162 protein-coding genes, 1 tRNA gene and 1 other RNA gene (1 of these 164 running past the window's edge) are annotated in these 230,686 nt (G+C 61.4%); 81 read left to right on the forward strand and 83 right to left on the reverse strand.

The window, feature by feature from the left end; genetic code table 11:
- Nucleotides 1–33 precede the first annotated feature (33 nt).
- The 9 genes from E4T63_RS08920 (at nucleotide 34) to E4T63_RS08965 (ending at nucleotide 7,409) form a co-directional block, all read left to right on the forward strand.
- Nucleotides 34–552, forward strand: a complete 519-nt coding sequence (locus E4T63_RS08920) for an ankyrin repeat domain-containing protein (protein WP_098967928.1) — start codon at nucleotides 34–36, stop codon at nucleotides 550–552.
- 202 nt (nucleotides 553–754) lie between these two features.
- The gene (locus tag E4T63_RS08925; protein ID WP_135295284.1) at nucleotides 755–1,285 is read left to right on the forward strand and encodes a hypothetical protein; all 531 of its coding nucleotides are present in this window, start codon (nucleotides 755–757) and stop codon (nucleotides 1,283–1,285) included.
- 71 nt (nucleotides 1,286–1,356) lie between these two features.
- The gene (locus E4T63_RS08930; RefSeq protein WP_007960694.1) at nucleotides 1,357–1,548 is read left to right on the forward strand and encodes a PLDc N-terminal domain-containing protein; all 192 of its coding nucleotides are present in this window, start codon (nucleotides 1,357–1,359) and stop codon (nucleotides 1,546–1,548) included.
- A 255-nt stretch (nucleotides 1,549–1,803) separates the two neighbouring features.
- Complete coding sequence (gene speE, locus E4T63_RS08940) at nucleotides 1,804–2,679, forward strand: polyamine aminopropyltransferase (RefSeq protein WP_041068886.1); 876 nt, start codon at nucleotides 1,804–1,806, stop codon at nucleotides 2,677–2,679.
- A gap of 289 nt (nucleotides 2,680–2,968) precedes the next feature.
- Nucleotides 2,969–3,202: a hypothetical protein gene (locus E4T63_RS08945; protein ID WP_027613323.1), complete on the forward strand. Its 234-nt coding sequence runs from the start codon at nucleotides 2,969–2,971 to the stop codon at nucleotides 3,200–3,202.
- Between the two features lie 212 nt (nucleotides 3,203–3,414).
- Nucleotides 3,415–3,762 (forward strand): ribonuclease E inhibitor RraB, encoded by a 348-nt coding sequence (locus E4T63_RS08950; RefSeq protein WP_007960698.1) that lies wholly within the window; start codon nucleotides 3,415–3,417, stop codon nucleotides 3,760–3,762.
- A 474-nt stretch (nucleotides 3,763–4,236) separates the two neighbouring features.
- Nucleotides 4,237–5,646 (forward strand): circularly permuted type 2 ATP-grasp protein, encoded by a 1,410-nt coding sequence (locus E4T63_RS08955; protein WP_083366520.1) that lies wholly within the window; start codon nucleotides 4,237–4,239, stop codon nucleotides 5,644–5,646.
- A 12-nt stretch (nucleotides 5,647–5,658) separates the two neighbouring features.
- Nucleotides 5,659–6,609 (forward strand): alpha-E domain-containing protein, encoded by a 951-nt coding sequence (locus tag E4T63_RS08960; protein WP_027613321.1) that lies wholly within the window; start codon nucleotides 5,659–5,661, stop codon nucleotides 6,607–6,609.
- Nucleotides 6,606–7,409 (forward strand): transglutaminase family protein, encoded by an 804-nt coding sequence (locus E4T63_RS08965; RefSeq protein ID WP_098967930.1) that lies wholly within the window; start codon nucleotides 6,606–6,608, stop codon nucleotides 7,407–7,409. Before E4T63_RS08960 ends, E4T63_RS08965 begins: the two co-directional genes overlap by 4 nt.
- A gap of 118 nt (nucleotides 7,410–7,527) precedes the next feature.
- Here the strand turns inward: E4T63_RS08965 and E4T63_RS08970 are convergent, their stop codons facing one another.
- Complete coding sequence (locus E4T63_RS08970) at nucleotides 7,528–8,295, reverse strand: c-type cytochrome (protein WP_135296910.1); 768 nt, start codon at nucleotides 8,293–8,295, stop codon at nucleotides 7,528–7,530.
- A 638-nt stretch (nucleotides 8,296–8,933) separates the two neighbouring features.
- Here E4T63_RS08970 and E4T63_RS08975 point away from each other — a divergent pair.
- The 3 genes from E4T63_RS08975 (at nucleotide 8,934) to E4T63_RS08985 (ending at nucleotide 13,132) form a co-directional block, all read left to right on the forward strand.
- Nucleotides 8,934–10,139 (forward strand): acetyl-CoA C-acetyltransferase, encoded by a 1,206-nt coding sequence (locus E4T63_RS08975; protein ID WP_098967931.1) that lies wholly within the window; start codon nucleotides 8,934–8,936, stop codon nucleotides 10,137–10,139.
- Nucleotides 10,140–10,164: 25 nt separating this feature from the next.
- On the forward strand, nucleotides 10,165–12,312 hold the full coding sequence (locus E4T63_RS08980; RefSeq protein WP_135295285.1) for a 3-hydroxyacyl-CoA dehydrogenase NAD-binding domain-containing protein: 2,148 nt from the start codon (nucleotides 10,165–10,167) through the stop codon (nucleotides 12,310–12,312).
- Between the two features lie 91 nt (nucleotides 12,313–12,403).
- The gene (locus tag E4T63_RS08985) at nucleotides 12,404–13,132 is read left to right on the forward strand and encodes an amidotransferase (protein ID WP_103368915.1); all 729 of its coding nucleotides are present in this window, start codon (nucleotides 12,404–12,406) and stop codon (nucleotides 13,130–13,132) included.
- 132 nt (nucleotides 13,133–13,264) lie between these two features.
- Here E4T63_RS08985 and E4T63_RS08990 read toward each other — a convergent pair whose 3' ends face one another.
- From E4T63_RS08990 to E4T63_RS09000, 3 genes are all read right to left on the reverse strand, one after another.
- Complete coding sequence (locus E4T63_RS08990; protein WP_134785832.1) at nucleotides 13,265–14,236, reverse strand: magnesium and cobalt transport protein CorA; 972 nt, start codon at nucleotides 14,234–14,236, stop codon at nucleotides 13,265–13,267.
- 131 nt (nucleotides 14,237–14,367) lie between these two features.
- Entirely contained in the window at nucleotides 14,368–15,090 is a 723-nt protein-coding gene (locus E4T63_RS08995) for a 1-acylglycerol-3-phosphate O-acyltransferase (protein WP_135295286.1), read from the reverse strand.
- A gap of 216 nt (nucleotides 15,091–15,306) precedes the next feature.
- Nucleotides 15,307–15,996 (reverse strand): crotonase/enoyl-CoA hydratase family protein, encoded by a 690-nt coding sequence (locus E4T63_RS09000; protein ID WP_064586733.1) that lies wholly within the window; start codon nucleotides 15,994–15,996, stop codon nucleotides 15,307–15,309.
- 295 nt (nucleotides 15,997–16,291) lie between these two features.
- Here E4T63_RS09000 and E4T63_RS09005 point away from each other — a divergent pair.
- Both E4T63_RS09005 and E4T63_RS09010 read left to right on the forward strand, forming a co-directional pair.
- Nucleotides 16,292–16,381: transfer RNA gene (locus E4T63_RS09005), tRNA-Ser, on the forward strand.
- A gap of 164 nt (nucleotides 16,382–16,545) precedes the next feature.
- Nucleotides 16,546–16,866 (forward strand): YbjQ family protein, encoded by a 321-nt coding sequence (locus E4T63_RS09010; protein ID WP_027613311.1) that lies wholly within the window; start codon nucleotides 16,546–16,548, stop codon nucleotides 16,864–16,866.
- A 66-nt stretch (nucleotides 16,867–16,932) separates the two neighbouring features.
- On the opposite strand, the gene E4T63_RS09015 is transcribed toward E4T63_RS09010, so the two are convergent.
- Nucleotides 16,933–17,211, reverse strand: a complete 279-nt coding sequence (locus tag E4T63_RS09015; RefSeq protein ID WP_027613310.1) for a hypothetical protein — start codon at nucleotides 17,209–17,211, stop codon at nucleotides 16,933–16,935.
- 239 nt (nucleotides 17,212–17,450) lie between these two features.
- Between E4T63_RS09015 and E4T63_RS09020 the strand changes: the two genes are divergently transcribed.
- The 4 genes from E4T63_RS09020 to E4T63_RS28495 all read left to right on the forward strand — a co-directional run bounded on the left by E4T63_RS09020 (nucleotide 17,451) and on the right by E4T63_RS28495 (nucleotide 19,188).
- On the forward strand, nucleotides 17,451–17,639 hold the full coding sequence (locus tag E4T63_RS09020; protein WP_007960727.1) for a hypothetical protein: 189 nt from the start codon (nucleotides 17,451–17,453) through the stop codon (nucleotides 17,637–17,639).
- A 325-nt stretch (nucleotides 17,640–17,964) separates the two neighbouring features.
- A complete protein-coding gene (locus E4T63_RS09025; protein WP_007960728.1) occupies nucleotides 17,965–18,333 on the forward strand; it encodes a glycine zipper domain-containing protein in 369 nt (122 codons plus the stop codon).
- Nucleotides 18,334–18,471: 138 nt separating this feature from the next.
- Entirely contained in the window at nucleotides 18,472–18,897 is a 426-nt protein-coding gene (locus E4T63_RS09030; RefSeq protein WP_027613308.1) for a YMGG-like glycine zipper-containing protein, read from the forward strand.
- 123 nt (nucleotides 18,898–19,020) lie between these two features.
- Nucleotides 19,021–19,188 (forward strand): hypothetical protein, encoded by a 168-nt coding sequence (locus E4T63_RS28495; RefSeq protein ID WP_003223252.1) that lies wholly within the window; start codon nucleotides 19,021–19,023, stop codon nucleotides 19,186–19,188.
- A gap of 75 nt (nucleotides 19,189–19,263) precedes the next feature.
- Here E4T63_RS28495 and E4T63_RS09035 read toward each other — a convergent pair whose 3' ends face one another.
- Nucleotides 19,264–19,692 (reverse strand): DUF6896 domain-containing protein, encoded by a 429-nt coding sequence (locus E4T63_RS09035; protein ID WP_096797772.1) that lies wholly within the window; start codon nucleotides 19,690–19,692, stop codon nucleotides 19,264–19,266.
- Complete coding sequence (locus E4T63_RS28845) at nucleotides 19,689–24,464, reverse strand: RHS repeat-associated core domain-containing protein (protein ID WP_135295287.1); 4,776 nt, start codon at nucleotides 24,462–24,464, stop codon at nucleotides 19,689–19,691. Before E4T63_RS28845 ends, E4T63_RS09035 begins: the two co-directional genes overlap by 4 nt.
- A gap of 246 nt (nucleotides 24,465–24,710) precedes the next feature.
- Here E4T63_RS28845 and E4T63_RS09045 point away from each other — a divergent pair, with 246 nt between their 5' ends.
- A complete protein-coding gene (locus tag E4T63_RS09045) occupies nucleotides 24,711–25,406 on the forward strand; it encodes an HAD-IA family hydrolase (protein ID WP_134785837.1) in 696 nt (231 codons plus the stop codon).
- Nucleotides 25,407–25,485: 79 nt separating this feature from the next.
- Here E4T63_RS09045 and E4T63_RS09050 read toward each other — a convergent pair whose 3' ends face one another.
- Entirely contained in the window at nucleotides 25,486–26,232 is a 747-nt protein-coding gene (locus E4T63_RS09050) for a 3-oxoacyl-ACP reductase family protein (protein ID WP_134785838.1), read from the reverse strand.
- A gap of 126 nt (nucleotides 26,233–26,358) precedes the next feature.
- Here E4T63_RS09050 and E4T63_RS09055 point away from each other — a divergent pair, with 126 nt between their 5' ends.
- On the forward strand, nucleotides 26,359–27,285 hold the full coding sequence (locus E4T63_RS09055) for a LysR family transcriptional regulator (protein ID WP_135295288.1): 927 nt from the start codon (nucleotides 26,359–26,361) through the stop codon (nucleotides 27,283–27,285).
- Nucleotides 27,286–27,414: 129 nt separating this feature from the next.
- Here the strand turns inward: E4T63_RS09055 and E4T63_RS09060 are convergent, their stop codons facing one another.
- The 3 genes from E4T63_RS09060 to E4T63_RS09070 all read right to left on the reverse strand — a co-directional run bounded on the left by E4T63_RS09060 (nucleotide 27,415) and on the right by E4T63_RS09070 (nucleotide 31,053).
- Nucleotides 27,415–28,143: an aspartate/glutamate racemase family protein gene (locus E4T63_RS09060; RefSeq protein ID WP_027613303.1), complete on the reverse strand. Its 729-nt coding sequence runs from the start codon at nucleotides 28,141–28,143 to the stop codon at nucleotides 27,415–27,417.
- A gap of 53 nt (nucleotides 28,144–28,196) precedes the next feature.
- A complete protein-coding gene (locus E4T63_RS09065; RefSeq protein ID WP_135295289.1) occupies nucleotides 28,197–29,735 on the reverse strand; it encodes an NCS1 family nucleobase:cation symporter-1 in 1,539 nt (512 codons plus the stop codon).
- 583 nt (nucleotides 29,736–30,318) lie between these two features.
- Nucleotides 30,319–31,053 carry a phosphoadenylyl-sulfate reductase gene (locus tag E4T63_RS09070; RefSeq protein ID WP_003223260.1) on the reverse strand — a complete coding sequence of 245 codons (735 nt, stop codon included), beginning with the start codon at nucleotides 31,051–31,053 and terminating at the stop codon, nucleotides 30,319–30,321.
- A 163-nt stretch (nucleotides 31,054–31,216) separates the two neighbouring features.
- Here E4T63_RS09070 and thrH point away from each other — a divergent pair, with 163 nt between their 5' ends.
- Entirely contained in the window at nucleotides 31,217–31,834 is a 618-nt protein-coding gene (thrH, locus tag E4T63_RS09075; RefSeq protein ID WP_098967943.1) for a bifunctional phosphoserine phosphatase/homoserine phosphotransferase ThrH, read from the forward strand.
- Between the two features lie 109 nt (nucleotides 31,835–31,943).
- Here thrH and pabB read toward each other — a convergent pair whose 3' ends face one another.
- The 5 genes from pabB to E4T63_RS09100 form a co-directional block, all read right to left on the reverse strand.
- Nucleotides 31,944–33,287, reverse strand: coding sequence for an aminodeoxychorismate synthase component I (gene pabB, locus E4T63_RS09080; protein ID WP_135295290.1), 1,344 nt, complete (start codon nucleotides 33,285–33,287; stop codon nucleotides 31,944–31,946).
- A 272-nt stretch (nucleotides 33,288–33,559) separates the two neighbouring features.
- Nucleotides 33,560–34,702 carry an IS481 family transposase gene (locus E4T63_RS09085; protein WP_135295291.1) on the reverse strand — a complete coding sequence of 381 codons (1,143 nt, stop codon included), beginning with the start codon at nucleotides 34,700–34,702 and terminating at the stop codon, nucleotides 33,560–33,562.
- Between the two features lie 130 nt (nucleotides 34,703–34,832).
- Nucleotides 34,833–35,819, reverse strand: a complete 987-nt coding sequence (locus E4T63_RS09090) for an alpha-L-glutamate ligase-like protein (RefSeq protein WP_135295292.1) — start codon at nucleotides 35,817–35,819, stop codon at nucleotides 34,833–34,835.
- Nucleotides 35,819–37,354 carry an inactive transglutaminase family protein gene (locus E4T63_RS09095; protein ID WP_007960894.1) on the reverse strand — a complete coding sequence of 512 codons (1,536 nt, stop codon included), beginning with the start codon at nucleotides 37,352–37,354 and terminating at the stop codon, nucleotides 35,819–35,821. The genes E4T63_RS09090 and E4T63_RS09095 overlap by 1 nt, the downstream gene beginning before the upstream one ends.
- 5 nt (nucleotides 37,355–37,359) lie before the next feature.
- Nucleotides 37,360–37,896, reverse strand: a complete 537-nt coding sequence (locus E4T63_RS09100; RefSeq protein WP_025110318.1) for an ATP-dependent zinc protease family protein — start codon at nucleotides 37,894–37,896, stop codon at nucleotides 37,360–37,362.
- 290 nt (nucleotides 37,897–38,186) lie between these two features.
- Between E4T63_RS09100 and E4T63_RS09105 the strand changes: the two genes are divergently transcribed.
- The 6 genes from E4T63_RS09105 to prpD all read left to right on the forward strand — a co-directional run bounded on the left by E4T63_RS09105 (nucleotide 38,187) and on the right by prpD (nucleotide 47,154).
- Entirely contained in the window at nucleotides 38,187–38,909 is a 723-nt protein-coding gene (locus E4T63_RS09105) for a GntR family transcriptional regulator (RefSeq protein WP_177416209.1), read from the forward strand.
- On the forward strand, nucleotides 38,906–39,799 hold the full coding sequence (prpB, locus tag E4T63_RS09110) for a methylisocitrate lyase (protein WP_007960897.1): 894 nt from the start codon (nucleotides 38,906–38,908) through the stop codon (nucleotides 39,797–39,799). The genes E4T63_RS09105 and prpB overlap by 4 nt, the downstream gene beginning before the upstream one ends.
- Before the next feature lie 136 nt (nucleotides 39,800–39,935).
- Nucleotides 39,936–41,063: a bifunctional 2-methylcitrate synthase/citrate synthase gene (prpC, locus tag E4T63_RS09115; RefSeq protein ID WP_134785841.1), complete on the forward strand. Its 1,128-nt coding sequence runs from the start codon at nucleotides 39,936–39,938 to the stop codon at nucleotides 41,061–41,063.
- 201 nt (nucleotides 41,064–41,264) lie between these two features.
- Nucleotides 41,265–43,859 carry a Fe/S-dependent 2-methylisocitrate dehydratase AcnD gene (gene acnD, locus E4T63_RS09125; RefSeq protein WP_135295293.1) on the forward strand — a complete coding sequence of 865 codons (2,595 nt, stop codon included), beginning with the start codon at nucleotides 41,265–41,267 and terminating at the stop codon, nucleotides 43,857–43,859.
- Between the two features lie 54 nt (nucleotides 43,860–43,913).
- Nucleotides 43,914–45,113 carry a 2-methylaconitate cis-trans isomerase PrpF gene (gene prpF, locus E4T63_RS09130; RefSeq protein WP_135295294.1) on the forward strand — a complete coding sequence of 400 codons (1,200 nt, stop codon included), beginning with the start codon at nucleotides 43,914–43,916 and terminating at the stop codon, nucleotides 45,111–45,113.
- Between the two features lie 556 nt (nucleotides 45,114–45,669).
- Nucleotides 45,670–47,154: a 2-methylcitrate dehydratase gene (gene prpD / locus E4T63_RS09135; protein ID WP_135295295.1), complete on the forward strand. Its 1,485-nt coding sequence runs from the start codon at nucleotides 45,670–45,672 to the stop codon at nucleotides 47,152–47,154.
- 23 nt (nucleotides 47,155–47,177) lie between these two features.
- On the opposite strand, the gene E4T63_RS09140 is transcribed toward prpD, so the two are convergent.
- From E4T63_RS09140 to E4T63_RS09155, 4 genes are all read right to left on the reverse strand, one after another.
- Nucleotides 47,178–48,500, reverse strand: a complete 1,323-nt coding sequence (locus E4T63_RS09140; protein WP_134785845.1) for an ABC transporter ATP-binding protein — start codon at nucleotides 48,498–48,500, stop codon at nucleotides 47,178–47,180.
- A gap of 14 nt (nucleotides 48,501–48,514) precedes the next feature.
- Nucleotides 48,515–50,260, reverse strand: coding sequence for an ABC transporter permease (locus tag E4T63_RS09145; RefSeq protein ID WP_135295296.1), 1,746 nt, complete (start codon nucleotides 50,258–50,260; stop codon nucleotides 48,515–48,517).
- 276 nt (nucleotides 50,261–50,536) lie between these two features.
- Nucleotides 50,537–51,265 carry an alanyl-tRNA editing protein gene (locus E4T63_RS09150; protein WP_135295297.1) on the reverse strand — a complete coding sequence of 243 codons (729 nt, stop codon included), beginning with the start codon at nucleotides 51,263–51,265 and terminating at the stop codon, nucleotides 50,537–50,539.
- Nucleotides 51,266–51,331: 66 nt separating this feature from the next.
- A complete protein-coding gene (locus E4T63_RS09155) occupies nucleotides 51,332–52,252 on the reverse strand; it encodes a DMT family transporter (RefSeq protein ID WP_135295298.1) in 921 nt (306 codons plus the stop codon).
- Between the two features lie 82 nt (nucleotides 52,253–52,334).
- Between E4T63_RS09155 and E4T63_RS09160 the strand changes: the two genes are divergently transcribed.
- Nucleotides 52,335–53,744 (forward strand): PLP-dependent aminotransferase family protein, encoded by a 1,410-nt coding sequence (locus E4T63_RS09160; RefSeq protein WP_135295299.1) that lies wholly within the window; start codon nucleotides 52,335–52,337, stop codon nucleotides 53,742–53,744.
- A gap of 112 nt (nucleotides 53,745–53,856) precedes the next feature.
- Here the strand turns inward: E4T63_RS09160 and ppsR are convergent, their stop codons facing one another.
- Entirely contained in the window at nucleotides 53,857–54,675 is an 819-nt protein-coding gene (ppsR, locus tag E4T63_RS09165) for a posphoenolpyruvate synthetase regulatory kinase/phosphorylase PpsR (protein WP_007960912.1), read from the reverse strand.
- A gap of 174 nt (nucleotides 54,676–54,849) precedes the next feature.
- On the opposite strand from ppsR, the gene ppsA reads away from it, so the two are divergent.
- From ppsA to E4T63_RS09205, 8 genes are all read left to right on the forward strand, one after another.
- Nucleotides 54,850–57,225, forward strand: coding sequence for a phosphoenolpyruvate synthase (gene ppsA, locus E4T63_RS09170; RefSeq protein WP_135295300.1), 2,376 nt, complete (start codon nucleotides 54,850–54,852; stop codon nucleotides 57,223–57,225).
- Nucleotides 57,226–57,412: 187 nt separating this feature from the next.
- A complete protein-coding gene (locus E4T63_RS09175) occupies nucleotides 57,413–58,402 on the forward strand; it encodes an alpha/beta fold hydrolase (protein ID WP_135295301.1) in 990 nt (329 codons plus the stop codon).
- 226 nt (nucleotides 58,403–58,628) lie between these two features.
- Nucleotides 58,629–59,120, forward strand: a complete 492-nt coding sequence (gene rraA, locus E4T63_RS09180) for a ribonuclease E activity regulator RraA (RefSeq protein WP_135295302.1) — start codon at nucleotides 58,629–58,631, stop codon at nucleotides 59,118–59,120.
- Nucleotides 59,121–59,142: 22 nt separating this feature from the next.
- Nucleotides 59,143–60,138, forward strand: a complete 996-nt coding sequence (locus E4T63_RS09185; protein ID WP_027613291.1) for a zinc transporter ZntB — start codon at nucleotides 59,143–59,145, stop codon at nucleotides 60,136–60,138.
- A 63-nt stretch (nucleotides 60,139–60,201) separates the two neighbouring features.
- The gene (locus E4T63_RS09190; RefSeq protein ID WP_003223293.1) at nucleotides 60,202–60,450 is read left to right on the forward strand and encodes a hypothetical protein; all 249 of its coding nucleotides are present in this window, start codon (nucleotides 60,202–60,204) and stop codon (nucleotides 60,448–60,450) included.
- Nucleotides 60,451–60,452: 2 nt separating this feature from the next.
- On the forward strand, nucleotides 60,453–61,277 hold the full coding sequence (locus tag E4T63_RS09195) for a mechanosensitive ion channel family protein (protein WP_007916401.1): 825 nt from the start codon (nucleotides 60,453–60,455) through the stop codon (nucleotides 61,275–61,277).
- Nucleotides 61,278–61,364: 87 nt separating this feature from the next.
- Complete coding sequence (gene sigX / locus E4T63_RS09200; protein ID WP_011333251.1) at nucleotides 61,365–61,955, forward strand: RNA polymerase sigma factor SigX; 591 nt, start codon at nucleotides 61,365–61,367, stop codon at nucleotides 61,953–61,955.
- Between the two features lie 107 nt (nucleotides 61,956–62,062).
- Nucleotides 62,063–63,112: an OmpA family protein gene (locus E4T63_RS09205; protein ID WP_027613290.1), complete on the forward strand. Its 1,050-nt coding sequence runs from the start codon at nucleotides 62,063–62,065 to the stop codon at nucleotides 63,110–63,112.
- 62 nt (nucleotides 63,113–63,174) lie between these two features.
- Here the strand turns inward: E4T63_RS09205 and cobA are convergent, their stop codons facing one another.
- From cobA to E4T63_RS09245, 8 genes are all read right to left on the reverse strand, one after another.
- Nucleotides 63,175–63,939, reverse strand: a complete 765-nt coding sequence (cobA, locus tag E4T63_RS09210) for a uroporphyrinogen-III C-methyltransferase (protein ID WP_096797092.1) — start codon at nucleotides 63,937–63,939, stop codon at nucleotides 63,175–63,177.
- Between the two features lie 13 nt (nucleotides 63,940–63,952).
- Nucleotides 63,953–66,664 carry a nitrate reductase gene (locus E4T63_RS09215; RefSeq protein ID WP_135295303.1) on the reverse strand — a complete coding sequence of 904 codons (2,712 nt, stop codon included), beginning with the start codon at nucleotides 66,662–66,664 and terminating at the stop codon, nucleotides 63,953–63,955.
- Nucleotides 66,664–66,981: a nitrite reductase small subunit NirD gene (nirD, locus tag E4T63_RS09220; RefSeq protein ID WP_027613287.1), complete on the reverse strand. Its 318-nt coding sequence runs from the start codon at nucleotides 66,979–66,981 to the stop codon at nucleotides 66,664–66,666. Before nirD ends, E4T63_RS09215 begins: the two co-directional genes overlap by 1 nt.
- On the reverse strand, nucleotides 66,978–69,431 hold the full coding sequence (nirB, locus tag E4T63_RS09225) for a nitrite reductase large subunit NirB (RefSeq protein WP_103369346.1): 2,454 nt from the start codon (nucleotides 69,429–69,431) through the stop codon (nucleotides 66,978–66,980). The genes nirD and nirB overlap by 4 nt, the downstream gene beginning before the upstream one ends.
- A 419-nt stretch (nucleotides 69,432–69,850) precedes the next feature.
- Nucleotides 69,851–71,521 (reverse strand): bifunctional protein-serine/threonine kinase/phosphatase, encoded by a 1,671-nt coding sequence (locus tag E4T63_RS09230; protein ID WP_135295304.1) that lies wholly within the window; start codon nucleotides 71,519–71,521, stop codon nucleotides 69,851–69,853.
- Nucleotides 71,522–71,528: 7 nt separating this feature from the next.
- Nucleotides 71,529–72,740: a nitrate/nitrite transporter gene (locus tag E4T63_RS09235; RefSeq protein WP_098967962.1), complete on the reverse strand. Its 1,212-nt coding sequence runs from the start codon at nucleotides 72,738–72,740 to the stop codon at nucleotides 71,529–71,531.
- 365 nt (nucleotides 72,741–73,105) lie between these two features.
- Nucleotides 73,106–73,681 (reverse strand): ANTAR domain-containing response regulator, encoded by a 576-nt coding sequence (locus E4T63_RS09240; RefSeq protein ID WP_135295305.1) that lies wholly within the window; start codon nucleotides 73,679–73,681, stop codon nucleotides 73,106–73,108.
- A 15-nt stretch (nucleotides 73,682–73,696) separates the two neighbouring features.
- Nucleotides 73,697–74,908: a CmpA/NrtA family ABC transporter substrate-binding protein gene (locus tag E4T63_RS09245; RefSeq protein WP_135295306.1), complete on the reverse strand. Its 1,212-nt coding sequence runs from the start codon at nucleotides 74,906–74,908 to the stop codon at nucleotides 73,697–73,699.
- A 223-nt stretch (nucleotides 74,909–75,131) separates the two neighbouring features.
- Here E4T63_RS09245 and E4T63_RS09250 point away from each other — a divergent pair, with 223 nt between their 5' ends.
- Nucleotides 75,132–76,151, forward strand: a complete 1,020-nt coding sequence (locus E4T63_RS09250) for a quinone-dependent dihydroorotate dehydrogenase (protein ID WP_123587775.1) — start codon at nucleotides 75,132–75,134, stop codon at nucleotides 76,149–76,151.
- Between the two features lie 286 nt (nucleotides 76,152–76,437).
- Here E4T63_RS09250 and rmf read toward each other — a convergent pair whose 3' ends face one another.
- Nucleotides 76,438–76,653: a ribosome modulation factor gene (gene rmf / locus E4T63_RS09255; protein WP_003223300.1), complete on the reverse strand. Its 216-nt coding sequence runs from the start codon at nucleotides 76,651–76,653 to the stop codon at nucleotides 76,438–76,440.
- A gap of 532 nt (nucleotides 76,654–77,185) precedes the next feature.
- Here rmf and rlmKL point away from each other — a divergent pair.
- Nucleotides 77,186–79,456: a bifunctional 23S rRNA (guanine(2069)-N(7))-methyltransferase RlmK/23S rRNA (guanine(2445)-N(2))-methyltransferase RlmL gene (rlmKL, locus tag E4T63_RS09260; protein ID WP_135295307.1), complete on the forward strand. Its 2,271-nt coding sequence runs from the start codon at nucleotides 77,186–77,188 to the stop codon at nucleotides 79,454–79,456.
- Between the two features lie 148 nt (nucleotides 79,457–79,604).
- Entirely contained in the window at nucleotides 79,605–81,992 is a 2,388-nt protein-coding gene (locus E4T63_RS09265; protein WP_135295308.1) for a sensor domain-containing diguanylate cyclase, read from the forward strand.
- Nucleotides 81,993–82,117: 125 nt separating this feature from the next.
- On the opposite strand, the gene dacB is transcribed toward E4T63_RS09265, so the two are convergent.
- Nucleotides 82,118–83,578, reverse strand: coding sequence for a D-alanyl-D-alanine carboxypeptidase/D-alanyl-D-alanine endopeptidase (gene dacB, locus E4T63_RS09275; protein ID WP_135295309.1), 1,461 nt, complete (start codon nucleotides 83,576–83,578; stop codon nucleotides 82,118–82,120).
- Nucleotides 83,579–83,813: 235 nt separating this feature from the next.
- Between dacB and E4T63_RS09280 the strand changes: the two genes are divergently transcribed.
- Entirely contained in the window at nucleotides 83,814–84,158 is a 345-nt protein-coding gene (locus E4T63_RS09280) for a YggL family protein (RefSeq protein WP_134785858.1), read from the forward strand.
- Between the two features lie 37 nt (nucleotides 84,159–84,195).
- Here the strand turns inward: E4T63_RS09280 and E4T63_RS09285 are convergent, their stop codons facing one another.
- Entirely contained in the window at nucleotides 84,196–85,392 is a 1,197-nt protein-coding gene (locus E4T63_RS09285) for a benzoate/H(+) symporter BenE family transporter (RefSeq protein WP_097087620.1), read from the reverse strand.
- 361 nt (nucleotides 85,393–85,753) lie between these two features.
- Between E4T63_RS09285 and E4T63_RS09290 the strand changes: the two genes are divergently transcribed.
- Nucleotides 85,754–86,518 (forward strand): GntR family transcriptional regulator, encoded by a 765-nt coding sequence (locus E4T63_RS09290; RefSeq protein ID WP_083366480.1) that lies wholly within the window; start codon nucleotides 85,754–85,756, stop codon nucleotides 86,516–86,518.
- Between the two features lie 183 nt (nucleotides 86,519–86,701).
- Here E4T63_RS09290 and guaD read toward each other — a convergent pair whose 3' ends face one another.
- The 4 genes from guaD to xdhA all read right to left on the reverse strand — a co-directional run bounded on the left by guaD (nucleotide 86,702) and on the right by xdhA (nucleotide 92,841).
- Complete coding sequence (gene guaD / locus E4T63_RS09295) at nucleotides 86,702–88,006, reverse strand: guanine deaminase (protein WP_135295310.1); 1,305 nt, start codon at nucleotides 88,004–88,006, stop codon at nucleotides 86,702–86,704.
- Between the two features lie 13 nt (nucleotides 88,007–88,019).
- Nucleotides 88,020–88,877 carry a xanthine dehydrogenase accessory protein XdhC gene (gene xdhC, locus E4T63_RS09300; RefSeq protein ID WP_095138654.1) on the reverse strand — a complete coding sequence of 286 codons (858 nt, stop codon included), beginning with the start codon at nucleotides 88,875–88,877 and terminating at the stop codon, nucleotides 88,020–88,022.
- Between the two features lie 117 nt (nucleotides 88,878–88,994).
- Nucleotides 88,995–91,394: a xanthine dehydrogenase molybdopterin binding subunit gene (xdhB, locus tag E4T63_RS09305; protein WP_098967968.1), complete on the reverse strand. Its 2,400-nt coding sequence runs from the start codon at nucleotides 91,392–91,394 to the stop codon at nucleotides 88,995–88,997.
- A complete protein-coding gene (xdhA, locus tag E4T63_RS09310; protein ID WP_135295311.1) occupies nucleotides 91,387–92,841 on the reverse strand; it encodes a xanthine dehydrogenase small subunit in 1,455 nt (484 codons plus the stop codon). Before xdhA ends, xdhB begins: the two co-directional genes overlap by 8 nt.
- Nucleotides 92,842–93,108: 267 nt before the next feature.
- Between xdhA and E4T63_RS09315 the strand changes: the two genes are divergently transcribed.
- From E4T63_RS09315 to E4T63_RS09345, 7 genes are all read left to right on the forward strand, one after another.
- Nucleotides 93,109–93,768, forward strand: a complete 660-nt coding sequence (locus tag E4T63_RS09315) for a GntR family transcriptional regulator (RefSeq protein WP_007961062.1) — start codon at nucleotides 93,109–93,111, stop codon at nucleotides 93,766–93,768.
- 2 nt (nucleotides 93,769–93,770) lie between these two features.
- A complete protein-coding gene (gene smc / locus E4T63_RS09320; protein WP_135295312.1) occupies nucleotides 93,771–97,259 on the forward strand; it encodes a chromosome segregation protein SMC in 3,489 nt (1,162 codons plus the stop codon).
- Between the two features lie 259 nt (nucleotides 97,260–97,518).
- On the forward strand, nucleotides 97,519–98,382 hold the full coding sequence (gene zipA / locus E4T63_RS09325) for a cell division protein ZipA (RefSeq protein WP_027613270.1): 864 nt from the start codon (nucleotides 97,519–97,521) through the stop codon (nucleotides 98,380–98,382).
- 224 nt (nucleotides 98,383–98,606) lie between these two features.
- The gene (ligA, locus tag E4T63_RS09330) at nucleotides 98,607–100,964 is read left to right on the forward strand and encodes an NAD-dependent DNA ligase LigA (RefSeq protein WP_135295313.1); all 2,358 of its coding nucleotides are present in this window, start codon (nucleotides 98,607–98,609) and stop codon (nucleotides 100,962–100,964) included.
- Between the two features lie 251 nt (nucleotides 100,965–101,215).
- On the forward strand, nucleotides 101,216–102,379 hold the full coding sequence (locus tag E4T63_RS09335) for a zinc-binding metallopeptidase family protein (RefSeq protein ID WP_135295314.1): 1,164 nt from the start codon (nucleotides 101,216–101,218) through the stop codon (nucleotides 102,377–102,379).
- Nucleotides 102,380–102,526: 147 nt separating this feature from the next.
- Nucleotides 102,527–102,623, forward strand: an RNA gene (gene ffs, locus E4T63_RS09340) — signal recognition particle sRNA small type.
- Between the two features lie 228 nt (nucleotides 102,624–102,851).
- Nucleotides 102,852–104,801 carry a hypothetical protein gene (locus E4T63_RS09345; RefSeq protein WP_135295315.1) on the forward strand — a complete coding sequence of 650 codons (1,950 nt, stop codon included), beginning with the start codon at nucleotides 102,852–102,854 and terminating at the stop codon, nucleotides 104,799–104,801.
- A 121-nt stretch (nucleotides 104,802–104,922) separates the two neighbouring features.
- Here the strand turns inward: E4T63_RS09345 and E4T63_RS09350 are convergent, their stop codons facing one another.
- The gene (locus E4T63_RS09350) at nucleotides 104,923–105,672 is read right to left on the reverse strand and encodes a substrate-binding periplasmic protein (RefSeq protein WP_097087634.1); all 750 of its coding nucleotides are present in this window, start codon (nucleotides 105,670–105,672) and stop codon (nucleotides 104,923–104,925) included.
- 143 nt (nucleotides 105,673–105,815) lie between these two features.
- On the opposite strand from E4T63_RS09350, the gene dnaX reads away from it, so the two are divergent.
- The 5 genes from dnaX to E4T63_RS09375 all read left to right on the forward strand — a co-directional run bounded on the left by dnaX (nucleotide 105,816) and on the right by E4T63_RS09375 (nucleotide 111,621).
- Nucleotides 105,816–107,897 carry a DNA polymerase III subunit gamma/tau gene (dnaX, locus tag E4T63_RS09355; RefSeq protein WP_135295316.1) on the forward strand — a complete coding sequence of 694 codons (2,082 nt, stop codon included), beginning with the start codon at nucleotides 105,816–105,818 and terminating at the stop codon, nucleotides 107,895–107,897.
- Nucleotides 107,898–107,964: 67 nt separating this feature from the next.
- Entirely contained in the window at nucleotides 107,965–108,303 is a 339-nt protein-coding gene (locus tag E4T63_RS09360) for a YbaB/EbfC family nucleoid-associated protein (protein WP_003223337.1), read from the forward strand.
- 264 nt (nucleotides 108,304–108,567) lie between these two features.
- Nucleotides 108,568–109,602 (forward strand): NADP-dependent oxidoreductase, encoded by a 1,035-nt coding sequence (locus E4T63_RS09365; RefSeq protein ID WP_135295317.1) that lies wholly within the window; start codon nucleotides 108,568–108,570, stop codon nucleotides 109,600–109,602.
- Between the two features lie 66 nt (nucleotides 109,603–109,668).
- On the forward strand, nucleotides 109,669–110,271 hold the full coding sequence (gene recR / locus E4T63_RS09370) for a recombination mediator RecR (protein ID WP_007965550.1): 603 nt from the start codon (nucleotides 109,669–109,671) through the stop codon (nucleotides 110,269–110,271).
- Between the two features lie 201 nt (nucleotides 110,272–110,472).
- Nucleotides 110,473–111,621 carry an acyl-CoA dehydrogenase family protein gene (locus E4T63_RS09375; RefSeq protein ID WP_135295318.1) on the forward strand — a complete coding sequence of 383 codons (1,149 nt, stop codon included), beginning with the start codon at nucleotides 110,473–110,475 and terminating at the stop codon, nucleotides 111,619–111,621.
- A 120-nt stretch (nucleotides 111,622–111,741) separates the two neighbouring features.
- On the opposite strand, the gene E4T63_RS09380 is transcribed toward E4T63_RS09375, so the two are convergent.
- Together E4T63_RS09380 and fnr are read right to left on the reverse strand one after the other, a co-directional pair.
- Nucleotides 111,742–112,290: an adenine phosphoribosyltransferase gene (locus tag E4T63_RS09380; protein ID WP_003223345.1), complete on the reverse strand. Its 549-nt coding sequence runs from the start codon at nucleotides 112,288–112,290 to the stop codon at nucleotides 111,742–111,744.
- Nucleotides 112,291–112,368: 78 nt separating this feature from the next.
- Entirely contained in the window at nucleotides 112,369–113,103 is a 735-nt protein-coding gene (fnr, locus tag E4T63_RS09385; protein WP_003223347.1) for a fumarate/nitrate reduction transcriptional regulator Fnr, read from the reverse strand.
- A 155-nt stretch (nucleotides 113,104–113,258) separates the two neighbouring features.
- On the opposite strand from fnr, the gene E4T63_RS09390 reads away from it, so the two are divergent.
- The gene (locus E4T63_RS09390; RefSeq protein ID WP_027613260.1) at nucleotides 113,259–113,741 is read left to right on the forward strand and encodes a hypothetical protein; all 483 of its coding nucleotides are present in this window, start codon (nucleotides 113,259–113,261) and stop codon (nucleotides 113,739–113,741) included.
- On the opposite strand, the gene hemN is transcribed toward E4T63_RS09390, so the two are convergent.
- The 8 genes from hemN to E4T63_RS09430 all read right to left on the reverse strand — a co-directional run bounded on the left by hemN (nucleotide 113,738) and on the right by E4T63_RS09430 (nucleotide 121,679).
- Nucleotides 113,738–115,120 (reverse strand): oxygen-independent coproporphyrinogen III oxidase, encoded by a 1,383-nt coding sequence (hemN, locus tag E4T63_RS09395; RefSeq protein ID WP_003223350.1) that lies wholly within the window; start codon nucleotides 115,118–115,120, stop codon nucleotides 113,738–113,740. The two genes, E4T63_RS09390 and hemN, sit on opposite strands and share 4 nt — an antisense overlap.
- Before the next feature lie 133 nt (nucleotides 115,121–115,253).
- Nucleotides 115,254–115,937 carry a sulfite exporter TauE/SafE family protein gene (locus E4T63_RS09400; RefSeq protein ID WP_097087645.1) on the reverse strand — a complete coding sequence of 228 codons (684 nt, stop codon included), beginning with the start codon at nucleotides 115,935–115,937 and terminating at the stop codon, nucleotides 115,254–115,256.
- Entirely contained in the window at nucleotides 115,930–116,142 is a 213-nt protein-coding gene (gene ccoS / locus E4T63_RS09405) for a cbb3-type cytochrome oxidase assembly protein CcoS (RefSeq protein ID WP_007965536.1), read from the reverse strand. The genes E4T63_RS09400 and ccoS overlap by 8 nt, the downstream gene beginning before the upstream one ends.
- 22 nt (nucleotides 116,143–116,164) lie before the next feature.
- Entirely contained in the window at nucleotides 116,165–118,615 is a 2,451-nt protein-coding gene (locus E4T63_RS09410; protein WP_135295319.1) for a heavy metal translocating P-type ATPase, read from the reverse strand.
- 210 nt (nucleotides 118,616–118,825) lie between these two features.
- The gene (locus E4T63_RS09415) at nucleotides 118,826–119,365 is read right to left on the reverse strand and encodes a FixH family protein (protein WP_098967981.1); all 540 of its coding nucleotides are present in this window, start codon (nucleotides 119,363–119,365) and stop codon (nucleotides 118,826–118,828) included.
- Between the two features lie 11 nt (nucleotides 119,366–119,376).
- Nucleotides 119,377–120,792, reverse strand: coding sequence for a cytochrome c oxidase accessory protein CcoG (gene ccoG / locus E4T63_RS09420; protein ID WP_098967982.1), 1,416 nt, complete (start codon nucleotides 120,790–120,792; stop codon nucleotides 119,377–119,379).
- A gap of 222 nt (nucleotides 120,793–121,014) precedes the next feature.
- Nucleotides 121,015–121,425: a type II toxin-antitoxin system VapC family toxin gene (locus tag E4T63_RS09425; protein WP_098967983.1), complete on the reverse strand. Its 411-nt coding sequence runs from the start codon at nucleotides 121,423–121,425 to the stop codon at nucleotides 121,015–121,017.
- Nucleotides 121,425–121,679, reverse strand: coding sequence for a type II toxin-antitoxin system Phd/YefM family antitoxin (locus E4T63_RS09430; RefSeq protein WP_047599120.1), 255 nt, complete (start codon nucleotides 121,677–121,679; stop codon nucleotides 121,425–121,427). The genes E4T63_RS09425 and E4T63_RS09430 overlap by 1 nt, the downstream gene beginning before the upstream one ends.
- Before the next feature lie 589 nt (nucleotides 121,680–122,268).
- Here E4T63_RS09430 and E4T63_RS09440 point away from each other — a divergent pair.
- Nucleotides 122,269–123,273 carry a metallophosphoesterase family protein gene (locus tag E4T63_RS09440; protein WP_098967985.1) on the forward strand — a complete coding sequence of 335 codons (1,005 nt, stop codon included), beginning with the start codon at nucleotides 122,269–122,271 and terminating at the stop codon, nucleotides 123,271–123,273.
- Nucleotides 123,274–123,328: 55 nt separating this feature from the next.
- Here the strand turns inward: E4T63_RS09440 and ccoP (E4T63_RS09445) are convergent, their stop codons facing one another.
- The 8 genes from ccoP (E4T63_RS09445) to ccoN (E4T63_RS09480) form a co-directional block, all read right to left on the reverse strand.
- Entirely contained in the window at nucleotides 123,329–124,312 is a 984-nt protein-coding gene (gene ccoP, locus E4T63_RS09445) for a cytochrome-c oxidase, cbb3-type subunit III (RefSeq protein WP_003223372.1), read from the reverse strand.
- Entirely contained in the window at nucleotides 124,309–124,494 is a 186-nt protein-coding gene (locus E4T63_RS09450; protein WP_003175465.1) for a CcoQ/FixQ family Cbb3-type cytochrome c oxidase assembly chaperone, read from the reverse strand. The genes ccoP (E4T63_RS09445) and E4T63_RS09450 overlap by 4 nt, the downstream gene beginning before the upstream one ends.
- A 6-nt stretch (nucleotides 124,495–124,500) precedes the next feature.
- Nucleotides 124,501–125,109 carry a cytochrome-c oxidase, cbb3-type subunit II gene (gene ccoO, locus E4T63_RS09455; protein ID WP_024164411.1) on the reverse strand — a complete coding sequence of 203 codons (609 nt, stop codon included), beginning with the start codon at nucleotides 125,107–125,109 and terminating at the stop codon, nucleotides 124,501–124,503.
- Nucleotides 125,109–126,551, reverse strand: a complete 1,443-nt coding sequence (gene ccoN, locus E4T63_RS09460; protein WP_007969186.1) for a cytochrome-c oxidase, cbb3-type subunit I — start codon at nucleotides 126,549–126,551, stop codon at nucleotides 125,109–125,111. The genes ccoO (E4T63_RS09455) and ccoN (E4T63_RS09460) overlap by 1 nt, the downstream gene beginning before the upstream one ends.
- Before the next feature lie 482 nt (nucleotides 126,552–127,033).
- The gene (gene ccoP / locus E4T63_RS09465; protein ID WP_098967986.1) at nucleotides 127,034–127,987 is read right to left on the reverse strand and encodes a cytochrome-c oxidase, cbb3-type subunit III; all 954 of its coding nucleotides are present in this window, start codon (nucleotides 127,985–127,987) and stop codon (nucleotides 127,034–127,036) included.
- Entirely contained in the window at nucleotides 127,984–128,181 is a 198-nt protein-coding gene (locus E4T63_RS09470) for a cbb3-type cytochrome oxidase subunit 3 (RefSeq protein WP_098968495.1), read from the reverse strand. The genes ccoP (E4T63_RS09465) and E4T63_RS09470 overlap by 4 nt, the downstream gene beginning before the upstream one ends.
- Before the next feature lie 5 nt (nucleotides 128,182–128,186).
- On the reverse strand, nucleotides 128,187–128,795 hold the full coding sequence (gene ccoO, locus E4T63_RS09475; protein ID WP_003223389.1) for a cytochrome-c oxidase, cbb3-type subunit II: 609 nt from the start codon (nucleotides 128,793–128,795) through the stop codon (nucleotides 128,187–128,189).
- A gap of 10 nt (nucleotides 128,796–128,805) precedes the next feature.
- Nucleotides 128,806–130,230 (reverse strand): cytochrome-c oxidase, cbb3-type subunit I, encoded by a 1,425-nt coding sequence (ccoN, locus tag E4T63_RS09480; RefSeq protein ID WP_135295320.1) that lies wholly within the window; start codon nucleotides 130,228–130,230, stop codon nucleotides 128,806–128,808.
- A gap of 95 nt (nucleotides 130,231–130,325) precedes the next feature.
- Here ccoN (E4T63_RS09480) and E4T63_RS09485 point away from each other — a divergent pair, with 95 nt between their 5' ends.
- Nucleotides 130,326–131,006: an alpha/beta family hydrolase gene (locus E4T63_RS09485; protein WP_135295321.1), complete on the forward strand. Its 681-nt coding sequence runs from the start codon at nucleotides 130,326–130,328 to the stop codon at nucleotides 131,004–131,006.
- An 821-nt stretch (nucleotides 131,007–131,827) separates the two neighbouring features.
- Here E4T63_RS09485 and E4T63_RS09490 read toward each other — a convergent pair.
- The gene (locus E4T63_RS09490) at nucleotides 131,828–132,295 is read right to left on the reverse strand and encodes a hypothetical protein (RefSeq protein ID WP_098967989.1); all 468 of its coding nucleotides are present in this window, start codon (nucleotides 132,293–132,295) and stop codon (nucleotides 131,828–131,830) included.
- Nucleotides 132,296–132,673: 378 nt separating this feature from the next.
- Between E4T63_RS09490 and E4T63_RS28500 the strand changes: the two genes are divergently transcribed.
- On the forward strand, nucleotides 132,674–132,820 hold the full coding sequence (locus tag E4T63_RS28500; RefSeq protein ID WP_167797052.1) for a DUF6124 family protein: 147 nt from the start codon (nucleotides 132,674–132,676) through the stop codon (nucleotides 132,818–132,820).
- Nucleotides 132,821–133,592: 772 nt separating this feature from the next.
- On the opposite strand, the gene E4T63_RS09500 is transcribed toward E4T63_RS28500, so the two are convergent.
- The 3 genes from E4T63_RS09500 to inhA all read right to left on the reverse strand — a co-directional run bounded on the left by E4T63_RS09500 (nucleotide 133,593) and on the right by inhA (nucleotide 136,975).
- A complete protein-coding gene (locus E4T63_RS09500; RefSeq protein ID WP_003223402.1) occupies nucleotides 133,593–135,158 on the reverse strand; it encodes a methyl-accepting chemotaxis protein in 1,566 nt (521 codons plus the stop codon).
- Between the two features lie 102 nt (nucleotides 135,159–135,260).
- Nucleotides 135,261–136,052 (reverse strand): CPBP family intramembrane glutamic endopeptidase, encoded by a 792-nt coding sequence (locus tag E4T63_RS09505; RefSeq protein ID WP_098967991.1) that lies wholly within the window; start codon nucleotides 136,050–136,052, stop codon nucleotides 135,261–135,263.
- 236 nt (nucleotides 136,053–136,288) lie between these two features.
- Entirely contained in the window at nucleotides 136,289–136,975 is a 687-nt protein-coding gene (gene inhA, locus E4T63_RS09510) for an isonitrile hydratase (RefSeq protein ID WP_135295323.1), read from the reverse strand.
- Between the two features lie 89 nt (nucleotides 136,976–137,064).
- Here inhA and E4T63_RS09515 point away from each other — a divergent pair, with 89 nt between their 5' ends.
- Nucleotides 137,065–138,096, forward strand: coding sequence for a GlxA family transcriptional regulator (locus E4T63_RS09515; protein ID WP_134785883.1), 1,032 nt, complete (start codon nucleotides 137,065–137,067; stop codon nucleotides 138,094–138,096).
- On the opposite strand, the gene E4T63_RS09520 is transcribed toward E4T63_RS09515, so the two are convergent.
- From E4T63_RS09520 to E4T63_RS09540, 5 genes are all read right to left on the reverse strand, one after another.
- Entirely contained in the window at nucleotides 138,059–138,697 is a 639-nt protein-coding gene (locus E4T63_RS09520) for a BRCT domain-containing protein (RefSeq protein ID WP_135295324.1), read from the reverse strand. The two genes, E4T63_RS09515 and E4T63_RS09520, sit on opposite strands and share 38 nt — an antisense overlap.
- Before the next feature lie 12 nt (nucleotides 138,698–138,709).
- Complete coding sequence (locus tag E4T63_RS09525; RefSeq protein ID WP_135295325.1) at nucleotides 138,710–139,099, reverse strand: hypothetical protein; 390 nt, start codon at nucleotides 139,097–139,099, stop codon at nucleotides 138,710–138,712.
- Between the two features lie 390 nt (nucleotides 139,100–139,489).
- Nucleotides 139,490–141,316, reverse strand: a complete 1,827-nt coding sequence (locus E4T63_RS09530) for a glycoside hydrolase family 15 protein (protein ID WP_134785885.1) — start codon at nucleotides 141,314–141,316, stop codon at nucleotides 139,490–139,492.
- A complete protein-coding gene (locus tag E4T63_RS09535) occupies nucleotides 141,309–142,109 on the reverse strand; it encodes a glucose 1-dehydrogenase (RefSeq protein ID WP_135295326.1) in 801 nt (266 codons plus the stop codon). The genes E4T63_RS09530 and E4T63_RS09535 overlap by 8 nt, the downstream gene beginning before the upstream one ends.
- Nucleotides 142,110–142,196: 87 nt before the next feature.
- Nucleotides 142,197–143,744, reverse strand: coding sequence for a family 2 encapsulin nanocompartment cargo protein terpene cyclase (locus E4T63_RS09540; protein ID WP_098967998.1), 1,548 nt, complete (start codon nucleotides 143,742–143,744; stop codon nucleotides 142,197–142,199).
- A 334-nt stretch (nucleotides 143,745–144,078) separates the two neighbouring features.
- Here E4T63_RS09540 and E4T63_RS09545 point away from each other — a divergent pair, with 334 nt between their 5' ends.
- Nucleotides 144,079–145,251: an MFS transporter gene (locus tag E4T63_RS09545; RefSeq protein WP_135295327.1), complete on the forward strand. Its 1,173-nt coding sequence runs from the start codon at nucleotides 144,079–144,081 to the stop codon at nucleotides 145,249–145,251.
- A 179-nt stretch (nucleotides 145,252–145,430) separates the two neighbouring features.
- Here the strand turns inward: E4T63_RS09545 and E4T63_RS09550 are convergent, their stop codons facing one another.
- On the reverse strand, nucleotides 145,431–146,564 hold the full coding sequence (locus E4T63_RS09550; RefSeq protein WP_108182192.1) for a cupin-like domain-containing protein: 1,134 nt from the start codon (nucleotides 146,562–146,564) through the stop codon (nucleotides 145,431–145,433).
- Between the two features lie 180 nt (nucleotides 146,565–146,744).
- Between E4T63_RS09550 and E4T63_RS09555 the strand changes: the two genes are divergently transcribed.
- The 4 genes from E4T63_RS09555 to E4T63_RS09570 all read left to right on the forward strand — a co-directional run bounded on the left by E4T63_RS09555 (nucleotide 146,745) and on the right by E4T63_RS09570 (nucleotide 176,019).
- Nucleotides 146,745–147,431, forward strand: coding sequence for a thioesterase II family protein (locus E4T63_RS09555; RefSeq protein WP_237403067.1), 687 nt, complete (start codon nucleotides 146,745–146,747; stop codon nucleotides 147,429–147,431).
- 244 nt (nucleotides 147,432–147,675) lie between these two features.
- Nucleotides 147,676–159,996, forward strand: coding sequence for a non-ribosomal peptide synthetase (locus E4T63_RS09560; RefSeq protein ID WP_135295328.1), 12,321 nt, complete (start codon nucleotides 147,676–147,678; stop codon nucleotides 159,994–159,996).
- Nucleotides 159,996–174,992, forward strand: a complete 14,997-nt coding sequence (locus E4T63_RS09565) for a non-ribosomal peptide synthase/polyketide synthase (protein WP_135295329.1) — start codon at nucleotides 159,996–159,998, stop codon at nucleotides 174,990–174,992. The genes E4T63_RS09560 and E4T63_RS09565 overlap by 1 nt, the downstream gene beginning before the upstream one ends.
- 67 nt (nucleotides 174,993–175,059) lie before the next feature.
- On the forward strand, nucleotides 175,060–176,019 hold the full coding sequence (locus E4T63_RS09570) for an alpha/beta hydrolase (RefSeq protein WP_135295330.1): 960 nt from the start codon (nucleotides 175,060–175,062) through the stop codon (nucleotides 176,017–176,019).
- Between the two features lie 1,000 nt (nucleotides 176,020–177,019).
- On the opposite strand, the gene E4T63_RS09580 is transcribed toward E4T63_RS09570, so the two are convergent.
- The 5 genes from E4T63_RS09580 to pvdM all read right to left on the reverse strand — a co-directional run bounded on the left by E4T63_RS09580 (nucleotide 177,020) and on the right by pvdM (nucleotide 184,990).
- Nucleotides 177,020–179,482 (reverse strand): TonB-dependent siderophore receptor, encoded by a 2,463-nt coding sequence (locus tag E4T63_RS09580; RefSeq protein WP_135295331.1) that lies wholly within the window; start codon nucleotides 179,480–179,482, stop codon nucleotides 177,020–177,022.
- 116 nt (nucleotides 179,483–179,598) lie between these two features.
- Complete coding sequence (locus tag E4T63_RS09585) at nucleotides 179,599–181,248, reverse strand: cyclic peptide export ABC transporter (protein WP_135295332.1); 1,650 nt, start codon at nucleotides 181,246–181,248, stop codon at nucleotides 179,599–179,601.
- 147 nt (nucleotides 181,249–181,395) lie between these two features.
- A complete protein-coding gene (locus E4T63_RS09590; protein ID WP_135295333.1) occupies nucleotides 181,396–182,304 on the reverse strand; it encodes a formylglycine-generating enzyme family protein in 909 nt (302 codons plus the stop codon).
- Nucleotides 182,305–182,342: 38 nt separating this feature from the next.
- A complete protein-coding gene (locus E4T63_RS09595) occupies nucleotides 182,343–183,623 on the reverse strand; it encodes an aminotransferase class V-fold PLP-dependent enzyme (protein WP_135295334.1) in 1,281 nt (426 codons plus the stop codon).
- Nucleotides 183,620–184,990, reverse strand: a complete 1,371-nt coding sequence (gene pvdM, locus E4T63_RS09600) for a pyoverdine-tailoring dipeptidase-like protein PvdM (RefSeq protein ID WP_135295335.1) — start codon at nucleotides 184,988–184,990, stop codon at nucleotides 183,620–183,622. The genes E4T63_RS09595 and pvdM overlap by 4 nt, the downstream gene beginning before the upstream one ends.
- Before the next feature lie 320 nt (nucleotides 184,991–185,310).
- Between pvdM and E4T63_RS09605 the strand changes: the two genes are divergently transcribed.
- Complete coding sequence (locus E4T63_RS09605; RefSeq protein WP_135295336.1) at nucleotides 185,311–186,930, forward strand: PvdJ/PvdD/PvdP-like protein; 1,620 nt, start codon at nucleotides 185,311–185,313, stop codon at nucleotides 186,928–186,930.
- Nucleotides 186,931–187,186: 256 nt separating this feature from the next.
- On the opposite strand, the gene E4T63_RS09610 is transcribed toward E4T63_RS09605, so the two are convergent.
- From E4T63_RS09610 to E4T63_RS09620, 3 genes are read right to left on the reverse strand one after another with little or no spacing between them, the layout of a single operon-like run.
- Nucleotides 187,187–188,578 (reverse strand): efflux transporter outer membrane subunit, encoded by a 1,392-nt coding sequence (locus tag E4T63_RS09610; protein WP_135295337.1) that lies wholly within the window; start codon nucleotides 188,576–188,578, stop codon nucleotides 187,187–187,189.
- 7 nt (nucleotides 188,579–188,585) lie between these two features.
- A complete protein-coding gene (locus E4T63_RS09615; RefSeq protein ID WP_135295338.1) occupies nucleotides 188,586–190,559 on the reverse strand; it encodes a MacB family efflux pump subunit in 1,974 nt (657 codons plus the stop codon).
- On the reverse strand, nucleotides 190,560–191,732 hold the full coding sequence (locus E4T63_RS09620; protein WP_135295339.1) for an efflux RND transporter periplasmic adaptor subunit: 1,173 nt from the start codon (nucleotides 191,730–191,732) through the stop codon (nucleotides 190,560–190,562).
- Between the two features lie 320 nt (nucleotides 191,733–192,052).
- Between E4T63_RS09620 and E4T63_RS09625 the strand changes: the two genes are divergently transcribed.
- The 7 genes from E4T63_RS09625 (at nucleotide 192,053) to E4T63_RS09655 (ending at nucleotide 202,726) form a co-directional block, all read left to right on the forward strand.
- Entirely contained in the window at nucleotides 192,053–192,535 is a 483-nt protein-coding gene (locus tag E4T63_RS09625; protein WP_045122005.1) for a sigma-70 family RNA polymerase sigma factor, read from the forward strand.
- 134 nt (nucleotides 192,536–192,669) lie between these two features.
- Entirely contained in the window at nucleotides 192,670–194,004 is a 1,335-nt protein-coding gene (locus E4T63_RS09630; RefSeq protein ID WP_135295340.1) for a lysine N(6)-hydroxylase/L-ornithine N(5)-oxygenase family protein, read from the forward strand.
- Nucleotides 194,005–194,594: 590 nt separating this feature from the next.
- Nucleotides 194,595–197,294: a magnesium-translocating P-type ATPase gene (mgtA, locus tag E4T63_RS09635; RefSeq protein WP_135295341.1), complete on the forward strand. Its 2,700-nt coding sequence runs from the start codon at nucleotides 194,595–194,597 to the stop codon at nucleotides 197,292–197,294.
- A gap of 142 nt (nucleotides 197,295–197,436) precedes the next feature.
- Nucleotides 197,437–198,153, forward strand: a complete 717-nt coding sequence (locus E4T63_RS09640; RefSeq protein ID WP_007968289.1) for an MgtC/SapB family protein — start codon at nucleotides 197,437–197,439, stop codon at nucleotides 198,151–198,153.
- 136 nt (nucleotides 198,154–198,289) lie between these two features.
- Nucleotides 198,290–198,724 carry a chemotaxis protein CheY gene (locus E4T63_RS09645; RefSeq protein ID WP_098968014.1) on the forward strand — a complete coding sequence of 145 codons (435 nt, stop codon included), beginning with the start codon at nucleotides 198,290–198,292 and terminating at the stop codon, nucleotides 198,722–198,724.
- A gap of 142 nt (nucleotides 198,725–198,866) precedes the next feature.
- Nucleotides 198,867–199,499: a response regulator transcription factor gene (locus E4T63_RS09650; protein WP_098968015.1), complete on the forward strand. Its 633-nt coding sequence runs from the start codon at nucleotides 198,867–198,869 to the stop codon at nucleotides 199,497–199,499.
- An 8-nt stretch (nucleotides 199,500–199,507) separates the two neighbouring features.
- On the forward strand, nucleotides 199,508–202,726 hold the full coding sequence (locus tag E4T63_RS09655; RefSeq protein WP_209318231.1) for a transporter substrate-binding domain-containing protein: 3,219 nt from the start codon (nucleotides 199,508–199,510) through the stop codon (nucleotides 202,724–202,726).
- Between the two features lie 4 nt (nucleotides 202,727–202,730).
- On the opposite strand, the gene dkgB is transcribed toward E4T63_RS09655, so the two are convergent.
- The gene (gene dkgB, locus E4T63_RS09660; RefSeq protein ID WP_135295342.1) at nucleotides 202,731–203,534 is read right to left on the reverse strand and encodes a 2,5-didehydrogluconate reductase DkgB; all 804 of its coding nucleotides are present in this window, start codon (nucleotides 203,532–203,534) and stop codon (nucleotides 202,731–202,733) included.
- A 291-nt stretch (nucleotides 203,535–203,825) separates the two neighbouring features.
- On the opposite strand from dkgB, the gene E4T63_RS09665 reads away from it, so the two are divergent.
- From E4T63_RS09665 to E4T63_RS09675, 3 genes are all read left to right on the forward strand, one after another.
- A complete protein-coding gene (locus tag E4T63_RS09665) occupies nucleotides 203,826–204,692 on the forward strand; it encodes a pirin family protein (protein ID WP_135295343.1) in 867 nt (288 codons plus the stop codon).
- A 208-nt stretch (nucleotides 204,693–204,900) separates the two neighbouring features.
- Nucleotides 204,901–206,343, forward strand: coding sequence for a mechanosensitive ion channel domain-containing protein (locus tag E4T63_RS09670; protein ID WP_134785898.1), 1,443 nt, complete (start codon nucleotides 204,901–204,903; stop codon nucleotides 206,341–206,343).
- 97 nt (nucleotides 206,344–206,440) lie between these two features.
- Nucleotides 206,441–206,881, forward strand: a complete 441-nt coding sequence (locus E4T63_RS09675) for a carboxymuconolactone decarboxylase family protein (RefSeq protein WP_007968280.1) — start codon at nucleotides 206,441–206,443, stop codon at nucleotides 206,879–206,881.
- Nucleotides 206,882–207,032: 151 nt separating this feature from the next.
- Here the strand turns inward: E4T63_RS09675 and E4T63_RS09680 are convergent, their stop codons facing one another.
- Nucleotides 207,033–208,625 (reverse strand): DHA2 family efflux MFS transporter permease subunit, encoded by a 1,593-nt coding sequence (locus E4T63_RS09680; protein WP_135295344.1) that lies wholly within the window; start codon nucleotides 208,623–208,625, stop codon nucleotides 207,033–207,035.
- Nucleotides 208,622–209,743, reverse strand: a complete 1,122-nt coding sequence (locus E4T63_RS09685) for an HlyD family secretion protein (protein WP_135295345.1) — start codon at nucleotides 209,741–209,743, stop codon at nucleotides 208,622–208,624. Before E4T63_RS09685 ends, E4T63_RS09680 begins: the two co-directional genes overlap by 4 nt.
- 343 nt (nucleotides 209,744–210,086) lie before the next feature.
- Here E4T63_RS09685 and E4T63_RS09690 point away from each other — a divergent pair, with 343 nt between their 5' ends.
- Complete coding sequence (locus tag E4T63_RS09690; protein WP_098968021.1) at nucleotides 210,087–211,814, forward strand: ShlB/FhaC/HecB family hemolysin secretion/activation protein; 1,728 nt, start codon at nucleotides 210,087–210,089, stop codon at nucleotides 211,812–211,814.
- A gap of 113 nt (nucleotides 211,815–211,927) precedes the next feature.
- On the forward strand, nucleotides 211,928–216,397 hold the full coding sequence (locus tag E4T63_RS09695) for a hemagglutinin repeat-containing protein (protein ID WP_135295346.1): 4,470 nt from the start codon (nucleotides 211,928–211,930) through the stop codon (nucleotides 216,395–216,397).
- 139 nt (nucleotides 216,398–216,536) lie between these two features.
- Here the strand turns inward: E4T63_RS09695 and nhaA are convergent, their stop codons facing one another.
- Complete coding sequence (gene nhaA, locus E4T63_RS09700) at nucleotides 216,537–217,745, reverse strand: Na+/H+ antiporter NhaA (protein ID WP_135295347.1); 1,209 nt, start codon at nucleotides 217,743–217,745, stop codon at nucleotides 216,537–216,539.
- 224 nt (nucleotides 217,746–217,969) lie between these two features.
- Between nhaA and E4T63_RS09705 the strand changes: the two genes are divergently transcribed.
- The 4 genes from E4T63_RS09705 to E4T63_RS09720 all read left to right on the forward strand — a co-directional run bounded on the left by E4T63_RS09705 (nucleotide 217,970) and on the right by E4T63_RS09720 (nucleotide 222,489).
- Nucleotides 217,970–218,347, forward strand: a complete 378-nt coding sequence (locus E4T63_RS09705; RefSeq protein WP_027614010.1) for a c-type cytochrome — start codon at nucleotides 217,970–217,972, stop codon at nucleotides 218,345–218,347.
- A 95-nt stretch (nucleotides 218,348–218,442) separates the two neighbouring features.
- Nucleotides 218,443–218,943, forward strand: coding sequence for a sigma-70 family RNA polymerase sigma factor (locus E4T63_RS09710; protein WP_003223490.1), 501 nt, complete (start codon nucleotides 218,443–218,445; stop codon nucleotides 218,941–218,943).
- Between the two features lie 40 nt (nucleotides 218,944–218,983).
- The gene (locus E4T63_RS09715) at nucleotides 218,984–219,967 is read left to right on the forward strand and encodes a FecR family protein (RefSeq protein WP_135295348.1); all 984 of its coding nucleotides are present in this window, start codon (nucleotides 218,984–218,986) and stop codon (nucleotides 219,965–219,967) included.
- A gap of 98 nt (nucleotides 219,968–220,065) precedes the next feature.
- Complete coding sequence (locus E4T63_RS09720; RefSeq protein WP_135295349.1) at nucleotides 220,066–222,489, forward strand: TonB-dependent siderophore receptor; 2,424 nt, start codon at nucleotides 220,066–220,068, stop codon at nucleotides 222,487–222,489.
- Between the two features lie 52 nt (nucleotides 222,490–222,541).
- Here the strand turns inward: E4T63_RS09720 and E4T63_RS09725 are convergent, their stop codons facing one another.
- Nucleotides 222,542–224,050 (reverse strand): trypsin-like serine peptidase, encoded by a 1,509-nt coding sequence (locus E4T63_RS09725; RefSeq protein ID WP_135295350.1) that lies wholly within the window; start codon nucleotides 224,048–224,050, stop codon nucleotides 222,542–222,544.
- A 93-nt stretch (nucleotides 224,051–224,143) separates the two neighbouring features.
- On the reverse strand, nucleotides 224,144–225,295 hold the full coding sequence (locus E4T63_RS09730; RefSeq protein ID WP_135295351.1) for an MFS transporter: 1,152 nt from the start codon (nucleotides 225,293–225,295) through the stop codon (nucleotides 224,144–224,146).
- A 504-nt stretch (nucleotides 225,296–225,799) separates the two neighbouring features.
- Between E4T63_RS09730 and E4T63_RS09740 the strand changes: the two genes are divergently transcribed.
- Nucleotides 225,800–226,780 carry a diaminopimelate epimerase gene (locus E4T63_RS09740; protein WP_135295352.1) on the forward strand — a complete coding sequence of 327 codons (981 nt, stop codon included), beginning with the start codon at nucleotides 225,800–225,802 and terminating at the stop codon, nucleotides 226,778–226,780.
- Nucleotides 226,781–226,908: 128 nt separating this feature from the next.
- On the opposite strand, the gene codA is transcribed toward E4T63_RS09740, so the two are convergent.
- The 4 genes from codA to E4T63_RS09765 all read right to left on the reverse strand — a co-directional run.
- Nucleotides 226,909–228,156, reverse strand: a complete 1,248-nt coding sequence (codA, locus tag E4T63_RS09745) for a cytosine deaminase (RefSeq protein ID WP_135295353.1) — start codon at nucleotides 228,154–228,156, stop codon at nucleotides 226,909–226,911.
- 14 nt (nucleotides 228,157–228,170) lie between these two features.
- Entirely contained in the window at nucleotides 228,171–229,442 is a 1,272-nt protein-coding gene (codB, locus tag E4T63_RS09750; RefSeq protein WP_135295354.1) for a cytosine permease, read from the reverse strand.
- Nucleotides 229,443–229,889: 447 nt separating this feature from the next.
- Nucleotides 229,890–230,246 carry a 6-carboxytetrahydropterin synthase QueD gene (gene queD / locus E4T63_RS09760; RefSeq protein WP_007915588.1) on the reverse strand — a complete coding sequence of 119 codons (357 nt, stop codon included), beginning with the start codon at nucleotides 230,244–230,246 and terminating at the stop codon, nucleotides 229,890–229,892.
- Between the two features lie 95 nt (nucleotides 230,247–230,341).
- Nucleotides 230,342–230,686 carry the 3' portion of a patatin-like phospholipase family protein gene (locus E4T63_RS09765; RefSeq protein WP_098968033.1) on the reverse strand. It continues 735 nt past the right edge of the window, so the window shows 345 of its 1,080 coding nt (coding positions 736–1,080); its start codon lies off the right edge, out of view; the stop codon is at nucleotides 230,342–230,344.

Below are 230,686 nucleotides of genomic sequence, written 5' to 3' on the forward strand. Positions count from 1 at the left end.
CGGCTTTGCGATCAACCGAAGTGGAGTTACCCCATGTCTGACCAAAGCCGCCAGATGACCCCTGAAGAAGCTGCCGAATTCACCGAGCAGGTTTTCAACAAGGCACGCGACGGTGATGCGCTGATGCTCGATCGGCTGATCAGCGCCGGTTTGCCGGTGAACCTGAAAAACAGCAAGGGCGACACGCTGCTGATGCTCGCCAGTTACTATGGCCACGTCGACGCCGTGCAGGTGCTGCTCAAACACAAGGCCGACCCGGAGCTGCGTAACGGCAACGGCCAGAGCCCGATTGCCGGCGCCGCGTTCAAGGGCGATCTGGCGGTGGTCAAGGCGCTGGTGGAAGCGGGCGCCGAGATCGAAGGCTCGTCGTTCGATGGCCGTACCGCGCTGATGATGGCGGCGATGTTCAACCGTGTTGAAATCGTTGATTACCTGATCAGCAAGGGCGCCGACCCGCAAGCCAAGGATGCCAATGGCGTCACCGCGCTGGACGCGGCCCGCACCATGGGCGCGGTCGATACCACGGCGCAGCTGGAAAAACTGCTGGCCTGAGGACTGTCGAGATTCTGTGGCGAGGGAGCTTGCTCCCGCTCCAGTGCGCAGCGCTGGTAAAAATGGTGAACTCACTGTTTGGGGTCGCTTCGCGCGCCAGCGGGAACAAGCTCCCTCGCCACAGATGTTCTGTGTGCAGCCTGAGGTTGCAATGCGCTATCCTCCGCGCCCTCAAATTCAACCTTCCACAGGATCCGCCCTCATGAAAGCCGCACTCGTCGAACTCATCAGCAAAATCAGCTCCGGCTGCATGGGCGAGGACGAGATCCTGAATGTGGCCGACGAAGCGGCGCAGGCCTACGCCGATGCCGACGCCTTTCTGGCAGCCAACCCGGACATCAACTACGACGACACCTTCCCGATCCCGCTGGGCGAGTGGGTGGTGGTCGGCAGCCTGCCGGAAACCGTGCTGTTCCAGGCTGATACCTACGCTGACCTGTTCGCGCAGATCGTCGCCTCGTTTGGTCCGGGCGTGGATTTCAACCTCAAGCCCAAGCAACTGGCCAAGACCGAAGCGCTGACCGCACTCAACCGCATCCAGGTGCAGATGAGCAGCCTGAACAAGGAAAACGGCGGTTACACGCTGATGAACTTCAGCCAGTTGCTCGACGACGAGCTGCAAGTGGTGCTGGTCTATGGCAACGACGTGCCACGGGTGCTGGAGCTGTGCGCCGAAGTCGGCATCACGGCCGCGCCTTCGCTGGAAGCGCTGAAGGTCGCCGTTCACGTCTGAGCGCAATAAAAGGGAACCCTGCGCGCGACCGTCTATCCTAAAAGTGCATGCCACTATTCTGGAGTGACACCATGGGTTCCACGTTCAACGGTCTGATTGGCCTGATCATTCTTGCCCTCGATATCTGGGCGATCATCAACGTACTGAAAAGCGGCGCCGAGACCGGGATGAAAATCCTCTGGGTTCTGCTGATCATCCTCCTGCCAGTACTGGGCCTGATCATCTGGGCGATCGCCGGGCCACGGGGCAATGTGCGGGTCTGACGCTTTCCCGAAAACACGCTGATCCCCTGTGGGAGCGGGCTTGCTCGCGAAGGCGATTGTTCAGTCGAAACACAGGTTGAATGACACTCCGCTTTCGCGAGCAAGCCCGCTCCCACATTGGTCTTGTGGTAGCTCCAGAGTGTGCCCTGTCGGAGGAAGGTTCGACCTGTCATCTTCGGCAACGTAGAATGCGCGCCTTTCCCGGGCAATCGTCCCCCACGATTGGCGCCCGCGCATTCATCGGAGCACTTGACCATGACCGTAACCAAAACCAGCGAATACCTGGAAACCCTCTACGAAGGCTACGGCCAGCGTTTTCGCATGGAAAAACTGCTGCACGAAGTGCGCACCGAACACCAGCACCTGGTGATTTTCCAGAACCCGCGCATGGGCCGGGTGATGGCGCTGGACGGCGTGATCCAGACCACCGAAGCCGATGAATTCATCTACCACGAAATGCTCACCCACGTGCCGATCCTCGCCCACGGCACCGCCAAGCGCGTGCTGATCATCGGCGGCGGCGACGGTGGCATGCTGCGCGAAGTGACCAAGCACGCCAGCGTCGAGCACATCACCATGGTCGAGATCGACGGCACCGTGGTCGACATGTGCAAGGAATTCCTGCCGAACCACTCCAAGGGCGCCTACGACGATCCACGGCTGAACCTGGTGATCGACGACGGCATGCGTTTCGTCGCCACCACCACGGAAAAATTCGACGTGATCATCTCCGACTCCACCGACCCGATCGGCCCGGGCGAAGTGCTGTTCTCGGAGAACTTCTATCAGGCGTGCCATCGTTGCCTGAACGAAGGCGGGATCCTCGTGACCCAGAACGGCACGCCGTTCATGCAGATCGACGAAGTCAAAACCACTGCCGGTCGCCTGCGCAGCCTGTTCCCGGACTGGCACTTCTATCAGGCGGCCGTGCCGACCTACATTGGCGGTTCGATGACCTTTGCCTGGGGCTCGACCAACCCGGCCTACCGCAAACTGAGCCGTGAAACCCTGCAACAGCGCTTCATCGGCAGCGGCATCGTCACCCGCTATTACAACCCGGAAATCCACATCGGCGCATTCGCGCTGCCGCAGTACGTGCTGCAGGCGATCAACAAGCCGAGCAACGACTGACGCACTATTCCCGGATCGGTGATAGATCCCCTGTGGTGAGGGGATTTATCCCCGACCGGCTGCGCAGCAGTCGTAAAATCGGCAGACGCGTTGGAACTGACACTATGCGTTCGCTGAATTCAGGGACGCTTCGCGCCCATCGGGGATGAATCCCCTCGCCACACAAGCCTGTTTCCCCATCGGTTAATTTTTTTTCATGTTCGTCCGCTGCAATCCTTTTGAACGATCAATCTCGCCAAAAGTCGAGATAGTAGTAAGCCCATTTGCGGGTTTGATCGAGGAGGCACCGATGCAAAAGTGGAAAGTCACTTTCGTGGACGATCATGGTGAAATTGTCGATGAGGTGTTCGAGCGCGCGGAATGCCCCAGCGACGACGAGGCTGCACGCCTGATCAAGGAACGGCTCCTGCCGGTGGCCGCCGAACTGGATATGAACGATCTTGAAGGGCGCACCACCGATGCTGGCGTGAAAAGCCTGAAAACCCAGAACAGCATCGAAATCCGCAGTATCACGCCAATCTGAAATTCTTCCTGTCACTTGAAGCACCAGGCCTTGGCAGCAGCTCTATCTTGGGGCTACTCTGCAAGCGAGATCAGCGAAACAATCGCTAAGGTCTGGTCTTGTCAGCTACATGCTTGTTTCCCGCGTGCAACCACGTTGCCGAAGTACTTTGGCCTGTAAGGCCCGGGGCGGGAATACGGAAAGTCTATCCATCTATCCGAGGGGGACGATTCATGAGCACAGCCTATCAAGAAGACATCAGCAGCAATGTTCTGCGCCGCATGAAAGAAGGCGGTTTCGACTTTTCCCGGTTCCATCCCATCGAGTTCTACGCCATTTTCCCGGACGAGGAGCGGGCGCGCAGGGCGGCAGGCAAATTTCGTGGTGAATCCATCAATGCCCAGGTCAGTGCGCGCGACGATGGCGCCTGGTCGCTGGAACTGAGCAAAGTGATGTACGCAACCTATGACGACATTGGCGATTTCGAGCAAGGTTTCTCTGCCGTGGTCGAGCCGCTGGGCGGCATCATCGAGGGCTGGGGCGTCAAGCAGGAGGTGCGTAACCGCCATCGTCTGAACTGATCTCTGGTTTCAGGTATTGAGCAACGGCTGACCTTCGGGTTGGCCGTTGTCGTTTCTGGCCGCCGAATAGCCCGTGGCAAAACCCTGAAACAAGAATCCCGGGCAAAAAAAAGCCACCGGAGAGGGTGGCTAAAGGGAAGACCGATAAGGAGAGGAAACCGGTCAGGGTTACGGCCTGCGGGGACTGCGCGGGCAGTCCGGATCAGTGGAGCTGAAGTCTTCACCGGGGAAGTTTTCAGCGGATGCGCCGATTATCCGCAGCTCGGTGCGAGCGGTGAAATCAACTCTGACTATGCTGGTGATAGGCGATGCAATGCGTCGCAATGAGGCGGGGGCAATCGGCTTGGGGCATTTGCCGCACAGGAATGGTGCGGTGCTTGCGGCGTGATTATCCAACCGATTGAAATCAAAGCGTTTATGCCGATGGCACGGGCCTTGCGAAGGCCTGTAGGTCCGGGTGACAAGGAGTACGGCATGATCCGCACCTATTTTGATGAAATGTACGATGCCGGCGGCCAGGTCCGCCCGCATTACCGGGAGTTCGCCCGCTGGCTGGCCGACACGCCTGACGAGTTGCTGGCACAACGGCGACGCGAGGCCGATCTGCTGTTCCACCGGGCCGGGATCACGTTCACGCTCTATGGCGACGAGCAGGGCACCGAGCGCCTGATTCCGTTCGACACCATCCCGCGCAGCATTCCCGCCAGCGAGTGGCGGATCGTCGAGCGCGGCTGCATCCAGCGGGTCAAGGCGTTGAACATGTTCCTCGCCGACCTTTATCACGAGCAGCGCATCATCAAGGCCGGGATTATCCCTGCCGAACAGGTGCTGGCCAACGAGCAGTACCAGTTGGCGATGCAGGGCCTGGATCTGCACCGCGACATCTATTCGCACATCTCCGGCGTCGACCTTGTGCGCGACGGCGATGGCACTTACTACGTGCTCGAAGACAACCTGCGTACTCCGAGCGGCGTCAGCTACATGCTCGAAGACCGCAAAATGATGATGCGTCTGTTCCCGGAGCTGTTCGCCGCCCAGCGCATCGCGCCCATCGACCACTACCCGAATCTGTTGCTCGACACCCTGAAAAGCTCCAGCCCGATCGACGACCCGAGCGTGGTGGTACTGACGCCGGGGCGCTTCAACAGTGCGTTCTTCGAACACGCTTTCCTGGCGCGGGAAATGGGCGTTGAACTGGTGGAGGGCGCCGACCTGTTTGTGCGTGACGACAAGGTCTTCATGCGCACCACCGACGGGCCGAAAGCGGTGGACGTGATTTATCGCCGTCTCGATGACGCGTTCCTCGATCCGCTGGCGTTCAACCCCGATTCGATGCTCGGTGTACCGGGACTGTTGTCGTCGTATCGCTCGGGCAACGTGGTGCTGGCCAATGCCATCGGTACCGGGGTGGCGGATGACAAATCGGTGTACCCGTTTGTCACCGAGATGATCCGTTTCTACCTCGATGAAGAACCGATCCTGAAGAACGTGCCGACCTGGCAGTGCCGCAACCCCTCGGAACTTTCCCACGTACTGGCCAATCTTCCGGATCTGGTGGTCAAGGAAACCCAGGGCTCCGGCGGTTACGGAATGCTGGTGGGGCCGGCGTCAACCACGGCGCAGATCGATGCGTTCCGTGAGCGGATCAAGGCCAAGCCCCACGCGTACATTGCGCAGCCGACATTGTCGCTGTCGACCTGTCCGACCTTTGTCGAAAACGGCATTGCGCCGCGTCATATCGACCTGCGTCCGTTTGTATTGTCTGGCCGCGAAACCCGGGTCGTGCCCGGCGGTTTGACCCGTGTCGCCCTGCGTGAAGGCTCCCTGGTGGTGAATTCCTCCCAGGGCGGCGGCACCAAGGACACCTGGGTGGTCGAGGATTGAAGGAAGCTTGCCATGTTAAGTAGAACTGCCTCGGATCTGTACTGGATGTCGCGTTACCTGGAGCGGGCGGAAAACCTCGCGCGGATGCTCGATATCAGCTATTCGCTGTCGCTGATGCCGCAGGACGGTCGCGGCGACGGTTTGCACGAACTGGCGATGCCGCTGTTGATCACCGGCACCCTCGACGATTATCTGGAGCGTCACGGCGAACTGCATGCCGAACGCCTGCTGCATTTCTTCGCCCTGGACGCGGCCAACCCGGCGAGCATCTACAGTTGCCTCGGCGCGGCGCGGGCCAGTGCGCATGCGGTGCGCGGGCGTATCACCGCGGACATGTGGGAGAACATCAACGCTACCTGGCTGGAGATTCGCGGCATTGCCGAGCAGGGCCTCAGTCGTTACGGCATGAGCCGTTTCTGCGAGTGGATCAAGGAGCGCTCGCACCTGTTCCGTGGCGCGTCCTACGGCACGATCATGCGCAACGATGCGTTCCGTTTCATTCGTCTGGGGACGTTCATCGAGCGTGCGGATAACACGCTGCGCCTGCTCGATGCGCGCTATGAAATGGCCGGCGATCAGGCCGAGGCCGTCAGTGACGGTACGGCGCACGCCTATTACCAGTGGAGTGCACTGTTGCGAGCGCTGTCATCGTTCGAGGCCTACACCGAGATCTACCGCGACGCACCCGGCGCCCGGCATGTCGCCGAGCTGCTGCTGTTGCGCGCCGATGTGCCGCGCTCGCTGCGCGCCTGCACCGAGGAAATCGACCAGATCCTCGCCCAGTTACCCGGCGCCAATGGCCGTCCGGCACAACGCCTTGCTGCCGAAATGGACGCACGCCTGCGCTACACCGGCATCAACGAAATCCTCGCCGAAGGCCTGCACGCCTGGCTCACCGAATTCATCCCGCTGGTGCGCCAGTTGGGCAACGCGATTCACAGTTCATACCTGGAGGCTGCATGAGACTTTCCATAAGCCACGAGACCACCTATCACTATGAAGATCAGGTGCGGGCGAGCATCCAGTATTTGCGCCTGACCCCGCACGACAGCGAGCGTCAGCACGTGTTGAGCTGGCAACTCGACCTGCCGCGTCCGGTGCGCGCCCAGCTCGATCCGTTCGGCAATATCCTGCATGTGCTGACCATGGATGAGCCGCACGAAGCGATCATCATCGGCGCCCGTGGCCAGGTCGATATCGACGAATTGCGCGAGGCCGAGCATGAGAGCCAGTCGGCGCTACCGTTTCTGCGCTTCACCCGGCTGACCGAGGCGGACGAAGGGCTACGGGCGTTTGCCGACAAATCCTGCAAACAGCGGCGCGATCGCACTGCGCTGATCGACCTGATGCATGGTTTGAACCAGCACATCAGCTACACGCCGGGTTCGACTGAAGTCGACACCAGCGCCGCCGAAGCTTTTGCCGGGCGCGCCGGGGTTTGTCAGGATCACACCCATGCGTTTCTCGCCTGTGCACGTAGTCTGGGAATTCCGTCGCGTTATGTGTCGGGTTATCTGTACAGCGAGGACGCCGAGCATCTGGCCAGTCATGCCTGGGCCGAAGCGTGGCTGGATGACGCCTGGTACAGCTTTGACGTGACCAACCAGTTGGCCCGCCCGGAGCGGCATCTGAAACTGGCGGTGGGCCTGGATTATCTGGATGCCTGCCCGGTGCGCGGCATGCGCCGGGGCGGTGGTTGTGAGCAGATGCATGCGAAGGTGTTCGTGTCGCCGACACCGGTTATTTCCGTGCAACAACAGTAATTTGCTTCACACAAAACCCTGTAGGAGCGAGCCTGCTCGCGATAGCGGTCGTCAGTTGAAGGATCAGTGACTGACACTCCGCTATCGCGAGCAGGCTCACTCCTACAGGGGAATGTCGTCAGGGCTTAACCTTGCGCCCAGCCATGTGTTGCAAATAGCCGATCAACAACTGCAAATCCCTCTCCGGCAACACCTCTGCCGAAAACCCCGGCATCTTCGCCTGCGGCCACTGGCGCAAACTCTGCGGATCGCGAATGTAGCGCTTGAGGAAGTCCGCGCCGAAATACTCGGTCGGGTTGTACGGAATATTCAAGTCCGGCCCGAACTGCGCATCTCCCGCACCGTTCAACCGGTGGCAGGCCAGGCAGTTCTTCTGGAACAGTGCAAAACCCTGACTCACCGGGTCATCCGCTTTAAGCTTCGGATCCGGTAACAGCGCCGGGAAGCGCTCGGCCACCGGCGCCATGCGCTTGATGCTCGCCACTTGGAACGGCCATTGCTCAGGGCTGATGTTGCCGGCCTGCGGGTCAGTCCATACCAGATAGAACGGCCCGGCGCTGTGTTTGCCCTCGGACAGCGGCGGCCACGGCTGCGCCGGGTCCTCGATCGCCAGCCAGGCCTGCGCGCCTTTGCTGTTGAGCAACGGCGCAGCGGCCAGTTCGGCAGCAAACCCGTCCAGCGCCACCGCTTGCAGGTGATCGGCCGGTTTGATCCCGGTGAGCAGCGCCGCCACGGGCACGGCGCGATAAGTCATGTCCTTCTTGTAGGACACATCGTTCTTGATGGTCAGAGTTTGTGCTTGCGGATGCTTGAGCAACTCTTCGGTCTGCCAGGTGCGACTGTTCGCGCCCAGCTCCAGCGTGAGCTGCGCCGCAGACAAGGGCATGCTCAGCAGCAAGGCCCAGAACACAATGAGCGTTTTCAAATGATCGCCGTCCCTGTCGTGGAAGTGCGCAAAGGTTCGCACAGCCACGCTGGCCCGGGTAGCGGGCCAGTCACATTTTGTCTGGCGATAGCGGACGCCTGCCGCTTGAGTCAGCCAATCACCTTGGTCAGATTGGGCAAAATCAACAGCAGCGTGGTGGCGAAAAGAATGAGTCCTGCTTGACGAACTTTCGGTTGTTTGAACATGGCTTGACCGCCTTTATTGTTATTTCCTGATGTCTGCCTGCATATCCATGACGGCAAACGCTGCACTTCCTGTTGAAGAACGTCGGCCCCGGCAAAACCCGACGACCCTGACGTACATTTACTACCTTAGAGCCCGCGTCACGCTTGGCTTAGATCCAATTCATATGTATTTGCTGCCGTTTGCGATAAAAACGGCATGAGGCTTATTGCCAGCTTCTTCGCCGCCCGCTGGCTAGACAACTCGCTGACCTGAACCGGTTCACCTGAGGGTGGATGACCGTCCGTCTGAGCGTGCACGTCAACGTCATTGAGCGCTGTGGTCATTGAATCCATGCGCGCTCGGGACAACAGTGACACTACGAAATTCACTCACCGCACAGGTTCGAGGACGTCATGACCCAAGCTTTGATTTTCGATGCGTTACGCACGCCCCGCGGCAAAGGCAAGGCCGATGGCGCGCTGCACAGCGTCAAACCGGTGAATCTGGTCGCCGGGTTGTTGACCGCGCTGCAAAGCCGCACGGCGCTGGACACCAGTCAGGTCGATGACGTGGTGCTCGGCTGCGTCACGCCGATTGGCGATCAGGGCTCGGACATTGCCAAGACTGCGGTGCAGGTGGCGGATTGGGACGTTAGCGTGGCCGGCGTGCAGATCAACCGCTTCTGCGCCTCGGGTCTGGAAGCGGTCAACCTCGGTGCGATGAAGGTGCGCTCGGGCTTCGAGGATCTGGTGGTGGTCGGTGGCGTCGAGTCGATGTCGCGGGTGCCGATGGGCAGCGACGGCGGCGCCTGGGCACTGGATCCGCAAACCAATCTGCACAGCCACTTCACCCCGCAGGGCGTTGGTGCGGACCTGATCGCCACCCTTGAGGGCTTCGGCCGTGAGGATGTCGATGCCTACGCGTTGCACTCGCAGCAAAAAGCTGCACGGGCGCGGGCCGACGGCTCGTTCAACAAGTCGCTGGTGCCGGTGCAGGATCAGAACGGCATCATCCTGCTCGATCACGACGAATTCATTCGCGCCGAGTCGACGATGGAAGGCCTCGGCAAACTCAAGCCAAGTTTCGAAATGATCGGCCAGATGGGTTTTGATGCCACCGCGCTGCGGGTTTACAGCCACGTCGAGCGGATCAACCACGTGCACACGCCGGGCAACAGCTCCGGGATCGTTGACGGTGCGGCGCTGATGTTGATCGGCTCCGAAGCCAAGGGTCGTGCGCTCGGCCTGCAACCACGGGCCCGGATCGTCGCCACGGCCGTCACCAGCACCGACCCGACGATCATGCTTACCGGCCCGGCGCCGGCCACGCGCAAGGCCCTGGCCAAGGCGGGGCTGCGCGTGGAAGACATCGACCTGTTCGAGGTCAATGAGGCATTTGCCTCGGTGGTGCTCAAGTTCATCAAGGACATGGCGGTGGACCCGGACAAAGTCAACGTCAACGGCGGCTCGATCGCCATGGGCCACCCGCTGGGCGCGACCGGTTGCGCGATCCTCGGCACCTTGCTCGATGAACTGGAAACCCGGCGCCTGCGCTACGGCCTGGCGACGCTGTGCGTCGGCGGCGGCATGGGCATTGCCACCATCATCGAACGCCTCTGAGCCCCGAATTCAAGGAAACCTTGTTATGAGCGAAGCCATTCGTTACGAAAAAGGCCAGGACGCCATCGTCGTGTTGACCATCGACATGCCGGGCCAGAGCGCCAACACCATGAACGCCGTGTACCGCGATGCCATGGGCGCCTGCGTTGCGCGGCTAGTGGCGGAAAAAGACAGCATCGCCGGGGTGATCATCACCTCGGCGAAGAAAACCTTCTTTGCCGGCGGCGACCTCAATGAGCTGATCAAGGTCGGCAAACCCGAGGCCAAAGCGTTCTATGACATGGTGCTGAGCCTCAAGGGGCAGTTGCGCACCCTGGAAACCCTCGGCAAACCGGTGGTCGCGGCGATCAACGGCGCCGCGCTCGGCGGTGGCTGGGAAATCTGTCTGGCCTGCCATCACCGGGTGGCGCTGGACGATGCGGCGGTGCAGCTCGGTCTGCCGGAAGTGACGCTGGGTCTGCTGCCGGGCGGCGGCGGGGTGGTGCGCATGGTGCGTATGCTCGGCATCGAAAAAGCCTTGCCGTACTTGCTCGAAGGCAAAAAGGTGCGCCCGCAACAGGCATTGCAGGCCGGTCTGATCGATGAACTGGCGGCGGATCGTGACGAGTTGCTGGCCAAGGCGCGCGCCTGGATTGTCGCGAACCCGGGCGCGGTACAGCGTTGGGACGTGAAGGGCTATCAGATCCCCGGCGGCACACCGTCGAATCCGAAAGTCGCGCAGATGCTGGCGATAGCGCCGTCGATCCTGCGCAGCAAGACTCAGGGCACGCTGCCCGCGCCGGAGAAAATCCTCTGTGCGGCGGTGGAGGGCGCGCAGGTCGATTTCGACACCGCGCACCTGATCGAAACCCGCTATTTCACCGAACTGACCACCGGGCAGATCTCGAAAAACCTGATCGGCACCTTCTGGTTCCAGCTCAACGAGATCAACGCCGGCAGTTCGCGGCCGCAGGGTTTTGCGCCATATGTCACGCGCAAGGTCGGCGTGCTCGGTGCGGGCATGATGGGCGCCGGGATCGCCTTCGTCAGTGCCTCGGCTGGTATCGATGTGGTGCTCAAGGATATCAACCTGGCGGCGGCCGAGAAGGGCAGGGCCCATTCGGCGGCGCTGCTGGACAAGAAAGTCGCCCGTGGCCAGATGACGGCCGAAAAGCGCGAAGCGGTGCTGGCGCGGATTCACATCACTGAAAATGATGCGGATCTGGCGGGTTGTGATCTGATCATCGAGGCGGTGTTCGAGGATCGCGAACTCAAGGCCAAGGTCTCGTCGGCAGCGCAAAAGATTGTCGGTGCTGACGCGGTGATTGCCTCCAACACTTCGACCTTGCCGATCACCGGGCTGGCGACCGCAGTACCCGATCAGACTAAGTTCATCGGTCTGCACTTCTTCAGCCCGGTGGACAAAATGCCGTTGGTGGAAATCATCAAAGGTGCGCAGACCAGTGCTGAAACCCTGGCGCGCGGTTTCGACTTCGTCCTGCAAATCAAGAAAACCCCGATCGTGGTCAATGACAGTCGCGGCTTCTTTACCTCGCGGGTGTTTGGCACCTTCACCAATGAAGGCATCGCCATGCTCGGCGAGGGCGTGAGCGCGCCGATGATCGAGACCGAAGCGCGCAAGGCCGGGATGCCGGTCGGGCCGCTGGCGATCTCCGACGAAGTTTCCCTCAGCCTGATGAGCCATATCCGTCAGCAAACGGCCAAAGACCTGCAAGCGGAAGGGAAACCGCTGATAGAACACCCGGCCTTCGCCGTGATTGACTTGCTGCTCAACGAATACAAGCGCCCGGGCAAAGCCGCTGGCGGTGGTTTCTACGATTACCCGGCGGGTGGTCAGAAACATCTGTGGCCGGAGTTGAAGACGCGCTTCGAGAAGGCCGACGGGCAGATTTCGCCGAAGGATGTGCGTGATCGTCTGCTGTTCGTGCAAGCCCTGGAAACCGTGCGCTGCGTGGAGGAGGGCGTGCTGACCTCGACAGCGGATGCCAACGTCGGCTCGATCTTCGGCATCGGATTTGCGCCGTGGACCGGCGGCGCCTTGCAATTCATCAATCAGTACGGGGTGCAGGACTTCGTCGCACGCGCGCAGTATCTGGCCGAGCAGTACGGCGAGCGCTTTGCGCCACCGGCCCTGCTGCTGGAAAAAGCCGCGAAAGGCGAGCTGTTTAAGTGATCGGCTGAACGTTGCGGGGCTTGCCTTGCCGGGGTGTTTCAAGGCAGGCTCTGGGGTGTTCATTATTCCCATCACGTGTCAGGTATTTTTTATGTCGCTACGCATCTGCATTCTGGAAACCGACATCCTGCGTCCGGAACTGGTCGATCAATATCAGGGTTACGGGCAGATGTTTCAGCGCCTGTTCTCGCAGCAACCGATTGCCGCCGAGTTCACCGTGTACAACGTGATGCAGGGCGAATACCCCAGCGACGACCTGACCTTCGATGCGTACCTGATCACCGGCAGCAAGGCCGATTCGTTCGGCACCGACCCGTGGATCCAGACCCTCAAGCAATACCTGCTGACCCGCTACGAGCGTGGCGACAAGCTGCTCGGCGTGTGCTTCGGCCATCAATTGCTGGCGCTGCTGCTAGGTGGCAAGAGCGAGCGCGCCAGCCAGGGGTGGGGCGTCGGCACCCACAACTACAAACTGGCGGCCAAGGCGCCGTGGATGAGTCCGGTGCGTGAAGAGCTGACGCTGCTGATCAGCCACCAGGATCAGGTCACTGCGCTGCCGGAAAACGCCACGGTTATTGCCTCCAGCGATTTCTGCCCGTTTGCCGCGTACCACATCAACGATCAGGTGCTGTGCTTCCAGGGGCACCCGGAATTCATTCACGACTATTCGCGGGCGCTGCTGGATCTGCGCCAGGAAGCGCTGGGTTCGCAGATCTACTCGAAAGGCGTGGCCAGCCTGGAGCAGGAGCACCATGGCACCACGGTGGCGGAATGGATGATGCGTTTTGTGGCGCACAAGCCAGAAGCTGCAGCGATTTAAGACCTGACATTTACCTATGTGGCGAGGGAGCTTGCTCCCGCTCGGATGCGCAGCAGCCGTAATTTACGGCAACTTGATGTCTGTATGGGGGCGCTTCGCACCCCAGCGGGAGCAAGCTCCCTCGCCACAGGACTACAACCACCCCGACCTCTTGAAACTCGCCCACAAACTCACACACCCCACCGTAATAAACCCCAACACAGCGAAATAGCCGTAGTGCCAGCTCAGCTCCGGCATGTTCTGGAAGTTCATCCCGTAAATCCCCGCCACCGCCGTCGGGAATGCCAGAATCGCCGCCCACGCGGCAAACTTGCGTTGCACCACACTCTGCCGCGACGCTTCCAGCAACACACCGACCTCGATGGTCTGGCTGGCGATGTCCGCCAGCGTGGTCAGGTCTTCCATTTGCCGCGTGACGTGAATCTGCACATCGCGGAAGTACGGGCGCATGTTCTTGTCGATGAACGGAAAGCTCAGCTTCTGCAGCTCCTCGCCAATCTCCACCATCGGCGCTGCATAGCGGCGCAGGCGCAACACGTCGCGGCGCAGGCCGTGGAGTTTCTGAATGTCATGCTCGTTCAACGCACTGCACAGCACGTTGCGCTCCAGTTCATCGATCTCGGCATGAATCGCTTCGCCCACCGGCTGGTAGTTTTCGATGACGAAATCCAGCAGCGCATACAGGACGAAATCTTCGCCGTGCTCCAGCAACAGCGGCCGCGCCTCACAGCGTTGGCGGACATGCGCGTAGGACGCCGAGTGGCCGTTGCGGGCGGTGATGATGTAGCCCTTGCCGGCGAAGATGTGCGTTTCGATGAACTGCAAGATCCCATGTTCGCGGATCGGCGAGTAGGTGACGATAAACAAGGCGTCACCAAAGGTTTCCAGCTTCGGCCGGCTGTGTTTTTCCAGGGCGTCTTCAATGGCCAGTTCGTGCAGGTTGAACTGGCGCTGCAGATTGGCCAGCTCCTGAGCGTCCGGCTCTTCCAGGCCGATCCAGACAAAATGTCCGGTTTTTGCGGCCCAGGCGGCGCCTTCGTCAAGCGTGATATTAGTGACTTTCTTACCGGCGCTGTAAACCGCAGCAGCAACAACTCGACCCATGGTAGTGGTTCACTTCTTCTTGGCAGATGGCAGGGAATACAAGGCTTCAGCTTAGCTGTGTCGCTGCTTGAGAGTCAGTGAAATCTGTACAGTTCACCCGGCAAAAGAAAACCCGCACAAGGCGGGTTTTTTTACGCAGCCTGCAGCTGCTGATCCATCGCGGCGATGCATTCGCGCATCTGCTCGCGGCACTGGGACATGAGCATGGGCATGTCATCCATGGTCAGCCCGGCTGTAGGAATCGCCGGCAGCGAGCGTATGAGAATTTTCCCGCTGCGCCAGCGGTTCAGGCGCATGTGCTTGATGTAGCTGCTGACGCACACCGGCACGATCGGCACACCGGCGGCGATCGCCATCTGGAACGCGCCTTTCTTGAACGGCAGCAGTTCTTCACCGAGGTTGCGCGTGCCCTCCGGGAATACCCAGATCGACGTGTCTTCGTGCTGCAAGGTGTGGGTGGTGGTGAGCATCGACTTGCGCGCCTTGTGCGCGTTGCCACGATCAATCAACACGTTGCCCGCGAGCCAGAACAGTTGCCCGAACAGCGGCACCCATTTCAGGCTCTTCTTGCCGATGCATACGGTCCTGCGTGGCACCACGTTGCCGAACACGAACAGGTCGTAGTTGGACTGATGGTTGGCAACGATCACGCAGCTATCGGGCTTATTCATCAACGGACCGACGTCGGACTTCACCCGCAAACGCAGGATGCACATGGCCGGAAGGGCGTAGAGGCGGGCGCACAGTCGGCTGTTGTCCGGATTGAACGGTCGGCACAGCCCGAGGATCACCCCCAACACGCCGGCCAGAATAAAGTGCAGGCCCATCAATAACATACGAAACACAAACAGCATTTTCAGGCCCCACCGGGACAAAAGGTGGCGCAGTGTACGGATGTGCACTGTTTTCGGCAATTGCTGCTATAGAGTCCGGAGATAGGCGATGTTTGAGCGCATGTTTCCGAGTTGATTGTCAGACCCGAGCTAGAGCAGTCGACGCTCGATCAATCGAACGCGCAAGAAAAAGCCCGACACGACGGTCGGGCTATTCTTTGGCTCGGGAGCGCGGGCTTAGCCCAGATGTTCCTGATCCTGGATGATCGCGTTGTCGAGGGCTTCGAGCAGCGCCTTGCGCACTTTGAGCTTGGTGTTCTTGTGCGCGTTCATGTTGATCTTCTTCAACTGACGCGCCGCGGCCAGGGCTGCGCCTTGCAGCTCTTCGGCAGCCACCACCTTGTCGAGGAAACCGGCATCCACCGCGCTTTTCGGATCAAACATCTCGCCGTTGATCACCGAACGGTGGAACGCCGAACGACGCAGACGATCACGCGCCAGCTCGATGCCGGCGTGGTGCATGGTCATGCCGATCTGCACTTCGTTCAGACCGATGCTGAACGGGCCGTCGACACCGATGCGGTAGTCGGCGGACAGCAGCAGGAATGCACCTTTGGCCACGGCGTGGCCTGGGCAGGCAACGATCACCGGAAACGGGTGGGACAGCAGGCGACGGGCGAGTGTCGAACCCGCAGTCACCAGCGCCACGGCTTCTTTAGGCCCGGCGGTCATCACCTTCAAGTCATAGCCGCCCGACAGAATCCCCGGCTGACCGGTAATGATCACGATGGCACGATCAGTCTTCGCCTGATCCAGCGCCGCGTTGAACGCCGCAATCACGTCCGGGGAAATGGCATTGACCTTGCCGTTGTTCAAGGTCAGGGTCGCGATACCGTCTTCGAGGTGGTAGGCAATCAACTCACTCATGACGCTATTCCTTGTAAGAAAGATGGGCAGACGTTACCCACCGCCGTAGGCCAGGTAAAGCGCTGTGACTGACTCGCCGGTCACCGTTTCCGGCCGCGCCCGGCGTAGCACACCGTTCTGCTTCTATATAGAAGGGTGGCCGTCACCAGAGATTGGCCGGTTTGCCATCGCCTAGGGTGGGGCGAAACGCCTTTTTGTCTTAACCGCATGAAAATTCTGAAAAAAAGTTTGCCATCAGAAAAGCTTTCGACTACATTAGCGCGCCTCGACAGACAGAACATGTTTGAAGAGATACGGTGAAGTGTCCGAGTGGCTTAAGGAGCACGCCTGGAAAGTGTGTATACAGGAAACTGTATCGAGAGTTCGAATCTCTCCTTCACCGCCACATTCAATACGCAAAACCCCTGATTTCGAAAGAGATCAGGGGTTTTGTGGTTTCTGGCGTCTGGATTTTAATCCGCTGCGCCTGTCATGCGTGCAAGTGCTCGGCCTGATTTGCCATAGCGCATTACAATCGTCGCTTTATCCGTAGAAAAAAGGACTGTTCCCATGATCATCTCCACCACCCACGCCATCGAAGGCCGACAGATCACCGCGTACCTGGACATTGTCAGCGCGGAGTCGGTGCAGGGCGTCAACGTGATCCGTGACATGTTTGCCGGCATGCGCGATTTTTTCGGTGGGCGCTCGCAGACGCTGGAGCGTGCGTTGAAAGAGGCGCGGGTTCAGGCGACGGACGAGATCAAGGAACGGGCGCGGGCGTTGCAGGCGGATGCGGTGGTCGGGCTGGATTTCGAGATCAGCATGCCGGCGGGCAAGGGTGGCATGGTTGTGGTGTTCGCGACGGGTACGGCGGTCAAGTTGCGTTGATGCAGTCGCGGTGTTCAAGCGAGCCCATTCAGATGATGAATGGGCTTTTTGCTTTTCTGCTTTCGATCAGCCCTGTGGCTTGAGGATGACAAGCCCGTGGGCGTCATAGGTCAGGGGCGTATCGATTGCGACCATCGGCGGGGTGCCGGTGGAGGGCGTCGGATCGGCCGGCTGACTCGGGTGGTAGATAACGCCAGGGGTCAGAACCGGTTTGTCCGGGTAGGTGATGGTGATGTCGCCTGAAGCGAGCTTTTCCTTGAATTTTTCACCGGCGGCTTTGCCGGCAGCGATTTGTTCGTCCGTGAGTTTTACGACAGGCATTTCCGGGAATCCGTTGATTTTCATATTCTCTCCTTGAGATTCATTTGTATGAAAAAGGGCAACGGCCTGTGGTCGGGAATCTTTAGCGTTGTGAGATCAACGGTTGGTTCGGATGTTGAGCAGGTGTAGGCCATTCGTCGGGCATCGGTCTAACTGAACCACAAGTCCGGTAATGACCGGCTAGTCTCAAAAGCCTTGGAGGTCGATATTTTTTCAGGCAAAAGGGCTTTGCCGGTGTCGATCTATTGCAAAGGGGAGAGGCTATGACTGACCCGTATATCGAAGACGATGGAGCCGAATTTTCATTCAACAACTGTGTCCGTTGCGGCCAGACGGAGTACCAATCGGGCTTTGGCGAGGATCCGGTGCAGACCGGCAAGATCAAGTCCACGGCACCCAAGGGGCCGAAAGCCAAATTCCTTCCAAAGGTCTCGGCCCGCTCAAGAAAATAAAGTGAGACCGAACGACCCCGTCTATGAACGGGGTTTTTTATGCCTGCTGTTTATGAAAAGGAAATCTCCTACAAACTCTTGGACGGGGTTGGTGTTTTTCACAAACTTTTCACGTCCACGGACGTAGGGTGAAGCCATCCGTTAGAAAGCAAGTCTCCAGCCCGTCTCCCCAGCGGGCTTTTTTTTGCCTGCGATAAAACCTTTGGCGAAATCGCTGTCCAATCGGCGCCAAGTGCGCGGCGGCAGCTGATTTGTCTGGACTTCAGCGCGTCGGCAGCTTTCAATCTCGGCCCCTTTTGATCTCCCTATTTTTGAGGTTTTCGTCATGCGTCTAACATTGCCTGCTCTGGTTCTGGGGCTTCTGGTTGCTCAAGGTGCGGTCGCCGGTGAGGGTACTGCTGCACTCGGCGGCGGTCTGGGTGGCGCGCTGGGTAACGTGGTCGGCCAGAAGATGGGCGGCAGCACTGGCGCAGCGATTGGTGCCGGTGTTGCAGGCGCGGCGGGCAGTGCGATGGCTGCCGGCAAGGGCAGCCGCACCAAAGCGGCTATTGGTGGTGGTGTTGGCGCGGCCGGTGGTTCGGTGATCGGCAACAGCCTGGGCGGCCGGAATGGTGCAACCATTGGCGCCGGTCTTGGTGGCGCTGCGGGTGGTGCCGTCGGCGCTAACCTGTCCAAAGGTCACAAGCGTCACTGATATCGAACGTTTGTTTGTCAGAAAAAGCCCGGCTCGATGTCGGGCTTTTTCATGGCTGAACGTTTTCTCGAAAAGTGTCTCCAATCTGACATAGGCCCTATGGGCATACCCTCCCGATTCGGGAACTGTGAGGTTCAAATGCGCTTGTCATTGTCTGCACTGTTTTTCGGATTATTCATCGCTCAAGGTGCGATGGCCGCCGGAGATGGCAGCGCCGCCGTAGGTGGCGGTTTGGGCGGTGTACTCGGTAACGTGGTCGGTGGCCAGCTCGGTGGCAGCACTGGTGCCGCGGTTGGCGCAGGCGTCGGCGGTGCGGCGGGCAGCGCGGTCGGGGCGAATAAACACAATCGCACCGAAGCCGCCATTGGCGGTGGTCTCGGCGCTGCCGGCGGCTCGGTGGTCGGCAACAGCTTGGGCGGCTCCACCGGTTCGGCCATTGGTGCCGGTTTGGGCGGCGCAGCGGGTGGTGCGGTGGGCAACAACCTAGGTGACGACGGTGGCAGAGCTCATTCCGGTGGTGGTCACAAGCACAACAAGTACAAACATAAAAACCGTCATCACTGATTGAGTATTCGAAAACAAACCCGGCCTGGCGCCGGGTTTTTCGTTTCTGGCGGTCGGACACTGGAACGATTGGCTGTAAGGCTTTTCGAACGTTATACAACCCACCAGACGTAGAGGTTTGCCATGACGCCCGAAACCGAAGGCAAGGAAGAAAAAGGCCCGAGTGGTCTGCCGTTTATCAATGATCCGGGGAACGAGGATCCGGGGTCGCTGATGGATGATGCGACGGTGCCGTTGAATGATGCGGATGAGGCAGATATGGAGTATGAGGAGGATGAGGATGAGCAGTGAGGGGGAGTAAGGTGGATTGAAAATTTGGATTTGTTTTTAAGGGCCTGAGTGAACAGGCCCTTTTCGTGGTCATGTTTAATCGGTTTCTTTTGAGTCAGCCCATACATACAGGTTACTGAAGGCTGACATTTTTTTGATTTTTTTTAAATTAAGATATTCTTCCAGTTCTTTTTTAATGATTTTTTCATCGCAATATTTCCTATGTTTAGATGGTCTTTCGCGGGCAAAATTGTATAGGCGCCAAGTATCAAACCCATTAATTTCACCGTTTGGGCCATAGTCAAAATCTACGCTTCCTGTCGATAGATTGATGCGGCAGCCAACACCATGCAATTCATATTTAACGCCTCGAGTGACTCTTCCTCGTCGCTTTATTGTCTTGGTGTACCAGAGCCGTCGAATGTCACGAGTGCCAAATTTGCGCTCAAATATCAGCGTGCTGGACTCTACCATGGAGATAAAGTCATTTATCAGGATGTCCAAAGCTTCATTTTGATCGCTCATCTTCTTCTCCGGTGCTCCAACCTGTCCAGGCCCACATTGTTTGCTGATTCCAATACATCTTCAATACTTCTTAGAGCTCCGTTATACGTTTTTAGATCTGTTATGAGTTTGATTGTCACATTGGTCGAAGTTTGTCGTGCAGCTGCTGCGCGATGGTGTCCGTCCAAGATATATAGGTTGCCGTCATGTTCTATTACGGTGATGGGATCGGTTGGGCCGTATCCGTTGCGCATTTTATTTTTATAATCTTCGACTGTCCTGGTTGAGGTTTTTCCCTCTATTGTATGTACACGCTTCAAAGTTTTCGGATCTATATTGTGAGCAATGGTCGGTAGTTTCGGCTCACCCTCGTCAACCTTAGCCCCGCCAATCCCACCCGGCACCTCACAGCCTGGCTTATTCGGCGGCGGACAATTGGAGTTCAACCCCAACGGATCCACCCATCCCGTCGGATTCGGCACATACCGATACTGATTCAACCCACCCGCCAACTTGATGGGATCCGGCGTCAAATACCGCCCCAACCTCGGGTCGTAATACCGATGCCGGTTGTAATGCAGCCCGCTTTCCGCATCGAAATACTGCCCCTGAAAGCGCAGCGGCTGGTCCAGGTAGTCCTCGCCCGCGAGGGTGATCGCCGACACCTTGCCGTAGGCGTCGTATTGCGCTGACCAGACGATTTCGCCGCTGTAGTCGGTCAGTTCCTGCGGCGTGCCGAGGTGGTCGAGTTGGTAGTAGAACGGGCAGGCCTTTTTCGGACCTTTGCCGTCGAGCAGCGCCAGTGGGCGGAAGGTGCCGGGTTCGTAGACGTAGCTGCGGTGGTGGTTAGGGCCGCTTTCGGCGACGAGGTGGTCGCCTTGCCAGAAGAACTCGGTGGTCTGGCCGTCGACGGTTTTGCGAATGCGCCGGCCGAAGGCGTCGTATTGGTAGGTCGCGGTTTGGCCGTCGGCGCGGGTCAGGCCGATCAGGCGGTGTTGGCAGTCGTAGCGGTATTCGGTGACGAGTTGCTGGTCGCGGCCACGACGCTCGCGGATCAGGTTGCCGAAGGCGTCGTAGTCGTAATGGCGATCGCCCTGCATCAGCAGGCGGTTGCCCTTGATCCGCGTCGGGCCGGCGCGATCCTGCATCAGCAGGTTGCCGGCCGGGTCGTGGGCGAAGGATTCCGGCAGTTCGTCGCGCGAGTGACGCACGCGGATCAAGCGGTCGAGGGCGTCATAGCCATAGGTGCGCTGGCCATGGCGGCTGTCGGCGATGTGCTCGAGGTTGCCGTTGGCGCTGTAGGCATAATCCCGGCGATACAGCGAGTCGTGCTGATGGCCTACAGCGTGGGCCAGCAAACGTCCCTGATCGTCGTAGGCATAATCGCTGCGCAGCAGGCCTTGTTGGCGTTGTTGTTCGCGACCCGATTGATAGACGTGGCTGCTCAGCCGCGTGCCATTGAGGTCGATGGCGGTCAGCGCGCCGCCCTTGGCGTAGTGATAGTCGAGCTTGCTGTTGTCCGGCAGACGCTGGCGCTTGAGCTGGCCGCAGGCGTCGTAGACATACCGCAAGGTGCCCCAGCCCTGATGCTCGGTGATCAGCCGGTCCTGCCGGTCATATTCAAAGGCCAGTGGATGCTTTTGACCGTCATCGACCCCGGTCAAACGGCCCAGTCGGTCATAGGTGTAAGCCACCTCAACTCCGTCGGGCAGGGTTTTCAGCAGCAAGCGCCCGGCCGCATCACGCGCGTAGACGGTGACCAGCGTCGAGCCGTCATCGCCGAACTCGGTCTTTTCCAGCAGGTGCCCGTTGCGGTCGTAGGCGTAAGCGGTGCGCCGACCATCGAAGCCGGTTTCCTGTCGGATCAATCCGGTGGGCGTGTAGTCCAGGCGGTACTTTTCCCCGGACTCGTTCTCGATTTCCGTCAGCAGCAGTTGCGCATGGTCGTAGCGGTACTGCACCCGCGTGCCGTCGGGGTTGATCTTGCGCGAGACCAGATGCAGGTCGTCGTCATACTCGTAGCGGGTGATGCGCCCGAGTTCGTCGCGCTCGGCAGTGACTTGGCCGTAAGCGCCATAGCTGTAGGCGCGAGTGGCGCCTGTAGGAAATGTCGTTTGAACCAGTCGGCCAACCGCGTCCCACTGCTGGCGGGTGATCGCGCCGTGTTCGTCGCAAGTGGTCGTCCGTCGCCCCAGCGCGTCGTAGGAAAAGCGCCGCACACCACCGTCAGGCAGGGTTTCCTCGATCAGTTGCCCGAGGTCGTTCCACGACAACTTGTGCCGGCTGGTGTCCGGATAGCGGATCGACAGCAACTGCCCGCGCGTGTCGTAGTAGTAATGGGTGACCTGGCCGTCAGGATCGACCGCCTCGGTGACATCGCCCTCGGCGTTGCGCCGAAACGTCCACACCGCCTCGCCGCGAGAACGGCTGTGCAGGAAACCGTTGCGGTACTCGTAGGACGTTGGCTCATCGTCCGGCGGAAGCAGCGCGATCAGCCGTCCGACGTCGTCGTAACGGTATTCGGTGACCGCGCCCAGCGGATCCTGCTCGGCGATCAGCCGGCCCTGATCGTCATAAGCCTTGAGGTGCTCACCGCCATCGGCCGCGACCTTGCGCACCAGCCGTGCGCTGTCATCGTGGACGTAGGTTTCTTCGCTGCCATCGACGTAGTGCACCGCGACGCTGCCGTCATCGGCCCAGACGTAACGGGTGTCCATCTGCGCGAACGACGCCCAGTGCCGCACGCAGCGCGCCGCCTTGCCCGAGCGCTCCCACTCCCAGAAAAAGCTCGCGCCGCCGGTCAGTTGCCGCTGCAGGATGACGTGCTGATCGTCGTAGTCGTAACGCTCGCTGTCACCGACCGCATTGGTCGCGGCCAACAACCGCTGACGCGCGTCGTAGCAATAACTGACCAGCGTTTGCTCGGTGCGCCAGCCATCAGCCTCAAGCACCTGGTAATCAACCGCGACCAGATGCGCCCGGTCATAGCGCAACAGCAGCGAGCGACCCGCGCCATTGTCCAGGCGGACAATCCGCTGCTGATGATCGCGAGAAACGATCAGACGATTGCCATACGCATCACTGACCGCCACCAGCCGCCCGGCACGAAAGTGATAAAACCGCGCTGTATCCCCGGCCAGCGCGAGGATCAGTTCCTCTGGCTCATCGCCGAGAAAAATCGCCGCCCGCGACAGGCTGTTGTGAATCGCCGGGCGCTCAACGCTGGGCAACGGAAACCGCGTGCGGCGGTTCTCGTGATCGACCCAGACCACCGCCTCGCCATCAAACTCCAGCCGATGCGCCAGCGAATGACTCCAGCCAAACCCCAGCCCGACATCGATCTCCACCGCGCTGGTGCGGTACAACCGGGTGAACTCGAACGGCAGCAAACCATCGAGCGTGCCATCGGTCAGGGTCAGCAGCTCTTCGCCGGTGACCATCGACACCGGGCAACCGTTGGTACAGGTCAGCGGCGCGCAATCGGCGCTGTCGCCGTTGGGGTTTTTAGCCTGGTTCGAAGCATCGTCGCGGGGTTCGTGACGCTCCATCCGGGTGGTGTTCCGCGACTTTTCCCGCGCCATCGGCGCCGGATTCGGAACACTCAGCACGACCGAGTCGGCCTGGCGAATGTTCAGAGGGATCGCTGGTGTCGGCTTCAAAGACACATTGCGTGCATTGACCATCAATGGCTTCAACGCGCCCGCGTGCTTGCTCAGATCCGCAGTGGAGGTCAGTTCGCTCAGGCGCAAGGCCGATGCGGCCAGCCATTGCCGCGCCCGGGGCGACTTGATCTTGCTCAGCACCTTGCTGCTCAGTCGCACGGGCACGCCAACGCCGCCGGAAACGCGCATCAGCAGAAAACTGATCAACAACTCGACCCGGACTTCGGCCACTACTTCTGCCAGATACTGCGGCGGCAGCATCTTCAGCCAACTGGTGAACGCTGCCAGATGGATAAACAGCAACGGCTCGTCACTAAGGATCAGCAAGCCATTGGCGATAGCCTCGCTGGAGGCGTCGAGTAGCGCTTGCAGCTCGACATCGCTCAGGTACTGCAGGAGTTTTTCGCTGTTGGCCTGCAGGTCGGCGAGCAGGGCAAACAGCTGTTTAACGTCATCCCAGATGTCGTGCAGGGCTTTCTCGAAACCGCGCCAGTCGGCCTGTTGCAACTGCTGGTAACGATCAGCCAAACCGGCGCCGGAAAACTCCGCCCACAGCGGCTGAAACCCGTCCCACTCCTGGCGAAGCCAGACCTCCATCCCGTCCAGAATCTCTTCATAGGAGGCGTACAGCGCTTGGATATGGTCGGTGGAAACATCAGGAAAGAAGGTGATGCGGTAACGCTGGCCCCGGTCGCAGTCGCTGACTTCCAGAATGCCGCTCGGGCCGATGGTATGGCGCAGTGGTTCACCGAAACTCAATACCCCGTCGATTTCGCCGATCACCGGTTCCAGCATCACCGGGGTATCGCCGATCGGTACGAACCGCGCCGCCTCGAACAGGTGCACCAAGGTCAACGGGCCGCTGGCGGGGCACATGACCACCAAGGTCTGGATCGGCTGGCGGGATTTAACGGGCGCGCTTAGACGGACGTGGTCACCGACCTTGAACACCTGCTCGACATCCAGCGCGGTTCCCGTCCAGAGCTGCTCGGCCCAGGCCTCGTAGTTGTTCAGGCACAGGCGGAACTCGCGGATCAGCGTTTCGAAGTCCGGGTGTTGCGGGTTCAGGGCGGCAACCACCAGCAGGCCGATGCTGTTGTTCAGGGCCAGGAGCCGATCGGTTTGGAACATTCGCAAGCACTCGCGCACATGAAAGAGGTGCGCGGACTTTGCGGGGGATCAACATGGAAAGAAGTCGGGAAAGTAGGCGTTATCTGTAGGGCATTTCGCTAAATGTCAGCGAGTCATTCCACCGCCCGTAAACATTGCCCGTTGCTCAATGTCCGCTGGCCTCGCTATGCTGCTGAACCCATTAATCAGATCCGCGTAGCGGCGCCGTTTGGGCCGCCCGGGATGTTTTTGATAACGGATCCGATGATGAATGCACCGATGAAGACGTTTGGCCCGATCAAGGCCGTGATTTTCGACATGGACGGTTTGCTGCTGGACACCGAAGGCATCTACACCGAGGTCACCTCGCTCATCGCCGAGCGTTACGGGCGGACCTTCGACTGGAGCATCAAACAGAACATCATCGGTCGCGGGGCCAATGATCTGGCGAACTACGTGGTGCAGGCGCTGGATCTGCCGATCAGCGCCGAAGAGTTTCTGCTGATCCGCGAACCACTGATGCGTGAACGCTTTCCCAAGGCCCAGGCCATGCCGGGCGCGGAGGAGCTGATTCGTCACCTCAAGGCGCACAACATTCCGATCGCCGTGGGCACCAGTTCGTCGCGGCAGTCGTTCGGCCAGAAAACCACCTTGCACCGCGACTGGTTTGCCCTGTTCGATTTCATCGTCACCGCCGACGACCCGGAAGTTGGCGCAGCAAAACCGGCGCCGGACATCTTTCTCACCGCCGCCCGGCGTCTGGGTGTAGCGCCTGAAGACTGTCTGGTCTTCGAGGATTCGCCGTTTGGCGTCACCGCCGCGAAAGCGGCGGGAATGACTGCCATTGCGATTCCCGACGCGGCCATGGCCGATGAAAAATACGCGCATGCCGACGGGATTCTGCGCACGCTCAAGGCGTTCACCCCGAGTGCCTGCGGTTTGCCGGCGCTGGAATGGGCTTGATCAGCCAATAAGCGCCGATAAAAAAACGCCGCCCTCTGTAAGGAGGCGCGGCGTTTTTTGTATCCGGGATTCAGCGCAATCAGGCGCCAAAACCACCGTCGATGGTCAGGCTGGCACCGGTGATGTAACCGGCTTCCGGGCCGACCAGATAAGCGACGAAACCGGCGATTTCATCGGCGGTGCCGTAACGACCGACGGCCATCAGCGGGATCAGGCTCTCGGCGAAATCGCCATGGGCCGGGTTCATGTCAGTGTCGACCGGGCCGGGCTGCACGTTGTTGATGGTGATGCCGCGCGGGCCCAGATCACGGGCCAGGCCTTTGGTCAGGCCGACCAGTGCCGATTTGCTCATCGCGTACACCCCGCCACCGCCGAAGGGCATGCGGTCGGCGTTGGTGCTGCCGATGTTGACGATGCGCGAGCCTTCGCCCATGTGTCTGGCGGCTTCCTGAGACGCGATGAACACGCTGCGCACGTTGATCGCCAGGGTCTGGTCGAAGTCTTCCAGTTTGAAGTCTTCCAGCGGCGCGATGGCCAGGACGCCGGCGTTGTTCACCAGAATATCCAGGCGGCCAAAGGCTTCGACGGTGGCGCTGACAGCATTGCGGATTGCGGCTTCATCGGCGCTGTCGGCCTTGATCGCCAAGGCTTTGCCGCCGCTGGCGGTGATGCTGTTCTGCAACTCTTCGGCCTTGGCGGTGGAGCTGACGTAGGTGAATGCGACAGCGGCGCCTTCGGCGGCCAGGCGTTTGACGATGGCGGCGCCGATACCACGGGAACCGCCTTGAATCAGAGCGACTTTGCCGCTGAGGTGTTGAGTGGTCATGTTCGATCTCCAGAAAATTCAAGGCGGGGTGCCTTGTTGTTGGAGCCGAGTATCGGCCTCGCATCGACAACCGTGTAGACCATGATTGCTATAGTCTGTGTAAACCAGAAGTTTATAGTGGCGATCATGGAAACTTTCAGCAGCATCGAATGCTTCGTGCGCAGCGCCGAAGTCGGCAGCTTTGCCGAAGCCGCCCGGCGCTTGAGCCTGACCCCGGCCGCCGTCGGCAAGAGTGTGGCGAAGCTCGAGGTGCGGCTCGGTGTACGGCTGTTCCAGCGTAGTACACGCAGCCTGACCCTGACCGAGGCCGGCCAGCTGTTTTTGAGTCAGGTCAGTGGCAGTTTGACGACGATTCAGAATGCGGTGGCCAATCTGGCGAGTGTGGAGGGGCTGCCGGCGGGGACGTTGAAAGTCAGCATGGGCACGGTATTCGGGCGCTTGTACATCGTGCCATTGCTGCAAGAATTTTTACGTCGGTTTCCGGCGATCAACCCTGACTGGCATTTTGATAACCGTCAGGTCGATTTGATTGGGCAGGGTTTCGATGCGGCGATTGGCGGCGGCTTTGAATTGCCCCAAGGCGTGGTCGCACGCAGATTGGCACCCGCGCATCGTGTGTTGGTCGCATCTGCTGACTATCTGCAAAGGCACGAAGCGATCGCCGAACCTGATGACCTGCAACGTCACGATGGCATCCTGATTCGTTCGCCGCAGACCGGTCGAGTGCGCTCCTGGCAGTTGATCAGTGGCCGCAGTCAGCTCTGTCAGCCCTTGACCCTCAAGACGCGAATGACCATGAGCGACTCCGAAGCCGCCTGCGCTACGGCAGCACAAGGGCTGGGCATCGCGCTGGTCAGCATGCCGTTTGCCGTGGGTTACCTCGAGGCCGGCACATTGCAACGCGTGCTGCCGGACTGGTACATCGATGACGGCAACATTTCGATCTATTACGCCGAGCATAAATTGTTGCCGGGCAAGACTCGGGCGTTTGTCGATTTTGTGATTGAGCAGTTTGCAGAGCGAGGGTTGGCTCGGCGGTTCAGTGCTTTCTGAGCAAGACGTGGCACCGAGTTGACCCATTCGCGAGCAAGCCCGCTCCCACATTGGATTTGTGAACGCCACAGATCCAATGTGGGAGCGGGCTTGCTCGCGAAGGATACGACTCGGTATTCGTCTGTGAACTCAGCGAGCAAACCGCTCCGCCCAGCCAATGATCTGCTTCGGCCGTGGCGTCGCGTAAGTCCGCACCTTGGACGTCGACAACCCCAGCCGCACCAGCGATTCAGCAATGGTCACCGCCGCCGTCACGCCATCCACCACCGGCACCCCGGTGCGGCGACGAATCTGTTCATCCAGCCCGGCCATGCCGCCGCAGCCCAAGCAAATCACCTCGGCCTTGTCCTGAGTCACCGCCAGTTCCGCTTGTTGCACGATGGCTTCCAGTGCGCGCTGTGGTTCGTGCTCCAGCTCCAGCACCGCAAGACCACTGGCCCGCACCGAGGCACAGCGATCCCACAGGCCCGAGAGTTTCAGCCGGTCCTCGATCAGCGGCACGGTGCGATCCAGCGTGGTCACCACCGAATAGGCGTGACCGAGAAACATCGCGGTACTGGCGGCGGCGTCGGTGATGTCCACTACCGGCACGTTGAGCAGTTCCTGCAAACCTTCGCGACCGTGTTCGCCGTAACCGGCCTGAATCACCGCGTCGAACGGTTGGTCGTAGGACATCACCCGGTCCATCACGGCGATGGCCGCCAGGTAACTTTCGAAATTGCCTTCCACCGAGTCGGCGCCGAAGAACGGCGTGAGGCCGACGATCTCCGTACCGGGAGACGCGACGGCCTGCGCCGAGCGGGCGATGGCCTGGGTGATGGATTCGGTGGTGTTGACGTTGACCACAAGAATACGCATGGGAAGTCCTTATTGCGGGCAGTTCAGCGGCCCAAACCCGGGCCGCAAGGAAGTTAATGGCTGACGTTGTCGACGGCGATCGATTCGCCGCTGACGTCGGCGTAGTGCGGCTGACGTTTGGCGATGATCAGGTAGAGCATCGCGGCAATGCCGGCGCCCACCAGCCAGGAGAACGGCGAGATGCTGTGGAAGCCCGGCACCAGCGCCAGGACAATGGCGATCAGCGCTGCCGGAATGAACGCCGCCACCGCGCGGAAATTCACTCCGTGGCTGTAGTAATAAGCGCCGTTGGGATCTTCGCTGTACAACTGCGGGACGTTGATCCTGCCTTTGCGGATCAGCCAGTAGTCGACCATGATCACCCCGTACAGCGGGCCGAGCAGGGCGCCGAGACCTGAGAGGAAATACACGATCACCAGCGGGCTGTTGTAGAGGTTCCACGGCAGGATCAGCACGGCGATGGTCGCGCTGATCAGCCCGGCGCGGCGGAAGGTCAGGTACTTCGGCGCCAGGTTGCTGAGGACGAACGCCGGGGCGACGAAGTTGGCCATGATGTTCACCGCCACGGTGACGATCAGGAACGCCAGGCAACCCAGTACCAGGAAAAACGTGTTGGGGATCGAAGCGATGATTTCGGTCGGGCTTTCGATGATCCGCCCGTTGATCTGAAATTGCGCACCGCAGAGCAGGACGGTGATGGCGGCGAATACCAGTATGTTCACCGGCAGGCCCCAGAAATTGCCGACCTTGATGGTCTTGCGGCACGGCGAAGAACGCGCAAAGTCACAGAAATTCAGGATCAGCGTGCCGTAGATCGCCAGCCACAAGGCGCCGCCGGCAAAGATGTTGCGCCACATTTCGCCACCGCTCAGCGGTTCGCGGATCGACCAGGCAATGGTCGCGTTGGCCTGGGTGTACATCCACGCGGCGAGGGCGGCGACGGTCAGCAGAATCACCGGGCCGGCAAAAGCCTCGTAACGGCGAACCATTTCCATGCCGTAGGCGAGAATCGCCAGCTGCACGAACCAGATCGCTACGAAGCACACCCAGCCCAGCGTCGACAGGCCGAGAATCGAGTTGTGGTCGTAATCGGCGAAACCGGGGTGAATCGCCGTCAGCAGCACGCGAAACACTACCGACGCCAGATACGTCTGAATCCCGAACCAGGCGATGGCGATCACCGCGCGAATCAACGCCGGAATCTGCGCGCCGTGGATGCCGAAACTGATCCGGCTGATCACCGGAAACGGCACCCCGGTTTTCTGCCCCATGTAGCCGGACAGGTTCATGAAGAAGTACACCAGAGCGGCGCCGATCCCCAGCGACAGCAGAATCTGCCAGCCGCCCAGGCCCAACGCATACAGACCGATGGCGAACGAGTAGTTGGCGATGTTGTGCACATCGTTGGTCCACAGGGCGAAGATGCTGTATTTGCCCCAGCGCCGACCTTCGGCCCGGGTCGGTGCCAGGTCGCGGTTGTGCAGGCGCGGGCTGAGTTGTAACGGTTCGGCCAGACCCGTGTCGGGTATTGGCTGGTCGAGGGCAGAGGCGGGCAGATTCAGCGCGATGTTGTTGGAGAGACTTGTACGCATTCCGGCAGGCTCCTGATGGGCGGGGCCGCGATGACTGTGCATGAGCTCAGTGCTCGACAAATCTTCGTCGCGGCCAGCAAACATCACTGGTTATGGGGCATCTGCAGCCTGTACGGGATAGGGCGCTTCAGGCTTGCGGATCGAAAGTGTGGATTGATGTTTTGCAGTTTTGTATACAAAACATGTATGCACCAAAGCCAGATCTGTGCCAATCAGCGATCTATGCAGCGCTCTGCTCATTTCGAAAAGTTATCGATGAGCGCTAAGTGTTTGAAAATAATTGGTTATAAATTGACCGATTGAACAGGTATTTATTTTTTGCGGGGGATTTTGCGGAGGTGGCAGAGCGCAGGGGAATTCAGCAGGGATGTAACTTTTCAGGGCGTAAAAGCAAAAAGTGCACACATAAATGGCACCGATGGTGACATTCGTGTGTACACATTTTTTTTCATGGCACCACGAAGCAAATGTGGGAGCGGGCTTGCTCGCGAAGGCATCTTCCCAGTCAACAAATTCGCTGACTGACAGACCGCTTTCGCGAGCAAGCCCGCTCCCACAGGGGGAGACATCATTGGGGCGAGATTTACGCCTTGCTGATGATATTCCCCGCATGCAGCCCGCACTCTTTCTGCGTCGCTTCTTCCCACCACCAGCGGCCTTCGCGCTCGTGCTGGTTCGGCAGCACCGGGCGGGTGCACGGTTCGCAGCCGATGCTGATGAAGCCGCGTTCATGCAGGCTGTTGTACGGCAGTTCGAGCATGCGGATGTAACCCCAGATCTCTTCGCTGGTCATCTGCGCCAGCGGGTTGAACTTGTACAGGGTGCGTTCGGGCGTGGAGAACGCGGTGTCGATCTCCAGCACCGCCACGGCGCTGCGGGTGCCCGGGCTCTGGTCGCGGCGCTGGCCGGTGGCCCAGGCTTTGACGCCGGACAGTTTGCGCCGCAGCGGTTCGATCTTGCGGATGCCGCAGCATTCGCCATGGCCGTCCTTATAGAAGCTGAACAGGCCTTTTTCCTTCACGAACGGTTCCAGCTTCGTGTAGTCCGGCGACACCAGTTCGATATCGATCTTGTAGTGCTCGCGCACCTGATCGATGAAGCGATAGGTTTCCGGATGCAGGCGGCCGGTGTCGAGGCTGAACACCTTGACGTTCTTGTTCAGCTTCCAGGCCATGTCCACCAGCACCACATCCTCGGCACCACTGAAAGATATCCACAGCTCGTCACCGAACTCGGCGAACGCGAGTTTCAGGATGTCTTGGGCGGATTTGTTGGCATAGGTCGTGGCGAGTTCCACGACATCGAACGTTGGGCTCATCAGGGCGGCTTCCTACAGGTCGGTGGCGCTGGGCGCTCTATATGGCGGCGATGGTAACAAAAAGCGGCGGAGTAGGGTGTGCCCGCTGCGTTGCGCGGTGGCGGGGGAGTCGCTAGAGTTCGGGCTCGCTCGACTCAATAATCACTACAAACGGGAGTGTCTTGTGGAAATTGCTTGCCTGGATCTTGAAGGGGTACTGGTGCCGGAAATCTGGATCGCCTTCGCCGAAAAAACCGGAATCGAATCCCTCAAGGCCACCACCCGGGACATTCCCGATTACGACGTGCTGATGCAGCAGCGCCTGCGCATCCTCGACGAGCACGGCCTGAAGCTCTCGGACATCCAGGAAGTGATCGCCACCCTCAAGCCGCTGGACGGCGCGGTGGAGTTCGTCGACTGGCTGCGCGAGCGCTTTCAGGTGGTGATTCTCTCGGACACTTTCTACGAATTCTCCCAGCCGCTGATGCGGCAACTGGGCTTCCCGACCTTGCTCTGCCATCGCCTGATCACGGACGACAGCGGGCGAGTGACCAGCTATCAATTGCGTCAGAAAGATCCCAAGCGTCAGTCGGTGCTGGCGTTCAAAAGCCTGTACTACCGGGTAATTGCGGCGGGAGATTCGTATAACGACACGAGCATGCTGGGCGAGGCGGACGCGGGGATTCTGTTTCATGCGCCGGACAACGTGATTCGCGAGTTCCCGCAGTTTCCGGCGGTGCATACGTTTGTCGAGTTGAAGCAGGAATTCCTCAAAGCCTCAAACCGGGATTTGAGTTTGTAATTACAACATTGTGGCGAGGGAGCTTGCTCCCGCTCGGCTGCGCAGCAGTCGTAAGATTTTGGGGAGCGCTTCGCACTCCAGCGGGAGCAAGCTCCCTCGCCACAAAAAGTTATAGGTTTTGCAGGGTATCGAGGAGGATTCTGACCTTGGTAATCGACTCCTGATACTCCGCCTGCCAGTCCGAATCGGCCACGATCCCGCCACCACCCCAGCAGCACACCTGCCCATCCTTGACCAACAGACTGCGAATCGCGATGGAACTGTCCATCTCGCCGCGTACGTCCAGGTACAGCAACGAACCGCAATACAAACCGCGCCGGGTCGGTTCCAGTTCGTCGATGATCTGCATCGCACGGATCTTCGGTGCGCCGGTGATCGAGCCGCCGGGGAAGCTGCCAGCAATCAGATCCAGCGCATCGCGATCCTCGGCCAGTTCACCGGTCACGCTGCTGACCAGGTGATGCACATTCGGATAGCTTTCCAGGCTGAACAGCTCTGGCACTCGCACCGAACCAATCCGGCAGGTGCGGCCGAGGTCGTTGCGCAGCAGGTCGACGATCATCAGGTTTTCCGCGCGATCCTTGGGGCTGGCCAGCAGTTGGGCGGCGTTGGCGGCGTCTTCGGCCGGCGTCAGGCCACGCGGGCGGGTGCCCTTGATCGGGCGGGTTTCCACTTGGCGTTGGCTGACTTTGACGAAGCGCTCGGGCGACAGGCTCAACACTGCGTCGCCGTCGGGCAGGCTCTGGAAACCGGAAAACGGCGTCGGGCAGGCCTCGCGCAACGCGCAATAGGCCAGCCACGGATCGCCCTGACACGGTGCGCGGAAACGCTGGGCGAAGTTGACCTGATAGCAGTCGCCGGCCTGGATGTATTGATGAATGCGTTCCAGCGCCTGGCGATAGTCATCGGCCGACAGGTCGGCGGTCATCGGCGTGTCCAGCTTGAACGGCGTCAGCGGCGCTGAAGTCGGTTGGCTGAACAGCGCGATCAGCCGTTGCCGCTCGCTGTCGGCCAGTGACGGGTGAAATATCAGTTGGCTGGTGGCGGTCTGGTGGTCGCTGATCAGCGCCCAGTCGTACAGGCCGAACCGCGCGTCGGGCAGTTGCAGATCATCCCGGGCCTGGCTCGGCAGGTGTTCCAGATGCCGGCCAAAGTCGTAGCTCAGATAGCCGATCAGGCCGCCGGCGAATGGCAGGTCATATTCGCCAGGCAGCTGCGCCTCGCCCAGACGGCTCAGATTATCGCGCAGGCGTTGCAGGAAAACGCTGCCGCTTTCGTCGGGCAACACCGCCAGTTGTTCCAGCGGCCAGGCGCTGAGCAGGTCAAAACGGCCACGGTCGGCACTCGGCCGGCCGCTGTCGAGCAGCACGGCGCCGGGCGCATGGCGGATGGCCGCGAAGTAGTCGGCGGGGTTGGCGCGGTAGGGCAGCGGGTGTACGGAACAGGTCAACATGGGCGGGGCAGATCGGCCATTGAGGCGGGGTGGGGATTGTAGTCCTCTCGGCTGCCAGATCAAAATCAAAAGCTACCCCCTCACCCCAGCCCTCTCCCCCAAGGGGGCGAGGGGGAAAGGGGGCGGATCTTCATGCTTTTCAAGTTCTGAGTTCGACTCGAACTTGCAGGTCGATGTACTTCGAGCATCCAACACGGTCAGTCCCCTCTCCCTCCGGGAGTGTATGTACCGGAGACATGGTGGACACATGTTCGGAGACATGGTGGACGGTTTTAGATCTTCTTACCTGCTGTGACAATCTGCAAGTTCAAGTCGATTTTGGCTATACGATGTTTACCCCAGTAGACATCGTGGATGCCATCCTCCGTCGTTTCCCGGATAGCTACTGACCTCCCGTGAAAAGCCTTTCCGACTGTGTATTCACGGTTTCCCCAGTAGATCTCGCCCTTCACCTGAACCTTCCTGATCACATCGCCATCGTTGTACTCCGGCGCCGCGGGTTGCTCCTGATATTCCCGTGGACTACTGCTGTAGCGGGCCGCAGGAACCTGCATGTCCAGCGCCTGATGCGGGCGCTTCTGGTTGTAAATATCACGCCAGCTATCAAACGCTCGTTGCGCGCCATCGAGATCGATGAACAACTGGCCTTGCAGAACTTCGCTTTTAAGGCTGCGGTGAAAGCGCTCCAGCTTTCCTTGGGTCTGCGGATGATAAGGTCGGGAGTGGCCGACCTTGATGCCTTGGCTCATCAGCCAGATCTCCAGTGCGGTATAAACACCTGTCTGGTCACCCCAAGGCGAACCGTTGTCCATCGTCATGCGCAAAGGCAGGCCGTAGCGCCGAAAGGTCCGGATTAGATGCTCCTGAACGGTTTGGCGCTGCTCGTTCGCGCACGCAGCGATGCACAGCGAAAACCGTGAATGATCGTCCAGTATCGTCAACGGATGGCAACGGCCCTGGCCCAAGCTGATATGGCCCTTGAAGTCCATCTGCCAAAGATCATTGGGAGCTTCATGCTCGAACCGGATAAATGGCTTGATCTCAGCGGCCTTTGGATCAACGCGCGAGTGACGCTTTAAAACCGCATGCACGGTGCTGACAGAAGGCATCACTGCGCCGTTGTCTTCCAACACGCGCTTGAGCTTGCGAGCGCCCCAAGCCGCGTACTCCTGACTCACGGTCAGAATCTGCTGCTCAACCTCATCAACACAGCGTTTGGGTGACGTTTTCGGTCGCCGAGACTGGTTGATCAATCCCTCAACACCTGAGGCTTCAAACCTGTTTAGCCATTTGTAAGCAGTGCTTGGACTGATATTGAATCGACGGCAAAGCAGCCGAATATTGGCCCCCTCTTGCCGAGCCAAAAACACGAATTCCGAGCGAAGTTGCACGGTGGACACCTCTTCCCAAGACACAGGTCATCTCCTTGGCGATGAGCAATGTGTCTATTAAAAAGTGTCCACCATGTCTCCGAACACCTGTCCACCATGTCTCCGGTACATACAGGGAGAGGGCTAGGGTGAGGGGCTCTTCAGCTTTTCAGCTTCAGCCCTCGACCGCCGGAATATGCCCAAACATCTCCTGAGTAAACGCCACCCGTTCTTCAACTGACTCCGTCACCCCACGCGCCTTCAGGTCTTCCAGATGCGCCTCGACCGCATGCGTACGCAGGGTCAGCCCGCAATCGTTGGCAATCTGGATATTCAGCCCCGGTCGCGCATTCAGCTCGAGAATCAGCGGGCCTTTCTCCTGATCCAGCACCATGTCCACGCCGATGTAGCCCAGGCCGCACAGCTCATAACAGCCGGCGGCGAGTTTCATGAAACCGTCCCAGTAGGGCAGTTGCACGCCGTCCACCGCGTTGGTGGTGTCGGGGTGTTTGTTGATGATGTTGTTCAGCCAGGTGCCGCGCAGGGTCAGGCCGGTGGCGAGGTCGACGCCGACGCCGATGGCGCCCTGGTGCAGGTTGGCCTTGCCGCCGGACTGACGGGTCGGCAAACGCAGCATGGCCATCACCGGATAGCCCATCAGCACGATGATGCGGATGTCCGGCACGCCTTCGTAGCTGATGCTCTTGAAGATCTGATCCGGGGTCACCCGGTATTCGATCAGTGCGCGGTCGCGGTGACCGCCCAGCGAATACAGGCCGGTGAGGATGCTCGAGATGTGGTGTTCGAGTTCTTCATGGGCAAGGATCTTGCCCGAGACCGTGCGATAGCGGCCCTCGAAGCGGTCGGCGATGACGATGATGCCGTCACCGCCGGCGCCCTGGGCGGGCTTGATCACGAAGTCGTTGTGCCCGCCGATGATCGCGTCGAGCTTGTCGATTTCCTTCTCCGTGGAGATCACGCCGTACAGCTCCGGCACATGAATGCCGGCAGCGATGGCGCGCTCCTTGGTGATGATCTTGTCATCGACGATCGGGTACAGGCTGCGCTTGTTGTATTTGAGCACGTAGTCGGCGTTACGCCGATTGATGCCCATGATGCCCCGCGCCTCCAGCGCCTTCCAGGTCTTCCAGAAACCGAACATCAGGCGTCAGCCTTCTTCAGGAAAGCCTTGAAGCGCACCAGTTCGGTCAGGCGATAACCGCGATAACGCCCCATCGCCAGCATGAAACCGACCAGAATCAGCAGGATCGCCGGGAAGGTGAACACGAAGTACACCAGCTCCGGCACGGTCATGATCAGGTGTGCCAGCGAGGCGGCGAACAGGGTGCCGATCGCCACTTTCATGGCATGGCTGGCGCCACGTTCTTCCCAGGTGATCGACAGGCGTTCGATGGTCATGGTCAGAATCACCATCGGGAACAGCGCCACCGACAAACCGCGCTCCAGGCCGAGTTTATGGCTGAACAGACTGATGGCGGCAATCAGCACCACCACGAAGGTCAACACTACCGACAGGCGCGGCAGCATCTGCAGCTTCAAATGTTCCAGATACGAGCGTAATGACAGGCCCAGCGCGGTGATTACGGTAAACAGCAGGATGCCGAAGCCCAGTTGCGTTTCGCGGAAGGCCAGGGCGATCAGTACCGGGGTGAACGTGCCGAGGGTCTGCAGGCCGATCAGGTTGCGCAGGATCAGGATCACCAGCACGCCGATCGGGATCATCACCATGATCATGAACGTTTGCTGGGTCTGCAGCGGCAGGCCATACAGCGAGTATTCGAGGAAGTTGGCGTCGGTGTTTTCGTCAGTCAGCTTGGCCAGACGAATCGCGTTCATCTCGCTGTTGTTCAGGCTGAAGGTCACGTTGGCTTTCTTCGCGCCCTCGATGGTGATCAGGTTTTCATCACCGGTCCACCACAGCAGGCGGTCGGTCGGCAGGCCTTGTTCGCCGGTTTCCGGGTTGAAGTACAGCCAGTCGTTGCCGTTGAAACTGCGCAGCCACAGTTCCGGGGTTTGCGGTTGATCGGCGACGAGGCGGATGGTGTGGACTTTTTCCACCGGCACGTGAGCGATGGACAGCAGCAGTTCGACGATCTTCGCCTTGTGCGGTGTCGACGGGTCGCCGGCCAGCAGCAGTTTGACGTTGTCATCGTTGGCGTTGTTGACGCGTTTGATCGCTTCGCCGATGAAGGTTTCGACGTCGGCCGAGTGCTGGCGGATCGGCGCGAGCAGGGCTTCGGCGGCGATTTTTTCCGGGCCTTCGATGGCGATGCTGTCGCGGAAGGTCGGGCCTTTGATCTTGGATTTTTCCGCGGTGTAGCGCTTGGTCAGCACCAGACGGTAATAAAGGGTCTGGTTGCCCTTGGCCCGGCGCGCCGACCAGGTGACCTTGCGGTTGCCGTCGACACGGTTGACCGCCACGCCGTAATTATTGGAGATAAAGCTTTCGTTGAGGCTGACGTAATCGCGGCTCAGGGGCGGCACGAACATCTGGACCTTCACCGGGTCCTTGGTGCTGGCGACGAACTCGACTTTGGCGTCGATGTTCCACAAGTCGTCGGTAGCGTCTTCGGTCACCGGGATGCCGAGCACGAAAATCTGATAGGCCGTAACCGAAACGCCCAGGAGCACCAGAATGGTGATCAGGATTTTCAGGTGGAAGGTTAGAGAACGCATGGAAATTACTCGGCGGTATGAGCGGCGATGGTGCAGGCAGGTTTGCCGGCAGCGTATTTAAGACTGGGGTCGACCAGCGCGTCGAAGCGTTTCAGCGCTTCGGAGCCGATCAAAAGCGGGTATTGGAACGCACTTCGGTCGGTCAGGTTCACTTCGATGCTGCGCAACGCCGTGCCCATGCAGATATCCAGCTCGATCACCGGGCGCGCGGTGTACTTTTTACCTTCTTCCGGGTCGTAGTCGCCGGCGCGGCGTTTGATCTTGCTGACCCGGGCCAGCGGCCGCTCGATCGGGTGCGAATGCGCCGCGTCGATCGCCAGGTAGAAACGCACCCAGGACTCGCCGTTGCGTTTGAAGCGTTTGATGTCGCGGGCACTCAGTGAGGCGGTCTTGGCGCCAGTGTCGAGTTTGGCCGCGACTTGCAGATTGATGCCGTCAAGCGATGCGTATTCGTTGAGGCCGTACACGGTTTTTTCCCCCGCCGCGGCGAGGCCGGGCAGGCAAAACAGCGCAAAAAATGTGGGGAAGGGCTTGAGTCTCATAAATCCTGGTGCGCAGCGTTCCGTTTTCGGTTCAGGTGCCTGGCAATACTGCGCAAGTTCCTTCGTGTGCCTATCAGCTTTTTATGACAAGCCGTACAAATGGCCAGCAAATGCGGGCGGCATTCTAGCACGGTGGTTTTATGGCGCCAGCGCCCGCACCGGTCTATAACCCTTGGGGTAGTCAAGGAGGGTTATTAGACGATTGTCGACAATGTGTATTTATCCTTTGACTGATGTGGGCGAATTGGCTAGTTTTTGCCGCATTGGATTTAAAGGTGTCGACAATCATGCTGGATCAACTCGATCCCCCGGTCATCAGCGGCGAGGATTCCGAGACGCTCTCGGAAAACGTCTTCCGGCGCATCCAGGCGGCCATCGTCAAAGGCGAGATCGCCCCAGGCAGCAAGATCTCCGAACCCGAGCTGGCGCGCACTTATGGCATCAGTCGCGGGCCGCTGCGCGAGGCCATTCATCGGCTTGAAGGTCAGCGACTGTTGGTGCGCGTACCGCATGTCGGCGCGCGGGTGGTGTCGCTCAGCCACGCCGAATTGCTCGAACTCTACGAAATCCGCGAATCCCTTGAAGGCATGGCCTGCCGGCTGGCGGCCGAGCGCATGAGCGTCGAAGAAATCGACGAACTGCGCCGGGTGCTGGAAACCCACGAGCGCGACGCGGCGTTCCAGGCCGGGGTCGGCTATTACCAGCAGGAAGGCGATTTCGACTTTCACTACCGGATCATCCAGGGCAGCGGCAACCGCACGCTGACCCAGATGCTCTGCGGCGAGCTGTATCAACTGGTGCGCATGTACCGCATCCAGTTTTCCACCACGCCCAACCGCCCGCGTCAGGCCTTCGCCGAACACCACCGGATTCTCGATGCCATCGCCGACCGTGACGGCGAACTCGCGGAATTGTTGATGCGCCGTCACATCGGCGCCTCGAAACGCAACATCGCCCGTCATTACCAGGACGGCGCCGACAATAAGACAGCCACTGAACGAGGTGAGTCATGAGTTCCAAGCAGAACACTCCAGGCCAGCGTTTCCGCGATGCGGTCGCCAGCGAGCACCCATTGCAGGTGGTCGGCGCGATCAACGCCAACCACGCGCTGCTGGCCAAGCGTGCCGGTTTCAAGGCGATCTACCTGTCCGGTGGCGGGGTGGCCGCAGGCTCGCTCGGCGTGCCGGACCTGGGCATCACCGGCCTGGATGACGTGCTGACCGACGTGCGGCGCATCACTGACGTCTGCGACCTGCCGCTGCTGGTGGACGTCGACACCGGTTTCGGTTCGTCGGCGTTCAACGTGGCGCGCACTGTGAAGTCGATGATCAAGTTCGGCGCCGCGGCGATTCACATCGAAGACCAGGTCGGCGCCAAGCGTTGCGGCCACCGTCCGAACAAGGAAATCGTCAGCCAGCAGGAAATGGTCGACCGCATCAAAGCCGCCGTCGATGCCCGTACCGACGACAGCTTCGTGATCATGGCGCGTACTGACGCGCTGGCGGTGGAAGGTCTGGAGTCGGCACTGGATCGCGCCGCGGCGTGCATCGAGGCCGGCGCCGACATGATCTTCCCGGAAGCCATCACCGAGCTGGAGATGTACAAGCTGTTCGCCAACCGGGTGAAAGCGCCGATTCTGGCCAACATCACCGAGTTCGGCTCGACGCCGCTGTACACCACCGAGCAGCTTGCAGGGGCGGATGTGTCGCTGGTGCTGTACCCGCTGTCGGCGTTCCGCGCGATGAACAAGGCAGCGGAAAACGTCTACACCGCGATCCGCCGCGACGGCACACAGCAGAATGTCATCGACACCATGCAGACGCGCATGGAGCTCTACGATCGCATCGACTATCACACCTTCGAGCAGAAGCTCGATGCGTTGTTTGCACAAAAGAAAGGCTGAATTAAACCCTGTGGGAGCGGGCTTGCTCGCGAAGACGGACTGATATCCAACATTGATGTCGACTGATCCAGCGCTTTCGCGAGCAAGCCCGCTCCCACACGTTTCCCCTACAAATTCAAGAAAATTGGAGACAGCAATGGCCGAAGCAAAAGTACTCAGTGGCGCCGGGCTCCGTGGCCAGGTTGCCGGGCAAACCGCACTGTCCACCGTGGGCCAGGCCGGTGCCGGGCTGACCTATCGCGGCTACGACGTGCGTGAACTGGCAGCAGACGCGCAGTTCGAAGAAGTGGCTTACCTGCTGCTGTACGGTGAGCTGCCGACCCAGGCACAACTTGACGCCTACCAGCAAAAGCTGAGCAAGCTGCGCGACCTGCCGCAAGCACTGAAAGAAGTGCTCGAACGCATCCCCGCTGACGCCCATCCGATGGACGTGATGCGCACCGGTTGCTCGTTCCTCGGCAACCTCGAGCCGGAGAAAGACTTCTCCGAACAGCGCGACAAGACTGACCGTCTGCTGGCCGCATTCCCGGCGATCATGTGCTACTGGTATCGCTTCAGCCACGACGGCAAGCGCATCAACTGCGTCAGCGACGAACCTACGATTGGCGGCCACTTCCTGCACCTGCTGCACGACAAGAAGCCGAGCGAACTGCACGTCAAAGTGATGAACGTGTCGCTGATCCTTTACGCCGAGCACGAATTCAACGCCTCGACGTTTACCGCTCGCGTTTGCGCATCGACCCTGTCCGACCTGTATTCCTGCGTCACGGCGGCTATCGGTTCGCTGCGTGGCCCGCTGCATGGCGGCGCCAACGAGGCGGCAATGGAAATGATCGAGCGCTTCTCGTCGCCGCAAGAGGCGATCAAAGGCACCCTCGGCATGCTCGAGCGCAAGGACAAGATCATGGGCTTCGGCCACGCGATCTATAAGGACAGCGATCCGCGTAACGAGGTGATCAAGGGCTGGTCGAAAAAACTCGCCGACGAAGTCGGTGACAAGGTGCTGTTCCCGGTCTCCGAAGCCATCGACAAGACCATGTGGGAGCAGAAAAAACTGTTCCCCAACGCCGACTTCTACCATGCCTCGGCGTACCACTTCATGGGCATCCCGACCAAGCTGTTCACGCCGATCTTCGTCTGCTCGCGCCTGACCGGCTGGGCCGCGCACGTGTTCGAACAGCGCGCCAACAACCGCATCATCCGTCCAAGCGCCGAGTACATCGGCGTTGAGCAGCGCAAGTTCGTGCCAATCGAACGTCGCTGAATGGTGAGCTGACCCGATCCTTGAAGCCACCACAAATCCCTGTAGGAGTGAGCCTGCTCGCGATGACGGACTGACATTCACCATTGATGTCGACTGATCTACCGCTATCGCGAGCAGGCTCACTCCTACAAGGGACGGTGTGAATCTTGAGTCGGGCGTCTGCCCACCCTTTGAAACTACCGTGACCCGAGTCCTGACCCGATGAACACAGCATTCCGCAAAAACCTGCCCGGCAGTTCCCTGGATTATTTCGACGTCCGTGCGGCGGTCGAGGCGATTCAGCCCGGCAGCTACGACACCCTGCCGTACACCTCCCGCGTGCTGGCGGAAAACCTCGTGCGTCGCTGCGACCCGGCCACGCTCAGCGATTCGCTGAAACAACTGATCGAGCGCAAACGCGACCTCGACTTCCCGTGGTTTCCGGCGCGTGTCGTGTGCCACGACATTCTCGGCCAGACCGCACTGGTCGACCTCGCCGGCCTGCGTGACGCGATTGCGCAACAGGGTGGTGACCCGGCGCAGGTCAACCCGGTGGTGCCGACGCAACTGATCGTCGACCACTCGCTGGCGGTGGAAGCGGGCGGTTTCGACAAGCAGGCGTTCGAGAAGAACCGCGCCATCGAAGACCGGCGCAACGAAGACCGTTTCCACTTCATCAACTGGACCAAAAAGGCCTTCAAGAACGTCGACGTGATCCCGCCGGGCAACGGCATCATGCACCAGATCAACCTGGAGAAAATGTCCCCGGTGATCCAGGTGCGCGACGGCGTGGCGTTCCCCGACACCTGCGTCGGCACTGACAGCCACACCCCGCACGTCGATGCGCTGGGCGTGATCGCCATCGGTGTTGGTGGGCTTGAAGCCGAGAGCGTGATGCTCGGCCGCGCCTCGTGGATGCGCCTGCCGGAGAGCGTCGGCGTCGAACTGACCGGCAAGCTGCAACCCGGCATCACCGCCACCGACATGGTGCTGGCGCTGACCGAGTACCTGCGCAAACAGAAAGTCGTCGGCGCCTGGCTGGAGTTCTTCGGCGAAGGCGCGTCCGCACTGACCCTCGGCGACCGCGCGACCATCTCCAACATGGCCCCGGAATACGGCGCCACGGCCGCGATGTTCTACATCGATCAACAGACCATCGACTACCTGAAACTCACCGGTCGCGAAGACCAGCAAGTGCAGCTCGTCGAGCAGTACGCCAAGCTCAACGGCCTGTGGGCCGACAGCCTGAAAGGCGCGCAATACGAGCGCGGCCTGAGCTTCGATTTGTCTTCGGTGGTGCGCAACATGGCCGGCCCGAGCAACCCGCACGCCCGCGTCGCGGTGTCGGATCTGGCGGCCAAAGGCATCTCCGGGCAGTGGGATGATGTGCCGGGGCAGATGCCCGACGGCGCGGTGATCATCGCCGCCATCACCAGCTGCACCAACACCAGCAACCCGCGTAACGTGATCGCCGCCGGCCTCTTGGCGCGCAATGCCAACAAGCTGGGCCTGACCCGCAAGCCGTGGGTCAAATCCTCGCTGGCGCCGGGTTCGAAAACCGTGGCGCTGTACCTCGATGAAGCGGGGCTGACCACCGAGCTGGAGCAACTTGGTTTCGGTGTCGTCGCGTTTGCCTGCACCACTTGCAACGGCATGTCCGGCGCCCTCGATCCGGTGATCCAGCAAGAGATCATCGACCGCGATCTGTATGCGACTGCCGTGCTTTCCGGCAACCGCAACTTCGACGGCCGCATCCACCCGTACGCCAAACAGGCGTTCCTCGCGTCGCCGCCGCTGGTGGTCGCGTACGCCATCGCCGGGACCATCCGTTTCGACATCGAGAAAGATGTGCTGGGCGTGGTCGACGGCAAGGAAATCCGCCTGAAGGACATCTGGCCGAGCGACGAAGAAATCGACGCGGTGGTGAAGTCGTCGGTGAAGCCGGAGCAGTTCCGGCAGGTCTACATTCCGATGTTCGCCATCCACGAAGACACCGGCCCGAAAGTCGCGCCGCTGTACGACTGGCGCGAAATGAGCACCTATATCCGCCGTCCGCCGTACTGGGAAGGCGCGCTGGCCGGCGCGCGGCCGCTGAAGGGTATGCGCCCGCTGGCGGTACTGCCGGACAACATCACCACCGATCACCTGTCGCCCTCGAACGCGATCATGCTCGACAGCGCCGCCGGTGAATACCTGGCGAAAATGGGCCTGCCGGAAGAGGACTTCAACTCCTACGCCACGCACCGTGGTGACCACTTGACCGCGCAACGCGCGACCTTCGCCAACCCGAAACTGTTCAACGAAATGGTTCAGGAAAACGGCAAGGTCAAGCAGGGCTCGCTGGCGCGGGTCGAGCCGGAAGGCCAGGTGATGCGCATGTGGGAAGCCATCGAAACCTACATGGAGCGCAAGCAGCCGCTGATCATCATTGCCGGCGCCGATTACGGTCAGGGTTCGTCCCGCGACTGGGCGGCCAAAGGCGTGCGTCTGGCAGGTGTCGAAGCGATCGTCGCCGAAGGTTTCGAGCGCATCCACCGCACCAACCTGGTGGGCATGGGCGTGTTGCCGCTGGAGTTCAAACCGGGCACCGACCGTCACACGCTGGCCATCGACGGCAGCGAAACCTACGACGTGATCGGCGCCCGTACCCCGCGCGCCGACCTGACGCTGGTGATCCACCGCAACAACGGCGAGCGCGTAGAAGTGCCGGTAACCTGCCGTCTGGATACCGCTGAAGAAGTGTCGATCTACGAGGCCGGCGGCGTGTTGCAGCGCTTCGCCCAGGACTTCCTCGAAGAGTCGGCGGTTGCCGTTTAAATCTACTGATACAGGCGTGAGATCGCCATCTCACGCCTGTGGTTAAGGAGCATCATGGCTCACGCAGCTAATTTCGCACCGCAGATCAAAATCCCCGCCACCTACATGCGCGGCGGTACCAGCAAAGGCGTGTTCTTCAGCCTCAAGGATCTGCCCGAAGCCGCGCAGGTTCCCGGCCCCGCCCGCGATGCCTTGCTGCTGCGGGTGATCGGCAGCCCCGACCCGTACGACAAGCAGATCGACGGCATGGGCGGTGCCACCTCGAGCACCAGCAAAACCGTGATCCTGTCGAAAAGCAGCAAGGCCGATCACGACGTCGATTATCTGTTCGGTCAGGTCTCCATCGACAAGCCGTTCGTCGACTGGAGCGGTAATTGCGGCAACCTCTCGGCAGCGGTCGGTTCGTTCGCCATCAGCAATGGTCTGGTGGAGGCCCGCCGCATTCCGCACAACGGCGTGGCGGTGGTGCGCGTGTGGCAGGCCAACATCGGCAAGACCATCATCGCCCACGTGCCGATCACCAACGGCGAGGTGCAGGAAACCGGTGATTTCGAACTCGACGGCGTGACCTTTCCGGCCGCCGAAGTGCAGGTCGAATTCATGGATCCGGCAGCGGAAGAAGAGGGCGGCGGTTCGATGTTCCCCACCGGTAACCTGATCGATCAGCTTGAGGTGCCGGGTGTCGGCACGTTCCAGGCGACCATGATCAACGCCGGGATCCCGACGATTTTCGTCAACGCCGCAGACATCGGCTACACCGGCACCGAGCTTCAGAGCGCGATCAACGGCGATCCGAAAGCGCTGCAGATGTTCGAAACCATCCGCGCCTACGGTGCATTGCGCATGGGGCTGATTGCGAATCTGGACGAAGCGGCCAAGCGACAGCACACGCCGAAAGTCGCGTTTGTCGCCAAGCCTGCGAATTACGTGGCGTCCAGCGGCAAGGCGATTGCCGCCGCTGATGTGGATCTGCTGGTGCGTGCGTTGTCGATGGGCAAGTTGCACCACGCGATGATGGGTACGGCGGCGGTGGCAATCGGCACGGCGGCGGCGATTTCCGGGACTCTGGTGAATCTCGCGGCGGGCGGTGTCGAGCGCAACGCGGTGCGCTTCGGCCATCCGTCCGGGACGCTGCGCGTAGGCGCCGAGGCCAGTCTGGAAAACGGTGAGTGGGTAGTGAAAAAGGCCATCATGAGCCGCAGTGCGCGCGTCCTCATGGAAGGTTTCGTCCGTATCCCTGGCGACTCTTTCTGATCCAGTATCGATGCCCTCACCCCAGCCCTCTCCCGGAGGGAGAGGGAGCAGACCGAGTTGTAATTGGATGTCCTGCGACCTGAAGCATCTTGGCGATTATGGATTCACGGAAGAGCTTTCAGGTCGACGTATGTGTTGAATATCACCCTAGCCCTCTCCCGGAGGGAGAGGGAGCAGACCGAGTTGTAATTGGATGTCCTGCGACCTGAAGCATCTTGGCGATTATGGATTCACGGGAGAGCTTTCAGGTCGACGTATGTGTTGAATATCACCCTAGCCTCTCCCGGAGGGAGAGGGAGCAGACCGAGTTGTAATTGGATGTCCTGCGACCTGAAGCATCTTGGCGATTATGGATTCACGGAAGAGCTTTCAGGTCGACGTATGTGTTGAATATCACCCGGTCGGTTCCCTCTCCCTCCGGGAGAGGGCTAGGGTGAGGGAAACAATCCACTGACGAAACATCACAAAGCAGACACCACGATCTGCTCTAAACAAAAAACCAACCAGCCCCTGAGGAAGACCACCCCACTCATCATTCCCCACCAGGAGAGCCGCAATGAGCGCCAACGTCGACCAGAACAACCGCCCCGACTACGACCGTGTCCTGCAAGACATCGCCGATTACGTCCTCACCTTCAACGTCGAATCTGCCGAAGCCCTCGACACCGCCCGCAACTGCCTGATGGATACCCTCGGTTGTGGCTTGCTGGCGTTGCGGTTCCCCGAGTGCACCAAACACCTTGGCCCACTCGTCGAAGGCACCGTCGTGCCGTTCGGGGCGCGGGTGCCGGGCACTTCCTATCGCCTCGACCCGGTGAAAGCCGCGTGGGACATCGGCTGCATCGTGCGTTGGCTCGACTACAACGACACCTGGCTCGCCGCCGAGTGGGGGCATCCGTCGGACAACCTCGGCGGAATTCTCGCGGTGGCCGATCATCTCTCGCAGAAGCGTGTCGCCAACGGTGAAGCAGCGCTGACAGTGCGCGACGTGCTTGAAGCGATGATCATGGCCCACGAGATCCAAGGCGTGATCGCTCTGGAAAACTCGTTCAACCGCGTCGGCCTCGACCACGTTCTACTGGTGAAAGTCGCTTCGACCGCCGTCACCGCCAAACTGATGGGCGCCAATCGCGAGCAACTGCTGTCGGCGTTGTCCCATGCCTTCGCCGATGGTCAGGCGCTGCGCACCTATCGCCATGCGCCGAACGCCGGCTCGCGTAAATCCTGGGCGGCGGGGGATGCCACCAGTCGCGGTGTGCGTCTGGCCGACATCGCCCTGCGCGGCGAAATGGGTATTCCCGGCGTGCTGACGGCCAGGCAGTGGGGTTTCTACGACGTGTCGTTCAGCCACACCAACAACGATCTGGCGCTCAAGCCAGAGGGCAAACGCGTCTTCAGTTTCGCGCGGCCCTACGGCAGTTACGTGATGGAAAACGTGCTGTTCAAGATCAGCTTCCCCGCCGAATTCCACGCGCAGACTGCCTGCGAAGCAGCGGTGACCTTGCATCCGTTGGTGCGCAACCGCTTGCATGAAGTCGACCGCATCGTCATCACCACCCATGAGTCGGCGATTCGTATCATCTCCAAGGTCGGGCCGCTGGCCAATGCGGCGGATCGCGACCACTGCATTCAGTACATGACCGCCGTGCCGCTGGCATTCGGCAATCTGCTGGCCGAACAATACGAGGACGATTTCCACGCTGCGCACCCGATCATCGATGTGTTGCGCGAGAAGATGGTCATCGTCGAAGACCCGCGTTTCACCCGCGAGTATCTGAAGGCCGACAAGCGCTCGATTGCCAACGCGGTGCAGGTGTTTTTCAAGGATGGCTCGAGCACCGAGAACGTGGTGGTGGAATACCCGATCGGCCACCGTCGCCGTCGCGCCGAGGGCATCCCGTTGCTGGAGGACAAGTTCAAGGCCAACCTGGCGACGCGTTTCACCGGCCAGCGCAGCAACGAGATCTTCACCCTGTGCAAGGATCAGCAAGCGCTCGAAGCCACGCCGGTCAATCGCTTCGTCGACCTGTTCGTGATCTAGGCCAACGCCAGAGGTGTCGCGGGCTACAGGCTGCCCTCGACATCCTCCAGGCTGAAGGTTTCGGTGTGGTCGTCGTAGGAGAAAATCTCCGCATAACGACCCCAGGCGATCACCACTTCCAGGGTTCTCTCGACGAACGCTTCGGTCAGCGAGTCCTGCAGTTCCTGCTCGAAACGCACCCGTGGCGCGCGGTGACCATTGCGCTCCAGCAGTACCTGACGGATGCGCGCGGCCAGCGGCACGTGGCGAATCAGGTGCTCGGCAAACAGGGTTTTGCGTTCCTGGGTGCCGTAGTCGGCGAACAGTTTGCCGGCGTCGGTCAGGGTGATGTCGGCGCCTTTGAGTTCAGCGAAACCGAGGTGCTCGATCATCTCGGCCACGGGGAACAGGTCATCGACTTCCAGCAGACGCCGTTCAGCCACGGTGGGCAGGCCGGCGTGGCCGTTGTAGGGTTCGGCGGCGATGGTTTCGATCAGACCGGCCATCAGGTTGGTCGAGACCTCAGGCAGCGGACTGCTCATTTTCAGCTCGGGTTTGCCGGCGCTGGCATCGGCGCTGCGCCGGTCAGTCATCTGCGCGTAAATGTCGTCGACCATCTGCCGGAAAGCCGGATCCAGGCGGTTGCGTGGATGGGCGAACGGCACTTTGATTTCCGCCACCACCCGGCCCGGGTTGGACGACAACACCAGAATGCGGTCGCACATCAGCACTGCTTCTTCGATGTTGTGGGTGACGATCAGGATCGATTTGATCGGCAGTTGCTTGCCGCTCCACAGGTCCAGCAGATCCGTGCGCAGGGTTTCGGCGGTCAGTACGTCGAGTGCCGAAAAGGGTTCGTCCATCAGCAACAGGGTCGGGTTGACCACCAGCGCCCGCGCGAAGCCCACGCGCTGGCGCATGCCGCCGGACAACTCGCGCGGGTAGGCGTTTTCGAAACCGTCGAGGCCGATCAGGTCGATCGCCGCCAGCGCCCGTTTACGCGCAGCCTTGCGTTCGACCTGCAAGGCTTGCAGGCCGGCCTCGACGTTTTCCAGCACCGTCAGCCACGGGAACAGGGCGAAGGTCTGGAACACCATCGCCACACCTTCGGCCGGGCCGTGCAGCGGCTGGCCGTTGTACAGGACATCGCCCGATGACGGTTCGATCAGGCCGGCAATGATCCGCAGCAAGGTGGATTTGCCGGAGCCGGAGCGGCCGAGCATGCCGACGATCTCGCCTTCGCGCAGGGTCAGATCCACCCCGCTGAGCACTTGCAGTTCTTCCTTGCCCTTGCCAAACACCCGGTTCACATCGCTGAGCGAGTAGATTTCGGGGCTGGCGGCGGTTTGTCCGGTATAGGTATTCATCGCAGCGAGTCCCATCAGTTCAGGCGCAGTTTGTTTTCGGCCACGGCGTACATCGGTCGCCAGACCAGACGATTGAAGGCCACGACAAAGATCGCCATGACCACCACGCCGAGGGTGATTTTCGGAAAATCTCCGGCGGCGGTGGTCTGGGCGATATAGGCCCCGAGACCGTGGGCAACGACTTTGTCCTGCCCCCAGGAGACGAATTCGGAGACGATGCTGGCGTTCCACGCACCGCCCGAGGCGGTAATGGCGCCGGTCACGTAGTACGGGAAAATGCCCGGCAGCATGACTTTGCGCCACCACAACCAGCCGCGAATGCGGAAGTTGGCGGCGGCCTCCTTGTAGTCATTGGGGAAGGCGCTGGCTCCGGCGATCACGTTGAACAGGATGTACCACTGCGTGCCGAGCACGATCAGCGGGCTGAGCCAGATGTCCGGGTTCAACTGGTAGCGCAGGATCACGATGACGAATACCGGGAACAGCAGGTTCGCCGGAAATGCCGCGAGGAACTGCGCCAGCGGCTGGATCTTTTCCGCCAGCGCCGGACGCAGGCCGATCATCACTCCCAGCGGCACCCAGATCAGCGAAGCAATGAGAATCAGACCGGCCACTCGCAGTAAGGTAAAGAACCCCAGCAGCAATACATGGCCGACCTCGGCGAGCGTCACTTCTGTGCCGACATACAGGACGATGTGATAAAGCGCATAAGCCGTCAGCAGCGCGATCAATGTGCCCCAGATCCAGTCGATCATTTTCGATCTGCTCGGGTTGTCCGCGCTGAGGGTGTGGCGCGCCGCACGCGGCAGGTTCAAGCGCATGTTGCCCAGCCGACTGATGGCGCGGCTGAACGGGCGCAGCAGGCGCTGGATCAAGCGGGTACGCTGGATCAGGTTCAGTACCCAGGATTCGGGCGCGGCGGTCTGCGAGGCGGTGTTTTCCATGCGGAACTTGTCGGCCCAGGCCACCAGCGGGCGGAACAGGAACTGGTCGTAGATCAGGATCACCACGATCATCGTCAGAATCACGTAACCCACCGCGTGCAGGTCTTTCTGCGCGATGGCCATGGCCAGATACGAGCCGATACCCGGCAGGGTGATGGTCTGGTCCCCCACCGTGATTGCTTCCGACGCCACCACGAAGAACCAGCCGCCGGACATGCTCATCATCATGTTCCACACCAGACCGGGCATGGCGAAAGGCACGTCGAGTTTCCAGAAACTCTGCCAGCCGGACAGTTGCAGGTTGGTCGACACCTCCACCAGATCCCGCGGCAGCATGCGCAGCGACTGATAGAAGCTGAAGGTCATGTTCCACGCCTGACTGGTGAAAATCGCAAAGATCGCGGCGAATTCCGCCCCGAGTACCCGGCCGGGAAACAACAGCAGAAAGAAGGTCACGGTGAACGAGATGTAGCCCAGCACCGGCACCGATTGCAGGATGTCCAGCACCGGCACCAGCAGTTTTTCGGCGCGACGGCTTTTCGCGGCCAGGGTGCCGTAAAGCAGGGTGAACACCAGCGCCGCGACCATCGCCGCGAGCATGCGCAGGGTGGTGCGCATGGCGTATTCCGGCAGGTTGCCCGGGTCGAGGGAAATCACCTCGCTCTGCAAGGTGGCGATTGGCGCCCAGGTTTCCCGGGCGGTGATCGAGAAAAACAGCAAGAAGCCGATCACCAGCGGCATGGCGATCAGGTCCCAGCGATTGGGCAGCAAGCGCCGGGTCGTGGCCGGGATGTAGTGACGGAACACTTTCTTCATACGCAGTGATTCCAGCGGTGTCCAAGGGGGCGCGGCAGTCTGAGCGTAGCTTCTGTCTGCACGACCCACCGAGTGAGCGGATGCTCGTTCTTCAGGTTCAAGTGGGAGGTGAATGTTGCGGGCCCGCTGAATTCATCAGGCCAGGAGGGCTGGCGCATCCGGTTTGGGAACCGGATGCGCTGCTTGCGCGGATTGTATATTTCCAGATGTTACAAAGACGTAAAGACCGTGTCTGTTTTGAGTGAAGAAACTTTCATCCGGTAAATGCCCGTCCGCCTACGCGAAACGCAGGATTACCCGGCGATTGTTGCGGCTTTTCTTCTCGATTTTTTCGCAATACACCCGGCCGATTTCCCGGGTGTTGTGCACATGGGTGCCGCCACAGGGCTGGATGTCGACGCCGCTGACCTCGACCATGCGCAAGTCACCCTGAATGACGGGCGGCTTGACCGTCTTGCTGCCGGTCCTCTCCAGCAAGGCGGGGTACTCGGCGGCCGGCATCGACAGGGTATTGACCGTGCAGGCCTGTTCGATCAGCGCGTTGAGGTCGCGGGTGATGCTGTCCTTGTCGAGGGTCATTTCCGGCAGATCGAAATCCAGTCGGCCCTTGTCGGCGCTGATGCTGCACCCGGTGACTGGCGCATTGATCAGCGCACCGAGCAGATGCAGGCAGGTATGCATCTTCATGTGCTGATAGCGCCGCTCCCAGTCGAGGCTGGCGTTGACCAATGCGCCGGTACACAACTGCGGCGGACACTCCTGCACCTGATGCCAGATGATCGACGGCAGCAGGGGATCGCGCGCCGTCCCGGTGACTTCGATCCGCGTACCATCCACCAGACTGAAATGCCCGGTGTCACCCGGCTGCCCGCCACCGGTTGGGTAGAAAAGGGTGTGTTCCAGCACGACGGCCTGATCGACCACTGCGATGACCCGGGCACCAAAGGCGCGTCGGTAGGGTTCGCTGTTAAACAGGCTGAGGGTTTCCATGGTGTGTACCGACATTTGAACCTCCGATGTTCAAAGTTGAGTGGTGTGTGAGCCCTTGTGCTCACCTCGGGTCGTGGGCTTTCAGCGTTTGAGCGGTAGCTTGGTGATCGCGAAACCGGTGAGCAGGATCGCCGAGTACAGCATCAGCTCCCGGGAGATCGACGTGCCTTCGTACCAGGCGCCGATGAGCAGGGCGAATACCGGGAAGATGATGAACACGAACGACAACAGCACCGGGCTCAGGCGTTTGAGCAGGATGAAATACACGATAAAGCCGCCCACTGACGCCACCAGTCCGAGGTACAGCAGAGCGCCCCATGAGCGCGCGGTCACGTCCTTGAATACCGGTGCTTCCACGTTCAAGCCGACAATAAATAACATCAGCCCGGCGATGCCGATCGGCAGGGTGTTGTAGGTGATCACGCTGATCGCGCTGCCGTGCTTTTTAGTCACCACGTAACACAGCGCATGCAGGATCGCCGCGCACAGAATCGCCAATACGCCGAGCCATTCCGCCTGATCCAGATGCAGGCCCTGGCTGCGAATGATCATGAACAGACTGGCGAAACCGATGGCGATACCGAGCATCTGTGTGGGGAGGATTTTCTCGCGCAGGAACAGCGCGGAAAACATCAGGATAAACACCGGCATGCAACTGAACAGCAGCGCTGTCAGACCGGACGAAACGTGCATCTCGCCGTAGTTGAGCAGGTAGTACGGCAGGCTGAAGTACGACAGCGTGACGAACACGAAAAACCAGCGGCTCTGTCGCGGGAACAACAGCGGTTCCCTGCGCAGTGCGGCGAAGCTCAGGAACAGCGGAAAGGCGATCAGAAAGCGCAGGCCCGCGGCGGTCAGTGGCGGCACGCTTTCCACGGCAATCTTGATCCCCAGCCACGTAGTGCCCCAGCTCAGGCAGACGATCAGAAACAACGTGCTGGTGAGCAATCCGGCGAGCCAGGGTTTGCTGATGTTCAGCGGTGCGCTGATGGCAGTCGACATGCTTGGTGCTCCGCATTGACCTGGTAGTTGAAAAGGGCTATCCCTGATTGAACCTGTTTTCAGCACGCTATTCGGGGCGACAATGACTGTCAAAGTAAGTATTGCCATGGTGTCAATCCTCCGCGACGGCCTCGCCAACGGGGTGGGGGTAAAGTACAAGCGCCTGGCGGATGCGGTGCAGCAGGCCATCGCCGAAGGCGTGATTGCGGCGGGAGCGAAATTGCCGCCGCACCGGCTGTTGGCCGATAGCCTGGGCGTGACCATCGGCACCATCAGTCGCGCCTATGGCGAACTGGAGCGGGTCGGTCTGGTGGTGGCCCGGGTCGGCGATGGCACTTATGTGCGTGAGCGCGGGATGGAGCGGCCGCAGGACAAGGGCTTTCGCAATGTCAGCGATGAGCCGCGCGCCTGTTTCGACATGAGCCGCAATCAGCCTATCCCTGGGCAGGAAGCGGCATTCATGAGCCAGACCCTGCACAGCCTCGCCAGTGATCCGCGCGGCTTGCAGCAGTTGACCGGTTACACCGTCGAAAGCGGTTTGCTGCGGCATCGGCAGGCGGGGGCGCGCTGGTTGAGTCATGGCGCGTTCCAGCCGCACGCCGATCAGGTGTTGTGCGTCAATGGCGGCCAGCATGGCTTGCTGTGCGCCTTGATGGGCCTGCTCAAGGCCGGCGATACGCTGGTTACCGAGCATCTGACTTACCCGGGGCTGATCAGCGTCGCGCGCCAGTTGGGGATCAAACTCATCGGTGTCGCAATGGATGACGAAGGGCTGCTGCCGGCAGCGCTGGACGACATCTGCCGGCAGCACCGTGTCTCGGCGCTGTACTGCACGCCGACGATTCAGAACCCGACGGCAGCAGTCATGTCCGTGCCGCGGCGCGAAGCGATTGCCGACATCTGTCGCCAACACAATCTGCTGATTTTCGAGGACGACGCACATGCGGTGCTGGCCCGCCAGCGACCGTTGCCGCTGAGCCATTTCGCCGCCGAGCGCGCGGTGTTGATCGGCAGTCTGAGCAAGGCCGTTTCAGCCGGTCTGCGGGTCGGTTATCTGCATGCACCGCAAGCGCTGATCGGGCGCCTGAGTGCGGCTATTCGCGGCACCTGCTGGATGGCTAATCCGCTGGCGATGGAGTTGGCGAGCCGCTGGATCGACAACGGCATGGCCGAGCGTTTGCTGGATGAGCAGATCAGCGAGATCGGCCGGCGCAAGGCGCTGGTCGCACCGGTGTTGGCGGGGTTCAATTACAAGGCGGATGCGCATAGCCCGCACTTCTGGATTGAGGTGCCGGAGCTGTGGCGGGCCTCGCAGATTGCTGCGGAGCTGAAGGAAAACAACTACCTGGTGGCCACCGCCGAGGCCTTTGCGGTGGGGCATGCGGCGGTGCCGCAGTTCATTCGAGCGAGTGTGTGCAATGCGGTGGGAGATGATCGGTTGTTGCTGGGAGGGTTCGAGGCTCTGGCGCGGGCATTAACGGAAACCGTGTAATCGTTCTTCGCGAGCAAGCCCGCTCCCACATGCGATCGCATTCCAACTGGAGGAGCTCGATCAACCTGTGGGCGCGGGCCTGCTCGAAGGCGTCGGAACAGACGCCACAAATCTATTTGAACCGCCGCTCCACGCCTTTCTCCACCAGAATCTTCGCCGAAATCTCTTCCACCGAAAAATGCGTGGAGTTGATGTGCGGGATGTTCTCGCGGCGGAACAGGTTTTCCACTTCGCGCACTTCGAATTCGCACTGGGCGTAGCTCGAATAGCGGCTGTTGGGCTTGCGCTCGTTGCGGATCGCGGTGAGGCGGTCGGGGTCGATGGTCAGGCCGAACAGCTTGTGCTGATGGGCGCGCAGGGCGGTCGGCAGGGTCAGGCGTTCCATGTCGTCTTCGGTCAGCGGGTAGTTGGCCGCACGGATGCCGAACTGCATCGCCATGTACAGACACGTCGGCGTCTTACCACAACGCGACACGCCCACTAGTATCAGGTCGGCCTTGTCGTAATAGTGGGTGCGCGCGCCGTCGTCGTTGTCGAGGGCGAAGTTCACCGCCTCGATGCGCTCCATGTAATTGGAGTTATGCCCGATCGAGTGCGATTTGCCGACGGTGTAGGAAGAATGCTCGGTCAGTTCCTGTTCGAGCGGGGCGAGGAAGGTCGAGAAAATGTCGATCATGAAACCATTGGAGGTTGCGAGAATCTCACGGATGTCCTGATTGACGATGGTGTCGAAGATGATCGGACGGAAGCCGTCGGTTTCAGCGGCTTTGTTGATTTGTTGTACCATGGCCCGCGCTTTGTCCGCGTTGTCGATATACGGCCGCGTGAGCTTGGTGAAGGTAATGTTTTCGAACTGCGCCAGAAGGCTTTGACCCAGGGTTTCGGCGGTAATGCCGGTGCCATCGGAGATAAAGAAAGCAGATCGTTTCATTTGCACCTTGGGCCTTAAGCTAAAGAGTATTTCTGGATATGATAGGCGCGATTTGCCGGCCGCCATTGGCCCGCATTCTCACTTATTTTCCAGGTCCAGGCCATACAGCCGGCCAACGCTCCCCCGAGCCGCCGGTTTCTGAGCTTTTCCAACACAGTTAGTGGAGAGATCACCTTGGTAGAGTACGTAGTTTCCCTCGATAAGCTCGGCAAACACGATGTTGAGCATGTGGGGGGCAAGAACGCATCCCTGGGCGAGATGATCAGCAACCTGGCGGGTGCCGGTGTGTCGGTCCCCGGCGGCTTTGCCACCACCGCGCAGGCCTATCGCGACTTTCTCGAACTGAGCGGCCTCAACGATCAGATCCACAAGGCTCTCGACGCCCTGGACGTCGATGACGTCAATGCACTGGCCAAGACCGGTGCGCAGATCCGTCAATGGATCATGGACGCCGAATTCCCTGAAAAACTCAATACCGAGATCCGCACCGCGTTCGCCGCGCTGTCGGCCGGTAACCCTGACGTGGCCGTGGCCGTGCGTTCTTCCGCCACCGCCGAAGACTTGCCGGATGCTTCGTTCGCCGGCCAGCAGGAAACCTTCCTGAACATCCGTGGTGTGGAAAACGTTATCCGCGCCGCCAAAGAGGTGTTCGCTTCGCTGTTCAACGACCGGGCGATTTCCTACCGCGTGCACCAGGGCTTCGACCACAAACTGGTCGCCCTGTCGGCTGGCGTGCAGCGCATGGTGCGTTCGGAAACCGGTACCGCCGGCGTGATGTTCACCCTCGATACCGAATCCGGTTTCCGTGACGTGGTGTTCATCACCGGCGCCTACGGTCTGGGCGAAACCGTTGTTCAAGGTGCGGTCAACCCCGACGAATTCTATGTACACAAAGGCACGCTGGAGGCTGGTCGCCCGGCGATCCTGCGCCGCAACCTCGGCAGCAAAGCCATCAAGATGATCTACGGCGACGAGGCCAAGGCCGGTCGTTCGGTGAAGACCGTCGATGTCGACAAGGCCGAACGCACGCGTTTCTGCCTGACCGACGCCGAAGTCAGCGAGCTGGCCAAGCAGGCGATGATCATCGAGAAGCACTACGGCTGCCCGATGGACATCGAGTGGGCCAAAGACGGTGACGACGGCAAGCTGTACATCGTGCAGGCCCGTCCGGAAACCGTGAAAAGCCGCACCCAGGCCAACGTCATGGAGCGTTACCTGCTGAAAGAAACCGGCACCGTGCTGGTGGAAGGTCGTGCCATCGGCCAGCGCATCGGCGCCGGTAAAGTGCGGATCATCAAGGACGTCTCGGAAATGGACAAAGTCCAGGCCGGCGACGTGCTGGTCTCCGACATGACCGACCCGGACTGGGAGCCGGTGATGAAGCGCGCCAGCGCCATCGTCACCAACCGTGGCGGCCGTACCTGCCACGCGGCGATCATCGCCCGTGAACTGGGGATTCCAGCGGTCGTGGGCTGCGGCAACGCCACCCAACTGTTGAAAGATGGCCAGGGCGTAACCGTGTCCTGCGCCGAAGGCGACACCGGTTACATCTTCGAAGGCGAGCTGGGCTTCGACGTCAAGAAGAACTCCGTCGACGCCATGCCGGAGTTGCCGTTCAAGATCATGATGAACGTCGGCAACCCGGACCGCGCCTTCGATTTCGCGCAGCTGCCGAACGCCGGTGTCGGCCTGGCCCGTCTGGAATTCATCATCAACCGCATGATCGGCGTCCACCCGAAAGCGCTGTTGAACTACGACGGCCTGCCGCAGGAAATCAAGGACAGCGTCGACAAGCGCATCGCCGGTTACAACGATCCGGTCGGTTTCTACGTCGAAAAACTGGTGGAAGGCATCAGCACCCTCGCGGCAGCGTTCTGGCCGAAGAAGGTCATCGTGCGTCTGTCGGACTTCAAGTCCAACGAATACGCGAACCTGATCGGCGGCAAGCTGTACGAGCCGGAAGAAGAAAACCCGATGCTCGGCTTCCGTGGCGCTTCACGTTACATCAGCGAATCGTTCCGTGACTGCTTCGAACTCGAATGCCGCGCGTTGAAACGCGTGCGCAACGAGATGGGCCTGACCAACGTCGAAATCATGGTGCCGTTCGTTCGTACCCTCGGCGAAGCCAGTCAGGTAGTCGATCTGCTCGCCGAAAACGGCCTGGCCCGTGGCGACAACGGCCTGCGCGTGATCATGATGTGCGAACTGCCATCCAACGCGATCCTGGCTGAAGAATTCCTCGAGTTCTTCGACGGTTTCTCGATCGGTTCCAACGACCTGACTCAGCTGACACTGGGCCTGGACCGTGACTCCGGGATCATCGCGCACCTGTTCGACGAGCGTAATCCGGCGGTCAAGAAGCTGTTGGCCAACGCGATTGCCGCGTGCAACAAGGCCGGCAAATACATCGGCATCTGCGGTCAGGGCCCTTCGGACCACCCGGATCTGGCCAAGTGGCTGATGGAGCAGGGCATCGAAAGCGTGTCGCTGAACCCGGACTCCGTGCTGGAAACCTGGTTCTTCCTCGCCGAAGGTCAGGCGCAGGCTTGATCCATATGTGAACGGCCATCCACGCCTGTGGGAGCGGGCTTGCTCGCGAAGACGGAATGAGATCCGCCACAAATGTTGGCTGATACACCGCTTTCGCGAGCAAGCCCGCTCCCACAAAGGTCGGGGGCTTTGAGATTGAAGTAGGGCGGGCTCCTGTAGATGCCGCCCTTTTTTGTGCAAGAGCATTATGCAAAGCAGCAGCAACCTGTTTCCTGTCGCCCTGATCAGCGCCGAACGTCGCGGTGATCTGAGCGAAGATGTGTATCGACTCAAACCCGGCAACAGTCCCGACTGGTCCGTGGAAATCGCCGTGACCCGCTTGGGCATGGCCGACGACACGACACCACGCGGCGTGCCGGTGATTTTGTTGCACGGCAGTTTTTCCAATCGGCGCTTCTGGTTTTCCCCCAAGGGCCTCGGGTTGGGTGCGTACCTGACGCGCCTGGGCTTCGACGTGTGGATCCCGGAGATGCGCGGTCACGGCCTGTCGCAGCGCAACGAGGACTACCGGCGCAACCGCGTGGCCGACTACGCCCGTTACGATCTGCCGGCGATTGCCGTGTTCGTCCGCGAGCAGAGCGGGCAGGTTCCGCACTGGATCGGCCATTCGCTGGGCGGCATCACGCTGGCGGCGGCGCTGGGTGGCGAATACCTCGGCGAGCCGGCCGTGGCCTCGGCGGCGTTTTTCGGCACGCAGGTCAGCCGCACGTACTGGCCGCTGAAGATTCCACCGGTGGAGTGGAGCGGGCGCTTCATTCTCAAGCGTTTCGCGCAGTTGTCCGGCTCACGCCTCAAGCGCGGCCCGGAAGACGAGCCGATCGGGCTGGCGCTGGAAAGCATGCGCTGGTACGGCTTGTTCGGGCGTTTTGGCGACAAGGACAAGGACTGGTGGGCCGGCCTGGCCGAGGTTCAGGTGCCGGTGCTGGCAGTGACCGCGGCGGGCGATCATCAGGATCCGGCGTGGGCCTGTCGCAAACTGTTCGAGCAGATCGGCTCCGAGCACAAACAGTTCGTCAATCTGGGGCGCGAGCAGGGCTTCAGCGACAACTTCGGGCATGTCGAGATGTTGGTGAGCAAGGCGGCGCAGGCCGAGGTCTGGCCGCTGGTGGCACGCTGGTTGAACGATCAGCAGACGCCGTTGCTCGGCGACAAGCCGGATCTTGCCGCTGCGGTCTGAGTCCGAGGCTCTGAAAAGGGCATTTCGTTCAGGTCGCCTTGCGGCTAAGATATGACGCATTGTGCGGTTCTGGTCATATTTGGTGGCTGTTTAGCTATTACGTTTCAGCGTTTGTTCAGGTTCGTTCAGCGACCATTGCATGAACTAAGGTAAACAGCGACCGCCGGGACTCGTTTCAAAAGAGTGCGACATCCTTGATCGTCTTCCTTTTTACAGGAGTTTTTCGATGAACCATTACCTCACGCCTGACCTGTGCGACGCCTATCCGGAGCTGGTGCAGGTGCTGGAACCGATGTTCAGCAATTTCGGCGGCCGTGATTCCTTCGGCGGCGAAATCGTGACCATCAAATGTTTCGAAGACAACTCGCTGGTCAAAGAGCAAGCCGAACTCAAGGGTAACGGCAAGGTGCTGGTGGTCGATGGCGGCGGTTCGCTGCGTCGCGCGCTGCTGGGCGACATGATCGCCGAGAAAGCCGCGAAAAACGGCTGGGAAGGGATGGTCATCTACGGTTGTATCCGTGACGTCGACGTTATTGCCCAGACCGATCTCGGCGTTCAGGCGTTGGCCAGCCATCCGATGAAAACCGAAAAGCGCGGTATCGGCGATCTCAACGTACTGGTGACTTTCGCCGGCGTGACGTTCCACCCGGGCCACTACATCTATGCGGACAACAACGGCGTGATCGTTTCGCCAAGTCCGCTGCAGATGCCTGAATAAGTCTTTCGACAAAGGGATGCGGATGTTCGAGGAAGAAAACGCGCAGTGGGGGCTGGTGCATGCCCTGGTGCTGGACGGTAAAGGCGGTGCGCGTTCGATTGCCCGGACTGAGCTCGACGATCTGCAACTGCAGGCCCATGAGAGCCTGTGGCTGCATTGGGATCGCAGCCATCCGCAAACCCAGACCTGGCTGCGCAAATCCAGCGGCCTGAATGAATTTGCCTGCGACCTGCTGCTGGAAGAGAACACCCGGCCACGCCTGTTGCCGTTGCCGGATGCCGAACTGTTGCTGTTTCTGCGCGGGGTCAACCTCAACCCCGGCGCCGAGCCGGAAGACATGGTCTCGGTGCGGATTTTCGCGTCGGCGCAACGGGTCATCTCGCTGCGTTTGCGTCCGCTGCGCGCCACCGATGAGTTGCTGGCGCTGCTAAGCGAGGGCAAAGGCCCGAAAACTTCCTCTGAACTGATCCTGTATCTGGCGCAATTCCTCACCAACAAGGTGCAGGATCTGGTCACCTGCCTGTCGGAACTGGTCGATGAAGAGGAAGAAAAACTGGATGCCGACGAACGGTATACCCCCGAGCATGGCTCGATTTTGCACATCCGCCGCCGGGCGGCCGGACTGAAGCGTTTTCTGGCACCGCAGCGGGATATTTTCGGACAACTGACCCGGATAAAACTGCCGTGGTTTGTCGACGATGACGCTGACTACTGGAACGAATTGAACAACAGCCTGACGCGCTATCTCGAGGAGCTGGAATTGACCCGAGAGCGCATGGGGCTTGTGCTGGAGGCCGAAGACCGGCGTTTGAACGTGCGCATGAATCGCACGATGTACCGCTTCGGCATCATCACCTGCATCTTTTTGCCGATGAGTTTTCTCACCGGCCTGCTGGGTATCAATGTGGGCGGCATTCCGTTCTCGAGCAGCCCTTATGGTTTCCTGATTGCCTGTCTGACGGTGCTGGCGATGGCCTTCGGTCAATGGTGGTTATTCCGCCGTTTGCGCTGGGTGTGAAGATGCAACATGTGACCCGACCAAATTTGCCCGCGTCTTTCACAGACATCACGAGAGGTGCGTATGCACGATCCGTTTGAACAGTCTTTGCGCGACATGCTCAACGCCTCGCCGTCCAGCCGTGACGACGACGCATGCCTGGGTCGCGTACTCAAAACCGCCAACCGCCAGGTGGGCGCCGGTGATCTGTTCAGCCTGCTGGGCCGCTGGCTGCCCGCGCTGATGATCGCCCTGAATAACGGATCGGCCCACGTCTCGCCGGTTTCCCGTCTTCGTAAAACTACTGCACGCACTGCTGATAAGGCTGATTGAATATGGAACTTGATCTCTGGACTCAGAGCCTCGTCACTGCAATGACTGCGTTGTGGACCAAAGTCGCCAACTTCATCCCGAACCTGTTCGGCGCACTGGTGGTGCTGCTGTTGGGTTTCGTGGTGGCCAAGCTACTCGATACCTTGCTGTCCAAATTGCTCGCCAAACTGGGCCTTGATCGCCTGATGGGCGGCACCGGTCTGACCAAGTTGATGTCGCGGGCCGGCCTGCAAGTGCCGATCTCGACCTTGATCGGCAAGATTGTTTACTGGTTCGTTCTGCTGATTTTCCTGGTTTCTGCAGCAGAGTCCCTTGGACTTGAGCGAGTTTCAGCTACGCTGGACATGCTGGCGTTGTATTTGCCGAAGGTTTTCGGCGCCGCGCTGGTGTTGCTGGTGGGTGTTTTGCTCGCGCAATTGGCCAACGGCCTGGTGCGCGGAGCGGCAGAAGGCGTAGGGCTGGACTACGCTTCGGGTTTGGGCCGAATCGCCCAGGGGCTGGTGATCATCATCAGTATCTCGGTCGCGATCAGCCAGCTCGAGGTCAAGACTGACCTGCTGAACCATGTGATTGTCATCGTATTGATTACCGTTGGTCTGGCCGTTGCGCTGGCCATGGGTTTGGGAAGCCGGGAAATTGCCGGTCAGATTCTTGCGGGAATCTATGTGCGTGAGTTGTATCAGGTTGGGCAACAAGTGCGTGTTGGCGAGGTCGAAGGCCAGATCGAAGAGATCGGCACGGTTAAAACCACATTGCTGACCGATGAGGGTGAGCTAGTCTCACTTTCCAATCGGATCCTGCTGGAACAGCATGTGAGTAGCCGCTAACCCGGCAAACCCTGCTAATGTATGCCGCCGCAAAATGCCCTGAGAGGGGTGCGGCGGACATTGACCTGACTGTCGGCACGACTTGTTTTGAATAAAGCCCAAACGCTATCCACGCGCTATGACCCCCGTGAGCTCTCTGATGAGGAGTTGGTCGCGCGCTCGCATACCGAGCTGTTTCACGTGACGCGCGCCTATGAAGAGCTGATGCGGCGTTACCAGCGAACATTATTTAACGTTTGTGCGAGATATCTTGGGAACGATCGCGACGCAGACGATGTCTGTCAGGAAGTGATGCTTAAGGTGCTGTACGGCCTGAAGAACTTCGAGGGGAAATCGAAGTTCAAAACCTGGCTCTACAGCATCACGTATAACGAATGCATCACGCAGTATCGGAAGGAACGGCGAAAGCGTCGCTTGATGGACGCCTTGAGTCTGGACCCGCTGGAAGAAGCGTCGGAAGAAAAGGCGCCGAAACCCGAGGAGAAGGGCGGACTCGATCGCTGGCTGGTGTATGTGAACCCGATTGACCGTGAAATTCTGGTGCTACGATTTGTCGCAGAGCTGGAGTTTCAGGAGATCGCAGACATCATGCACATGGGTTTGAGTGCGACAAAAATGCGGTACAAACGTGCTCTAGACAAATTGCGTGAGAAATTTGCAGGCATTGCTGAAACTTAGTTCAGCGCAAATATCTCTTACGTGTAGGCAAGTTCTGATAGACTTGCCGCCGAGTTGTCCCCCGGTTTGCGGGACTGCTTCACAATCACCAGATGGGGATTTAACGGATGAAACTGAAAAACACCTTGGGCTTGGCCATTGGTTCTCTTATTGCCGCTACTTCGTTCGGCGCACTGGCACAAGGCCAAGGCGCAGTTGAAGGCGAGATCAACTACAAGAAGCAGTACAACGACAGCATTGATCATGTCGAAGACGGCTTCAACCCAGGCGCCAAAATCGGTTACTTCCTGACCGACGACGTCTCGATCAACTTCGGCTGGGATCGTAACAACCACACCCGTTCGAACGACGGTACCGGTAGCCAGAAACTGCGCGGTGACAACTTCGGTCTGACCGCTCAGTACCACTTCAACAACGCTGGCGACGCTCTGCGTCCTTACGTTGAAGGTGGTGTTAAGCACGGCAACCTGACCAACGTAGCTGCTGACGGCCACACCGGTCGCGACCAGTCGACTTTCCTGACTGCTGGCGCTGGCGTTAAGTACTACTTCGCTGAAAACTTCTTCGCCCGTGCTGGCGTAGAAGCTGACTACAAACTGGACAACGGCCGTTGGGACTACGCTCCATCGGTTGGTCTGGGTGTGAACTTCGGTGGCGGCGGCAAGCCAGCTGCTGCTCCAGTTCCAGCTCCGGCTGAAGTCTGCTCCGACAGCGACAACGATGGCGTTTGCGACAACGTTGACAAGTGCCCGGACACCCCAGCCAACGTAACTGTTGACGCTGATGGCTGCCCAGCAGTTGCTGAAGTTGTTCGTGTAGAGCTGGACGTGAAGTTCGACTTCGACAAGTCGGTCGTCAAGCCAAACAGCTACGCTGACATCAAGAACCTGGCTGACTTCATGAAGCAGTACCCAGCCACTCACACCACTGTTGAAGGTCACACTGACTCCGTCGGTCCTGACGCTTACAACCAGAAACTGTCCGAGCGTCGTGCAAACGCCGTTAAGCAGGTTCTGACCCAGCAGTACGGTGTTGAGTCGTCCCGCGTTCAGTCGATCGGCTACGGCGAATCCCGCCCAGTTGCTGACAACAAAACTGAAGCTGGCCGTGCTGTTAACCGTCGCGTAGAAGCGCAGGTTGAAGCTCAAGCTAAGTAATTAGCTGCCGCTACGAGAAAAGCCCGGCTCAGGCCGGGCTTTTCTTTGCCTGCGATTTGGCTTTACAGGGCGTACACAGTTCCCATGGGGGAGCTGCCGGAGACTGCGATCCTTTGCTCTGCAATGGCAGCCACTGCGCCGATGACGAGTATGGCCGGGCTCTTGAGCTCAAACCGGCAGGCATCGTCACTCATGCTCATCAGATCAGTGCGGCACTCACGCTGTTCTGGCAGAGAGGCATTCTCGATCATCGCCACCGGCGTATCTGCCGCCATCCCGCCGGCCAATAGCTGATCGCGAATCTCGCCAAGCTTGGCCACCCCCATGTAAATCACCAGTGTCGTCCCACCTCGCGCCAACGCCTGCCAGTTCAATTGACTGTCGTCCTGGGTGTGCGCGGTCACCAGCGTCACCCCGCGCGCCACACCGCGCAACGTCAGCGGAATATCGCATTGCGTCGCGCCGGCGAGTCCGGCGGTAATACCGTTGACCAACTCGACCTCAATCCCACGTTCGCGTAACCACTGCGCCTCTTCGCCGCCACGACCGAAAATGCACGGGTCACCGCCCTTGAGCCGCACCACGCAGTTGCCTTGGCGCGCATAACGCAACATCAGCCGATGGATGAACGCCTGCGGTGTCGAGCGACAGCCGCCGCGTTTGCCCACGGCAATGATTCGCGCGGTGGGGCAATGCTCCAGCACCGCGGCATTGACCAGATCGTCAATCAACACCACCTGCGCTTCACGCAATGCGCGCACCGCTTTGAGCGTCAGCAGTTCGGGATCACCGGGACCTGCACCCACCAGCCAGACTTTTGCATTCATGGTGTTTTCCTTATCAGCTGGATACCGGCTGCAGATCGGCCGCCAGCAATCGTTTGATTTCCGGGACGCACGAACCGCATTGCGTGCCGCATCCCAGTTGTCGTTTGAGGCCTTGCAGATCGAGACCCTGGCGAATCCCGGCACACACCGCGCTGTGGCTGACGTTTTGGCAGTTGCATAGGGTTTTTCCCGGATTGGCCTGCAAACCGGCACTGCCCGGCGGCGCACTCATCGGCGCCAGCAGCCAGCGTCGCAGTTGTTCATCGGCGCGGCCCTCCAGCCATAGCCCCTGCAGCCAATGCCGGGCCAGGGTTTCGCCGGCCAGGCGGATCGCGGTGATGCGGCCGTTTTCGATGCGTACCCGTTTGCCGATGGCGCGACGCGGGTCGTCGTAGGCCAGCACCGGCCCGTCGAGCAGCGCCAGACACTGATCGATATCGCGCAGCAGTTGCGGCTCCGGCGCCGTGACGCTGGCAGCGCGTATCAGCAGCGCGGGCCGTTCACGTCCGGCAAGGCTGAGGCTGACGTAGGAAAACGCCTCACACAGGGGTCGTAGTGTCTCGAAATGCCGTTGAACATCGCCCTCGATGAGTGCGAAGAGCTGCCATGGCAGATTCACCGGTTCCAGACGCACGCCGCTGTGCTTGAGTTCGGGCTGCTTCGACAGCGGGTCGAAGGCCGCCAGGGTCAGGCTGTTTACTCCGCCCTTGAGAAAGCGCTCGCCCCAGTGCATCGGCAAAAAGGCCTGGCCCGGACGTATGCCGTCATCGCTGCCGACAGCCACAATCACCGCACCGCGTCGACTCTTCAGATTGACCAGATCTCCCGGCTGCAAACGATGACGGCGCATTTCGTCCGGATGCAGGCTCAACAGCGCTTCGCTGACATGCCCGAACAATTGCGCAGCGGTGCCGGTGCGGCTCATGCCGTGCCATTGATCACGCAGACGGCCGGTGATCAGGGTCAGCGGAAACCGTGCATCGCGTTGTTCTTTGGCCGCGCGATAAGGATCGGCAACAAACTGCGCACGACCGTTGGCCGTGGGAAAAATCCCGTCGCCATACAAACGCGCGGTGCCTTGTCGGGCGCCGGTGGGGAAGGGCCACTGCTGTGGTCCCAGTTCATCGATCAATTGATGGCTGATGCCCGACAGGTCCAGATCGCGTCCACGGGTCAGTTGTTTGTATTCGTCGAACAACTGCGCCGGATGCTCGAAAGCAAACAGGCTTGGTTGTTGCGGACGCAGACGTTGCTCCAGCCGTTGTGCGAAATCCACGGTGATCGCCCAGTCCGGCCGCGCTTCACCGGGTGGGAGAATGGCCTGGCGCACGTGGGAAATGCGCCGTTCGGAGTTGGTCACCGAGCCTTCCTTTTCGCCCCAACTGGCAGCGGGTAACAACAGGTCGGCGAAGGCGGCGGTTTCGGTGGTGCGGAAGGCTTCTTGCAACACCACGAACGGGCAGGCCTGCAGCGCCTCGCGAACCGCGTGTTGATCGGGCATGGACTGTGCGGGGTTGGTGCAGGCAATCCACAGCGCCTTGATCTGGCCGCTGCGCATCCGCTCGAACAGCTCGATGGCGCTCAGTCCAATGTTTTCAGGCAGTTGATCGACGCCCCAATAGGCTGCCACTTCGGCGCGGTGTTCGGGGTTGGCTGCCTCCCGGTGACCGGGCAGCAAATTGGACAGGCTGCCGGTTTCCCGCCCGCCCATGGCATTTGGCTGACCGGTCAGCGAGAAAGGTCCTGCGCCTGGCCGGCCGATCTGCCCGGTGGCCAGGTGCAGATTGATCAGCGCGCTGTTTTTCGCGCTGCCAGCGGTGGACTGATTCAGGCCCATGCACCAAAGCGACAGGAAACTTGGCGCCGTGCCCACCCATTCCGCGCACTGCTGCAATTGCTCGACACTGATCCCGCACAGTTGCGCGACCATTTGCGGGGTGTAATCGCGCACCCGATTTTTCAGTTCAGGCAAACCGTCGGTGTGCGCCTTGATGAAGTCGCGGTCGATCCAGTCTTCCCACAGCAGCAGATGCAAAATCCCATGGAACAGAGCGACATCGGTGCCGGGCAAAATCGCCAGATGCAGGTCCGCCAACTCACAGGTGTCGGTGCGTCGGGGATCGATGACGATGACCTTCATCTGCGGTCGGCGCGATTTTGCCTCTTCAAGGCGTCGGAAAAGAACCGGGTGGGCGTAGGCCATGTTACTGCCGGCGATCATCACGCAATCGCTGAGCTCCAGATCTTCATAGCTGCACGGCGGCGCATCGGCGCCGAGGCTGCGCTTGTAACCGACCACCGCTGACGACATGCACAGTCGGGAATTGCTGTCGATGTTGTTGGTCCCGACCAGTGCTCGCGCCAATTTGTTGAAGGCGTAGTAGTCCTCGGTCAGCAACTGCCCGGAGATGTAAAACGCCACGCTGTCCGGGCCGTGTTCGGCGATGGTCTCGGCAAAGACCTGGGTCGCGTGATCCAGCGCCGTATTCCAGTCGCAACGGCTGCGGGCCAGGCCTTTGCCCAGACGCAGCTCCGGGTACAGCGCCCGGGCGGCCAGATCGCCGGTCAGGTGCAGGGTCGAGCCTTTGCTGCACAATTTGCCGAAGTTGGCCGGATGCGCCGGATCGCCGCTGACGCCGAGAATGCGCTCGCCGTCATGCTCGATCAGCACGCCGCAGCCGACGCCGCAGTAGCAGCAGGTCGAGGCGGTCGTCTGGCGGTTCATCAGACCGCATCCCGCAGTGCCAACTGCACGCGGCCGTTTTCGACCCGGGCCGGATGATGGTGCGCGCAGCCGATGTCCGGCGCCTGAGCCTCGCCGGTTTGCAGGTCGATCTGCCAGTTGTGCAGCGGGCAGGCCACGCGTTTACCGTAGATCAAACCTTGTGACAGCGGCCCGCCCTTGTGCGGGCAGCGATCGTCGAGGGCGAAAACTTCGTCGTCGCTTGTACGAAAAATCGCGATGTCACCTTTCGGCCCGGCAATGATCCGCGAACCGAGGGCATTGATCTCTTCCAGGGCACAGATATCGAGCCAGTTCATGCCGGCACCTCCAGGTTTTTCACGGGGATCACCTCGAATTCTTTCTTCAGTTGCGGCTGCGCCAGACGCTCTTTCCACGGGTCCTGTTCGAACGACAGGGAGAACTGCAGACGCTCGTTCAGGGCCTTGCGCCGCTCCGGGTCTTCAAGCACGGCTTGCTTGATGTGCTCCATGCCGACCCGTTGCAGGTAGTGCACGGTGCGTTCGAGGTAGAACGCTTCTTCGCGATACAGCTGCAGGAACGCACCGTTGTACTCGCGGACTTCCTCGGCGGTTTTCAGCTTGACGAAGAACTCGGCGACTTCGGTCTTGATCCCGCCGTTGCCGCCGATGTACATCTCCCAGCCGGAGTCGACACCGATGATTCCTACGTCCTTGATCCCCGCTTCCGAGCAGTTGCGTGGGCATCCGGAGACAGCGAGTTTCACTTTGTGCGGCGACCACATGTTGAACAGGTCGTGCTCAAGCTCGATACCCAACTGCGTCGAGTTCTGCGTGCCAAAGCGGCAGAACTCGCTGCCGACGCAGGTTTTCACGGTGCGGATGGATTTGCCGTAGGCGTGGCCGGAGGGCATGTCGAGGTCTTTCCAGACGCCCGGCAAGTCCTGCTTCTTGATCCCCAGCAGGTCGATGCGCTGACCGCCGGTGACCTTGACCATCGGTACGTTGTATTTGTCGGCCACGTCGGCGATGCGGCGCAGTTCCGAAGGGTTGGTCACGCCGCCCCACATCCGTGGCACCACCGAATAGGTGCCGTCCTTCTGAATGTTGGCGTGGGCGCGTTCGTTGATCAGGCGCGATTGCGGATCGTCCCTGGCTTCGCCGGGCCAGGTGGAAATCAGGTAATAGTTCAGCGCCGGCCGGCAGGTGGCACAGCCATTCGGGGTGCGCCAGTTGAGGTAGCTCATGGTGTCGGCGATGGTCAGCAGATGCTGTTCGCGGATCGCCTGGCGGATCTGCCCGTGGTTGAGGTCGCTGCAACCGCAGATGGCTTTTTCGCTTTTCGGTTTGACGTCCGCCGCGCCGCCGACGGTGTTGATCAGGATCTGCTCGACCAGCCCGGCGCAGGAGCCGCAGGAACTGGCAGCCTTGGTGTGCTTCTTCACGTCATCGACGCTGAACAGGCCGTGTTCCTGAATCGCCTTGACGATGGTGCCTTTGCACACGCCGTTGCAGCCGCAGACTTCGGCAGTGTCGGCCATGCTCATGGCTTTGTCCTGGCCCTGATGTCCTACGTCGCCGATAGAATTTTCACCAAACATCAGGTGATCGCGGATCTCGCCGATGGCGTGATTCTCACGAATCTGTCGGAAATACCAACCGCCATCTGCCGTATCGCCGTACAGACAGGCGCCGACCAGCACGTCATCCTTGATCACCAGTTTTTTGTACACGCCGCCGATCGGGTCGGAGAGGGTGATGGTTTCGGTGCCTTCGCCGCCCATGAAATCACCGGCGGAAAACAGGTCGATGCCGGTGACTTTCAATTTGGTCGAGGTCACCGAGCCCTGATAGCGGGCGAAACCCAGTTGTGCGAGGTGATTGGCGCAGACCTTGGCCTGTTCGAACAGCGGCGCCACCAGGCCATAGGCGATGCCACGATGGCTGGCGCATTCGCCGATGGCATAGATGCGCGGATCGTAGGTCTGCAGGGTGTCGTTGACCAGAATCCCGCGGTTGCAGGGGATGCCGGCGCGTTCCGCCAGTTCGGTATTGGGGCGGATGCCGGCGGCCATCACCACCAGATCGGCGGGGATGATCTCGCCGTTCTTGAACTGTACCGAGCCGACCCGGCCGTTGCCTGCGTCGTGCAGGGCTTGGGTCTGCTCGCACAGACGAAAGTGCAAGCCACGGGCTTCGAGCGCCGTTTGCAGCAGTTGGCCGCTGGTCTTGTCCAGCTGTCGCTCCAGCAGCCATTCGCCGATGTGCACCACGGTGACGTGCATGCCGCGCAGCATCAGGCCGTTGGCGGCTTCGAGGCCGAGCAGGCCGCCGCCGATGACCACCGCGTGCTTGTGGGTTTTGGCGGTGTCGATCATCGCCTGGGTGTCGGCGATGTCGCGGTAGCCGATCACACCCTGCAAGTCATTGCCCGGAATCGGCAGGATGAACGGCGTCGAGCCGGTGGCGATCAGCAGGCGATCATACTCAGCCTCGGTGCCGTCCTCGGCGATCACCCGGCGTTTGACCCGGTCGATCTGCACCACCTTGCGGTTGAGCAGCAACTTGATGTGGTTTTCCAGGTACCAGTCGAGGTCGTTGAGCACGATCTCTTCGAAGGTCTGTTCACCGGCCAGCACCGGCGACAGCAGGATGCGGTTGTAGTTGGTGTGCGGTTCGGCGCCGAAGACCGTGATGTCGTACAGCTCGTTGCTCAGCTTGAGCAGTTCTTCCAGGGTGCGAACCCCGGCCATGCCATTGCCGATCATCACCAGTTTGAGTTTTTTCATCAGGTTCTCCGGGGAGCGGTGGCTGGCCTCTTGTGGGCAGTCAGGCCGTGCTCGACAAATGTTGCGCAAACAAAAAAAGGCGTCCCGCTAGTTGCCTAGCGAGGACGCCTTTGTCCTGGTCCCGTTCTCTCGGGAAGCCCGGCCTTCGTCGTTGAAGGCTGGGCTTTATGTATGGTGAAACGGGTAATGCAGTGGTTGTGCCAAGTGTGGGGGTGGCGGGTTTATTGCGTTTAGTCAGCGTTTATCAAGGTTTTTTGCACCTTATCGAAGCGGGCTGCCCATTCGTGGAGCGTTCAAACAGAAGGATTTGTAGTGATTGGACGGACGCCTTCGCGAGCAAGCCCGCTCCCACAGTGGAACCGAGTCGTTCACAAATCCCCTGTGGGAGCGGGCTTGCTCGCGAAGGGCGCGACGCGGTATCAGCGGTGAAACAACACCACCAGCAGCACCAGATTCCCCAGCAAAGCCAGCAATGCTACCGTCCGCCAGACCGTCAACGGCTCACGCTCCAGCAAAGGCCTGGGTCGCACACTCAAACTGCGCCGCTCGCCTTTTTCCAGCACCAGCAACCATTCCTCAGCCGTTTCAAAGCGCTGTTGCGGATCCGCCGCCACGCCACGCTCCAGACTCTGCGCAATCCATTCCGGCACGTCCGGGCGGTAGCGACCGGCACTCACCGGTAGGCCAAATCGCGGCCGCTGGAAAGCTTCGACCTCGCCATAGGGGAAATGCCCGGTCAGCAGGAAAAACAGGGTCACGCCCACCGCGTACAGATCCTGTTGCGCACTCGGTGGCTCGCCGCGAAAGGCTTCCGGGGCGATGAAGCTGGGCGTTCCCGGCAGCGTTGACGGTGCGTCAGCGGACAGACCGGGGCAGTACGCCAGACCAAAATCCAGCAGGCGCAACTCTCCATCGTCACCCAGATGCAGGTTTTCCGGCTTGATGTCGCGGTGCAGAATCTGCCGCCGATGCAGCAGGCCTACCGCCCGCAGCAAGCGCTCGGCAATGTCCTGCCACTGCGCCAACGGCAACGGGTTGTTGTTTTGAAACAGCTGCGCCAAGGTCATCCCGGAATATTCGCGCATCACGTAGTACAAATGCTGACGCTGAGTGCCGGCATGGATTTCAGGAAAATGCCGCCCGGCGACACGCTTGAGGAACCATTCTTCCGACAGCAAGGCTTGCCCGGCCTGGGGATCATCGGCCAGCCGCGCCGGCAGGGTTTTCAACAACCAGCCCCGAGCTTGGCCATCCAGCACTCGATATAGTAGCGATTGCTGGCTCTGAGCGACAACGCCCTGCACCTGCCAGCCTTCGAACATCTGCCCGGTTTTCAGCGCTGGCGGTAGCGGCCATTGCTGTAAGTGAATCAGCGCATCGCCGATGTTCGCTTCGCCGAGCGCATCGACCCGTACCAGCAGCGCACTGGCATTATCCTGACTGCCGGCCAGATGCGCAGCGTTGACCAACGTGTGTGCGGCGCTATCGAGATCCGGCTGATCGCGCAGAATCGCCGCGATTGCGGTATCGCCCAGAGACGACCACACGCCATCGCTGAGCAGCACGAAACATTCGCCCTCGCGTAATTCACCGTCGAGAAAATCCAGCACCAGATGCTGATCCAGCCCCAGCGCGCGTTTGAGCACGTGCTGCATCCCCGGCTGCTCCCAGACATGATCCTGCGAAATCCGCTGCAAAGCGTCAGCCTGCCAGCGATAGACCCGGCAATCGCCGACGTGGGCCAGGGTGAAACGCCGACCGCGCAGAACCAGCGCGCTGACCGTGGTCAGCAACGGTTGCCCGCCGCCATTGGCCTGTAACCAGCGATTTTGCGCGAGCAGCAGGCGATCCAGCGCCTGCGCCACGCTCCAGGTTTGCGGCGTGGCGTAGTAGTCCAGCGCCAGTGCCTGCAGGGTCGAGCGTGCGGCCAAGCCGCCGTCGGCGCATTGGCTGACACCGTCGGCAATGGCGACCAGATAGCCTTTGCTGGCGGCCAGCGCCGGGGCGGGCGTCACCAGGCGCATTGCGTCCTGATTTTCCGCGCGCGGGCCGGTGGCGCTGGCCTGGGCAAAGCTCAGTTGCAGGGGCATGGAGGCTTCAGACCCGCGCAGCGGTCACTGCGGCCGAACCCCAGGTGGTTCTCCAGCGACGTTTGACCCCGTGCAGACCGAACCACGCCAACACGCCGAGGCTGGCGAACAACCACAGCGCCAGTTGATAGCTGCCGGTGCTTTGCTTGATCGCGCCCATGCCGGCCGCCAGGGCAAAGCCGCCAATACCACCGGCCATGCCGATCAGCCCGGTCATCACGCCGATCTCCAGGCGAAAACGTTGCGGCACCAACTGGAACACCGCGCCGTTGCCGGCACCGAGACCGAGCATGGTGCAGACGAACAGCGCCAGTGCGGCGTAGGAGCTGGGCAGGTTGAAACCGACAGCGGCGATGCAGATTGCCGCCACGGTGTACATCGCCAACAAGGTGCGGATGCCACCGAAGCGATCCGCCAACGCACCGCCGAGCGGACGCATCAGGCTGCCACCGAACACGCAGGCAGCGGTGTAGTAACCCGCCGTGACAGGACTCAGGCCGTATTGGTCGTTGAAGTAGCCGGGCAGGGCGCTGGCCAGGCCGATGAAGCCGCCGAAGGTCACGCTGTAGAAAAACATGAACCACCAACTGTCGCGGTCGCCAAGGGCCTTGAAGTAGTCGGCCATGGCTTTGGCCTTGGGCCGCTGCGGGGCGTTTTTTGCCAGCCAGGCGAACAGCACCAGCGTCAGGATCAACGGAATCAGGGCGAAACCGAACACGTTGCTCCAGCCGAACGCCGCAGCCAGCACCGGGGCGATCAGCGCGGCGAACACGGTGCCGGAGTTACCGGCCCCGGCGATGCCCATCGCCTTACCCTGATGCTGCGGTGGATACCACTGCGAAGCCAGCGGCAGGGCCACGGCAAACGAAGCACCGGCCATGCCGAGGAACAGTCCCAGAATCAGCGCCTGTTCATAACTGTGGATGCCGAGTTTCCAGGCGCCAAACAGCGCGCAGATCACGATCACCTGACCGATCAGGCCAGCGGTTTTCGGCGACAGACGATCGGCCAGCATGCCCATCACAAAGCGCAGCACCGCGCCGGCGAGAATCGGTGTCGCCACCACCAGACCACGTTGTTGTGTGGTCAAGTGCAGGTTGGCGGCGATCTGCACCGCCAACGGGCCGAGCAGGTACCAGACCATGAAGCTCAGGTCGAAATACAGGAACGCTGCGAACAGGGTCGGGGTGTGGCCGGATTTCCAGAAGCTTGAATTCATCGCGCACCTCAGCTGAAAAGAATCTCGAAAGGAGTCACAGCAGGTGGCGCGCCGCCACGGCCGCACCACCGGCCCCGGGCTGTGGGGCCAAAACGCAAAAACGCCGCTACCTGGTTCGCCGATGTGGGCGAGCGGGGTGAGCGACGTCTTTGTCGTGGGTGGGGCAACCGCCGTTGGTTACCTGTGCGGAATACTTAGCGAGATTTGTGCCAATAAGTGAAATGGCGTCGCGGCCTTCGCGAGCAAGCCCGCTCCCACAGGGAATGCATTTCAAAGTGGAACCCCGACCTGCTTCACAGGAGATTGCGTTCCAAATGTGGGAGCGGGCTTGCTCGCGAAGGGGCCGGGAAAGCCAGCGCAGGCCTTCAGCCCAGCAACTCACTCATGTCAATGATCTGCTCCGCCACCTGAATCAGCTTCTGCTGGCGACTCATAGCCTGTCGGCGCATCAGGGTGTAGGCCTCTTCCTCGTTGCAGTCCTTCATTTTCATCAGCAGCCCTTTGGCCAGTTCGATGCGTTTGCGCTCGGCCAATTGCTGGTCGCGGGCCAGCAGTTGCGCGCGCAAGGCCTGATCGCTTTCGAAACGCGCCATGGCCACATCGAGAATCGGCTGCAGGCGCTGGGCGTGGATGCCCTCGACGATGTAGGCACTGACCCCGGATTTGATCGCCTGGCGCATCACCCCCGGGTCATGTTCGTCGGTGAACATCACGATCGGCCGGGGCTGGTCGCGGCTGACCAGCACCACTTGCTCCATGACATCGCGGCTCGGTGACTCGGTATCGATCAGGATCACGTCCGGGCGCACTGTTTCGACGCGGGCCGGCAGGTCGATGGTCAGACCGGACTCATCGATGACCTCGAAACCGGCCTCGGTCAGCGCGGCCTTCAGGCGCCCGACTTTTTTCGCGGTGTCGTTGATCAGCAGAATGCGCAGCATGTTGGCGGTCTCCTGTCAGCGGCGGGCGAGAAGGGCAGCGCTGTCGCTCAGAGCGTGCAGCTTGAAACTGCGGGCGTAACCAGCCGGATCGCTGCCGTCCCAGACTTTGCCATCGAGCAACTGGCTGCTGCGCATCTCCTTGCCCCAGGCCGCTACACCGACGGCGGTGGCCGCTTCGCGATAGATATCCAATTGCTGAACCTGGCGGGCCACTGCGAGGTAGTCGGGATCCTCGCGCAACAGGCCCCAGCGGCGGAATTGGGTCATGAACCACATGCCGTCGGACAGGTACGGCAGATTCACCTCGCCGTTGCCGTGAAAGCGCAAGGCGTGCGGGTCCTGCCAGCGATTGCCGAGGCCATCGGCGTAATCACCGAGAAAACGCGGCTCGATGCAGGACAGCGGAGCGTTGAGATACTCCGGGGCGCTCAGCAACTGCGCGGTGCTGCGACGGTTTTCCGGGTTTTGCTCGATGAAACGGCTGGCCTCGAGGATCGCCATCACCAGCGCCCGTGCGGTGTTGGGATAATGCTCGACGAACGCGCGGGTGCAACCGAGGACTTTTTCCGGGTGGTCAGGCCAGATGCTCTGGCTGGTAGCGAGGGTGAACCCCAGATCCTGCTGCACGGCGGCGGCCGCCCACGGTTCACCGACGCAGAAGCCATCGATGCGCCCGGCTTGCAGGTGAGCGACCATTTGCGGCGGCGGCACCACCACGCTGTCGACGTCCTGCAACGGATGAATGCCCTGACTCGCCAGCCAGTAATACAGCCACATCGCATGGGTGCCGGTGGGAAAGGTCTGGGCGAAGGTCAGTTTTGCGCGGGTTTGGTGCGCGTGCCGATCCAGCGCTTCAGGACTGGTCACGCCCAGTTGCTGCAAACCGTGAGACAGGTTGAGGCTCTGGCCGTTCTGGTTCAGGCCCATCAGCACCGCCATGTCGCTCGGCGCCACGCCACCGATGCCCAGGTGCACCGCGTAAATCAGCCCGTACAGGCTGTGGGCCACATCCAGTTCGCCGCTGACCAGTTTGTCGCGCAAGGTCGCCCAGGACGCCTGGCGCTTGAGGTTGATCGTCAGGCCGTAGGGCTGGGCAAAGCCCTGTGTTGCGGCCACGACCACCGAGGCGCAATCGCTCAGGGCCATGAAACCGAGGTTGATCGCGCTTTTTTCCGGGGCATCACTGCCGTTGACCCAGGCCAACGGCCCGACGGACGAATCACTCATATAAAGCCACCCTCAAAAAAAACGCCGTCCCAGGCTTTGCCCAGGCAAAACCTCCGAACGACGCCATTGTCCGTGCCCCCACGCCGCCATTGGCCTTTGGGCTGATACCCCTGAAAGTGCAAGGCATATGCCAGTCAGGCTGATTTACCTGTGTGCCTCGCGCCGGGGGACGTTGCCCGGCTATAATCGCCGCCTCTTTTCGCCGCCCGAGTCATCGCCGCCCATGTACACCCTGGCCCGTCAGCTGTTGTTCAAACTTTCCCCGGAAACCTCCCACGATCTGTCGCTGGATCTGATCGGCGCGGGTGGGCGTTTGGGCCTCAACGGCATGCTGTGCAAGAAGCCGGCGAATGTGCCGGTGACGGTCATGGGCCTGGACTTCCCGAACCCGGTGGGTCTGGCGGCCGGTCTGGACAAGAACGGCGCGGCCATCGACGGTTTCTCGCAACTGGGTTTCGGTTTTGTCGAAATCGGCACCGTGACCCCGCGTCCGCAGCCGGGCAACCCGAAACCACGAATCTTCCGTCTGCCGGAAGCCGAGGCGATCATCAATCGCATGGGCTTCAACAACCTCGGTGTGGATAACCTGCTGGCGCGGGTCGCTGCAGCCAAATACAAGGGCGTGCTGGGGATCAACATCGGCAAGAACTTCGACACCCCGGTCGAGCGCGCGGTGGATGACTACCTGATCTGCCTGGACAAGGTGTATGCCCACGCCAGCTATGTCACGGTCAACGTCAGCTCGCCGAACACCCCGGGCCTGCGCAGTCTGCAGTTCGGTGATTCGCTCAAGCAGTTGCTGGCGGATCTGGCCACGCGCCGCGCCGAACTGGCCCTGCGCCACGGCAAGCACGTACCGCTGGCGATCAAGATCGCTCCGGACATGACCGACGAAGAAACGGCGCAGGTGGCTCAGGCACTGATCGAAACCGGAATGGACGCAGTGATCGCCACCAACACCACCCTGAGTCGCGTTGGCGTCGAAGGCATGGAGCATGGTGACGAGGCGGGTGGTCTGTCCGGCGCTCCGGTGCGTGACAAGAGTACGCATACCGTGAAGGTGTTGGCGGCTGAGCTGGGTGGTCGGTTGCCGATCATCGCGGCGGGTGGCATCACTGAGGGCAAGCATGCGGCGCAGAAGATCACCGCGGGTGCGAGCCTGGTGCAGATTTACTCGGGCTTCATCTATAAGGGCCCGGCGCTGATTCGTGAATCGGTAGACGCGATCGCCGCGCTGCGCTGAGGTTTTCTGAGGGCTCTGTGGCGAGGGGATTTATCCCCGATCGGCTGCGCAGCAGTCGTAAAATTTGCTTCCGCCGTTCGCCTGGCACACTTGGGTGGATGGATTCGGGGCCGCTTCGCAGCCCATCGGGGATGAATCCCCTCGCCACAGGGATCTGTATCGTCCGGGGCGGGCATAAAAAAGGGCTCCTCGAAGGAGCCCCTGGGCCGTAGCCCGCCGTCCGGGAAGGACGTGCATGGTAAGTCGCTAAAAATTCAGATTGTCGTGTTGCAATAAGTGCCCTGTGTCAGCCGACGGCGTGAAGTTCGTTGAGTCTGTGGATTCCCGCAGTGCCGGTCATACCGTCCCAGTTGTCGCCGCGTCCTTCTCGCCAGCCGTTGATCCAGGCTTGGCGTACCGACGGTAGAGTAAATGGGCAAAGCTCGCGGGATTTGCCACCAACGCCATATTGATATCCGCGCAAAAATGCTCTTTCCAACGGATCACGCTTAAGTCTTCTCATAGGGTGTTTCCCTCACTTGTTGACTGTTTTCGTCGCGTTGACCTCAACCGAGGTCTGGCAGAAAAAACTCTGCCGTTGGGCGGCTCGCTGCCGGCGTGGCGAGCCAAGGTGTTGACGCCGTTGCGACGTCAACCTGTGGTCAGTTCTAACCAATGAGTCACACCGAGGGAATGATCGTTTTGTCATAAGGACGTAACGAAAATAGTGCTACAGCCATAAGTAACGACGGGTTTCATGAACGTTTTTTCAGCAAACCCCGGTATGATCGGCCCCGCACTGGATGATGGGGTTAATCCTTTAGTGAGAATGACCCACGTTTACGCTGGGGTAATATTCGACGAAGGGTTGCTTTGAGTCATTTTGTTTCATCAACTTTAATACCTGTCCTTGCATCTAAGCTCTTTTAGCCCGAGCAGCGGGGATGGAACGGCACACCTTCGTGCCACGCGGGCGCTCTTTTAGAAAAGCGCCTGATTGAAAACCGGATCGGCAATGCGTTGCCGGTTCACTAGCCAAAGGCTCTGGAAATACCATGTCCGACCGTTTCGAACTCTTCCTCACTTGCCCCAAAGGCCTTGAAGGCCTGCTCATCGAGGAAGCCGTCGGGCTTGGCCTTGAAGACGCCCGCGAGCACACCTCCGCCGTGCGTGGCATGGCGACCATGGAAACCGCTTATCGCCTGTGCCTGTGGTCGCGTCTGGCCAACCGGGTGCTGCTGGTGCTCAAGCGCTTCCCGATGAAGGATGCCGAAGACCTGTACCACGGCGTGCTTGACGTCGAGTGGCAGGATCACATGCTCGCCGACGGCACTCTGGCCGTCGAATTCAGCGGCCACGGCTCGGGCATCGACAACACCCACTTCGGTGCGCTGAAAGTCAAAGACGCCATCGTCGACAAACTGCGTACCCCGCAAGGCGACCGTCCGTCGATCGACAAGCTCAACCCGGATCTGCGCATTCACCTGCGCCTGGATCGCGGCGAAGCGATCCTGTCCCTCGACCTTTCCGGCCACAGCCTGCACCAGCGCGGTTACCGCCTGCAGCAGGGCGCGGCACCGCTGAAGGAAAACCTCGCGGCAGCGATTCTGATCCGTTCCGGCTGGCCGCGCATTGCGACCGAAGGCGGCGCGCTGGCTGACCCGATGTGCGGTGTCGGTACGTTCCTCGTCGAAGCCGGGATGATCGCCGCCGACATGGCGCCGAACCTGCGCCGCGAGCAGTGGGGCTTTACCGCATGGCTCGGCCACGTTCCGGCGCTGTGGAAAAAACTCCATGAAGAAGCGGTCGAACGCGCCGCTGCCGGTCTGGCCAAGCCGCCGCTGTGGATTCGCGGTTACGAAGCCGACCCGCGGCTGATTCAGCCGGGCCGCAATAACGTCGAGCGCGCCGGTCTGAGCGAGTGGATCAAGATCTATCAGGGCGAAGTCGCGACCTTCGAGCCGCGTCCGGACCAGAACCAGAAAGGTCTGGTGATCTGCAACCCGCCGTACGGCGAGCGTCTGGGTGACGAAGCCAGCCTGCTCTATCTCTACCAGAACCTCGGCGAGCGCCTGCGGCAGGCCTGCCTGAACTGGGAAGCGGCGGTGTTCACTGGCGCGCCGGATCTGGGCAAGCGCATGGGCATTCGCAGCCACAAGCAGTATTCGTTCTGGAACGGCGCACTGCCGTGCAAGCTGCTGCTGATCAAAGTGCTGCCGGATCAGTTCGTCACCGGCGAGCGGCGTACCCCGGAACAGCGTCAGGCCGAGCGTGAGCAAGCGGCCTACGATCAGACGCCGAACGAGCCGCAAGAGCGCAAGTTCAACAAGAACGGCAACCCGATCAAACCGACGCCAGCCCCGGCGCCAGTGGTCGAGCAGCCGCGCCTGAGCGAAGGCGGGCAGATGTTTGCCAACCGCCTGCAGAAAAACCTCAAGGCGATGAGCAAGTGGGTCAAGCGCGAAGGCATCGACTGCTACCGCGTCTACGATGCCGACATGCCGGAATACGCCATGGCCATCGACCTGTACCACGACTGGGTGCACGTGCAGGAATACGCCGCGCCGAAGTCGATCGATCCGGAAAAGGCCTCGGCGCGCATGTTCGATGCCCTGGCGGCGATCCCGCAGGCGCTGAACGTCGACAAGAGCCGCGTGGTGGTCAAGCGCCGCGAGCGTCAGAGCGGCACCAAGCAATACGAGCGTCAGGCGGCGCAGGGCAAGTTCAATGAGGTCAGCGAAGGCGGCGTCAAGCTGCTGGTGAACCTCACCGACTACCTCGACACCGGGCTGTTCCTCGATCACCGGCCAATGCGTATGCGCATTCAGAAAGAGGCCGCCGGCAAGCGCTTCCTCAATCTGTTCTGCTACACCGCGACCGCCAGTGTGCACGCGGCCAAGGGCGGTGCGCGCAGCACCACCAGCGTCGACCTGTCGAAGACTTACCTCGACTGGGCGCGGCGCAACCTGTCGCTGAACGGCTTCTCCGACAAGAACCGTCTGGAGCAGGGCGACGTGATGGCGTGGCTGGAAAGCAGCCGCGACGAGTACGACCTGATCTTCATCGACCCGCCGACCTTCTCCAACTCCAAGCGCATGGAAGGTATCTTCGACGTGCAGCGTGATCAGGTGCAGTTGATCGACCTGGCCATGGCACGTCTGGCGCCAGGTGGCGTGCTGTATTTCTCCAACAACTTCCGCAAGTTCCAGCTGGAGGAGAACCTGGCCGAACGTTACGCGGTCGAGGAAATCAGCGCGCAGACCATCGATCCGGATTTTGCGCGTAACACCAAGATCCACCGCGCCTGGAAAATCACGGCTCGTTGACGCTTGGGCGGGTTGGATCCACAGAGCCTTGATTTTTAAAGGCTCTTGGATCCGATCAGCGCTAGCCAAATTAATGGCTAATAGCTATAACTCAACTCATGGCCAATGGGGTTTTCCCCCCGAAACAATGGCGTCGTGAGTTGCCCCTATGTCGTTGCACCCCGTGCGCCCAAAGATTCTGGGTTTTATCAGCGAAGACGTCTCGGCCTGGCTGGTCGCGCTGCTGGTATTGCTCGCCGGCGGGATTCTCACGGGGCTGCTCGCCTGGGCCACCCTCAATCAGTTTCACCATCAACTGCGCCAACGCTTCCAGTTGCTGGCCAATGAGCGTTACAGCCGCATCGAAGAACGTTTCCAGGATCAGGAACAGCGTCTCGACGGCCTGCGCCGTTTCTTCGCCAACTCCGATTCGGTCTCACGCAACGAATTCGACGGCTATGCCAAACCGCTTCTATTACGCACCCAGGCCTATTCCTATGCGCCGCGGGTCAGCCGTGCCGAACGCCCGGCGGTCGAACAAGCCGTGCGTAACGAAGGCTTCAGTACCTTCACCTTTCGTGAACTGAACGCTGACGATCAGTTGCAGACCGCCGCTGATCGCCCCGAATACGTACCGGTGATCTACACCCAGAGCCTCAGTCGCTTGCCCACGCCGCTGGGTTACGACTTGCTGGCGCAACCGCTGCGCCGGGCGACGCTGGAACGCGCCGACCGCACCGGGCACATGGTGGTGTCGCAGCCATTGCATCTGGTGGGGATTGATCCGGCGTATGCCCGGGGCGTCTTGCTGATGGCGCCGGTCACTCGTGAAGGGGCGCCGAAAGGGCCGCCGCAAGGCTATGTGATGGCGGTGATCAGCATGCAGCAGTTGCTGGCCGACGGACTGCCGGAGGAGCACCAGGATTTCCTCAATGTACGCATTCTCGACCTGTCCACCGATGAACAGCATGAAGTGCTCTACGAGTCCGCCAACCAGGCCGGGGCCAGTGATCTGTCCGCCACACGTCTGTTGCGCATGGCCGACCATGACTATCAAGTGGATATGCAGCCCAGCGAAGCGTTTCTGCAGGCCAACCATTCGTCAATCAGCAGCCTGGTGGTGCTGGGGGCGCTGCTGAGTCTGTTGCTCAGCGCACTGCTTTACGTGCTGGTCAGTCAACGCCAGCGCGCCTTGCGCATGGTCGAACTGCGCACCCAGGAACTGCACGCCCGCGAGCAGGAATTGCGCGGCACCCACGGTCAGTTGCGTGGCGTGCTGAATGCCGCAACCCAGGTGGCAATCATCGCCACCGACCTGCGCGGGGTGATCAACACCTTCAACCCCGGCGCCGAACAGATGCTCGGCTACAGCAGCGCCGATGTGGTCGGGCACATGACCCTGGAAAACCTGCATCTGCCGCGAGAGCTGGCGGCGCGTTCGGCGGAGTTGAGTGCGCGTTACGGCAAGAGCATTCCGACCTGCCACGCGATGTTGGTCGAGGGCGGCGAGGTCGGCGGTCATGAGGCGCGCGAATGGACGCTGGTGCGCAGCGACGGCAGTCATCTGCCGGTGAACATGCTCGCCACCCCGGTGCTCGATGAGCAGGGTTTGTGGGTCGGGCATCTGGCGATCTGCATCGACATCACCGAGCGCAAGCGCGTGCACGAAGCGCTGGCGGCGCGCGATGTATTGCTGAAAAAGCTCAGCGCGCACGTGCCCGGCGGCATCTATCAATTCAAGATGGAGTTCGACGGGCGCTTCAGCGTGATCTACGCCAGCGATGGCATCCGCGAGATCTACGAGCTGGAGCCGGACGTGTTGCTGCTCAATGCCGAGGCGATTTTCACCCGCATCCATCCACAAGACGTCTCGCGAGTGCGCAGCTCGATCCGTGCTTCGGCAGACAGCCTCAGCCCATGGCGCGAGGAATACCGTGTGCAGTTGCCCGAGCGCGGCCTGCGCTGGGTGCGCGGCGAGGCGACGCCGGAAGAGCTGCCGGGCGGCGGCGTGCTGTGGCACGGCTACATCTCGGACATTTCCGATTTGAAACGGGTGGAGGAGGAATTGCGGGCGCTATCGGTCACCGACTCGCTGACCGGTATCCACAACCGCCGCTACTTCCAGGAACGCCTGACTACCGAAATGGCCCGGGTCGAGCGCGGCGGCGGTGAGCTGTCGGTGATCATGCTCGACATCGACCACTTCAAACGCATCAACGACCAGTACGGCCATGCCGTGGGCGACCGGGTGCTGCAAGCGGTGTGCGAGCGCATCGGCCATCGTTTACGGCGGACTGATGTGTTCTGTCGTCTCGGTGGTGAAGAGTTCATGGTGCTGTGCCCGGACATCGACGGCGAGCATGCGTACATGCTGGCGGTGGAGTTGTGGCAAGGCCTGCGCAGTGCGCCGGTGGATGTGGTCGGGGTGGTGACGGCCAGTTTCGGCATCGCCAGCTGGCGCCCGGGGGAAGGCGCGGATGCGCTGCTGCTGCGCGCGGATTCGGGGGTGTATGCGGCGAAGCAGGGCGGGCGCGATCGGGTCGAGCAGATGAGCTGAGCCTTGGCACGATCTACCTGTGGGAGCGGGCTTGCTCGCGAAAGCGGTGTGTCAGCCAGCAAAAATACTGACTGATCTGACGCCTTCGCGAGCAAGCCCGCTCCCACATGAGAGCGGCTGTGTTTTTACAGGGCCGAAGCCGTCTGCGGCAGGCGCGGCTGCTTGTACAGGTCCAGCAGCACCTGATCCAGCACCGACGACGCGCCGAACGGGGCTTTGTCGTTGAGGATCGCCACCACCGCCCAGGTGTTGCCGTTGACGTCGCGGCTGAAGCCGGCGATGGCTCGCACGGTGTTCAGGGTGCCGGTCTTGACGTGGGCCTCGCCGCGCATCGCGGTGGTCTTCAGGCGTTTGCGCATGGTGCCGTCGGTGCCGGCAATCGGCAGCGAGCTGATGTACTCGGCGGCGTACGGGCTGTGCCAGGCGGCTTGCAGCATGTTGGCCATCTCGCGGGCGCTGACGCGTTCGGCGCGCGACAGCCCGGAACCGTTCTCCATCACCAGGTGCGGCGCGGTGATGCCTTTCTTCGCCAGCCACTGGCGGACTACGCGTTGTGCGGCCTTGGCGTCGTCACCGTCGGCTTCGTTGCGGTACTTCTGGCCAAGGCTAAGGAACAGCTGCTGGGCCATGGTGTTGTTACTGTATTTGTTGATGTCGCGGATGATTTCCGCCAGATCCGGCGAGTAGGCGCGGGCCAGCAGCTTGGCGCTGCTCGGGGTCGCGGCGAGGCGATCCTTGCCCTGGATGCTGCCGCCCAGTTCCTTCCAGATCGCACGCACGGCACCGGCGGTGTAGGTTGCGTGGTCGAGCAGCGACAGATAAGTCTGTGAGCTGCAGCCTTCGCCCAATTGACCGGCGACGGTCACGGTCACGCTGCCGTCAGCCTGGGTTACCGGGTTGTAGCGCACGCCACCGGTGCACTGCTTGGAGTTGAGCGCCTTGACCGTGTTTTCGATGCGCACGCTGGCAATCGGCGGCTCCACCGAGATCAGCACCCGGCCCCCGTCATTGCGCGCGACGAAGCGCAGGGCCTTGAGGTTGACCAGCAGCGAGTCGGGTTTGACCAGGAACGGCTTGTTCTCGTCATTGCCGTCGTCGTTGAACTCGGGCAGTTGCGGCTGGATGAAGAAGCTGCGGTCGAGGATCAGATCGCCGGTGACCTGGGTCACGCCGTTGGCGCGCAGGTCGCGCATCAACAGCCAGAGTTTTTCCATGTTCAGCTTCGGATCGCCGCCACCCTTGAGGTACAGGTTGCCGTTGAGAATGCCGCCACTGAGGTCGCCGTCGGTGTAGAACTCGGTTTTCCACTGATGGTTGGGGCCGAGCATTTCCAGCGAGGCGTAGGTGGTGACCAGTTTCATGGTCGAGGCCGGGTTGACCGAGACGTCGGCGTTGTAAACGGTCGGATTGCCCGGGCCGTCGAGCGGGATCATTACCAGCGACAGCGCGGTCGGCTGCAGCTTGCTGGCCTTGAGGGCTTTTTCAACGTTAGGGGTGAGGGCGGTATTGATAGTGGCCGCAGAAACCGGCAGGGCCAGAGGCAGAAGAAGGCCGGCAAGAAACAGAGGACGCAACGATTTGATCATATGAAATAAAACCCTGCAGAAGAGGGGAAAAATAACGAGGGCATGGATGAAAAAGCCCTCAGTGGTCATGAAAGTGTCGGCATTATGCCCCAAGGTGTAACAGCTTGTGCCTTGCCCGGGGCGGCCATTTGGTTATTTTTTTTACAGGCGGTCGGCCACCGTACCCAGAGAGTCGGGCAATTGACCGCTTAAACTGGTAAAGTGCCGGCCGTTATTACTTAAGAGGATTGTTCCAATGGCGACTAACCGTTCCCAGCGTCTGCGCAAAAAACTGTGCGTTGATGAATTCCAAGAGCTGGGTTTCGAACTGAACCTGGACTTCAAAGAAGACTTGTCCGAAGAAGCCATTGACGCTTTCCTCGAAGCATTCATCAAAGAAGCCATGGAAGCCAACGGTCTGGGTTATGTTGGCGGCGATGACTTCGGTCTGGTTTGCCTGCAGAAGCGTGGCTCGGTCAACGAAGAGCAGCGCGCTGCCGTTGAAGCCTGGCTGAAAAACCGTAGCGAACTGACCAGCATGACCGTCAGCCCGCTGCTGGACGTCTGGTATCCGGAAAAGCCGATCAACGCGGCTAAGTGATACTGAAAAAAACGGCGACCTGAGGGTCGCCGTTTTTTTATGCCTGGGCTTTACGCCAATTCAAAATCAGTAACGTCAAAACCCCCGCGACAATCCCCCAGAACGCCGAGCCGATGGAAAACAGCGTCAACCCCGACGCCGTGACCATAAAGGTGATCAGCGCCGCCTCGCGTTCCTTCACTTCGGTCATGGCAATGCTCAGGCCGTTGATGATCGAACCGAACAGCGCCAGCGCGGCAATCGACAGCACCAGTTCTTTTGGCAACGCGGCAAACAGCGCCGCCAACGTAGCGCCGAATACGCCGGCAATCCCGTAAAAAATCCCGCACCAGACGGCGGCGGTGTAGCGTTTGTTGCGATCCTCATGGGCGTGCGGCCCGGTACAGATCGCCGCGCTGATCGCCGCGAGGTTGATGCCGTGGGAGCCGAATGGCGCCAGCAACAGCGAGGCGATTCCGGTGCTGGTGATCAGTGGGGAGGCGGGCACGTTGTAGCCGTCGGCGCGCAGTACGGCGATGCCGGGCATGTTCTGCGAAGTCATCGCCACCACGAACAACGGAATGCCGATGCTGATGGTCGCGGCCAGCGAGAAGTGCGGGGTGGTCCAGACTGGCGTCGCCAGTTCCAGATGGAAACCGCTGAAATCCAGCAGACCCATGAAACCTGACAGCGCAGTGCCGATCAGTAGCGCAGCCAGTACCGCGTAACGCGGTGACAGGCGTTTGACCAGCAGATAAGTGAAGAACATCCCCAGCACCAGCCCGGTGCGGTGTTGCGCGGCGACGAAGATTTCGCTGCCGATCTTGAACAGAATCCCCGCCAGCAACGCTGCCGCCAGCGACGCCGGGATCTTCTTCACCAAGCGTTCGAAGCTGCCGGTCAGCCCGCAAATCGTCACCAGCACCGCGCAGGTGATGTAGGCGCCAATCGCCTCGCCGTAGCTGACGCCACCGAGGCTGGTGATCAACAACGCCGCGCCGGGCGTCGACCAGGCGATGGTGATTGGCGTGCGATAGCGCAGCGACAGGCCGATCGAGCACACCGCCATGCCAATCGAGATCGCCCAGATCCACGAGGAAATCTGCCCGCTGCTCAGGCCCGCCGCTTGCCCGGCCTGGAACATCAGCACCAGCGAACTGGTGTAGCCGGTCATCATTGCGATAAAACCGGCGACGATCGCCGAGGGCGAAGTGTCGGCGAGAGGGCGCAGGCGGGTGTAAGTGGCGTCGTTCATGACGGCGGTGTTCCTTATACAGATGAAGATCCCCGCAATTACCCATGAATCCATGTGGGAGCGGGCTTGCTCGCGAAAGCGCTGGGCCAGTAAAGGCAGATGTCGCCTGACACGCCGCCTTCGCGAGCAAGCCCGCTCCCACAGGGGGATTTTTGTTCTGGCAGCGGATTCTGCGATCAAGCCTAAACTCAATCGTAACGGATCGTTGCAATACAGCCGTGGTCACAAACAGCCGTACAGTCGTGTTGCCACCATCCATTGTGTACAATCGCGCTGTTTTTTACGCGATACTTGCCAGCGACCTACTGTGCCGTATTACAGTCACGGTCTATTCGCCGCAGTTCTCCCGACTCGAGTGCCCATGAACGAACAGTTGCAACCCCTCAAGAAACAACCGCGAGCAGGCAAAGCCGGCCGCAGCGGAACCCAGGACGATATTGTCTACGCGCATATCTTCGAGGCCATCCTCGAACAGCGTCTGGCGCCCGGCACAAAATTGAGCGAAGAAGCGCTGGGGGAAATCTTCGGGGTCAGCCGCACCATCATTCGCCGCGCGCTGTCGCGTCTGGCCCATGAAGGCGTGGTGCTGTTGCGGCCGAACCGTGGCGCGGTCGTCGCCAGCCCGAGCGTTGAAGAAGCGCGTCAGGTGTTCATGGCCCGCCGTCTGGTGGAGCGCGCGATCACCGAACTGGCCGTGCAGCACGCCACCGCCGAGCAGATCGCCGAACTGCGTCAGATGGTCAACGACGAGCGCGACAGTTTCTCCCGTGGCGATCGCGGCGCCGGTATCCGTCTGTCGGGCGAATTCCATCTGAAACTGGCCGAAGCGGCGAAGAACGCGCCACTGATCAGCTTCCAGCGCAGTCTGGTCTCGCAGACCTCGCTGATCATCGCCCAGTATGAAAGCGGCAATCGCTCGCATTGCTCCTACGACGAGCACACCCAGTTGATCGACGCCATCGAAGCGCGCAACGGTGAGCTGGCGGTGGACCTGATGATGCATCACATGGATCACATCGACAGCAAGCTCAACCTCGATGAGGAGAGTGCGTCGGATGATTTGCATGCGGTGTTCTCGCATTTGTTGCAGACCAAGAAGCCTGGGCGCCCTTCGGCGAAACTCTGACTGATACCGAGTCGCGGCCTTCGCGAGCAAGCCCGCTCCCACATTGGATCTTCAGTGAATATAAAATTTGGCATCGACTGAGATCCCCTGTGGGAGCGGGCTTGCTCGCGAATACGGTCAGACAGGCAACAAAAATCCCCCGGGGCTAACACCACCGGGGGATTTTTTATGCCTCGGGAAAACTCAGCGCTGATGCACCAAAGCCCCCGCCGCATACGTCTGCTGCACCGTGCGGTCATCGCCCAACGTCATCAGCACAAACAACGTTTCGGCAATGTTGTTAGCCTGTTTCAGGCGATAGCTGAGCAGTGGCGTGGCGTTGTAATCCAGCACCAGGAAGTCGGCGTCTGAACCCGGTTGCAGGTTGCCGATCTTGTCTTCCAGACGCAGTGCCCGCGCACCGCCCAGCGTCGCCAGATACAGCGACTTGAACGGACTCAGCCGCGCGCCTTGCAACTGCATGACTTTGTAGGCTTCGTTCAGGGTTTGCAGCAGCGAGAAACTGGTGCCGCCGCCGACGTCAGTGCCGAGACCGACGTTGAGCTTGTGCTTCTCGGCCATCGGCAGATTGAACAAACCACTGCCGAGGAAGAAGTTCGAGGTCGGGCAGAACGAGATCGCCGAGCCGGTTTCCGCCAGTCGCGCACATTCGTCGTCGCACAGGTGCACGCCGTGGGCGAACACCGAGCGTTCGCCGAGCAGCTTGTAGTGATCGTAAACGTCGAGGTAACCCTTGCGCTCCGGGAACAGTTCCTTGACCCACTCGATTTCCTTGAGGTTTTCGCTGATGTGGGTCTGCATGTACAGATCCGGATATTCGGTCAACAGTTGGCCGGCGAGGGTCAGTTGCTCCGGGGTGCTGGTAGGAGCGAAACGCGGGGTGACCGCGTAGTGCAGGCGGCCCTTGCCGTGCCAGCGTTCGATCAGCGCCTTGCTCTCGACGTAGCTCGATTCGGCGGTGTCGGTCAGATAGTCCGGCGCGTTGCGGTCCATCATCACCTTGCCGGCGATCATCCGCAGGTCGAGCTTCTCGGCGGCCTCGAAGAACGAGTTCACCGATTGCGGGTGCACGCTGCCGAATACCAGCGCGGTGGTGGTGCCGTTGCGCAGCAGCTCCTTGATGAAGATATCGGCCACGTCGTCGGCGTGGGCCTTGTCACCGAACTGGCTTTCGCACGGGAAGGTGTAGGTGTTGAGCCAGTCCAGCAGTTGCTCGCCGTAGGCCCCGACCATGCCGGTTTGCGGCAGGTGGATGTGGGTGTCGATGAAGCCCGGGGTGATCAGCGCGTCCTGATAGTGGGTGATCTCGATGTCCGCCGGCAGGGTCGGCAGCAGTTCGCTGGCGTGGCCGAGGGCGCTGATCTTGCCGCCATCGACCACCAGCAGGCCGTCCTCGAAATATTCGTAGGAGGCTTCGATCCCGACTTCGGCGGGGTCGGAGATGCTGTGCAGGATGGCGGCGCGGTAGGCTTTGCGAGTCAGAGGCATGAGGGTTCTCTAATCAGTTTGAGGCTTTGAGTTTGGCGGCCTGACTGCGCCGCGAAACCGGCAGCAGTCTGGCAATCGGTTCGGCGCTGGCGCTGTGCTGGCCGAAATTGGCGTTATAGGTGGCGATGATTTCGCCGGCGATGGAGATGGCGATTTCCACAGGCAGTTTGCCTTTGACGTCGCCAATGCCCATCGGGCAGCGCATGCGTTGCACGACGCCGCTGTCGAAACCGCGATCACGCAGGCGATGTTCGAACTTGGCCCGTTTGGTCTTCGAACCGATCAGGCCGAAGTAGGCGAAGTCGTTGCGCTTGAGGATCGCGGCAGTGAGTTCCAGGTCGAGCTGATGGTTGTGGGTCATGACGATGCAGTAGCTGCCGGCGGGCAGGTCGTCGATTTCATCCACAGGCTCTTCGGCGACGATTTTACGCACGCCGTGGGGGATCTGTTCGGGGAATTCCTCTTCCCGCGAATCGATCCAGCGCACCCGGCACGGCAGGCTGGCGAGCAACGGTACCAGCGCGCGGCCGACATGCCCGGCGCCGAACACAGCGATCTGCGCCTGCACCTGGCCCATCGGTTCGAAGAGCAACACGGTGGCGCCACCGCAGCACTGGCCGAGGCTGGCGCCGAGGCTGAAGCGCTCCAGATGGGTGTCCTGCTTGCCGCTGGCGAGCATCTCGCGGGCGATCTGCATGGCTTTGTATTCCAGATGCCCGCCACCGATGGTGTCGAAGGTCTGTTTCGCGCTGACGACCATCTTCGAGCCGGCGTTGCGCGGGGTCGAGCCGAGTTCTTCAATGATCGTCACCAGAACACAGGGTTCGCCCTGGTTCTGCAGGTCGGCGAGGGCGTCGATCCAGTTGTACATAGTTCACCCCTACAACATCGTTGTCTGTTCGGGCCTATTCGCGAGCAAGCTCGCTCCCACATTTGGAATGCGTTCCCCTGTAGGAGTGAGCCTGCTCGCGATAGCCGCACCTCGGTCCTAGAGCGGAGCCAACTCGGTTTCAGCTTCGACCGCTTTAACAGTCTTGAGCTGACGCATCTGCTCACACCCCCACAACACCCGCTCCGGGGTCGCCGGCGCATCGATCTGCGGCTGATGCTTATAGTCACCGAGGCTCGCCACCGCGTCCTTGATCGCGCACCACGCGGCAATCCCGAGCATGAACGGCGGCTCACCCACAGCCTTGGAATGGAACACCGTGTCTTCCGGGTTCTTGCGGTTTTCCACCAGCTTCACCCGCAGGTCCAGCGGCATGTCCGCCACGGCCGGGATCTTGTAGCTGGCCGGGCCGTTGGTCATCAGCTTGCCCTTGTTGTTCCAGACCAGCTCCTCCATGGTCAGCCAGCCCATGCCCTGGACGAAACCACCCTCGACCTGACCGATGTCGATTGCCGGGTTCAACGAGGCACCGACGTCGTGGAGGATGTCGGTACGGAGCATCTTGTACTCGCCGGTCAGGGTGTCGACGATCACTTCGCAGCACGCCGCGCCGAAGGCGAAGTAGTAGAACGGCCGACCACGGGCCTGGCTGCGGTCGTAGTAGATTTTCGGGGTCTTGTAGAAGCCGGTGCTCGACAGCGAGACCTGATTGAAATACGCCAGTTGGATCAGCGCCTCGAAGGTCATGATGTGGTCACGCACGCGCACATGGCCGTTGTGGAATTCCACGTCTTCTTCGCTGACCTTGTAGTGCCGCGCGGCGAATTCCACCAGACGCTGCTTGATGATCTCGGCGGCGTTCTGCGCGGCCTTGCCGTTGAGGTCAGCGCCGCTGGAGGCCGCAGTCGGCGAGGTGTTCGGCACTTTGTCGGTATTGGTCGCGGTGATCTGCACCCGATCCATTTCCACCTGGAACACTTCGGCCACCACCTGCGCGACTTTGGTGTTGAGGCCCTGGCCCATTTCCGTGCCGCCGTGGTTCAGGTGGATGCTGCCGTCGGTGTAGACGTGGATCAGCGCGCCGGCCTGATTGAGGAAACTGGCGGTGAAGGAAATGCCGAATTTCACCGGGGTCAGCGCCAGGCCTTTTTTCAGGATCGGGCTGTTGGCGTTGTAGCGACGGATCGCTTCGCGGCGCTCGGCGTACTGGCTGCTTTCTTCCAGTTCGGCGGTCATTTCCTCGAGCATGTTGTGCTCGACGGTCTGGTAGTAGTGGGTGACGTTGCGCTCGGTCTTGCCGTAGTAGTTGGCCTTGCGCACCGCCAGCGGATCGAGGTTGAGGTGACGGGCAATCGCGTCCATCACTTCTTCGATGGCGACCATCCCTTGCGGGCCGCCGAAACCACGGTAGGCAGTGTTCGACGCGGTGTTGGTCTTGCAGCGGTGACCATTGATGGTCGCGTCCCCAAGGTAGTACGAGTTGTCCGAGTGGAACATCGCCCGGTCAACGATCGACGCCGACAGATCCGGCGAACAGCCGCAGTTGCCGGCCAGGTCCATGGCGATCCCGTGCAGGCGCCCGGTGCTGTCGAAGCCAACGTCGTACTCGACATAGAACGGGTGGCGCTTGCCGGTCATCAGCATGTCTTCGACCCGTGGCAGGCGCATCTTGGTCGGCTGCCCGGTGAGGTGCGCGATCACCGCGCACAGGCACGCCGGGCTGGCGGCCTGGGTTTCCTTGCCGCCGAAACCACCGCCCATGCGGCGCATGTCGACGACGATCTTGTTCATCGACACGTCGAGCACTTCGGCCACCAGCTTCTGCACTTCGGTGGGGTTCTGCGTCGAGCAGTAGACGATCATGCCGCCGTCTTCGGTGGGCATTACCGAGGAGATCTGGGTTTCCAGATAAAAGTGTTCCTGGCCGCCGATGTGCAGCGTGCCTTGAATGCGGTGTTCGGCGGTGGCCAATGCCGAGGCCGAATCGCCACGCTGGTGGGTGTGGCTGTCGAGCACGAAGTGGCGTTTGCGCAAGGCTTCGACCACGTCCAGCACCGGCTCGAGATCTTCGTACTCGATGATTGCCGCCATGGCCGCTTTACGCGCGGTTTCCAGGTCTTTCGCGGCCACGGCCAGTACCGGTTGCCCGACGAACTGCACGTCATCAATGGCCAGCAGCGGATCGCCCGGCAGCAACGGGCCAATGTCTTTCAGGCCCGGCACGTCTTCGTGGGTGATCGCAATGCGCACGCCTTCGAAGGCGTAGCAGGGCTTGGTGTCGATGCTGATGATCTTCGCGTGTGCGCGGTCCGACAGCCGTGCGTAAACGTGCAGCTGATTGGGGAATTCCAGACGATCATCGATGTACTGCGCTTCACCGGACACATGCTTGGCGGCGCTGTCGTGCTTGACGCTGCGGCCGACACCGGTGGTCAGGTCCTTGGCGAACAGTTCCGCCAGTTCGGCTTGAGTCTTCTCTACGGCGTGATGGTTAGACATAAGCGGTCACCCGAGTCTCGATGTGCGGTGTTTGCAGTTCGATGAAGTATTTGCGCAGCAGGTTCTGTGCGCTGAGCAGGCGATATTCCTTGCTGGCGCGGAAGTCCGAGAGCGGCGTGAAGTCTTCGGCCAGCGCAGCGCAGGCGCGTTCGATCACGGCGCTGTTGAACGGCTGGCCGAGCAGCACGGCTTCGCAATGGGCGGCGCGTTTCGGAATCGCGGCCATGCCGCCGAACGCCATGCGCGCGTCGGTGATCACGCCGTTTTCCACGCGCAGATTGAACGCGGCGCAAACGGCGGAGATGTCATCGTCCAGACGCTTGGAAACCTTGTAGGCGCGGAAACGCTGTTCGGCGGTGGCGCGCGGGACGACGATTTTTTCGATGAATTCGCTTTCCTGACGGGCGGTGACCTTGTAGTCGATGAAGTAATCTTCCAGGTTCAGCGTGCGCCGGGTTTCGCCTTTGCACAGCACCACTTGCGCGCCGAGGGCGATCAGCAGCGGTGGCGAGTCACCGATCGGCGAGGCGTTGCCGATGTTGCCGCCGAGGGTGCCCTGGTTGCGGATCTGCAGCGAGGCGAAGCGGTGCAGCAGTTCGCCGAAGTCCGGGTACTCGGCAGTCAGCGCTTCGTAGCAGTCGGAGAGGGCGGTGGCGGCGCCGATTTCGATACGGTCGTCGAAGGTTTCGATGCGCTTCATTTCGGCGACGTTGCCGACGTAGATCATCACCGGCAGGGTGCGATGGAACTGGGTGACTTCCAGCGCCAGATCGGTGCCGCCGGCCAGCAGCCGCGCTTGTGGGTAAGCGTCGTACAGATCGGCCAGATCGGCGACGGTCAGCGGCACCAGGCAGCGCTTGTCGCCGCTGTTGAGTTCGCCGATATCGGTCGGGGCAATGGCTTTGAGGCGGGCGATGGTCTCGGCTTCGCGGGCATCGAACTGGTCCGGTTGCTTGCCACAGCAGGATTGTTCGGCGGCGGCGAGGATCGGCCGGTAGCCGGTGCAGCGGCAGAGGTTGCCGGCCAGCGCTTCGTGCGCCTTGGCCGGATCCGGTGCATCGCTGTTCTTTTGCAGGGCGAACAGCGACATGACGAAACCGGGGGTGCAGAAGCCGCACTGTGAGCCGTGGCACTCGACCATGGCTTTCTGCACGCTGTGCAGTTCGCCCTGGTGCTTGAGGTCTTCGACGCTGATCAGTTGTTTGCCGTGCAGCGACGAAACAAAGGTCAGGCACGAGTTGAGGCTGCGATAGCGAATGTGTTCGCGGCCGGCGTCATCCGTTTGCAACTCGCCGACCACTACGGTGCAGGCGCCACAGTCGCCGCTGGCGCAGCCTTCTTTGGTGCCGGATTTGCCCACGTGTTCGCGCAGGTAATTGAGCACGGTCAGATTCGGGTCCAGGGCGTGCTCGCTACGGAGTTCCTGGTTAAGTAAAAACTGGATCACGGAAGGCCTCGCAGACTCATTATTGTTGTTAACCGACTTGAGCCGAATTTAGCAGGTCTGACTTTTCGGTCAATGGTTTTCTGACTTAAAGGTCAGGAAAAACGGTTTTGTCGATTAACGCGTGCTCTATTGAGTATTGACCCTGAGCGGATCCACTGCCTTTTTGCTTGAATCGTGCCAAAAAGCGCCGTGCGGGCACTCCGCCATGCACCTGCATTTGCGCTACACTGCGCCGCTTGTGCAGATCGAAGAGTTTGAAGGACAACCATGACGTTCAAGGCGCCGGACAGCCTCGCCGAGCAAATCGCTCACCACCTCGCCGAACGCATCATTCGCGGCGAAATGAAGCCGGGAGAGCGCATTCAGGAACAGAAGGTCACGCTGGCCCTCAATGTCAGCCGCGGATCGGTCCGCGAAGCCCTGCTGATCCTCGAACGCCGCCACCTGATCGCGATCCTGCCGCGACGTGGCGCCCATGTCACCGAACTCACCGCGCACAAGGTGCAGAGCCTGTGCACGCTGATGAGCGAGCTGTACATCCTGCTCGGCAATGCGGTCGCCAATGGCTGGCAGACCCAGGCCGACATGGCGCCGTTCGTGCAGATCCAGCAGCGCCTGACCGCCAGCTACGAGCGTCAGGACATCCGCACCTTCGTCGACGACAGCTTCGCCGTGATGCGCGCTGCGTACCCGTTTGCCAACAACCCGTACCTGCAAGAGACCGTCGAGAACCTGCAGCCGGCCATGAGCCGTGCCTATTTCCTCGCCCTCGAACAGCGCAAGGCCGAAATGAGCGAGTTTCTCGAACTGTTCGAACGCCTGCTGGCCGCTGTGCTCGCCCGTGATTTGCCGCAGATCCGCATCGTGCTGACGGCTTACGCCCAGCGCAGCTGCGATCTGGTGGTCTCCGCCCTGACGGTTGCCTGAGCGTGCGGCTGAAGTGCATCAAACTGGCGGGGTTCAAGTCCTTCGTCGACCCGACCACGGTGAACTTCCCCAGTAACATGGCGGCGGTCGTCGGGCCGAACGGTTGCGGCAAGTCGAACATTATCGACGCCGTACGCTGGGTGATGGGCGAGAGTTCGGCGAAGAACCTGCGTGGCGAGTCAATGACCGACGTCATCTTCAATGGCTCGACCAGCCGCAAACCGGTGAGCCAGGCGAGCATCGAACTGGTGTTCGACAACTCCGACGGCACCCTGGTCGGCGAGTACGCGGCTTACGCCGAGATCTCCATTCGCCGCAAAGTCACCCGCGACAGCCAGAACAGCTATTTCCTCAACGGCGCCAAATGCCGCCGTCGCGACATCACCGACATCTTCCTCGGCACCGGCCTCGGCCCGCGCAGCTACTCGATCATCGAGCAGGGGATGATCTCCAAGCTGATCGAAGCCAAACCGGAAGACCTGCGCAACTTCATCGAAGAAGCGGCAGGCATCTCCAAGTACAAGGAGCGCCGGCGCGAGACCGAAAACCGCATCCGCCGCACCCACGAAAACCTTGCGCGTCTGACCGACCTGCGTGAAGAGCTTGAGCGTCAGCTCGAACGTTTGCACCGTCAGGCCGAGTCCGCCAAGAAGTATCAGGAATACAAAAACGAAGAGCGCCAGCTCAAGGCGCAACTGTCGGCCCTGCGCTGGCAGGATCTGAACGATCAGGTCGGCCAGCGCGAGTCGATCATCGGCACCCAGGAAGTCAGTTTCGAAGCGCTGGTCGCCGAGCAGCGCAATGCCGATGCGGCTATCGAGCGGCTGCGCGACGGGCACCATGAACTGTCCGAGCGCTTCAATCTGGTGCAGGGCCGCTTCTATTCGGTCGGCGGCGACATCGCCCGGGTCGAGCAGAGCATCCAGCACGGCCAGCAGCGCTTGCGCCAGTTGCAGGACGATCTGAAAGAAGCCGAGCGCGCGCGTCTGGAAACCGAATCGCACCTGGGCCACGACCGCACGCTGCTGCTGACCCTCGGCGAAGAGCTGGACATGCTCACCCCCGAGCAGGAAGTCACCAGCGCCGCTGCCGAAGAAGCCGCCGCTGCGCTGGAAGAAGCCGAGCTGACCATGCACGGCTGGCAAGAGCAGTGGGACACCTTCAACCTGACCGCCGCCGAACCACGGCGTCAGGCTGAGGTGCAGCAGTCACGGATCCAGCAGCTGGAAACCAGCATGGAGCGTCTTGCCGATCGGCAAAAGCGTCTCGCCGAAGAGCGCGATCTGCTTTCCGCCGACCCGGAAGACGCGGCGATCATGGCGCTCAACGAGCAGCTCGCCGAATCCGAGGCGACCCTCGAAGATTTGCAGACCAGCGAAGAAGCGCAGGTCGAAAAACTGGAACAACTGCGTCAGGAATTGCAGCAGGCACTGACCGCGCAGCAGCAGGCGCAGGGCGATTTGCAGCGCCTCAACGGGCGACTGGCGTCGCTGGAAGCCTTGCAGCAAGCCGCGCTCGACCCGGGCACCGGCACCGCCGAATGGCTGAAGGAACACAACCTCGCCGAACGGCCGCGTCTCGCCGAAGGCTTGAAGGTCGAGGCCGGTTGGGAGCTGGCGGTGGAAACCGTGCTCGGCGCCGATCTGCAAGCGGTGCTGGTGGACGACTTCAACGGCTTCGATCTGTCCGGTTTCACCCAAGGCGATCTGCGCCTGCTCAGCCCCGCCAGCGATGGTGTGCGAGTGGCGGGCAGCCTGCTGGATAAAGTCGAGGGGCAGATCGATCTGTCGCCGTGGCTCGGCCAGGTCAAACCGGTCGACAGCCTTGAACAGGCGTTGGCCCTGCGCGGCCAGTTGAGTGCCGGGCAGAGCCTGATCAGTCGCGACGGTTACTGGGTTGGTCGACACTTCCTGCGGGTGCGTCGCGCCAGTGAAGCCGAGAGCGGCATGCTTGCCCGTGGCCAGGAAATCGAGACGCTGCAGGTCGAACGCGAAGAGCGCGAAGCCACGGTCGAAGCCATGGAAACCCGTCTGCAAACCCTGCGGGCGCAACAGCGGCAGCAGGAAAACGGCCGCGAACACTTGCGCCGTTTGCTGCAGGACGAAGCCCGCTCCCAAGGTGAATTGAAAGCCCAGTTGTCCGCCGGTAAAGCCAAGGCTGAACAGCTGACGCTGCGCCGCACCCGACTCGATGAGGAGCTGATCGAACTCGGCGAGCAACGCGAACTGGAACACGAGCAGATCGGCGAAGCGCGCATGCAATTGCAGGAAGCGCTCGACGCCATGGCGCTGGATACCGAGCAGCGCGAGTTGCTGCTGGCTCAGCGTGACAGCCTGCGAGAACGCCTTGATCGCGTGCGCCAGGAAGCCCGCCAGCACAAGGATCACGCCCATCAACTGGCGGTGCGTCTCGGCTCGTTGCGCGCGCAGCACGATTCCACGCGTCAGGCGTTGGAACGTCTGGAGATGCAGGCCGAGCGCCTGACCGAAAAACGCGAACAGTTGAGTCTGAATCTGGAGGAGGGCGAGGCACCGCTGGAAGAGCTGCGCCTGAAACTCGAAGAGCTGCTCGACAAACGCATGACCGTCGACGAAGAACTGAAGACTGCGCAGATTGCGCTGGAAGACGCCGACCGCGAATTGCGCGAGGCGGAAAAGCGCCGGACCCAGGCCGAGCAGCAATCGCAACTGATCCGTGGCCAGCTCGAACAGCAGCGCATGGAATGGCAAGCGCTGACCGTGCGGCGCAAGGCGTTGCAGGATCAATTGCTCGAAGACGGCTACGATCTCAATGGCGTGCTCGCGACATTGACCCCCGAGGCCAGTGAACGCGCCGCCGAAGAAGAACTCGAACGGATCAATGCGCGGATTCAGCGCCTGGGTGCGATCAACCTCGCGGCCATCGACGAATACACGCAACAATCCGAGCGTAAACGTTATCTGGATGCGCAGGACGCCGATCTGGTCGAAGCTTTGGAGACCCTGGAAAACGTCATTCGCAAGATCGACAAGGAAACCCGTAACCGCTTCAAGGATACCTTTGATCAGATCAATGGCGGATTACAGGCGCTTTTCCCGAAAGTTTTCGGTGGTGGCAGCGCGTATTTGGAACTGACGGGCGAAGATCTACTCGATACAGGGGTGACGATCATGGCGCGGCCGCCAGGAAAGAAGAACAGCACCATCCATTTGCTCTCCGGCGGGGAAAAAGCCCTGACCGCGCTGGCACTGGTTTTTGCGATCTTCAAATTGAATCCGGCGCCGTTCTGCATGCTCGATGAAGTTGACGCGCCACTGGATGACGCTAACGTTGGACGCTACGCACGATTGGTTAAAGAGATGTCGCAGACCGTGCAGTTCATCTATATCACCCACAACAAGATCGCCATGGAAATGGCCGATCAACTGATGGGCGTGACGATGCACGAGCCGGGTTGTTCGCGACTGGTTGCAGTGGATGTCGAGGAGGCGATGGCGATGGTGGACGCCTGAGTCAGCGTGGTGTCGGAAGGGTATGAGTAGTCTGTAGGACTTTTTTACCGACTTCGACTTGCTGGCCAATCGACATATTCGCGCAAGCCAATGTGACAGACGGTGTAAAGTTGTCTTTGGTCGTGCTAGTTTAATGTCAATTTTTCGTATACGTGGGCAAAACGCCTGTCAGAACATAGAGTTGGCGCCACGTTTTAAAGCGGTTTGCACAATGTAAACCCCTTATTTTTCAGCATTTTTTATAGAGGCACGGGATTACATGGAAATCGGTCTGCGCGAGTGGCTGATCGTCATCGGCATCATTGTGATAGCCGGTATTCTTTTCGATGGCTGGCGCCGTATGCGCGGCGGCAAGGGAAAACTGAAATTCCGTCTTGACCGAAGTTTGTCCAACTTGCCGGACGAGGACACCAGCGCCGAGCTGTTGGGCCCGGCCCGCGTCCTGGACACACATAAAGAGCCGCAACTGGACGAACACGATCTGCCGTCGGTGAGCATGCCGGCCCGCGAAGCACGCGAGCCTCGCGAGTCCGGTTCGAAACGTGGCAAGCGCGGCAGCAATGGTCCGGCCCAGGGCGACCTGAACCTCGACCTGGACCTGGACGGCGGCCCGAGCTTCAGCAGCCGTGATGATGACTTCGTCGACGACAGCAAGCCTGCGCCAGCGGTGGCCGACAAGGATCAGCCGCAAGCCGAAGAAGTCCTGGTGATCAGCGTGATCTGCCGCGACGCCGCCGGCTTCAAAGGCCCGGCCCTGCTGCAGAATATTCTGGAAAGCGGTCTGCGTTTTGGCGAGATGGATATTTTCCACCGTCACGAAAGCATGGCCGGCAACGGTGAAGTGCTGTTCTCCATGGCCAATGCGGTCAAGCCGGGCATCTTCGATCTGGACGACATCGACCATTTCAGCACCCCGGCGGTGAGCTTCTTCCTCGGCCTGCCTGGCCCGCGTCATCCGAAGCAGGCCTTCGACGTGATGGTGGCGGCAGCACGCAAGCTGTCCCAAGAGCTGAACGGCGAGCTGAAAGACGACCAGCGCAGTGTGCTGACCGCACAGACTATCGAGCACTACCGTCAGCGCATCGTCGAATTCGAACGCCGCGCCCTGACCCAGAAGCGCTAAGGCCAGAGCGCAGTTGTGGCGAGGGAGCTTGCTCCCGCTCGGTGGCGAAGCCGCCGTAAATCCTGCAACCGGGTTGTGCCTGATGCAACACGGTGGATGGTATTGGGCTGCTTCGCAGCCCAGCGGGAGCAAGCTCCCTCGCCACAATGTCCATAGCCTTGAGCTATTGTGATTTAGAAGATTGAGCAGCCTCGGCTGCTCTTTTGCTTTATGAGAGAACACCCATGACCGCCGCCAAAAACCGCATTCTAGAGCTGCGCGCTGAACTCGATCAGCACAACTACCGTTACCACGTCCTCGACGAGCCGAGCATTCCGGACGCCGAGTACGACCGGTTGTTCCACGAGCTCAAGGCGCTGGAAGCGGCCAATCCGGAATTGATCACCAGCGACTCGCCGACCCAGCGTGTCGGCAGTGTGGCGCTGACCGCGTTCACCCAGGTGCGTCACGAAGTGCCGATGCTCAGCCTCGGCAACGCCTTCGAAGAAACCGACATGCGCGAGTTCGACCGCCGGGTGACCGAAGGTCTGGATCTGCCGGCCGGTGATCTGTTCGGTGGCGGCGCGGCGGTGGAATACAGCTGCGAGCCGAAACTCGATGGCCTGGCGGTCAGCCTGCTGTATCAGGACGGCGTGCTGGTGCGCGGCGCCACCCGTGGCGACGGCACCACCGGTGAAGACATCAGCGTCAACGTGCGCACCGTGCGCAACATCCCGTTGAAGCTGCACGGCTCAGGCTGGCCGGCGACCCTCGAAGTGCGCGGGGAAGTGTTCATGTCCAAGGCCGGTTTCGAGCGCCTCAACGCCTCGCAACTGGAAGTCGGCGGCAAGACCTTCGCCAACCCGCGCAACGCCGCTGCCGGCAGCCTGCGTCAGCTGGATTCGAAGATCACCGCCAATCGCCCGCTGGAATTCTGCTGCTACGGCATCGGTCAGGTCTCCCACGATATCTCCGATACTCACATCGGCAACCTCAAGCAATTGCAGAAGTGGGGCATGCCGATCAGCCACGAGCTGAAGCTGGCCAAAGGCATCGGCGAGTGCCTGGATTACTACCGCGACATCGGTGAGCGGCGTAACGCGCTGGCCTACGAAATCGACGGTGTGGTGTTCAAGGTCAACAGCATCGCCGATCAGCGCGAGCTGGGCTTCCGTGCCCGCGAACCGCGCTGGGCGATCGCGCACAAATTCCCGGCGATGGAAGAACTCACCGAACTGCTCGACGTGGAATTCCAGGTCGGTCGCACCGGCGCGGTCACTCCGGTGGCGCGGTTGAAACCGGTCAAGGTCGCCGGCGTCACCGTCGCCAACGCGACCCTGCACAACATGGATGAAGTGGCGCGCCTGGGCCTGATGATCGGCGACACGGTGATCATCCGTCGCGCCGGTGACGTGATCCCGCAGGTGGTGCAAGTGGTCACCGAACGTCGCCCGGAGAATGCTCGTCCTGTAGCGATTCCAGAGAATTGCCCGGTCTGCGGCTCCCATGTCGAGCGCACGCAACTGGTCAAGCGCAGCAAAGGCAAGGAAACCATCAGTGAAGGTGCGGTGTACCGCTGCGTTGGCCGTCTGGCCTGTGGCGCGCAACTGAAGCAGGCGATCATTCACTTCGTCTCGCGCCGGGCGATGGACATCGAAGGCCTTGGCGACAAGAGCGTCGAGCAACTGGTCGATGAAGGTCTGGTCAGCTCGCCGGCCGATCTGTACGCGTTGAAGTTCGACGACATTGTCGATCTGGAAGGCTTCGCCGAGGTCTCCAGCAACAAGCTGCTGGCGGCGATTGAAGACAGCAAGCAACCGGGACTGGCGCGGTTCATTTATGCGCTGGGCATTCCCGATGTCGGTGAGGAAACGGCCAAGGTGTTGGCGCGCTCGCTCGGTTCGCTGGAGCGCGTGCAGCAGGCGCTGCCGCAAGTGCTGACCTACCTGCCGGACATCGGCCTGGAAGTGGCTCACGAGATTCACAGCTTCTTTGAAGATGCACACAACCAGCAGGTGATCACCGAGTTGTTGGGGCATGGCCTGCAGATTCAGGATCAGGGTGAACTCGGCGCCGAATTTGCCGCCAGCACCACCCTCGGCGGTCTGCTCGACAAGCTGCACATTCCCTTTGTCGGCCCGGGCGGTGCGCAGAAACTGGCGGACAAATTCGGTTCGCTGGACGCAGTGATGAATGCCGACTGGCTGGACATGCGTCAGGCGCTACCGGAGAAGCAGGCCAATTCGGTGCGCGAGTTTTTTGCTGTGCCCGAGCATCGGCTGATCGCCGAGTCCGCCGAGAAACAGTTGCGGGATTTCGGCATGCACTGGCTGAGCGAGAAGAAAGTCGTCGAAGGCCTGCCGCTGTCCGGCGAGACCTGGGTGCTGACCGGCAAGGTCGAATTGATGAGCCGCGATGTGGCCAAAGAACACCTGGAGAGCCTCGGCGCCAAGGTCGCCGGCTCGGTATCGGCGAAAACTCATTGTGTGGTCGCAGGGCCCGGTGCTGGTTCGAAACTGACCAAGGCCAATGAGCTGGGGGTGAAGGTGATGGATGAAGAGGCGTTTATCGCGTTCCTCAAAACCCATGGCATTTCTGCCTGATAGGGCTCAAACCTGTAGTGAGGGGATTTATCCCCGACCGGCTGCGCAGCAGTCGTAAAGCCTGAGCACACGGTTTGTCTGATTCAACCGAGTTTTAGGATTTGGGGCTGCTTCGCAACCCATCGGGGCGGTGCGACGTTTCGCTAAATCCCCTCACCACAAGGGTGGTATCGGCCAATAGCCGTGGAGTATTCGGAACGATGTCGGCTCGGCAATGATCTAGTCTTGGCAAGCCCCAGGGAGAGATCGCCATGTACCGCTTTTTCGAGCAGCTCAGTTCTCGCATCGTCGCGCCGTTCATGGGCGAATCTTCACGCAACAGCAAAATCTGGCCGTGCCGCTGCGGCCAGTCGCTGTTCTTTCGCAACAGTCAGTGCCTGGCTTGCAGCGCGTTGTTGGGCTATCAGCCTGAAGAAAGTCGCCTGACCTCGTTGCAGCCCGGGCCACAGGACGGTAGTTGGACACTCGATGCCGATCCCGACGCCGGATTGTTTCGTCGCTGCGCCAACCTCGACACTCCCGCCGCGTGCAACTGGCTGCTGCCGGATAACGGCCACGACAGCCTGTGCATCGCCTGCAGCCTCAACCGCACCATCCCCGACCTCTCAGTGCCGGAAAACCCCGAACGCTGGCGCAAAGTCGAAATCGCCAAGCGCCGGCTGGTGGCGCAACTGATCACCCTCGGCCTGCCGGTCATCCCGAAAACCGTGGATGAGGCCACCGGTCTGGCCTTCGACTTCATCGGCGTCGACCTCGAAGGTAATGCACCGATGACCGGCCACGCCAACGGCCTGATCACCCTCGACATCAAAGAAGCCGACGACGCCCATCGCGAGCAGATCCGGGCGGCGATGCATGAGCCCTATCGCACGCTGCTCGGGCATTTTCGGCATGAGGTCGGGCATTATTATTGGGATCGACTGATCGCCAACGGCCCGTGGCTCGAAGCTTTTCGCAACCTGTTCGGCGACGAGCGCGCCAGTTACGCCGAAGCGCTCGACCGTCACTACCAGCAAGGCGCACCGCTGGACTGGCCGCAACACTACGTCAGCGCCTACGCGACCATGCACCCATGGGAAGACTGGGCGGAAACCTGGGCGCATTACCTGCACATGATGGATGCGGTGGACACCGCGCTGGGTTTCGGCATGAGTGCGCGGGAAATGGACTTCGACTACCAGCCGTTTCCGCCCAGCACCCTGTATGACCCGGAGCACCCCGGCGGCGCCGCTTTCCTGTCGTTCGTCAATGCGTGGATCGAACTGGCGGGCATGCTCAACGAGCTGTCACGCAGCATGGGGCAGCCGGATTTCTACCCGTTCGTGCTGCCGGCGGCGGCGATTGCCAAGTTGCACTTCATCCATCTGGTGATCCAGCAGGCGGGCGGCAAGGCGGATGAGGTGCTGACCCTGTAGGAGCTGCCGCAGGCTGCGATCTTTTCAGGCTCAGCGCATGTCCTTGAACCCGTTCATATTTTTTATCTGCAACCAACGGTTGTAACTTCGCTTCAGATAGGTACAATGGCGCGGCTCGCCGACAGGTGAGTGTCGTTATGGTGACCCCATCGGTCCCCCCGCAACGATTACCCGTGAACCTGGTCAGAGCCGGAAGGCAGCAGCCACAGCGGGAACATTGTGTGCCGGGGTGTGGCTGGTGGGGTTACCACCTTAACGAACGAAGAACGCTTCAACAGAACTGCATGGGTTTCGCCCACTGCGGTTTTTTTATGCCCGCGATTTGGGCTTTCACACCAGCCCCTGTGGGAGCGAGCCTGCTCGCGAAGGCTGCCCCCCGATGCCTGTTCAGCCACCAAGGTTGAACAGTGGCATACTCCACCGTCTTGCTGCGCGCGTCGTTGACAAGTTCGCGCCCTGGCTACGAGGTTGTATGCACCCGGAACATCACGATTTATCCACCGCCGTGTACTTACCCGTGACGGATGAGACCTGCGCCAGCCTGTTGCAGCCCGATGGCGCAAAAAACCTCGGCGAGTTGACGGATGCGCAGCTGGCCGCCGTGCTGGTCATCCAGAATCTGGCTCAGGCCACCGAAAAGGATCTCACCGCCGTAGCGGCGGAGAAGGTGCTGGCGCGACTGATCGCCTGGGCGGTCGATGGCGGGGCAGGGCTGCTGTCCGAGGCGCAACGGCTGTTCGACCCGCGCCAGTTGTACTTCGGCCTGAACGCCATCAGGGGATTGAACCTGCGATTGCTGTTGGCCGAAGAGGTGTCGGCGCAGGATTACCTGCTGCCCGATGGCAAGTGGGATGACGAGTTCAAGACGCGCCACCACGCGATCAACAATCCGTTCAGCCAGCAGATGATCAGCCCCGCGCACCGCGAGCGCTGGCTCAGCGCCGCGCAGGACAAACTGGTCAGAACCTTCCGCGCCAACCTCGATGAAGACCTGCACGTGCAAGGCTATGCCGGGATCGGCAAGAGCCACCTGGTCGGTGCCTTGACCGAGTGCCTGGACCCCGGGAAAACCCTTTTGCTGGCACGCACCCCGGAAAAACTCGCAACCCTGTGCCAGCGCATGGGCGTTGCCAGTGAACGCAAGCCAGGCATCACCTTTGAGGCGTTCGCGCGCGGGCTGATTTATGGGCGCAAGCCACAGCCGGCAAGCGCCGCCGGCCGAGTCGCGAGCAAACAGAGTCTAGCGCAGGAGCTGAACATCCTCGGCTTTCGCGAGCATGACGCGCAAAGGACTCTCAACGTCTGTCTGGAAACCCTCGAGCGCTATTGCCACTCCCGGGATTACAGCCTGTCGGCGCATCATCTGCCGTATTTCAAACTGTCCTTGTCCAGCCTTGAGTCCAAGGTGCTGCTGGAATATTCAAGCCGCGTCTGGACTTACCTTGAGGCCAACCCGGCGTGGGGCCGGCAGAGCGGCTTTGAAGCCTTGTTGCTGATCAAGCGTGCAAGCCTTGCGGGCTGCGTGGTGCCGCCGCGTTATACCCACGTGCTGATTGACGAGAGTCAGGACATTCCCGCCTCGCTGCTGCAGATTATCGAGCGCGGCCGGCAGGTGCTGATCACGCTTGGGGATGAGTATCAGCATGCCGAGCGCGATCTGGTGAAAAGAAAGCGTGAAGTGCGCCAGAGCGATATCACCTATTCGGTGCGCTCGGGGCGCAACGTCGAACGTCTGGTCAATCCGCTGATTTCCCGGCACTCGGAAAAGAGCAAGGTGCCGTTCGAAGGCGCGCGTGAAGCTGACGTCGGCATCGAGTTTTATCCGCAGGGCTTTGTCCCGCCGGAAGGTTGCGTGGTGCTGACGGCGTCCCCTTGGGACACCATGAAGTGGGCCATGCAGCTGCACGATGCCAATTGCCTGTTCAGCTTTGCCGACATGAAAGCCCAGCGCGACCTCGAGCACTTCATGATCACCGCCATCGAACTGTTCAGGGTCGACTTCTACAGTGCCGAACACAGCGAGAAGGGCCCGCATCGCTATTTCAGCGATCTGCCGAAGTGGCAGCAGGTGCGCGATGCCAACCAGTTCGACGAGGCGTTTCTGTGGGTCGAGGCCGAACTGGAGAAGGGCTTCAAGGTCGCTGACCTGACCCGGCTCAACCGGATGATCGGCGGCCCCGGCAAAAGCTGCCTGTTGATGCAGGCGCACGAGGCGGGCGGCATGGAGTTCGACCGCGTTCTGCTGACGCCCGAACTGCTGACCAATGTGCAGTTCAAGGACGCCTACGCGTTCGATCAGCGGATCTGCGCCGTGTACATCGCCATCTCCCGCGCCCGGCAGCAGCTTTATCTGCCGTACGATGTGGTCGAATGGATCGAATTTCACGACTACCAGAAATTCCGTGAGTCGCACGGCTACTGAATAATTCTCTGTCGGAAATGTCCCCCTGTGGGAGCGGGCTTGCTCGCGAAGGCGGTGTGCCAGTTAACGAATCAGATGACTGACACACCGCCTTCGCGAGCAAGCCCGCTCCCACAATGGGTTATGGGGTGGCTTCAGTGGACCCGGTATACAACCGGATGATGTCATCAATCTCCCCCGACATTTTCATCCGCAACAACGTGCGCAAGATCCGCTGCACCGGCACCTGAGGGTCATTCCTCACGTAGCAGCCGACATGCTGCTCCTGCAACACCGCGACGCCGTGCAGTTGCTGCCCGGGCAGCAGGCGCTGATTGAACCAGTCCAGTGTCCATTGATTGCTCACCGCATAGCGGTAGCGGCCGGCCAGGAGTTTTTCCAGTACTTGTTCCTGATTACGCGCGTCCTCGCGTTGCAGGCGATCGGCGTCGAACAGCGGTTGCAGGGTCGGATAGGTATAGCCGAGCACGGTCCCGATCGATTGGCGGGGCAGGTCGGCAGGGTCGACGCGGGGCGGCTGAGCGTCGCGGCTGATCAGCAAATCGCGCTGGAACAGCAGCGGAAGGCTCCAGATATAGTCCCCGGACTGATTCGGCAGCCACGATTGTGCGGCATAGCAGCGCACGTCGACTTCGCCGTGCTCCATGGCGTTCTGCACCCGGGCGCGCGGCAGGACGTGGAATTCGGCCGGCACGCCGACCTGCGTCGCAAGGCTGAGCATGATGTCGTGGAGGATGCCCTGGGTCGGGCGGCCATGGTCGATCTGCACCATCGGCATCGCCCAGCTGTCGGCCACGACGAAGCGCAACGGCGGTTCGGCCGCGCTCACGCTCAGACTGATCCCCAACAAGGCTCCCAAGGCCCAACGCATACATGCTCCGATGAGTCCCGATCACGAGCGAAATTTCCCCGCCAACAGCAGCTTAGCCAGATTAGACGAGCACACCGGATGCAATTTTGCCCTTGCTCCGCTAGCATTAGCCGCTTCAGCTTCCTTCGTTGCGACGGTTTTCGATGAGTTATCAGGTTCTTGCACGTAAATGGCGTCCGCGCTCGTTCCGCGAAATGGTCGGCCAGACCCATGTGCTCAAGGCTCTGATCAATGCCTTGGACAGCCAGCGGCTGCACCACGCGTACCTGTTCACCGGTACCCGCGGGGTCGGTAAGACCACCATTGCGCGGATCATTGCCAAATGCCTGAACTGTGAGACAGGTATCACTTCGAGCCCCTGCGGCGAGTGTTCGGTGTGCCGCGAGATCGACGAAGGGCGCTTCGTCGACCTGATCGAGATCGACGCCGCGAGCCGGACCAAGGTCGAGGACACTCGCGAGCTGCTGGACAACGTGCAGTACGCGCCGAGCCGCGGGCGCTTCAAGGTCTATCTGATCGACGAAGTGCACATGCTCTCCAGCCATTCCTTCAATGCGCTGCTGAAAACCCTCGAAGAGCCGCCGCCGTACGTCAAGTTCATCTTGGCGACGACGGATCCGCAGAAACTTCCGGCAACGATTTTGTCGCGTTGCCTGCAGTTCTCGCTGAAGAACATGACGCCCGAGCGCGTGGTCGAGCATCTGACCCACGTGCTCGGCGCCGAAAACGTGCCGTTTGAAGACGACGCGCTGTGGTTGCTGGGCCGCGCCGCTGACGGCTCGATGCGTGACGCCATGAGCCTGACCGACCAGGCCATCGCCTTCGGTGAAGGCAAGGTATTGGCCGCCGACGTGCGGGCGATGCTCGGCACGCTGGATCACGGTCAGGTCTTCGACGTGCTCCACGCGCTGATCGAAGGCGACGCCAAGGCGTTGCTCGAAGCCGTGCGCCATCTGGCCGAGCAAGGCCCGGACTGGAACGGCGTGCTCTCGGAAATTCTCAACGTGCTGCACCGCGTCGCCATCGCCCAGGCCTTGCCTGAAGGTGTCGACAACGGTCATGGCGACCGTGACCGCGTATTGGCATTGGCTCAGGCGCTGCCGGCCGAAGACGTGCAGTTCTATTACCAGATGGGCCTGATCGGTCGCCGCGACTTGCCGCTGGCGCCGGATCCCCGTGGTGGCTTTGAAATGGTCCTGCTGCGGATGCTGGCCTTCCGGCCGGCGGATACGACGGACGCCCCGAGGCAACCGCTAAAGCCAGTGGGGATCAGCCAGGCCACAGTTGATTCCGCAAATTCAGTGGCTGCCGCGCCCAAGCCTGCGCCGGTAGTCGCTGCGGCTGTCGCGCCTGCACCGGTGGTTGCGCCAGCGCCGGCTCCAGCGCCTGTGGTGGTGGCTGCGCCGGCACCCGCGCCAGAAGCAGAACCTGAACCGGTCGCCGCCGAAGCGGTGGTCGACCTGCCGTGGAACGACCCGGTCGAACCCGAGCCGGAACCCGAGCCGGTGCAGCAACCAGCCGTCGAGCCGGTACTGGAAACCGCCAGCGAGCAGCCCGAGTTGCCGCCGATGCCGCTGCCGACCCCGGACAGCGTGGTGCCGGATGCACCGGAGTGGGCCGCTGCGCCGATTCCCGAGCCGTCGGTCGCCGACGTCGATGCCGCCACACCGGGCATGGATCTCGACGATGAGCCGCCGCTGGACGAAGACTACATCGAGCCGGACATGGATTCGGCCTACAGCTACCTCGACGATCTGGCCAGCGAACACACCGCCGAGCTGGCCCCAGAACCCGAGCCGGAGCCTGCCGCCGCGCCGGCCACCGGTCTGGCGTTGCAATGGCTGGAGCTGTTCCCGCAACTGCCGATCTCCGGCATGACCGGCAGCATTGCCGCCAACTGCACGCTGATCGCGGTCGATGGCGACCACTGGCTGATGCACCTGGACCCGGCGCACAGCGCGCTGTTCAACGCCACGCAACAGCGGCGCCTGAACGATGCGTTGAACCAGTTCCACGGTCGTACGCTGACCCTGACCATCGAGTTGATCAAGCCCGAGCAGGAAACCCCGGCGCAGGCCGCGTCCCGTCGCCGGGCCAACCGTCAGCGCGAGGCGGAGGAATCGATCCACGGTGATCCGTTCATCCAGCAGATGGTCCAGCAGTTCGGTGCAGTGGTGCGACACGATACTATTGAACCTGTCGACGCCTTGGTCGCCCAAGGCTAATAACTGAGGGCGTTCGGCGTTAAGTGCCGGGCGCTGTTTTGATCCAAGTACTTTTGAGGTGATTCCCATGATGAAAGGTGGCATGGCCGGCCTGATGAAGCAGGCGCAGCAGATGCAGGAAAAAATGGCCAAGATGCAGGAAGAACTGGCCAACGCCGAAGTCACCGGCAAGGCCGGTGGCGATATGGTCACCGTGGTAATGACCGGTCGTCACGACGTGAAAAGCGTCAGCATCGACCCAAGCCTGGTTGAAGGTCTGAGCGAAGACGACAAAGAGATGCTGGAAGCCGTGGTCGCTGCCGCCGTCAACGATGCCGTGCGCAAGATCGAAGCCAACAGCCAGGAAAAAATGGGCAGCATGACCGCCGGCATGAACCTGCCAGCAGGTATGAAACTGCCATTCTGATTCGCCTTTGCGGGTTGGATGAGCTACACAAAATGCCAGGCATCGCGCCTGGCATTTTTGTTTCTGCCTGATCGTCATGTGTTGGCGGGGCTGACGCCTTCGCGAGCAAGCCCGCTCCCACATGTTGAAATGCATTCCCCTGTGGGAGCGGGCTTGCTCGCGAAGGCGTCGACTCGGACCAACTGAAGAAACATCGAACCCACCGCCGCCGCCAAAGGTCTGCTCCCTATACCCCCGAATTCCCCATTCACAGGAGACGCTGACATGTCCGACCCTCTGACCCTCAACCAACGCTTCGTCCTCGCTTCACGTCCGGTGGGCGCGCCGACTCCAGAAAACTTCCGTCTGGAGCGCGAAGCGTTGCCGGATCTCGAAGACGGCCAGGTGTTGCTGAAAACCCTGTACCTGTCGCTGGACCCGTACATGCGCGGGCGCATGAGTGACGCACCGTCCTACGCCGCACCGGTACAAATCGGCGAAGTGATGACCGGTGGCGCTGTCAGCCGTGTCGAGAATTCCCGTCATCCGAAATTCCACCAGGGCGATCTGGTGGTCGGCCTCACCGGCTGGCAGAGCCACAGCATCAGCGACGGGCGCAACATCATGCCGATTCCGTCCGGCCTGCCGAGCCCGTCGATGGCGCTCGGCGTGTTGGGCATGCCGGGGATGACTGCGTACATGGGGCTGATCGACATCGGTCAGCCGAAAGAAGGTGAAACGCTTGTCGTGGCTGCTGCGTCCGGTGCCGTTGGTTCGGTGGTCGGTCAGGTGGCGAAGATCAAGGGCCTGCGCGCCGTGGGTGTGGCCGGTGGAGCCGACAAATGCAAATACGTGGTCGAGGAACTGGGGTTTGATGCCTGCATCGATCACAAGGCGCCGGACTTTGCCGAACAACTGGCCAAGGCTTGCCCGAAAGGCATCGACATCTATTACGAAAACGTCGGCGGGCATGTGTTCGATGCCGTGGTGCCGCTGCTCAATCCCAAGGCGCGCATTCCGCTGTGCGGGCTGATTGCCGGTTACAACGCCACTGAAGTGCCGCAAGGCCCGGATCGTCTGCCAATGCTGCAGCGTACGTTGCTGACCAAGCGCGTGCGGATTCAGGGCTTCATCGTGTTTGATGACTACGGCGACCGTCAGCCGGAATTCATCAGCCACATGGTGCCGTGGGTGCGCGACGGCAAGGTCAAATTCCGTGAAGACGTCGTGGAAGGCCTGGAGCAGGCGCCCGAGGCGTTTATCGGTCTGCTGGAGGGGCGCAACTTCGGCAAACTGGTGGTGAAGGTCGCCCAGGACTGAGCATTTGACGCTGGCCAGAGGCGCGGGTATAAACCGCGTCTCGTTGTTTTGTCGGACTTTTTACCCATGAGCTTCAGCCCTTTGATTCGCCAACTGATCGACGCCCTGCGCACTTTGCCGGGCGTGGGTCAGAAAACCGCCCAGCGCATGGCGTTGCAGTTGCTCGAGCGTGATCGCAGCGGCGGCACGCGCCTGGCCCAGGCCTTGAGCCAGGCCATGGAAGGGGTGGGGCACTGCCGTCAGTGCCGCACGCTGACCGAAGACGATCTGTGCCCGCAATGCGCCGACACGCGCCGCGACGACACGCTGCTGTGCGTGGTGGAGGGGCCGATGGACGTGTATGCGGTGGAGCAAACGGGTTTCCGTGGGCGCTACTTCGTGCTCAAGGGCCACCTGTCGCCGCTCGACGGTCTGGGGCCGGAAGCTATCGGTATTCCGCAGCTGATGGCGCGTATTGAAGAGGCGGGCACCTTTACCGAAGTCATCCTCGCCACCAACCCGACGGTGGAAGGTGAAGCTACTGCGCATTACATCGCTCAACTTCTGGCCAACAAAGGCTTGATCGCCTCGCGGATTGCCCACGGTGTGCCGCTGGGTGGGGAGCTGGAGTTGGTGGATGGCGGGACACTGGCGCATTCGTTTGCCGGGCGTAAGCCGATTTCCCTCTAAGTCATAGGGTGTCTGAACAGACGCCTTCGCGAGCAAGCCCGCTCCCACAGTTGATCGAGTTCATTCAGATTGAATGCGGTCGAATGTGGGAGCGGGCTTGCTCGCGAATGGCGCACCTCGGTCTAACTGATTCACACAAACCTATTGAAAACCAAGCAAGCGCTCGGTTAACGTCGGCCAACCCTTCAGTGGAGTTCGCCGATGCCTGCCTTCCAGGAATACTTCGACCCCAGCCACCAAATGGTCCGCGACAGCGTCAGACGTTTCGTCGAGCGCGAGATCCTGCCGGACATCAATGCGTGGGAAGAGGCCGAAAGCTTTCCCCGTGAGCTGTACCAGAAGGCCGGGGCGGCGGGGATTCTCGGCATCGGTTATCCCGAAGCGCTGGGTGGCAGCCACGAAGGTGATGTGTTCGCCAAGGTTGCCGCCAGCGAAGAACTGATGCGCTGCGGCTCCGGTGGTCTGGTCGCGGGCCTCGGTTCGCTGGATATCGGCCTGCCACCGATCGTCAAATGGGCCCGGCCCGAGGTGCGCGAGCGCGTCGTGCCGCAAGTGCTCAGCGGCGAGAAAATCAGCGCCCTGGCGGTCACCGAGCCCGGCGGCGGCTCCGACGTCGCCAACCTTCAGACCCGCGCCGTGCGTGACGGCGAATTCTACCGGGTCAGCGGCAGCAAAACCTTTATCACCAGCGGCGTGCGTGCCGATTTCTACACCGTTGCGGTGCGCACCGGAGCGCCGGGTTTCGGCGGCATCAGTCTGTTGCTGATCGAGAAGGGCACCCCAGGCTTCACGGTAGGCCGCCAGCTAAAGAAAATGGGCTGGTGGGCCTCGGACACCGCTGAGCTGTTCTTCGACGATTGCAGGGTGCCCGTGGGCAATCTGATCGGCGCGGAGAACATGGGCTTCGCCTGCATCATGGGCAATTTCCAGAGTGAACGGCTGGCGCTGGCACTGATGGCCAACATGACCTCGCAGCTCGCGCTCGAAGAGGCGCTGAAGTGGGCGCGCGAGCGTGAGGCGTTCGGCAAACCCATCGGCAAGTTCCAGGTGATCAAGCATCGGCTGGCCGAAATGGCCACGGCGCTGGAAGTATCGCGCGAGTTCACCTACCGTCAGGCGGCGAAAATGGCGGCGGGGCAGAGCGTGATCAAGGAGATTTCCATGGCCAAGAACGTTGCCACGGACACCTCGGACCGGATTACCACCGAGGCAGTGCAGATTCTTGGTGGCCTGGGTTACATGCGCGAAAGTCTGGTGGAGCGGCTGTATCGGGATAACCGCATTCTGTCGATTGGCGGCGGGACGCGGGAGGTGATGAACGAGATCATCAGCAAGCAGATGGGGCTTTAGGTTCTGCGGTGAGGCTGCAGGCCCCTTCGCGAGCAAGCCCGCTCCCACATTGGATCTGTGGCGTTCACAAATCCTCTGTGGGAGCGGGCTTGCTCGCGAAGGCGGCGGTACAGACGCCGCTTACTTGTCAGTCAAAGCAAACTGCGTCAGGCAGAAGGTAGGGATGCCCATATCTTCCAGACGCTGCGACCCACCCAGCTCCGGCAGATCGATAATCGCCGCTGCCTCATGCACCCGCGCGCCCATGCGGCGGATCAGGTTGGCCGCGGCGATCAGCGTGCCACCGGTGGCAATCAGGTCATCGAACATCACCACCGAATCGCCTTCGCACAGGCTGTCGGCGTGTACTTCGAGGAACGCTTCACCGTATTCGGTCGCATAACCCTCGGCCAACACGTCCGCCGGCAGTTTTCCCTGCTTGCGGAACAGCACCAGCGGCTTGTTCAACTGGTAGGCCAGCACCGAACCGATCAGGAAACCGCGCGCATCCATCGCGCCGATGTGGGTGAAATCGGCTTCCACATAGCGGTGGGCGAAGCTGTCCATCACCAGGCGCAGGGCCTTGGGCGACTGGAACAGCGGGGTGATGTCGCGAAAGATCACGCCCGGTTTCGGGAAGTCGATCACGGGGCGGATCAGGGATTTGATGTCGAAGGAGTCGAAGACCATCGTCGAGGTGTCCTGGCAGGGCTGCAAACGGCGCAGTATACCCGCGGCTGAAACGCTTCGCTCAACCGCGGATCGAGATCAGCCTTCGAGCGAGCCGCCGGCCAGGGCGCAGAGCTGGATCGGGTCGAGGATGTGGATCTCTTTGCCCTCGGCGGCGATCAGTTCGTTCTGCTGGAAGCGGGTGAATACCCGTGACACGGTTTCCACCGCCAGGCCCAGATAATTGCCGATTTCATTACGCGACATGCTCAGGCGGAACTGGTTGGCCGAGAACCCGCGAGCCCGGAAGCGGGCCGACAGATTGACCAGGAACGTGGCGATGCGCTCGTCGGCGGTTTTCTTCGACAGCAACAGCATCATTTGCTGGTCATCACGGATCTCGCGGCTCATCACCCGCATCAACTGACGGCGCAGCTGCGGCAGTTGCAGGGCCAGTTCATCAAGGCGTTCGAACGGAATTTCGCAGACCGAGGTGGTCTCCAAGGCCTGGGCCGACACCGGGTGTTTCTCGGTGTCCATGCCGGACAGGCCGACCAGTTCGCTCGGCAGGTGGAAACCGGTGAGCTGTTCTTCGCCGCTGTCGCTCAGGCTGAAGGTTTTCAGGGCGCCGGAGCGTACTGCATAAACGGAATCGAAGGTGTCGCCCTGACGGAACAGGAACTCACCCTTTTTCAACGGGCGGCCACGTTTAACGATTTCGTCCAGCGCATCCATGTCTTCCAGATTCAGAGAAAGTGGCAGGCAGAGAGGGGCCAGGCTGCAATCCTTGCAATGGGCCTGGTTGTGAGCGCGCAGTTTGACTGGCTCGGACATTTCTTAAATCCTTGTGGGAAAACACACATAAGCCGTAAGGGTAACCCACGGGAGGACATTCAGGCCAGTCTGCGGCGAGTTTGTCCCACGGGCGTAAAGCCGCAGGGCAAGTGGCCGATAAACAGGTATCAACACGCATGCAAGGAATCGCTTCGATGGCCGCCATTGACACGCTGAACCCCGGTAACAGCGGCGTTGCGTCTGTGCCGAGCATCGCCAGGACAGACACCGACAGCGAGCAGAATGCCGCCTCTGCGCCGTTGGCAACCCCGACCTTGGTCGAGGGCGTCAAAGTGTCGCTGTCCGGCGCCTCCATCGAAAAATCCTTCAGCGTCGGTGGTGAGAACAGCGACATCGAAGACAGCGGCTTGCCCGAGAACGTCCAGCAGTTGCTGAAGATGATCCGCAAACTGCAAAAAGAGATCGCCGAGAAGAAAGCCCGGATGGCGGCCGTCATGTCCGACAGAACACTGACCAACGAAGCCAAGGTCAATATGCTCGCCGCGCTGCGCGGTGCCATCGCCGCCCTGAATACCGGGCTGATCAGCGCCAATCTGGCCCTGTCCAAAGTCATGGATCAGTCCGGCCTCACCTCCGAGCAGAACCTTAAACTCGGCTCACTGCTGACGAAAAACTAGATCACCCGCGAGAAGCGCTGGCGGTTCTGCTGTTCCAGATACGCGTCGAACACCATGCACACCGAACGCACCAGCAGGCGCCCGGCCGGCAACACCTCGATCCGCTCGCGTTCCAGATTGATCAGCCCATCGTTGGCCATGCCTTGCAGTTGCGGCCACAGCGCGCCGAAATAACCCTGAAAATCAATGTTGAACGCTTGCTCGATTTCGGCGAATTCCAGGCTGAAATTGCAGATCAGTTGCTGGATCACCGCGCGGCGCAGGCGATCGTCGGCATTGCACACCAGGCCACGGCTGGTTGCCAGTTGCGCGGCGGCGAGGGTGTTCTGGTACTGGTTCAGATCGCTGTTGTTCTGGCAGTAGAGGTCGCCGATCTGGCTGATCGCCGACACCCCAAGACCAATCAGGTCGCAATGACCGTGGGTGGTGTAGCCCTGAAAGTTGCGCTGCAGGGTCTGCTCTTCCTGGGCAATCGCCAGCTCATCGTCGGGCAGGGCGAAGTGATCCATGCCGATGTAGCGGTAGCCGGCGGCGGTCAGTTGTTCGATGGTGCGCTGGAGCATTTCCAGTTTTTGCGCAGGGCTTGGCAGTTCGTGGCTGTTGATCCGCCGCTGCGGCATGAAGCGCTCCGGCAAGTGCGCATAATTGAACACCGAGAGCCGGTCCGGTTGCAGGCTGATGACTTCCTCGACAGTGCGCGCGAAGTTTTCCGGGGTCTGCTTGGGCAGGCCATAGATCAAGTCGATGTTGATCGAGCGAAATTGCAGGGTGCGCGCCGCGTCGATGACTGCGCGGGTCTCCTCAAGGCTTTGCAGGCGATTGACCGCGCGCTGTACCGCCGGATCAAGGTCTTGCAGGCCGATGCTGACCCGATTGAAGCCGAGTTCGCGCAGCAGGCCCATGGTCGACCAGTCGGCCTCGCGCGGGTCGATCTCGATGCCGTAGTCGCCGGAATCGTCATCCAGCAGATTGAAGTGTTTGCGCAGGTGCGCCATCAACTGCCGCAGTTCGTCATGGCTGAGAAAAGTCGGGGTGCCGCCGCCGAAGTGCAGTTGCTCGACTTTCTGCGCCGGCTCGAGATGGCAGGCGATCAACTGGATTTCTTGCTCCAGCCGTTGCAGATATGGCTGTGCACGGCCGCGATCCTTGGTGATGACCTTGTTGCAGGCGCAGTAGTAACAAATGTTCGCGCAGAACGGCACGTGCACGTACAGCGACAAGGGGCGCAACGCCTTGCGGCTGTCGCGTAGGGCATGGAACAGGTCGAATGTGCCGACCTGGCTGTTGAATTGCACGGCGGTCGGATACGAGGTGTAGCGCGGCCCCGCCAGGTCGTAGCGGCGGATCAGATCAGTGTCCCAACGAATGGCGTCGAGCATGCGGGCATTCCCCCGGATAGGCTGGCAGTGTGGCGAGTCTATCGGGGTGCGACGACGGGGCTGTTGATTTGCATCAACGGCGGATTGGTAGTCACTGCTTTTGTGGTGAGGGAGCTTGCTCCCTCACCACTGTTTAGTGGCCCATCAACCAATGTTGGTGAGGGCCAGGAAGCGTCCAGATCCCGAACACAATCACCAACAACCCCCCAGCCATGCGCACGCTGCGTTTACGCAGCAACGCCGTGACCCGCTCGGCCGCCAGCCCGGTCGCCAGCAGCACCGGCCATGTGCCCAGCCCGAACGCCAGCATCAACAGCGCACTGTCCAGCGCATTGCCCTGGCTCGCCGACCACAGCAGCGTGCTGTAAACAAGTCCGCACGGCAGCCAGCCCCATAGCGCGCCGAGCAATAACGCACGGGGCAGTGTCGACACCGGCAGCAATCGATTGGCCACCGGCTGAATGTAACGCCACAAACCACGACCCAGGCTTTCGATGCGGGTCAGGCCGCTCCACCAACCGGCCAGATACAGGCCCATGGCGATCAGCAGCAAGCCGGCGAGAATTCGCATGACCATCGCCGCCGGGCTGTTCGCCACCGCCCAACCGGCAAGGCCGATCAGCAAACCGGCGGTCGCGTAACTGAGGATCCGTCCGAGGTTGTACGCCAGCAGCAGACGAAAGCGTCGGCTGCGCTGTTCCTTGGGGATCGCCAGGGTCAGCGCGCCCATCAGGCCGCCGCACATGCCCAGGCAATGCCCGCCACCGAGCAGGCCGAGGATCAGCGCGGAAACCAGCAGCGGCGCCAGCTCAAGCATGGGGTGGAGCCTTGTCCTGCGGTTTGTCGGCTTTGGCTTCGTCCACGGCGGCGGTGTGGTTCGGGTCCTGATCATCGAACAGGATGCTGTGGGCCGGACCATCGAGGTCGTCGTACTGCCCGCTGTCCACCGCCCAGAAGAAGATGTACACGGCGATGGCCACGATCAGCAGGGCGGCCGGGATCATCACGTAAAGAGCTGGCATCGGTACTCCAGGCCCGCGCGGCTCAGGCCGGCAACGGGCGGGTTTCTGAACGGGTGCCGGCGACCGGCGCGCTCGGCAGGCGAGTCAGGCGCAGGGCGTTGAGCACCACGGTCAACGAACTGATCGACATGCCGACCGCAGCCCACACCGGGGTGATCCAGCCGAGGGCGGCGAACGGCAACATGAGGCCATTGTACAGCGCCGCCCACAGCAGGTTCTCGATGATTACCCGACGGGTTCTGCGCGCTAAGGTAAAGGCTTGCACCAGCGCGTCGAGGCGGTTGGACAGCAGTACCGCGTCGGCACTGGTTTTCGCCAGATCGGTGGCTGATCCCATGGCCACGCTGATGTCGGCAGCGGCCAGCACCGGTACGTCGTTCACCCCATCACCGAGCATCAGCACTTTACGACCTTGAGCGTGCAGCTGTTGCAGCACTTGCAATTTGTCGTCCGGACGCAGACCGCCACGGGCCTCGTCGATACCCAGTTCGGCGGCGACGCTGGCGACCATCGGCGAGCTGTCGCCGGACAACAGCAGCGTGCGCCAGCCACGGGCCTTGCAGGCGGCGAGCAGGGCGGGCGCATCGTCGCGCAGGCGGTCGTCGAGAACGAACCACGCCAGCGCTGCCGAGTCATCGCCGAGCAGCAGCCACTGACCCGGTTCATCCGGCATCGCCGGCAGCGGCGAACCGCTGAGGGCGCAGACAAATTCTGCCTGACCGATGCGCAAACGCTGTGTGCCAACTAGCCCTTCGAGGCCAAGTCCCGGCGTGCTGTGCACTTCTTCAGCCGCCAGTGGCGCACGACCGAAGGCGCGGGCAATCGGGTGTTCCGAACGATTTTCCAACGCGGCGGCAAGGCTCAGGCACTGGTCGCTGTTCAGCGTGCCCAGTGGACGGATCGAACGCAAAACCAGCCGCCCCTCGGTGAGGGTGCCGGTCTTGTCGAAGATCACCGTGTCGATCTGGTTCAGGCCTTCCAGCACGTGGCCGCGCGTCAGCAACAGGCCGAGTTTGTGCAGGGTGCCCGTGGCAGCGGTCAACGCCGTCGGGGTCGCCAGCGATAGCGCGCAAGGGCAGGTCGCGACCAGCATCGCCAGGACGATCCAGAACGCCCGTGACGAGTCCAGCTCCCACCACAACAGGCCGATGGCCGCCGCTGCAATCAGCGACAACAGCAGGAACCATTGCGCGGCACGGTCGGCGATTTCCGCCAACAGCGGTTTCTCGGCCTGGGCGCGATCAAGTAGGCGGACGATGGCCGACAGGCGTGTGTCCTGACCCAGCGCCAGCACCTCGACGGTCAACGCGCCTTCGACGTTCAGCGTGCCGGCGGTGACCGCATCGTCGAGGGTGCGCGGTTGTGGCAGGTATTCGCCGGTCAGCAGCGATTCGTCGATGCTCGACTGGCCGTCGAGGATCTTGCCGTCCGCCGGCAGGATCGAACCCGGTTGCACCAGCACCCGGTCACCCAGGCGCAATTCGCTGAGCAGGATGCGTTCGCTCTGGCCATTGGCGTCGAGGCGCAGGCACGAGGCCGGTAGCAGGTTCACAAGCTGCGCGGTGGCAGCGGCGGTGCGTTCGCGGGCGCGTCGCTCCAGATAGCGCCCGGCGAGCAGGAACAGCGCGAACATCCCGACCGCATCGAAATACAGCTCACCGACGCCGGTGATCGAGGTCCAGATCCCGGCAATGTAGGCGCTGCCGATCGCCAGCGACACCGAGACGTCCATGGTCAGGTGGCGGGTGCGCAGATCGCGCATCGCGCCTTTGAAGAACGGCGCGCAGCTGTAGAACACGATCGGTGTGGTCAGGAACAGTGCGACCCAGCGCAGGATCGTGTGCAGTTCGGGGCTGAGGTCGATGTTGAATTCCGGCCAGGTCGCCATGGTCGCCATCATTGCCTGAAACCACAGCAGCCCGGCGACACCGAGCTGACGCAACGCGAGACGGTTTTCGCTGGCCAGTTGCTCGCTGGCGCGGTCGGCCTGATAGGGGTGGGCGGCGTAACCGATGTGGCGCAGCTCGGCGAGGATCTGGCTCAGCGGCAATTGTGCGTCGGCCCATTGCACGTGCAGGCGATGGTTGGACAGGTTCAGCCGCGCCTCGGCCACTGCCGGCAGGCTGCGCAGGTGTTTCTCGATCAGCCAGCCGCAGGCGGCGCAACTGATGCCTTCCATCAGCAGGGTGGTTTCGGCGAGTTCGCCCTCGTGACGGACGAAAGGTTTTTGCACGTCGGCGCGGTCGTACAGCGCCAGTTCATCGGTCAATTGCACCGGCAGTGCTTCGGGGTTGGCCGAGGCTTCGCTGCGATGCTGGTAATAGCTTTCCAGACCACCGGCGACGATGGCTTCGGCCACGGCCTGACAGCCGGGGCAGCAGAACTCGCGGGACTCCCCGAGCACGACGGCGGTGAAGCGGCTGCCCGACGGGACGGGCAGAGCGCAGTGGTAGCAGGGGAGTGGGGTGGTCATGGCATCGTTGAGGGGGTAAGCCCTTGCATTGGGGTTGTCCGCTTGCCCTCACCCCAGCCCTCTCCCGGAGGGAGAGGGAGCCGATTGATGGAGGCCGGAAAAGAGGTGCATCCACGGATATCGTCACTGCCATACACAAGGCATGCGAGCCCCTCACCCTAACCCTCTCCCTCCGGGAGAGGGTTAGGGTGAGGGGCTTCTGCAGTTTATTTATTTATCCAGGTCTTCGGCGCCCTGCAGCGGTTCGTCACCGAGCAGCAGATCCTTGTCGTGGCTGACCTGTTCCTCTTCGAACATGCGCCACACGTGGTCGTCCTGCGTGCCCAGCAATTCGACAAAACGCCGGCCTTCGACCTTGTCGCCCAACTGACCGATGTAACGGCCGGCTTCGGTTTCGCTGCGGGTCAGGACGATCTTGCGATCCTTCTCCGGCTGGGTCGGCGAGATCAGGTTCAGTTCCAGGGTTTTCGGCTGGCTGTCGCCGCTCAGGCGCAGGTCGACTTCGCCGGTCAGGTCATCCAGATGCACGCTGGCGCGCATCTTCAGCTCCTGCGCCAGCAGCTCGCGATCCAGCGAGCGGTTGATGCCTTTGCCGGCCTCGTAATAGTTGTCGTTGACCAGGTTGTCCGGGTTGTTCACCGCGATGGTCACCATCGACAGGGTCAAGGTCACCGAACAGGCCAGAATTCCGATGATGATCCACGGCCAAAGGTGCTTGTACCAAGGACTGGCGGCGTTTGCTGCGGGCATGTTCAGTTCTCTCAACGGGTTTGTGGGCCGATGAATCGGCTCTTGGCTTCAACGTGGACGCTATCATCGTCGGCATCCTTGAGGATGAATTTCACCTCGTTGGTGCTCGACGGCAATTGTTCCGGTGCGCTCGACAACTCCACCGGCATGCTGAAGATTTCGCCGGCCGGCACCTTGATCTCGCGTTTGCCTTGCAGGCGCAGATCCGGCAGACCGGCGGCTTCCAGCACGTAGGTGTGGTCGCGCTGATCCTTGTTCATGATCTTCAGGCTGTAGACGTTTTCGATCCGGCCCTCGGCGTTCTCGCGGTACAGCACGCGGTCCTTGCTGACGTCGAAGCCGACCAGCGAGCGCATGAAGAACGCCGTCACCAGCAGGCTGATCATCGCCAGCAACACCACCGCATAGCCGATCAGGCGTGGCCGCAGTTTATGGGTTTTCTGGCCGGAGAGGTTGTGTTCGGTGGTGTAGCTGATGAGGCCGCGCGGGTAGTCCATCTTGTCCATGATCGCGTCGCAGGCGTCGATGCACGCGGCGCAACCGATGCATTCGATCTGCAGGCCGTCACGGATGTCGATACCGGTCGGGCACACCTGAACGCACATGGTGCAATCGATGCAGTCGCCCAGACCCATGGCCTTGTAGTCGACACCTTTCTTGCGCGGGCCACGGCTTTCGCCGCGACGCGGGTCGTAGGAAACAATCAGGGTGTCCTTGTCGAACATCACGCTCTGGAAACGTGCGTACGGACACATGTAGATGCACACCTGCTCGCGCAGCCAGCCGGCGTTGCCGTAGGTGGCGAGGGTGAAGAAACCGACCCAGAAATACGACCAGCCATCGGCCTGGCCGGTGAAGAATTCGAACACCAGTTCGCGGATTGGCGAAAAGTAGCCGACGAAGGTCATGCCGGTGACGAAGCCGATCAGCAGCCACAATGAATGCTTGGCGAGCTTGCGCAGAAATTTGTTGCCGGTCATCGGCGCTTTATCGAGCTTGATCCGCTGGTTGCGGTCGCCTTCGGTGACCTTCTCGCACCACATGAAAATCCACGTCCACACGCTTTGCGGACAGGTGTAGCCGCACCAGACGCGGCCGGCGTAAACGGTGATGAAGAACAGGCCGAACGCCGCAATGATCAGCAGCCCCGACAGCAGGATGAAGTCCTGCGGCCAGAAGGTCGCACCAAAGATGAAGAACTTGCGTTCCGGCAGGTTCCACCACACCGCCTGATGCCCGCCCCAGTTCAGCCACACCGTACCGAAATACAACAGGAACAGCGCGGCGCCGCCGATCATACGTAGATTGCGGAACAGGCCGGTGAAAGCACGGGTGTAGATTTTTTCTCGAGAGGCGTAAAGATCGACGCTGTTGTTCGCGTTTTTGCTCGGTGGTGTGACGTCGTGTACCGGAATCTGGTTGCTCATCATTGCATCCCACGGCAGTGGACAAATGCCTCGGTCGATACGTGCCGACCGCGGTCAGAAAGGGGTGTCGCAGTGGCGCAATGATACGCCTGTCGCTCTAACTCAAGGGTGCGACCTTTGGTCGCGTTGGGGAAAAAGCATTATTGGTGTAGCGAATGCAGCAAAGCCTGATGCAGATCAATTGACTTGTTGAGTATGGACGGTTTTGGGGTGGCGGCTAATTCATTGTTCCCATGGGTTGATCAGGGCGACGCCGCTCGAGCGGAAATCACCGACATTGCGGGTGACCACTGTGAGTCCATGCACCAGGGCCGTGGCAGCTATCAATGCATCGCTTTCATTGGCCTGGTCGGGTACATGCAGGCTGGCACAACGCAGTGCCACCGCGGCATCAACCGGCAGAATTCGTGCTTCGAATGCCGGAATGACGTGACGCGTCAGCCAACTGCGCAACAGCTTTCCTTGAGCAGGATCACGCCGTTCCATTCGCAGTACTCCGGTTTCCAGTTCTTTCAAAGTAATGGCGGAAATGTACAGGCGCGGGGCGATGACGCCTTTGGCCCAACTGACCACATTGGCATCGGCCTGCGGCTTGCGAAGTTCGGAAATCACATTGGTGTCGAGTAAATACATCAGGACAGATCCACGGGACGATGAATGATGACTGCGCGCTCGGTTTCGAAATCGATGTCGGCAGCCTCCGGCATGACCAACAAATCGACAATGCTCGTGTTTGCGCCGCTCAGTTTCTGATATTCCTCAATGCTCAACAGGACATGAGAGGCCTTGCCACGGTCGGTGATGATCACTGGACCCAGACGCGCAGCCTTTTTGGCGCTGCTGGTGTCCTGATTGAATTCACGGCTGGAGATGGTGGTGATTGCCATCATGGTTGACCTCTCGCAATACAGATGTAGCAACGTTACTACTTCGCCTTGGGGGCGGCAATCGAGGAAGACAGGACTCAGCCGTCCGTTGGTCGGTCCGTGGCAGACATCAGTCGAGCCAGCCTCGCACAAGGCGCAGACCGGCTCGGATTGATTCAGACGTGGCGTCAAGACTCAGGGAAGTCTGCCGCCGCCCAGGCTCTCGAGACTGCCGGTATTTCTGTGGGGCTTTGTGGTGCTTCTGGAGTCGGGTTGCAACGGATTACCCAGTGTCACGGCAATCGATTCCACGGGGTGGTTCGATGGATCGATTGCCTGATCGTTGTCTATGAGTTTCTGATCAACCGGGAGAGGGTTTTTGCTGTCATTCAACATAGCGGCTTCATCCTTGAAGTGGCTCCGATGAGGGTCAACGGGCTGTGGACGACCCTACAGAGCATAGCGAATCGGGCGATTTTAATATTCAAGAAATATCATTAGTTAATTAATAGGTTTTGTTTTCTTGTTTTTTTCGAATAGCTTATTGGCTGTTCTGCAGCGTGCTAGTTGCATGTTCATGTTTTGAAATTTAACGGAATAATGGAGTGTTATGAAAATCAAGGAAGTTAAAAAGCTCTTCGCTTGTTTGTGTCTGGTGTCCCTGACTTCTCTCGCCAGTGCCAATGAAGGTATGCCGCAGCACATGGTATTTGCATCAGACCCGCAATACCCGTGGACAGAAAAGTCGGACAGTGGCGAGGATGAATCGAGCGCGGATTTCGAAAAACGCGCGAAATGGCTGGTGGAAACCCAGTTCGCGAGCATTGCCCAGTTCCGCACCGAGATGGGCGGGCAGGCTGCCGTGCCATTGATGATCAACGGTGACATGACCGCGTTTGGCCACGGCTGGCAGCGCTCTTTCATCGGTTCGATGCTGAAGAAACACTTTGGCGATCACGTGCTCTACGGATTGGGCAATCACGACTACCAGAACAACGTGAATGACTGTTTCAGTGAAAGTTGCGCAGCGGGCAGTATTGTTGATTACCGTGATCATCATGTCGGTAAAGTCGATGAATTTGATCTGGAAGTCACCGGCAGCTTTGTGAATAAACACTATCTGGGTAGTCTGGCTTATTCAAAGAATATGGGTGAAGTGCATCTGGTGCAGTTGAACAATGAACCCACTTATGCGGTGAAGATTTCTCACGCGTTGAATCCGACCACATTCGATATCACGGCGTCGCTGGACTGGCTGGAAAATGATTTGCGAATAGCGCGAGCGCAGGGCTACGCGATCATTATCAACATGCACAAGCCCTATGAGTGGAAAGGCAGTTGGGATCAAGAGAAGCGCTTTCGCGAAATGATTGAAAAGTATCAGGTGACGGCGATGTTCGCCGGCCACTTCCACGACGAGGGTGGTAGCCAGACCTATATGGGGAGCGTGCCGATGTTTCTCAGCGGTTCAGCTTCTCAGCAGACGTACCTGACCGCCACTTTTTCCAAGGATCGCAAGCAATTGGAGGTGAGTCTGGTCGAGGACAATCAGTGGCGCAAACGTACGCCGGTGGCCACCGTGCCGGTGAAGTCGATCTGGGCCAGTAACCCATAAAAAATCCCCCGCCAGAGCACTGGCGGGGGATTCTTCATTGCATCAAGCCCTGGCTTTACTGCGCCTCGGCTTCCGGCGCTTTTTCACCGTGGGACAGGCTGTAAACGTAAGCCGCCAGCAGGTGGACCTTGTCGTTGCCTTGCAGTTGTTCCTGCGCAGGCATCTGGCCCTGACGGCCGTAACGGATGGTCTGCTGCAGTTGCGCGAAGCTCGAACCGTAGATGAACGCGGCCGGGTGGGTCAGGTTAGGCGCGCCCATCGCCGGGGTGCCTTTGCCTTCCGGACCGTGGCAGGCCACGCAGTTGGCGGCGAACAGTTTCTGGCCGTTGGCCGGGTCAGCCTTGGTGCCTTCCGGCAGTTTGCGGCCATCGAGCTGGGTCACCACGAAGGCTGCGACATCGGCTACGCCTTGTTCGCCAATGACTTCGGCCCAGGCCGGCATCACCGCGTGTCGACCGCCCATGATGGTGGTCTTGATGGTTTCCGGCTCGCCGCCCCAGCGCCAGTCGGCGTCGGTCAGGTTCGGAAAGCCATAGGCGCCCTTGGCGTCGGAACCGTGGCAGACCGAGCAGTTGGAGGCGAACAGACGGCCACCCATCTTCAAGGCTTGCGGGTCCTTGGCAACTTCTTCGATCGGCATCGCCGCGAACTTGGCGAAGATCGGACCGAACTTGGCGTCCGAGCGGGCCATTTCCTTTTCCCATTCGTGCACGCCGGTCCAGCCGGTCTTGCCGTTGGCGAACGCGGTCTGCTTGTCGTTATCGAGGTAGTTGTAGCCCGGCAGCAGGCCTTTCCAGTTGCCCAGGCCCGGGTACAGCACCAGATAACCCAGGGCGAACACGATGGTGCCCACGAACAGCATGAACCACCATTTCGGCAGTGGGTTGTCGTACTCCTCGATCCCGTCGAAGGAGTGGCCGACCGTTTCGTCCGTCTGTTCGCTGCGCTGGCCCTTGCGGGTCGACAGCAGCAGCCAGGTCAGGGCGAAGATCGTACCGAGACTGAGGACTGTGACGTACAGACTCCAGAATGTAGTCATTCTTTGTTACTCCTAGAAGCTTGCTCGACGTGCTTGATGGCTTCGGGATCATCCGCAAAAGGCAGCAAGGTTGCGTCTTCAAACTCCGACTTGCGCTTGGGGCTGAATACCCACAACGCCAAACCGATGAAGGCCACCATCACGACGACGGTGCCCAGGCCGCGAATCATCCCGATATCCATGAAGAATCACCGTTTGCTTTTGATGATGGTGCCCAGGCCCTGAAGGTAGGCCACCAGCGCGTCCATTTCGGTTTTGCCCTTCACGGCATCTTTTGCACCGGCGATGTCTTCGTCGGTGTAAGGGACGCCGAGCGTGCGCAACACTTCCATTTTCTTGGCCGTGTCTTTGCCGTCGAGCTTGTTTTCCACGAGGAACGGGTAAGCCGGCATTTTCGACTCAGGTACCACGTTGCGCGGGTTGTACAGGTGCGCACGCTGCCAGTCATCGGAGTAACGACCGCCCACGCGAGCCAGATCCGGGCCGGTACGTTTGGAACCCCACAGGAACGGGTGGTCCCAGACGCTTTCACCGGCGACCGAGTAGTGGCCGTAGCGTTCGGTTTCAGCGCGGAACGGGCGGATCATCTGCGAGTGGCAGCCGACACAACCGTTGGCGATATAGACGTCGCGGCCTTCCAGTTCCAGCGCCGAACGCGGCTTCATGCCCTCGACCGGCTTGTTGGTGACGTCCTGGAAGAACAGCGGAACGATCTGGGTCAGGCCGCCAATGCTGACGGCGATGACCATGAAGAAGGCCAGCAGGCCAATATTCTTCTCGACAGCTTCATGCTTCATCAGTGAGCTCCAACAACAGCGATCTGGGCGGCGGCTTCGGCTTCAGCCGCGTTCGAGGCGCGCACGGTGCGCCAGACGTTGTAAGCCATCAGGAACATGCCGCTGGCGAAGAAAGCACCGCCCAGGGCACGGACGATGTAGCCCGGGTGGCTGGCCTGCAGCGCTTCGACGAACGAGTAGGTGAGGGTGCCGTCATCGTTGATTGCACGCCACATCAGGCCCTGAGTGATGCCGTTGACCCACATCGAGGCGATGTACAGCACGGTACCGATGGTCGCGAGCCAGAAGTGCGCGTTGATCAGGCCGACGCTGTGCATCTGCGCACGACCGAACAGTTTCGGGATCATGTGGTAGATCGCACCGATCGAAATCATCGCTACCCAGCCCAGAGCACCGGCGTGAACGTGGCCGATGGTCCAGTCGGTGTAGTGCGAGAGCGAGTTGACGGTCTTGATCGCCATCATCGGACCTTCGAAGGTCGACATGCCGTAGAACGCCAGCGACACCACGAGGAAGCGCAGGATCGGGTCGGTGCGCAGCTTATGCCAGGCGCCCGAGAGGGTCATCATGCCGTTGATCATGCCGCCCCAGCTTGGCGCCAGCAGGATGATCGACATCGCCATGCCCAGCGACTGTGCCCAGTCCGGCAGTGCGGTGTAGTGCAGGTGGTGCGGACCGGCCCAGATGTACAGGGTGATCAGCGCCCAGAAGTGCACGATCGACAGGCGATACGAGTAGATCGGACGTTCGGCCTGCTTCGGCACGAAGTAGTACATCATCCCGAGGAAGCCGGTGGTCAGGAAGAAGCCCACGGCGTTGTGGCCGTACCACCACTGGATCATCGCGTCGGTCGCGCCCGAGTAGGCGGAGTAGGACTTGAAGAAACTCACCGGCAGGGAGGCGTGGTTGACGATGTGCAGCATCGCGGTCACGACGATGAACGCGCCGTAGAACCAGTTACCGACATAGATGTGTTTGGTCTTGCGCTTGGTGATGGTGCCGAAGAACACCAGCCCGTAGGAGACCCAGACAATGGCCAGCAGAATGGCGAGCGGCCATTCCAGTTCGGCGTATTCCTTGGTGGTGGTGTAGCCCAGCGGCAAGGTAATGATGGCGCCGACGATGACCGCCTGCCAGCCCCAGAAGGTGAAGGCGGCAAGGCTGTCGGAGATCAGTCGCGTCTGGCAGGTTCGCTGCACGACATAGTAGGAAGTGGCAAACAGTGCACAACCACCGAAGGCGAAAATCACCAGGTTTGTGTGCAACGGGCGCAGGCGTCCAAAGCTCGTCCACGGCAGACCGAAGTTCAACTCCGGCCAGACCAGTTGCGAGGCGATGAAGACACCGAGCCCCATGCCAAGGATCCCCCAGACCACCGTCATGATGGCGAACTGGCGGACTACCTTATAGTTATAAGCAGTCGGACTGATTGCTGTGCTCATTCTAAGGTTCCACGGTTTGGGTGTTTTATTAGGATTAAAATCGGCCGCAAGTATGCAGAGAGCAGGGGGTCATTGCAACGCGCCATGACCTGGGTCAATGCTTTCCAACGCTGATTCTGCGGCCTTTCCATACGCCGCGTAAGGTCAAAATTGGCCTCGGACAAAATGTCGCAGCGGACGAAAAAAGCGAGGGGATCAGGTCGCTTGTAACGGGGTGTGTTCAAACGCTCAGTTCGGGTGACGGACGGTAAATGGCACGACAGCCGGTATCTACCGGCGTTTGCGGCCACATCAGTCAGCCGGTTCGCAGAACACAGCAGTCAGCGTTGACCTGGAACCAGCACAAGCCAGTCCGCATCGAGCAAGCGTAGACCCGAATCCGGGGAACCGAAAGGAGAGGGTGTGACGGGGTGCGACAATGCGTCGCAAAGGGGCGGGATGCTGCCGCACCGAGAATGGTGCGGCAGAGGTGTGTGCAATGATTACTGTTTGTTGTCTTCAGTAATCAGTTTTTCTGTATTCAATCCATGGCTCAGGCTGTACACATAAGCGGCGAGCAATTGCACTTTATCATTGCCCAACAGTTCGTTCTGTGCCGGCATGTGGCCCTGGCGACCGTGGCGGATGGTCTGCTCAAGCTGCGTCAGACTCGTGCCATAAATAAATCCGGCCGGGTGCGTCAGATTCGGCGCACCCATGGCTTCAGTGCCGTGGCCGGTTGCCCCATGACAGGCTACGCAGGTGGTGCTGAACGCTTGCTGTCCGGCCTGCAGGTCAGCCTTGCTGTCGGCTGGCAGCGGCAGGCCGGCCAGTTCGTGACGCACATATGCGGCGACGTTCTTCACACCCGTCTCGCCGAGCACTTCGCCCCAGGCCGGCATCGCCGCCATCCGCCCACCCATGATGGTGGTCTTGATGGTCTCGGCGTCGCCGCCCCAGCGCCAGTCCTTGTCGGCCAGGTTAGGGAAGCCGAAAGCGCCTTTGGCGTCGGAGCCGTGGCACACCGAGCAGTTGGAGGCGAACAACCGGCCACCCATTTTCAGCGCCTGCGGATCCTTCGCCACTTCTTCCACCGGCATGGCGGCGAATTTGGCGAAGATCGGCCCGAACTTGGCGTCAGCCTTGTTCATTTCCTTTTCCCACTCGTGGACGCCGGTCCAGCCGTCTTCGTAGCCGGGCAGAATGCCTTTCCAGTTGCCCAGGCCCGGATACAGGATCAGATAGCCCACGGAAAACACCAGCGTGCCGGCAAACAGCATGAACCACCACTGCGGCAGCGGGTTGTCGTACTCCTCGATGCCGTCGAAGCTGTGGCCCATGGTCTGGTCGACGCTGCCCTTGGTCTCGCCCCGGCGGGTGCCGATCAGCAGCCAGGTCAGGCCGATCAGGCTGCCGATGGTCAGTACGCAGATCCACGTACTCCAGAAGGTGGTCATGGCCGGGTACTCCTTGGTTCAGGTGCTTGGGTAATGTCGGGTTGCGGTTCGTCGGCAAACGGCAGCAGGCGCGCTTCGGCGAACTCCGGCGTGCGCTTGCGGTTGAACACCCAGATCGTCAGGCCGACGAAGGCCACGAACACCACGACGGTGCCGAGGCCGCGAATCAGGCCTGCACTCATTTCAATGATCATCTTGCTCACCTCTTGCTCTTGATCGCAGTGCCAAGCACTTGCAGGTAGGAGACGAGGGCGTCCATTTCGGTCTTGCCCTTGAGGCTGGCGACCGCGCCGCTGATGTCATCGTCGGTGTACGGCACGCCGAGGGTGCGCATGGTCTTGAGCTTGGTTTCGGTGTGGCTGCTGTCGACCGCTTGCGTCACCAGCCACGGGTAGGCCGGCATTTTCGACTCCGGTACCACGTTGCGCGGGTTGTACAGGTGCGCGCGGTGCCAGTCGTCCGAGTAACGCGCGCCGACCCGGGCCAGGTCTGGCCCGGTACGCTTGGAACCCCAGAGGAACGGGTGATCCCATACGCTCTCACCGGCCACCGAGTAGTGCCCGTAGCGTTCGGTTTCGGCGCGGAACGGCCGGATCATCTGCGAGTGGCAGCCGACGCAGCCTTCGCGGATGTAGATGTCGCGGCCTTCCAGTTGCAGCGCGGTGTAGGGCTTCATGCCCTCTACCGGTTTGTTGGTGACGTCCTGGAAGAACAGCGGGACGATCTGGGTCAGACCGCCGATGCTCACGGCGAACACCATCAGCAGCATCAGCAGGCCGACGTTCTTTTCAATCGTTTCGTGTTTCATGGCGGACTCCTCAGGCCATCTGCGCGGCAGCAACGACGTCAGCAGGCTGCGAGGCCCGCACGGTGCGCCAGGTGTTGTAAGCCATCAGGAACATGCCGCTGAGGAAGATCGCCCCACCCACCAGACGCACGATGAAGCCTGGGTGGCTGGCCACCAGGGTTTCGACGAAGGAGTAGGTCAGCGTGCCGTCCTCGTTCACCGCGCGCCACATCAGGCCCTGAGCGATGCCGTTGACCCACATCGAGGCGATGTACAGCACGGTGCCGATGGTCGCGAGCCAGAAGTGCGCGTTGATCAGGCCGACGCTGTGCATCTGCTCCTTGCCGAAGACTTTCGGGATCATGTGGTACAGCGCGCCGATCGAGATCATCGCCACCCAGCCGAGTGCGCCGGCGTGAACGTGGCCGATGGTCCAGTCGGTGTAGTGGGAGAGGGCGTTGACGGTCTTGATTGCCATCATCGGACCTTCGAAGGTCGACATGCCGTAGAACGCCAGCGACACCACGAGGAAGCGCAGGATCGGGTCGCTGCGCAACTTATGCCACGCGCCCGAGAGGGTCATCATGCCGTTGATCATGCCGCCCCAGCTCGGTGCCAGCAGAATCAGCGACATCACCATGCCCAGCGACTGTGCCCAGTCCGGCAGCGCGGTGTAGTGCAGGTGGTGGGGGCCGGCCCAGATGTACAGTGTGATCAGCGCCCAGAAGTGCACGATCGACAGGCGATACGAATACACCGGACGTTCCGCCTGTTTCGGCACGAAGTAGTACATCATCCCGAGGAAACCGGCGGTGAGGAAAAAGCCTACGGCGTTGTGGCCGTACCACCATTGCACCATCGCGTCGGTCGCACCGGCGTACACCGAGTAGGACTTGGTCAGGCTCACCGGCAACTCAAGGTTGTTGACGATGTGCAGAATCGCCACGGTGATGATGAACGCGCCGAAGAACCAGTTGCCGACGTAGATGTGCTTGGTCTTGCGCCGCATGATCGTGCCGAAGAACACGATGGCGTAGGCGACCCAGACGATGGTGATCAGGATGTCGATCGGCCATTCCAGCTCGGCGTATTCCTTGGAACTGGTGTAACCCAGCGGCAGGCTGATCGCCGCCAATAGAATCACAAGCTGCCAGCCCCAGAAGCAGAACGCGGCGATTTTCGGCGCGAACAATTGCGTCTGGCAGGTACGCTGCACCGAGTAGAACGAACTGGCGAACAGCGCGCAGCCACCGAAGGCGAAGATCACCGCGTTGGTGTGCAGCGGGCGCAGACGGCCGAAACTGGTCCAGGGCAAATTGAAGTTGAGTTCAGGCCAGACCAATTGAGCCGCGAGAAAAACCCCGAGCCCCATGCCGACGATGCCCCACACCACCGTCATAATGGCGAATTGGCGGACCACCTTGTAGTTGTAGGCGGTACTGATAGAAGTGTTCATGGTTCCCCATCCACGGTTCAGCCGAAGTGAGCGCGCGCGGAAAACGCCGCGAATCCTTCGCCTGGAGTTATAGGCAGACTAAAAGCGAGGCAAGCATGGACAAACAGCACAAGGCCAGTATTGACGGGGATCAATGGGCGCAGTGCGTGCGGGATCATGGCTGGCTGTGGGACGCCGCTGTCGGCGAGGCTTCGGCGACGCTCATCCTCGCCCATGGTGCCGGGGCGCCGATGGACAGTGAGTGGATGACGGATATGGCTGGGCGCCTTGCTGCACTTGGGGTGAATGTGTTGCGGTTTGAGTTTCCATATATGGCGCAGCGGCGTATCGACGGTGGCAAGCGTCCGCCGAATCCGGCGCCGAAACTGCTTCAGTGCTGGCGCGAAGTGTTCGCTGAAGTGCGACGTCATGTCGCTGGGACTTTGGCCATCGGTGGTAAGTCCATGGGCGGGCGGATGGCCAGTCTTTTGGCTGACGAGTTGGGCGCCGATGCGCTTGTCTGTCTTGGATATCCGTTTTATGCGGTTGGGAAACCTGAGAAGCCGCGGGTTGAGCATTTGGCTTCTTTGCGGACTCGGACTTTGATTGTGCAGGGGGAGCGGGATGCGCTTGGCAATCGGGACGCTGTCGAGGCTTATGATCTATCGCCGAGTATTGAGGTGTTTTGGTTGGCCTCTGGGGATCATGATTTGAAGCCGCTCAAGGTTTCCGGGTTTACGCATGAGCAGCATTTGGCTGCCGCCGGGCAGAAGGTGGCTGCGTTTCTTCAGTGTTGACCGAGCCGAGCTGAAATTTTGAAACTCATGAAGATCGGCTCCCTTTCCCCCACGCCCCCTTGGGGGAGAGGGCTGGGGTGAGGGGGTAGATCTTGAACGTTGCACACTTTTCGAACTGTGTGCATATCCGTTGCTGCGGTAACGGCTACTTAGGGTTCCGCCCTTACGGCGGGTCACTTTTTACAAACGCCTAAAAAGTAACCAAAAACGCTTGCTCCTACGTCCGGCCCGCTCGCTAAAGCTCGGGGTCCCTTCGCTCCGGGATCCATCCGGGCGCAGCGCCTACGGTTTGCTTCGCTGCACCTCCTCTCGCTGTGTTTGGCTGCGCCAAACGGTCGCTGCGCTCCCACCCCCGGATCAATCCCTCCGCTCAGCCTTCCGATGTCGCCTGTGGATCAAGATCAAAAGCGGTACTCGAGCTAACGCTCATCGTGTTGAGTGGTGAGGAGCAAGAGCGGTGCGGGTTCTGCTCTTGCTTTTGTGTGGGAGCCAGCCTACTGGCAATGGCGGCCTGTCAGCCGACCATTCTCTTACTGACTGCACGCAATCCCTGTGGGAGCTGGCTTGCCAGCGATGGCGGCTTGGCAGCCGACCAATTCCTTACTGAAGTACCCGGCCCTACTGTGGGAGCGAGCTTGCTCGCGAAAGCTGTCTGCCAAACGCCATCCATTCAAACAGGCAATAAAAAACCGGAAGCTTTCGCTAGCCGGTTTTTCAGGATCAAAAGATCGCAGCCTGCGGCAGCTCCTACAAGGCGTCATTCTTTCAAATTACATTGAAGGGGTACTCCTCCGGAGTTGCAGCGAGCACCCCTGCCAGAGTTAGCCAGCATCCGATGGTCTCAGTCTCGTCATGGTGAAAGTCCCCTTGGGATTCAGACGATAGCGATGACTTTTGAACACGGCCTCGAATGATCCCGTAGCGATGTCCGTTTCAGCATCATATTTAACGCTGAGGATCGCCGAGTCGGCGTCCACCGAAGCCATTCCGATAAATCCCGGCGGCGCAGGGATCCAATGGCTGTGGACAAATGTCAGCCCGTTGTCGAAGTTATAGACGCCTGTGAGTGACTCATCGGATTGGTAGGGCAGAGTCATGGAGAACGAAAAATAGCTTTCATCGTCGAAATTTCCTGTTCCACCACTGATGGACCAATACCGCTCGCCCAAGAACTCGTCCTGATAGAAAGATCTGAATTTCGCTGTTTTCCGTTTACCGCCCAATCTCCATTGAAACCTGTCATCACTGACGAGTGGTTTTTTCGGGAGAAACATAACGTGCGTGGTCATTGTTAAACCTGCCTTTTCAATTAAGAGGAGGTGTTACAACCGACTGCAATTACGGTTTCTCTTGATATCCGCTCGAACAGGTGTGCGTCTACTGTCAGATCTGACAGCTAGGCAACCAGCCTTACATGTGCTGGTCAGCTAATAACGTTGCCGAGACTGCGTGAATATCCGTTGCCGCGGTAACGGCCACTTAAGGTTTCGCCCTTACGACGACTCACTTTTTTGACAAACACCTCAAAAGTAAGCAAAAAACGCTTGCTCCAACGTTCGGCCCGCTCGCTGGAGCTAGGGGTTCCTTCGCTCCGGGATCGATCCGGGAGGCAGCGCCTACGGTTTGCTTCGCTGCCCCTCCTCTCGATCGCCGAGGCTTGCGAATCGTTGTCGTCGGCCAAAGTCAAGGCTGGCAATATCGCCAACTCAATCGGTGGCCCGGAGGGCAATCCGCTGCTGGCGCTGCAACAGCCGATCATGTTGAACGAGCTGTTGGTTAATCGATTGCTGGACAAACTGCGGTTGCCTCAATAATTCCCCTGGCCGTTATGGCCTCTTCGCGAGCAAGCTCGCTCCCACATTGGTTCTGCGTACACAGGACTAAATGTGGGAGCGAGCTTGCTCGCGAATGCGGTCTGCCAGACACCATCAGTTTCAGACCGGCAACAAAAAGCCCGGACGCTTTCGCTGCCCGGGCTTCCAGGTCAAAAGATCGCAGCCTTCGGCAGCTCCTACAGGTGATCGGTGTAGGAGCTGCCGAAAGCTGCGATCTTTTGATTTACTTTGTGGTGGATAGCCTGCCAGTGATCACATATTTATCGAACACTTTCTGCCCATCACGCGCGGCGTGCCGAACATCCAGGAATGTCAGTTCATCACGAACTTACTGTTTGTGGGGTTTTCGCGTGGGGTATGGATTCATGCTGGCCGATCTGCGTGATTGAGTAGCGACCGGCAAACGATAGAACTTGGCTGCACCAAGCACCAGTCGGCGCATTCTGGCGCAGTTGTAGGCAGTGTCTGCGTTGCTTGAGTGAGATCGTCGTTGGTAGAGAAGGCCTCTTCGCGAGCAAGCTCGCTCCCACAGGTGATTGTCGTCGTGCGCAGAACTGTGACTCAACGCAGTGCCAATGTGGGAGCGAGCTTGCTCGCGAATGCGGTCTGCCAAGCACCATCAATTTCAGACTGGCAATAAAAAGCCCGGACGCTTTCGCTGTCCGGGCTTTTAAGATTAAAAGATCGCAGCCTGCGGCAGCTCCTACAGGTGATCGGTGTAGGAGATGCCGCAGGCTGCGATCTTTTGCTTTTAGCGGTTAAACCGCTCCACCAACGAATACTGAGTATTCGCAGTCTTGGTCAGCTCTTCACTCAGCAACGCCGAGTTATGCGCCTGTTCCGAGGTCTGGTCTGCCAACTCCGAAATGTTGCTGATGTTGCGGCTGATCTCCTCAGCCACCGCACTTTGCTCTTCGGTGGCGGCAGCGATCTGGGTGGTCATGTCGGTGATGTTGGCCACCGCTTCGCTGATGCCGACCAGTGCCTGATCCGCTTCCAGTACCCGCGCCACACCTTCTTCGGCCTGGCGATGGCCGGCTTCCATGGTTTGCACGGCGCTGGACGCGGTCTGCTGCAGCTTGGCGATCAGGGCATGGATCTGGCCGGTGGATTCGCTGGTGCGTTGCGCCAGTTGACGGACTTCGTCAGCGACTACGGCAAAGCCACGGCCCATCTCGCCGGCACGTGCCGCTTCGATGGCGGCGTTGAGCGCGAGCAGGTTGGTCTGGTCGGCGATGCCTTTGATCACGTCGACCACGCCGCCGATTTCGTCGCTGTCCTTGGCCAGTTGGGTGACGGTCAGGCCGGTTTCGCCGACCACCACCGACAGGCGCTGGATGGCTTCGCGGGTTTCCCCGGCGATGTCACGGCCACGACCGGTCAGGCGATTGGCTTCCTGGGTGGCGTCAGCGGTGCGCTGCACGTGGCTCGCCACTTCCTGGGTGGTCGCAGCCATCTGGTTGACGGCGGTGGCGACCTGTTCGGTTTCCACGCGCTGACGTTCCAGACCGCTGGAGCTGTTGTGCGCCAGGGCGTCGGACTGTTTCGCTTGATCGGTCAGGTGCTCGGCGGTGTCCTGCAGACGGGTCAGGCAGGTTTTCAGGCGCGCTTCCTGGCTGAGGATCGACATTTCCAGACGCGCCTGCGCGCCACGGCTGTCGGTGTACATCTGCGCGATCAGCGGGTCGGAAGTGGTCTGCTCGGCCAGGCGCAGCAGGCGCTTGAGCCCGCGTTGCTGCCATTGCAGGCCCATCAGGCCCAGCGGCACCGAGAGGCCGGCAGCGAGGGCGAAGCCCCAGTGCGAGTTCAGGGTCGCGCCGATCACGAAGCTCAACTGGCTGACCAGAATGAACGGCAGCCAGTCCTGCAGCACCGGCAGCCATTTGTCGCTGGAAGGGATCGCCGACTTGCCTTGGTTGATGCGTTGGTAGAGCGCTTCGGCACGGCGGATCTGTTCGGCGGTGGGTTTGATCCGCACCGACTCGTAACCGACCACCTGATTGCCGTCGAACACCGGTGTCACGTAGGCGTTGACCCAGTAGTGGTCACCGGATTTGCAGCGGTTCTTGACAATGCCCATCCATGGCAAGCCTTGTTTCAGTGTGCCCCACATGTGCGAAAACACCGCAGCCGGGACGTCGGGGTGACGAACCAGGTTGTGCGGCGCACGGATCAGCTCTTCACGCGAAAACCCGCTGATTTCGACGAAAGCGTCGTTGCAGTAGGTGATCACGCCTTTGGCGTCGGTTGTGGAAATCAACCGCTGCTGAGCCGGGAAAGTCCGTTCGCGTTGTGTAATGGGCTGGTTATTACGCATGGTTTTTCAATCCGCAAGGCTTTGAAAGGTTGTCGGCGCTGTCAGGAAATTATTGAAGTTTTTTTTCAGATATAAGTACGGCGTCGCAAAACCGCTCTTGCTTCAACCGGCCAGCATCGGATAGGTGAACAGCGCAAAATGCAGCAAGTTCAGCCCGAAGTGCGTGGCGATCGCCGCAGCAAGGCCACCGAAACGGTAGGCCAGACCATAGCCGACACCCGCCAGACCCGCCAGCAACACCCAGTCCCAGCCGGCACCCACATGCGCCAGGCCAAAGATCAGCGACGCCAGCAGCAGGGCGAGGTTGTCGCCGTGGGGCAGGTGCTTGAACAGGCGGCTCAAACCGCCCTGTATATAGCCGCGAAACAGCGCCTCCTCGACCAGCGTCACCAGCAGCAGATTGTTCAGCAGCCACAGCCACGCTTGATCGGGCCACTTCGGCGCCCAGGCAATCATGCCGAACAACAGCGCACCGCCCAGCGCCAGGACGGCGCTCAAGGTCAGGGCGAGGACGCTGGCGTACACCGTCGGACGCAGCGAGCGTGCCGCGACAATCCACGGGCAGGCGAGCAACAGCCAGAAGCCGATCAAGGGTTTGTCCAGATTCAGGTACATCGCAAACGGCACGGCGTCGTCGGTGAAACGCAGCGGGGCGATGGCCCGGCCGTTGGCGAATCCCGGCAACCAGTGCAGCGCCAGCGACAGGGCGAGGAAGATGAACACGGCATGCCCCAACAGGCGCGCCACCGGCACCTGCTGTTGGCGCACGGCGAAACCGGTCAACAGCAATAGTCCCACGGAGATCAGCGCGAGCCAGCCGAGTTGGCCAAAGCTCAACGCCAATCCATAACCGAGGCTGAGAAGTGCCAGATAGAGCCATGGCAACGCCTTCATCGAAAGTCCTTGTGCAGAATTTTGTGGAAGGGCTTTCTACACGGGTGAGGGCGTGGGGACAAGTAAAGCTGTGGCGGGATGCGGGGACAGGTTCCAAACCTGAGGCCATCCACAAAACCCATTGTGGGAGCGGGCTTGCTCGCGAATGCGGTGTGTCAGGCGATAAAAATCTCGACGGATACACCGCATTCGCGAGCAAGCCCGCTCCCACAGTAGATCTGTGTGTGGCTGAGGAATCAGCGCAGATCGAGCTTCGCCGCCGCGCGCTCGGTGATTTCCGTGCGCAGTTTCAACGAAAGCGCCGCGCGGTGCCGAGCCTCATCGACGACAGCACTCGGCGCCGTCTGCGGGCTGCCCGATTCAAACGGCGGCGCCGGCGCATATTCCAGCTGCAGTTGAATTAACTGCGCCGCCTCGGCCCCCACCAGTTCGGCGGCCAGCACCAGCGCAAAGTCGATGCCTGCGGTAATGCCGCCACCGGTAAACAGATTGCCGTCGCGTACCACCCGGTCCTGCACCGCAATCGCGCCGAGTTTCGGCAGCAGTTCGTGATAGGCCCAGTGGGTGGTCGCGCGTTTGCCTTTCAACAGTCCCGCCGCGCCCAGCACCAGCGAACCGGTGCATACCGACGTCACATATCGGGCCTGTGCCGCCTGACGCTTGATGAACCCCAGCGTCTGCTCATCTTCCATCAGCGGCCCGACCCCGGCACCGCCGGGAATGCAGATCACATCCAGATCCGGGCAGTCGTCGAAGGTGGTGGTCGGTTTCAACAGCAGGCCGGTGCTGGCGGTGATCGGCACCAGATCTTTCCAGATCAGATGCACCTGCACGTTCGGCAGCGAGGCCAGTACGTCATAGGGACCGGTCAGGTCGAGTTGCTGCACCTGCGGAAACAACAGAAAACCGATCTGCAACGTCATGGGGTTTTTCTCCATTTGAGGGGTGGACGGCTTCACTGTAGGCGCGTAGGTTCTGGCGTATACGCCAATAACCCCACGAATTACGCCAAATGCCCAAAGCCATTCACGTACTCGCGTTCGCCAACATGCAGATCCTCGACGTCACCGGCCCGCTGCAAGTGTTCGCCTCGGCCAATGACATCGCCCGTCAGCGCGGCTTGCCGGTACCGTATGCGCCGTCGGTGATTGCTCGCGAGGGCGGGGCGGTGATGTCCTCGGCGGGGCTGGCGGTGCTCGCCGAACCGTTGCCGCAAGACGCCAGCGACACGCTGATTATCGCGGGTGGTTGGGGGATCTATCCGGCATCCGAAGATGAGTCGCTGGTGGATTGGGTACGCGAGCACGCAGCGAAATGTCGACGCGTCGCCTCGGTGTGTACGGGGGCATTTCTACTGGCGGCGAGCGGCTGGCTCGACGGACGTCGCGTGGTCACCCACTGGACCCGTTGCGAACAACTGGCGCAGCAGCATCCGAAGCTGCAGGTCGAAGCCAATCCGATCTTCATCAACGACGGCCCGGTCTGGACTTCGGCAGGCGTTACCGCCGGCATCGATCTGGCAATGGCAATGGTCGAGGAAGATCTGGGCAGTGATATTGCTCTCGACGTCGCCCGGCATCTGGTGGTGTTCCTCAAACGCCCCGGCGGGCAATCGCAATTCAGCGTGACCTTGGCCCTGCAGAATCAGGGCAATCGCTTTGATGAACTGCACGCCTGGATCGCCGAAAACCTCACCTGCGACCTCGGCGTCCCGACCCTGGCCGAACAGGCCGGCATGAGCGAACGCAGTTTCGTCCGCCACTACCGCGCCGACACCGGCCAGACCCCGGCCCGCGCCATCGAACTGATCCGCGTCGAAACCGCCCGCCGTTTGCTCAGTGATACCGGGTTGCCGGTGAAACGGATTGCGGCCAACTGCGGGTTTGGCAGTGAGGAGACGTTGCGCCGCAGTTTCCTGCGGGCGATCGGGGTGACGCCGCAGGCGTACAGGGAGCGGTTTTCGGTCAGTGTTGGCGAAGCAGAGTCAGCGATGCCCTTAGGGGCAATTACCCGAACAGAACCTTCTGCCAATGATCTTCGCTGATGATCGCAATCGGCACGCCGCTGTCTCTCAGCTCAACGGCTTTCTTGATCTTGGTGCCGTAAGAGCTGTGAAGCCACTGATCATTGCCAATGCTGCCCACTACCAAATAGTGAATCTTTTTGCTGACGGAACCACCAATAAGGCCGCCGCGTTCGAGGATCTGCGACTCACATTCTTTACGTGGCCCATAGGCCATGACGCCTGTAAACAGGAAGACCCGATCAATCAGGCATAACTGCGGGGCAGGGTGGTCGAGAGGAAGGCTGGCCGGAGTGGTAAACGTTGGTGTTTGTGTTGGTGCGACTGGCAGCCCGGTGAACTGATGCAGCATTTCCAACAGCTCCGCAGACTCGTCGGCGTCTAGAACTCCATCACTGAGCATGTCGGCAAGACGTCTGTAAAGGATGTTCACAACCGGATCATCCAGGTGCACCAAATGGGTTTCAATCCAGGTTCTGAGAAACTCGGCTTCTTGCTGGTTGATCGTGCCGTCTGCGGCAAGCCCGGCGGCGATGCCGATGAGAGCATCGACCGAGCGCCGCTCGATTCTTGCCTGGTGAAAGAACACGCTGCTCTTAAATTCCTGATGCAAATCGACCATCGTTGCTTCTCCTTAAGCCTCGGCTTCCGCCACCTGATTGAAATACTTCGTCCGATCCGGGGTAAACGTTACCCGCATCTTCGTCCGCGAGCAGGTCAGCGAACGCTCTTCACCCAGATCAATATCCAGATCCTCGCCACGCAACCCCTGCCACTGCGCCAAGTATTTCAGCGAGCCGTATTTCTCGTTTTTCTTCAGGCTGCGGCTCACGCCACCTTTCCAGCCGAGCACCGGCAGTTCGCCGGCGAGGCATTGTTGGGCAAGGTCGGGGAAGCGGGTGGCGCGCTGACGGCCGATTTCCCAGCACTTGATCAGGCCTTTGTCGGCGGCTTCCCAGAGTTGGGTGCGGGTCAGGCCGCTGCGCAGGGGCGTGGCGATGGGGCGGTGGACGTGCTGGGTCATTCTGTTTCCTTGAATTCGGGTTTTATTGGACAGCTCCGCTGTGCCCGTTGCGGTGGATGGTAGGGGGGGATGTAACAGCTGGCAACAGGGTATTTCAGGGTGTAAGTGCAGGTTGCGGGGGAGGGATTTGCCAGGGTGTTGTTTAGAAGAAGCAGTAACAAACTACCCAAACTGTGGTGAGGGGATTTATCCCTGATCGGCTGCGCAGCAGGCGCAAAGCCAAGCAACGCGGTGCTGTTGACGAAATGCACCGGAAAAATCAGGACTGCTGCGCCGCCCGTCGGGGATAAATCCCCTCACCACAGGGGATCTGATTCTGTTTATTTCTGTGTAGGGGTTAGCCCGGCGCAGCGCGCTTATGCGGCATATTTCCTACAAACACTGGCGAAATTACGGCTGCCAAACACTCTTTTCCCCACTCAAACGCCGATCCAGAAAACTCGCCGCACTGATCAGCGCCAGATGCGTCAGCGCTTGCGGGGTGTTGCCCAGATGGCGGCCCTTGCTGTCGAACTCTTCGGCATACAGGCCCAGTGGGTTCGCGTAGCGCAGCAGTTGTTCGAACTCCAGATGCGCCTTTTCCACCTGACCGGCGCGGGCCAAGCATTCGACGTACCAGAATGAGCAGGCGGCAAAGGCGCCTTCGGTGCCGGTCAAACCGTCGATGTTGGCGTCATCGTTGCGATAGCGATAAACCATGCCGTCGCGTACCAGAGTCTTTTCGATCGCTTCAAGGGTCGACAGCCAGCGTGGATCCTTGGCGCTGACGAAGCGCACCAGCGGCATCAGCAGCATCGAACCGTCGAGCGCGGTGCCGCCCTTGTACTGGACGAAATGCCCGCGCTCCTCATCCCAGAAGTTGTCCCAGATGTCGGCATAGATCGCCTGCCGGGTCTGATCCCACTGGACGAACGGCGCCGGCAGCGAGCGTTTCGAGGCCAGGCGAATCGCCCGGTCCAAGGCCACCCAGCACATCAGTCGCGAGTGCAGGAAGTGATGCTGCTCACCGCGCATTTCCCAAATGCCGACATCGGTTGTCTGCCAGGTCTCACACACCTGATCGACCACTTCGCGCACGTGTTTCCAGCCTTGATGGGAAATCGCGTCGCCGTACTTGTTGACCAGGTACACCGCGTCCATCAGTTCGCCAAAGATATCGAGCTGAATCTGATCGTACGCGCCATTGCCGATGCGCACCGGTTGCGCGCCACCATGACCGGAAAGGTGGGAGAGTTCGGTTTCCGGCAGCTCCTGGCGACCGTCGATCGCATAGAGGATGTTGAGTTTGGTCGAATTTCCCTGACAATCGCTGACCCGCCCACGCAGCCAGCCCATGTAAGCGTTGGCCTCATCGACAAAACCCAGGCGCATGAACGCGTAGACGGTGAACGAAGCGTCGCGGATCCAGGTGTAGCGATAGTCCCAGTTGCGCTCGCCGCCGGGGGTTTCCGGCAGGCCGAAGGTGGCGGCGGCGAGGATCGCGCCGTGCTTGCGCGAGGTCAGCAACTTCAGCGCCAGTGCCGAGCGATTGACCATCTCACGCCAGCGCCCGCGGTAGTTGGACTGCCCGACCCAGTCGCGCCAGAACTTCAGCGTGCGCTCCAGGCACATTTTCGCGCCGTCATCCTTGAAGCGCGGATCGTCGGCGCCACCGAGGACGAATTCGGCGTGCTGATCCTGTTTCAAACTGAACGCGGCAACGGCCGATTCGCCATCGATGTGCAACGCTTGATCCGCCACCAGCCGCAGCGATGGCTGGCCCTCCGCACTGAAAATCACCGATTGTTGATCCATCTGCGCCCGGGTGTCGGCACGCGCGTAGTCATGGCGCACCGCGCAACGCATGTGAAACGTCGCTTCACCGCTGACCACCCGCACCCGGCGCATCAGCAACGGCAGGTCATCGACACTGTCGCCGATCGGCAGCAGGTCGGTGATTTCCACCACGGCCTGTTCGCTGAGCCAGCGCGTTTGCAGAACGTTGGTGTCCGGCAGGTAGATCTGTTCGCGTCGGGCATCGGGCAAGTCCGGGGCGAGCTGGAAAATCCCTGCCTCGGGCGTGTCGAGCAGCGAACAGAAGATCGACGGGCTGTCGAATTCCGGCCAGCAGAAAAAATCCACGCTGCCCTTGTCGTTGACCAGTGCCGCACTGCGCAGATCACCGATGATGCCGTGGGCGTCGATCGGGCTTTGTCGTTCAGGATGATGCTCAGCCATTGCCACGAAACTCCGGATAAAGACTCATGCCGCCGTCGATGAACAGGGTGGTGCCGACGATGTAGTCAGCGGCGTCGGAAGCGAGAAACACCACCGCGTTGGCGATGTCCTCGACATCGCCGATGCGACCGTAAGGGATCAGCTCCAGCAGCTTCTCACCGGCAGCGCCTTCGGTGGCGTCCTGATTGATGGCGGTGCGAATCGCCCCCGGCGCAATGCCGTTGATACGGATGCGCTGCTGGCTGACTTCCTGGGCGAGGGTCTGCATCAACTGATCGACGCCGCCCTTGGACGCCGCATAGTTGACGTGCCCGGCCCACGGAATGCGCTGATGCACCGAGCTCATGTGAATGATCTTGCCGGCCGCGCGGGACACGCCTTCACGCACGCCCTGGCGATTGAAAATCCGCAGCGCGGCGCGAGCGCAGAGGAACTGGCCGGTGAGGTTGACGCCGATCACCGTGTTCCAGTCTTCCAGGGTCATGTCCACCGCCGCGGCGTCCTTTTGCAGGCCTGAGTTGGCCACCAGAATGTCCAGCGCGCCAAAGGCCTCGAGGGTCTCGGCGAACAACCGTTCGACCTCGTCTTCCTTGGACACATCGGCGCCGATGGCCAGTGCCTGACCGCCGTCGGCGATGATTTGCTGCGCCAGTGCCTCGGCAGGTTCGGCCTGACGGTTGTAATTGATCACGACGGCTGCGCCGGCAGCGGCCAGCGCTTTTGCGGCAGCGTGGCCGATGCCGGAGCTGGCGCCGGTGACCAGTGCTACTTGGCGGGCGAGGGAAATCTGCATGCTCGAAATGCCTGGGTTAAGGGCTCAGTCAGCTGACCCATGGCGAGCTGCGAGAGTTCATCCGCATGCATGAAAAGATCGACACGTTCAGACGTGATAGCGGCCACTGTGCCGGTGCCATTCAAGACTGCCGGAGACCCAGCTTTTTATGCCGGTCAGAAAACGCTGCAGCAGCGGCGATGCATCCGGCAGCACGGCTTGTTCCGCCGCTTCATACAGGTGCACGATTTCGTCATGAACGTGCGCGCACTTGATCATCGCTTGTCGGGGCGTGCAATTGTGTTCGCGAGCCAGTAACTGCGGCAGATTGAAATCGCCGATTGCGGCCTGATTTTCCTTGTGTGCGGAATACAGATCGTTGGCGACGATTGTGGCGCTGGCGGCCAGCGTGGTCACGCGCCGCACGGCAGGGGCGCTGTAGATGTGTGCTGGCAGTTCGTATCCACCGATCACGTCGATCAATGACATGCAGGGTAAAAAGCTGTTGGTCTGGCGTTGAGCGAGGTATTCCCAGATGGGTGGGGTCAATCCTTCCAGGCGCCAGGCCGCTTCGGCAGTCATGGTGACAAACATGGCGATGATTTCGTGGCGTACCCTGGCCACTTGTACGGAAGATGCGAATGCCTGAACGCGGTCCATATAGGCGCGAAGCGCAACCAGTACCGGGTCACTGTTCAGTGCATGATCAAGACCGCAACGAAAGCGAGAGGGCAGGTGCGCCGGCTCCAGTGCGGCCAGCGCCAGCGAAAGTCGGGGCCCTACCAGGCGCGGTTCGGAGCCGGTTCGCTCGTCATCACAGTAGTAATCATCCACGGCAAACAGGGCGGCGATGCACTGTGCCGAAAGCAGCAGGCGATCGGGATCGTGAGTGTCGGTATGGCAAAGCATGGCGAAGCGACCGAACCCCATGGCGCGGACCTTTTCGAGTTGTCCCGCAAATATGCCGACTTCCTTGATCCATGGCATAAGCCGATCTTCGACGGCCTCGGCCAGCGCCGTATCAACCCGAAACGGCGCCGGACAATACAACGGCGGGACGGCCCAGGGTGATCTTGCCTTTTTCCCAAAAGCATCAGGCATTGATCGTGCCGCTGACGCATCGTGGGCGGCCTCGAACCATTGCCTTACACCCCCTATCCCGAACTGCTCGAACATCCGGCGAAACCAGATCGTGAACTGCTCGGGTGCCTGTTCGATCCGTTCGGTGATCTCCTCCAGCGACAGCCACTCCCAACTTTCGACTTCCTCGGGATTGGCTACCGGATCGAGCTGGCTGAGGCCGGCAAACACGTGGTCAAATTCATGCTCGATCAGTTCATTGGACATTTGCTCGTAATAGAGCATCGAGGCGACTTTTTGCAGTTTGCACGTCGTGCCCATTTCCTCCTGCAGTCGACGCAGGGCAGCGGCGGCCGTGCGTTCGCCGGGGCGAGGATGCCCGCAGCACGTGTTGGTCCATAATCCGCCGGAATGATATTTGCCCAACGCGCGTTGTTGCATCAGCATCCGACCTTGTGAGTCAAAGAGCAGAATCGAAAATGCGCGATGGCGCAGTCCCTGGTGATGCACTTTCATCTTTGAGGCTACACCGGTCTGGCGATCCTTGGGCGATACCAGAATAAGCTGTTCTTCCATGGCAAGGCTCCTTGGCGCGTGCGCTATGGGATAGTGCTCAAGAGCAGTTGCCCGTTCATTCAGGAGCGGTACGCCATTGAGTCAAAGCCTCATGAGAACTGCAATCGCATGAAAAGGCACCTGTAAAACCTGACAGGTGTGCGCGATTTTCGACGATTGGTTATGTGATTCCAGACGTCGGCGGCAATGCCATTGGTCTTGGGGAGCGATCCTGGGAGAGTGCCTGAAATCGCAAGGTGTCGAGTTTCGCGCCTTCACATTCCACCAACAATTCCCCGCTTCCACGCTCATCAACCTTTATGGCAACTTGGCGGCCCCTGATGAGGCTGTACCCATGGCAAACCCCTACCGCGAATTATTCACCGCCCCCGGCGCCCGGGCTTTTGTACTGGCCGGGATGATCGCGCGCATGCCGATTTCCATGACCGGCATCGGCGTGATCACCATGCTCTCGCAGCTCAAGGGCGGGTACGCGCTGGCCGGTGCGGTGGCGGCGACTTTTGCCCTGGCCACGGCTTTTTGTGCGCCGCAGGTGTCGCGGCTGGTGGATCGTTTCGGCCAGGGTAAAGTGCTGCCGCTATCGGCGTTGATCGGTGGTGGGGCGCTGTTGATGTTGCTGCTGTGCACGCGTTTGCAGGCGCCGACCTGGACCCTGTTCATCTTCGCCGCGCTGGCCGGCTGCATGCCGAGCATGTCGGCGATGGTGCGCGCGCGCTGGACCGAGATCTATCGCGGCCAGCCGCAATTGCAGACCGCCTATGCGCTGGAATCGGTGCTTGATGAAGTCTGTTTCATCGTCGGCCCGCCGCTGTCGGTGGGTTTGTGCGTGGTGGCGTTTCCCGAGGCCGGGCCGTTGGCCGCGCTGTTGGCACTGGCGATCGGGGTGACCGCGTTTGTTGCTCAGCGCAGTACCGAGCCGGCGGTGCACCCGCAGGAATCACAGCATCAGGGTTCGATCATTCGCTCGACCGACGTGCAATGGCTGCTGGCGTTGATGCTCGCCATGGGCATTATCGTTGGCGTCGTCGATGTGGTCAGCGTCGCGTTCGCCCAGCAGCAGGGCCAACCGGCGGCGGCGAGCATCGTGTTGTCGGTGTACGCCATCGGCTCGTGTCTGGCCGGTATCGCGTTTGGCGCGATGTGCTCGAAACTGCCGTTGCCGCGGCTGTTTCTCTACGGTGGGGTGGCGACGGCGGTGACCACGCTGCCGCTGTTGCTGGCGAGCAATATTTTCGGTTTGTCGCTGGCGGTGTTTGTCGCGGGATTGTTCTTCTCGCCGACGCTGATTGTGGCGATGGCGTTGATCGAACGCATCGTGCCGCCGGCGAAACTGACTGAAGGCCTGACCTGGCTGGTGACGGGGCTGAGTATCGGCGTGGCGATCGGCGCCGCCGGCTCGGGCGCGTTGGTGGATGCGTTTGGCGCCCGCAGCGGATTCTGGCTGGCGATTATGGCGGGGGCGGTGGTGTTGGCGTCGGCGTTTCAGAGTTATAGGCACCTGAAATAACCCGGCCATCGCGGGCTGTTGTGGTGAGGGGATTTATCCCCGATGGGCCGCGAAGCAGCCCCAAATCCAGCCAGCTCTTTCCTTCAGAAGAAGCGTGCCGGGTGAGTTTGCGACTGCTGCGCAGTCGATCGGGGATAAATCCCCTCGCCACAGAGTTATCCACACAGACAGCGGATGGGTTACCAACCCCGCCCCGAATTCACCCAGAAATTCACCGACAGTGACGTCGACACCGACTCCACCTGATGGAACCAGCCCTCCGGCAGAAACAGCAGATCCCCGGCCTCCAGCGTCACGCGCAGGAACGTCACATCGCGTGCTGCGGGAAAGCGCTCATAGTCCGGTGCGTCGGGGTTGAAGTCGCAGCCGTCCAGGCCACCCTTTGGCGCTGTCGACCAGGTGCCCAGTGCTTCGCGGTGATGCGGGGCGGCGAGGGTGAACTGCTTCTGGCCCCAGACCTGCGCGAACAGGTTGTCGGTGTCGTCGCGGTGCAGCGGCGTCAGCGTGCCTTTGGGGCCGATCCAGATGCGTGGCGGGATGAACAGCGAAGCATCGAAGTAGGGCGGGTACTTGATCTGCTGCAGCAATTGCGCCGGCAGGATGTTGTTGCCCATGTAGGCCGGTGGTTCGCCGTCAGCCCGTTTGACTGCCGGTTGGTCCAGCGAGGCAATGAACTCGGCCATCGACGTCGAGCGGAAATCACGTTCGGTGGAAAAGGTTTTCTTCACGTAATCGCCGTGGCGGGTGATGCCCTGCAGTTCGGCGAAATGCACCAGTGATTCCTCGCGACTGAGCTTGAACAGCGGCCAGTCCTGCAAGGCATTGCTGATCACCACCGGGATGCCGTTGGGCAAGTATCTGCTTTTGAATTCGCTGACCGACAATTCATCGCGCGCATGGCGCTCGATGCGGGTCTGCACCGGCAGCCCGGCGGTGAGTTGTTCGCTGAAGCGTGGCGGGGTCGGGTAGCGCTTGTTCATGTCGACCTTTTGCGCCACTGCGCCACCGTGCATCGCATGCTCGATGATCTGCGGCAGCAGCGTCGCCAGGCCCATGTTGCCGCCGATTTTCAGGCGTCCGCTGGCGAACAGTTCTTCGACATTGACTCGGCCACCCATGATCCCGAGAAAATCGCTCTCGGCGACTTCAATGGTCACGTCGGGGCTGGGATGGCGTCCGGGCGCGGTGCGGCTGCTGGCCTTGACCTCCGACCAGTAGGCCTGCTGCGGGCCAAACACGAATTGGAAAACGCCTTCGATGCCGACGGCACCGGCGTTGGCGAACAACTTGCCCAGGATGCTCTGCAGGTCCACGGTGAATCCTCGTTATTGGTTTTGGCCTGAACAGTTAACGAGCGCCTGTTGGCGCAATTTACCGGCGCGCGACTAATTTGCCGGGGGCGTAATCCGTTTATCTCTACAGACAAATTTTTCGAGGAAAGCCGGGTGAACAAGCTGACCCTGCTGTGCCTGCCGTACTCCGGCGCCAGCGCCATGGTCTATAGCCGCTGGCGGCCAAAACTGCCGCAATGGCTGCAACTGCAACCGGTGGAACTGCCGGGGCGCGGTGCACGTTTCGACGAGCCGCTGCACACGGATATGCGGGCGCTGGCGATGCAACTGGCCAAGGAATTGCGGCCGAATCTCAAAGCGCCGTATGCGTTGTTCGGCCATAGCCTGGGCGCGCTGCTGGCCTGCGAAATCGCTCACGCGCTGCGCGCATTGGGCTGTCCGGAACCGGTGGCGCTGTTTGCCTCGGGCACGGCGGCGCCGACGATGCGCGCCGATTACGATCGCGGTTTTGCCGAGCCGAAAACCGACGCCGAGCTGATCGATCAATTGCGCACGCTCAACGGCACCAGCGAAGAAGTGCTGGCCAATGCCGAGCTGATGAGCCTGACCCTGCCGATCCTGCGCGCGGACTTCTTGCTCTGCGGCAAATTCGAGCCGTTGTCGCGGCCGTTGCTCAACTGCCCGGTGCACGTGCTGGGCGGCAAGGCGGATCGCGCGACCACCGAACAACTGATCGGCTGGAGCAAGGAAACCCGTGGCAGCTTTTCAGTGGACATGCTCGCCGGCGGGCACTTCTTCATTCATGAGCATGAAGCCAAAGTGCTCAAGGTGATCAAGGATCAGCTGGAAGGGCATCATCGCCGGCATATCATGGCCGCAATCGCCTGAGCAGCGCATCACTCAATGTGGGAGCGGGCTTGCTCGCGAAAGCGGTATTTCAGTTATTGCATCGTTGACTGACACACCGCTTTCGCGAGCAAGCCCGCTCCCACATTTGATTTGTGTTTATGAAAAAAGCCGCTCAACCGCCCGCCTGACAGTTGTTCTCATTCGCTAATTTTTCCGGTCTGTATTCGTTTTATAGGGACGACGTGCCTTTGTGCTTCCTGCCTACTGATCCGGATGCTGAGAAATGAATGCTGAAGACTCCTTGAAACTTGCTCGCCGGTTTATCGGGTTGCCCCTGGAAAAGCGCCAGATGTTCCTCGCGGCCCTGCACAAGGAGGGCGTGGATTTCGCGCGGTTCCCGATACCCGCCGGCATCGCAGCCGAGGATCGTCAGGCGCTGTCTTACGCGCAGCGACGCATGTGGTTCCTCTGGCAACTCGATCCGCAGAGCGGCGCCTACAACCTGCCCGGTGCGGTGCGACTCAATGGTCGACTGAATCAGTCGGCGCTGGAGCAAGCTTTCGCCAGTCTGGTGGAGCGCCACGAAACCCTGCGTACGGTGTTCCAGCGCCAGGCCGATGACAGCCTGCTGCAAGTGCCAGCCACCGCGCCGCTGCTGATTAACCGGGAAGACTTCAGCGCACTGCCGGCCGGTGAGCGCGAGCAGGCGGTGATCCGTGCCGCCGAACAGCAGTCGGTGTTGCCATTTGATCTGGCGGTCGGCCCCTTGCTGCGGGTGACCTTGCTCAAGCTTGCCGAGCAGGAACACGTGCTGCTGCTGACCCTGCACCACATCGTGTCCGATGGCTGGTCGATGAACGTGTTGATCGACGAATTCATCCGTTGCTACGACGCGTTCGACGCCGGTCAGACGCCGCAATTGCCGCCATTGCCGATCCAGTACAGCGACTATTCGCTGTGGCAACGCCGCTGGCTGGAGGCCGGTGAGCAGGCGCGCCAGCTCGACTATTGGCAGGCGCAACTGGGCGACGAACACCCGGTGCTGGAGCTGCCACTGGATCATTCGCGCCCGGCGATGCCGAGCTATCGCGGCACTCGTTACGAGTTTGCGGTCGACGGCCAACTCGCCGAGCAACTGCGCAGCACTGCGCAACAGCATCAGGTCACCGTGTTCATGTTCCTGCTCGGCGCTTTCAATGCGCTGCTGCACCGTTACACCGGGCAGACCGACCTGCGGGTCGGCGTGCCGATCGCCAACCGCAATCGCGGCGAGATCGAGGGGCTGATCGGCTTCTTCGTCAATACCCAGGTGCTGCGCACGCAACTGCACGGTCAGACCCGGGTCGACGAACTGTTGCGGGCGGTCAAGGAAACCGCGCTCGGTGCCCAGGCGCATCAGGATCTGCCGTTCGAGCAACTGGTCGAAGCGCTGAAGCTGGAACGCAGCCTCAGCCACACGCCACTGTTCCAGGTGATGTACAACCATCAGCCGCACGTCGCCGATATCGCCACCATCAGCACCGCATCCGGCCTGCAACTCGACAGCCTCGACTGGCAGAGCCGCACCACCCAGTTCGACCTGACGCTGGACACCTGGGAGAAGGGCGGCAAGCTCCACGCCGCACTGACCTACGCCAGCGACCTGTTCGATGCACCGACCATCGAACGCATGGCGCGGCACTGGCTGCGCTTGTTGACGGCGATGGTCGCTGATCCGTCGCAGCGCATCGGTGAGTTGCCGCTGCTGGAGGCTGACGAGCAGCGCACCCTGGTGCACGACTGGAACAACGTCCACGCGCAGTACCCGAGCGACACGCCGATTCATCAGTTGATCGAAGCACAGGTCGCGCGTACGCCGCAGGCACCGGCACTGGTGTTCGGCGAACAGACCCTGAGTTACGCCGAACTGGATGCCCGGGCCAATCGCCTGGCGCATCTGCTGCGCGAACAAGGTGTGCAGGCGGACAGTCTGGTTGGCGTGTGCGCTCTGCGTTCGGTGGAAATGGTCGTCGCGCTGCTGGCGATTCTCAAGGCCGGCGGCGCCTACGTGCCGCTGGATCCGGAGTACCCGCAGGAGCGTCTGGCCTACATGATCGAGGACAGCGGCATCACTTTGCTGTTGACGCAACAGGCGCTGCTGGCAGCGCTGCCGACTGACGGCGTAAACGTCATCACCCTGGATCAGCCGGGGCTGCTCGACCGTTACAGCGATAGCCGTCCGGAGGTCAGCGTCGATCCGCTGAACCTGGCGTATGTGATTTACACCTCGGGTTCCACCGGCAAACCGAAGGGCGCTGGCAACAGCCACGCGGCGCTGGTCAACCGTTTGTGCTGGATGCAGGAAGCCTATGCGCTGGATGCCAGTGATTCGGTGCTGCAGAAAACCCCGTTCAGTTTCGACGTATCGGTGTGGGAGTTCTTCTGGCCGCTGCTGACCGGCGCACGGCTGGTGGTGGCCGCGCCGGGCGCGCACCGTGATCCGCTGCAATTGATCGATAGCATCAACCGCCACGGCATCAGCACGCTGCACTTTGTGCCGTCGATGTTGCAGGCGTTCATTCACGAGGCCGGCGTGGAAAGCTGCAGCGGACTCAAGCGGATTGTCTGCAGCGGTGAAGCGTTGCCGCTGGATGCGCAACTGCAGGTTTTCGCCAAGCTGCCGAACGCTAGCCTCTACAACTTGTATGGCCCGACCGAAGCGGCCATCGACGTCACCCACTGGACCTGTGTCGATGAAGGCGCGGACAGCGTGCCGATCGGTCGGCCGATCGCCAACCTGCGCACCCATGTCCTCGATGCCGAATTGCTGCCGGTGCCGAGCGGTATCGCCGGTGAACTGTATCTGGGCGGCGCCGGGCTGGCGCGCAGTTATCACCAGCGTCCGGCGCTGACGGCCGAACGTTTTGTGCCGTGCCCGTTCCATGACGGCGCGCGCCTGTACCGCACCGGTGACCGTGTGCGGCAGCGTGCCGACGGCGTGATCGAATACCTCGGGCGTCTCGACCATCAGGTTAAGTTGCGCGGTTTGCGCATCGAGTTGGGCGAAATCGAGACCCGCCTTATGCAGCACTCGCTGATACGTGAGGCGGTGGTGCTGGTGCAGGGCGGCAAGCATCTGGTGGCTTATCTGGTGCTGGAAAACCCGCAGGCAGACGAGCAGTGGCAACAAGAGGTCAAGGCGTGGCTGCTCGGCAGTCTGCCGGAGTTCATGGTGCCGACCTACCTGATCACCCTCGACAAATTGCCGGTCACCGCCAACGGCAAGCTCGACCGCAAGGCCTTGCCACAACCGGATGCCGCGCCGCAACAGGCATTCGTGGCGCCACAGGACGCCATGCAAAAAGCCCTCGCGGCGATCTGGGAAGCTGTGCTCGGCCTCGACCGCGTCGGCCTCGAAGACAACTTCTTCGAGCTGGGCGGCGATTCGATCATCTCGATTCAAGTGGTCAGCCGTGCGCGACAGGCCGGGATCCGCATCAGCCCGCGTGACCTGTTCCAGTACCAGACGGTGCGCAGTCTGGCGCTGGTCGCGAGCCACGATCATCTGTCTTCGGTGGATCAGGGGCCGGTGACGGGCGACGCCGTGCTCGGGCCGATCCAGCAGGATTTTTTCAGCCGCGCGATGCCGGTGCGCGAGCACTGGAACCAGTCGTTGCTGCTGACCCCGCGTGAGGCATTGAACGCGCAATGGCTCGATGCGGCGCTGACGCACCTGATCAATCACCACGACGCCTTGCGCCTGCGTTTTGTCGAAAGCACCGAAGGCTGGCAGCAAAGCCACGGCCCGCTGCTGAGCAGCGCTGAGCTGTGGCAACGCGATGCCGAATCTGCCGAACAGTTGCAGGCGCTATGCAACGAAGCGCAGCGCAGCCTCGACCTGCAAAACGGCCCGCTGCTGCGCGCGTTGCTGGTGACGATGGCCGACGGCTCGCAACGACTGGCACTGATCATTCATCACCTCGCAGTCGATGGCGTTTCCTGGCGGGTGCTGCTGGAAGATCTGCAGCAGGCTTACGAGCAACGGGCGGCGGGTGGCGGCATTCAGTTGCCGGCCAAGACCAGCGCGTTCCAGGGCTGGACCGCGCGTCTGGCGCAGGAAGCGTCGCGCTTCGATGAGCAATTGGGTTATTGGAAAGCCCAGCATCAGGGTGCCAGGGATCTGCCTTGCGAACGCCCGGATGGCAGCCTGCACAACCTGCATGGCGAGAAAATCGAATGGCGCCTCGACGCCGAGCGCACCCGCCAGTTGCTGCAACAGGCGCCCGCCGCCTATCGCACCCAAGTCAACGATCTGTTGCTCACCGCACTGGCGCGCACCATCAGTCGCTGGAGCCAGCAGCCGGGCACGCTGATCGAACTGGAAGGCCATGGCCGCGAAGACCTGTTCGATGACATTGACCTGACCCGCACCGTGGGCTGGTTCACCAGTCTGTTCGCGGTCAACCTGACCGCCAGCGCTGATCTCGACGGCTCGATCAAGGCGATCAAGGAGCAACTGCGCGCGGTGCCGGACAAAGGTCTGGGTTACGGCGTTCTACGGCATCTGGCCGCGCCGTCGGTGCGCGCCGAACTGGCCGCGCTGCCGCAACCGCGCATCACCTTCAACTACCTCGGTCAGTTCGACCGCCAGTTCGACGAGACGGCGCTGTTCGTGCCGGCTGTTGAAACCAGCGGCGTGGCGCAGGATCCTTCGGCGCCTCTGGGCAACTGGCTGACCCTGGAAGGTCAGGTGTATGGCGGCGAACTGTCGATGAGCTGGGGCTTCAGCCGCGAGATGTTCGACAGCGCCACGGTGCAGCAACTGGTCGATCAATACGCCAGCGAATTGCAGGCGCTGATCGAACACTGCTGCACGCTACCCATTGCGCAAGCGACGCCTTCGGACTTTCCGCTGGCTCGGGTGACTCAGGCGCAACTGGATGCGCTGCCGGTGCCGGCCGGTCAGCTCGATGATGTCTACCCACTGTCGCCGATGCAGCAGGGTTTGCTGTTCCACACCCTCTACGAGCAAGCGGCGGGGGAATACATCAACCAGTTGCGCGTGGATGTGCAAGGTCTTGACCCTGAGCGCTTCCGCGCCGCATGGCAGGCTACCGTCGATGCGCAGGACATTCTGCGCAGCGGTTTCGTCTGGCAAGGCGAACTGGCGCAACCGCTGCAGATCGTCCATAAGCAGGTGCAGTTGCCGTTCAGCATTCTCGATTGGCGCCAGCGCGACGATCAGCCGGCAGCCCTTGCGGCGCTGGCCGATGCCGAACGTCAGCAAGGATTCGATCTGAGCCATGCACCGTTGCTGCGTCTGGTGCTGGTGCAGACCGCTGCCGAGCAATGGCACCTGATCTACACCCATCACCACATCCTGATGGATGGCTGGAGCAACTCGCAGTTGCTCGGCGAAGTGTTGCAGCGCTACAGCGGTCGCACCCCGGCCCATGGCGGCGGACGGTATCGCGATTACATCGCCTGGCTGCAGCGTCAGGACGCGCAACTGAGTCAGGACTTCTGGAGCGCTCAGTTGGCCACGCTGCAAGAGCCGACCCGACTGGCCCGCGCCGCTACCGGCGGCGAGCGCGCCAGCGGCCATGGTGACCATTACCTGACGCTGGACGTGCCGCGCACTCAGGCGCTGGAAGCGTTTGCCCGCCAGCAGAAAGTCACCGTCAACACCCTGGTGCAAGCCGCGTGGCTGCTGTTGCTGCAGCGCTACACCGGTCATGAGGAGGTGGCGTTCGGTGCGACCGTGGCCGGGCGTCCGGCGGATTTGCCGGGCATCGAGCAACAGGTCGGCCTGTTCATCAACACCCTGCCGGTGATCGGCGCGCCGCGTCCAGACCAAAGCGTTGGCCAATGGCTGCAAGCGGTGCAGGCGCAAAACCTCAGCCTGCGCGACTTCGAACACACGCCGCTGGCGGACATCCAGCGCTGGGCCGGGCAGGGCGGGGAAGCGCTGTTCGACAACATTCTGGTGTTCGAAAACTACCCGGTCGCCCAGGCGCTGAGCCAGGCCGGGCAAGGCCTGACATTCGGTGATGTCGGCAACCTTGAGCAGACCCACTACGCCCTGAGCGTGGCGGTCACCCTCGGTCAGCAACTGGCGCTGCACTACAGCTTCGACCGCAGCCAGTTTGCCGGTGAGGTGATCGAAGGCATCAGTGCCCATCTGCTGCAATTGCTTGAGCAGTTTGCCGTGTCGGCCGAGCGCAACCTTGGCGAAATCGCTCTGGCCAGCGCGCAAGAGCATGCCCGCCAACAAGCCGAAAACCAGCCGCAGCCGTACCCGCTGGACATCGCTGTGCATCAGCGCATTGCCACGCTGGCGGTCGAGCGTCCGCAGCGCACCGCGGTGATCTTCAACGGTCAGCACTTCAGTTATGGCGAGATCGAGCAGCGTGCCAATCAACTGGCTCACGCGCTGATCGCCCGTGGTGTCGGCGCCGAGACCCGGGTCGGCGTGGCCCTGCCACGCAGCGAGGCGGTGATCGTCGCGCTGCTGGCGGTGCTCAAGGCCGGCGGTGCCTATGTGCCGCTGGACACCAGTTATCCGCGTGAACGCCTGGCCTATCTGATCGAAGATTCGGGGCTGGCGCTGCTTATCAGCGATTCGTCGGTGTCGGCGCAGTTGCCGGTCGGCGAGTCGGTGCCATTGCTGGAGCTGGATCGTCTCGACCTGCGCCAGTTGCCGATCACGGCGCCACAGGTGCCAGTCGATCCGCACAACCTCGCGTACGTGATCTACACCTCCGGTTCCACCGGTAATCCGAAAGGCGTCAGCGTTGCCCATGGCCCACTGGCGATGCATTGCCAGGCCATCGGTCAGCGCTACGAAATGCGCGACAGCGACTGCGAATTCCACTTCATGTCGTTCGCCTTCGACGGCGCCCACGAGCGCTGGCTCACCAGCCTGACCCACGGTGCTTCGCTGCTGATCCGCGACGACACGCTGTGGACGCCGGAGCAGACCTACAACGCGATGATCGAACACGGCGTGAGCGTGGTTGCGTTCCCGCCGGTGTACCTGCAACAACTGGCCGAACACGCCGAGCGTGTCGGCAACCCGCCGAAGGTGCGGATCTATTGCTTCGGCGGCGATGCGGTGCCAAACGCCAGTTTCGAGCGGGTCAAGCGCGCCCTCGATCCGGACTACATCATCAACGGCTACGGCCCGACCGAAACCGTGGTCACGCCGTTGATCTGGAAGGCTGGCCGTGAAGAGCCGTGCGGCGCCGCTTACGCACCAATCGGCAGCCGGATCGGCGACCGCAGCGCCTATGTGCTCGACGCCGATCTGAACCTGTTGCCACAAGGTATGGCCGGCGAGCTGTACCTTGGTGGTACCGGGTTGGCGCGGGGTTATCTGAACCGTCCGGGGCTGACCGCCGAGCGTTTTGTCGCCGACCCGTTCAGCGCAAATGGCGGCTTGCTGTATCGCACCGGTGACCTGGTGCGCCAGCGCGTCGACGGCACCTTTGACTATCTGGATCGCATCGACAATCAGGTGAAGATTCGTGGGTTCCGTATCGAACTGGGCGAAGTCGAAGCGGCGCTGCAAGCCCTCGACGGCGTGCGTGAAGCGGTGGTCGTGGCGCAGGAAGGTAGTGCCGGCAGTGGCAAGCGTCTGGTGGCCTACGTGGTCGGCGATTCGGCCCATGCCGACTTCACCGAAGACCTGCGCGCGCAGCTCAAGGCCAGCCTGCCGGCGCACATGGTGCCGGCGTATGTCCTGCGTCTTGAGCGCATGCCGCTGACGCCGAACGGCAAGCTCGATCGCAAGAACCTGCCAAAACCGGATGTCAGCCAACTGCAACAGGCCTACCTCGCGCCACAGACGGCGCTGGAGCAACAACTGGCGGCGATCTGGCAAGACGTGCTCAAGCTTGAGCAAGTGGGTGTCAGCGACAACTTCTTCGAACTGGGCGGCGACTCGATCATCTCGATTCAAGTGGTCAGCCGGGCGCGGCAGGCCGGGATTCGCTTCAGCCCCAAAGACCTGTTCCAGCACCAGACCATTCAGGCCCTCGCTACAGTCGCGCAGACCGGCGAAGCCGTGCAGCCCATCGATCAGCATGCGCAAACCGGCGAAACCGCGCTGCTGCCGATTCATCAGGCATTTTTTGCCGAGGCGATTCCCGACCGTCACCACTGGAACCAGTCGGTGATGCTCAAGCCGACTCAGGCACTGGACGCTCAGGTACTGGAGCAAGCGCTGGATGCGTTGGTGGTGCAGCACGACAGTTTGCGTCTGGACTTTGTCGAGCAGGCCGCTGGCTGGTCGGCGTGCTACCGCGACGTCGCCACGCAAGCGGGGGAAACCATTCTCTGGCAAGTCGAGGTCGCTGATCTCGCCGCCCTTGAGGCACTGGGCGACAAGGCCCAGCGCAGTCTGCAACTGAGCGGCGGTTCGCTGATCCGCGCGGTGCTGGCGAACCTGGCTGATGGCAGTCAGCGCCTGCTGCTGATCGTCCATCACCTGGTGGTCGATGGCGTGTCGTGGCGGATTCTGTTTGAAGACCTGCAAAACGCTTATCGCCAGCTCCTCGCAGGTAAGCCTGTGCAATTGCCGGCGAAAACCAGCGCAGTCAAAGCTTGGGCGGCAGCGTTGCAGGACTACGCCCAAACCCCGGCGTTGCAGGCCGAGCTGGGCTTCTGGCAGCAGCAGTTGCAGGGCGCTTCGGCGGCTTTGCCTTACGACCATCCGAACGGTGGGCAGCAACACGATCAGGCGCTGATCCTGCGCAGCAAACTCGATCAGACCCTGACCCGTCAGCTGTTGCAGGAAGCTCCGGCGGCTTATCGCACCCAGGTCAACGACCTGTTGCTGACCGCGCTGGCGCGGGTGCTGGTGCGCTGGACCGGGGACGACAATGCGCTGGTATTGCTTGAGGGCCATGGTCGCGAAGACCTGTTCGAACACATCGATCTGACCCGCACCGTGGGCTGGTTCACCAGCGTATTCCCGGCACGCCTGGCACCGGCCGCCGAACTAGGCGCGTCGCTCAAGCAGATCAAGGAACAGCTGCGGGCGATCCCCCACAAAGGCATCGGCTTCGGCGCACTCGCGCACCTTGGTGATGAATCGGCGCGTGCCACCCTGCAAGCCTTGCCGGCGCCGCGCCTGACCTTCAACTACCTCGGCCAGTTCGACGGCAGCTTCGACGCTGCCAGCGATGCCCTGTTCGTGCCGACCAGCGAGTCCGGCGGCGCAGAGGTCAATCTGCAAGGGCCGCTGGGCAATCCGCTGGCGCTCAACAGCAAGGTGTTCGGCGGTGAGCTGGACCTGAGCTGGACCTACAGCGGCGCGATGTTCGACACCGCCACCATCCAGCGTCTGGCCGACGACTATGTGCAGGAGCTGACCGCGCTGATCGGCCACTGCTGCGACACTGGCAACCGTGGCGTGACGCCGTCGGACTTCCCGCTGGCGCAACTGTCGCAAGCGCAACTGGATGCGCTGGTGCTGGAGCCGCAAGGCATCGACGACATCTATCCGCTGTCGCCGATGCAGCAGGGCATGCTGTTCCACACCTTGCTCGAACACGGCAATGGCGACTACATCAACCAGATGCGCCTGGACGTCGACGGTGTCGATCCGCAACGCTTCCGCGCGGCGTGGCAGGCGGCGGTGGATGCGCATGACATCCTGCGCAGCGGTTTCTTCTGGCAAGGCGATCTGCCGCAACCGGTGCAAGTGGTGCAGCGTCAGGTCGAGGTGCCGTTCAGCGTGCTCGACTGGCATGGCAGGACTGATCTGGAGGCAGCGCTGCAAACCCTCGCCGATGAGGAGCGCGCCCTGGGTCTGGACCTGAGCTGTGCGCCGCTGATGCGCCTGGTGCTGGTGCGCACTGCAGCCGAGCGTTATCACCTGATCTACACCAACCATCACATCCTGATGGACGGCTGGAGCAGCGCGCAGTTGCTCGGCGAAGTGTTGCAGCACTACAGCGGCGAAGCGGTCGCCCGTGGCGCGGGTCGCTACCGCGATTACATCGCCTGGCTGCAACGTCAGGATGGCGCGGCGGCGCAAGCCTACTGGTTGGCGACGCTGGGCAATCTGCAGGAACCGACGCGCCTGGCCAATGCCATCGCGCGGCCGCAGGCCGGTTTGCCGAGCGTGGGTTACGGCGATCATTACCAGGTGCTGGACGCTGAGCTGAGCCAGCGCCTGGGCGAGTTTGCCCGGGCCGCGAAAGTCACCGTCAACACCGTGGTGCAAGCGGCGTGGCTGCTGCTGTTGCAGCGCTACACCGGCAAGGATTGCGTGGCGTTCGGCGCCACCGTCGCCGGGCGCCCGGCGGAGCTGCCGGGGGCCGAAGCGCAGATCGGCCTGTTCATCAACACGCTGCCGGTGATCGCCGCGCCGCCCGCGCAGCAGAGCGTGATCGCCTGGCTGCAAGCGGTGCAGGCGCAGAACCTCGCCTCGCGCGAGTTCGAACACACGCCGCTGGCGGACATTCAGCGCTGGGCCGGGCAGGGCGGTGACGCGCTGTTCGACAGCCTGATGGTGTTCGAGAACTACCCGATCGGCGAAGCACTGGAGCGCGGTGCGCCGCAAGGTCTGCGCTTCGGCGCGGTGGCCAATCAGGAGCAGACCAACTATCCACTGACCCTGCTGGTGAACATGGGCGCGCAACTGTCGGTGCATTTCAGTTATCAGCGCGACAGCTTCGCGGCGGCCAGCGTGGCGCAGTTGGGCGCGCATCTGCAGCGTCTGCTGAGCCAGATGGCGGATGGCGGGGAACGTTCGCTCAGTGAACTGAACCTGATTGAACACGGCCCGCAAGTGAACAGCGATTTCGTTACCGAGCAGTGCATCCATCAAGCCATCGCCAATCAGGTGGCGGCGACCCCGGATGCCTTGGCGGTGACCTTCGCCCATAAGCAACTGAGCTACGCCGAACTGGATGCCCACGCCAACCGTCTGGCGCATAAATTGGTAGAACTGGGCGTCGGCCCGGAAGTGCGCGTGGGCGTGGCGATGCCGCGTTCCGAGCAGTTGCTGATTGCCTTGCTCGCGGTGCTCAAGGCGGGTGGCGCTTACGTGCCGCTCGACCCGGACTATCCGGCGGATCGCGTGGCTTACATGCTCGAAGACAGCCGCGCGCGGGTGTTGCTCACCGAGCATGCAGTCGCGGCGACCCTGAGCGTGCCGGGCGATACGCAAGTGCTGCTGTTGGATCAGCTGTCGCTGAGCGGCTATCCGAGCAGCGCGCCGCAAACATCGGTCGCTCCGGACAACCTCGCCTACGTGATCTACACCTCCGGCTCCACCGGCAAACCGAAAGGCGTGGCGATTGCCCATCGCAACGTCATGGCGCTGATCGACTGGTCGGCCAAGGTCTATAGCCGCGACGACATTCAAGGCGTACTGGCCTCGACGTCGGTGTGCTTCGACCTGTCGGTGTGGGAACTGTTTGTCACCCTGGCCAACGGTGGTTCGCTGATCATCGCGCGTAATGCCTTGGAGCTGGCGCAACTGCCGGCCCGCGATCAGGTGGGCCTGATCAATACCGTGCCGTCGGCGATTGCCGCACTGCAGCGTGCGGGGCAGATTCCGCCGAGCGTGCGCATTATCAACCTCGCTGGCGAGCCGCTGAAACAAGCGCTGGTGGAGGCGTTGTATCAGCAGTCGACGGTCGAGCACGTCTACGACCTGTACGGCCCGTCGGAAGACACCACTTACTCGACCTGGACCCGCCGCAGTGCCGGTGGTCAGGCGCGGATTGGTCGTGCGCTCGATCACAGTGCCAGCCATCTGCTCGACGCCGATCTGCACGCGGTGCCGCAAGGCGTTTCGGCCGAGCTGTACCTGTCCGGCGCCGGCATCACGCGCGGTTATCTGGGACGTGCGGCGATGACCGCCGAGCGCTTCGTGCCGAATCCTTTCGTCGGCAGCGGCCAGCGCATGTACCGCACCGGCGACCTGATTCGAGAGCGCGAAGAGGGCGAGCTGGAGTACATGGGCCGGATCGACCATCAGGTGAAAATTCGTGGATTCCGCATCGAACTGGGGGAGATCGAGGCGCGATTGCTCGCGCAACCGGCAGTCAGCGAGGCGGCGGTGCTGGCCGTCGACAGCGACACCGGCGCGCAACTGGTGGCGTATGTGGTCGCCCCGCAACTGGAGATGCACGACGGCGACGCGCAGCGGCAACTGCGCGAGGGACTAAAGACTGGCCTCAAGTCTTCGTTACCTGACTACATGATTCCCGCGCACCTGCTGTTCCTTGAGCAGTTGCCACTGACCCCCAACGGCAAACTCGACCGCAAGGCCCTGCCGGCGGTCGATGCCAGCCAGATGCAGGCCGCGTATGTCGCGCCGCACAGTGAGCTTGAGCAGCAGGTCGCGGCGATCTGGCAGCAAGTGCTCGAAGTGCAACGCATCGGTCTGAACGATCACTTCTTCGAACTCGGCGGGCACTCGCTGCTGGCGGTCAACGTGGTGTCGCGCATGGCCCTTGAACTGGGCCTGACGCTGACCCCGCAACTGTTATTCCAGCACCCCGTCCTGAGCGATTTTGTCGCTCGACTCGATACAGGAGGCGGGGCAATCAACGAACAGAAACTGAGCAAGCTGGAAGCCCTGCTTGACGATATGGAGGAAGTCTGATGGACAAGAGTGTTGCTTTGAGGGTAGCCAAGCGCTTTATCACTCTGCCGCTGGACAAACGTAAGCTGTACCTGGAAAAGATGCTCGAAGAGGACGTCTCTCCGGCCAACCTGCCGATCCCGGAAACACGTTCCGGGTTTGCGGCGATTCCTCTGTCGTACGCTCAGGAACGTCAACTGTTCCTCTGGCAAATGGACCCGCACAGCACCGCGTATCACATCCCCAGCGCCCTGCGCCTCAAGGGGCGGCTGGATGTGGCGGCGCTGGAGCGCAGCTTTAACGCGGTGGCGGCGCGTCACGAAAGCCTGCGCACCACTTTCGCCGAGCAGGGTGAAAGCTTTTGCCAGGTAATTCATCCGCAGCTGCCGCTGAGCATCAGCCTGGCGGCATTGCCGGAGGGCCTCGACGCCGCCGGAGAAGACGCGGCGATCAAGGCCTTCGTCGAGAGCGAAACCGCACGCCCGTTCAATTTGCAGCAGGGCCCGCTGCTGCGGGTGGCACTGCTGAAAGTGGCGGAAGACGATCATGTACTGGTGCTGATCCAGCACCACATCATCGCCGATGGCTGGTCGATCAAAGTCCTGGTCAACGAGCTGATCCAGCATTACGCCGCCGACACCGCCGGGCAGCCGCTGAGCCTGCCAGAACTGGAAATACAGTACGCCGACTACGCGATCTGGCAGCGGCACTGGCTGGAAGCGGGCGAGCGTGAACGCCAGTTGGCCTACTGGGTCAAGACCCTGGGCGGCGAGCAGCCGGTGCTGGAGCTGCCGATCGATTTCCCGCGTCCGGCCGTGCAAAGCCTGCGCGGTGCGCGGCTGGAACTGAACCTGCCGGCTGACCTCGGTGACGCCCTCAAACAGCTGGCGCAGCGCGAAGGTGCGAGCCTGTTCATGCTGCTGCTGGCGTCGTTCCAGGCGTTGTTGCATCGCTACAGCGGACAGGCGCAGATTCGCGTCGGGGTGCCGACCGCCAACCGCAACCGGGTTGAGACCGAAGGCCTGATCGGCTTCTTCGTCAACACGCAGGTGCTGAATGCCGAGGTCAGCGGGCAGTTGCCGTTCAACCAGTTGCTGGCTCAGGTCAAGCAGGCGGCGATGGATGCGCAGGCGCATCAGGATCTGCCGTTCGAGCAACTGATCGAAGCCCTGCAACCGGAGCGCAGCCTGAGCCACAGTCCGGTGTTCCAGGTGATGTTCAACCACCAGACCAGCCGTGATCAGGGGCGCAACGCGGCGCAGTTGCCGCAGCTGAGTGTCGAGGATGTGCAGTGGGAAGGGCGCACCGCGCAGTTCGATCTGACGCTGAATACCTACGAGTCCAGCGACGGCTTTGCCGCCGAGCTGACCTACGCCACTGATCTGTTCAAAGCTGAAACCGTCGAGCGTCTGGCACGTCATTGGCAGAACCTGCTGCGTGGCATCGTCGCCGCACCGAGCCAGCGCGTCGGCGAATTGCCGTTGCTGGACAGCGCCGAGCACGGCGTGCTGTTGCAGGACTGGTTGCGCAGCGCCGACCGCACCGCGCAAGCCGAATGCGTGCAGCAGGATTTCTCCCGGCGTGCCCAGCAAACGCCGCAGGCCACTGCACTGATCATCGGCGAAGACGTGCTGAGCTACGGCGAGCTGGATGCCCGCTCCAGTCAACTGGCGCACAAGCTGATCGAGGCCGGTGTCGGCCCGGATCAACTGGTCGGCATCGCCGTCGAGCGCAGCGTGGAAATGATCGTCGGCCTGCTGGCGATCCTCAAGGCTGGCGGTGCTTATGTGCCGCTGGACCCGGCGTATCCGCAGGATCGTCTGGCCTACATGATCGAGGACAGCGGCCTGCAATTGCTGCTGACCCAAAGCCATTTGCAGACGCAGCTGCCGATCCCGCCGGGCGTGCAAGCGCTGTTGCTGGATCAACCACACGAGTGGCTGGCGGCTTATCCACAGACCGCGCCGGACGTGGCAGTCAATGGCGAGCATCTGGCCTACACGATCTACACCTCCGGGTCCACCGGCAAACCGAAAGGCGTGATGGTGCGCCACGCGGCGCTGAGCAACTTTGTCGCGAGCATGATCGAGCAGCCGGGCATCTGTGCCGCCGATCGCATGCTGTCGCTGACCACCTTTTCGTTCGATATTTTCGGCCTGGAAATCTACGGCCCATTGCTGGCCGGTGCCTGTGTGGTGCTGACCGGCAAGGATGTGCATCAAGACCCGCAAGCGGTGCTCGAACTGATCGAGCGTCACGCCGTGACGGCGCTGCAAGCCACGCCCTCGACCTGGCGCATGCTGCTGGACAATGAACAGGCGCCCATTCTGGCGGGCCGCACGTTCCTCTGCGGCGGTGAAGCGCTGTCGCAGGAACTGGCGCAACGCATGCTCGCACTGACGCCGAGCGTGTGGAACCTCTACGGCCCGACCGAAACCACTATCTGGTCGGCGCAGCACGCCTTGAGTGCGGACAGCAGCCGTCCATTCCTCGGCACACCGATCGACAACACCGCGTTGTACATCCTCGGCAGCGACCTTGAGCTCAATCCGCTCGGCGCCCCGGGGGAACTGCTGATCGGCGGCGACGGCCTCGCTCGTGGTTACTTCGAGCGCCCAGGCCTGACCGCCGAACGTTTTGTCCCGGATCCCTTTTCGAAAACCGGCGCGCGTCTGTACCGCACCGGTGACTTGACCCGTTACCGCGCCGAAGGCGTGATCGAGTACATCGGGCGGATCGACCATCAGGTGAAAATCCGTGGTTTCCGGATTGAACTCGGCGAGATCGAAGCGCGTTTGCTCGCCCTCGATAGCGTGCGCGAAACCGTGGTAGTCGCTCAGGACGGCCCGACCGGACCGCAACTGGTCGGCTATGTGGTGCCCACCGCCGACGCTTTTGATGAAGGCGAACTGCGCGCCGCATTGAAAGCCAGCCTCAAGGCCGAGCTGCCGGAATACATGGTGCCGGCGCACCTGTTGTTCCTCGCGCAACTGCCGCTGACGCCGAACGGCAAAGTCGACCGCAAAGCCTTGCCGGCACCTGACGCCAGCCAGCTGCAATCGACTTACATCGCCCCGCAAACCGCCACTCAGCACAGCGTTGCCGAAATCTGGCAGGCGGTGCTCAAGCTTGATCGCGTAGGCCTGAGTGACAACTTCTTCGAACTGGGCGGCCACTCGTTGCTGGTCACGCAAGTGGTCTCGCGCGTACGTCAGGCGCTGAACGTTCAAGTGCCGCTGCGCACGTTGTTCGAACACAGCACGCTGGAAGACTTTGTCGCCGCGCTGGGTGTCGATCAGGCGCATCGGGAGCCGCCGATTGTTGCCTTGCCACGCCAGCAACCGCTGGCGCTGTCCTATGCCCAGGAGCGTCAATGGTTCCTCTGGCAACTGGAACCGACCAGCACCGCTTATCACGTGCCGGCGGCGCTGCGTCTGCGCGGTGAGCTGGATCTGCCGGCGTTGCAGCGCAGCTTCGACGCGCTGATCGAGCGCCACGAATCGCTGCGCACCTGCTTCGTCGAGCAGCAGGGGCAGACCCTGCAAGTGATCCAGGCTCACGGCACGCTCGATCTGCAGGTGCAGGACGTGGCGGCGGATCTCGACGAGGCGGCGCTGCAAGCGCTGGTCGCCGCCGAAACCCTGCACCTGTTCAATCTGCAGCAAGGCCCGTTGCTGCGGGTCAAACTGCTGCGTCTGGCCGCCGATGACCACGCGCTGGTCATCACCTTGCATCACATCGTCTCCGATGGCTGGTCGATGAATGTCATGGTCGATGAGCTGGTGGCGTTGTATGCCGCCTACAGCCAGGGCCAGAGCGTGCAATTGCCGGTGCTGCCGGTGCAATACGCCGACTACGCCGTGTGGCAGAAACAGTGGATGGACGCCGGTGAACGCGAACGTCAGTTGAGCTACTGGACCGCACAACTCGGCGATGGCGATCAACCGCTGCTGGAGTTGCCGACCGACCGGCCGCGTCCAGCCGAGCAGAGCTATCGTGGCGCCCGTCGCGAGATCCCGCTGAGCCTCGAACTGGCCACCGCGCTCAAACACCTGGCGCAGCGCGAGAACGTCACGCTGTTTGCGCTGTTGCTGGCGTCGTTCCAGACCTTGCTGCATCGCTACAGCGGTCAGGCCGATATCCGCGTCGGGGTGCCGGTGGCCAACCGCAACCGGGTCGAGACCGAAGGCCTGATCGGTTTCTTCGTCAACACCCAGGTACTCAAGGCCGAGTTCGACAGTCAGCAGACGTTCCGCAGCCTGCTGCAGCAAGTGAAAAATACGGTGCTCGGCGCCCAGGCGCATCAGGATCTGCCGTTCGAGCAACTGGTCGACGCGCTGCAACCGGAGCGCAGCCTCAGCCACAGCCCATTGTTCCAGGTGATGCACAACCACCAGAGCCAGGTGCGCCAGGCGCAGGGCGCCACGCGGCTGCCGAACCTGGCAATTGAAGGCTTGCCTTGGGCGTCCAATACAGCGCAGTTCGACCTGACCCTGAACACCTTTGAATCGAGCGACAACGTCTGGGCCGAGCTGACCTACGCCACCGACCTGTTCGACGTCGAAACCATCGAACGTCTGGCGCAACACTGGACCCATCTGCTGCAAGGCATCGTTGCCGACAGCGCTCAGCGCATCGCCGAACTGCCGCTGCATGACGCTGCCGAACGCGCGGCGACCTTGCAGCAGTGGAACCCGGCCATCCGCGATTTCCCGAGCGAGCAGTGCCTGCATCAACGGATCCAACAACAAGCCGCCCGCGCCCCGCAAGCGATTGCCGTGAGCTGTGCCGGGCAGGCCTTGAGTTACTGCGAACTCAACAGCCGCGCCAACCAGTTGGCCCACAAGCTGATTGCCAGCGGTGTCGGCCCGGACGTGCGCGTCGGTCTGGCGGTGGAGCGCAGCCTCGACATGCTGGTCGGCCTGCTGGCGATTCTTAAGGCCGGCGGTGCCTATGTGCCGCTGGACCCGACGTATCCGGAGGAACGCCTGAGCTACATGATCGGCGACAGCGGCATCGGCCTGCTGTTGACGCAAAGTCATCTGCTCGCGCGTTTGCCCGTGCCAGACTCGGTGCGCAGCCTGATGCTCGATCAGGATCGCGAAGACCTCGAAGGTTACAGCGACAGCAATCCGCAAGTGCGCATGAGCGCCGACAACCTCGCATACGTGATCTACACGTCGGGTTCGACCGGTCAGCCAAAGGGCACCTTGCTCGCGCACCGCAACGTGCTGCGCCTGTTCGAGGCCACTGATGCGTGGTTCGATTTCGGCGCCACGGATGTCTGGAGCCTGTTCCATTCCTACGCCTTCGATTTCTCGGTGTGGGAGATTTTCGGGGCGCTGCTGTATGGCGGCAAACTGCTGGTGGTGCCTTACGAGGTCAGCCGCTCGCCGGAAGATTTCTTCGCCTTGCTCTGCCGCGAAGGCGTCACCGTGCTCAACCAGACGCCCTCGGCGTTCAAGCAACTGATGCAAGTGGCCTGCGCCCCGGAGCACGCGGCGCAAGCATTGGCGCTGCGTTACGTGGTGTTCGGCGGCGAGGCGCTGGAGGTCAAAAGCCTGCGTCCATGGTTCGAGCGTTTCGGCGATCAGGCACCGCAACTGATCAACATGTACGGCATCACCGAAACCACCGTGCACGTGACCTACCGGCCGATTTCGCTGGCCGACTTGCAGCGTGACGCCAGCAGCCCGATCGGCGAACCGATTCTCGATCTGTCCTGGTACTTGCTCGACGGAGATCTGAACCCGGTCGCCAAAGGCTGCATCGGTGAGCTGTACGTCGGTCGTGCCGGCTTGGCTCGTGGTTACCTGAACCGTGCGGATCTGACCAGCCTGCGCTTCATTCCCGACCCGTTCGCCGCCGATGGCGGGCGTCTGTACCGTACCGGTGACCTGGCGCGCTACCGCGCCGACGGCGTGATCGAATACATCGGGCGGATCGACCATCAGGTGAAGATTCGCGGTTTCCGTATCGAACTTGGCGAGATCGAAGCGCAACTGCTGGAACAGGCTGCCGTGCGCCAGGCCGTGGTGCTGGCGCAGCCGGGCCTCAGCGGTCAGCAACTGGTGGCGTATCTGGTGCCAGGCGACGCCGCGCTGCTCGACGCAAGCCCGGCCGAACAGGCGCTGTGGCGCGACAGCGTGCGCGCCGAACTCAAGGCCAATCTGCCGGATCACATGGTTCCGGCGCACCTGTTGCTGCTGGCGCAATTGCCGTTGACCGCCAACGGCAAACTCAACCGCATGGCCTTGCCGTCACCGGACGCCAGCCAGGCGCAGCAGGCCTATCAGGCGCCGCAAAGCGCGATGGAGCAGGGTCTGGCCGCGATCTGGCAAGACGTACTGAAGCTGCCGCAAGTCGGCATCAACGACAACTTCTTCGAATTGGGCGGCGACTCGATCATCTCGATTCAGGTGGTCAGCCGTGCCCGTCAGGCCGGCATTCGCCTCAATCCCAAAGACCTGTTCCAGCACCAGACCGTGCAGCGTCTGGCGCTGGTCGCGCAGTGGGGTGGCGACGAATCGACGATTGATCAGCAAGCCGCGAGCGGTGCGGCGTTGCTGCTGCCGATCCAGCAGCAGTTCTTCGCCGACGAAATTCCGCAGCGTCATCACTGGAACCAGTCGGTACTGCTGCAACCGCGGCAGGCGCTGGACGCTGAAAAACTCGAGCAAGTGTTGCGCGCACTGGTGGCTCATCACGATGCCTTGCGCCTGAGCTTCACCCAGCGCGATGGCGTGTGGCAGGCCGAGCACCGCGCGGTCGAAGCGCTGCCGCAGAACCTGCTCTGGCAGGAGGACGTGGCCGATGCCGCCGCCCTTGAAGCCTTGGGTAACCGCGCCCAGCGCAGTCTCGATCTGCAACACGGGCCGTTGCTGCGTGCGGTACTGGCGAATGTGGCTGATGGCACGCAGCGTCTGCAGTTGGTGATTCATCACTTGGCGGTGGACGGCGTGTCGTGGCGGATTCTGCTGGAAGATCTGCAAAACGCTTATCAGCAATTGCTGAATGATCAGCCGTTGAGCCTGCCGTCCCGGACCAGCGCCTTCAAGGACTGGGGGGAGCACTTGCAGCGCTACGCCAACAGCCCGGCGTTGCAGGCCGAACTGGATTATTGGCAGGCCTGCCTGAGCGATGTAAGTACCGATCTGCCGTGCAAACGCGTTGACGCCAGTCAGGACAATCGTCTGGCCCAGACCGTACAAACCCGGCTCGGCACCGAGCTGACCCGCCAACTGCTGCAAGAGGCCCCGGCGGCGTACCGCACTCAGGTCAACGATCTGTTGCTGACGGCGCTGGCGCGGGTCATTGGACGCTGGAGCGGGCAGGCGTCGACGCTGATCCAGCTCGAAGGCCATGGCCGCGAAGAACTGTTCAACGGCGTCGATCTGACCCGCACGGTGGGCTGGTTCACCAGCCTGTTCCCGGTGCGCCTGACACCGGCAGACACGCTTGGCGAGTCGATCAAGCAGATCAAGGAACAACTGCGCTCGATCCCTAACAAGGGCATCGGTTTCGGCGCCTTGCGTTACCTCGGTGATGCGCAAGCGCAGCAGAGCCTGCAGGCCTTGCCGAGCCCGCGCATCACCTTCAACTACCTTGGGCAGTTCGACGGCAGTTTCGCTGGCGACGAGGCTGCGCTGTTCGTGCCGTCGCCGGACAACGCCGGCCTCGATCAGAGCCCGGAGGCGCCGCTGGGCAACTGGTTGACCCTCAACGGTCAGGTGTATGGCGGCGAGCTGCGGGTGGGCTGGACGTTCAGTAGTGAGCGCTTCGACAGCGCGGTGATCGAAGCCCTGGCCGCAGATTACGCCGCAGAACTCGCAGCGTTGATCGACCATTGCCTGACCCCGGGCATCGAAGGCCTGACCCCGTCGGACTTCCCGCTGTCCGGCCTGACGCAGGCGCAGCTTGATCACTTTCCGCTGGCGCCACGCCAGGTCGCCGATGTGTATCCGCTGTCGGCGATGCAGCAGGGCATGTTGTTCCACAGCCTCTACGAGCAGGCCACCGGCGATTACATCAACCAGGTTCGGCTCGATGTCGAAGGCCTCGATCCGCAACGCTTTCAGCAAGCCTGGCAAGCGGCGGTGGACAACCACGACATCCTGCGCAGCAGCTTTGTCTGGCAGGGTGAACTGGCGCGTCCGGTGCAAGTGGTGCACAAGCAACTGGACATGCCGTTCCGCGTCCTCGACTGGCGTGATCGTGACGATTGTCAGAGCGATCTGAATGCACTGGCCGCAGCCGAACAGGCGCAAGGTTTCGACCTGAGCCAGGGGCCGCTGTTGCGCATGGTCGTGGTGCGTCTGGACGAGCAGCGCTGCCACTTGATCTACACCAACCACCACATCCTGATGGACGGCTGGAGCAACTCGCAATTGCTTGGTGAAGTCCTGCAGCGCTACAGCGGGGTTGCCCAGCCGCCATTGGCCGGGCGTTATCGCGATTACATCGAATGGCTGCAGCGCCAGGACGTACAGGCCAGCGAGCGTTACTGGACCGCGCAACTGGCTGACCTGCAAGCGCCGACCTTGCTCGCGCAAGCGTTGCAGGCGCAGCGCGGCGATGCACCGCGCGACGGCCACGGAGAACATTTCTGCGTGCTCGACGCTGAGCAGACGCGGCGTCTGGGCGAGTTCGCGCGCCAGCAGAAAGTCACCCTCAACACGCTGATTCAGGCGGCATGGCTGCTGCTGTTGCAGCGCCTGACCGGCCAGCCGTGTGTGGCGTTCGGCGCCACGGTGGCGGGGCGTCCGGCCGAGCTCAAAGGGGTCGAGCAGCAGATTGGTCTGTTCATCAACACCTTGCCGGTCATCGCCAGTCCGCAGTCGCCATCGAGCGTTGGCGAATGGTTGCAGAGCGTGCAGGCGCAGAACCTGGCCTTGCGTGAGCATGAGCACACGCCGCTGTTCGACATTCAGCGTTGGGCCGAGCGCAACGGTGAGGCGCTGTTCGACAACATTCTGGTGTTCGAGAACTACCCGGTGTCCGAGGCGCTGGCGCAGGGCGCACCACAAGAACTGCGCTTCGGTGAAATCCACAATCATGAGCAGACCAACTACCCGCTGACGCTGCTGGTGCACTTGAGCGACGAGTTGTCGATGCACTTCAGCTACCAGTGCGAAAGCTTTGCCGCGCACAGCGTGGTGCAACTGGCTGGGTATCTGCAGCGCTTGCTCGGGCAGATGAGCGAGTCGGGTGAGCGTTCGCTCAGTGAACTGAACCTGATCGAGCATAGCCCGCAGGTGAGTACCGACTTCTCCACCGATCTGTGCATCCATCAAGCCATCGCCCGTCAAGTGGCGGCGACCCCGGATGCCTTGGCGGTGACCTTCGCCAATACGAAGTTGACCTACGCCGAACTGGATGCTCAGGCCAATCGTCTGGCGCACAAGCTGCTTGAGCTGGGTGTTGGTCCGGAAGTGCGGGTGGGCGTGGCCATGCCGCGTTCCGAGCAGTTGCTGATTGCCTTGCTCGCGGTGCTCAAGGCCGGTGGCGCCTATGTGCCGCTGGACCCGGATTACCCGGCGGATCGCGTTGCCTACATGCTGGAGGACAGCCGGGCGCGGGTGTTGCTGACCGAACAGGCGGTTGCCTTGACCCTGAGCGTGCCGGGCGATACGCAAGTGCTGCTGATGGATCAGGTTTCGTTGAGCGGTTATTCGACTGTTGCGCCACAGACTGCGGTGCAACCGGACAACCTCGCCTACGTGATTTACACCTCCGGTTCCACCGGCAAACCGAAAGGCGTGGCGATTGCCCATCGCAACGTCATGGCGCTGATCGACTGGTCCGCCAGGGTCTACAGCCGCGAGGACATTCAAGGCGTACTGGCCTCGACGTCGGTGTGCTTCGACCTGTCGGTGTGGGAACTGTTTGTCACCCTGGCCAACGGTGGCTCGCTGATCATCGCGCGTAATGCGCTGGAGCTGGCGCAACTGCCGGCCCGCGATCAGGTGCGCCTGATCAATACCGTGCCGTCGGCGATTGCCGCACTGCACCGCGCGGGGCAGATTCCGCCTAGCGTGCGCATCATCAATCTGGCGGGTGAACCGCTGAAACAAGGCTTGGTCGACGCGCTGTATCAGCAGTCGACGGTCGAACACGTCTACGACCTGTACGGCCCATCGGAAGACACCACTTATTCGACCTGGACCCGCCGCAGTGCTGGCGGTCAGGCACGGATTGGTCGTGCGCTTGATCACAGCGCCAGCCATCTGCTGGATGCCGATCTGCACGCGGTGCCGCAGGGCGTCTCGGCCGAGCTGTACCTGTCCGGCGCCGGCATCACGCGCGGTTATCTGGGGCGTGCGGCGATGACCGCCGAGCGCTTCGTGCCGAATCCTTTCGTTGGCAGCGGCGAGCGCATGTACCGCACTGGCGACCTGATTCGTCAGCGCGAGGAGGGCGAGCTGGAGTACATGGGCCGGATCGACCATCAGGTGAAAATTCGCGGCTTGCGTATCGAGCTGGGCGAAATCGAAGCGCGTCTGCTGGCGCATGCCGCCGTGCGTGAAGCGGTGGTCGTGGCCAGCGAAGTGTCGGGCAGTCAGCAACTGATTGCCTATCTGGTGCCGAGCGATCCGGCGATCATCGAGGCCAACGCCGAGCAACAGGCCGAACTCCAGCAAGCCCTCGGCAACTGGCTGAGCGCAACCCTGCCGGACTACATGGTGCCGAGCCACCGCCTGTGGCTGGCGCAACTGCCGCTGACCCCCAACGGCAAGATCGACCGCAAGCGCCTGCCAGCACTGGAACTGAGTGCCGCGCAGTTGCATGTCGAACCGGTGAACGCCACCGAGCAGGCGTTGGTTGAGATCTGGAAAGAGGTGCTGGGCCTTGAGCAGGTCAGCACCCACGACAGTTTCTTTGCCTTGGGCGGCGACTCGATCATCTCGATTCAAGTGGTCAGTCGCGCCCGTCAGCAAGGACTGGAGCTGAGCCCGAAAGACCTGTTCCAGCAACCGACCATTCAGCAGCTGGCCCTGTGCGTGCAGGCTGCCGAAGGGCGTGTGGCGCCGGAGCCGGCGCTGATCGATCTGCCGCTGCACGGCTTGAGCGAGGCGCAGGTGGCGCAACTGCCACTGCCGGCCGGGCAACTGGACGGGCTCTATCGCTTGTCGCCGATGCAGCAGGGCATGCTGTTCCTCGGCCTGAATTCGCCGGAATCGGACCTGTACGTCAACCAGTTGAGCGTTCCGGTGCAGGGCCTTGAGCCACTGCGCTTGCAAGCCGCGTGGGAAACCGTCAGCCGTCGCCACGACATTCTGCGCACCGGTTTCCTCTGGCAGGACATGGCCGAGCCGCTGCAATTCGTGCTCGCCGATCCGCAGTTGCCGTTCAGTCTGCTCGACTGGCGTGAGCAGGATCATTCGGCCGAAGCCTTGCAAGGCCTGGCGGATGCCGAGCGGGCCAAGGGCTTCGACCTTGACCAGCCACCGCTGCAACGGCTGACACTGGTGCAAGTCAGCGAGCACAGCTATCAGCTGATCTGGACTTACCATCACATCCTGATCGACGGCTGGAGCAGTTCGCAGTTGATCGGTGAAGTGCTGAGCCAGTATTCCGGACGACCACTGGCCGAAGCGGTGCCGTACCGTGGTTACATCAACTGGCTGCAGCAGCAGGACGCGAATGCCAGCGAAGGTTTTTGGCGTCAGCACCTGAGCCGGCTCGACGAGCCGACCTATCTGGCGGACGCGGTGACGCGCACCGGCAGCGGTCGCGGTCACCAGGCGCTGTACAGCCGTTTGGGCGCAACCCGCACCGAGCAGTTGAAAGCCTTTGCCCAGTCGCAGCAGATCACCCTCAACACCTTGGTGCAGGGCGCATGGCTGGTGCTGCTCAGCCGGTACAGCGGCCAGCGTTGCGTGGCGTTCGGCGCCACGGTGGCGGGGCGTCCGGCGAGTCTGCCGGCCTCGGAATCGATCCTCGGTCTGTTCATCAACACCTTGCCGGTGATCAAGGACGTGCCGGCCGAGCAGGCCGTGGGCGCCTGGTTGCGCGAGTTGCAGGATTTCAACCTGGAGATGCGCGAGCGCGAATATACCCCGCTGACCGACGTCCAGCGTTGGGGCGGGCGTGCCGGGCAGTCGCTGTTCGACAGCATCATCGTGTTCGAAAACCACCCGATCGATCAGGCGCTGCGCGAGTGGCGCGATGATTCGCTGAAGTTTGGCGAGATCAGCAACGCCGGCCTGACCAACTTTCCGATGGACTTGATGGTCACGCTCGAAGAGGGGCTGGTGATCGAGTACATGTTCCTGCGCGAGCATTTTGATCTGGCGACCGTGGAAGGCATCCGCAGCAACATGGAAGGCCTGCTCACGGCCCTGGTTCAGGACGCCGGGCAGGCGTTGGGACGCATCGGTCTGCCGACCGGTCAAGTCTCGCCCGCGCCGGATCTTGTCACGCAAGCGCAGACCACGCCGGTGCATCAGCGTATTGCAGGGTGGGCCGCGCAGCGTGCCGAACAAACCGCAGTGATCTTCAATGAGCAAGCCTTCAGTTATGGCCAGATCGAAGCGCGGGCCAATCGTCTGGCGCATGCGCTGATCGCCGAAGGTGTCGGTCCGGAAGTGCGGGTCGGTGTGGCCCTGCCACGCAGCGAAAACATGATCGTCGCGCTGTTGGCGGTGCTCAAGGCCGGGGGGGCCTACGTGCCGCTGGACGCAACCTATCCCCGCGAGCGCTTGAGTTATCTGATGCACGATTCGGGCATCGCCTTGCTGCTCAGCGATTCGAGTTTGCGTCAGGTGCTGCCGACCCAGGCCAACCTGCATGTGCTGGAACTCGATCAGCTGGATCTGCGCGCTCAGCCAGATTCGGCGCCGCAGGTCGCGGTGCAGCCGGGCAACCTGGCCTACGTGATCTACACCTCCGGCTCCACCGGTCAGCCGAAAGGTGTCGGCGTGGCGCACGGGCCGCTGGCGATGCACTGCCAGGCGATCGGTCAGCGTTATGAAATGAGTGAGACCGATTGCGAGCTGCACTTCATGTCGTTCGCGTTCGACGGCGCGCATGAGCGCTGGCTGACCACCCTGACGCACGGCGCGCGTTTGCTGATTCGCGACGACAGCCTGTGGACGGCCGAACAGACCTACGACGCCCTGCATCAGCATGGCGTGACCGTGGCCGCGTTCCCGCCGGTGTACCTGCAGCAACTGGCCGAACACGCTGAGCAGCACGGCAATCCGCCGCCGGTACGGATCTACTGCTTCGGCGGGGACGCGGTGCCGGTGGCGAGTTTCGAACTGGCCAAACGCGCACTGCAACCGCAGTACATCATCAACGGCTATGGCCCGACCGAGACGGTGGTCACGCCGCTGATCTGGAAGGCCGCGGTCGACGATCAATGCGGCGCGGCCTATGCGCCGATCGGCAGCGTGGTCGGCGAGCGCAGCGGTTATGTGCTCGACAGCGACCTCAACCCGCTGCCGGCCGGCATTGCCGGTGAGTTGTACCTCGGAGGGGCGTTGGCGCGCGGTTATCTGGGGCGTGCCGGTGGCACCGCCGAACGTTTCGTTGCCAACCCGTTCAGCGCCGACGGCAGTCGCCTGTACCGCACCGGAGACCTGGTGCGCCAGCGTGCCGACGGCACTGTCGACTATCTCGGGCGGATCGACCATCAGGTGAAGATCCGTGGTTTCCGCATCGAGCTGGGTGAAATCGAAGCGCGCCTCAAGCAGCAGCCGGGCGTGCGTGACGCCGCCGTAGTGGCCCGCGAGGGTGTCAGCGGCAAGCAACTGCTCGGCTACGTACTGGCCGCTGCCGAGACGCCGGCCGACGGCTTGGGCGAACGTCTGCGCGAGCAACTCAAGGTCAGCCTGCCGGATTACATGGTGCCGGCACACCTGATGGTGCTTGAGCGCATGCCGCTGACGCCGAACGGCAAACTCGACCGCAAGGCGCTGCCGAATCCGGATGCCGAACAGCGTCAGGATTACCAGGCGCCACGCACCGAGCTGGAAAAAGCCCTGGCGAAGATCTGGCAGGAGGTGCTGAAAATCGAACGGGTCGGGCTCACCGACAACTTCTTCGAACTGGGTGGCGACTCGATCCTCAGCCTGCAAGTGGTGGCCCGCAGCCGCGTGCTCAAGGCTCAGGGCCTGAGCCTGAAACTGCGCGATCTGATGCAGAAACCGAGCATCGGCGAACTGGTAGCGAGTGTTCAGGGCACGGCGGAAAAAGCCTCCGGGTTGCTGGCGATGAACGCCGAGGTCAGGGGCGTGGCGCCGCTGTTCTGCCTCCACGCCGGTTTTGGCACGGTGTTCGACTACGAGCCGCTGGCGCGGCGCCTGAGCGGTCAACGCCAGGTGTTGGCGATTCAGTCGCGGATGCTGCTGGATCCGGCGTTCAACGACACCTCGCTGCAGGAAATGGCCAGTGATTACCTGGCGCAGATTCGCCAGAAACAGCCGCAGGGGCCGTATCACCTGCTGGGCTGGTCGCTGGGCGGAACGCTGGCGATGTTGATCGCCGCGCAACTGGAGCAGGCCGGGCAACAGGTCAAGTTTGTCGGGCTGGTCGACAGCTTCGTGCCGTCGGCGGCGGTCGACGCCGGGGCTGTCGATGACTGGCAAGCTGACCTGCGCGATTTCCTGCAGGTGACGCTGCCGGACGCCGCACCGGGCCTGTCCATCGACGGTGAAGAAACGCCGCACAACCTGCGTGCGCTGTTCCAGCGTGCCATGAGCGCCGAGCGCGGGGCGTCGACTTATGTGGCGCTGGGTGCCGAAGAACTGGCGCAGGTGTTCAGCGTGGCGCGCCGGCTCAAGCAGTTGTCGCTCAAGCTTGAGCGCTGTGCGCCGCTGACCGTCAACCCGACGTGCTGGTGGACCTTGGGTCGCGAAGCCGAGGCACTGGAGCTGGCGGCGCAACTCGGCCAGCCGGGCATGGGCGGTGAATGGCTGGATTGCGGGCACTTCCAGATCCCGCGCGATGAAACTTTCCTGTCCGAGGCTGAAGAAATGCTCGGCCAGATCGTTGAATCAGTAGTCATGTCCTGAAACCTGCTGTGAAACCCAAGCAAAACCGATCGGGCGCTGATGGCGCCCGATCGCTTTGGAGATTTGAATGTCATTGAATCCTGATATCGCCGCATTTCTGCAATTGGTCGGCAACGGCCGGGCCAGTGGCAAACGCGTCGGCATGCATGAGCTGACCCCGAGCGAGGCCCGTGAACAATTCGATCAGTCATCGTTGCTGATGGACGCCGGCGGTGAAGAACTGGCCGTGGTGGATGAGCTGCAATTGCCGGTGCGTGACGGTGCACTGTTGAACGCACGGATCTACAGCAATCATCCGTTGCAGGCGGGCGCCGGACGTCCGGCACTGTTGTATTTCCATGGCGGCGGCTATGTGGTCGGCAGCCTCGACTCGCATGATTCGCTGTGCCGCGCGCTGGCCTTGCTGGCGGATTGTGTGGTGCTGTCGGTGGCGTATCGACTGGCGCCGGAACATCGCTTCCCGACGGCGGCCGACGATGCGCAGGATGCCTGGGACTGGCTGGTGGCGAGTGCTGCTGATCTGGGCATCGACACGGCGCGGCTGGCGATTGCCGGCGACAGCGTCGGTGGCAGCCTGGCCACGGTGCTGGCTGCGCAACTGACGGATGCCGCTGTGCAGCCGCGTTTGCAGGTGCTGATTTATCCGGTCACCGATGCCAGTCGCAGCACGCCTTCGATCGAGCGTTTCGCCGAAGGTTATCTGCTGGAGAAGGCTTCGCTGCAGTGGTTCTACGCGCACTATCAGCGTGATGCCAGCGATCGTCTCGATCCGCGTTTCTCGCCGTTGCTCGGCGAAGTTCCGGCCGATGTCGCGCCGGTGCTGATGGTGTTGGCCGAGTGTGATCCGTTGCACGATGAGGGGGTGGCGTATGCCCGGCATTTGCAGGCGGCGGGGGTTGTTGTGGATTTGCAGGTGTACTCGGGCATGACCCATGACTTTATGCGGATGGGGGCGATTGTTGATGAGGCTGAAGAGGCGCTGGGGTTGATTGCTGGGCGCTTGGTAGAGGTGTTTGCTTTAGCTTGACGGGGTGGGTGGGTGAGTGGGTGAATATCCGTTGCTGCGGTAACGGCCGCCTAGGGTTCCGCCCTTACGGCGGGTCACTTTTGGCAAACGCCCCAAAAGTAACCAAAAGGTCTATGCCCTGACGTTCGGCCCTCGCTTAGGCTCGGGTTCCTTCGCTCCGGGATTCATCCGGGGGGCAGCGCCTACGGTTTGCTTCGCTGCACCTCCTCTCGCTGTGTTTGGCTGCGCCAAACGGTCGCTGCGCTCCCACCCCCGGATAAATCCCTGCACTCAGCCTGCCGACGGGCCCTGAGATCAAAAGCGGTACTCGAGCTAACGCTCATTGTGTTGAGTGGGGCGGCTTCGCCGCATGCGGGGCACGCAATCTGAACTGTAGGAGCCAGCCTGCTGGCGATGGCGGCCTGCGAGCCGACCAGTCTCTAACTGACCACACCCCATCCCCCTGTGGGAGCGGGCTTGCTCGCGAAGGCGGCCTGACAGCCGACCAAACTCCAACTGTAAACACCCAATCCCATGCAGGAGCTGCCGAAGGCTGCGATCTTTTGATCTGCTTTGGCTTTGGCTTTGGCTTTGGCTTTGGCTTTGGCTTTGGCTTTGGCTTTGGCTCTTGATGTGGCTTTTGATCTTTTGCCCCTTCGGCAGGCCGAGCGTAGGTGTCCATCCGGGGGTTAGGCGCGCAGCGCCATGCGGCGGAGCCGCATACATCGAGAGGAGGTGCAGCGAAGCAAACCGTAGGCGATGCCCCCGGATGGACACCGTAGCGAGGGAACACTGAGCCTCAGCGAAGTGCCGTACGCCGGGGGAAGCCTTTTTGGTTACTTTTTCGGCGTTTGGAAAAAGTGACCCGCCGTAAGGGCGGAACCATAGGAGGCCGTTACCGCAGCAACGGATATTCACCCAAAACCCCAAGAGCCTGGTCGGCCCAAAGGCCGCCAAGCCCCAATCAGCCCCCCAAAAAAAACGCCAGCAAATGCCGGCGTTTCAGTGAGCGCTAAACGTATTACCAGTTATAGGTCACGTCAGCAGTCATGGTGCGGCCTTCGCCGTAGTAGCAGTCGAGGGTACCGTTGCACGCGGCCACGTATTTCTCGTCGGTGAGGTTCTGCAGATTGGCTTGCAGCTTCACGCCTTTGACATGCAGCGGCGATTTCTCCAGGTCGTAAGAGACCATGGCGTCATACACGGTGTAGGACGGAATCTGGAACGAGTCCGACTCGTAATCCGAACCGTAGCTGCTGCGCACGTAACGGGCGCCCAGGCCCATGCCGAAACCGGCGAGGGCGGTGGAAATGTCGAAGTCATAGTTGACCCACGCGGAGGCGGTCAGCGGTGGACGCATGGCCAGAGTGCGACCTTCGCGACCGTCGTTGTCCTTCTCCCACTTGGTCTGGTTACGCGACACCGCCGCCAGCACGCGCAGGTTGCGGGTGACGTTGACCTTGCCTTCCAGCTCGATACCGCGCGAACGCACGGAGCCGCTCTGGGTGCTGAAGCCCGGGTTGTTGAGGTCGGTGGTGAGCATATTGTCCTGGTCGATCTGGTACGCCGACAGCTGAATGAAGCCGTCGATGGCCTTCGGCTCGTACTTGACGCCGACTTCGTACTGCTTGCCGGTGGTCGGTTCGAAGGCGCCGCCGCTCATGTCGGTACCGGTTTGCGGCAGGAAGGATTCGGCGTAGCTGACGTACGGCGTGATGCCGTTGTCGAACTCGTAGCCCAGGCCGGCACGCCCGGTGAACTTCTCGTCTTTCTGGTTGCTGTGGCCGCCGCTCAGCGGTTGCTTGTTGTCGGTTTCGGCGAAGTCATACCGACCGCCGAGGGTCAGGAACCACTGGTTCCAGCGCAGTTGATCCTGAGCGTACAGGCCGGTCTGGGTGATGGTGTTGTCCCATTTGTACGGCTGACGGAAATTGATCTGGCTGCCATACACCGGGTTGTACAGATCCAGACCTGGAGCGGTGCGGTCGTACAGGCCGAGGAATTTCGAATTGTAGTGGTAGTAATCCACACCCAGCAGCACGGTGTGCTCGACGTCGGCGGTGTGGAACTTGGCCTGGGCGATGTTATCGATGCCGTAGACCTTGTTGTGCTGCGACCAGTCCACCGCATAACGGCTCTGGTAGCTGCCGTCGTTGAGGCCGGTAACCGGGTTGGTCGGGAACGCATAACCGTGCAGCGGCGCCACGTACTGGTCGTTGATGTCGGCGTAACGCGCGTTCTGCTTCAGGGTCCAGACGTCGTTGAGCTCGTGAGCGATCTCGTAACCGACGACGAACTGCTCGCGGTGGTACTTGTTCACGTCCGGCTCGCCGAGGAACAGGCTGCGGCTGATGCGCCCGGCCTGGCTGCGATGCACTGTGCCGTTGGCCGGCAGGCCTTGGGCTTCCGGTACGTCGTGATCTTTCTGGTACTGACCGAACACGGTGATGGTGGTCTGATCGTTAGGCAGCCAGGTCAGGCTTGGCGCCAGCAGCATGCGGTTCTGGCTGGCGTAGTCGATGGCCGAGCCGCTGTCGTTGACCACACCGGTCAGGCGATAGAGGAATTCGCCTTGATCGTCGATCGGGCCGCCGAGGTCGAAGGCACCGTACTTGCGGTCATAGCTGCCGCCACCGAGCTTCACTTCGTGCAGCGGGGTCGCGGTCGGACGCTTGCTGACCATGTTGACGATACCGCCCGGCTGGTTCTGGCCGTACAGCACCGAGGCCGGACCCTTGAGCACTTCGACGCGCTCCAGGGTGTACGGGTCGATCTGCAGCGAACCGCCGGTGCTGCCGCCGCCGTAAGGCATGTGCAGGCCGTCGAGGTACAGCGGAGTAGGGGAGAAGCCACGGGACGTCGGTTCGTCGAAGATCTTCACCCGGTCCGAGAAACCGCCGCCGGTCATGCCCGGTGTGTATTGCAGGGCCTCGGTGACCGTCTTCGAGCCGCGCATCTTGATTTCGTCTTGAGTGACGACGTTGATGGTCTGCGGGATTTCCTTGAGCGACGAATCGGTCTTCGAACCGGTGGCGCTGCGCTTGGCGACGATCCCGTCGACCGGGCCCCAGGCCGATTCGGCGGTGGCGGAAATGCTGGTCGGGGCCAGATCGAGGCTGGCACCGCCGGTGCTGCGCGAACGCAAGGCGACGTTGTTGCCCTCGACGCTGTAGGCGATGTTGGTGCCTTGCAGCAGTTGCGCGATGGCGGCGGTCGGTTCCAGGTTGCCACTGACGGCGCTGCTGCGCAGGCCGCTGACTTCATCCGGGCTGTAAAGCACTTGGAGGTTGGTCTGGCGACCAAATTCCTGCAACGCGCTCCCCAGCGACTGTGCAGGAATATTGATCGCCACGGCGGCGGCCTGGGCCTGGCCGATCATCGGCACAGTCAGGGCCATGGCGCAGAACGCGGGCAAGGTGCAACGGAAGGAGCGGCGGATCAGCAGGGCCTTGGCGAGCGGGTGGAGTCCGTGCGGTGCGGGCATTGTTCTTCTACTCTTCAAAGTGTTGACTGAGAACTATTTCTATTAACTGTTAGTAAGACGTTGAGCCTTCCGAAAACCGGAAAGCTCAACGCAAATTTTTTACAAAATTTTCACAGTCAGGCGGGTTGCAGCTCAGTGACCACTTTGCCGGCGCTCATGCGCACCAGTTGGTCGGCGACATCGAAGTAACGATCGTCGTGGGAAATGACGATGATGGTCTTGCCCAGGCGCTTCAGGTCCGGCAGCAGCTCGGTGTAGAAAATCCGCCGGAAGGTCGGGTCCTGATCGGCGGCCCACTCATCGAACACCAGCACCGGACGCTCTTCCAGCCAGGCGTTGATCAGGGCCAGACGCTTGCGCTGGCCGGTGGACAGGTCGGTGGTGGTGAACGAGCCGTCACGCACGCTGACCTTGTGCGCAATTTCCAGACGCTCCAGGTATTGGTTGGCGTCTTCCGGGATATGCGTATCGCCCTGGACCACGTCGTCGAACAGGTAATAGTCGGCGAAAATCGTGGTGAACAACTGGCGGTAATCGTCGCGGTTGGCGGCATCGACAAGCTGCTGGTTGAGGCGGATTTCGCCTTGCTGTGGCGCGTACAGGCCCAGCAGCAACTTGATCAGCGTGGTCTTGCCGCAGCCATTTTCGCCGACGATGAAAATGATGTCGCCCTGTTCGATTTTCAGGTTCACCGGTCCCAACCGGAACGGCTTGGCGCCTTCTACCGTCGGGAAACTGTACGAGACATCGGTCAGTTCCAGGCTGTGCACCGGGGTCTTTTGGTGGCCCTGATCGCTGAGCAGCAGGTGCGGCTCTGGCGAGGAAAACTGCTCGGACAGATCGGCGATCCGGCGGAACGCGATTTGCGCGCGACTGACGATCGGCAGGGTGCCGATGATGTGTTCCAGCGGCCCTTTCATGTACAGCAGCACCAGCACAAAACCGCTCATCACCGCTTTGTCGGCACTCGGCCACAGCGATTGCAGGCCCAGCGCCAGACCGATCACCACGAAGAACAGCATCGAACCCAAGGTCTTGGCGACCACGAAAATGTTCACCGAACGCACCTGCGTGTCGCAGATCTTGTCGGCCGTGCCTTCGATACCCGAGACGAACATGCGATGCCGGCGCGGGCGGTGGATGCGCAGTTCCTTGGCGCCCTCGGCGACTGCGTGATAGTGCTTTTGCAACTCGTCTTCGTAGTCACGGGCCTTGAGGAAACCCTGCATACCACGCCCGCGCGCGATGTACTGAATGACCGTGCCGATCAGAATCGCCACCGCCATCATCAAGAACATCGGCCACGACAACATCGCCAGGTAGCCCATGCAACCGAGGGTCACGGTCAGGGAAATCGCCAGCGGCGCAAAGGCGAAGGCGAAGTCGCTGATGGTGTCGACGTCGTGGGTCAGCACCGGAATCAGCCGATGGCTGCGATAGCGCTCGATCTGCTCGATCGGCGCCGAGAGGACTTTCTCGCCCAGCTCTTTGCGCAATTTGGCGATGATGTGCTGGCCGACGAAATTGGTGCCGATGTCGGAAAAGATCGAGCTGGTCAGCGCCAGCAGGCACAGGCCGGCAAACACCGCGACCATGGTGCTGGTCAGTGCGCCCTCGGTGTGCAGCACGTTGTTGATGGTCGCCAGCAGCGCGGTGACGCTCAGGCCACCGACCATGCCAAGCAGGATCGACACGCTGACGATCAGTCGAAAGGGTTTGAGCAGGGCGAACAATTCATTGATCACCCCGCGTGTTGGTTTGCTCATGGAGGTTCCCTGCTTGAAGGAGCGGCGAACACCGGCACTGCTCGGGCGGTTCGCCTGGATGACGTAGAGGGCGGTGGGCGCGCCATGGAGGATCGCGCCCACTTTTAGAACGACTGGCAGGACGGCTAATTTAGCCGGGCGATGGCGTTACAGATCACGGGCGACCCGGAAGCCGATCCAGTCGCCACGGGTGTCGGTGTAGGTGGCGTTGCGGTTGCCCGAACGCGAGAACACCGGTGCCTCGCCCCAGTCGTTGCCACGGATGCGCCGCACGTCGCACTTGCCGCTTAACCAGGCACTGCCATCGCTTGGCGCGCCAACGTAGTTCTCGTTGTAGCAATCGGCGGTCCACTCATAAATATTGCCGTGCATGTCGTAGACGCCGAAGGCGTTGGCCGGGAAGCTGCCGGCCGGCGCGGTGAAGTTGTAGCCATCGGCGGCGCCATAGGTGTTGGCGTGTTTGGCGATGCTGTATTCCTTGCCTTCGTCAAACGGGAAGGGGAACGGCCCCGTGCTGCCGGCGCGGGCGGCGTATTCACGCAGCGACTCGCTGACCAGCCGGTATTGCTGGCCGGTCTTCTTCGACAGCCAGGCCACGTACGCTTCGACCTCCGGGAAATCCATGCACACCGCCGGGTGCTTTTCGGTGTACTGCTTGCGCGGGTCGCTGCCCTGATAATCCGGGATCCCGGCCTTGCACGCGCGACCGGGGCGCGTGTCGCCGTCGGGCATCTTGTAGCCGCTGTCCTTGAGGTAGGCGTCCCACTCGCCGCGCAGAATCTGGAAACGGCTGATCGCCAGCGGTTTGGCAAACGTCACCGGGTGCAGCGGCCCTTCATCCGGCTCGCGGCCGACCTCATCCTCCGGGGTGCCCATGGTGAACGTGCCGGTGGGCAGCACGACCATTTCCGGGCAGTCCTTGCAGTCCTTGAACACCTTGCCCGGCGCAGGCGGGGTGGCGGCCTGCGCGGCACCCGGCAGCAGGCCGGCGGCGAGGGCGGTGAGCATCAGCGCCGGCAGCGCCTTCAAGGAAAATCGACGCAGTTCACTGTTCATTGCGAGTCTCGCTAAAAGGAAAAAGGGATCGCCCGGATTCACAGGGCCTGGTCGAGCACGGCCAGCAAGCGGTCGATTTGCTCTTCGTCGTTGAGCAGCCCCGGTGCGGTGCGGATCACCGGGCCGACGTCGCGGTGCACGGCATCGGCCACCACGCGGTTGGCCATCAGGTGCGCGGCGATCTTGTCGCTGTCCTTGCCCTTGACCCGGAAGAAGGTGAAACCGGCGGACAGCTCAGGGCTCAGTGGCGTAACCAGTTCGATCTGCGGACGCTGCTGCAGGCGTTGTTTCAGGTAACTGTTGAGCGCGTGAATACGCGCCTCGACCTCGGCCTTGCCCAGCTCAAGATGCAATTTGAACGCTTCGTCCAGCGCCCAGCGGTGCTCGAACGAGTGATAGCCGCCGGGCGTCATGGTGGTGGAAAACGCCGTGGCTTCGGAGAACGTCGGAATGATCGGGGTGACGTATCTGACCTCGGCGAAGCGACTGCAGACGATGCCGGTGCCACGCGGACCGAACATCCACTTGTGGGTGCCGGCGATGAAGAAGTCGCAGTTCATTTGCGCGAAGTTCAGGTTGTCCACGCCGAAGCCATGTACCCCATCGACCACGTAAACGATGCGGTCAGCGTCGCTGCGACCGCGGTTGTGCCGGTCGACGATGGCGCCGATTTCACCGATGGGCAGTTTCATGCCGCTGCCCGAATGCACCCAGCACATGCCCAGCACCCGGGTTTCGGGGCGGATGGCGCCGTCGATGGCAGCAAGGATTTCTGCCTTGCTGGCGCTGTACGAATCCTTGAACAGACGAATTTTGCGCACCCGGGTGCTGTCGCGTTCGCTACGCAGGGCGAGGATGGTGTGGGTCGCGTAGTGCTCGTGCTCGGTGGTGAGGATTTCCTGATCGGGGCGCACGTGCACGCCGCCGTAGATCGTCGCCAGACCTTCGGTGGTGCTGCCGGTCAGGGCGATCTGTCTGGCGTCGGCTTGCAGGTAGCGTCCGGCCCAGACCCGCACGTTCTCCTCGCGCTGTTCGATCACGCCGAGGTCCCAATCCATGGCCAGGCCGGGATTTTTGTCGAGGGCAGCGCGGTGTCGCTCAATCGCCTCGCGCACCGGTTTCGGGTGCGAGGTAATCAGGAAATTGGAGAAGTGCAGATACGCCGGATCCTGATCGAACAGCTGCTGCAACCGCGTCCACTTGTTGCCGGTCACGGGCGCGGCGTTCGCGGCACCGGCGACATTCGGCAGGCTCGCACCCAGTGGCAGAGCCGCGGCGAGAATCCCCGCCTGCTTCAAGAACTCACGACGATTGCTCATGGCTGGGCAGTTCCCGGCGCAGCGGCCAGTGCCGGTTTCGCGGCTTTCTCGACCTGATCCCAGACCCGCAGGAAGTTGCCGCCCCAGAGCTTGGCGATGTCCGCTTCGGAATAACCGCGCGAGATCAGCTCGGCGGTGACGTTACGGATTTCGCCGACGTTCTCGAAACCTTTGACGCCGCCACCTTCGTTGAAGTCGGAGCTGATGCCGACGTGGTCGATGCCGATCTTGCGCACCGCGTAATCGATGGCATCGCCCAGATCCTTGAGGCTGGCTTTCGGTTCTTCTTCGAGGATGCCGTACAGGCGGCTGGCGTACTGGCCAAACTTCTGCTCGGACCACGCCGCAATGATCGGGTCGCCGGGCATCAGCGCCATCGCCAGGTTCGGCAGCGGCGGCAGGTCGAAGTCCTTGCGCATCTCGTTGAGCTTGTCCTGGGTGTGCTGGGTGAGCGGACGCAGGTACTGCGAGAACGCGACGATCTGCACCACGCCGCCGCTGTTTTTGATCAGCTGCATTTCCTTGTCGCTGAGGTTGCGCGGAATGTCGACCATCGCGCGCGGCGCCGAATGCGAGGCTACCAGCGGCGTGCGGCTCAGTTGCGCAACTTGTTCGAGGGCTTTGGTCGACATTTGCGAGACGTCGATGATCACGCCCAGATCGTTGAGGCGCTTGACCGCTTGCTTGCCCAGCTCCGAGAGGCCGTCGAGGGCGTCCGGCGAATCATTGAGAAATGGCAGCGGCCGCGACGAATCCGCCCAGTCGTTGTTGCCGATGTAGCTGAAACCGAACATGCGCATGCCGCGCGCGGTCCACAGGTCCAGCAGGTTGAGGTCGTGGCCCAGCGGATAGGCGTTGAGCATGCTGATGAAAATCGCGAATTTGCCTTCGCCGTGCAGGCGCCGGAAGTCGTCGGGGGTGTAGGCGATGGCCACCTGATTGGGGTAGTCGCGAACCATCCCGGAGATGATCTTGAAGCGGATTTCCTGCTGATTGCGCGCCTCGTCGACGAAGCCAGGGGTCGGCTTGTGCGGGGCGTTGGGGCCGTTCCACATTTCCGGCCAGCCGAAGATGGTCAGCGCGGCGCCGGACAGGCGCCCGCGGTTGGCCTTGGCGAGGTCGAACTGGCCGTCGCCGTCCTTGTCGGCTTCGTGGCCATCGGTGCCGAAATTTTGCATCAGGCTGACATGGCTGTCGAAAGAGAGCATGCGTTCGTGCAGCTCATCGGCCTGCTTCATGACTTTGGCCGGGTAGCCGAGGTCGTCCTTGAACCAGTGATGCCACACGGCAAAGCCTGCGCCGGCGCTGATCGCCAGGGCCAACGGCAGGCCGATGAATAGAGCCTTTTTCGAACGTGGTTTTGTCATTGCCATCTCAGTCAGGTTCGCCATCGAGGTGCAGGCGCGGGGGCCTTCGCTATCTGGGAAGAACGAGTGGTTGGCGGCAAAATTTAAGCCTGACACTGTGGCGAGGGGATTTATCCCCGATCGAGGGCGAAGCGCTCGCAAGGCCTGCGAGCGCCGTCCCTTCTGGTGTCGCCGCCAGCGTCGGATGGGAGTTGCTTCGCAACTCATCGGGGATGAATCCCCTCGCCACGGGTCATCATCGCCGGGCACGTTAAATTTGCCGGGGCAACAAACGTTCTAGCTTGGATAAAGCCTGCTTCATGGCTGACACAGGTAGGGCAATGAAGATTTCTCGACGATGGTTCATGGCGGGCCTGGCGCTGACCGGCGCTGCCGTGCCTGCGGCGTATTTCGGGCATCGTGAATGGACGAAGCCGGACCCGACGATCACCCCGGGCGAAGCGTCTTTCGACGTCGCCGACATGGCCGGGCAGCGCCTGGCGAATGCGTTGCGCGGGGTGTGGGATATCCGTTTCGAAGGTGCCGATGCCGGCCTCGAGGGCTTGCCGCTCAAGGGTCTGCAAGTGTTTCTCGACATCGGCCAGAAGGGACGCGGCGTGTGCGGTTTTCTCGACACGCCCGAGCGCCTGCGCTCCGCTGAAACACCGCGTTATCGAATTCTGGGCGACCTCGCGAAAGCCGATGCGGCGAAACTGAGCTGGCGCCTGATCGGCGCTGACGGTCAGATCAGCTATGAGCTGGAGATGATCCTCGATGAGGTCTGGGCCGACTTCGGCAATGCCGGCAGTGGCACGCTCAGCGGCAAGGCCTTGCGCCTGGACCGGTCGCTGGCCTTGCCGGCGCAGGACAATCGCTTCGTCGCCGTCAAACGGCTGTTTCCCGAAGCGCGCGAGCGCACGCCGCTCAACCCGACGTTGCTGGCGTGGTTGGTCTCTCCCGAGCATCGCCTGTTTCACCAGTTGTGGCATGCGACCCGGGACAAGTGGCACAAATTGCCCGAGGACAAACGCGAGGCCTTGCGCGGCATCGGCTGGCAGCCCGGCCCGCGCGACAAGGAGCGCGATGCCCGTGGCCCGCGCAAGGATCGCAATGGCTCGGGCGTGGACTTTTTCTTCATGCACCGGCACATGCTCGGGACGGCGCGCTCGATGCAGGATCTGCCGTCCTGGGCGTTTTTTCCGCTGCCGCAGCCGGAGCTGATCCGCGACCGCGTCGGCTTCGCCCGCTATTTCGACAACCACGACGGCACGGCCTTGCCACCGACCTGGACGGCGGCGGGCGATGACGAATTCAGCCAGTGGGTCAGTGACATCAAGACTGCCGAAACCTACGAAAGCAACTTCCAGGTCTGGGAGTCGCAGTACCGCGATCCGGCGTATCTGGCCCGGCTCACCCTCGGCCAGTTCGGCTCCGAAGTCGAGCTGGGCCTGCATGACTGGCTGCACATGCGCTGGGCCTCCGTGCCACGCGATCCGTCCAACGGTCAGCCGGTGCCGTTTGCCCGCGATCCGGCGGACTTCGCGGCCCGCTGGTACAACGCCGAAAACGATTTCCTCGGCGATCCGTTTTCTTCCCACGTCAACCCGACGTTCTGGCATTTCCATGGCTGGATCGATGATCGCATCGAGGACTGGTTCCGCGCCCACGAGCGTTTCCATCCGGGCGAAGTCACGCGGCTGCAGGTCAATGGCGTGCCATGGTTTGCCCCAGGGCGCTGGGTGGAAGTCGACGACCCGTGGCTCGGGCCGATCACCCATGGCTGCAGCACCACGCCGGGATTGCAGATGGGCAAGTCGGTGGAGATGGATCCGGAAACCATGAAGCTGGCGCTGCGCATCACCTTCATCACCGACGAGGAAAAACTCGCCGGCCTGTTCCGCCGCGTGCCGCAACGGCCATGGTATGCGCGCAACCTGAAGCCTAAAACCAGCCCGACTTGAGGGCTGCGTTATCGTTCTTCGCGAGCAAGCCCGCTCCCACAGGTTCAGGTGTCAGCCCACAATGTCCGGACTGACCCCGGACACCCTGTAGGAGTGAGCCTGCTCGCGATAGCGCCCGACCAGTCGACATTCAATTGCCTGAGCCACCGCCATCGCGAGCTGGCTGACTCCTGCATGAGAACGCATTCCTGCTGATGGAACACGATCAAGTGTGGGAGCGAGCTTGCTCGCGAAGGCGATCTGTCAGTCGCCGCAATTACAAGGTCTGCCACCCGCCACCAAGCGCCTTGTACAGCGCAATGCTCGCCTGCATCCGCGCCAGGCGCAGTTGCACGTTCTGATCCTGCGCTGCGTACAAGGTGCGCTGGGTTTCGAGGACAGTCAGCAAGTCTTCAGCGCCGGCCTGGTAACGGCTCTGCGCGATGTCGAACGCGGTCTGCGCCTGATTCAGTTCTTCGTTCTGCCACAACCGCTGCTCATCCAGGCGACGAATGCTATTGAGCGCTTTTTCCACATCGGCGAAACCGTTGATGATCGCCCCACGGTAAGTTTCCAGCAGCTCTTGCTGGCGCGCCGAGGCCTTGTCGCGTTCAGCGCCGAGGCGACCGTTATTGAAAATCGGTGCGACCAGTCCGGCGGTCAGGTTGTAGAAAGGGCTGCGGATCAAATCGTCGAACTGATTGGCGCCCGAGCCGAGTTGGGCGGTCAGGGTCAGTGCCGGCAACATCGCCGCGCGAGCGACTTTGACGTCAGCTTCGGCGGCGGCCAGTTGGGCTTCGGCGCGTGCGATGTCCGGACGATGCGTGAGCAACTCGCTGGGCACGCCGGCGGCGATGTCTGGCCACTGCAGGTGATCGAAGGACTCTGTTGTCGACAGTTGCTGCACCGGTCGGCCGAGCAGGGCGGCGAGGCTGATCAACGCGTCCTGGGCTTGCTGTTGCACGCGCGGCAATTGCCATTGCTGGGCGGCGACCAGACTCTTCTGTTGCGCCAGCTCCAGCGCGGTGGCTGAGCCTGAATCAAACCGCGTCTGCACCAGTTTCAGCACGCTTTGCGCGTTGGCCAGATTGAGTTCGGCGATGCGGCTCTGCTCGCGTAGCGACAAGGTTTGCGCATACGTGCTGGCAACGCCGCTGAGCAATGTCAGTTCGACCGTCGCCCGGTCGAATTCGCTGGCCTGCAGGGCGAACTGCGCACTGTCGCGCGACGCGCGTTTGCCGCCCCAGAAATCGATTTCGTAAGTGGCGCTCAGGTTGGTATCGAAATAGTCCACAGCCTTGTTGCTGCTGTTGGCATCGAGTTGGCTGTAGCCATTGCCGCGCAGCAGTTTCTGCCGATTGGCATTCAGGCCGGCCTTGACCTCCGGCAACTGAGAGCCGCCAGCGATGACAGTGCCTGCCTGCGCTTGACGCACTCGAGCGACGGCGGCCGCGAGGTCGAAACTGCCGACGCGAGCCTGTTCGATCAGACGATCCAGTTCCGGGCTGCCAAATTGCGTCCACCACTGCGGGCTATTGCGGGCAACGCTGGCGCCATGGGGCGACTGCCAGGCAGCAGGCGCCTGCACACCGCTGTCCGGGCGTTGAACGGGACTGCCGCAGGCACTGAGGATCAGGCACACGGTCAACAGGCTGAGGCGCGGTTTCATAAATCGATCATTCACTGGTAAGGGCTGTGACCGGGTCGAGCCGGGCAGCTTTGCGGGCAGGCATGAAGCCGAAGACAACACCGGTGACCAGGGCGCAGCCGAACGCGCCGAGTACCGCCATCAAGGAAAAGGCCACGGCCACTTCGCTGAGAATCAGCACGCCGCCGACGATCAGCGCCAGGGCGATGCCGGCAATGCCGCCGACCACCGAGAGCATCACCGCTTCGGTGAGGAACTGCCGGAGGATGTCGCGCTGGCGGGCGCCGGTGGCCATGCGAATGCCGATCTCGCGAGTCCGCTCGCGCACGGTCATGAGCATGATGTTCATCACGCCGATACCGCCAACCAGCAGCGAGATCGCGGCAATCGAGCCGAGCATCAACGACAGGGTGTTCTGAGTGCGGGCCTCGGCCTGAATCATCGCGGCGTTGTTGGTCAGTTCGAAATCCTTCTTGCCGTTGTGCAGGCGCAGCATCAGTTGCTCGATGGCCTGCTCGGTGTCCTTGACCTTGCGCGCGTCGGCGGCGGCAATGGCCACGTATTCCGGATTGCGCGTTCCGAACAGCCGGACGCTGGCCGCCGAATAGGGGATGGCGATGCGGTTATCACTGTCGGAGTCGCCGGAGCTGGCGCCTTTTTCCGCAAGCACGCCGACCACCTGGAACGGCACATTCTCGATCAGGATGAATTGGCCGATCGGGTTCGGCACATCCTTGAGCAGTTTGCTGCGGACTTTGTGGCCGATCACCGCAACGGCTGCAGCGTTCTGCTCGTCGGTCTCGGTGAAGTAACTGCCTTGCACCACCGGCCAGTTGAAGATCGCCGGGAAGTTGGTGTCGTTGCCGCCGACGTAACTCAGGTGGTCGGCGTTGCCGTACCGCACGCCGGCCTCGGCGCCGTTGACCGGCATGATCCGCTGCACTTGCGGCAGGCTGGCCAGCGCGTGCACATCGTCGAGGGTGATGATCCCCGGCGGCGTGCGCGGGTTGGGCGCCGAGCCGCTGAGGTAAATAATGTTCGAACCGAACGCGCCCATCTGCGCCATCACCTGGCGTTTGCTGCCTTCACCGACCGCCAGCATCACCACCACCGACGCCACGCCGATGATGATCCCGAGCAGGGTCAGCGCGGTGCGAAAGCGGTTGATCCACATCACTCGCCACGCGGCGTGCAGGGCATCGACCAGCTCGCCTTTCCAGGCGCCGGTGGCTTCCGCGCCGTCGGCCAGACGCTGGCGCAGATCCACCGCTTGCAGGGCGCCGGGGTTGGCGCTGGTCTGGGCGTGGGGATCATCGCGGGCGCTGTCGCTGATGATCAGGCCGTCGCGTATTTCGATGATGCGTTTGGCCCGGGCCGCGACTTCGCGGTCGTGGGTGATGAGGATCACTACGTGGCCCTGGCTCGCCAGCTCATCGAGCAGCGTCATCACTTCTTTGCCGCTGTGGCTGTCGAGGGCGCCGGTGGGTTCGTCGGCGAGGATGATATGGCCGCCGTTCATCAACGCCCGGGCAATCGACACCCGTTGCTGTTGGCCACCGGACAACTGATGCGGGCGGTTGCCGGTGCGCGAGGCCAGGCCGAGTCGGTCGAGCAGGGCGGCGGCGCGGGCGTGACGCTCGGCGGCCGGGGTGCCGGCATAGATCGCCGGCATCTCGACGTTTTCCTGGGCCGAGCCGGACGGAATCAGGTGATAGCCCTGGAACACAAATCCAAAGGCTTCGCGGCGCAGCCAGGCCAGCTCGTCGCTGTCGAGACCGGCGACGTTTTCTCCGGCGAAGCGGTACTCGCCGGAGGTCGGGCGGTCGAGGCAGCCGAGGATATTCATCAGGGTCGATTTGCCGGAGCCGGAAGCGCCGACAATCGCCACGAATTCACCGGCGTGGATCGACAGGTCGATGCCGCGCAGCACGTGCACTTCAGGTGCATCGCCACCACCGTAGGATTTACGAATGTCCTGCAGGTCGATCAGAGGCGTTTGCATTCAGCCTCCGCTGCCGTCGACCGGGCCGATCAACAGGTGATCGCCTTCGTTGAGGCCGTCGACGATCTGCACCTTGAGCCGGTCGCTGATGCCGGTGCGTACCTCGCGTTGCTGGATGTCGCCGTTGGCCGCCACCACCTGCGCGGTTTGCAGGTTGGCCGTGGTGCTGCCCTGCAACGCGGCGACCGGCGCGGTGAGCACGCCTTTGGCCTGATTGGCGACGAAAAACACCTGGGTGGTCATCTCGGCCATCAAGGCGTTGTCGGCGTTATCGACGTCGAGCAAAACCGTGTACAGCACAACGCGGGCGCTGCCGCTTTTACTGCTGCTGGCTGGGCTGCCGCCGCCCTGGCTGGTCTGGTCCAGCGGCTTGGGCGGCACCGGCAGAATCTGCCGCACGGTGCTGCTCCAGCGCCGCTGGCCGCCGCTGAGGGTGGTGAAGTAGGCGGTCATGCCCGGTTTGACGTGACCGATGTCAGCCTCGGAAACCTCGGCCCACACGGTCATCGGTGACAGTTTGGCGATGCGCAGGATCAGCGGCGTCTGCTGTTGCGCGTTGAGGGTCTGGCCTTCGCGGGCGTCGAGGGCAACCACGGTGCCGGCCATCGGCGCGTAGATCCGCGTGTAGCCGAGTTCGGCCTGATCGCTGCGCAGGCTCGCTTCGGCCTGGCGGATCTGCGCCTGGAACATGTCGACGCGGGCCTGAGTGGCTTTCAGTTCGGCGCGGGCGGTTTGCACGTCTTCTTCACGGGTGGCGCCGCCGGCCACGAGATTCTGCTGCCGCTGATACTTCTGCCGCGCCAGCTCATGCTGGGCGCGCTGCTCCTGCAATTGCGCCTTGAGGTTTTCGATGGAGAAGCGTCCGGCGTCGAGTTTGGCCTTCTGCGTGGACGGATCGATTTCCACCAGCAGTTGACCTTCCTTGACCACGTCACCGACTTCGACGTGGATTTTCTGGATCTGCCCGGAGGCCTGCGCACCGACATCGACATATCGGCGCGGTTGCAGAGTGCCCAGTGCGGTGACGCTGCTTTCGATGTCGCCACGACTGACTTGCACGGTGGCAAAACGGTCGCGTCCCGGAGGCATGATTTGCCACGCGGCGTAGGCAACAACAGGAATCAGACAAAGGACTGCGAGCAGGGCGCGTCGAGCGGGGCGGGGACGTTTCATGCAGGGTTCCGGCCAGTGGAATTCGGCCCGTCGTCCGGCTGCACGCCACAGCGCGCAGCCGTTGAACGCTGTCGCAGGGCGCGACAGACACGGGGAGCTGTACTGTAAACGATGAATGCGCAGGGGAATTTAAGCGAAGACACAGGATGTTACAGGTATAGAACGGCACTATTTAGCGGGCAACGACAAACGCCACTTTAAATCTATATGAGAATTACTATAAATTACGCACCTCAGTTGCCACTATCTTGCTACCCGTGTTCGCGGGCCGTCGATCAGTGTGCTCAAGGATCGAATCCGCATCGAAGCGGCCGGGAGTCATGTTGGAAAACTACTATCGCGAGCTGGTGTGTTTCCTGAACGCCAAGCTCGGCAACCGTCAGGTCGCCGAAGATGTGGTGCATGACGCTTATGTGCGGGTTCTGGAACGCTCCAGCGACACGCCCATCGAGCAGCCCCGGGCCTTTCTTTATCGCACTGCGTTGAATCTGGTGATCGACGATCATCGGCGCAACGCCTTGCGCCAGGTCGAGCCACTGGAAGTGCTCGACAGCGAAGAGCGCTATTTCACCCCGTCGCCCCATGGCACTCTCGATCACGGCCAGCGTCTGGAGATGCTCCAGCGTGCACTGGCGGAATTGTCGCCGCTGTGCCGCGACAGTTTTCTGCTGCGCAAGATCGAAGGCCTGTCGCACCCGCAGATTGCCGAACATCTGGGAATTTCCAAGGCACTGGTGGAAAAACACATCGTCAATGCGATGAAGCATTGCCGTCTGCGCATCAAGCAATGGGATGCCCATTGAGCCGCCATCGCTAAATTTTATTTCACTGTCCTCGTTCCTACTCAACAGACGACCTGCTGTCCTGCTCAAGGCCAGTCGGGTCACTTAGGCTCTCCTTTCCCCTTGTTGAGGGGTTCATCCAGAGGACACTGGAAATGACTCAGGCAATTGCATCGCCCATCGTTCACGACCTGATCGGCGTCGGTTTCGGCCCTTCGAACCTGGCGCTGGCCATCGCTCTGCAAGAGCGCGGCCCGACCCACGGCGAGCTGGATGTGCTGTTCCTCGACAAGCAGGCCAACTACAGCTGGCACGGCAACACCCTGTCGACCCAAAGCGAATTGCAGATTTCCTTCCTCAAGGATCTGGTGACCCTGCGCAACCCGACCAGCCCGTACTCGTTCGTCAATTACCTGAAGGCCCACGGCCGTCTGGTCGACTTCATCAACCTTGGCACCTTCTACCCGTGCCGCATGGAGTACAACGACTACCTGCGCTGGGTCGCCGGGCAGTTCACCGAGCAGAGCCGCTATGGCGAAGAAGTGCTGACCATCGAACCGGTGCTGCACAACCATCAGGTTGAGGCGCTGCGCGTGATCTCTCGCGACAGCGAAGGCCAGCAGTTGGTGCGCACTGCGCGTTCGGTGGTGGTCAGCGCCGGCGGCACACCGCGTATTCCGGAGGCGTTCAAGGCGCTGAAGGGCGACAGCCGCGTGTTCCACCACTCGCAGTATCTGTCGCAGATGGCCAAACAGCCGTGTGTGAACAACCAACCGATGAGCATCGCGATCATCGGCGGCGGGCAGAGCGCGGCGGAAGCCTTTATCGATCTGAACGATTCGTTCCCGTCGGTGCAGGTCGACATGATCCTGCGCGGTTCGGCCCTCAAGCCTGCGGACGACAGCCCGTTCGTCAACGAAGTGTTCTCGCCGGAGTTCACCGATCTGGTGTTCCAGCAAAACAGCGCCGAACGTGAGCGGCTGGTCAACGAGTACCACAACACCAACTACTCGGTGGTCGACATCGACCTGATCGAACGCATCTACGGCATCTTCTATCGCCAGAAAGTCTCGGGTATCGCCCGTCATGCGTTCCGTACCCTGACCACCGTCGAGAGCGCCACCGCCACCGAACGCGGCATCGAACTGGCGGTGCGCAACAACGCCACCGGCGAAGTCACCGTGCGCCTCTATGACGCCGTGGTCCTGGCCACCGGTTACGAGCGGCAGATGCACCGCAAACTGTTGGCACCGCTGGAAGAATACCTCGGTGATTTCGAGGTCGATCGCAACTACAAACTGATCACCGACGAACGCTGCAAGGCCGGTCTGTACATGCAGGGCTTCTGCCAGGCCAGCCATGGCCTGAGTGATACGTTGCTGTCGGTGTTGCCGGTGCGTGCCGACGAGATTGCCGGCTCGCTGTATGAGCATGGCAAGAACCGTGGGCATCGTTCGGTGGCGGATCTGTTGTTGGCGACTGCCAGCTGATTTTGTAGCGCCTGATACACCGCTTTCGCGAGCAAGCCCGCTCCCACAGGAGATCTTCATTGAACACAGATTTTGTGGTCAGCAGAGATCCAATGTGGGAGCGGGCTTGCTCGCGAAGGGGCCTCCAAGACCACCGCAAAAACCCATTCCTGAACCCTTCCTGAATATCCCCGATATTCTCCGACACAGCACCTTTCACGGGTTTACTCATCCATCATCGAGGCGTAAGCTTCGCGCGTTTTCATCAATAGCGGAGACCCACAGTGGGTACTTGTTCGAGTGACAGTTGTCGGCCGGTCTCGGTAACCGGCAGATTCTCGGCAAGATAACGCGCAGCCTTTCTCTGCCGTTGTCTCGCCGTAAAGCGAGCAGCGGCATCCCGATCATGGTCAGTTGAGACCATGTCCCGACGTCCTTCTCATCGACACTGAAAGTATGTGATTTCGACCGTGTGGTCGCGATCGCAAACCTATCGACACGCCTGTCCTTTGTGATCGGCGCGCCAAGCCTTGCCGTGCCGGATTTTCCGGCGTACGAGGCGCGGTCGTACCTGCTCGACGGTTTCCCGGCTGACCATAGGGGCAACAGCCATGAAACTTACGCTCAAGGAATTTTTCGCAGGCTTCCTGCGCACACGCCACATCGCCCGGCACTTCCGCCGTCTGGCGCTGCTGGAATCGATCACCGACACCACGGTCAGCCGTGAAGTCCCGCCCACCCTGGCCAACACCCTGGTCGATGCGGCCCATCGCGACAGCGGTGAGCTGCTGTCGTCACTGGGCACTCACACCGACGGTTTGACTGACTTTGAAGTCGACGCCCTGCGTGCGCAGTACGGCCTCAACGAAGTCGAGCACGAGCAGCCGCTGCCATGGTGGACCCATCTGTGGCACTGCTATAAAAACCCGTTCAACCTGCTGCTGACCCTGTTGGCGGTGATTTCGTGGCTGACCGAAGACCTCAAAGCCGCCACGGTGATTTTCTCCATGGTGGTGCTGTCGACGCTGCTGCGCTTCTGGCAGGAAAGCAAATCCAACCAGGCCGCCGACGCGCTCAAGGCGATGGTCAGCAACACCGCCACGGTGATGCGCCGCGACGAGCCGCGGATCGAACTGCCGATCAAGCAACTGGTGCCGGGCGACCTGATCGTGCTGTCCGCCGGCGACATGATTCCTGCCGACTGCCGGGTGCTCAGCGCCAAGGATCTGTTCGTCAGCCAGGCGGCGATGACCGGTGAATCGATGCCGGTGGAAAAATTCGCCCGTCAGGCCGACCGCGACACGCGCAATCCGCTGGAGCTGGAGAACATTCTGTTCATGGGCACCAACGTGGTGTCCGGCACGGCGGTGGCGGTGATTCTCACCACGGGCAACAGCACCTATTTCGGCGCGTTGGCACAGCGTGTGGGCGCAACTGACCGCGCGGTGACCTCGTTCCAGCTGGGCGTGAACAAAGTCAGCTGGCTGCTGATCCGCTTCATGTTCGTCATGGCGCCGCTGGTGCTGTTCATCAACGGTTTCACCAAGGGCGACTGGACCGAAGCGCTGCTGTTCGCGCTGTCGATTGCCGTGGGCCTGACCCCGGAAATGCTGCCGATGATCGTCACCTCGACCCTGGCAAAAGGTGCGGTGTTCCTGTCGCGCAAAAAGGTCATCGTCAAGCGTCTGGACGCGATCCAGAACTTCGGCGCGATGGACGTGCTGTGCACCGACAAGACCGGCACCCTGACCCAGGACAAGATCTTCCTCGCGCGCAATGTCGACGTCTGGGGTGAAGACTCCGATGACGTGCTGGAAATGGCCTACCTCAACAGCTACTACCAGACCGGGCTGAAAAACCTGCTCGACGTGGCGGTGCTGGAACATGTGGAAATTCACCGTGAACTGAAAGTCGGCACGGCATTTCGCAAGGTCGATGAGATTCCGTTCGACTTCAATCGCCGGCGCATGTCGGTGGTGGTCGAAGGGCGTGGCCAGCCACATCAACTGATCTGCAAAGGTGCGGTGGAAGAAGTGCTGGCGGTGTGCACCCGTGTGCAGCACGGTGACGTCGAGGAAGCCTTGAGCGATGAATTGCTGACCCGGATTCGTCAGGTCACCGCAGCATTCAACGCTGAAGGCTTGCGCGTGGTGGCAGTGGCTGCTCGCTCGATGCCGGAAGGTCGCGACACTTACAGCCTGGCCGATGAGCAGGAACTGACGCTGATCGGTTATGTGGCCTTCCTCGATCCACCGAAGGAAAGCACCGCACCGGCACTCAAGGCTTTGGCCGAGCACGGTGTGGCGGTCAAAGTGCTGACTGGTGACAACGAACTGGTGACCGCGAAGATCTGCCGTGAAGTCGGTCTGGCGCAACAGGGCTTGCTGCTGGGCAACGATGTCGAGCGCATGAGCGACGCCGAGCTGGCCGTGGCGGTAGAAAAAACCAACGTGTTCGCCAAGCTGACGCCGTCGCACAAGGAGCGCATCGTGCGCATCCTCAAGGGCAACGGGCATGTGGTCGGCTTCATGGGCGACGGCATCAACGACGCCCCGGCGCTGCGCACCGCCGACATCGGAATCTCGGTGGACAGCGCGGTAGACATCGCCAAGGAAGCCGCTGACATCATCCTCCTGGAAAAGAGCCTGATGGTGCTGGAGGAGGGCGTACTCGAGGGGCGTCGCACCTTCGCCAACATGCTCAAGTACATCAAGATGACCGCCAGCTCGAACTTCGGCAACGTGTTCTCGGTGCTGGTGGCCAGTGCGTTCATTCCGTTCCTGCCGATGCTGCCGATGCACCTGCTGGTACAGAACCTGCTCTACGACATTTCGCAGATCGCCATTCCGTTCGACAACGTCGACAAGGAGATGCTGAAGAAGCCGCAGCGCTGGCAGCCGGCGGATGTCGGGCGCTTCATGCTGTTCTTCGGCCCGATCAGTTCGATCTTTGACATCCTGACGTTCGCCTTGATGTGGTATGTGTTCGATGCCAACACCCCGGATCACCAGACCCTGTTCCAGTCCGGCTGGTTCGTGGTGGGGCTGCTGACCCAGACGCTGATCGTGCACATGATCCGCACGCCGAAGATTCCGTTCCTGCAAAGCCGTGCAGCCATGCCGCTGCTGGTGATGACCGGGATCATCATGGCGGTCGGAATCTTCCTGCCGATGGGGCCGCTGGCCAACTACTTCAAACTGCAGGCACTGCCGTCGATGTACTTCGTGTTCCTGCCGATGATCCTGCTGGCGTACATGGCGCTGACCCAGGCGGTGAAAGGCTTCTACATCCGCCGGTTCGGCTGGCAGTAACAACAGGACAACGCTGTTCCCTCTGTAGGAGTGAGCCTGCTCGCGATAGCAATCTGTCAGTCAAAATTTCAACGACTGACACACCGCTATCGCGAGCAGGCTCACTCCTACAGGGGATTCGGATGTTTTCAAGGACAAGACTATGCAAGCCATCAACAACCTCAACCTGACTTCTTTGCTCGACACGCTGGTCAGCCTCAGCGCAGCGTTCATCCTCGGCGGCCTGATCGGGTTCGAGCGCCAGTACCGGCAACGCACCGCCGGCCTGCGCACCAACGTGCTGGTGGCGGTCGGTGCGGCGATTTTCGTCGACATGGCCAACCGTCTCGGCGGTGCTGAAGGCGCGGTGCGGGTGGTCGCCTACGTGGTCTCCGGCATCGGCTTTCTCGGTGCCGGGGTGATCATGCGCGAAGAAGGCAACGTGCGCGGCCTCAACACCGCCGCGACCTTGTGGACGTCAGCCGCCGTTGGCGCCTGCGCCGGTGCCGACCTGCTGGCCGAAGCGGTGCTCGGCACGCTGTTCATTCTGGCCGCCAACACCTTGCTGCGGCCGATCGTCAACAACATCAACCGTCAGCCACTGGACGTGGTCTCGGCCGAAGTCACCAACATCGTCTATGTCATCGCCCGGCGCTCCCAACAGAAAGCCGTGTTCGCCCTGCTCGAAGCCGAGTTGGAACGCAGCAACTACCCGGCCAGCGACGTCGATGTACACGCCTTCGGTGCCGACGAAATCGAGATCGAAGCGACGCTGGCGACGACTTCGGTCGACGGCGATGAACTCGATGCGCTGGTAGCGCGGATTTCGACTTCAGCGCTGGTGGTGCAGGCGTTCTGGAGTCCGAGTACCACGGAATAAGGCAACAACGTCGGGCAGCCATTCGGCATGGCTCATGAGTGCGGATGAATGACCGGTTTTTTAGGAAAAGTCCTACAGAACTGCTCCTGAGGCTTGCGTAGTCTTGGCGCACCCGTCCACCTCCACGAGATCGAGCATGATCAATAAAACCCTGCGCATCCTGATTGCCGATCCGCAGCATTTTCACCGGATGAAAATCGAGCGCCTGTTCAATGGCCTTGAATACTTCCGCATCGCTCCGGTACAGAGTCTGCTTGAGCTGCTGACCCTGGTGGACTACGGCTGTGAACCGTTCGACGTCGTGGTCATCAACGCCGAGCTGGCGGCCGGATCGCTGGACCTGCCGGGGTTTTTCCTCAACAACCCGCATGTGCGCCACGCGCTGATCTATAACGAGCCCTCGGCGCCTGCGCTGACACCCGCCGGCTTCGCTCAGGAAAACCTGCAGATCAGCCCCGTCGCCTTGCCCAATGCGGCCGCGATCAAGCACCTGATGGCGCGGGTCGACGTTGCCCCGGTGTGTGCAGCTAATGCCTGGAACCCGGCGCCAGCCTTGCAACGCCGGGCTTGAGCACGAATTACGTTTTTGCGCAACTGTCAGATCTGACAGGTAGATACGACTGGCTTCCCGTGTAACAGTTCTTGCGCAGCCACCCCGTCGGAACAGCCGCTACCGGTGGCGCCATCGTTTTGTTTTTGCCCTGGGAGCGGTCATGAAGTCAGCGCTGATCGTCGACGATCATCCGGTGGTGCGGGCTGCCGTGAAACTTGTGCTCGAAGCCGAAAGGTTCAGGGTGATTCATGAAGCGTCGAGCGCCAGCGAAGCCCTGGAGCTTAGCCGTGAGCACAAACCGGAACTGGTGATACTCGATCTCAAGTTGCCGGGGGTGGGTGGACTGGAAGCGCTGGAGCGGCTCAAGGCCAACGACCCCGAATGCAGGGTGCTGATTTTTACTTCTCAGGATCCGCTGCACTATCAGGATCGCTGTCTGCGTAGTGGCGCCATGGGTTACGTGGCTAAAACCAACCAGTTGCTGCAATTGCACAAGGCTGTCCAGGCGCTGATGTCGGGCTACTCCTATTTTGCTGCACTGCCTGATAGCGGCTCTGTGTCGACCCCGTCGCACCGCAGCGAAAAACAGCTGATCGACGAGCTCTCCAACCGAGAACTGAACATTCTCGTGCAGTTGGCTCTGGGTAAGCCCAACAAGAAAATCGCCGCTGAAATGTTCCTCAGCCACAAGACCGTCAGCACCTACAAAACCCGCTTGATAAAAAAGCTGGGTCTGCACTCAAAGTCAGCGGTGTACTTGCGCGAATTCGCCAAGCGCAACGATTTGATCTGAGTAGCACAGTGAATCTGCGACGCTGGTGGTGCGTGCTCTGGTTGAGCATCACGGCCACCTGCTGGGCCAGTGAGTCGCCGCAGCCTCTGGAGTTGTTGAGCCAGGCAGCACTGGAGAACATTCAGGTCCCGCTCGACCCCCAGGATCAACAGTGGCTACGCCGCCATCCGACGTTGCGCATGGGGATTTCCGGGCCCGATTATCCACCGTTCGAGATCACGCGGAATCGGCAGGAGCTGGAAGGTCTCACCGCCGACTATGCCGAGTTGCTGGCGCAACTGCTCGGGGTTCGGATCGAGGTGCAACGCTACGCAAACCGCGACGCGGTGATGAGCGCACTCAAGCGCGGCGAACTCGATCTGCTGGGCACCTCGAACAATTTCGAGCTGGCCGATCCAGATTTCATCTTGTCGCGCCCCTATGCCGAAGACCAACCGATGCTGGTGACCCGGCTCGACGAAACGTTACCGGCCGACCTGGCAGGCAAACGCATCGCCATGGTCGAGGACTACCTGCCGCTGACCAGCGTGCAGGCGTTCTACCCCGACGCGAAGGTGCAGCGTTACTCCTCGGCAATGGATGCGCTGGGTGCGGTGGCGTTTGGTGTCGATGACGGCTATCTCGGCGATCTGATCAGTGCCAATTACCTGATCAACACCAATTACCGCAATGACCTGCAACTGGCCGGGCCGTCGGGGCTGGATGCCAATCCCTTCGGTTTCGCCCTGCTGCGCAGTGACGTACGCCTCAAACGCATTATCGACAAGGCGCTGGCGGCGATTCCCATGGAGCGTCGTCAACTGATCGAGCAGCGCTGGAGCGCAGGGCGCGCGCAAATGGCCGCGCAGTCGCAGGTGCGCCTCAGTGCCAGCGAGCAGCAGTGGCTGGAGCAACATCCGCGGGTGCGGGTCGGCGTGATCGAAGACTTCGCACCGCTGACGTTTTTTGATGCCGACGGACGATTCAACGGGCTGTCGGCGCAGTTGCTCAACCTGATCAGTCAGCGTACCGGGCTGCAATTCGAAGTGGTTCGGGGGCATTCGCTGGATCGTCAGATTGAGCAGCTCAAGGCCGGTGAACTCGACGTGTTGCCGGTGGTGACCCCGAGCAGCGAACGGGAAACCGAGCTGCAATTCACCCGTGCCTACCTGAATAATCCGTTTGTGCTGGTCAGCGCGACGACGGCCGGCAGCCCGCGCAGCCTCGGCGATCTGCCGGGCAAGCGGCTGGCGATTTATCGCGGTCATCCATTGCACGACTTTATTCTGCAGCAGGTGCCCGGGATTCGCCTGGTGGAGGTGCGCAGCCCGGCCGAGGGCATGGAGCAGATCGCCAAAGGCCAGGCCGACGTGACCGTCAGCTCGCTGCTGGTGGCGCGTTTTCTGATTGCCCGTCATTACCGCGAGCGCCTGCGCATCACCAACACGATCGGCGATCAGCCGGCACGCATTGCCCTGGCGACCGCAGCGCAGGATACGGCGCTGCACACGATTCTGAACAAGGCGTTGCTGAGCATCGCGCCGCAGCAGATGGACGAACTGGTCGAGCGCTGGAGCCATGACGTGGTCGTGGAAGAGAGCTACTGGCAGCGTCATCGCCGCGAAATCCTGCTGGCGTTTGCCGGTGCGGCAGGGCTGCTGTTGCTGGCCTTGGCCTGGATCGGTTTTCAGCGCTCGCAGCTGCGTCAGCGTCAGCAGTGGCTGCAACAGTTGCAGCAGGCCAAGGATGCCGCCGACGACGCCAATCGGGCCAAGACTACGTTTCTGGCGACCATGAGCCATGAAATCCGCACGCCGATGAATGCCCTGATCGGCATGCTCGAAATGGCCCTCAAGCGTGCCGAGGAGGGCGTCACCGACAAGCTGGCAATCGAGGTCGCGTCCGCTGCCGGCCAGCAATTACTGGCGTTGATCGGTGATATTCTCGATATCGCACGCATCGAGTCCGGGCATTTGTCCCTCGCGCCGCAGCGGGCCAATCTGCGCGAACAAGTGATCGCGGTGTGCCGCGTATTCGAAGGGCTGGCGCGGGAGAAACGCCTGCTGTGGCAGGTCGAACTGGATGCGCACAGTGACGTCGACGTCATGCTCGACCCGACACGCTTCAAGCAAGTGCTGTCAAACCTGTTGAGCAACGCGATCAAGTTCACCGAGCAGGGTCAGGTGAGCCTGCGTTTGTTATGCTCTGCGATGCCGTCCGGGATCCTGGCGGTCGTGGTGGTGATTGCAGACAGCGGAATCGGCATCAGTGCCGATGACCGCAAACGCCTGTTCAGTCCGTTCGTCCAGGCCGCTAACCAGGGCCAGTCAGCGCGTAGCGGCTCGGGATTGGGCCTGGTGATCAGCCGTAACCTCTGCGAAATGATGGGCGGCACACTGCGCCTGGACAGCGAGCCGGGGCATGGAACGCGGGTTGAGGTAAACCTGCAGCTGCCGCTGTTGACCGCGCTCGAACCCGAGACGGCAGGCCCGCAAGTGGCGGACACGCCAGCGCGTTCGCTGAGCGTGCTGGTGGTGGACGATCATCCGGTCAACCGCTTGCTCCTGTGCCGGCAACTGGGTGAACTGGGCCACGCTACGGTCGATGTCGAGGATGGTGAGCTGGGCTTGCAGCGCTGGCGAACACAGGCTTTCGATGTGCTGATCACCGATTGCAACATGCCCCGGCGCAACGGTTACGAACTCGCTCGGACACTTCGTGAAGAAGAGGCGGCGAGCGGTCGGGCACGCTGCCTGATCCTCGGCTTCACTGCCAACGCGCAGGTCGAGGAGAAAGTCCGTTGTCTTGAGGCCGGCATGGACGATTGTCTGTTCAAGCCGATTCGCTTGCACGATCTGCAACAGGCATTGAAGGCGGCCAGTCGCGGTGACGGTGACCAGCTGTCGGACCCGGCACCGCCGTTGCCCGAGATCGACCTGAGCGCGCTTGAACAGATGGCCGGGGACAATCCTGCAGTGATGCAGCGCCTGCGCGAACAAGTGTTGCGCAGTCTGCACGACGATCTGCAACGGCTGGACGCTGCGCGCCAGCCACAGGATCTGAGCGAATTAAGCACCCTGGCGCATCACATCAAGGGCGGTGCGCAAATGGTCGGTGCGGCGCGAGTGGCGGCGGCGTGCAGCGATCTCGAACAGGCGTGTCGCGACGCCGAAACCCTGACTGTCCACCGCTCGGTGGACACGCTGCGCAGGGCCATGCACGACCTCGCGCAGCGGCTTCAGGACTGAGCGATCAATCCCACTGCGGGGCAATGCCTTTCGGGCTGGTCAGACGATGGCCGCGCTCCAGACCGGCGATCAGCGCTATGTCGGATTCGCTCAGGGTCAGCGTGGTGGCGCCGAGGTTACTCTGCAGGTTGGCGCGTTTGGTCGACGATGGAATCACCGCGTAACCCGACTGCATCGCCCAGGCCAGGGTGACTTGCGCCGGGGTCGCTTGCAGGCGTTCAGCGATCTGCTGGATCACCGGATCCTTCAGCACTTCGCCATAGGCAAGGGTCATGTAGGAGGTGATCTGGATGCCCTGGCTGCGGGCGAACTCGACCACTTTGCGATTTTGCAGGTACGGGTGCAGCTCGATCTGGTTGGTGGCGATGTTTTCCGCGCCGACCGCTGCGATGGCTTGTTGCATCAGCTCGATGGTGAAGTTGGACACCCCGATCTGCCGGGTCAGGCCCAGACGCTTGGCTTCGAGCAGCGCGCCCATGAATTCGGCGACCGGCACCTGATCCTCCGGCGACGGCCAGTGGATCAGCGTCAGGTCGAGGTAGTCGGTCTGCAATTTCTGCAGGCTTTCCTTGAGGCTCTCGATCAGACGATCCTTGGCGAAGTTGGCGATCCAGATCTTGCTGGTGATGAACAACTCTTCGCGAGCAATGCCGCTGGCGGCGATGGCCTGGCCGACCTCGGCTTCGTTCTCGTAGATCTGCGCGGTGTCGATGGCGCGGTAACCGAGTTCAAGGCCGGTGCGCACCGAATCGATGACCACCTGACCTTGCAGGCGAAACGTACCCAGACCAAAAGCGGGAACAGACATTGATGACTCCAGGGTTGCAGTGGGAATGGGCAGGAGTATCCGCGTCTGTGTCCTTGAGAAAAACCGCTGCTGGGGCAAAGCACTGTTGAGCAGAAGTCATGAATCTTTCCCGATAGTGGTGTTGTCTGGACCGGCCCCTTCGCGAGCAAGCCCGCTCCCGCAAGGATCGAGATTCAACGGTGGGACTGTTCTATAAATGGAACACTAAAGCCGGTTTTTGCCGTCTAGTGCTCAAAACGCTATGGATTTAAGCTTAATCCATTGCGTCACCCACCTTTTCTGGAGGCAACCATGAAAAACATCATCGGTATCTACACCAGCCCTCGCGGCCATTGGGTCGGCGATGGTTTCCCGGTGCGCACTCTGTTTTCCTATGACAACCTGGGCAAACACATCAGCCCGTTCCTGCTGCTCGATCACGCAGGCCCGGCCGAATTCACCCCGACCACCGAGCGCCGTGGCGTCGGCCAGCACCCGCACCGTGGTTTTGAAACGGTGACCATCGTCTACGACGGCGAAGTGCAGCACCGCGACTCCACCGGCAGCGGCGGCACCATCGGCCCCGGCGATGTGCAGTGGATGACCGCCGCGTCCGGGATCCTCCACGAGGAGTTCCACTCGGATGATTTCGCCAGAACCGGCGGCAAGCTGGAAATGGTGCAGCTGTGGGTCAACCTGCCGGCCAAGGACAAAATGGCTGCGCCCGGCTACCAGACCATTCTCGACGGCGATATTCCCAATATCGCGCTGAAGGACGATGCCGGCCGGCTGCGGCTGATCGCCGGTGAGTTCGAGGGGCAGAAAGGCCCGTCGCACACCTTCACGCCGATCGATGTCTGGGACCTGCGGTTGCACGCCGGCAAGTTGCTGACACTGGATCTGCACGAAGGGCGCAACACCGCGCTGGTGCTGTTGAAAGGTTCGGTGACGATCAACGGTGCGCAAACGGCGGGTGTCGGGCAGTTGGTGCTGTTCGAGCGCGACGGTCGTCAGTTGACCCTTGAGGTCAGTGAAGACGCAGTGGTGTTGCTGCTCAGCGGCGAGCCGATCGACGAACCGATTGTCGGCCATGGCCCGTTCGTGATGAACACCGAGCAGGAAATTCATCAGGCATTCGCCGACTTCCAGTCCGGGCGTTTTGGCCAAATGCACGGGTAAATTTCACCCCTGTGGGAGCGGGCTTGCTCGCGAAAGCGCAGTGCCAGTCAATGCATGTCTGACCGATCCACCGCCTTCGCGAGCAGGCTCGCTTCCACAGGGGTTTTCCGGTGTTTTTGCGCTGGTGTTCTGCCTCTGAAATCAATTACTCCTACACTTGCCCAATCTGTGCGATCTTCTCGCGATTGGCCCCTGTCGGAGTGCTTTGATGTTGTCTTTTTTGACCGAACATCCGTTGTTTTGCGCGTTGATCCTGATCCTCCTCGATCTCGGGTTGTGGCGCCTGATCAGCTCCCGTGGCAGCGAGTGGAAGCTGCTGGTGCGGGTACTGATTTTCAGCCTGTTCAGCGTGCTGTTGTTCAACGAAGGCCTGAATCCGATGGAGCCGGCGCCGTGGGCCGACAACGTGCCGCTGCACCTGGCGGCGACCGGGTTGCAGATCGGCTGGTGGCTGTTCGGCGCGCGCACCCTGACCGTGCTGATCGGCGCGGTGATGATGCAGCGCGTCGGGCACACCGGACGGCTGTTGCAGGATCTGCTCGGTGCGGTGATTTTCCTGATCGCGATTATCGCGGCACTGGCCTATGTGCTGGATCTGCCGGTCAAAGGTGTGTTGGCGACGTCCGGGGCCTTGGCGATCATTGTCGGTCTGGCGTTGCAGAGCACCTTGAGCGACGTGTTCTCCGGGATCGTGCTCAACACCACCAAGCCCTATCAGATCGATGACTGGATCTCGATCGATGGCACCGAAGGCCGGGTCATCGACATCGACTGGCGCGCCACGCGTCTGCAGACCAGTCAGGGCAGCATGGCGGTGATTCCCAACTCGCTGGCGGCCAAGGCCAAGATCATCAACTTCAGTCGTCCGAGCAACATGTTCGGGGTGGCCGTCAGTGTCCAGGTCAGCCCGCATGCCCGGCCCAATACGGTGATCGATGCGCTGGAGCGGGCGATGCAGGGCTGCCGCCCGCTGCTGGACAATCCCTCGCCAAGTGTCGCGCTGAAAAGCTCCAGCAGCGCCGGCGCGGAATATGAAATCAGCGGTTTTGTCTCGTCGATGGATCAGAAGCGCTCAGTGCGCAATCAGCTGTTCGATCTGGCTTACCGGCATCTGCAGGCATCCGGGATCAATCTGTTGTCGAGTGTCGAACCGATCGTCGCCGGCAACCTCTCGCGGCCGCGGGCGCTGCTCGACAGTTCGCCGATTTTCTCCACGCTGCGCCAGGAAGAGAAAGACACCTTCAGCCAGAACATGACCCTGCAAACCTTCCGTGCCGGCGAGACGATCCTCGACGCCGGGGAGGTCAGCGATCATTTGTTCATCATCGAATCGGGCGTGGTCAGCGTGACCTTGACTCGCCATGGCAGCCCGTTCGAATCCGGGCGCATGGGGCCGGGGGAGGTGATCGGCGAGGCCGGCATCCTCTCCGATTCGTCGGTGCCGGCGACCTTTGCGGCGAAAACCTTCTGTGCGCTGTACCGCATCGAGAAGACCTACCTGAAGCCGTGCCTGGATGCCCGACACGACATCAATGAGGCGATGAAGGCCTTGCTCGATTATCGCCTGCACAAGGCCCAGAGCCTGACCCAGGACGTGCCGACCGTGGTGGCGAAAACCGGGTTCCTGCACTGGTTGCGCAATCGGGTGTGACAGGGTGGTCTACTCGTCTTCCGGGAGATTGGCTATTTGTCCGGGGCAAGTGCGGGACTACCTTAGTCACACATTCACTGGCCCCGGAAACTCAATCATGAAAGCTCGTACCGATTTCTACACCGCCTCCCCAGACGCCCTGAAAGCGATGATCGCCCTGGAAACCGCGGTCTCGAAACTGCCGCTGGAAAAGACCCTGGTCGAACTGGTCAAGCTGCGCGCTTCGCAGATCAACGGCTGCGCATTCTGCATCGACATGCACACCGCTGACGCGATCAAGGGCGGCGAAACCCCGCGTCGACTGTTCGCCGTCACCGCGTGGCGTGAAGCGCCGTTCTTCACCGAGCGCGAACGCGCTGCGCTGCTGTGGACCGAATCGCTGACCCAGCTGAGCCTGACCCACGCCCCGGACGAAGACTACGACATCGTCGCGGCGCAATTCACGCCCAAGGAAATGGTCGACCTGAGCGTGGCGATCAGCACCATCAACAGCTGGAACCGTCTGGCGGTGGGCTTCCGCAAAACCCCACAGCTCTGACAGTTCACGGTCGAAAACTGTGGGAGCGGGCTTGCTCGCGAAGGCGTCGTGTCAGTCACCTTAGTGGTTATCTGACACACCGCCTTCGTCGGATCGCCGCCCGGAGCAAGCCCGCTCCCACAGTGAAAAGTGCAAAACTTCAGAAGGGTGATCAATGCGCATCTGCACTCGGCGCGGCCGGTGGTTGTACCTTGCGCATCAAGGGCACCATCGCCGTGGCAATGATGAAGCACAGCATGATCATCAAAAAGGTATCGCCGTAGGTCTGGGTCTGCGCCTCGCGGTAGGTCAGCAGCCACAGTTGACGCAGGCCTGCGGTGACGCCGACGTCACCACTCTGACCCTGTGTCGCCAGATTGCCACCGACCTGCGCCAGCCACTGATTCATCGCCTCGTTGCTGCTGTTCAGATGCTCGGCCAAGCGGGTGAAGTGCAGGTTGGTGCGGTCATTGAGAATGGTCGCGCACGCGGCAATCCCGATCGCCCCGCCCAGATTGCGCATCAGGTTGAACAGCCCCGAAGCGTGCTTCAAGCGCGCCGGTGCCAAACCTCCCAGAGTCAGTGTCACTGCCGGCGGCACCGCCAGTTGCTGGGCGATCCCGCGCAGCGCTTGCGGTAGCATCAACTGGCCGGAACCCCAGTCGTGGGTGATCGGACTGAATTCCCACATCGACACGGCAAACAGGCCCAGGCCGATCATCATGATCCAGCGCAAATCCATGCGATTGGCGAGAAAGGCATACAGCGGAATCGCCATGATCTGGAACACCCCGGTGGAAAAAACCGCCAGACCAATGTCTAGCGCGCTATAGCCACGCACCCGTCCAAGAAACAGCGGAGTCAGGTAAATCGTTGCGAACAGGCCGATCCCGGTGACAAAGGAAAAGAAACAACCCAAGGCAAAGTTGCGATCCTTGAGCGCGCGTAGATCGACGATCGGGTTGGCCACGTGCAAGGTGCGTCCGATGAAGGCCAGACCCGCCAGACCGCTGATCCATGCCGTGGTCAGAATCGTTTGATCGCTGAACCAGTTCCAGCGCGGGCCTTCTTCGAGGGTGTATTCCAGGCAGCCGAGAAACAGCGCAAGAAACACCATGCTCAGGTAGTCCGCACCCTTGAGCAGCGACAGCTCCGGCTGGTCGATCTTCACCAGCATCGGCACGGCCACGGCGACGAAAATCCCCGGCACCAGATTGATGTAGAACAGCCAGTGCCACGATGAAATGTCGGTGATCCAGCCACCGATCACCGGCCCCAACGTCGGCGCCAGCGACGCTACGGCACCGATGGTCGCGGCGGCAATCACCCGTTGTTTACCGCTGAAGAAAAAGAACGCGGTGGTGAACACCAGCGGGATCATCGAACCGCCGAGAAAGCCTTGCAGCGCGCGAAAGGCGATCATGCTCTGGATATTCCAGGCCACGCCGCAGAGCAGGCTGGCCAGAGTAAAACCGACCGCCGAGGCGCAGAACAGCCAGCGTGTGGAGAACACCCGCGACAGCCAGCCCGACAGCGGGATCACGATGATTTCGGCGATCAGGTAACTGGTCTGCACCCACGCGGTTTCGTCGGTGCCGGCCGAGAGTCCGCCGCCGATGTCACGCAGCGACGCCGAGACGATCTGGATGTCCAGCAGCGCGATGAACATGCCGATGCACATCGTGGCGAAGGCGAACACTTTGGTCGCGGTGGCCATGTCGGCGGCGTTGAACGGTTGCGCCGGGGCGGTGAGGGCGGTGCTCATGGAGCGACGGCCACGGCGCTGGTTTCGGCTTGTGCGCGGGTGTCGACTTCAGCGGTGACCGACAGCCCCGGCCGCAGATGGCCGAGCACGCCATCAGCCGGATCGAGGAGGATTCGCACCGGCACCCGCTGGACGATTTTGGTGAAGTTGCCGGTGGCGTTCTCCGGCGGTAGCACGCTGAATTGCGAGCCGGTGGCCGGGGCGAGGCTGTCGAGGCGGCCGTGGAATTCCTGGCCGGAGAGCACGTCGGCACGGATGCTCACCCGTTGCCCGGGTTTCATCCGCGCCAGTTGATCCTCCTTGAAATTGGCATCGACCCACAGACCGCTGGCCGGCACCACCGACAACTGTTGCGAACCGGCCTGGGCATAGGCGCCGACCCGCGCGCGGCGGTTGCCGATCACGCCATCAACCGGCGCGCGCAGTTCGGTGTAGCCGAGATTCAACTGCGCCAGATCACGCTCGGCGCGGGCCTGTTGCAGGGCGGCGCGGGCCTGTTGTTTCTGAGTGTCGATCACCGCCAGTTGGCGCTGTGCGGCGAGCAGTTCGGCCTGGGCACGCGCACTCAGGGCCTGAGCGGTCTTGAAGGTGGCGTCGGCGCGCTGGGCACTTTCCACCGACACGGCATTGGTGCTGACCAGGCGTTTGTAGCGCGCATTGTCATCCCGCGAGCGTGCGGTTTCGGCACCGGCGGCATCGATGCCGGCGCGGGCCTGGCCGATCACTGCTTGCTGCAGTTGTTCAGTGGCGTCGAGGTTGGCCAGCAGCGCCTCCTCGGCGGCAACGGCGCCTTCGGCTTTGGCGAGATTGGCACGATAGTCGCGCGCATCGAGGCGGATCAGCACGTCGCCGGCCTTGACCGATTGGTTGTCGCTGACCAGCACTTCTTCGATGTAACCGGCGACCTTCGGCCCGATCACCGTCACGTCGCCACCGATGTAGGCATCGTCAGTCTCTTCAAGAAAACGCCCGGTGCCCCACCAATGACTGGCGTAAACGCCGACCACGACCAGCGCGACCAAGCCAGAGCCGGTCAGCAGCAGGCGTTTGCGCAGTGGCGGCTTGGCGGGGGTGACCGGGGCATACAGGTCTGGCTCAACGGTTGGCATGCTGGTCATGGCGTAATACCTGCGGAAACGGGCTGTTATTACGGCTGTAATATGATGCAAGTAATATTTTGTGGCAATTATGTTTTTGTGCCGATCGTCAGTTGCTTACCCGGCCTCGGGGTTTGGAGCGGTTTCGACAAACGACAGCGCCCGTAATACGGGGCCAAATCTTCGAGAACTCGATGAAAGCCCTCGGGGAACCCCTGAGGGACTGACGTTGAACACAGCAAAATCAAATGTTTAAGAAATGTAAGCGTTGTAGGAAGCGTCTTGCATTTGTGTAGGAAGGCTCTGACTATCACTCGCATTGATGAGGTGGCATTACGCTACTTTATGATTGCAAGGATGTTGCGTGCCGTATTTGCTTTGCGCTGTTTTCCGTCGTCGTTCCACGCTTTGCCCGCTGTTGTCGGCCTTTGTGTTGAGTGTGTGTGCCTCCTCGATTCAAGCGGCTGATCCTGTTGCGCCGGGCCAGGAAGTGCTGCGCCAGCAGCAACAGCAACAGCGCGATCTGCAACAACTGCAAATGGAACAACGCAAGCGCCAACTGGAGCGCGGTGCGTTCGGCCCGGCACCGGTCACCCCGGCGATCCCGCAAACCGTCACCCCCGATGAGCGCTGCTGGCCGCTAAGTGGCACGCGTATCGGTGGCGTCACGCTGATCGACAGCGCCAAGCTCAACGCCCGGATCAAACCGCTGCTGGCGCCGTGCATGGGCGTCGGCCAGATCAACCATCTGCTGGCGACCATCACCGCGAGCTACGTCGAGCAGGGCTACATCGCCAGCCGCCCGTACCTGTTGAGCGCGCCGGCGGCGGGGCAGTCGCTGGACATCATGATCGACGAGGGCTACATCGAGTCCATCGAACTGGCCGATCAGAGCCTGCCCGTTTCGCTGGGCGGCGCGTTCCCGCACATGCTCGGCCAGCCGCTGAACCTGCGCGATCTGGAGCAGGGCCTGGATCAATTGAACCGCTTGCGCTCGATCGACCTGACCGCCGACATCGCCCCCGGCAGCCAGCCCGGCGCGTCGCGAATCATCCTGCGCTCGCGCACCTCCGGGCAGTCGCGCTGGGCGTTGGGCCTGGGCATGGACAACCTTGGCAGCGCCAGCACCGGGCGGGATCGCAATACCGTCAGCCTGAGCTTCGACAGCCCGCTGCAACTCAACGATCTGTTGAGCCTCAGTGCCAGCGACACGTTGAATCAGGGCGACCGCTACAGTCGCAACGCCAGCCTGTATTACGCGATTCCCTACGGCTACTGGACCTACAGCGCGTTCGCCAGCCACGCCGAATACCGCGCGCCGTTCAAGCTGCCGAGTGCGACCTTGTACAGCACCGGCCTCACCGATCAACTGAGCCTGCGCGCCGACCGCGTGTTGTGGCGCGACCAGAGCCGTCAGCTCAGCGCAAACCTGCAACTGGCACACAAGGACGTCGACAGCTATCTGGAAAATGTCCGTCTGGGCATTCAAAGCCCGACCCTGACCGTGGCCGAAGCCGGACTCAATCTGTTCTGGCTCGACCGTGCGGTGTGGAACCTCGACTTCACCTATTCGCAAGGCCTGCGCTGGCTGGGCGCTGATGACGACGCCAATCATGCGGTCAACAATTTGCCCAAAGCGCAGTTTCGCAAGTACCGCGCTGGCCTCAGCCAATGGCGCAACGGCCAGTTCGGCGCGCAAGCGTGGCAGTGGCAGAGCCAGCTCAATCTGCAATACAGCCCCGACCCGTTACCGGCCATCGAACAGTTGCTCGGCACCGATGATTCGGCGGTGCGCGGCTATCGGGTCAGCAGCGCATCCGGCGCCAGCGGCGCGATCTGGCGCAACACCTTGCGTCTGCCGCTGCGTAGCGATTGGCCGGTGCAGATCACCCCGCGGGTGGGCCTGGACAACGGCTGGCTCAAGGCCGACCACGGCGCCCAGGGCCAGCGCCTGAGCGGCGCCAGCGTCGGGCTGAATCTGGGCTGGAAGAATCTGCAAGTGGACGTCGATTACCAACGCGCCCTCAACACCCCCAACGGTTTGCAGCACGAGCCAGAGACCTGGCTGATGCGCGTGGGGTTGCAGATATGAGCACCAGCGAGACTCATCAAGCAGTGAACAAACCGCCGTCGGATCTGAGCGCGACAGCCACGGCCAAGACCAAATCGCGTGCCGTGATGCCGTACTTACATGGAGACGTTTTTATGCCAGCACACACCTTTGCATTCCATCTTTCTCCTCGGGGCAAACTGCGCTGGGCGATCGCCAGCCTGTTCTTCGCCGTGCACCTGCCCAGCGCCATCGCCGGCGGTGTGGTGGTCGCTCCCGGCCCCGGCGGCACCGCGCAACTGCAGACCCAGGGCGGCGTGCCCATCGTCAATATCGTCGCGCCCAACGGCTCGGGCCTGTCGCACAACCAGTTCCTCGACTACAACGTCGACCGTCAGGGCCTGGTGCTGAACAACGCCTTGCAGGCCGGGCAATCGCAGCTCGCCGGGCAACTGGCAGCCAACCCGCAACTGCAGGGCCAGGCCGCGAGCGTGATCCTCAACGAGGTGATCAGCCGCAACCCTTCGGCCATCAACGGCGCCCAGGAAATCTTCGGCCGCGCCGCCGATTACGTGCTGGCCAACCCCAACGGCATTTCGGTGAACGGCGGCAGTTTCATCAACACGCCTAACGCCAGTCTGCTGGTCGGTCGTCCGGAGTTGAACGACGGCAAACTGCAAGCCTTGAACACCCGCGACGCCAGCGGTCAGTTGCAGATCCAGAGTGGCGGCCTGCGTAACGCCGAGGGTTCGGTCAATCTGATCGCCCCGCGTATCGACAGCCAGGGCCGCATCAATGCCCGCGATCAGTTGAACCTCACCGTCGGGCGCAATCAGGTCGATTACGCCAGCGGTCAGGTCAAAGCCGTGGACCCGGCGGGCAACACCCAGGATCAGCGCATCGACGCCAGCCTGTTCGGCGCGATGCAGGCCGGGCGCATCAACATCGTCAGCACCGCCGAAGGCGCGGGCGTGCGTGTGGGGGCGGTGCAAGTGGCCGGGCGTGACGGCGTGCAGATCCGTTCGGCTGGCGACCTGAGTGTCAGCGGTGAAACCGTCCCTAACAGCCTCGAAGTGACCCGTGCCGGCATTCGCAGCAGTCAGGGTGATGTCGGCCTGCACAGCGGCAACGACCTGACGCTGGCCGCCACCGATGTCAGTGGTCGCGACGTCAACGTCAATGCCAAGCGCAACCTGACCCTGAGCACTGTTGAAAGCCGCAAGCTTCAGGAAAAACGCGAAAACTGGAGCAACAGCACCATCGGCATCACCTGGGAAACCTACGACCGGACCCAGACCGACAGTGAAACTCGCCAGCACGGCAGCCAGATCGTCGCCACCCGTGACGCCAAATTGTCCTCCGGCAAAGACACCGAACTCAAAGCCGCCAAGGTCGAAGCGGCGAAAAATCTCGATGTGCAAAGCGGCGGCGATCTGCGCCTGACCGCGGCCACCGAAAGCCACACCCAGACTGATCAGGGCAACCATCGCAAGCATCTGTGGAAGGCCGACTGGAACAACAGCAGCGAAGAACAGCGCAGCATCGGCAGTCAGTTGAAGGGCGGCAATATCGCTCTGCAAACCGCCGCGTTGCTGCGCGCCGAAGGTGCCGAACTGAACAGTGCCGGCGATGTGAAACTGGCGGGCAAGCAAGTGGACGTCACCACCGCCACGCGCACCAGTCGCAGTAATAACAACAGTTACTCCGGCGACCTGGTGGGTGGCGGTTTCTTCGGCAAGACCGGTGATGCCGACAAGGGCCAGACCCGGCATCAGGGCAGCAAAATCAATGCGGCCGGCAAACTGATCGTCAAGGCTGACGACGTGCGCATCAGCGGCAGCCAGGTCCGTGGCGGCACCGAGGCCAGCGTGATCAGCGATCAGGGTTCGCTGGTGATCGACGGTGTGCAGGACACCTCGCACAGCAACAACCACGACAAGGACAGCAAGTTCTTCGGCATCACCAAGGACGAGTCGCGGCAGAACGCCAGGGACAGCACCACGGTGCGCAGCGAGCTGGTTTCCGACAGCAATCTCAAGCTCAAAAGCGCCAAGGACATCGAAGTGGCCGGCTCCACGGTCAAGGCTGGCGGCGCGCTGACGGCGGACGCTGCGGGGGATGTGAACGTGCATTCCACGCAGAACACCCACGACAGCAGTTCGACCACCGAGACCCGTGGCTTCGATGCCTACGCCAAAGAGCAAACGCCGGAGCAATATCGCGCCGGGGTGCACTACGAAGACAAGCAGCAGACCGTCACCCGTAACGACGTCAACCAGCAAGGCTCCAGTCTCAGCGGCGGCAGCGTGCAGGTGAAGGCCGGCGGCGACCTGACAATCAAGGGCGGTGAAGTCAAATCCACGGCCGGCGACACCACGCTGAGCGGCAAGAACGTGTCGTTGCTGGCCGAACAGGACAGCCACAAAACCTCATCCGACACCTCCAGCACCGGCGGCGGTTTCTACTACACCGGTGGCCTCGACCGCGCTGGCAGTGGCGTCGATTTTGCCCACAGCACCACGCAAGACAGCAGCAGCAAAACCACCGCGCAAACCACCCACGTGCAAAGCAGCGGCAGCCTGAACATCAATGCCGACAAACTGCTGACCGAAGGCGCGCAGGTCAAGGCTGGCAACGGTCTGAACGTCGCGGCCAACGAGGTCGACAACCGCGCCGCCAGCAACACCGAAAGCAGCACTCACAACCAGAGCAACTGGTCAGCGGACATCGGCGCCAACGTCGAGTACAAGGACATCGCCCGCCCGATTGCCGGTGCGGTCAAGGATGTGCTCAACGGCAAGGTGCCGGACAAGGAAGCCCTGAGCAATCTCGGCCAGCCGAACGTCGGCCTCGACGTGGCGATCGGTCACGGCAGCGCCGACAAGACCGAGCAGAGCAGCAACGCTGTGGTCAGCCGTTTCGACGGCGGCAGTGTCGACGTGAAAACCGCCGGCAACCTGCACGACCAGGGCACCCAGTACAGTGCGAGCAACGGCATGGTCAACATCAGCGCTGACAAACTGGTTGCCGATGCCGCGAGCAACACTCACAGCAGCACCGATAACTCGGTGGACGCCAAGGTCGACGTGCGCGTCTACACCAAGACCGGCGAGGACGTGAACGTCGCCGGCAGCGGCGCGGGTGGCAACAGCTACAGCAGCAAGGACAGCAGCACCGCAGTGGTCGGCGGTTTTGCCGGCAGCCAAGGCGTGAACATCAAGGTGGGCGGTGATGCGCAGTTCGCTGGCAGCCGTTTCGACGGCGGGCAGGGCGGTGTGAACATCAAGACCGGCGGCGATCTGGCGCTGAATCAGGCTACCGACCGCCAGAGCAGCAGCGACTCCAGCCTGCGCGGCAACGGCTCGCTGACGGTCGGCACCTTGCCGGGCACCGACGGCACCAACGTCGACCTCGGCGCTGGCTTCCAGCTTGATCACACCGGCAAGCAGACCAATGACACCCAGGCTCACGTGGCGAGCATCAGCGGCAACGGCCCGGTGCAACTGAGCAGCGGTGGCAATCAGGTTCAGCAAGGCACGCAGATCGACAGCGTCGGCGGCATTGAGCTGCACGCTGACGGCAAACTCGATCTGCAAGCGGCCGTTGATACCCACACCGCGACTGGCAGCAATCTCGGCGGCGGCTTGAAGGGCGGCGGCAGCAAATCCAGCAGCGAGAAGAGTCGCGATCAGGGCGGTAATCTGAGCGGTAACTTCAACAGTGGTCGGGTCAACGAAAACTCGCAAACCCTGACCGGTGGCCAGCTCAACAGCCAGAGCAACGTCGCCTTGAGCGGTGACGCGGTGCACCTGCAAGGCACGCAAGTCAGCGCGCCGAACGTCAGCATCGATGCGCAGAAGGGCGGTTTGGTTCAGGAATCGGCGCAGTCCACCGAGAGCCGCAACAACTGGAACGTCGCGCTGAATGCCGGCGGCAACCTGAGCAGCAAGACCCCGACCGCAGCCGATGAAAAGGCCAGCAGTGACCACGGCTTCAACGCCGGGGCCAAGCTCGGCGTCGATTACCTGCAAGGCACCACCCAGCAGAACAGCCAGATCAAGGCTGACAGCGTGGTACTCAATAGCGCAGGCGATGCACAACTGTCTGGCGCGCGGATCGACGCGAACACTGTCGGCGGCAAGGTTGCCGGTGATCTGACCGTCGAAAGCCGTCAGGACTCGAAGACGCAGGCCAAGGTCGATGTTGATCTGGGCCTGACGGCGAAGAAAAATCCACCGAGCGACAAGGAAAAACTCGCCGGCACCGACTATAAACCGACGCTGAAAGCGCAAGGCGAATACGCGCACAAGGACAGCGTGGTGCAGGCGTCCGGCATCAGTGGCAATCAGGGTGTGAAGTTGAACGTTGGTGGTGGTACGCAGCTGACCGGCGCACGGATTTCATCGACGGACGGCAAGGTCGATCTGGGCGCTTCGAAGGTCGTTGGCAGCGATCTGGTCAACCGTAACTACGGGGTAAAAGCCGGACTGGATCTGCCGCAGAAAACCGAGGAGAACGCACCGAAGGTGTCGTTCGATAACGGCAATCTGAAAGTCGGTCCGGTGACCCTGAGCGGCAATCTGGACAGCCAGACCCTACAGGCCGGGATCGACGAAAAAGGCTGAGCAGCACCGCTGTAAAAACTGTGGGAGCGGGCTTGCTCGCGAAGGCGGTGGTTCAGTCGATAAATTAGCTGACTGAATTGACGCTTTCGCGAGCAAGCCCGCTCCCACATTGGTTTTCTGTCTCGACCCGATCTGGCGGTCAGCTCGAAGCCTTCGCCTTACCCGCACTCATCAGCACGACCACCGCCAGCAGCGCGGACAAAATCGAACCCAGCAACACACCCACCTTCACCGAGTCGACCAGATGCGGCGCGCCCGGGAAGGCCAGTGCGCCAATGAACAGGCTCATGGTGAAGCCGATCCCGCAGAGCAGGGCGACGCCGTACAGTTGCAGCCAGTTCGCGCCTTGCGGCAGTTGCGCCAGGCCGCTGCGAATCGCCAGGGCGCCGAGGCCGAGGATGCCGATCTGCTTGCCGAACAACAGCCCCAGCGCGACGCCCAGCGGCACCGGCTCAAGCAGGTTGCTCGGAGAAATGCCGGTCAGCGACACACCCGCGTTGGCGAAGCCGAAAATCGGCACCACGGCGAACGCCACCCACGGATGCATTTTTTCTTCGAGGTAGAGCAGCGGCGAGTTGTGCTCGTCTTCGGGATTTCCCAGCGGAATGCACAGGGCCAGAATCACCCCGGCGAGGGTCGCGTGGATCCCCGATTGCAGCATGAAGAACCACAGGAAGGCGCCGGCGATCAGGTATGGCCAAAGCTTTCTGACACCGCAGCGGTTGAGGATTACCAGCAGTGCAATCACCGCCAACGAGGCCAGCAGCATGCTCACCGACAGGCCGCTGGTGTAGAAAATCGCGATGATCACCACTGCGCCCAGGTCATCGAGGATGGCCAGCGCCGAGAGGAAGATTTTCAGCGACACGGGCACTCGTTTGCCCAGCAGCGACAGCACGCCCAGGGCGAAAGCAATGTCGGTGGCGGCGGGGATCGCCCAACCGCTCAGGGTTTGCGGATTGCCCCAGTTGATCGCGACGTAGATCAGGGCCGGGACCAGCATCCCGCCCAGCGCGGCGAAGCCCGGCAGCGCGCGCTGACCCCAGGTCGACAACTGACCGGCGAGCATTTCGCGCTTGATCTCCAGGCCCACCAGCATGAAGAAGATCGCCATCAGGCCATCATTCACCCAATGCTCGATCGACAGACCGGCGATCTTGATGTGCAAGGTCGAGAAATACGTGGCCGCCCAAGGCGAGTTGGCGACCAGCAGCGCGGCCAGGGCAGCGGCCATCAGAATCAGGCCACCGGCGGATTCGGCAGCGAAAAATCGCGAGAGAAAGGCCAGGGCAGAAGGCGACTCCTGGCGGGCAGGGGCAGTCTGCAGGCGTGACGGATCGTGGCTCATAGGCACAGCAACTCCGCGCGGCGGCCCGACCTGCGCTGAATTAAACCTGCCCTGCCGCGTTGTTGCGGTGGCACCCGGGCGGCATTTTACACAATAGGCGGGACGGCTGCGAAAAACTCGACGACGTGGGTCGCTGCCCGGCAATTTCTCGATACGTGGAAATTGGCTTCCTGATGTGTGCTTAGCTGTGCGCCGTCCGTTTCAGCCTCTGACCCTTTATAAAAATGAAAACAACCCTCGTCGCCTTATTCGCTTTGTTATCAGTCATTCAGACCTCCCTGTCCGTGGCAGAAAATGCCAACGGCAAAAATCTTTATGTCCAGCGCTGTGCTGTGTGCCACGGCGCCGATATCAAGGCAACCGGGCCATTGGCCAATAAAAGCAATCCGCCAACGCCTGACCTGACAACAGCCACCTTCAAGAAACGCCTTAAGGATTATCCGGGCGTCATCGTGTCCTCGATCATCCTTCGTCCCAATGGAAACCTGATTCCAAAAACCTTGCAGGACAACGGCGTGAAGATCGCGCCGCACGCCTGGAGCGTTCAGGATTTTCGCGATCTGCATCAATACATGAGTGAGGTGATTGCAAAAGCACGATGACCTGGAGATGAACGGCGGATCGGGTCTCAAAGGAATGAATTGCCGGCCTTAATAGGAAGCATTACTATTCACGCCTCTTTCCCCAGCACGCTGTCATGAACCCCATGCTGCCCCGCAGACCCGGCTTTTTCGAGCATTACGAAGAGTTGATCGGCACCTGGACTCGGCGTCTGCGCAATCGCGCGCAGGCCGAGGATCTGGCGCACGACACCTTTGTGCGGGTGCTCGAATCCGATTCGGCAGCGGTGCAGCAGCCACGGGCGTATCTGCACCAGACCGCACGCAACATCGCGGTCGACGGTTATCGGCGTGAGGATCGACGGGAAGCCATGGAGTCGCAGGCGATCGATCACAGTGTGTCGTCAACCGGCGACCCGGAGCATTACATGCAGGCGATCCAGTTGGCCGACTCCATCGAACGGGCGCTGCAGGAGCTGCCGCTCAACTGCCGGAAGATTTTCGTCTGGCAGAAGATCGAAGGGCTGACCCAGGCGGAAATCGCCGAACGCCTGGGGCTGTCGAGGAACATGGTCGAAAAGTATATGATCCGCACCCTGCGCCACTTGCGCGATCGCCTCGACGGCATGCAGTCATGAGCGGCCACCGCGTTTCATCCCCAGCCCGACAGGACATTCCATGATGGATACCCGTGATTGCGCGTGCGGGCAAACAACGGTGCGCGATGAGGCGGCACGCTGGTTTGTGCGTTTGCAGGAACCGCTGATCAGTGCCGACGAACAGCAGCGCTTCGACGTATGGCTGAACCAGCATCCGCAACACCGTGACGAATTCCAGTTGCTGCAAGGCCTGTGGACGGCGGCCGATCTGCTGCCGGCGCCACGCCTCAAGGCCCTCGTCGAAACCCCGCCGGCCCGTCGCGAACGTCGCCCGCTGCTGCGCTATGCCGTGGCCGCCAGTGTGCTGGCGGTGGCGCTCGGCCTCGGTCTGTTCAGCGGTCTGAATCACCCCGACGGCTACAGCGCCGAGTTCGCGACGGCGCTGGGTGAGCGCAAGCATGTGGCGCTGCCGGACGGATCGGTGATCGACCTGAACAGCCGCAGCCGCCTGCAGGTGCGTTTTGAGAAGGATCGGCGGCTGATCGAATTGAGTGAAGGCGAGGCGCTGTTCAGCGTTCAGCACGACACGGCGCGGCCGTTCGTGGTCGAGGCCGGCAGCGGCAAGGTCACGGTCACCGGCACGCGTTTCGATGTGCGCCGCGATGTCACGCAAACCCGGGTCGCGGTGGAGCAGGGCACGGTCAAGGTGCAGGGGCGCAATGCGCCGGACGACCAATTCATCAACCTGACCGCCGGCCTTGGCACCCATGTCGATGCCGAAGGCAAAGTCGCTGCCGCCTACGCGGTCAACCCCGCTGAACTGACGGCGTGGCGCGGCGGCAAACTGGTGTTCAACAACGCCAGCCTCAGTGAAGTGGCGGCGGAAGTTTCGCGTTATCGCGACAAGCCGCTGACGGTCAGCAACCCGGCCGTGGCCAGTCTGCGCCTGACCAGCGTGTTCAAATCCGACAACACCGACGCCTTGCTCAAAGCCTTGCCGAGCATCCTGCCGGTGGCCGTCCGCACCCTGGCCGATGGTAGTCAGGAAATAATTTCAAAATAACATTCAGGTTTTTTTCGAGTTCATCGTCTTCCTGTTCAACTGCAACTGGTTTGCATTAACAGACGCACACTCTTGCGCTCCACAGGACTACGTTCGACGTGAAAAACACCTCAACCAACAACAAAAAATCCCCTTGGTTACCGTTGGCGCTGACGCTGGCGGTCAACGCCGCCGTGCCGCTGGCCTTCGCCGCTGAAGCCATTCACATCCGCGCCCAGCCGTTGGGCCAGGCCCTGAGTGAACTGGGCCAGCAAACTTCGCTGCAAGTGTTTTTCAGCCCGGAACTGGTGGCCGGCAAACAGGCACCCGCGGTCGATGGCAACATATCTCCCGAGCAGGCGTTGCGCCAATTGTTGCAGGGCAGCGGCCTGGACTATCAGATCAACGAAGGCTCGGTGACCCTGGCCCCGGCCGCCACTGCCGCCAGCAATGGCCCGCTGGAACTGGGCGTGACCGACATCAAAGTGGTCGGCGACTGGCTCGGTGACGCTGACGCCGCCGTGGTGCAGAACCACCCGGGCGCACGCACGGTGATCCGCCGCGAAGCCATGGTCGAGCAGGGCGCGATGAACGTCAGTGATGTGCTCAAGCGTGTGCCGGGCGTACAGGTGCAGGACTCCAACGGCACCGGCGGCAGCGACATCGCGCTGAACGTCGGCGTGCGTGGCCTGACTTCGCGCCTCTCGCCACGCTCCACGGTGCTGATCGACGGCGTGCCGGCCGCGTTCGCGCCGTACGGCCAGCCGCAGCTGTCGATGGCGCCGATCTCCTCGGGCAACCTCGACAGTATCGACGTGGTACGCGGTGCCGGTTCCGTGCGTTACGGCCCGCAAAACGTCGGCGGGGTGATCAACTTCGTCACCCGCGCCATTCCGGAAAAAGCCACCGGGGAAATCGGCACCACCCTGGAGACCACCCGTTACGGCGGCTGGAAGCACATCGACACGGCGTTCCTCGGCGGCACTGCCGACAACGGCATGGGCGTGGCGCTGTTGTATTCCGGGGTCAACGGCAACGGTTACCGCGAGCGCAACAACGACAACGACATCGACGACGTGCTGCTCAAGACCCATTGGGCGCCGACCGATCAGGACGATTTCAGCCTCAATTTCCATTACTACGACGCCAGCGCCGACATGCCCGGCGGCCTGACGCAGAAGCAGTACGACGACAAACCGTATGATTCGGTACGCGATTACGACAACTTCAGCGGTCGGCGCAAAGACGTGTCGTTCAAGTGGATTCGCCAGATCGACGAGCGTACTCAGGCAGAAATCCTTACCTATTACACCGACAGCTTTCGCGGCAGCACCATCGCCGCCCGCGACCAGAAAACCCTCAGCTCGTACCCGCGTTCCTACTACACCCTCGGTGTCGAACCGCGTGTGTCGCGGGTGTTTGACGTCGGCCCGACCACGCAGGAAGTCAGCGTCGGTTATCGCTACCTGAAAGAGGCGATGCACGAGCAGTCGAGCCGTCTGGCGCTGGTCAATAATCAGCCGGTGGTCACGCCGACGTCCGATGGTCATGTGTTCCAGGACCGCACCGGCGGCACCGAGGCTAACTCGGTGTATGTCGACAACAAGATCGACGTCGGCAACTGGACCATCACCCCGGGCATTCGCTTCGAACACATCAGCACCGACTGGCATGACCGCGCCGTGCTCGATACTTCGGGCAAACGCGTGCCGGAGAAGAACCGCAGCATCGAGAGCAACGAACCGCTGCCGGCGCTGAGCGTGATGTATCACCTGTCGGACGCGTGGAAACTGTTCGCCAACTACGAAACCTCGTTCGGCAGCCTGCAGTATTTCCAGCTCGGCCAGGGCGGCTCGGGCGACCAGACCGCCAACGGCCTGGAGCCGGAAAAAGCCAAGACCTACGAGATCGGTACGCGCTACAACGATGACGTGTGGGGCGGGGAAGTGACGCTGTTCTACATCGACTTCGATGACGAACTGCAATACATCAGCAACGATGTTGGCTGGACCAACCTCGGCGCGACCAAGCACCAGGGCATCGAAGCGTCGGTGCATTACGACATGGCGGCGCTCGATCCGCGTCTCGACGGTCTGACCGCCAACGCCGGTTTCACCTACACCCGAGCGACTTACGAAGGCGAGATTCCGGGCTTCAAGGGCCGTGATCTGCCGTTCTATTCGCGGCAGGTGGCGACCGTGGGCTTGCGTTACGACGTCAATCGCTGGACCTACAACATCGACGGTTTCGCCCAGTCGAAACAGCGCTCGCCGGGCACCGGGGTCAACGCCGATGGCAGCTTCAACGGCAACTACATCACCGAAGGCACGGCCGACGGGCAGTACGGCGACATCCCGGGTTACGTGACCTGGAACGTGCGCGGCGGGTACGACTTCGGGCCGCAGGTGTCGAACCTGAAGCTCGGCGCCGGGGTGAAAAACATCTTCGACAAGCAGTATTTCACCCGTTCCAGCGACAACAATTCGGGGATGTATGTGGGCGCACCGCGCACGTTCTTTGTGCAGGCCAGCGTCGGATTCTAGCGCTGGGGGGCGCTGAACCGGTTTCACACGGCTCAGCTACATCAGGCCTGAGCTATTGAGGAATCAGAATGTCGATGGTCGGTCCGGGATTCCCCGCCAGGTCTGCGCCTTTGAGGCAGACGTTTTGCCGGCCATTGGCGACGGAAACATGGAACACACCTGTGGAGGGTGATACATGTTGAAATCCCTGCCCATTATTGCAATTGATGCTTCCGGGCTGGCCATACTTGTATTGAAATCGGGAGGGATCCAGATCCGGCACAACCGGAAATACTCTGATGTCGTATTCGTCGCCACCCACAAATTCGACATGATAGGCAGGCTCCAGCGGTGCGGGCGCTTCCATCAACCAGCGCCAATAGACGCTAGGGGTTCTTCCGGCCCACTGCCCGGGTGCGTCCGTAGGTCGCTGTTGGCCAATCAGGCAGAGAAAGTACAGGCCTGAGCCGTCTTTGAGTTCATGACTCAATTGATTATCAGCGTCCGGTTCAGCCGTTTGCACTGGGCTGTAGCCATCAAGGTTCTGACATTCGTCCAGACTGCGCGTAAAGCGATAGCGGTAGTAAGGCGCGGTTGTGGTGAAAGTTTGCAGCCATCGCCAAGGCACGACTTGTCCATGTTCGTCGCGCTCGACCTTAATGTAACCGCTGTTTTTCGGCGAACCAGGAAACGACCAGTTCTCTCCAAGCGGGCAACCGCCCAGACGTGGATTGAAATGCCCCTTGGCGAAACAGGCGCCCAGTCCATCGGTTGTGGAGGCGTAGTTGGTATCGCTGCGTTTATCGACCTGTCCCCTCGAGACTTCGCAGGGCGCGCCTTTGTTGCAGCGATCGCGCTCACTCCCGCGAGTGGTGGTGCCCAGCACACCCACAACTTCATTGGTGTAACGCGCAAGCAATGGCGAGCCTGAAAGCCCACTGACAACATCGAGGCAACGGTTGCTTGGTTGTCCGACCCAACGCCATGGGCCTTCAATGATCGCTGCCGAGTGTTCCTGCTTGCAGGCCATGCGCTGAATGAAACCGCTCATGGGCGCGCCTGTGATCAGAATATTGTCTTCGGCGACCAGCGGGGTCTGCGCCAATTTCAACGGCTGGATACCGTCTCTGATCAACTGTTCGAGAGGCTGTTGAAGTTCAACGATAGAGAGGTCTTGACCGCGTAGCGTGCTCCAGACAATGCGACTGACGCTGTAGGAATGGCTTTGCGGTTGCGTGTCAAAAAAATAATTGAACGTCACCCGACCCTTTGCCGGTTGATTGACGATGATCTCGTTATTAGCTATCTCCGGGTGTGTGCAGTGTCCGGAGGTCAGTACGTAGGCGGGTTGCGACACTGTATCGGGTTCTCGTGTGTCAATGAGCGTGCCGGAGCAGGTCATGCCGCCTTCAACTTCAACACGGCCAATGGCTTGCCAATGCGCATAGTTCCCGCTGGCATTGGCCAGCCGCTCAGCAGGCGCAAAATTGGCAGTGCCTTCGCCCCAGTCGTATCGATTAACGGAAGCGCATCCCTGGAGAATAGTGATTAGCGCAATAACTGATCCTGTTCCAATGTTCATGCCGGATTTCCTTTTCTCCTGAGCTGGAAATCAACCCTATGATTGGGGGCAGGGCTTGTCTACTGTCAAACCTGACAGGTACCGCACCAATGTTCAGACTTTCAAGGTCTTGCCGCCGATGGCCACCGCCACCAACAACACCGCCATCAAGCCAAACGCAAAACTCAAACTGCTGGCATGCGCGACAAAACCGATCACCGCCGGCCCCGCCAGAATCCCTGCGTAACCCAGCGTGGTGATTGCCGGCACCGCAATGCTTTCCGGCATCACCGTCTGCTTGCCCACCGCCGTATACAGCACCGGCACGATGTTCGAACAGCCGGCGCCGACCAGCGCATACCCCAGCAGCGCGGCTTCCCAGCTCGGGGCGAAGGTCGCCAGAAACAGGCCTGCCGCTGCCAGCAGCCCGCCAAACAGAATGATCCGCGTAGCCCCGACACTGCGCACGATCCGGTCACCCAGCAGGCGTCCCGCCGTCATGGTCAGGGCAAATGCGGCGTAACCCAAACCCGCATACGCCGTGTCGATCCCGCGTTCCTGTGCGAGGAACACCGCGCTCCAGTCGAGCGCCGCGCCTTCGGTGAGGAACACGATGAAACACATCCCGCCGATGAACAGCACGATGCCGTGGGGAATGGCGAATGCCGGGCCCGAGCTTTCACTGCCGTACGGCAGCATGTGCGGCACCGCTTTGAACAGTGCGCCGATCAACACCGCCACCACGACCAGCATCGCTGCCAGCGGTGTCAGCCCGAGGCCGAGCAGGGCGCTGACACCGGCCGCGCCGACGATCCCGCCGAGGCTGAACAGGCCATGAAAGCCGGACATCATGTGCTTGCCGCTGGCGCGTTCGACGATCACCGCTTGCAGGTTGACGGTCGAATCCACCGTGCCCAAACCGGCGCCGAACATGAACAGCGTGGCGATCAGCGCCGGTATCGACGACACCGTCGCCAGCAACGGCAGCGCCGCGCAAATCAGCAGGGTGCCGCCGGTGGCGACTTTGCGACAGCCAAAGCGTGTGGCGAGAATCCCCGCCAGTGGCATCGCCAGAATCGAGCCGACCCCCAGGCACAGCAGCAGAAGGCCCAACGTACCCTCATCGAGCCCGGCGCGGGCCTTGGCGTACGGCACCAGCGGCGCCCACGCGGCAATGCCCAGGCCGGCGATGAAAAAAGCGATGCGTGTGGACACCTGTTGCAGGCGTCCGGGGACGAAGGTGTCTTGGGGGTTGAGGCTGGTCATATCGATCCTTGGCAAAAAACGTCGCGTCCCCGAATGACAGTGATCGCGCGTCGAGGTTCGATCGCAGGTCACGGGGGAGTGCAGCCGACATCCTAACCTGTGGGAGCGAGCTTGCTCGCGAATGCGGTATATCAGCCAATGAATATGGCGACTGGTACGCAGCCTTCGCGAGCAAGCTCGCTCCCACATTGGATGACCGGTGTTCACAAATGCCCGTTCTGTGCAGAACCCTGTGGCAGCGGGCTTGCCCGCGATTGCGGTGGTTCAGGCGATGAATATGGCGACTGATACGCAGCCTTCGCGAGCAAGCTCGCTCCCACATTGGATGACCGGTGTTCACAAATGCCCGTTCTGTGCAGAACCCTGTGGGAGCGGGCTTGCTCGCGAAGGCGGTGGCTCAGGCAATGAATAGGGCGCCTGATACTGCGCTATCGTGAGCAGGCTCACTCCTACAAGGGATCGCGGTTTACAGTGATGGCTTCGACAAGGTGAGTGAGGCCGGTGATGACGCAGTTCTACGATGCGCGGGGCAATATTTACGGGGTGATTTCGCCCCAGGCACTTCGTGAGGCGGGGATCGATTTGCCGGTCGGTGCCGCGCAGTGTGCTGTGTCGAGACAGGCATGGAGTCAGGCCGCCATTGCGCTGTGCTGCGACTGGCCGGAGGGCCAGCGTCCGGCGGGGAGCAAATCGCACCGCAGCGATGGTCTGTTGATCGGCCCGTTTCAGTCGGCAGCGCCGTTCGACGTGCTGATCGTCAATACCGACGGCACCTTGGCCGAGCGCAGCGGCAATGGCCTGACGATTTTTTCCCAGTCGTTGCTGGAGCAGGGGCTGATGCCGGCGGAAGGGGCGTCGCTGCGAGTGCATCACGACAAGGGCGACGCCGTGGAAACTTCGGTGAAACCAGCTGCAGTCGAAGGCGTTCACGGCTTCTGGCTGAACCTCGGTCAACCGGGCTTCGGGCCTTCAGCGGTGACCGCCCGGAATGTTGAAAACCGCGAATTCAATGGTCATGAAGTGAGCCATGTAAAACCATTGGCGCAGCTCGATCCCGCGTGGCAGCACAGCCAGTTCGTGCGCATCGGCAATCCGCATTGCGTGACGTTGTTGAGCGACGTCGCCGATCTGCCGAGCAACTCACAAATGCGCGAATCGCCCTGGTCTGAAGGCCTGACCCGAATCGCCTACGCGATGCCGACCGGCGCCGGCCAGCCATGCCCGGCGGGCATCAATCTGCAATGGGCCGCGCTTGAGTCAGCGCAGCGCATCGTCGCCCGAGTATTCGAGCGTGGCGAAGGGCCGACAGCGTCCTCCGGCACCAGCGCCAGTGCGGTGGCGTGTGCCGCATGGGCGGTGGGTTGGGTGGCGAGCGGCGAAGTGCACGTCGTCATGCCGGGCGGGACGGCGCCGGTGTTGCTCGAAGAAGAGCAGGGCGAATTGGTGCGGGTCAGGCTGTTTGGTACGGCTCGATTGATCGACTGAAGCGGCAATCGCCTCCGCTGGCAAGCCAGCTCCCACAGAGTTATGTGGTGAACACAAATCACGCGTTCACTGCTGGATATTGTGGGAGCTGGCTTGCCAGCGATGAGGCCATCAGCCTGACAAAAGTTTCAGATTTGTCCGCCGCTGAACTCCACCACCGGCATCTTCCGCTGCATCAACACCTTGCCGCCACGAATCGAATACAGCGGCAGGCCCTGGCTGCGGATCACTTCGTAGTCGCTGTCCGCCGACAGAATCAGCAGGTTCGCCGGGCGCCCCTCTACCAGGCCATAACGCTCGCCCAGATGCATGGCCTTGGCGCTGTTATCGGTGACCAGATCCAACGCGTTCTGCAGGTTGCGGTAACCGAGCATGTGGCAGATGTGCAACCCGGCTTCCAGCACCCGCAGGATGTTGCCGTTGCCTAGCGGATACCAAGGATCGACGATCGAGTCCTGGCCGAAACACACGTTCATCCCGGCTTCAAGCAATTCATTCACGCGGGTCACGCCACGGCGTTTCGGGAAGTTGTCGAAGCGTCCCTGCAGGTGAATGCTTTCGGTCGGGCACGAGACGAAACTGATCCCGGAATGCCCGAGCAGGCGAAACAGTTTGGCGCAGTAGGCGTTGTCGTAAGAACCCATTGCCGTGGTGTGGCTGGCGGTGACCCGCGCACCCATGTCGCGGCTGCGCGCCTCTTCGGCGAGCACCTCAAGAAAGCGCGAGTGCGGGTCGTCGGTCTCGTCGCAATGCACATCGACCAGGCACCCGGTGCGCTCGGCCAGATCCATCAGAAACTTCACCGAACTGACGCCCTGATCACGGGTGTACTCGAAATGCGGAATGCCGCCGACCACATCGGCGCCCATGCGAATCGCTTCTTCCATCAGCTCGCGACCGTTGCGGTACGACTCGATGCCTTCCTGGGGGAACGCGACGATTTGCAGATCGATCAGATGCCGGGATTCTTCGCGGACTTCGAGCATCGCCTTGAGCGCGGTGAGCTGAGGATCGGTGATGTCGACGTGGGTGCGCACGTGCTGGATGCCGTGTGCGGCCAGGGCCTGGATGGTCTTTTTCGCGCGGGTCTTGGTGTCTTCTTCGGTGATGGTGACTTTGCGCTCACCCCAGCACTCGATGCCCTCGAACAGCGTGCCGCTCATGTTCCAGCGCGGCTCGCCAGCGGTCAGCGTGGCGTCGAGGTGGATGTGCGGCTCGACGAAGGGCGGCACCACCAGATTGCCGCCGGCGTCGAGGTCGCCGGGGTTGAGGGTCGGGGCTTCGGTCTGGCGGCCGATGCTGCGGATCAGGCCGTCTTCCAGGTGCAATTCGTGCAAACCGTCCTGGTTGCGCAGTCGGGCGTTGATGATGTGCATCAGGCGAATCCTTCTTATAGGTCTGGTAGTGGCGCACTGGCGCGACGGGCGCCGAGCAGGCTGGTGACGATGACATACGTTAGCGCGGCGGCGGCAATCCCTACCAGCGGCGCGACCCAGGGCGAGTGGAACGCAGTGAGCGTGCCGACCGCGTAAGCCCCCAGTCCCGGCCAGTTGAACGCCGGCAGCCGTGCGTCGGCCAGTCGCGGATAGCGCCCGCGCCAGCGGAAGAAAAAGTCGGCCATGATCACCCCGCCAATCGGCGGAATCACCGTACCGAGCAGAATCAGGTACGGCACCAGCATGTCGTACATGCCCAGCAGGGCGAGCAGGGTGCCGATCACCGCGCCGGCCAGGGTCACGGTTTTGCGCCGCCCGGTGCGCAGCAGGTTGCAGCCGGCGACGGCGAAGTTGTAGATGGTGTTGTCCTGGGTGCTCCAGATATTCAGTAGCAGCATGGCCATTGCGGCCATGGCGAAACCTTGCAGCAGCAACACTTCAACCACGTCGGGCTGCTGATAGACGATCGCGCCGTAGGCACCGATCAACACCATCAAGCCATTGCCGATGAAAAATCCGATCAGGCTCGCCAGCACGGCAACCCGTGCCGAGCGCGAGAAGCGTGTCCAGTTGGTCGCCTGGGTCGCGCCGCTGACGAAGGTGCCGAACACCAGCGTGATCGCGGTCGACCAGTCCAGCGAACCCGTCGGCACCACGCTGAGCAAACCATCGAGGCCACCGACTTTTACCGTCGCGACCCACATCGACAGCATCAGCAGCAACATCATCGCCGGCACCGCGATGTACGACAGGATCTCCAGGCCGCGATAACCGATATACGCCGTGGCGCAGAACACCAGGCCGAACAGCACCATCAGGCCGAGCACTGTGCCTTGCCCCAGATCGAAGTATTTGCCGAGCACCACGGCGGCGGTCGCAGTGCCCCAGGCGTACCAGCCGATCTGGGTGAAACCGAGGATCAGGTCGCTGAGCTTGCTGCCGACTTCGCCAAAACAGAACCGCCCCATCAGTACCGAATTAAGCCCGCTCTTGAAGGCGATATAACCGAGGCCTGCCGCATACAGACCGAGCAGCAGGTTACCGACGATGATCACCGCCAGCATCTCGCCAAAACTGAACGCCACTCCGAGCTTGCCGCCGGCGAACATGGTTGCGGTGAAAAACGTGAAACCAAGCAACACCATGGCGGTCGAGGCCAGGCCTTTTCGCGCATGCATCGGGACTTCGCTGAGGGGGTAGTCGTTGCCGGGATCGTTCTGCGTCATGGGGCGTTCCTTGCTGGATTGGGGAGACGCGAAGCAAGTTGCAGTGGTCGTGCCAAAGACCGTTATGCGGATTATGTATAGCCGAGTCAGGGATTTCGGCGCGAAAGCAGTGCACCAGAACACATACAGGCCCAATGTGGGAGCGGGCTTGCTCGCGGATGCGCCCGGTCAGCCAATGCAGATGGCGACTGATACACGGCTTTCGCGAGCAAGCCCGCTCCCACAGTTTTGAACTGTGTGGGGGGCAGATGTCGGGGATGTCGCGGTAAGCCAAAAAGCACAGGCATAAAAAAACAGCCTCGGGGGCTGTTCTCTATTTTCCTGACAAAACATCAATCCTTTGTAGGAGTGAGCCTGCTCGCGATGGCATCGGCACATCTGAAATCAATGTGTCTGACAAACCGCTATCGCGAGCAGGCTCACTCCTACAGGGGGGATTGTGTTGGATCATTCACCGCGATAGATGCAACCGCTGGTGCAGGTCTCGTGAATGCGGATCGCGCTGAGTTCCGGCAGCAGGGGCTTCATTTCATTCCAGATGAATTTGGCCAGGACTTCGCTGGTCGGGTTTTCCAGGCCGGGAATGTCGTTCAGGTAGTTGTGGTCCAGACGCTCGTACAGCGGCTTGAAAATCGCCTTGATCTCGGAGAAATCGCGGATCCAGCCGGTGTGCGGATCGAGGTCGCCGCTCAGGTGCAGCGCCACCTTGAACGAGTGACCGTGCAGGCGCCCGCACTTGTGGCCGTCCGGTACGTGCGGCAGGCGGTGGGCGGATTCGAAAGTAAACTCTTTGAAAATTTCCACAGTATTTTCGGCTCTGTTCAGGTGGCGTTCGCCGCAGCGATTCGGGCAGGCGGCGAGTTTACCAGCTTGTGTTTGGCGATGCGGGAAAACACTGACTAAAGGGTCAGCAAGCGCTCGGCGAGGCGACCGTTGGCCGCCAGTTCGAGAAACTCGTCGCCCAGTCGCCGGCTTTCGTCCATCGCCGCGTGCCAGTATTTCTGCCGACTCGGCGCATCGCCCATGAAGCGCTTGAAGTCGTTACGATCCGGCAGTTTGCCGTAGGGCAGGCGCGCCAGATATTCCTTCGATGGCGCGAGCAGCAGCACGTCCTGCAAGCGCTCGACCGAGGCCTTGCGCCAGGGCAGAGTCTTGTCGAACCAGCCCGGAATCACCCGGTCGGTGAAGTGCGGATAGAGCACGATGCCGTCGCCGCTGTAGGGCAGGTCGAGGTGGTAGTCGAG

This window comes from Pseudomonas fluorescens, from assembly GCF_004683905.1.
In the GTDB taxonomy this organism is placed as follows: Bacteria; Pseudomonadota; Gammaproteobacteria; order Pseudomonadales; family Pseudomonadaceae; genus Aquipseudomonas; species Aquipseudomonas putida_A.

Bases quoted from the DNA above. Each gene is read 5' to 3' on its own strand.
- ccoP (WP_098967986.1), bottom strand. From the start codon at position 127,987: ATGACCACCTTCTGGAGTACGTGGATCTGCGTACTGACCATCGGCAGC.
- E4T63_RS09680 (WP_135295344.1), bottom strand. From the start codon at position 208,625: ATGAGCACCGCCCTCACCGCCCCGGCGCAACCGTTCAACGCCGCCGAC.
- E4T63_RS09715 (WP_135295348.1), top strand. From the start codon at position 218,984: ATGATGGATACCCGTGATTGCGCGTGCGGGCAAACAACGGTGCGCGAT.
- E4T63_RS09250 (WP_123587775.1), top strand. From the start codon at position 75,132: ATGTACACCCTGGCCCGTCAGCTGTTGTTCAAACTTTCCCCGGAAACC.
- E4T63_RS09345 (WP_135295315.1), top strand. From the start codon at position 102,852: ATGCACCCGGAACATCACGATTTATCCACCGCCGTGTACTTACCCGTG.
- rlmKL (WP_135295307.1), top strand. From the start codon at position 77,186: ATGTCCGACCGTTTCGAACTCTTCCTCACTTGCCCCAAAGGCCTTGAA.
- E4T63_RS09725 (WP_135295350.1), bottom strand. From the start codon at position 224,050: ATGAACATTGGAACAGGATCAGTTATTGCGCTAATCACTATTCTCCAG.
- E4T63_RS09055 (WP_135295288.1), top strand. From the start codon at position 26,359: ATGGAAACTTTCAGCAGCATCGAATGCTTCGTGCGCAGCGCCGAAGTC.
- E4T63_RS09490 (WP_098967989.1), bottom strand. From the start codon at position 132,295: ATGACCACGCACGTTATGTTTCTCCCGAAAAAACCACTCGTCAGTGAT.
- E4T63_RS09265 (WP_135295308.1), top strand. From the start codon at position 79,605: ATGTCGTTGCACCCCGTGCGCCCAAAGATTCTGGGTTTTATCAGCGAA.
- E4T63_RS09665 (WP_135295343.1), top strand. From the start codon at position 203,826: ATGAAAAACATCATCGGTATCTACACCAGCCCTCGCGGCCATTGGGTC.
- E4T63_RS09580 (WP_135295331.1), bottom strand. From the start codon at position 179,482: ATGCCCGCACCGCACGGACTCCACCCGCTCGCCAAGGCCCTGCTGATC.
- E4T63_RS09155 (WP_135295298.1), bottom strand. From the start codon at position 52,252: ATGTCGACTGCCATCAGCGCACCGCTGAACATCAGCAAACCCTGGCTC.
- E4T63_RS09215 (WP_135295303.1), bottom strand. From the start codon at position 66,664: ATGAACCGCCAGACGACCGCCTCGACCTGCTGCTACTGCGGCGTCGGC.
- E4T63_RS09195 (WP_007916401.1), top strand. From the start codon at position 60,453: ATGGAACTTGATCTCTGGACTCAGAGCCTCGTCACTGCAATGACTGCG.
- E4T63_RS09175 (WP_135295301.1), top strand. From the start codon at position 57,413: ATGCAAAGCAGCAGCAACCTGTTTCCTGTCGCCCTGATCAGCGCCGAA.
- xdhC (WP_095138654.1), bottom strand. From the start codon at position 88,877: ATGTACAACTGGATCGACGCCCTCGCCGACCTGCAGAACCAGGGCGAA.
- ccoO (WP_003223389.1), bottom strand. From the start codon at position 128,795: ATGAAACACGAAACGATTGAAAAGAACGTCGGCCTGCTGATGCTGCTG.
- E4T63_RS09095 (WP_007960894.1), bottom strand. From the start codon at position 37,354: ATGCGTTCTCTAACCTTCCACCTGAAAATCCTGATCACCATTCTGGTG.
- E4T63_RS09350 (WP_097087634.1), bottom strand. From the start codon at position 105,672: ATGCGTTGGGCCTTGGGAGCCTTGTTGGGGATCAGTCTGAGCGTGAGC.
- ppsR (WP_007960912.1), bottom strand. From the start codon at position 54,675: ATGAAACGATCTGCTTTCTTTATCTCCGATGGCACCGGCATTACCGCC.
- guaD (WP_135295310.1), bottom strand. From the start codon at position 88,006: ATGCCTCTGACTCGCAAAGCCTACCGCGCCGCCATCCTGCACAGCATC.
- ccoN (WP_007969186.1), bottom strand. From the start codon at position 126,551: ATGAGCACAGCAATCAGTCCGACTGCTTATAACTATAAGGTAGTCCGC.
- E4T63_RS08960 (WP_027613321.1), top strand. From the start codon at position 5,659: ATGTTAAGTAGAACTGCCTCGGATCTGTACTGGATGTCGCGTTACCTG.
- E4T63_RS09585 (WP_135295332.1), bottom strand. From the start codon at position 181,248: ATGAGCAAACCAACACGCGGGGTGATCAATGAATTGTTCGCCCTGCTC.
- E4T63_RS09540 (WP_098967998.1), bottom strand. From the start codon at position 143,744: ATGGAAGAACAGCTTATTCTGGTATCGCCCAAGGATCGCCAGACCGGT.
- mgtA (WP_135295341.1), top strand. From the start codon at position 194,595: ATGAAACTTACGCTCAAGGAATTTTTCGCAGGCTTCCTGCGCACACGC.
- E4T63_RS09245 (WP_135295306.1), bottom strand. From the start codon at position 74,908: ATGAGTGATTCGTCCGTCGGGCCGTTGGCCTGGGTCAACGGCAGTGAT.
- dkgB (WP_135295342.1), bottom strand. From the start codon at position 203,534: ATGTCTGTTCCCGCTTTTGGTCTGGGTACGTTTCGCCTGCAAGGTCAG.
- codA (WP_135295353.1), bottom strand. From the start codon at position 228,156: ATGCACATCATCAACGCCCGACTGCGCAACCAGGACGGTTTGCACGAA.
- ccoS (WP_007965536.1), bottom strand. From the start codon at position 116,142: ATGCCAGCTCTTTACGTGATGATCCCGGCCGCCCTGCTGATCGTGGCC.
- nhaA (WP_135295347.1), bottom strand. From the start codon at position 217,745: ATGAGCCACGATCCGTCACGCCTGCAGACTGCCCCTGCCCGCCAGGAG.
- E4T63_RS09285 (WP_097087620.1), bottom strand. From the start codon at position 85,392: ATGAACGACGCCACTTACACCCGCCTGCGCCCTCTCGCCGACACTTCG.
- nirB (WP_103369346.1), bottom strand. From the start codon at position 69,431: ATGAAAAAACTCAAACTGGTGATGATCGGCAATGGCATGGCCGGGGTT.
- E4T63_RS09010 (WP_027613311.1), top strand. From the start codon at position 16,546: ATGATCATCTCCACCACCCACGCCATCGAAGGCCGACAGATCACCGCG.
- E4T63_RS09430 (WP_047599120.1), bottom strand. From the start codon at position 121,679: ATGGCAATCACCACCATCTCCAGCCGTGAATTCAATCAGGACACCAGC.
- E4T63_RS09650 (WP_098968015.1), top strand. From the start codon at position 198,867: ATGAAGTCAGCGCTGATCGTCGACGATCATCCGGTGGTGCGGGCTGCC.
- E4T63_RS09415 (WP_098967981.1), bottom strand. From the start codon at position 119,365: ATGCCCGCAGCAAACGCCGCCAGTCCTTGGTACAAGCACCTTTGGCCG.
- E4T63_RS09400 (WP_097087645.1), bottom strand. From the start codon at position 115,937: ATGCTTGAGCTGGCGCCGCTGCTGGTTTCCGCGCTGATCCTCGGCCTG.
- E4T63_RS09065 (WP_135295289.1), bottom strand. From the start codon at position 29,735: ATGCGTACAAGTCTCTCCAACAACATCGCGCTGAATCTGCCCGCCTCT.
- E4T63_RS09485 (WP_135295321.1), top strand. From the start codon at position 130,326: ATGGACAAACAGCACAAGGCCAGTATTGACGGGGATCAATGGGCGCAG.
- E4T63_RS09030 (WP_027613308.1), top strand. From the start codon at position 18,472: ATGCGCTTGTCATTGTCTGCACTGTTTTTCGGATTATTCATCGCTCAA.
- E4T63_RS09390 (WP_027613260.1), top strand. From the start codon at position 113,259: ATGGCCGCCATTGACACGCTGAACCCCGGTAACAGCGGCGTTGCGTCT.
- pabB (WP_135295290.1), bottom strand. From the start codon at position 33,287: ATGTTGACCTGTTCCGTACACCCGCTGCCCTACCGCGCCAACCCCGCC.
- E4T63_RS09425 (WP_098967983.1), bottom strand. From the start codon at position 121,425: ATGTATTTACTCGACACCAATGTGATTTCCGAACTTCGCAAGCCGCAG.
- xdhB (WP_098967968.1), bottom strand. From the start codon at position 91,394: ATGTCTAACCATCACGCCGTAGAGAAGACTCAAGCCGAACTGGCGGAA.
- E4T63_RS09145 (WP_135295296.1), bottom strand. From the start codon at position 50,260: ATGAAGAAAGTGTTCCGTCACTACATCCCGGCCACGACCCGGCGCTTG.
- E4T63_RS08955 (WP_083366520.1), top strand. From the start codon at position 4,237: ATGATCCGCACCTATTTTGATGAAATGTACGATGCCGGCGGCCAGGTC.
- E4T63_RS09035 (WP_096797772.1), bottom strand. From the start codon at position 19,692: ATGAGCGATCAAAATGAAGCTTTGGACATCCTGATAAATGACTTTATC.
- E4T63_RS09730 (WP_135295351.1), bottom strand. From the start codon at position 225,295: ATGACCAGCCTCAACCCCCAAGACACCTTCGTCCCCGGACGCCTGCAA.
- E4T63_RS09670 (WP_134785898.1), top strand. From the start codon at position 204,901: ATGTTGTCTTTTTTGACCGAACATCCGTTGTTTTGCGCGTTGATCCTG.
- ccoP (WP_003223372.1), bottom strand. From the start codon at position 124,312: ATGACTACATTCTGGAGTCTGTACGTCACAGTCCTCAGTCTCGGTACG.
- zipA (WP_027613270.1), top strand. From the start codon at position 97,519: ATGGAAATCGGTCTGCGCGAGTGGCTGATCGTCATCGGCATCATTGTG.
- E4T63_RS09440 (WP_098967985.1), top strand. From the start codon at position 122,269: ATGAAAATCAAGGAAGTTAAAAAGCTCTTCGCTTGTTTGTGTCTGGTG.
- E4T63_RS08985 (WP_103368915.1), top strand. From the start codon at position 12,404: ATGTCGCTACGCATCTGCATTCTGGAAACCGACATCCTGCGTCCGGAA.
- E4T63_RS09590 (WP_135295333.1), bottom strand. From the start codon at position 182,304: ATGAACAGTGAACTGCGTCGATTTTCCTTGAAGGCGCTGCCGGCGCTG.
- E4T63_RS09045 (WP_134785837.1), top strand. From the start codon at position 24,711: ATGAATGCACCGATGAAGACGTTTGGCCCGATCAAGGCCGTGATTTTC.
- E4T63_RS09620 (WP_135295339.1), bottom strand. From the start codon at position 191,732: ATGAAACGTCCCCGCCCCGCTCGACGCGCCCTGCTCGCAGTCCTTTGT.
- E4T63_RS09470 (WP_098968495.1), bottom strand. From the start codon at position 128,181: ATGATCATTGAAATGAGTGCAGGCCTGATTCGCGGCCTCGGCACCGTC.
- pvdM (WP_135295335.1), bottom strand. From the start codon at position 184,990: ATGACAAAACCACGTTCGAAAAAGGCTCTATTCATCGGCCTGCCGTTG.
- E4T63_RS09000 (WP_064586733.1), bottom strand. From the start codon at position 15,996: ATGAGTGAGTTGATTGCCTACCACCTCGAAGACGGTATCGCGACCCTG.
- E4T63_RS28845 (WP_135295287.1), bottom strand. From the start codon at position 24,464: ATGTTCCAAACCGATCGGCTCCTGGCCCTGAACAACAGCATCGGCCTG.
- dnaX (WP_135295316.1), top strand. From the start codon at position 105,816: ATGAGTTATCAGGTTCTTGCACGTAAATGGCGTCCGCGCTCGTTCCGC.
- E4T63_RS09705 (WP_027614010.1), top strand. From the start codon at position 217,970: ATGAAAACAACCCTCGTCGCCTTATTCGCTTTGTTATCAGTCATTCAG.
- E4T63_RS09500 (WP_003223402.1), bottom strand. From the start codon at position 135,158: ATGCGTAATAACCAGCCCATTACACAACGCGAACGGACTTTCCCGGCT.
- E4T63_RS09675 (WP_007968280.1), top strand. From the start codon at position 206,441: ATGAAAGCTCGTACCGATTTCTACACCGCCTCCCCAGACGCCCTGAAA.
- E4T63_RS09060 (WP_027613303.1), bottom strand. From the start codon at position 28,143: ATGCGTATTCTTGTGGTCAACGTCAACACCACCGAATCCATCACCCAG.
- ligA (WP_135295313.1), top strand. From the start codon at position 98,607: ATGACCGCCGCCAAAAACCGCATTCTAGAGCTGCGCGCTGAACTCGAT.
- ccoG (WP_098967982.1), bottom strand. From the start codon at position 120,792: ATGAGCAACCAGATTCCGGTACACGACGTCACACCACCGAGCAAAAAC.
- E4T63_RS09450 (WP_003175465.1), bottom strand. From the start codon at position 124,494: ATGGATATCGGGATGATTCGCGGCCTGGGCACCGTCGTCGTGATGGTG.
- E4T63_RS09630 (WP_135295340.1), top strand. From the start codon at position 192,670: ATGACTCAGGCAATTGCATCGCCCATCGTTCACGACCTGATCGGCGTC.
- E4T63_RS09015 (WP_027613310.1), bottom strand. From the start codon at position 17,211: ATGAAAATCAACGGATTCCCGGAAATGCCTGTCGTAAAACTCACGGAC.
- rraA (WP_135295302.1), top strand. From the start codon at position 58,629: ATGAACCATTACCTCACGCCTGACCTGTGCGACGCCTATCCGGAGCTG.
- E4T63_RS09535 (WP_135295326.1), bottom strand. From the start codon at position 142,109: ATGCAGATTTCCCTCGCCCGCCAAGTAGCACTGGTCACCGGCGCCAGC.
- E4T63_RS08970 (WP_135296910.1), bottom strand. From the start codon at position 8,295: ATGCCCTTGTCTGCGGCGCAGCTCACGCTGGAGCTGGGCGCGAACAGT.
- E4T63_RS08945 (WP_027613323.1), top strand. From the start codon at position 2,969: ATGCAAAAGTGGAAAGTCACTTTCGTGGACGATCATGGTGAAATTGTC.
- E4T63_RS09230 (WP_135295304.1), bottom strand. From the start codon at position 71,521: ATGCCCCTGCAACTGAGCTTTGCCCAGGCCAGCGCCACCGGCCCGCGC.
- E4T63_RS08975 (WP_098967931.1), top strand. From the start codon at position 8,934: ATGACCCAAGCTTTGATTTTCGATGCGTTACGCACGCCCCGCGGCAAA.
- ccoO (WP_024164411.1), bottom strand. From the start codon at position 125,109: ATGAAGCATGAAGCTGTCGAGAAGAATATTGGCCTGCTGGCCTTCTTC.
- E4T63_RS09640 (WP_007968289.1), top strand. From the start codon at position 197,437: ATGCAAGCCATCAACAACCTCAACCTGACTTCTTTGCTCGACACGCTG.
- E4T63_RS09410 (WP_135295319.1), bottom strand. From the start codon at position 118,615: ATGACCACCCCACTCCCCTGCTACCACTGCGCTCTGCCCGTCCCGTCG.
- E4T63_RS09290 (WP_083366480.1), top strand. From the start codon at position 85,754: ATGAACGAACAGTTGCAACCCCTCAAGAAACAACCGCGAGCAGGCAAA.
- E4T63_RS09070 (WP_003223260.1), bottom strand. From the start codon at position 31,053: ATGAGCCCAACGTTCGATGTCGTGGAACTCGCCACGACCTATGCCAAC.
- E4T63_RS08980 (WP_135295285.1), top strand. From the start codon at position 10,165: ATGAGCGAAGCCATTCGTTACGAAAAAGGCCAGGACGCCATCGTCGTG.
- E4T63_RS09515 (WP_134785883.1), top strand. From the start codon at position 137,065: ATGCCCAAAGCCATTCACGTACTCGCGTTCGCCAACATGCAGATCCTC.
- E4T63_RS09280 (WP_134785858.1), top strand. From the start codon at position 83,814: ATGGCGACTAACCGTTCCCAGCGTCTGCGCAAAAAACTGTGCGTTGAT.
- E4T63_RS09555 (WP_237403067.1), top strand. From the start codon at position 146,745: ATGGTCTATAGCCGCTGGCGGCCAAAACTGCCGCAATGGCTGCAACTG.
- E4T63_RS09185 (WP_027613291.1), top strand. From the start codon at position 59,143: ATGTTCGAGGAAGAAAACGCGCAGTGGGGGCTGGTGCATGCCCTGGTG.
- E4T63_RS09315 (WP_007961062.1), top strand. From the start codon at position 93,109: ATGACGTTCAAGGCGCCGGACAGCCTCGCCGAGCAAATCGCTCACCAC.
- E4T63_RS09100 (WP_025110318.1), bottom strand. From the start codon at position 37,896: ATGAGACTCAAGCCCTTCCCCACATTTTTTGCGCTGTTTTGCCTGCCC.
- E4T63_RS09565 (WP_135295329.1), top strand. From the start codon at position 159,996: ATGGACAAGAGTGTTGCTTTGAGGGTAGCCAAGCGCTTTATCACTCTG.
- E4T63_RS09685 (WP_135295345.1), bottom strand. From the start codon at position 209,743: ATGACCAGCATGCCAACCGTTGAGCCAGACCTGTATGCCCCGGTCACC.
- E4T63_RS09335 (WP_135295314.1), top strand. From the start codon at position 101,216: ATGTACCGCTTTTTCGAGCAGCTCAGTTCTCGCATCGTCGCGCCGTTC.
- inhA (WP_135295323.1), bottom strand. From the start codon at position 136,975: ATGACGTTGCAGATCGGTTTTCTGTTGTTTCCGCAGGTGCAGCAACTC.
- prpB (WP_007960897.1), top strand. From the start codon at position 38,906: ATGAGTTCCAAGCAGAACACTCCAGGCCAGCGTTTCCGCGATGCGGTC.
- ccoN (WP_135295320.1), bottom strand. From the start codon at position 130,230: ATGAACACTTCTATCAGTACCGCCTACAACTACAAGGTGGTCCGCCAA.
- E4T63_RS09645 (WP_098968014.1), top strand. From the start codon at position 198,290: ATGATCAATAAAACCCTGCGCATCCTGATTGCCGATCCGCAGCATTTT.
- E4T63_RS08930 (WP_007960694.1), top strand. From the start codon at position 1,357: ATGGGTTCCACGTTCAACGGTCTGATTGGCCTGATCATTCTTGCCCTC.
- E4T63_RS09560 (WP_135295328.1), top strand. From the start codon at position 147,676: ATGAATGCTGAAGACTCCTTGAAACTTGCTCGCCGGTTTATCGGGTTG.
- E4T63_RS09025 (WP_007960728.1), top strand. From the start codon at position 17,965: ATGCGTCTAACATTGCCTGCTCTGGTTCTGGGGCTTCTGGTTGCTCAA.
- cobA (WP_096797092.1), bottom strand. From the start codon at position 63,939: ATGAATGCAAAAGTCTGGCTGGTGGGTGCAGGTCCCGGTGATCCCGAA.
- acnD (WP_135295293.1), top strand. From the start codon at position 41,265: ATGAACACAGCATTCCGCAAAAACCTGCCCGGCAGTTCCCTGGATTAT.
- E4T63_RS09360 (WP_003223337.1), top strand. From the start codon at position 107,965: ATGATGAAAGGTGGCATGGCCGGCCTGATGAAGCAGGCGCAGCAGATG.
- E4T63_RS09520 (WP_135295324.1), bottom strand. From the start codon at position 138,697: ATGGTCGATTTGCATCAGGAATTTAAGAGCAGCGTGTTCTTTCACCAG.
- E4T63_RS09160 (WP_135295299.1), top strand. From the start codon at position 52,335: ATGACTGTCAAAGTAAGTATTGCCATGGTGTCAATCCTCCGCGACGGC.
- E4T63_RS09235 (WP_098967962.1), bottom strand. From the start codon at position 72,740: ATGAATTCAAGCTTCTGGAAATCCGGCCACACCCCGACCCTGTTCGCA.
- E4T63_RS09530 (WP_134785885.1), bottom strand. From the start codon at position 141,316: ATGGCTGAGCATCATCCTGAACGACAAAGCCCGATCGACGCCCACGGC.
- prpD (WP_135295295.1), top strand. From the start codon at position 45,670: ATGAGCGCCAACGTCGACCAGAACAACCGCCCCGACTACGACCGTGTC.
- E4T63_RS09610 (WP_135295337.1), bottom strand. From the start codon at position 188,578: ATGAAACCGCGCCTCAGCCTGTTGACCGTGTGCCTGATCCTCAGTGCC.
- E4T63_RS09380 (WP_003223345.1), bottom strand. From the start codon at position 112,290: ATGGTCTTCGACTCCTTCGACATCAAATCCCTGATCCGCCCCGTGATC.
- E4T63_RS28495 (WP_003223252.1), top strand. From the start codon at position 19,021: ATGACGCCCGAAACCGAAGGCAAGGAAGAAAAAGGCCCGAGTGGTCTG.
- E4T63_RS09625 (WP_045122005.1), top strand. From the start codon at position 192,053: ATGTTGGAAAACTACTATCGCGAGCTGGTGTGTTTCCTGAACGCCAAG.
- prpF (WP_135295294.1), top strand. From the start codon at position 43,914: ATGGCTCACGCAGCTAATTTCGCACCGCAGATCAAAATCCCCGCCACC.
- E4T63_RS08965 (WP_098967930.1), top strand. From the start codon at position 6,606: ATGAGACTTTCCATAAGCCACGAGACCACCTATCACTATGAAGATCAG.
- rmf (WP_003223300.1), bottom strand. From the start codon at position 76,653: ATGAGAAGACTTAAGCGTGATCCGTTGGAAAGAGCATTTTTGCGCGGA.
- E4T63_RS09205 (WP_027613290.1), top strand. From the start codon at position 62,063: ATGAAACTGAAAAACACCTTGGGCTTGGCCATTGGTTCTCTTATTGCC.
- E4T63_RS08950 (WP_007960698.1), top strand. From the start codon at position 3,415: ATGAGCACAGCCTATCAAGAAGACATCAGCAGCAATGTTCTGCGCCGC.
- E4T63_RS09090 (WP_135295292.1), bottom strand. From the start codon at position 35,819: ATGTTCGGTTTCTGGAAGACCTGGAAGGCGCTGGAGGCGCGGGGCATC.
- E4T63_RS09240 (WP_135295305.1), bottom strand. From the start codon at position 73,681: ATGCTGCGCATTCTGCTGATCAACGACACCGCGAAAAAAGTCGGGCGC.
- E4T63_RS09545 (WP_135295327.1), top strand. From the start codon at position 144,079: ATGGCAAACCCCTACCGCGAATTATTCACCGCCCCCGGCGCCCGGGCT.
- E4T63_RS09595 (WP_135295334.1), bottom strand. From the start codon at position 183,623: ATGAGCAATCGTCGTGAGTTCTTGAAGCAGGCGGGGATTCTCGCCGCG.
- E4T63_RS09605 (WP_135295336.1), top strand. From the start codon at position 185,311: ATGAAGATTTCTCGACGATGGTTCATGGCGGGCCTGGCGCTGACCGGC.
- E4T63_RS08990 (WP_134785832.1), bottom strand. From the start codon at position 14,236: ATGGGTCGAGTTGTTGCTGCTGCGGTTTACAGCGCCGGTAAGAAAGTC.
- E4T63_RS08995 (WP_135295286.1), bottom strand. From the start codon at position 15,090: ATGCTGTTTGTGTTTCGTATGTTATTGATGGGCCTGCACTTTATTCTG.
- codB (WP_135295354.1), bottom strand. From the start codon at position 229,442: ATGACGCAGAACGATCCCGGCAACGACTACCCCCTCAGCGAAGTCCCG.
- dacB (WP_135295309.1), bottom strand. From the start codon at position 83,578: ATGATCAAATCGTTGCGTCCTCTGTTTCTTGCCGGCCTTCTTCTGCCT.
- hemN (WP_003223350.1), bottom strand. From the start codon at position 115,120: ATGCTCGACGCCATTCGTTGGGACACTGATCTGATCCGCCGCTACGAC.
- E4T63_RS09570 (WP_135295330.1), top strand. From the start codon at position 175,060: ATGTCATTGAATCCTGATATCGCCGCATTTCTGCAATTGGTCGGCAAC.
- E4T63_RS09505 (WP_098967991.1), bottom strand. From the start codon at position 136,052: ATGAAGGCGTTGCCATGGCTCTATCTGGCACTTCTCAGCCTCGGTTAT.
- E4T63_RS08920 (WP_098967928.1), top strand. From the start codon at position 34: ATGTCTGACCAAAGCCGCCAGATGACCCCTGAAGAAGCTGCCGAATTC.
- E4T63_RS09150 (WP_135295297.1), bottom strand. From the start codon at position 51,265: ATGTCGGTACACACCATGGAAACCCTCAGCCTGTTTAACAGCGAACCC.
- nirD (WP_027613287.1), bottom strand. From the start codon at position 66,981: ATGAACTGGCTCGATATCTGTGCCCTGGAAGAGATCAATGCCCTCGGT.
- E4T63_RS09375 (WP_135295318.1), top strand. From the start codon at position 110,473: ATGCCTGCCTTCCAGGAATACTTCGACCCCAGCCACCAAATGGTCCGC.
- speE (WP_041068886.1), top strand. From the start codon at position 1,804: ATGACCGTAACCAAAACCAGCGAATACCTGGAAACCCTCTACGAAGGC.
- E4T63_RS09615 (WP_135295338.1), bottom strand. From the start codon at position 190,559: ATGCAAACGCCTCTGATCGACCTGCAGGACATTCGTAAATCCTACGGT.
- E4T63_RS08925 (WP_135295284.1), top strand. From the start codon at position 755: ATGAAAGCCGCACTCGTCGAACTCATCAGCAAAATCAGCTCCGGCTGC.
- E4T63_RS09020 (WP_007960727.1), top strand. From the start codon at position 17,451: ATGACTGACCCGTATATCGAAGACGATGGAGCCGAATTTTCATTCAAC.
- E4T63_RS09050 (WP_134785838.1), bottom strand. From the start codon at position 26,232: ATGACCACTCAACACCTCAGCGGCAAAGTCGCTCTGATTCAAGGCGGT.
- E4T63_RS09710 (WP_003223490.1), top strand. From the start codon at position 218,443: ATGAACCCCATGCTGCCCCGCAGACCCGGCTTTTTCGAGCATTACGAA.
- fnr (WP_003223347.1), bottom strand. From the start codon at position 113,103: ATGTCCGAGCCAGTCAAACTGCGCGCTCACAACCAGGCCCATTGCAAG.
- E4T63_RS09190 (WP_003223293.1), top strand. From the start codon at position 60,202: ATGCACGATCCGTTTGAACAGTCTTTGCGCGACATGCTCAACGCCTCG.
- E4T63_RS09740 (WP_135295352.1), top strand. From the start codon at position 225,800: ATGACGCAGTTCTACGATGCGCGGGGCAATATTTACGGGGTGATTTCG.
- E4T63_RS09365 (WP_135295317.1), top strand. From the start codon at position 108,568: ATGTCCGACCCTCTGACCCTCAACCAACGCTTCGTCCTCGCTTCACGT.
- E4T63_RS09695 (WP_135295346.1), top strand. From the start codon at position 211,928: ATGCCAGCACACACCTTTGCATTCCATCTTTCTCCTCGGGGCAAACTG.
- prpC (WP_134785841.1), top strand. From the start codon at position 39,936: ATGGCCGAAGCAAAAGTACTCAGTGGCGCCGGGCTCCGTGGCCAGGTT.
- E4T63_RS09140 (WP_134785845.1), bottom strand. From the start codon at position 48,500: ATGAATACCTATACCGGACAAACCGCCGCCAGCCCCGAAATCTACTCG.
- E4T63_RS09525 (WP_135295325.1), bottom strand. From the start codon at position 139,099: ATGACCCAGCACGTCCACCGCCCCATCGCCACGCCCCTGCGCAGCGGC.
- recR (WP_007965550.1), top strand. From the start codon at position 109,669: ATGAGCTTCAGCCCTTTGATTCGCCAACTGATCGACGCCCTGCGCACT.